This is a genomic window from Guptibacillus hwajinpoensis, assembly GCF_020524165.1.
Taxonomy (GTDB): domain Bacteria; phylum Bacillota; class Bacilli; order Bacillales; family Guptibacillaceae; genus Guptibacillus; species Guptibacillus hwajinpoensis_D.
On the sequence record NZ_JAIVKU010000002.1, the window covers coordinates 1 to 230,686 of the forward strand.

At 41.2% G+C, this 230,686-nt stretch carries 206 protein-coding genes, 4 pseudogenes and 1 riboswitch (1 of these 211 cut by a window edge); of the genes and pseudogenes, 172 read left to right on the forward strand and 38 right to left on the reverse strand.

What is annotated here, in order from left to right:
* Nucleotides 1-185 precede the first annotated feature (185 nt).
* The 14 genes from LC090_RS01765 to LC090_RS01830 all read left to right on the forward strand — a co-directional run bounded on the left by LC090_RS01765 (nucleotide 186) and on the right by LC090_RS01830 (nucleotide 12,085).
* Nucleotides 186-596, forward strand: coding sequence for a ferritin-like domain-containing protein (locus LC090_RS01765; protein ID WP_226654698.1), 411 nt, complete (start codon nucleotides 186-188; stop codon nucleotides 594-596).
* 98 nt (nucleotides 597-694) lie between these two features.
* Nucleotides 695-878, forward strand: a riboswitch (cobalamin riboswitch).
* Nucleotides 879-1,019: 141 nt separating this feature from the next.
* Nucleotides 1,020-2,003, forward strand: a complete 984-nt coding sequence (locus LC090_RS01770) for an ABC transporter substrate-binding protein (protein WP_226654699.1) — start codon at nucleotides 1,020-1,022, stop codon at nucleotides 2,001-2,003.
* On the forward strand, nucleotides 1,987-3,027 hold the full coding sequence (locus LC090_RS01775; RefSeq protein ID WP_425590620.1) for a FecCD family ABC transporter permease: 1,041 nt from the start codon (nucleotides 1,987-1,989) through the stop codon (nucleotides 3,025-3,027). Before LC090_RS01770 ends, LC090_RS01775 begins: the two co-directional genes overlap by 17 nt.
* Nucleotides 3,028-3,029: 2 nt before the next feature.
* The gene (locus LC090_RS01780) at nucleotides 3,030-4,499 is read left to right on the forward strand and encodes an adenosylcobinamide amidohydrolase (protein WP_226654704.1); all 1,470 of its coding nucleotides are present in this window, start codon (nucleotides 3,030-3,032) and stop codon (nucleotides 4,497-4,499) included.
* Nucleotides 4,496-5,461 (forward strand): adenosylcobinamide-phosphate synthase CbiB, encoded by a 966-nt coding sequence (gene cbiB / locus LC090_RS01785; protein ID WP_226654707.1) that lies wholly within the window; start codon nucleotides 4,496-4,498, stop codon nucleotides 5,459-5,461. The genes LC090_RS01780 and cbiB overlap by 4 nt, the downstream gene beginning before the upstream one ends.
* Nucleotides 5,436-6,512, forward strand: coding sequence for a threonine-phosphate decarboxylase CobD (gene cobD / locus LC090_RS01790; RefSeq protein ID WP_226654709.1), 1,077 nt, complete (start codon nucleotides 5,436-5,438; stop codon nucleotides 6,510-6,512). Before cbiB ends, cobD begins: the two co-directional genes overlap by 26 nt.
* Nucleotides 6,491-7,033, forward strand: a complete 543-nt coding sequence (locus tag LC090_RS01795) for a bifunctional adenosylcobinamide kinase/adenosylcobinamide-phosphate guanylyltransferase (protein WP_226654711.1) — start codon at nucleotides 6,491-6,493, stop codon at nucleotides 7,031-7,033. The genes cobD and LC090_RS01795 overlap by 22 nt, the downstream gene beginning before the upstream one ends.
* Nucleotides 7,030-8,517, forward strand: coding sequence for a cobyric acid synthase (locus LC090_RS01800; protein ID WP_226654713.1), 1,488 nt, complete (start codon nucleotides 7,030-7,032; stop codon nucleotides 8,515-8,517). Before LC090_RS01795 ends, LC090_RS01800 begins: the two co-directional genes overlap by 4 nt.
* Nucleotides 8,514-9,305, forward strand: a complete 792-nt coding sequence (gene cobS / locus LC090_RS01805; RefSeq protein WP_226654715.1) for an adenosylcobinamide-GDP ribazoletransferase — start codon at nucleotides 8,514-8,516, stop codon at nucleotides 9,303-9,305. The genes LC090_RS01800 and cobS overlap by 4 nt, the downstream gene beginning before the upstream one ends.
* Complete coding sequence (locus LC090_RS01810) at nucleotides 9,263-9,874, forward strand: histidine phosphatase family protein (RefSeq protein ID WP_226654717.1); 612 nt, start codon at nucleotides 9,263-9,265, stop codon at nucleotides 9,872-9,874. Before cobS ends, LC090_RS01810 begins: the two co-directional genes overlap by 43 nt.
* Nucleotides 9,826-10,260, forward strand: a complete 435-nt coding sequence (locus LC090_RS01815) for a bifunctional adenosylcobinamide kinase/adenosylcobinamide-phosphate guanylyltransferase (RefSeq protein WP_226654719.1) — start codon at nucleotides 9,826-9,828, stop codon at nucleotides 10,258-10,260. The genes LC090_RS01810 and LC090_RS01815 overlap by 49 nt, the downstream gene beginning before the upstream one ends.
* 17 nt (nucleotides 10,261-10,277) lie before the next feature.
* A complete protein-coding gene (locus LC090_RS01820) occupies nucleotides 10,278-10,868 on the forward strand; it encodes a cob(I)yrinic acid a,c-diamide adenosyltransferase (protein ID WP_226654721.1) in 591 nt (196 codons plus the stop codon).
* Nucleotides 10,869-10,871: 3 nt separating this feature from the next.
* The gene (locus LC090_RS01825) at nucleotides 10,872-11,357 is read left to right on the forward strand and encodes an ECF transporter S component (protein WP_226654723.1); all 486 of its coding nucleotides are present in this window, start codon (nucleotides 10,872-10,874) and stop codon (nucleotides 11,355-11,357) included.
* Nucleotides 11,354-12,085: an ATP-binding protein gene (locus tag LC090_RS01830; RefSeq protein ID WP_226654725.1), complete on the forward strand. Its 732-nt coding sequence runs from the start codon at nucleotides 11,354-11,356 to the stop codon at nucleotides 12,083-12,085. The genes LC090_RS01825 and LC090_RS01830 overlap by 4 nt, the downstream gene beginning before the upstream one ends.
* Nucleotides 12,086-12,167: 82 nt before the next feature.
* Here the strand turns inward: LC090_RS01830 and LC090_RS01835 are convergent, their stop codons facing one another.
* The 3 genes from LC090_RS01835 to LC090_RS01845 all read right to left on the reverse strand — a co-directional run bounded on the left by LC090_RS01835 (nucleotide 12,168) and on the right by LC090_RS01845 (nucleotide 14,226).
* Entirely contained in the window at nucleotides 12,168-12,332 is a 165-nt protein-coding gene (locus LC090_RS01835; protein WP_226654727.1) for a hypothetical protein, read from the reverse strand.
* Between the two features lie 207 nt (nucleotides 12,333-12,539).
* Nucleotides 12,540-13,157 (reverse strand): cell wall hydrolase, encoded by a 618-nt coding sequence (locus LC090_RS01840; RefSeq protein ID WP_226654729.1) that lies wholly within the window; start codon nucleotides 13,155-13,157, stop codon nucleotides 12,540-12,542.
* Between the two features lie 157 nt (nucleotides 13,158-13,314).
* Complete coding sequence (locus LC090_RS01845) at nucleotides 13,315-14,226, reverse strand: hypothetical protein (protein WP_226654731.1); 912 nt, start codon at nucleotides 14,224-14,226, stop codon at nucleotides 13,315-13,317.
* Between the two features lie 289 nt (nucleotides 14,227-14,515).
* On the opposite strand from LC090_RS01845, the gene LC090_RS01850 reads away from it, so the two are divergent.
* The 8 genes and pseudogenes from LC090_RS01850 to LC090_RS01880 all read left to right on the forward strand — a co-directional run bounded on the left by LC090_RS01850 (nucleotide 14,516) and on the right by LC090_RS01880 (nucleotide 20,337).
* On the forward strand, nucleotides 14,516-15,913 hold the full coding sequence (locus LC090_RS01850; protein ID WP_226654732.1) for a cell wall-binding repeat-containing protein: 1,398 nt from the start codon (nucleotides 14,516-14,518) through the stop codon (nucleotides 15,911-15,913).
* Nucleotides 15,914-16,104: 191 nt separating this feature from the next.
* Nucleotides 16,105-17,505, forward strand: coding sequence for a cell wall-binding repeat-containing protein (locus LC090_RS01855; RefSeq protein WP_226654733.1), 1,401 nt, complete (start codon nucleotides 16,105-16,107; stop codon nucleotides 17,503-17,505).
* Between the two features lie 217 nt (nucleotides 17,506-17,722).
* On the forward strand, nucleotides 17,723-17,872 hold the full coding sequence (locus LC090_RS01860; RefSeq protein ID WP_226654734.1) for a zinc-ribbon domain-containing protein: 150 nt from the start codon (nucleotides 17,723-17,725) through the stop codon (nucleotides 17,870-17,872).
* A 168-nt stretch (nucleotides 17,873-18,040) separates the two neighbouring features.
* Entirely contained in the window at nucleotides 18,041-18,121 is an 81-nt protein-coding gene (locus LC090_RS22105; protein WP_226655246.1) for a YARHG domain-containing protein, read from the forward strand.
* Between the two features lie 495 nt (nucleotides 18,122-18,616).
* Nucleotides 18,617-19,012: pseudogene (locus tag LC090_RS01870) on the forward strand (N-acetylmuramoyl-L-alanine amidase family protein); the annotation flags it as partial.
* 228 nt (nucleotides 19,013-19,240) lie between these two features.
* Complete coding sequence (locus tag LC090_RS01875) at nucleotides 19,241-19,399, forward strand: hypothetical protein (protein WP_226654735.1); 159 nt, start codon at nucleotides 19,241-19,243, stop codon at nucleotides 19,397-19,399.
* A 159-nt stretch (nucleotides 19,400-19,558) separates the two neighbouring features.
* Nucleotides 19,559-19,687 (forward strand): hypothetical protein, encoded by a 129-nt coding sequence (locus tag LC090_RS21850; protein WP_255647916.1) that lies wholly within the window; start codon nucleotides 19,559-19,561, stop codon nucleotides 19,685-19,687.
* A 488-nt stretch (nucleotides 19,688-20,175) separates the two neighbouring features.
* The gene (locus tag LC090_RS01880; protein WP_226654736.1) at nucleotides 20,176-20,337 is read left to right on the forward strand and encodes a hypothetical protein; all 162 of its coding nucleotides are present in this window, start codon (nucleotides 20,176-20,178) and stop codon (nucleotides 20,335-20,337) included.
* Nucleotides 20,338-20,374: 37 nt separating this feature from the next.
* Here the strand turns inward: LC090_RS01880 and LC090_RS01885 are convergent, their stop codons facing one another.
* The gene (locus LC090_RS01885) at nucleotides 20,375-21,280 is read right to left on the reverse strand and encodes a LytR family transcriptional regulator (RefSeq protein ID WP_226654737.1); all 906 of its coding nucleotides are present in this window, start codon (nucleotides 21,278-21,280) and stop codon (nucleotides 20,375-20,377) included.
* A gap of 256 nt (nucleotides 21,281-21,536) precedes the next feature.
* On the opposite strand from LC090_RS01885, the gene LC090_RS01890 reads away from it, so the two are divergent.
* The 22 genes and pseudogenes from LC090_RS01890 (at nucleotide 21,537) to LC090_RS01995 (ending at nucleotide 48,021) form a co-directional block, all read left to right on the forward strand.
* Nucleotides 21,537-22,304 carry a tyrosine-protein phosphatase gene (locus LC090_RS01890; protein WP_226654738.1) on the forward strand — a complete coding sequence of 256 codons (768 nt, stop codon included), beginning with the start codon at nucleotides 21,537-21,539 and terminating at the stop codon, nucleotides 22,302-22,304.
* Nucleotides 22,305-22,586: 282 nt separating this feature from the next.
* Complete coding sequence (locus tag LC090_RS01895) at nucleotides 22,587-23,327, forward strand: YveK family protein (protein WP_226654740.1); 741 nt, start codon at nucleotides 22,587-22,589, stop codon at nucleotides 23,325-23,327.
* Nucleotides 23,317-24,015 carry a CpsD/CapB family tyrosine-protein kinase gene (locus tag LC090_RS01900; protein WP_226654743.1) on the forward strand — a complete coding sequence of 233 codons (699 nt, stop codon included), beginning with the start codon at nucleotides 23,317-23,319 and terminating at the stop codon, nucleotides 24,013-24,015. The genes LC090_RS01895 and LC090_RS01900 overlap by 11 nt, the downstream gene beginning before the upstream one ends.
* A 79-nt stretch (nucleotides 24,016-24,094) precedes the next feature.
* Nucleotides 24,095-24,754: a sugar transferase gene (locus LC090_RS01905; RefSeq protein ID WP_226655248.1), complete on the forward strand. Its 660-nt coding sequence runs from the start codon at nucleotides 24,095-24,097 to the stop codon at nucleotides 24,752-24,754.
* A gap of 73 nt (nucleotides 24,755-24,827) precedes the next feature.
* Nucleotides 24,828-26,213: a hypothetical protein gene (locus tag LC090_RS01910; protein WP_226654745.1), complete on the forward strand. Its 1,386-nt coding sequence runs from the start codon at nucleotides 24,828-24,830 to the stop codon at nucleotides 26,211-26,213.
* Between the two features lie 78 nt (nucleotides 26,214-26,291).
* Nucleotides 26,292-27,701: a flippase gene (locus LC090_RS01915; RefSeq protein ID WP_226654747.1), complete on the forward strand. Its 1,410-nt coding sequence runs from the start codon at nucleotides 26,292-26,294 to the stop codon at nucleotides 27,699-27,701.
* 167 nt (nucleotides 27,702-27,868) lie between these two features.
* Nucleotides 27,869-28,945 (forward strand): glycosyltransferase family 4 protein, encoded by a 1,077-nt coding sequence (locus LC090_RS01920; RefSeq protein WP_226654750.1) that lies wholly within the window; start codon nucleotides 27,869-27,871, stop codon nucleotides 28,943-28,945.
* A gap of 29 nt (nucleotides 28,946-28,974) precedes the next feature.
* Nucleotides 28,975-30,093, forward strand: coding sequence for a glycosyltransferase (locus LC090_RS01925; RefSeq protein ID WP_255647917.1), 1,119 nt, complete (start codon nucleotides 28,975-28,977; stop codon nucleotides 30,091-30,093).
* A gap of 19 nt (nucleotides 30,094-30,112) precedes the next feature.
* On the forward strand, nucleotides 30,113-31,480 hold the full coding sequence (locus LC090_RS01930) for a sugar phosphate nucleotidyltransferase (protein ID WP_226654754.1): 1,368 nt from the start codon (nucleotides 30,113-30,115) through the stop codon (nucleotides 31,478-31,480).
* Nucleotides 31,481-31,514: 34 nt separating this feature from the next.
* Entirely contained in the window at nucleotides 31,515-32,243 is a 729-nt protein-coding gene (gene kdsB / locus LC090_RS01935) for a 3-deoxy-manno-octulosonate cytidylyltransferase (protein ID WP_226654757.1), read from the forward strand.
* Nucleotides 32,236-33,063, forward strand: a complete 828-nt coding sequence (gene kdsA, locus LC090_RS01940) for a 3-deoxy-8-phosphooctulonate synthase (protein ID WP_226654759.1) — start codon at nucleotides 32,236-32,238, stop codon at nucleotides 33,061-33,063. Before kdsB ends, kdsA begins: the two co-directional genes overlap by 8 nt.
* Nucleotides 33,064-33,078: 15 nt before the next feature.
* Complete coding sequence (locus LC090_RS01945) at nucleotides 33,079-34,062, forward strand: KpsF/GutQ family sugar-phosphate isomerase (protein WP_226654762.1); 984 nt, start codon at nucleotides 33,079-33,081, stop codon at nucleotides 34,060-34,062.
* Nucleotides 34,063-34,590 (forward strand): KdsC family phosphatase, encoded by a 528-nt coding sequence (locus LC090_RS01950; RefSeq protein WP_226654764.1) that lies wholly within the window; start codon nucleotides 34,063-34,065, stop codon nucleotides 34,588-34,590.
* Between the two features lie 42 nt (nucleotides 34,591-34,632).
* Nucleotides 34,633-35,067 (forward strand): HIT family protein, encoded by a 435-nt coding sequence (locus LC090_RS01955; protein WP_226654766.1) that lies wholly within the window; start codon nucleotides 34,633-34,635, stop codon nucleotides 35,065-35,067.
* 24 nt (nucleotides 35,068-35,091) lie between these two features.
* Entirely contained in the window at nucleotides 35,092-36,837 is a 1,746-nt protein-coding gene (locus LC090_RS01960) for a phospho-sugar mutase (protein WP_226654768.1), read from the forward strand.
* Nucleotides 36,838-36,897: 60 nt separating this feature from the next.
* Nucleotides 36,898-37,779, forward strand: a complete 882-nt coding sequence (locus tag LC090_RS01965) for an aldose epimerase (RefSeq protein WP_226654771.1) — start codon at nucleotides 36,898-36,900, stop codon at nucleotides 37,777-37,779.
* Between the two features lie 13 nt (nucleotides 37,780-37,792).
* A complete protein-coding gene (gene manA, locus LC090_RS01970; RefSeq protein WP_226654773.1) occupies nucleotides 37,793-38,755 on the forward strand; it encodes a mannose-6-phosphate isomerase, class I in 963 nt (320 codons plus the stop codon).
* A 183-nt stretch (nucleotides 38,756-38,938) separates the two neighbouring features.
* Nucleotides 38,939-39,826: a UTP--glucose-1-phosphate uridylyltransferase GalU gene (galU, locus tag LC090_RS01975; protein ID WP_226654775.1), complete on the forward strand. Its 888-nt coding sequence runs from the start codon at nucleotides 38,939-38,941 to the stop codon at nucleotides 39,824-39,826.
* Between the two features lie 210 nt (nucleotides 39,827-40,036).
* A complete protein-coding gene (locus LC090_RS01980) occupies nucleotides 40,037-41,293 on the forward strand; it encodes an O-antigen ligase family protein (RefSeq protein ID WP_226654777.1) in 1,257 nt (418 codons plus the stop codon).
* Nucleotides 41,294-42,580, forward strand: a complete 1,287-nt coding sequence (locus LC090_RS01985) for a cellulase family glycosylhydrolase (protein ID WP_226654779.1) — start codon at nucleotides 41,294-41,296, stop codon at nucleotides 42,578-42,580. It abuts the gene before it with no gap.
* A 97-nt stretch (nucleotides 42,581-42,677) separates the two neighbouring features.
* Nucleotides 42,678-43,542 (forward strand): annotated as a pseudogene (locus LC090_RS01990) (gluconate transporter); the annotation flags it as partial.
* 411 nt (nucleotides 43,543-43,953) lie between these two features.
* Nucleotides 43,954-48,021, forward strand: a complete 4,068-nt coding sequence (locus tag LC090_RS01995) for an Ig-like domain-containing protein (RefSeq protein ID WP_226654781.1) — start codon at nucleotides 43,954-43,956, stop codon at nucleotides 48,019-48,021.
* 480 nt (nucleotides 48,022-48,501) lie between these two features.
* Here LC090_RS01995 and LC090_RS02000 read toward each other — a convergent pair whose 3' ends face one another.
* On the reverse strand, nucleotides 48,502-48,813 hold the full coding sequence (locus LC090_RS02000) for a flagellin (RefSeq protein WP_226654783.1): 312 nt from the start codon (nucleotides 48,811-48,813) through the stop codon (nucleotides 48,502-48,504).
* Here LC090_RS02000 and LC090_RS02005 point away from each other — a divergent pair.
* From LC090_RS02005 to LC090_RS02015, 3 genes are all read left to right on the forward strand, one after another.
* Nucleotides 48,784-49,380 carry a vWA domain-containing protein gene (locus LC090_RS02005; RefSeq protein WP_255647919.1) on the forward strand — a complete coding sequence of 199 codons (597 nt, stop codon included), beginning with the start codon at nucleotides 48,784-48,786 and terminating at the stop codon, nucleotides 49,378-49,380. The genes LC090_RS02000 and LC090_RS02005 overlap by 30 nt on opposite strands.
* Before the next feature lie 249 nt (nucleotides 49,381-49,629).
* Complete coding sequence (locus LC090_RS02010) at nucleotides 49,630-50,319, forward strand: Ltp family lipoprotein (protein ID WP_226654787.1); 690 nt, start codon at nucleotides 49,630-49,632, stop codon at nucleotides 50,317-50,319.
* A 222-nt stretch (nucleotides 50,320-50,541) separates the two neighbouring features.
* On the forward strand, nucleotides 50,542-51,162 hold the full coding sequence (locus LC090_RS02015) for a hypothetical protein (RefSeq protein ID WP_226654789.1): 621 nt from the start codon (nucleotides 50,542-50,544) through the stop codon (nucleotides 51,160-51,162).
* A 275-nt stretch (nucleotides 51,163-51,437) separates the two neighbouring features.
* Here the strand turns inward: LC090_RS02015 and LC090_RS02020 are convergent, their stop codons facing one another.
* Nucleotides 51,438-51,776 (reverse strand): hypothetical protein, encoded by a 339-nt coding sequence (locus tag LC090_RS02020; protein ID WP_226654790.1) that lies wholly within the window; start codon nucleotides 51,774-51,776, stop codon nucleotides 51,438-51,440.
* 628 nt (nucleotides 51,777-52,404) lie between these two features.
* Here LC090_RS02020 and LC090_RS02025 point away from each other — a divergent pair.
* The 3 genes from LC090_RS02025 to LC090_RS02035 are packed head-to-tail and all read left to right on the forward strand — an operon-like array spanning nucleotide 52,405 to nucleotide 56,093.
* Nucleotides 52,405-53,277, forward strand: a complete 873-nt coding sequence (locus LC090_RS02025) for an MORN repeat-containing protein (RefSeq protein ID WP_226654791.1) — start codon at nucleotides 52,405-52,407, stop codon at nucleotides 53,275-53,277.
* A gap of 28 nt (nucleotides 53,278-53,305) precedes the next feature.
* The gene (locus tag LC090_RS02030; protein ID WP_226654792.1) at nucleotides 53,306-55,201 is read left to right on the forward strand and encodes a hypothetical protein; all 1,896 of its coding nucleotides are present in this window, start codon (nucleotides 53,306-53,308) and stop codon (nucleotides 55,199-55,201) included.
* A 43-nt stretch (nucleotides 55,202-55,244) separates the two neighbouring features.
* On the forward strand, nucleotides 55,245-56,093 hold the full coding sequence (locus LC090_RS02035) for a hypothetical protein (RefSeq protein WP_226654793.1): 849 nt from the start codon (nucleotides 55,245-55,247) through the stop codon (nucleotides 56,091-56,093).
* 226 nt (nucleotides 56,094-56,319) lie between these two features.
* Here the strand turns inward: LC090_RS02035 and LC090_RS02040 are convergent, their stop codons facing one another.
* On the reverse strand, nucleotides 56,320-58,320 hold the full coding sequence (locus LC090_RS02040; RefSeq protein WP_226654794.1) for a cell wall-binding repeat-containing protein: 2,001 nt from the start codon (nucleotides 58,318-58,320) through the stop codon (nucleotides 56,320-56,322).
* 688 nt (nucleotides 58,321-59,008) lie between these two features.
* On the opposite strand from LC090_RS02040, the gene LC090_RS02045 reads away from it, so the two are divergent.
* Both LC090_RS02045 and LC090_RS02050 read left to right on the forward strand, forming a co-directional pair.
* The gene (locus LC090_RS02045) at nucleotides 59,009-59,719 is read left to right on the forward strand and encodes a phosphoribosyltransferase (protein WP_226654795.1); all 711 of its coding nucleotides are present in this window, start codon (nucleotides 59,009-59,011) and stop codon (nucleotides 59,717-59,719) included.
* Between the two features lie 451 nt (nucleotides 59,720-60,170).
* A complete protein-coding gene (locus tag LC090_RS02050) occupies nucleotides 60,171-62,459 on the forward strand; it encodes a cell wall-binding repeat-containing protein (RefSeq protein ID WP_226654797.1) in 2,289 nt (762 codons plus the stop codon).
* Between the two features lie 432 nt (nucleotides 62,460-62,891).
* On the opposite strand, the gene LC090_RS02055 is transcribed toward LC090_RS02050, so the two are convergent.
* Complete coding sequence (locus LC090_RS02055) at nucleotides 62,892-63,089, reverse strand: hypothetical protein (protein WP_226654799.1); 198 nt, start codon at nucleotides 63,087-63,089, stop codon at nucleotides 62,892-62,894.
* Nucleotides 63,090-63,362: 273 nt separating this feature from the next.
* Between LC090_RS02055 and LC090_RS02060 the strand changes: the two genes are divergently transcribed.
* From LC090_RS02060 to LC090_RS02125, 14 genes are all read left to right on the forward strand, one after another.
* Entirely contained in the window at nucleotides 63,363-64,772 is a 1,410-nt protein-coding gene (locus tag LC090_RS02060) for a TcaA NTF2-like domain-containing protein (protein ID WP_226654802.1), read from the forward strand.
* 31 nt (nucleotides 64,773-64,803) lie between these two features.
* Nucleotides 64,804-65,604 carry a zinc-ribbon domain-containing protein gene (locus tag LC090_RS02065; RefSeq protein WP_226654804.1) on the forward strand — a complete coding sequence of 267 codons (801 nt, stop codon included), beginning with the start codon at nucleotides 64,804-64,806 and terminating at the stop codon, nucleotides 65,602-65,604.
* 165 nt (nucleotides 65,605-65,769) lie between these two features.
* Nucleotides 65,770-67,617, forward strand: a complete 1,848-nt coding sequence (locus LC090_RS02070) for a zinc ribbon domain-containing protein (protein ID WP_226654806.1) — start codon at nucleotides 65,770-65,772, stop codon at nucleotides 67,615-67,617.
* A gap of 385 nt (nucleotides 67,618-68,002) precedes the next feature.
* Nucleotides 68,003-68,287, forward strand: a complete 285-nt coding sequence (locus LC090_RS02075) for a hypothetical protein (RefSeq protein WP_226654809.1) — start codon at nucleotides 68,003-68,005, stop codon at nucleotides 68,285-68,287.
* A 214-nt stretch (nucleotides 68,288-68,501) separates the two neighbouring features.
* Nucleotides 68,502-69,527 (forward strand): hydroxyectoine utilization dehydratase EutB, encoded by a 1,026-nt coding sequence (gene eutB, locus LC090_RS02080; protein ID WP_226654811.1) that lies wholly within the window; start codon nucleotides 68,502-68,504, stop codon nucleotides 69,525-69,527.
* Nucleotides 69,517-71,184, forward strand: coding sequence for a PucR family transcriptional regulator (locus LC090_RS02085; protein WP_226654813.1), 1,668 nt, complete (start codon nucleotides 69,517-69,519; stop codon nucleotides 71,182-71,184). The genes eutB and LC090_RS02085 overlap by 11 nt, the downstream gene beginning before the upstream one ends.
* 281 nt (nucleotides 71,185-71,465) lie before the next feature.
* Entirely contained in the window at nucleotides 71,466-72,668 is a 1,203-nt protein-coding gene (locus LC090_RS02090) for a M24 family metallopeptidase (RefSeq protein WP_226655249.1), read from the forward strand.
* Between the two features lie 15 nt (nucleotides 72,669-72,683).
* Nucleotides 72,684-73,655 carry a cyclodeaminase gene (locus LC090_RS02095; RefSeq protein ID WP_226654816.1) on the forward strand — a complete coding sequence of 324 codons (972 nt, stop codon included), beginning with the start codon at nucleotides 72,684-72,686 and terminating at the stop codon, nucleotides 73,653-73,655.
* A 22-nt stretch (nucleotides 73,656-73,677) separates the two neighbouring features.
* Nucleotides 73,678-74,871, forward strand: a complete 1,194-nt coding sequence (locus LC090_RS02100; RefSeq protein ID WP_226654818.1) for a cystathionine gamma-synthase family protein — start codon at nucleotides 73,678-73,680, stop codon at nucleotides 74,869-74,871.
* 24 nt (nucleotides 74,872-74,895) lie between these two features.
* A complete protein-coding gene (locus tag LC090_RS02105) occupies nucleotides 74,896-76,089 on the forward strand; it encodes a M20 metallopeptidase family protein (RefSeq protein ID WP_226654819.1) in 1,194 nt (397 codons plus the stop codon).
* A 15-nt stretch (nucleotides 76,090-76,104) separates the two neighbouring features.
* Nucleotides 76,105-77,157 (forward strand): homoserine dehydrogenase, encoded by a 1,053-nt coding sequence (locus tag LC090_RS02110; protein ID WP_226654820.1) that lies wholly within the window; start codon nucleotides 76,105-76,107, stop codon nucleotides 77,155-77,157.
* Nucleotides 77,158-77,177: 20 nt separating this feature from the next.
* Entirely contained in the window at nucleotides 77,178-78,629 is a 1,452-nt protein-coding gene (locus LC090_RS02115) for an aldehyde dehydrogenase family protein (RefSeq protein WP_226654821.1), read from the forward strand.
* A 186-nt stretch (nucleotides 78,630-78,815) separates the two neighbouring features.
* Entirely contained in the window at nucleotides 78,816-80,402 is a 1,587-nt protein-coding gene (locus LC090_RS02120; protein ID WP_226654822.1) for a BCCT family transporter, read from the forward strand.
* A 300-nt stretch (nucleotides 80,403-80,702) separates the two neighbouring features.
* Complete coding sequence (locus tag LC090_RS02125; RefSeq protein ID WP_226654823.1) at nucleotides 80,703-81,422, forward strand: DUF4352 domain-containing protein; 720 nt, start codon at nucleotides 80,703-80,705, stop codon at nucleotides 81,420-81,422.
* Between the two features lie 164 nt (nucleotides 81,423-81,586).
* On the opposite strand, the gene LC090_RS02130 is transcribed toward LC090_RS02125, so the two are convergent.
* Complete coding sequence (locus LC090_RS02130; RefSeq protein ID WP_226654824.1) at nucleotides 81,587-82,768, reverse strand: hypothetical protein; 1,182 nt, start codon at nucleotides 82,766-82,768, stop codon at nucleotides 81,587-81,589.
* 714 nt (nucleotides 82,769-83,482) lie between these two features.
* Here LC090_RS02130 and LC090_RS02135 point away from each other — a divergent pair.
* Complete coding sequence (locus LC090_RS02135; RefSeq protein ID WP_226654825.1) at nucleotides 83,483-84,259, forward strand: transposase; 777 nt, start codon at nucleotides 83,483-83,485, stop codon at nucleotides 84,257-84,259.
* Between the two features lie 140 nt (nucleotides 84,260-84,399).
* Nucleotides 84,400-86,937, forward strand: coding sequence for a choice-of-anchor I family protein (locus tag LC090_RS02140; RefSeq protein ID WP_226654826.1), 2,538 nt, complete (start codon nucleotides 84,400-84,402; stop codon nucleotides 86,935-86,937).
* Nucleotides 86,938-87,053: 116 nt separating this feature from the next.
* Here the strand turns inward: LC090_RS02140 and LC090_RS02145 are convergent, their stop codons facing one another.
* On the reverse strand, nucleotides 87,054-87,380 hold the full coding sequence (locus LC090_RS02145; protein WP_369522711.1) for a DNA polymerase beta superfamily protein: 327 nt from the start codon (nucleotides 87,378-87,380) through the stop codon (nucleotides 87,054-87,056).
* Between LC090_RS02145 and LC090_RS02150 the strand changes: the two are divergent.
* The 8 genes and pseudogenes from LC090_RS02150 to LC090_RS02185 form a co-directional block, all read left to right on the forward strand.
* A pseudogene (locus LC090_RS02150) lies at nucleotides 87,319-88,842 on the forward strand (T7SS effector LXG polymorphic toxin); the annotation flags it as partial. The gene LC090_RS02145 and the pseudogene LC090_RS02150 overlap by 62 nt on opposite strands.
* A 9-nt stretch (nucleotides 88,843-88,851) precedes the next feature.
* Nucleotides 88,852-89,118, forward strand: a complete 267-nt coding sequence (locus LC090_RS02155) for a hypothetical protein (protein ID WP_226654827.1) — start codon at nucleotides 88,852-88,854, stop codon at nucleotides 89,116-89,118.
* 644 nt (nucleotides 89,119-89,762) lie between these two features.
* Nucleotides 89,763-90,200, forward strand: coding sequence for a transposase (locus LC090_RS02160; RefSeq protein ID WP_226654828.1), 438 nt, complete (start codon nucleotides 89,763-89,765; stop codon nucleotides 90,198-90,200).
* The gene (locus tag LC090_RS02165; RefSeq protein ID WP_226654829.1) at nucleotides 90,197-90,463 is read left to right on the forward strand and encodes a hypothetical protein; all 267 of its coding nucleotides are present in this window, start codon (nucleotides 90,197-90,199) and stop codon (nucleotides 90,461-90,463) included. The genes LC090_RS02160 and LC090_RS02165 overlap by 4 nt, the downstream gene beginning before the upstream one ends.
* A gap of 33 nt (nucleotides 90,464-90,496) precedes the next feature.
* Nucleotides 90,497-90,844, forward strand: coding sequence for a PTS lactose/cellobiose transporter subunit IIA (locus tag LC090_RS02170; RefSeq protein ID WP_226654830.1), 348 nt, complete (start codon nucleotides 90,497-90,499; stop codon nucleotides 90,842-90,844).
* Nucleotide 90,845: 1 nt separating this feature from the next.
* Complete coding sequence (locus LC090_RS02175) at nucleotides 90,846-92,153, forward strand: 6-phospho-beta-glucosidase (RefSeq protein ID WP_226654831.1); 1,308 nt, start codon at nucleotides 90,846-90,848, stop codon at nucleotides 92,151-92,153.
* The gene (locus LC090_RS02180) at nucleotides 92,146-92,616 is read left to right on the forward strand and encodes a hypothetical protein (RefSeq protein ID WP_226654832.1); all 471 of its coding nucleotides are present in this window, start codon (nucleotides 92,146-92,148) and stop codon (nucleotides 92,614-92,616) included. Before LC090_RS02175 ends, LC090_RS02180 begins: the two co-directional genes overlap by 8 nt.
* A 15-nt stretch (nucleotides 92,617-92,631) precedes the next feature.
* On the forward strand, nucleotides 92,632-93,111 hold the full coding sequence (locus tag LC090_RS02185; RefSeq protein ID WP_226654833.1) for a hypothetical protein: 480 nt from the start codon (nucleotides 92,632-92,634) through the stop codon (nucleotides 93,109-93,111).
* A gap of 346 nt (nucleotides 93,112-93,457) precedes the next feature.
* On the opposite strand, the gene LC090_RS02190 is transcribed toward LC090_RS02185, so the two are convergent.
* On the reverse strand, nucleotides 93,458-95,230 hold the full coding sequence (locus tag LC090_RS02190; RefSeq protein WP_226654834.1) for a metallophosphoesterase family protein: 1,773 nt from the start codon (nucleotides 95,228-95,230) through the stop codon (nucleotides 93,458-93,460).
* Between the two features lie 636 nt (nucleotides 95,231-95,866).
* On the opposite strand from LC090_RS02190, the gene LC090_RS02195 reads away from it, so the two are divergent.
* Nucleotides 95,867-97,477 carry an amidohydrolase gene (locus LC090_RS02195; protein ID WP_226654835.1) on the forward strand — a complete coding sequence of 537 codons (1,611 nt, stop codon included), beginning with the start codon at nucleotides 95,867-95,869 and terminating at the stop codon, nucleotides 97,475-97,477.
* A gap of 500 nt (nucleotides 97,478-97,977) precedes the next feature.
* On the opposite strand, the pseudogene LC090_RS02200 reads toward LC090_RS02195, so the two are convergent.
* Nucleotides 97,978-98,868: pseudogene (locus tag LC090_RS02200) on the reverse strand (esterase/lipase family protein); the annotation flags it as partial.
* Nucleotides 98,869-99,276: 408 nt separating this feature from the next.
* Here LC090_RS02200 and LC090_RS02205 point away from each other — a divergent pair.
* The 3 genes from LC090_RS02205 to LC090_RS02215 are packed head-to-tail and all read left to right on the forward strand — an operon-like array spanning nucleotide 99,277 to nucleotide 102,297.
* Nucleotides 99,277-100,563 carry an ammonium transporter gene (locus LC090_RS02205; protein ID WP_226654836.1) on the forward strand — a complete coding sequence of 429 codons (1,287 nt, stop codon included), beginning with the start codon at nucleotides 99,277-99,279 and terminating at the stop codon, nucleotides 100,561-100,563.
* A 24-nt stretch (nucleotides 100,564-100,587) separates the two neighbouring features.
* Nucleotides 100,588-101,565 carry a DUF294 nucleotidyltransferase-like domain-containing protein gene (locus LC090_RS02210; RefSeq protein WP_226654838.1) on the forward strand — a complete coding sequence of 326 codons (978 nt, stop codon included), beginning with the start codon at nucleotides 100,588-100,590 and terminating at the stop codon, nucleotides 101,563-101,565.
* On the forward strand, nucleotides 101,566-102,297 hold the full coding sequence (locus tag LC090_RS02215) for an exonuclease domain-containing protein (protein WP_226654841.1): 732 nt from the start codon (nucleotides 101,566-101,568) through the stop codon (nucleotides 102,295-102,297).
* A gap of 215 nt (nucleotides 102,298-102,512) precedes the next feature.
* Here the strand turns inward: LC090_RS02215 and LC090_RS02220 are convergent, their stop codons facing one another.
* The gene (locus LC090_RS02220; protein WP_226654843.1) at nucleotides 102,513-103,871 is read right to left on the reverse strand and encodes an SLC45 family MFS transporter; all 1,359 of its coding nucleotides are present in this window, start codon (nucleotides 103,869-103,871) and stop codon (nucleotides 102,513-102,515) included.
* Nucleotides 103,872-104,288: 417 nt separating this feature from the next.
* Here LC090_RS02220 and LC090_RS02225 point away from each other — a divergent pair, with 417 nt between their 5' ends.
* Nucleotides 104,289-105,908, forward strand: a complete 1,620-nt coding sequence (locus LC090_RS02225) for a DUF2207 domain-containing protein (RefSeq protein ID WP_226654845.1) — start codon at nucleotides 104,289-104,291, stop codon at nucleotides 105,906-105,908.
* 93 nt (nucleotides 105,909-106,001) lie between these two features.
* Here the strand turns inward: LC090_RS02225 and LC090_RS02230 are convergent, their stop codons facing one another.
* Complete coding sequence (locus tag LC090_RS02230) at nucleotides 106,002-106,721, reverse strand: CPBP family intramembrane glutamic endopeptidase (RefSeq protein WP_226654847.1); 720 nt, start codon at nucleotides 106,719-106,721, stop codon at nucleotides 106,002-106,004.
* Between the two features lie 7 nt (nucleotides 106,722-106,728).
* Complete coding sequence (locus tag LC090_RS02235; RefSeq protein WP_226654849.1) at nucleotides 106,729-107,280, reverse strand: hypothetical protein; 552 nt, start codon at nucleotides 107,278-107,280, stop codon at nucleotides 106,729-106,731.
* A gap of 315 nt (nucleotides 107,281-107,595) precedes the next feature.
* Between LC090_RS02235 and LC090_RS02240 the strand changes: the two genes are divergently transcribed.
* The 18 genes from LC090_RS02240 (at nucleotide 107,596) to LC090_RS02320 (ending at nucleotide 126,915) form a co-directional block, all read left to right on the forward strand.
* Complete coding sequence (locus tag LC090_RS02240; protein ID WP_226654851.1) at nucleotides 107,596-108,774, forward strand: M14 family zinc carboxypeptidase; 1,179 nt, start codon at nucleotides 107,596-107,598, stop codon at nucleotides 108,772-108,774.
* A 57-nt stretch (nucleotides 108,775-108,831) separates the two neighbouring features.
* Entirely contained in the window at nucleotides 108,832-109,884 is a 1,053-nt protein-coding gene (locus LC090_RS02245; protein WP_226654853.1) for a M14 family zinc carboxypeptidase, read from the forward strand.
* Between the two features lie 434 nt (nucleotides 109,885-110,318).
* Nucleotides 110,319-111,767: a cell wall-binding repeat-containing protein gene (locus LC090_RS02250; RefSeq protein ID WP_226654856.1), complete on the forward strand. Its 1,449-nt coding sequence runs from the start codon at nucleotides 110,319-110,321 to the stop codon at nucleotides 111,765-111,767.
* A gap of 7 nt (nucleotides 111,768-111,774) precedes the next feature.
* Nucleotides 111,775-111,903, forward strand: coding sequence for a hypothetical protein (locus tag LC090_RS21855; RefSeq protein WP_255647920.1), 129 nt, complete (start codon nucleotides 111,775-111,777; stop codon nucleotides 111,901-111,903).
* 199 nt (nucleotides 111,904-112,102) lie between these two features.
* Nucleotides 112,103-113,368, forward strand: a complete 1,266-nt coding sequence (locus tag LC090_RS02255; protein WP_226654858.1) for a glycosyl hydrolase family 18 protein — start codon at nucleotides 112,103-112,105, stop codon at nucleotides 113,366-113,368.
* A 204-nt stretch (nucleotides 113,369-113,572) separates the two neighbouring features.
* The gene (locus LC090_RS02260; protein ID WP_226654860.1) at nucleotides 113,573-114,100 is read left to right on the forward strand and encodes a sigma-70 family RNA polymerase sigma factor; all 528 of its coding nucleotides are present in this window, start codon (nucleotides 113,573-113,575) and stop codon (nucleotides 114,098-114,100) included.
* Nucleotides 114,101-114,793, forward strand: a complete 693-nt coding sequence (locus LC090_RS02265) for a DUF6241 domain-containing protein (RefSeq protein WP_226654863.1) — start codon at nucleotides 114,101-114,103, stop codon at nucleotides 114,791-114,793.
* A gap of 40 nt (nucleotides 114,794-114,833) precedes the next feature.
* Complete coding sequence (locus LC090_RS02270; protein ID WP_226654865.1) at nucleotides 114,834-115,361, forward strand: DUF6241 domain-containing protein; 528 nt, start codon at nucleotides 114,834-114,836, stop codon at nucleotides 115,359-115,361.
* Nucleotides 115,348-115,575, forward strand: coding sequence for a hypothetical protein (locus tag LC090_RS02275; protein WP_226654866.1), 228 nt, complete (start codon nucleotides 115,348-115,350; stop codon nucleotides 115,573-115,575). The genes LC090_RS02270 and LC090_RS02275 overlap by 14 nt, the downstream gene beginning before the upstream one ends.
* A gap of 179 nt (nucleotides 115,576-115,754) precedes the next feature.
* Entirely contained in the window at nucleotides 115,755-117,902 is a 2,148-nt protein-coding gene (locus LC090_RS02280) for a PAS domain-containing protein (RefSeq protein ID WP_226654867.1), read from the forward strand.
* A gap of 209 nt (nucleotides 117,903-118,111) precedes the next feature.
* Nucleotides 118,112-119,179, forward strand: coding sequence for an acyltransferase family protein (locus tag LC090_RS02285; protein ID WP_226654868.1), 1,068 nt, complete (start codon nucleotides 118,112-118,114; stop codon nucleotides 119,177-119,179).
* Nucleotides 119,180-119,648: 469 nt separating this feature from the next.
* Nucleotides 119,649-120,650 carry a LacI family DNA-binding transcriptional regulator gene (locus LC090_RS02290; protein WP_226654869.1) on the forward strand — a complete coding sequence of 334 codons (1,002 nt, stop codon included), beginning with the start codon at nucleotides 119,649-119,651 and terminating at the stop codon, nucleotides 120,648-120,650.
* A gap of 198 nt (nucleotides 120,651-120,848) precedes the next feature.
* Nucleotides 120,849-121,604 carry a sugar phosphate isomerase/epimerase family protein gene (locus LC090_RS02295; protein ID WP_226654870.1) on the forward strand — a complete coding sequence of 252 codons (756 nt, stop codon included), beginning with the start codon at nucleotides 120,849-120,851 and terminating at the stop codon, nucleotides 121,602-121,604.
* 43 nt (nucleotides 121,605-121,647) lie between these two features.
* Nucleotides 121,648-122,922: an extracellular solute-binding protein gene (locus tag LC090_RS02300; RefSeq protein WP_226654873.1), complete on the forward strand. Its 1,275-nt coding sequence runs from the start codon at nucleotides 121,648-121,650 to the stop codon at nucleotides 122,920-122,922.
* A gap of 54 nt (nucleotides 122,923-122,976) precedes the next feature.
* A complete protein-coding gene (locus LC090_RS02305) occupies nucleotides 122,977-123,915 on the forward strand; it encodes a carbohydrate ABC transporter permease (protein ID WP_226654875.1) in 939 nt (312 codons plus the stop codon).
* Nucleotides 123,915-124,736: a carbohydrate ABC transporter permease gene (locus LC090_RS02310; protein ID WP_226654876.1), complete on the forward strand. Its 822-nt coding sequence runs from the start codon at nucleotides 123,915-123,917 to the stop codon at nucleotides 124,734-124,736. Before LC090_RS02305 ends, LC090_RS02310 begins: the two co-directional genes overlap by 1 nt.
* 23 nt (nucleotides 124,737-124,759) lie before the next feature.
* Complete coding sequence (locus LC090_RS02315; RefSeq protein ID WP_226654877.1) at nucleotides 124,760-125,848, forward strand: Gfo/Idh/MocA family protein; 1,089 nt, start codon at nucleotides 124,760-124,762, stop codon at nucleotides 125,846-125,848.
* 23 nt (nucleotides 125,849-125,871) lie between these two features.
* Nucleotides 125,872-126,915 carry a Gfo/Idh/MocA family protein gene (locus LC090_RS02320; RefSeq protein ID WP_226654878.1) on the forward strand — a complete coding sequence of 348 codons (1,044 nt, stop codon included), beginning with the start codon at nucleotides 125,872-125,874 and terminating at the stop codon, nucleotides 126,913-126,915.
* Nucleotides 126,916-127,046: 131 nt separating this feature from the next.
* On the opposite strand, the gene LC090_RS02325 is transcribed toward LC090_RS02320, so the two are convergent.
* Nucleotides 127,047-128,390: an AMP-binding protein gene (locus tag LC090_RS02325; protein WP_425590617.1), complete on the reverse strand. Its 1,344-nt coding sequence runs from the start codon at nucleotides 128,388-128,390 to the stop codon at nucleotides 127,047-127,049.
* Between the two features lie 290 nt (nucleotides 128,391-128,680).
* Between LC090_RS02325 and LC090_RS02330 the strand changes: the two genes are divergently transcribed.
* Entirely contained in the window at nucleotides 128,681-129,508 is an 828-nt protein-coding gene (locus LC090_RS02330) for an alpha/beta fold hydrolase (RefSeq protein ID WP_226654879.1), read from the forward strand.
* 92 nt (nucleotides 129,509-129,600) lie between these two features.
* Here LC090_RS02330 and LC090_RS02335 read toward each other — a convergent pair whose 3' ends face one another.
* The 4 genes from LC090_RS02335 to LC090_RS02350 are packed head-to-tail and all read right to left on the reverse strand — an operon-like array spanning nucleotide 129,601 to nucleotide 133,675.
* Nucleotides 129,601-130,698: a GerAB/ArcD/ProY family transporter gene (locus tag LC090_RS02335; RefSeq protein WP_226654880.1), complete on the reverse strand. Its 1,098-nt coding sequence runs from the start codon at nucleotides 130,696-130,698 to the stop codon at nucleotides 129,601-129,603.
* 15 nt (nucleotides 130,699-130,713) lie between these two features.
* The gene (locus LC090_RS02340; RefSeq protein WP_226654881.1) at nucleotides 130,714-131,805 is read right to left on the reverse strand and encodes a GerAB/ArcD/ProY family transporter; all 1,092 of its coding nucleotides are present in this window, start codon (nucleotides 131,803-131,805) and stop codon (nucleotides 130,714-130,716) included.
* A 27-nt stretch (nucleotides 131,806-131,832) separates the two neighbouring features.
* Nucleotides 131,833-132,048 carry a hypothetical protein gene (locus tag LC090_RS02345; RefSeq protein ID WP_226654882.1) on the reverse strand — a complete coding sequence of 72 codons (216 nt, stop codon included), beginning with the start codon at nucleotides 132,046-132,048 and terminating at the stop codon, nucleotides 131,833-131,835.
* Nucleotides 132,049-132,085: 37 nt separating this feature from the next.
* Nucleotides 132,086-133,675 (reverse strand): spore germination protein, encoded by a 1,590-nt coding sequence (locus tag LC090_RS02350; protein ID WP_226654886.1) that lies wholly within the window; start codon nucleotides 133,673-133,675, stop codon nucleotides 132,086-132,088.
* A 149-nt stretch (nucleotides 133,676-133,824) separates the two neighbouring features.
* On the opposite strand from LC090_RS02350, the gene LC090_RS02355 reads away from it, so the two are divergent.
* From LC090_RS02355 to LC090_RS02435, 17 genes are all read left to right on the forward strand, one after another.
* Nucleotides 133,825-135,021 (forward strand): Ger(x)C family spore germination protein, encoded by a 1,197-nt coding sequence (locus LC090_RS02355; protein ID WP_226654888.1) that lies wholly within the window; start codon nucleotides 133,825-133,827, stop codon nucleotides 135,019-135,021.
* A gap of 74 nt (nucleotides 135,022-135,095) precedes the next feature.
* Nucleotides 135,096-135,467, forward strand: coding sequence for a hypothetical protein (locus LC090_RS02360; RefSeq protein ID WP_226654890.1), 372 nt, complete (start codon nucleotides 135,096-135,098; stop codon nucleotides 135,465-135,467).
* Between the two features lie 665 nt (nucleotides 135,468-136,132).
* Nucleotides 136,133-137,152 carry a TRAP transporter substrate-binding protein gene (locus LC090_RS02365; RefSeq protein ID WP_226654892.1) on the forward strand — a complete coding sequence of 340 codons (1,020 nt, stop codon included), beginning with the start codon at nucleotides 136,133-136,135 and terminating at the stop codon, nucleotides 137,150-137,152.
* 13 nt (nucleotides 137,153-137,165) lie between these two features.
* Entirely contained in the window at nucleotides 137,166-137,708 is a 543-nt protein-coding gene (locus tag LC090_RS02370) for a TRAP transporter small permease (RefSeq protein WP_226654895.1), read from the forward strand.
* A 14-nt stretch (nucleotides 137,709-137,722) separates the two neighbouring features.
* Nucleotides 137,723-139,000: a TRAP transporter large permease gene (locus LC090_RS02375; RefSeq protein ID WP_226654897.1), complete on the forward strand. Its 1,278-nt coding sequence runs from the start codon at nucleotides 137,723-137,725 to the stop codon at nucleotides 138,998-139,000.
* A gap of 47 nt (nucleotides 139,001-139,047) precedes the next feature.
* Entirely contained in the window at nucleotides 139,048-140,076 is a 1,029-nt protein-coding gene (locus LC090_RS02380; protein ID WP_226654899.1) for a C-terminal binding protein, read from the forward strand.
* A 24-nt stretch (nucleotides 140,077-140,100) separates the two neighbouring features.
* The gene (locus tag LC090_RS02385; protein WP_226654901.1) at nucleotides 140,101-141,153 is read left to right on the forward strand and encodes a TRAP transporter substrate-binding protein; all 1,053 of its coding nucleotides are present in this window, start codon (nucleotides 140,101-140,103) and stop codon (nucleotides 141,151-141,153) included.
* 14 nt (nucleotides 141,154-141,167) lie between these two features.
* Entirely contained in the window at nucleotides 141,168-142,418 is a 1,251-nt protein-coding gene (locus LC090_RS02390; protein ID WP_226654903.1) for a lactate racemase domain-containing protein, read from the forward strand.
* A 20-nt stretch (nucleotides 142,419-142,438) separates the two neighbouring features.
* Nucleotides 142,439-144,637 (forward strand): dihydroxy-acid dehydratase, encoded by a 2,199-nt coding sequence (locus LC090_RS02395; protein WP_226654906.1) that lies wholly within the window; start codon nucleotides 142,439-142,441, stop codon nucleotides 144,635-144,637.
* A gap of 4 nt (nucleotides 144,638-144,641) precedes the next feature.
* On the forward strand, nucleotides 144,642-145,592 hold the full coding sequence (locus LC090_RS02400) for a U32 family peptidase (protein WP_226654908.1): 951 nt from the start codon (nucleotides 144,642-144,644) through the stop codon (nucleotides 145,590-145,592).
* Nucleotides 145,593-145,700: 108 nt separating this feature from the next.
* Nucleotides 145,701-146,486, forward strand: coding sequence for an IclR family transcriptional regulator (locus tag LC090_RS02405; protein WP_226654911.1), 786 nt, complete (start codon nucleotides 145,701-145,703; stop codon nucleotides 146,484-146,486).
* 62 nt (nucleotides 146,487-146,548) lie between these two features.
* Nucleotides 146,549-147,451: a fumarylacetoacetate hydrolase family protein gene (locus LC090_RS02410; RefSeq protein WP_226654914.1), complete on the forward strand. Its 903-nt coding sequence runs from the start codon at nucleotides 146,549-146,551 to the stop codon at nucleotides 147,449-147,451.
* A 30-nt stretch (nucleotides 147,452-147,481) separates the two neighbouring features.
* Nucleotides 147,482-147,808 (forward strand): UxaA family hydrolase, encoded by a 327-nt coding sequence (locus LC090_RS02415; protein ID WP_226654917.1) that lies wholly within the window; start codon nucleotides 147,482-147,484, stop codon nucleotides 147,806-147,808.
* Nucleotides 147,774-148,946 (forward strand): UxaA family hydrolase, encoded by a 1,173-nt coding sequence (locus LC090_RS02420; RefSeq protein ID WP_226654919.1) that lies wholly within the window; start codon nucleotides 147,774-147,776, stop codon nucleotides 148,944-148,946. The genes LC090_RS02415 and LC090_RS02420 overlap by 35 nt, the downstream gene beginning before the upstream one ends.
* 68 nt (nucleotides 148,947-149,014) lie before the next feature.
* Nucleotides 149,015-150,481 (forward strand): alpha-ketoglutaric semialdehyde dehydrogenase GucD, encoded by a 1,467-nt coding sequence (gene gucD, locus LC090_RS02425; RefSeq protein ID WP_226654921.1) that lies wholly within the window; start codon nucleotides 149,015-149,017, stop codon nucleotides 150,479-150,481.
* A gap of 107 nt (nucleotides 150,482-150,588) precedes the next feature.
* A complete protein-coding gene (locus LC090_RS02430; protein ID WP_226654923.1) occupies nucleotides 150,589-151,482 on the forward strand; it encodes a fumarylacetoacetate hydrolase family protein in 894 nt (297 codons plus the stop codon).
* Nucleotides 151,483-151,531: 49 nt separating this feature from the next.
* Nucleotides 151,532-152,446: a dihydrodipicolinate synthase family protein gene (locus LC090_RS02435; RefSeq protein ID WP_226654926.1), complete on the forward strand. Its 915-nt coding sequence runs from the start codon at nucleotides 151,532-151,534 to the stop codon at nucleotides 152,444-152,446.
* Between the two features lie 117 nt (nucleotides 152,447-152,563).
* Here LC090_RS02435 and LC090_RS02440 read toward each other — a convergent pair whose 3' ends face one another.
* The 7 genes from LC090_RS02440 to LC090_RS02470 all read right to left on the reverse strand — a co-directional run bounded on the left by LC090_RS02440 (nucleotide 152,564) and on the right by LC090_RS02470 (nucleotide 160,937).
* Complete coding sequence (locus LC090_RS02440; RefSeq protein WP_226654928.1) at nucleotides 152,564-153,214, reverse strand: cyclase family protein; 651 nt, start codon at nucleotides 153,212-153,214, stop codon at nucleotides 152,564-152,566.
* Nucleotides 153,215-153,226: 12 nt separating this feature from the next.
* Nucleotides 153,227-154,018 (reverse strand): carbon-nitrogen hydrolase family protein, encoded by a 792-nt coding sequence (locus LC090_RS02445; RefSeq protein WP_226654931.1) that lies wholly within the window; start codon nucleotides 154,016-154,018, stop codon nucleotides 153,227-153,229.
* A 2-nt stretch (nucleotides 154,019-154,020) separates the two neighbouring features.
* Nucleotides 154,021-155,394 carry a purine-cytosine permease family protein gene (locus LC090_RS02450; RefSeq protein ID WP_226654933.1) on the reverse strand — a complete coding sequence of 458 codons (1,374 nt, stop codon included), beginning with the start codon at nucleotides 155,392-155,394 and terminating at the stop codon, nucleotides 154,021-154,023.
* A 72-nt stretch (nucleotides 155,395-155,466) separates the two neighbouring features.
* The gene (locus LC090_RS02455) at nucleotides 155,467-156,918 is read right to left on the reverse strand and encodes an aldehyde dehydrogenase family protein (protein ID WP_226654935.1); all 1,452 of its coding nucleotides are present in this window, start codon (nucleotides 156,916-156,918) and stop codon (nucleotides 155,467-155,469) included.
* Nucleotides 156,915-158,330: a sodium:solute symporter gene (locus LC090_RS02460; protein WP_226654937.1), complete on the reverse strand. Its 1,416-nt coding sequence runs from the start codon at nucleotides 158,328-158,330 to the stop codon at nucleotides 156,915-156,917. The genes LC090_RS02455 and LC090_RS02460 overlap by 4 nt, the downstream gene beginning before the upstream one ends.
* 76 nt (nucleotides 158,331-158,406) lie before the next feature.
* Nucleotides 158,407-159,384: an agmatinase gene (gene speB, locus LC090_RS02465; protein WP_226654939.1), complete on the reverse strand. Its 978-nt coding sequence runs from the start codon at nucleotides 159,382-159,384 to the stop codon at nucleotides 158,407-158,409.
* A 143-nt stretch (nucleotides 159,385-159,527) separates the two neighbouring features.
* Nucleotides 159,528-160,937, reverse strand: coding sequence for a sigma-54 interaction domain-containing protein (locus tag LC090_RS02470; protein ID WP_226654942.1), 1,410 nt, complete (start codon nucleotides 160,935-160,937; stop codon nucleotides 159,528-159,530).
* 147 nt (nucleotides 160,938-161,084) lie between these two features.
* Here LC090_RS02470 and gabT (LC090_RS02475) point away from each other — a divergent pair, with 147 nt between their 5' ends.
* Entirely contained in the window at nucleotides 161,085-162,446 is a 1,362-nt protein-coding gene (gene gabT / locus LC090_RS02475) for a 4-aminobutyrate--2-oxoglutarate transaminase (protein WP_226654944.1), read from the forward strand.
* 19 nt (nucleotides 162,447-162,465) lie between these two features.
* Entirely contained in the window at nucleotides 162,466-163,899 is a 1,434-nt protein-coding gene (locus tag LC090_RS02480) for an aldehyde dehydrogenase family protein (RefSeq protein ID WP_226654947.1), read from the forward strand.
* Between the two features lie 131 nt (nucleotides 163,900-164,030).
* On the opposite strand, the gene LC090_RS02485 is transcribed toward LC090_RS02480, so the two are convergent.
* Nucleotides 164,031-164,696 (reverse strand): cyclase family protein, encoded by a 666-nt coding sequence (locus LC090_RS02485; RefSeq protein ID WP_226654949.1) that lies wholly within the window; start codon nucleotides 164,694-164,696, stop codon nucleotides 164,031-164,033.
* 183 nt (nucleotides 164,697-164,879) lie between these two features.
* Between LC090_RS02485 and LC090_RS02490 the strand changes: the two genes are divergently transcribed.
* From LC090_RS02490 to LC090_RS02530, 9 genes are all read left to right on the forward strand, one after another.
* Nucleotides 164,880-165,995 (forward strand): NAD(P)/FAD-dependent oxidoreductase, encoded by a 1,116-nt coding sequence (locus tag LC090_RS02490; RefSeq protein ID WP_226654951.1) that lies wholly within the window; start codon nucleotides 164,880-164,882, stop codon nucleotides 165,993-165,995.
* A gap of 180 nt (nucleotides 165,996-166,175) precedes the next feature.
* Nucleotides 166,176-167,786 (forward strand): gamma-glutamyltransferase family protein, encoded by a 1,611-nt coding sequence (locus LC090_RS02495; protein WP_226654953.1) that lies wholly within the window; start codon nucleotides 166,176-166,178, stop codon nucleotides 167,784-167,786.
* Nucleotides 167,787-167,819: 33 nt separating this feature from the next.
* A complete protein-coding gene (locus tag LC090_RS02500; protein ID WP_226654955.1) occupies nucleotides 167,820-168,401 on the forward strand; it encodes a chromate transporter in 582 nt (193 codons plus the stop codon).
* Complete coding sequence (locus LC090_RS02505; protein ID WP_226654958.1) at nucleotides 168,398-168,928, forward strand: chromate transporter; 531 nt, start codon at nucleotides 168,398-168,400, stop codon at nucleotides 168,926-168,928. The genes LC090_RS02500 and LC090_RS02505 overlap by 4 nt, the downstream gene beginning before the upstream one ends.
* 249 nt (nucleotides 168,929-169,177) lie before the next feature.
* Complete coding sequence (locus LC090_RS02510; protein WP_226654959.1) at nucleotides 169,178-169,783, forward strand: TetR/AcrR family transcriptional regulator; 606 nt, start codon at nucleotides 169,178-169,180, stop codon at nucleotides 169,781-169,783.
* An 11-nt stretch (nucleotides 169,784-169,794) separates the two neighbouring features.
* Nucleotides 169,795-170,958, forward strand: coding sequence for an FAD-dependent oxidoreductase (locus LC090_RS02515; RefSeq protein ID WP_226654962.1), 1,164 nt, complete (start codon nucleotides 169,795-169,797; stop codon nucleotides 170,956-170,958).
* 283 nt (nucleotides 170,959-171,241) lie between these two features.
* Nucleotides 171,242-171,901, forward strand: coding sequence for a GntR family transcriptional regulator (locus LC090_RS02520; RefSeq protein ID WP_226654964.1), 660 nt, complete (start codon nucleotides 171,242-171,244; stop codon nucleotides 171,899-171,901).
* 19 nt (nucleotides 171,902-171,920) lie between these two features.
* A complete protein-coding gene (gene gabT / locus LC090_RS02525; protein WP_226654967.1) occupies nucleotides 171,921-173,276 on the forward strand; it encodes a 4-aminobutyrate--2-oxoglutarate transaminase in 1,356 nt (451 codons plus the stop codon).
* The gene (locus tag LC090_RS02530; protein ID WP_226654969.1) at nucleotides 173,276-174,658 is read left to right on the forward strand and encodes an APC family permease; all 1,383 of its coding nucleotides are present in this window, start codon (nucleotides 173,276-173,278) and stop codon (nucleotides 174,656-174,658) included. The genes gabT (LC090_RS02525) and LC090_RS02530 overlap by 1 nt, the downstream gene beginning before the upstream one ends.
* 101 nt (nucleotides 174,659-174,759) lie before the next feature.
* Here the strand turns inward: LC090_RS02530 and LC090_RS02535 are convergent, their stop codons facing one another.
* Nucleotides 174,760-175,482, reverse strand: coding sequence for a coiled-coil domain-containing protein (locus LC090_RS02535; protein ID WP_226654970.1), 723 nt, complete (start codon nucleotides 175,480-175,482; stop codon nucleotides 174,760-174,762).
* Between the two features lie 296 nt (nucleotides 175,483-175,778).
* Here LC090_RS02535 and LC090_RS02540 point away from each other — a divergent pair, with 296 nt between their 5' ends.
* The 6 genes from LC090_RS02540 to LC090_RS02565 all read left to right on the forward strand — a co-directional run bounded on the left by LC090_RS02540 (nucleotide 175,779) and on the right by LC090_RS02565 (nucleotide 182,360).
* A complete protein-coding gene (locus LC090_RS02540; RefSeq protein WP_226654971.1) occupies nucleotides 175,779-176,999 on the forward strand; it encodes a Gfo/Idh/MocA family protein in 1,221 nt (406 codons plus the stop codon).
* A gap of 93 nt (nucleotides 177,000-177,092) precedes the next feature.
* Nucleotides 177,093-177,827, forward strand: coding sequence for a GntR family transcriptional regulator (locus LC090_RS02545; protein ID WP_226654972.1), 735 nt, complete (start codon nucleotides 177,093-177,095; stop codon nucleotides 177,825-177,827).
* A gap of 258 nt (nucleotides 177,828-178,085) precedes the next feature.
* Entirely contained in the window at nucleotides 178,086-179,336 is a 1,251-nt protein-coding gene (locus tag LC090_RS02550; RefSeq protein WP_226654973.1) for an ABC transporter substrate-binding protein, read from the forward strand.
* Nucleotides 179,337-179,424: 88 nt separating this feature from the next.
* Nucleotides 179,425-180,282 (forward strand): carbohydrate ABC transporter permease, encoded by an 858-nt coding sequence (locus LC090_RS02555; protein WP_226655252.1) that lies wholly within the window; start codon nucleotides 179,425-179,427, stop codon nucleotides 180,280-180,282.
* 21 nt (nucleotides 180,283-180,303) lie between these two features.
* Nucleotides 180,304-181,116: a carbohydrate ABC transporter permease gene (locus tag LC090_RS02560; RefSeq protein WP_224594627.1), complete on the forward strand. Its 813-nt coding sequence runs from the start codon at nucleotides 180,304-180,306 to the stop codon at nucleotides 181,114-181,116.
* Nucleotides 181,117-181,157: 41 nt separating this feature from the next.
* Nucleotides 181,158-182,360 (forward strand): diphosphate--fructose-6-phosphate 1-phosphotransferase, encoded by a 1,203-nt coding sequence (locus LC090_RS02565; RefSeq protein WP_226654974.1) that lies wholly within the window; start codon nucleotides 181,158-181,160, stop codon nucleotides 182,358-182,360.
* Nucleotides 182,361-182,423: 63 nt separating this feature from the next.
* Here LC090_RS02565 and LC090_RS02570 read toward each other — a convergent pair whose 3' ends face one another.
* Entirely contained in the window at nucleotides 182,424-183,845 is a 1,422-nt protein-coding gene (locus tag LC090_RS02570; protein WP_226654976.1) for a peptide MFS transporter, read from the reverse strand.
* Between the two features lie 302 nt (nucleotides 183,846-184,147).
* The gene (gene asnB / locus LC090_RS02575; protein ID WP_226654979.1) at nucleotides 184,148-185,968 is read right to left on the reverse strand and encodes an asparagine synthase (glutamine-hydrolyzing); all 1,821 of its coding nucleotides are present in this window, start codon (nucleotides 185,966-185,968) and stop codon (nucleotides 184,148-184,150) included.
* Nucleotides 185,969-186,305: 337 nt separating this feature from the next.
* Here asnB and LC090_RS02580 point away from each other — a divergent pair, with 337 nt between their 5' ends.
* The 13 genes from LC090_RS02580 to LC090_RS02640 all read left to right on the forward strand — a co-directional run bounded on the left by LC090_RS02580 (nucleotide 186,306) and on the right by LC090_RS02640 (nucleotide 198,988).
* Nucleotides 186,306-186,629 carry a hypothetical protein gene (locus LC090_RS02580; protein ID WP_226654981.1) on the forward strand — a complete coding sequence of 108 codons (324 nt, stop codon included), beginning with the start codon at nucleotides 186,306-186,308 and terminating at the stop codon, nucleotides 186,627-186,629.
* A 124-nt stretch (nucleotides 186,630-186,753) separates the two neighbouring features.
* On the forward strand, nucleotides 186,754-186,900 hold the full coding sequence (locus LC090_RS02585) for a hypothetical protein (RefSeq protein ID WP_226654984.1): 147 nt from the start codon (nucleotides 186,754-186,756) through the stop codon (nucleotides 186,898-186,900).
* Nucleotides 186,901-187,028: 128 nt separating this feature from the next.
* Nucleotides 187,029-187,841, forward strand: a complete 813-nt coding sequence (locus LC090_RS02590; RefSeq protein WP_226655254.1) for a YitT family protein — start codon at nucleotides 187,029-187,031, stop codon at nucleotides 187,839-187,841.
* Between the two features lie 151 nt (nucleotides 187,842-187,992).
* A complete protein-coding gene (locus LC090_RS02595) occupies nucleotides 187,993-188,667 on the forward strand; it encodes an MgtC/SapB family protein (protein ID WP_226654986.1) in 675 nt (224 codons plus the stop codon).
* A gap of 155 nt (nucleotides 188,668-188,822) precedes the next feature.
* Nucleotides 188,823-189,497: an MgtC/SapB family protein gene (locus tag LC090_RS02600; protein ID WP_226654988.1), complete on the forward strand. Its 675-nt coding sequence runs from the start codon at nucleotides 188,823-188,825 to the stop codon at nucleotides 189,495-189,497.
* 803 nt (nucleotides 189,498-190,300) lie between these two features.
* A complete protein-coding gene (locus LC090_RS02605; RefSeq protein WP_226654990.1) occupies nucleotides 190,301-190,585 on the forward strand; it encodes a YhdT family protein in 285 nt (94 codons plus the stop codon).
* A complete protein-coding gene (panF, locus tag LC090_RS02610; RefSeq protein WP_226654996.1) occupies nucleotides 190,582-192,048 on the forward strand; it encodes a sodium/pantothenate symporter in 1,467 nt (488 codons plus the stop codon). The genes LC090_RS02605 and panF overlap by 4 nt, the downstream gene beginning before the upstream one ends.
* Before the next feature lie 386 nt (nucleotides 192,049-192,434).
* A complete protein-coding gene (locus LC090_RS02615) occupies nucleotides 192,435-193,808 on the forward strand; it encodes a M28 family peptidase (protein ID WP_226654998.1) in 1,374 nt (457 codons plus the stop codon).
* A 186-nt stretch (nucleotides 193,809-193,994) separates the two neighbouring features.
* On the forward strand, nucleotides 193,995-194,087 hold the full coding sequence (locus LC090_RS02620) for a putative holin-like toxin (RefSeq protein WP_224594651.1): 93 nt from the start codon (nucleotides 193,995-193,997) through the stop codon (nucleotides 194,085-194,087).
* Between the two features lie 362 nt (nucleotides 194,088-194,449).
* Nucleotides 194,450-195,694, forward strand: coding sequence for a M20 family metallo-hydrolase (locus LC090_RS02625; protein ID WP_226655000.1), 1,245 nt, complete (start codon nucleotides 194,450-194,452; stop codon nucleotides 195,692-195,694).
* A gap of 4 nt (nucleotides 195,695-195,698) precedes the next feature.
* A complete protein-coding gene (locus LC090_RS02630; RefSeq protein WP_226655002.1) occupies nucleotides 195,699-197,303 on the forward strand; it encodes an amidohydrolase in 1,605 nt (534 codons plus the stop codon).
* The gene (locus tag LC090_RS02635) at nucleotides 197,300-197,521 is read left to right on the forward strand and encodes a DUF3311 domain-containing protein (RefSeq protein WP_226655004.1); all 222 of its coding nucleotides are present in this window, start codon (nucleotides 197,300-197,302) and stop codon (nucleotides 197,519-197,521) included. The genes LC090_RS02630 and LC090_RS02635 overlap by 4 nt, the downstream gene beginning before the upstream one ends.
* A complete protein-coding gene (locus LC090_RS02640; protein WP_226655007.1) occupies nucleotides 197,522-198,988 on the forward strand; it encodes a sodium:solute symporter family protein in 1,467 nt (488 codons plus the stop codon).
* Nucleotides 198,989-199,040: 52 nt separating this feature from the next.
* Here the strand turns inward: LC090_RS02640 and LC090_RS02645 are convergent, their stop codons facing one another.
* Nucleotides 199,041-199,478 carry an acyl-CoA thioesterase gene (locus LC090_RS02645; RefSeq protein WP_226655010.1) on the reverse strand — a complete coding sequence of 146 codons (438 nt, stop codon included), beginning with the start codon at nucleotides 199,476-199,478 and terminating at the stop codon, nucleotides 199,041-199,043.
* Nucleotides 199,479-199,647: 169 nt separating this feature from the next.
* On the opposite strand from LC090_RS02645, the gene LC090_RS02650 reads away from it, so the two are divergent.
* On the forward strand, nucleotides 199,648-200,610 hold the full coding sequence (locus LC090_RS02650; protein ID WP_226655256.1) for a 2-hydroxyacid dehydrogenase: 963 nt from the start codon (nucleotides 199,648-199,650) through the stop codon (nucleotides 200,608-200,610).
* A 65-nt stretch (nucleotides 200,611-200,675) separates the two neighbouring features.
* Here the strand turns inward: LC090_RS02650 and LC090_RS02655 are convergent, their stop codons facing one another.
* Nucleotides 200,676-201,623, reverse strand: coding sequence for a polysaccharide deacetylase family protein (locus LC090_RS02655; RefSeq protein WP_226655013.1), 948 nt, complete (start codon nucleotides 201,621-201,623; stop codon nucleotides 200,676-200,678).
* Nucleotides 201,624-201,893: 270 nt separating this feature from the next.
* Between LC090_RS02655 and LC090_RS02660 the strand changes: the two genes are divergently transcribed.
* Nucleotides 201,894-202,475: an REP-associated tyrosine transposase gene (locus LC090_RS02660; RefSeq protein ID WP_226655015.1), complete on the forward strand. Its 582-nt coding sequence runs from the start codon at nucleotides 201,894-201,896 to the stop codon at nucleotides 202,473-202,475.
* A 56-nt stretch (nucleotides 202,476-202,531) separates the two neighbouring features.
* Here the strand turns inward: LC090_RS02660 and LC090_RS02665 are convergent, their stop codons facing one another.
* Nucleotides 202,532-203,008 (reverse strand): hypothetical protein, encoded by a 477-nt coding sequence (locus tag LC090_RS02665; RefSeq protein ID WP_226655017.1) that lies wholly within the window; start codon nucleotides 203,006-203,008, stop codon nucleotides 202,532-202,534.
* A 157-nt stretch (nucleotides 203,009-203,165) separates the two neighbouring features.
* Between LC090_RS02665 and LC090_RS02670 the strand changes: the two genes are divergently transcribed.
* Nucleotides 203,166-204,131: an ankyrin repeat domain-containing protein gene (locus tag LC090_RS02670; protein ID WP_226655020.1), complete on the forward strand. Its 966-nt coding sequence runs from the start codon at nucleotides 203,166-203,168 to the stop codon at nucleotides 204,129-204,131.
* 68 nt (nucleotides 204,132-204,199) lie between these two features.
* Here the strand turns inward: LC090_RS02670 and LC090_RS02675 are convergent, their stop codons facing one another.
* Nucleotides 204,200-205,093, reverse strand: coding sequence for a glycerophosphodiester phosphodiesterase (locus LC090_RS02675; RefSeq protein ID WP_226655023.1), 894 nt, complete (start codon nucleotides 205,091-205,093; stop codon nucleotides 204,200-204,202).
* Between the two features lie 427 nt (nucleotides 205,094-205,520).
* Between LC090_RS02675 and LC090_RS02680 the strand changes: the two genes are divergently transcribed.
* The 21 genes from LC090_RS02680 (at nucleotide 205,521) to LC090_RS02780 (ending at nucleotide 225,655) form a co-directional block, all read left to right on the forward strand.
* Nucleotides 205,521-206,327 carry a histidinol-phosphatase gene (locus LC090_RS02680; RefSeq protein WP_226655025.1) on the forward strand — a complete coding sequence of 269 codons (807 nt, stop codon included), beginning with the start codon at nucleotides 205,521-205,523 and terminating at the stop codon, nucleotides 206,325-206,327.
* A 172-nt stretch (nucleotides 206,328-206,499) separates the two neighbouring features.
* Nucleotides 206,500-207,507, forward strand: a complete 1,008-nt coding sequence (locus LC090_RS02685; RefSeq protein WP_226655027.1) for a LacI family DNA-binding transcriptional regulator — start codon at nucleotides 206,500-206,502, stop codon at nucleotides 207,505-207,507.
* 18 nt (nucleotides 207,508-207,525) lie between these two features.
* A complete protein-coding gene (locus tag LC090_RS02690; protein WP_226655030.1) occupies nucleotides 207,526-208,482 on the forward strand; it encodes a sugar kinase in 957 nt (318 codons plus the stop codon).
* 5 nt (nucleotides 208,483-208,487) lie between these two features.
* Nucleotides 208,488-209,138, forward strand: coding sequence for a 3-hexulose-6-phosphate synthase (gene hxlA / locus LC090_RS02695; protein WP_226655032.1), 651 nt, complete (start codon nucleotides 208,488-208,490; stop codon nucleotides 209,136-209,138).
* A complete protein-coding gene (gene hxlB / locus LC090_RS02700) occupies nucleotides 209,110-209,664 on the forward strand; it encodes a 6-phospho-3-hexuloisomerase (RefSeq protein ID WP_226655034.1) in 555 nt (184 codons plus the stop codon). Before hxlA ends, hxlB begins: the two co-directional genes overlap by 29 nt.
* Nucleotides 209,665-209,675: 11 nt before the next feature.
* A complete protein-coding gene (locus LC090_RS02705) occupies nucleotides 209,676-210,341 on the forward strand; it encodes a bifunctional 4-hydroxy-2-oxoglutarate aldolase/2-dehydro-3-deoxy-phosphogluconate aldolase (protein ID WP_226655036.1) in 666 nt (221 codons plus the stop codon).
* A 14-nt stretch (nucleotides 210,342-210,355) separates the two neighbouring features.
* A complete protein-coding gene (locus LC090_RS02710; RefSeq protein WP_226655038.1) occupies nucleotides 210,356-211,378 on the forward strand; it encodes a TRAP transporter substrate-binding protein in 1,023 nt (340 codons plus the stop codon).
* A 91-nt stretch (nucleotides 211,379-211,469) separates the two neighbouring features.
* The gene (locus tag LC090_RS02715; RefSeq protein ID WP_226655040.1) at nucleotides 211,470-211,949 is read left to right on the forward strand and encodes a TRAP transporter small permease; all 480 of its coding nucleotides are present in this window, start codon (nucleotides 211,470-211,472) and stop codon (nucleotides 211,947-211,949) included.
* The gene (locus LC090_RS02720; RefSeq protein WP_226655042.1) at nucleotides 211,946-213,235 is read left to right on the forward strand and encodes a TRAP transporter large permease; all 1,290 of its coding nucleotides are present in this window, start codon (nucleotides 211,946-211,948) and stop codon (nucleotides 213,233-213,235) included. The genes LC090_RS02715 and LC090_RS02720 overlap by 4 nt, the downstream gene beginning before the upstream one ends.
* Nucleotides 213,236-213,439: 204 nt before the next feature.
* Nucleotides 213,440-214,372: a GntR family transcriptional regulator YhfZ gene (yhfZ, locus tag LC090_RS02725; RefSeq protein WP_226655045.1), complete on the forward strand. Its 933-nt coding sequence runs from the start codon at nucleotides 213,440-213,442 to the stop codon at nucleotides 214,370-214,372.
* A gap of 56 nt (nucleotides 214,373-214,428) precedes the next feature.
* The gene (locus tag LC090_RS02730; protein WP_226655048.1) at nucleotides 214,429-214,791 is read left to right on the forward strand and encodes a PRD domain-containing protein; all 363 of its coding nucleotides are present in this window, start codon (nucleotides 214,429-214,431) and stop codon (nucleotides 214,789-214,791) included.
* 12 nt (nucleotides 214,792-214,803) lie between these two features.
* Complete coding sequence (locus LC090_RS02735) at nucleotides 214,804-215,163, forward strand: DUF2620 domain-containing protein (protein ID WP_226655050.1); 360 nt, start codon at nucleotides 214,804-214,806, stop codon at nucleotides 215,161-215,163.
* A gap of 19 nt (nucleotides 215,164-215,182) precedes the next feature.
* Nucleotides 215,183-216,478: a YhfT family protein gene (locus tag LC090_RS02740; protein WP_226655052.1), complete on the forward strand. Its 1,296-nt coding sequence runs from the start codon at nucleotides 215,183-215,185 to the stop codon at nucleotides 216,476-216,478.
* Between the two features lie 14 nt (nucleotides 216,479-216,492).
* The gene (locus tag LC090_RS02745) at nucleotides 216,493-217,410 is read left to right on the forward strand and encodes a phosphotriesterase family protein (protein WP_226655055.1); all 918 of its coding nucleotides are present in this window, start codon (nucleotides 216,493-216,495) and stop codon (nucleotides 217,408-217,410) included.
* Between the two features lie 2 nt (nucleotides 217,411-217,412).
* Nucleotides 217,413-218,507 (forward strand): aminotransferase class V-fold PLP-dependent enzyme, encoded by a 1,095-nt coding sequence (locus LC090_RS02750; protein ID WP_226655058.1) that lies wholly within the window; start codon nucleotides 217,413-217,415, stop codon nucleotides 218,505-218,507.
* Nucleotides 218,508-218,557: 50 nt separating this feature from the next.
* Nucleotides 218,558-219,712, forward strand: a complete 1,155-nt coding sequence (locus LC090_RS02755) for a YhfX family PLP-dependent enzyme (protein ID WP_226655060.1) — start codon at nucleotides 218,558-218,560, stop codon at nucleotides 219,710-219,712.
* A 1-nt stretch (nucleotide 219,713) separates the two neighbouring features.
* Entirely contained in the window at nucleotides 219,714-220,901 is a 1,188-nt protein-coding gene (locus LC090_RS02760) for a phosphopentomutase (RefSeq protein WP_226655062.1), read from the forward strand.
* A gap of 12 nt (nucleotides 220,902-220,913) precedes the next feature.
* Nucleotides 220,914-222,194 carry a serine hydrolase gene (locus LC090_RS02765; protein WP_226655064.1) on the forward strand — a complete coding sequence of 427 codons (1,281 nt, stop codon included), beginning with the start codon at nucleotides 220,914-220,916 and terminating at the stop codon, nucleotides 222,192-222,194.
* A gap of 76 nt (nucleotides 222,195-222,270) precedes the next feature.
* The gene (locus LC090_RS02770) at nucleotides 222,271-223,200 is read left to right on the forward strand and encodes a nucleoside hydrolase (RefSeq protein ID WP_226655066.1); all 930 of its coding nucleotides are present in this window, start codon (nucleotides 222,271-222,273) and stop codon (nucleotides 223,198-223,200) included.
* Nucleotides 223,201-223,377: 177 nt separating this feature from the next.
* Nucleotides 223,378-224,976, forward strand: a complete 1,599-nt coding sequence (locus tag LC090_RS02775) for an ATP-binding protein (protein ID WP_226655068.1) — start codon at nucleotides 223,378-223,380, stop codon at nucleotides 224,974-224,976.
* The gene (locus LC090_RS02780; RefSeq protein WP_226655070.1) at nucleotides 224,969-225,655 is read left to right on the forward strand and encodes a response regulator; all 687 of its coding nucleotides are present in this window, start codon (nucleotides 224,969-224,971) and stop codon (nucleotides 225,653-225,655) included. Before LC090_RS02775 ends, LC090_RS02780 begins: the two co-directional genes overlap by 8 nt.
* 67 nt (nucleotides 225,656-225,722) lie before the next feature.
* Here LC090_RS02780 and LC090_RS02785 read toward each other — a convergent pair whose 3' ends face one another.
* From LC090_RS02785 to LC090_RS02795, 3 genes are read right to left on the reverse strand one after another with little or no spacing between them, the layout of a single operon-like run.
* Nucleotides 225,723-227,240 (reverse strand): tripartite tricarboxylate transporter permease, encoded by a 1,518-nt coding sequence (locus LC090_RS02785; protein ID WP_425590621.1) that lies wholly within the window; start codon nucleotides 227,238-227,240, stop codon nucleotides 225,723-225,725.
* Nucleotides 227,241-227,255: 15 nt separating this feature from the next.
* Nucleotides 227,256-227,708, reverse strand: coding sequence for a tripartite tricarboxylate transporter TctB family protein (locus LC090_RS02790; RefSeq protein WP_226655074.1), 453 nt, complete (start codon nucleotides 227,706-227,708; stop codon nucleotides 227,256-227,258).
* 59 nt (nucleotides 227,709-227,767) lie between these two features.
* Nucleotides 227,768-228,763, reverse strand: a complete 996-nt coding sequence (locus tag LC090_RS02795) for a tripartite tricarboxylate transporter substrate binding protein (RefSeq protein ID WP_226655258.1) — start codon at nucleotides 228,761-228,763, stop codon at nucleotides 227,768-227,770.
* 519 nt (nucleotides 228,764-229,282) lie between these two features.
* Here LC090_RS02795 and LC090_RS02800 point away from each other — a divergent pair.
* Nucleotides 229,283-230,686, forward strand: the 5' portion of a protein-coding gene (locus LC090_RS02800; protein WP_226655076.1) for a serine hydrolase domain-containing protein. 273 nt of this gene lie beyond the right edge of the window; only the first 1,404 of its 1,677 coding nucleotides appear in the window; it begins with the start codon at nucleotides 229,283-229,285; the stop codon falls past the right edge of the window.

A 230,686-nucleotide genomic window follows, 5' to 3' on the forward strand; every position in this document is an offset into this window, starting at 1 on the left:
ATTTTGATTGTCCTGATTATTCTTCAATATGCTTTAAACAAACGATCATGGACACAAATAAAAAAGGATGAGGCTCATGAAGCCTAAATTCAGGCTCGAGCCTGACCCCACTCAAAAACTCTCCGCACCAAAACCCGGGCTATCGTCATATACTGTGCTATCACATGTTAAAAAGGAGTTCGATTATGTACCCATACTATCGTACGCTCGAAGAAGACATTGCCACCGCCATCAATGGAGAATATAGCGCCATTCAATGTTACAAAAAGTTAGCACAGCTTGCACCGAATGAAACAGAGCGAAACCGCATTATGGAAATTAGAAAAGACGAGAAAAGGCACTTTAAATTGTTTAAGTCCATTTACACCCAACTTACCGGTCAAGAGCCTTCTCCGCAGTTGATTGAAGAGTGTCCAACAAACTATTGGGCGGGACTGGATGCCTCCTTGAACGATGAGCAAAACGCAGCTGATTTCTATAGAAGAGTGGCAGATCAAACGAATAACCCCTTTATCAAAGAGGCATTCACTGGGGCAGCCTTAGATGAGCAAAACCATGCTGTCTGGTTTTTGTATTTCTTAACGAAGAGAAGATAGTAAGAAAGTTGTGCGGGGTCAGAGAGGGGGCTGACCCCATCAAAAGACAACAGTTCCCCCCACTCATACAATCATGTATAATGAACGTGTTACGAAAGTCCATAGTGATCGATTCAGGTGTCTTTTCAATAAAGACTTAATAGGGAAGCTGGTGTAATTCCAGCGCGGTCCCGCCACTGTAAATGGTCGCTTGCTGCAGAATCCACTGTTCACACAACGAATGGGAAGGAGCAGCACGCGATAACCATGAGCCAGGAGACCTGCCTGAATCAAGCGCGAACAGCCTACGAGGATAGGGATGTGCGAACGGATTCAGGTGCTATACGCACCGTTACTTCCATTCGACCATCTCCATGCCCTCCGGCGTGGGGATTTTTTTTTCGTTTAGAGACATCACACTACACTACAGGAGGAGAACCACTCATGAAAAAGCTTTATTCACTACTCATCTTACTTTTTCTCGTTACAGGAATCATCGCCGGCTGCGGTGCGAACGAGGAAAACAGTGCAACGAATGAAGGTAATGCAACAACAGACCAGGCTGAACAGTCAGAAGATAGCGCTTTCCCCGTAACCATCACCGATGCGCTCGATGAGGAAGTCACGATCGAAAAAGATCCAGAGAAAATTGTCTCCCTCATTCCGAGTAACACGGAAATTCTCTTCGACCTTGGCGCAGGAGAAGAAGTGGTCGGCGTTTCTGATTTCGCGAACTATCCGGAAGAAACGGCTGACATTGAAAAGATCGGCGGCATGGAATTTAACGTCGAAAAAATCATTTCCCTTAAGCCAGATCTAGTCCTTGCCCACGGCTCAAGCGCTCATAACTCTGAAGCAGGTCTTCAACAGCTTCGTGATGCGGGTATCACTGTCCTCGTGGTGAACAATGCAACAAGCTTTGATGAAGTGTATAAATCAATTGAAATGATCGGACAAGCAACAGGGGAAACCGATCAAGCAGAAACAACCATCAGCGACATGAAGCAGCAGCTTGAAGACATTCAAGCAAAAGCAGAAGAAATTTCGGAAGACGATGAGGAAGAGGTCTTTGTCGAAGTTGCTCCTGCACCTGAAATTTTCTCTCCAGGAAAAAACACGTTCATGGATGATATGCTGACCATGATTCACGCAAAGAACGTCACGCACGACCAGGAAGGCTGGAATCAAATTGATCAAGAAGCGATCATTAAAGCAAATCCTGACGTCATCATCACAACTTATGGTTACTATACGGAGAAACCCGTTGAGCAAGTGTTAAGCCGCGACGGCTGGCAGGACGTAACGGCTGTCAAAGAAGAGCAGGTTGTCGATGTGCACTCTGACCTCGTGACGCGCTCAGGCCCTCGTCTTGTTGAAGGAGTAGAGGAACTTGCAAAAGCGGTTTACCCGGATGTTTTTGCTGAATAAACGATTCATTGCCTACCCAATTGCCACAGCGCTGTTAATCGTCGCGATGCTACTTGGCATTTCCATCGGTACCGTTTCCGTCCCGGTGCTCAGCATTTTAAAGTTAATCGGAACCGAAGTGCTTCACCTTCCTTCTTTAGGAAAAACGGATCCGATGTTTACGACGATTGTGATGGATATTCGCCTGCCGCGCGTCATCCTGGCAGGTCTTGTGGGGGCGTCTCTTGCGATAGCAGGAGCCGCCTTTCAAGGTTTACTACGGAATCCATTAGCCGATCCATACGTGCTCGGCGTCTCATCAGGCGCATCGGTTGGCGCCGTGCTCGTGCTCTTTTTAAACTTATCGATCCCGTTTGTTGGCATGTTTACACTTCCCGTGATGAGCATCGCCGCATCGATTCTCACGATTTTTCTCGTGCTCTTCTTTGCACGACAAATTGAACGATCGATGCGCGTTGAGACGATCATTCTCACCGGGATCGTCTTTAGCTCCTTTCTAGGCTCGCTACTGTCACTTATGATCGCGCTAACCGGAGAGGAATTAAGACAGATTATCGGCTGGCTCCTTGGAAGTGTGTCCATGCGCGGCTGGGAGTATATCGGAATCATGCTACCCTTTTTCATCATCGGCTCCGGCATTCTCCTTTTTAGCACAAAAGAACTGAATGCCATGTCATTTGGGGAAGAACGCGCTCAGCATATTGGCGTCAATGTCGCCAAACGAAAGCTATGGATTCTAATCGGCGGCTCGATTTTAACTGGGGCAGCCGTCGCCGTTTCCGGAACAATCGGATTCGTTGGCCTTGTGATCCCGCACTTAACGCGCCTTCTATGGGGTCCGGATCACCGCCATTTACTTCCGCTTTCGATTTTACTCGGCGCCGCTTTTCTCATTGTAGCCGACTTGATCTCGCGCACGATCATTTCACCAACAGAGCTTCCGATCGGTGTCATCACATCGCTTATCGGCGCCCCGGTGTTTGCCATTATATTAATTAGAAGACGTAAAGAAAGTAGAGGATAAGCATGTTAAGCGTACAATCTGTTACAGGAGGATATCCCGGTCACGACGTGCTCAACGACATTTCATTTGATGTGGAAAGAGGCGAGCTGCTCGGAATCGTTGGCCCAAATGGTAGCGGCAAAACAACGATTTTTAAAATGATCAGCGGGATTCTAAAGGCAAAGTCAGGATCGATTTTGCTAAAAGAAAAGCCGATTGCAAGCTACTCAGCGAAACAGCTGGCACGCGTGCTCGCCGTCCTGCCACAGCACGCAGAACAGGCTTTTCCCTATACCGTAAAAGAAACCGTTTCGCTTGGCCGCTATGCGCACCAATCCGGCTGGTTCCAATCGTGGAGCGAGCATGACGAAGAGGTTGTGCAGCGAACGATGGCGCAGACGGGCATTTCAACATTTCAAGATCACTACGTGAACGAACTTTCAGGCGGCGAACGCCAGCGCGTCTTCCTCGCCCAGGCACTTGCACAGGAACCAGAAATCCTTTTACTAGACGAGCCAACCAATCACCTGGATCTTTCCTATCAAAAAGAACTGCTCGATTTGTTGAAAAAGTGGACACGGGAACAGGGCCTAACGGTGATTTCCATTTTTCACGATTTGAATCTTGCCGGCCTTTACTGCGACCGACTGTTACTACTTGAAAACGGGAGAATCAATCTGCACCACAAGCCGAACGATGTGTTAAATGAAGCGCGAATTCAGTCTGTTTACCGCACAAAAATTGAGAAGCATCCGCATCCGACCGTGCCAAAACCGCAAATGCTGCTTTTACCAGAGAAGCAGGCGGAGGACGAGAGCGACCTTCTCATTACGGAAAAATGCCTTACTCATGCAGAGGAAATGATTACGCTCAAGGCACCGTTTCCTCTCCGCACAATGTCTTCAGGCGTCGTTGGATCGGGAACAGGCTGGTATAGCACATTCGTTAACCGTCACGTCGATAAAACGTATGACTGCTTCGACCACAAAGGGGAAATGACGCGCTTTCTCGAAGATCACGGCATCGATCCAACAGAAACAGTCGGCATGATGACGGCCGTTCGACTAGAAGACGTTGCTTTTCGCTTCATAGAAGACGAGGGTGTTTCCGTTTTTGTCGTCGTCACAGCTGGCGTTGGCAATGCGGTGGATGCCTCGAAAAGCCGTGAACACGTCTATGAGCCGCTCCCTGGCACGATTAATACGTGGATTTTCGTGAACGGCACGCTTACAGACGAAGCATTCATCCAAAGCATCATGACGGCAACAGAAGCAAAGGTAAAAGTGCTGCACGATCAGCAAGTGAAAGACGCGGTGACAGGCACCATAGCAACAGGCACGTCAACCGACAGCATCCTCATTGCAGCCACGCAGCGCGGCGAGCACCAGGCATATGCCGGAACGATCACAACGCTTGGAAAATTGATTAGCGAAGGCATTTACGCATGTACGACAGAGGCACTTGAAAAGTATCGTGAGAGGCGATTCCGATGATGCTGAATCACCTGCTTGCGATCACCGTGGCGTTTTGTCTCGACCGTCTGATTGGTGATCCCCCCAAATGGCCACACCCGGTGAAAGGATTTGGTATGCTGATCGGCTTTCTTGATAAACGTTGGAATCACGGGAGCCGCCGCAAGCTAAAAGGTGCTTTCATGACGGGTACCATACTGATTACCGTCCTCGCGATGACTGGTCTGACGGTCTATCTCGCCTACACCGTGCACACGCTCGTCGGCATTTTCTATGAAGCGGTTCTCATCGCCACCACAATCGCTCAAAAAAGCCTGCGAAATGCGGCGCTTGACGTCTATCAGCCTCTTCAAACCGGCAACATGACGGAAGCGCGCGAAAAGCTCTCCTGGATCGTCGGGCGCGACACCGACCATCTCGATGAAAGTGAAGTGGTGCGCGGCACGGTTGAAACGGTCGCAGAAAACACGAGCGACGGCATTACCGCCCCGCTTTTCTGGGCATTTATTGGCGGTAGCATTGGGGCAATGTGTTACAGGGCAATCAATACGTGCGATTCCATGGTCGGCTATCGAAACGAAAAATACGAATCATTTGGCTACGCTTCAGCAAAGCTGGATGATGTAGTGAACTGGATTCCAGCTCGTCTCACCGGTCTATGTATGATGCTTGTCCAAAAGCCTGTGCACACATCGAGCGGTCGTGCGTGGCACGTGCTCTTTCGCGATGCGAGACAGCATCCGAGCCCGAATAGCGGCTGGGGCGAAGCGGCAACGGCCGCCATTCTTGGCGTTCAGCTTGGTGGCGTGAACTCGTACAAAGGCATCGTCTCCAACCGCGCCCGAATGGGGGACCCGATCATGAAACTGAGCGCTACCCACATTCCGAAAGCCATCTCGATTATGAATCGCTCAACCATTCTCTTTCTACTATTACTCTGGATCGGAGGGCTTATCTTTGAAGCTACCATCACATGGCGCTAACGCGCACTACTTATACGAAGCACTCCAAATCGACCAGCCTAACCGAACGATTGATTTCAGTGCGAACCTGAACCCGCTCGGACCTCCACCGTCTCTCAAAGAAAAATGGCAGGATGCTTTTCAGCTCATGACCACGTATCCTGATCCACATGCCGTTACATTAACCGAAACGCTCGCTAGTCACCATGGTGTAGAGAGCAATCAACTGCTGATCGGAAACGGCGGTGCGGAGCTCATTACGCTCGTTGGACGTTTTCTCCTCGGCAAACGCGTTTGCATCGTTCAGCCTGCTTTTTCTGAGTACGAAGAAGCGTGCCTGAGTGCTGAATGCGAAGTTACGTATCACACGCTCGAGGAAGAGGAATGGACGTTAGGTTCTCACCTAACGGAAAAACTGCCGTACGTTGATGCGGTTTTCCTTTGCACCCCAAACAATCCAACCGGTGTCACCTATGACCCGGCTTCTGTTCTTTCGGTATTGGAAGCTTCCCAACAGTACGATTGCACGGTGATTATTGATGAAGCCTTCGCTGACTTTTTATCCGATCAATCATCGTTCTCATCTCTTCTCGACACGTTTTCGAACCTAATCATCCTTCGTTCATTAACAAAAATGTACGCCATTCCCGGTCTTCGTCTCGGGTATATGATGGCGCACCCTAACGTAATCGATGCCATCAAAAAGCTTCAGCCGCACTGGAGTGTGAATGCTCTCGCGCTCAGAGCCGGTGAGCTCTGTCTTGAAGAAGATGATTATGTGACACAAACCCATCATCTCATTGAACAAGAACGAGAAAGATCCTTTCAATTTTTTAATCAGACGAACTTTGTTTACTCGAAATCAAGCGTCAACTTTTATCTCCTGCGCGATCCAGAAAGAGACGATCAAGAACCACTTATGCGCTATTTGATGGAAAACGGCCTTATCCCAAGACATACGGAAAATTTTCCTGGTCTTGATGGCAGGTGGCTACGATTTGCGGTCCGAACGCCTGAGGAAAACGATCGGTTAATGGAGGTGTTAGCAACATGGCGCAGCTCATTTTTATAACAGGTGGCGTGCGAAGTGGAAAAAGCCGCTTTGCGGAAAGGCGAGCGGCTTCGCTCCGTAAGAACGGTACGCTTCACTATCTCGCATGCGGAGAGCCGAGCGACGAGGAAATGAAGGAACGCATCAGCCGTCACCAGCACGACCGTGCCTCTAAAAATGTTCCATGGGAAACAGTGGAATGCCCAACGGATATTGGAAGCGTGGCCGCACGTTTGAACGAAAATTCGGTCGTCCTTCTTGATTGCGTTACAACGCTTCTTTCGAATGAACTGTTTCAGGAAGACGGCACGTTTCAACAGGAAACGAAACAAAAAATTCAGTCTGGCATCGAAAAACTTAGTGAACGCGCAAACACCCTGATTATTGTTAGCAATGAACTCGCACATGAGCCGTTAACAGATGGGGTCGATTTCTATGCACAGCAACTTGGCGAGCTCCATCAATGGATTGTATCGGAAGCGGACGAGGCGTATTTAGTGGAAAATGGCGTCCCGCGACTCATGAAAGGAGCAGGCGTATGAACGGCATCATGATTCAAGGAACGGCCTCGGACGTAGGGAAAAGCTTGATCGTGACGGCGTTCTGTCGCCTTCTCGTAAACGAAGGCTATGCGGTCGCCCCATTTAAATCGCAAAACATGTCCAATAACTCATACGTCACGATAGAAGGAAAAGAAATTGGCCGGGCGCAGGGCGCTCAGGCAGAAGCGGCCCGAACAGAAGCAAGCGTCTGGATGAATCCGATCCTGCTCAAGCCTCGCTCCGACCAGCATGCGGAAGTCATTCAGTTCGGGACGTCTTACAGGACCTTGTCCGGGAAAGATTACCGTCAGTCGTACTACGAGATGGGACTTGAAAGCATCTCACTTGCGCTTGATTACTTAGGGAAAGCGTACGACGTTGTCGTGATGGAAGGGGCAGGCAGTCCAGTTGAGGTGAATTTAAAAGATCGCGAGCTTGTGAACATGAAGGTGGCGGAGATGGCAGACGTTCCGGTTCTGCTTGTCGCGGATATCGATCGCGGTGGCGTGTTCGCAAGCATTGTCGGCACGCTTGAACTGCTTGAAGAGGAAGAGCGCTCACGAGTAAAAGGGATCCTTATTAACAAATTTCGCGGTGATCCCGAGCTTTTCGAAGACGGCATCACGTGGCTTGAACAACGAACGGGCATACCGATTCTCGGCGTATTGCCTTACGTCCATCATCGTGTCGAGGGCGAAGATTCGCTCTCACTTCAGGATCGCTTTTTACATAAAAATGGAACGGTTGAGATCGCCGCCATTCAGCTCCCGTTCCTCTCCAACTATAGCGACATGGAGCCGTTTAATGAGGAAGACGTCACGGTACGATGGGTTCAACATCCCCGTGAACTTGGCGAACCTGACGCCATCATCATTCCCGGAACGAAAAGCACGATGAGCGATCTCGCATGGTTAAAGGAAAAAGGGTTTGACGAGACGTTAAAAAGCTATCGAATCCGTGGTGGAAACATCGTCGGAATCTGCGGTGGCTATCAAATGCTAACAGAAGAATTAATCGATGAGCACGGATCCGATACCGGAAACCCGGGCACGAAAATGAAAGGACTTGGCCTCATTCCAGCAAAAACGTTCTTTCACGAAAAGAAAACCACGATCCGCGTCGAGGGCGCGCTTCACGAGGTAACGCATCTCGATCCGCCGATCAGCGGTTATGAAATTCATCTTGGCGAAACGGTTTTTAACGAGCCGGCAAAGCCTTTTCTCAAGCTAGGTGAGCGTTCAGAAGGTTACTTTGGAGAAAATGGTCGCGTGATTGGGACGTACTTGCATCATCTTTTTCATAATGATGAGTGGCGAACGCATTGGCTGAATGGTCTTAGAGTAGAAAAAGGCCATCCACCGCAGAAGCAAATCAACCGAAGGGAACTGAAAGAAAAGACGTACGACGATCTCGCAAATGACCTGAAGCCGCATTTAAAATGGGAGCTCATCAAAGATTTGATGTTCAAAGGTGCAGAGCAATGAACGTGTGGCAGGGAATGCTGATTAACCTTCAGTTCTTTACCATCATTCCCGTTCGGCGTGAAATCCCGATGGGGCAAAAGCAGCTAACGCGTTCGGTTCAAACGTTTCCGTTGCTCGGCCTGCTTCAGGGATTGCTTTCGTCAGGCCTTCTCTACGCGCTACTTCAGTGGACGCCGTTCTCAACGCTTTCGATCACGTTTTTTGTCTGGCTATTTATGATCGTGTTAACAGGCGGTCTTCATCTTGACGGGTGGATGGACGCAAGCGACGCGTTTTTTTCTTACCGTGACCTTGAGAAACGTCTTGAAATTATGAAAGATCCGCGTACAGGTGCGTTTGGGGTGCTTTCCGTGATCATCCTTCTCTCAGCGAAGTTTCTCTTTCTTTATGAAATCGCACAGGGAGCAAGCGGGCTCACGTATCTTTTCGTCGCACTCGTTCCGTTTTTTAGTAAAAGTGTGATGGGTGTCTTTCTCGTTTGGATTCAGCCAGCAAAAGAAGAAGGGTTGGCCGCTTTTTTTCAAAATGGGATCAAGCGGTCGAGCCTGTGGATTTATCCGGTTTACTGGTTTCTGATGATCGGATTCGTCGCCATGTTTTCATTAAAAGCGATGGGGTTAACCGTGCTGCTTAGTGTGGTGACGCTTGTCGCGGCGCTGCTGATGAAACGAAAAATTGTCAGCTGGTTTAACGGCATTACAGGAGACGTGCTTGGGGCGAGCGTAGAAGGAATGGAGGTGCTTTTATGGATGAGCATGTGGTTGTTACATTATTTCGTCATGGGGTAACGGAAGACAATAAGCGCGGGGCCTATATTGGATGGACGAATCCGCCGATCAGTGAAGACGCGGCGTTTGCGAGCATCGCTGATGACTATGATTTGATTGTGACGAGTGACCTTGAACGCTGCCTGCAAACGACAAAACGACTTTTTCCGCATCGAAAACCAATCACGATGCCGCTTTTTCGCGAAATCCTCTTCGGGGAATGGGAAGGAAAAACGTATGCCGATCTTGAACATGATAGGCAATATCGACGCTGGGTGTCCGATCCGCTTGCGGAAGCGCCACCTGGTGGGGAAAGTTTTACGGAATTTACGGAGCGAATTGATCAGGGATTTCGAGCACTTGTGGAAGAAATAAAGGTACGTTCGAGTGAAAAAGTCATTCTTACAACGCACGGTGGGGTCATTCGCTACTTGTTAATGAAATATGCGCCTGAAAAGAAATCGTTCTGGGAATGGAATGTTCCCCACGGTTCGGCGGTTGAGCTTGAATGGAAACGAGAAGATCTAAGGAGGGACGCGCGATGCACTTCGTTACGGGTGGTGCCTATAATGGCAAAACAAAATGGGTGAAGAACTTCTACGGATTAACCGAAGATCATTGCTGGAAATCCGCGTATGATCAAACTAAAATTCCGCTCAATGTGAGTCGCTTTTACGGAGATGTCGTTGTTCTAGAAGGTGTAGAACAGTGGCTCAAGGGGTTAACGGTGGAATCAGGTCTTGAAGAATGCCGGGCGATCTGGCAGTCGCTACTTGGGATCTGGCAGACGTGGGAAAGCGAGCGTCACGAGCGAACTGTCGTCATCATTGGCACGGACATTACAAAAGGAATCGTACCGATGGAAAAGGAAGACCGCGATTGGCGTGACCTAACCGGATGGGCGTATCAAGATCTCGCTGCTGTCGCAGACCGTGTTGACGTGATTTGGTATGGCCTAAATCAGCAGCTGAAATAATCAAAGGGGGACTAGGGATGAGAATTTATACGCGAACAGGTGACGAAGGAAAAACGAGCATTATTGGAGGCAGAGTCGATAAAGATGACGTGCGCGTCGACGCTTACGGAACGGTTGATGAAGTGAACGGTTTCGTTGGACAGGCGATAGTCGAGCTAAGCGAGATTGGAAATGAGTCGCTGAATGATTTAATCGACGATCTTGAAAAAATTCAGCACGAGCTGTTTGACTGCGGTGGTGATCTTGCGAACGTTTCGCCAAAGCGCGAACTGAAGCTGAAGGAAGAGTCCATCACCTATCTTGAAAACCGAATTGATGCCTTTATTGAAGAAGCCCCGGCACTTGAAAAATTCATCTTGCCAGGCGGCAGTAAGCCGTCTGCGACGATCCATATCGCGCGAACGATCACACGTCGCGCTGAGCGTCATGTTGTTACGTTGATGAAGCAAGCAGAAAACGTACCAACGGTTCCAATGAAATACTTGAACCGCTTATCCGACTACTTTTTCGCACTCGCACGCGTGATCAACTTCCGCTTAAATGTAAAAGACATTGAATACGCAAGAAGTGCCAAGGTGTTCCGTGGCGGAAAGCGTAAAGGAGAGTAAGTCATGTCTGGAAAACGCGCAAGTCTTCTTGCGATGTTCATTGGGCTCTCCGTTGTTGGCGCCATTCTGAAAATGCCATCAGCCGTAGGAAGTATCGCGCTCGATGCATTTCCGGCGCTCATCGCGGCTGTTCTTCTTGGAAACAGAAGTGGTGCGCTGATCGCAAGCTTCGGGCATCTGCTGTCAGCGCTTATCGTGGGATTTCCGCTTGGGCCGATGCACCTTGTCGTTGCGGGGGAAATGGTCGCGCTCGTTTGGCTGTTTGGAAAACTATATGAAGCGAATAAAAAGAAGGTGGCCGCTGTCACGTTTGCACTTGGCAATGGACTGGTCGCTCCGCTTCCGTTTTTATTCCTTCTGGGTACAGGGTTTTACGTGGCGATCGTTCCGAGTTTGATGATTGCGTCTGTGCTGAACCTTGCTCTTGCGCTCATTTTGATTCCGAGGCTTGTGCCGCTTTTTGAAAAAAGGGGACTGGCAAGCTTATGAGAGATGGAACAGTCATTGGATTAGGTGACGAAACGCTTATCATCACAAGCGACAACAGCGGCGCGATTGGCCTGAAAGAACAAGATCATGTAGCGGTTCCTTACGACGTTGTTTCTTACTATGCATTTCGCGTTGCGGCGATGGAAAACATCGCGCTTGGCGGTCATCCCGTTTCCGTTGTGATGCATAACTTTTGCGGAGGTTCAGAGTGGGAAGCGCTCGTGAGTGGCGTGGAATGTGGAAAACGAGAGCTTGGCTTTAACCAAGAAATCAAGATTACAGGAAGCTCGGAAACAAATATGCCGTTACTTCAGTCGGCGCTCGGGGTAGTCGTGCTCGGGAGGCAGAATCGCACGTTACCGGAAGTTCGCTTAGATGATGCTACGAAATTCGCCGTGATTGGCAAACCGCTTGTTGGAGAAGAAGTGGTGAACGAAGAGGTAGCTATTGCCCCGCTTGAACTGTTTCGCTGGATGAGTGAGCAAATGGGCGTTCAGTCTGTGCTTCCTGTTGGTTCAAAAGGGATTCTTTATGAGTTGAATGAGCTTGTGGATGGAGTGGAAGTTGAGGAGTGTAAGGTTCGGGCTGAACTTGATCTCTATAAATCTTCAGGGCCGTCTACTTGTTTTATAGTGGCTTACGATAGAGTCGTGGAAGAGCAACTGTTAGAGCGAGCGGGGCCGCATTTTAATAGAGTGGAAATTGAAAGGGGTCAGGCTCGAGCCTGACCCCTACAACAAACAAAAACAGGGCATTGTCCGCCTCAGGCGGACAATGCCCTGTTCCTTATCTATTAAACATCATCTACTACTACAATGCTTGTTTACGGTTATCATTCGCATACATCTTCTCAAGCTCAGTTAACGTGAGCCCGTGTAACTTACTAAGATCATTTCGGTTATCAGGTGAGTTTAGTAGCTTACGAATTAGGTAGGTTCGACGATCAATCATGCCTTTACGGAGTTGGACTCCCATGAACACAACCTCCTTCCTTTACTATACCATTTGACTCTAGCATAACGTGTTTTGGCTCTTGTGTGTGTTAAGAAATTGTGAAGAAATTAACAAAGAATGTGGGAAGAAGTGAAGAAGGGGGTCAGGCTCGAGCATGACCCCCTCCACACACAAAAAAGCGATAAAGTCCGCCTCAGACGGACTTTATCGCTTTCACTCTCTCATCTTCTACCTCGCATACACATGCTGCCCAATCGTCTTAATCACGGCACGCGAATAAATCCACTCATCCGATACACCGCTCGGATTGTAGTAATACGTCGCGCCATCAGATGGATCCCAGCCAAAGTACGCATCCTTCGCAGCTCGGTATGAAGACGCATCAGGCGTGAGCCAGTACTGCCCATCATTCAGCGCGGTAAAGGCATTTTGCTGGTAAATCACCCCGTATGTACTCCCAGGAAATGCGGAAGATTGAACGCGATTTAAGATCACAGCCGCTACCGCAACCTTGCCTTCATAAATCTCACCACGGGACTCGCCGTGAACAACGTGGGCAATCATTTCAAGGTTATTCAGCATGTTCAGTGTATTTGTTCCCGCAACGCCATCCGCGCTCAGTCCAAAGTCTACCTGAAAATCACGAACCGCTTGTTCCGTCACTGAACCATAATAACCCGTGGGCGTCGTATGGAAGTAATCGAGCTTTTCCAACACCCTCTGCATGTGCTCAACTTCTGATCCTCTCGAACCGGTGTCCATCATCGCAGCTGCATTGTCCTCTAAGAAGAATAAATAAATGCAGGAAGCAAGAACAAGAGAACCAAGTACATGTACAAATTTCATTCACAAGCCCCTCTCAACTAAGTTAATCCCCATTATAATACAGGGAATCCAGGGAAGATATGGAACAGAGTACCTTTCTTCATGAACAGCAAATCCAATCAAAAGTCTAGTTTTATCCAGTTTCTAACTTTCATTAAGGCACATGTACCCAAAAAAATCACAGGCTTTTGATCCCTTCACGAAACACATTCCCTTGATTCCGTACAAACAGCTCTCTAATCCAATCTTCTCCATCAGCACCTGGATTCGCACAAACAAATTCCTGCCCAATCCCAGTTGAAACGGTACACCCGTCACGATCCTGCAACCACGTACGATGGTGAACCTGACTAATGTTCTTATACAAAAACGAAGGCAACCGCCACGTGCCATGCTTCCCATCCAGTCGCTCAGACAACCGCAACCCTTCATTTAACGTCTTGAAATACCCACACCCAGGTATCCCAAGATCTTCAAACAACCACTCATCCGGCACGTACACATAATTTAATTTGGAAAAAGCATTCTTGGTCACATGAGGATGGCACCCTAGCCCATACTGATCTGTAGCTGCCTGTGCATCCGCATACGTTTCAATCCGCTTCTTCACCTTCATCCACCCATATAAAAAGTGGGCTTTCCGAGCTTTTCCAATCGCCTTAAACCCTCCAAAGAACAGAAACAAATTTCCATCTCCCACATTCAAATTCCCCAAATGTGGCGCTGCATTCGCCTGTCCAAATCCTCTCCCGATCTGAAGTAGACTCGTTTCTGGAACCCAGGGCGGTCTTCCAAGCATCGGGTCAAAATGCGCATGAATATCCGGGTCGTCGATCTCCCGCTTATCATCACCAACCTTAATCTTCGAATTTCGGTAAATCTCCTGATAAACATCACTCACATTCGTCCCAACGCAAGACCCCAAATACCCTCGCTCCACTGGAATCTCTTCATACCGAATGCTCGCCTGAAAGATCGCTTTCCGCTCAGGAATAGGCAGCCAAACGTACTTACCCGTCTGTTCATCATACGGCGATAATCTCCCGCCGCTCCCTGCATCAAATCCTTTTCGACTTAGCACAAGTTTCATTTATAGCGCTCCTTTTTTGGAAGTGACTGGATACTCCTTTCGTCATTTTCCTCGATCTTCCTCTAAAAAAGGGTAAAAATAGTGCTTGAAAATTCAAAACGGTAGTTCAATAGAAATGGGTAGAGGGATCGGACGGAATAAAAACTACCATTCGACAAAAAAATCGATAGCTATACAAATCATTTCTGTATATAATCCTCTTAGCGTAAGTAACGGAGAGGTGATGAAGGAGCAGGGGACATGCTCGTTTTTGTAGTAGAAAATGAGAATGATAGGGGAAAAAGAACGAATGAAAAAGGCAATTGGACTATTATCAACCGCAATCCTAGCAGGAAGTATACTGAGCGCTCCTGCTGCTTCAGCTTCCACCCATGAGGCTCTTGCTCAGAAAGCGCATAGCATTTCTATGAACGGGTATGACGATTACGGTTTCTTTAATGAAGTTGAACCCAATAATCGTTTTGACCAGGCGAACGTGATTCAAAATGATGACGTAGCCATTGGAAAACTGACAAACAATGATAAGGATTATTACAAACTTGTGATTGATGCGAATCAAGATGTTTTCTTCGACTTTTTTGCTGTAACGGATGAAGACAAGCCGTCACTTGCGCTCCAAGTCGACATCTATAACAGTTCGCAGAAAAAAATCACGCCTGACTTCACCGATAAAGACGGTGGGTTTTTCGCTGGTTTTGAAGCGCTTGCTCCTGGAACGTATACGTTTGTCGTATCCGATACGTTAAACAAAAATAACGGCGTGGAGTATTTCTTCTCCGCCTCGGCTTATACAGGTGTACCTGAAATCACACGCATTGCTGGTGCTGATCGCTATGAAACGGCGGTTAAAATTGCGAAGGCTGACTACCAAAAAGGAGCTGCATCTGAAGTTGTCCTTGCGACTGGCCTCGACTTCCCAGATGCCCTTGCTGGAGCACCACTCGCTTACCAGTTGGATGCGCCAATCTTATTAACAAGTCCCAAGTCGCTTCCGAAATCTGTGAAAGACGCGTTCACTTACTTTGGTGTTGAGCACGTAACGATTCTTGGAGGCACAAAGGCGATCTCCAAAGACGTTGAAAATGAACTGAAGAACATGAACATCTCGTTCGATCGCATCTCTGGCGCGAATCGCTATGACACGGCTGCCAAAATTGCGGCTGAACTCGTACCTGGGATTTCTGATACAGCATTCGTCACTTATGGAGGTAACTTCCCGGATGCGCTGTCCGTCGCGTCCATTGCAGCACTTGAAGGAAGTCCAATTCTTCTAACGAATACAAAATCCCTTCCAGCTGAAACAGCGAAAGCGCTAAAGGATTACAAAAACGCGTATGCGATTGGTGGCCCGGCTGTTATCAGTGGCGACGTTGTGAAAAAGCTTCCGAATGGCGAACGCATTTCAGGTGAAAACCGCTATGAAACATCCGTTGCGGTCATTGAAGCATTCGACATGCCGGTCTTTGGCGCAACGCTTGCAACAGGACAGGACTTTGCTGATGCCTTAACCGGATCCGTCTATGCTGCAAATAACTATGAACCAGTCGTTTTAACGAAAAAAGATGGCTTGTCCACGCCGGCCGCTAATCTTTTCCTAGATTATGAAACGATGGATTACACCATCCTTGGCGGGAAAAACGCCCTTGGAGTCGGTGTTGAAAACGACATTAAACACTTATTTGATTAATCCTTCCGAAAGGCTCAGACACCCATCTGAGCCTTTTTGTATTTTTACCCCATTCGACAAAAACAGCCTATAGCCGAACCCCTATTTCTCCTATATAATCCTCTTAGTGTTAAGAAATGGAAGGGTGATGAAGGAGCAGGGGACATGCTCGTTTTGCTTTAAAAATGAGATTGATAGGGGAAACGATACGAATGAAAAAAGCACTTGGACTATTATCAACTGCCATCCTTGCAGGAAGCCTAATGGGGGGACCTGTTGCCTCTGCTTCCACTCACGATGCATTTATGAAAAAAGCACAAAAAATGACGATGAATGATGATTACGATGACTGGGAATACGTTCAGGAAGTAGAACCAAATAACAGTTTCAAAGAAGCGAACCTCCTGATGAGCGATGACGTAGCCACTGGGAAACTAACCGATCAAGATGAGGATTTCTACAAGCTTGAAGTGGAATCAGACGAACCGATTTCTCTCTCTTTCGGAGCGGGTACAGATGAAGAAGAACCAACGATGGAGCTTTGGGTTGATCTTTACGATGAGAATCAAAACAAACTAACGCCAGATTTTGAAGATGGCGAATATGGCTATTACGGCGCAATCGAAGAGCTTGAGCCCGGTACTTACTATTTCCGAGTAACGGATATGGCGAATAAAAACAATAATGTCGACTACTATTTTTCGGCGTTTACGTATTCAAATGATCCGGTCGTCATGAGAATCGCAGGGGAAGACCGCTACGAAACAGCGGTTGAAATCGCCAAAACAGGATTTGAAGAAGGCTATACACCGGAATTAGTGCTTGCAACAGGACAAAACTTCCCTGACGCGCTTGCCGGGGCACCGCTTGCTCTCCAGTTAGGAGCGCCAATCCTTCTTACTCCAACAAAAGAGCTACCTGCTTCGGTGAAAGAAGCAATGACATACTTGGGAACTGAGCACGTAACGATCCTTGGGGGAAAAACGGCTATCTCAACAAACGTTGAAAAATCGCTCACGAAGATGGGGATCGCTTTTGATCGTATTGAAGGAAAAGATCGCTATGACACGGCTGCCAAAATTGCGAAACACATCGATCCTTATTTCAGTGATACTGCATTCGTCACGTACGGAGGCAATTTCCCAGATGCCTTATCTGTCGCATCGATCGCTGCAACACAGGGAAGCCCGATTCTTCTAACAAAAACAAAAGAACTCCCAGCAGTCACAGCGAAAGTCTTGAAAAACTATAACGATACGTACGTCATCGGCGGAACAGCCGTCGTCAGTAACACGGTCTTCAACAAGCTCCCGCATCCAAAACGAATTGCTGGAGACAACCGCTATGAAACGTCCGTTCAGGTGGCGAAGCAGCTGGATATGCCAGGCTACGCGGTTAACCTTGCGACAGGTGAAAACTACGCCGATGCCTTATCCGGCTCCGTACTAGCCGCAAACTTTTACGAGCCCGTTCTCTTAACGAAAAAGAACGAGCTACCTGAAGAAGTAAAAGAATATTTTGTCCGAAAAGAATCCTTCTTCTTCACAATCTTCGGTGGACCGAATGCGATTAGTGAAGATGTAGAGGATGAAATTTGGGAGATGTTTGAGTAAGGGCTGAACGGTCAGCATGAGCTGACTGTTTTTCTTTTGTCGTTTTTTTGTCTTTGTTTTTTATCCTTTGTCTTTGAAAGGGGTCAGACTCGAACCTGACCCCTTTCAAAGACAAACTCCTCACAAAATCCACCGCACGCGGACATGTTAAAGCGCACCCTCACTGTTAAGTGCTATCTCTACCAAATGTCCCATATACTGGTTGAGGGAAATTGACATGCAACTTGTTAAGGGGGCGAAAAGAGTGGATCATTGCACCAACTGTGGGAAGAAGTTAGAAGAAAAGCGAGAATTTTGTACAGGTTGCGGCCAGCCGGTCCAACAAGTGAAGGAGGTAATGACGCCAACGGGAGAGACATCTCCTTAGGCGAATGGGAAATCACAAAGAACGTTGGAAAACTCTTAATTCAAGCGAATGAAATCCCATCTGCTAACCAGCCGATCCTGTGTTTGATTATATCGAGAGCACTAATTCCTATCTTCTACCTCACAGTGATGTGATTAAACTATCTGAAAGTGAACTCACCGAAATGAAATCTTTGCTCGACACGGATATGTGTTCAAATCAGATGAATTAGAAAGTTACTTCGCGGAAAAAAAACTGGTATTTCCCTGATCCTTACTACGATGGCTCCTTAAATAACGTCGAAGAATAAAACGTGAAATTGATTGAGGATTTGGAGGAACTTTATTAGTGAGAGGGAGAAGAAAAAAGTCAATTATCATTGGTACGTTTATTCTTCTTTGCCTATACCTATCCTTTTTAATCTTCCATAATGCGCTGGAGGCTAATCAAGTTGAAGAGAGGCTAGTGTTATCACAGCCAGCTGTTAACGATGGCCAAACAAAAAGTACATTAGCACTGGAAAAAGGAGCTAAACCCAAAAGAGCACTCCCTTCTAACAGTACCAAGAACAACTTCACCATCGTCATTGATCCCGGCCACCAGCACCCATGCCAATAACGATCAAGAGCCGGTTGCACCTGGCAGTAAAGAAACGAAGGGGAAGGTGTCTTCAGGCACCAGTGGGATCAAACTAACGCTCAAAGCAGCTCTGATTTTAGAAGAATTACTGAGGGAGCGTGGCTTTAACGTTTTTTAACGAGAAAAGAGAACGAAGTTGATATTAGTAACAAAGAAAGAGCAGAAATAGCGAACGACCATCAAGCAGACTTGTTTATCCGGTTACACGCAGATGGATCAAAGGATAGCAGCGTAAAAGGATTTCATATTTTCACTCCATCTCAGGGTCATCCCATGTTTAAGCAAAGTCTTCAAGCTTCTAAAGTCATCTTCAGCGCTGTACAACGTGATCAGTCAATCGTCACGAACGGTATTTCATTTCGAAGTGATATCACAGGATTTAATTGGTCTCATGTCCCGTCTACGCTAATGGAAATGGGTTTTATGACAAATACTGAAGATGACCAAAAACTCTCAGATCCAAATTACCTTCGCAAACTTATGACGGATGTAGCGGAAGGCATTGTTGCTTATAAGAGATAAGGTGACGTGACGGTCTAGCGATCCGTCCTTTTTTAGTTTTTATTACGATTTACAAAATCATAACTCAAACATCTAGGGTAACCCGAAGAAGAACTTATAATCTTTAACAATCACGATCGATAAATTCTTCAATTTAAATTTACAGAAAATTAACAATCGATTAATACGATTCCTTTCAAAATAATGGTATAATCGCGAAATAGTTTCATAGAATATGGAGGGTGTCGAATGATCGGGCAAGATCAACAGAACGTAATGTGGAAAGAACTACAAGACTTCGTTAAGCAAGTAGAAAAAGAAAATACTCTTCAGCCAGAGAATGCAAAACCTTATATTGATCAAATTAAATCCATTCTTATGAGACAAATCTGTCCAGTTGATAAATAAACCATTTCTCTTTTCATAAAAATAGGTAGTGACTTTCAATTGTTATGGTAAATTATTCATTAAAATGATATTTTTTCTTAATAACGCTTTCAAAAACACTCCTTATATGGGTATAATAAAAAATGTGATAATTTTACCATTATTTACAGGGGGAATTGGATGAAGGGGACCTGGCTAACACCAGAAGAGATTGCTTGGAGAAAAAATAGAAATAAGAATATTGGATACGCATTAATACCTGTTTTCGCCATAATGATTGGCGCACTAATCACCTTAATCGCAAATTAAAAGACGGATCTTCATGGAAGATCCGTCTTTTAATGATCTATTTCACTTCAGTAAAAGTTAGCTTATCACACTCATCGCAATCTTCGCCCACCCAAATACTGCAATCCAGAGAGGAATACTTAACGAAACGGCCCATACAAAACCTTTAGCAAAGTTGCCTTCTTCCTCGTAGTACATGTCCTCATCTCCCTCATACGAGTTATCAATCAGTTAAATCAGGTTGACTTCCTTCTATTATAATTGAAAGCGCTTACGAAATCTGTCGTTTCTTGAAAAATATTTTCATACCCACTGTTAGATTTTGGCTTCGCCTTACTAATCTACCCGAATAAAGGAATTTTATTCATATGTACAGGTATCGAAGCCTTTTAAAACTACTTGACCGTCATACTCACTAGTGAATTAACGAATTTATTACATAATTTAGGTTGAAAGCGAAAGAAATGGGGTAAAGAACGAAAAGAACTTAACTAGAAAGGAACCTAGTGATGAAAAACCAAAGTGAGTTATTTCCATGGGATGACCTTAAGCAATTTATTGAACGAGTTGAAGAGGAAAAGCAGCCAGTGGGAGAAGCCAAGCCTTACATAGAACAGATTAAACAAATCCTATTAAGTCACAGAGCAGATCATTCGGCGGGGATCGAATAAAAAAGCCATGCTCATCAACCGAGCATGGCTCATTTTATTAACTTAATTCAAGATGTTCTTTCAATTTCTGCGTAATGCTTTGCTTCTCTTCGTCAGAAACAATGTAGTACCAAAGGCCGTCAATCATTTCGCCACTTCCTTGAATTTCAAACGTCGTCATATTGTTACGAGCCCCTCGGTAGTTCTTGAAAATATCATTCATTTCTTCAAACGTCATATTCGTCTTGACGTTACTCCCAACGGCTTTTAAGAGATCGTCAATCTTGTTGATGCTTCCAACACTTGCGCCTTCATCAATAATCGACTTAATGATTTCACGCTGGCGATCATTTCGTCCAAGATCACCTTTTGGATCTTCATAACGCATTCGAGAAAAAGCGAGCGCCTCTTTGGCATTTAAATCAATTTCGCCTGCAGGGAAGGAGTATCCCTCGTAGTCAAATGCAAATGGATTGTCTACAGTAACACCATTAAGCGCATCAACAACATCTTTGAACGCTTCCATGTTCACTTTAAAATAATAATCAATCGGAACATCAAGGAAATTCTCAACTGTGTCCATCGTCATCTCTACACCACCGTAGGCGTAAGCATGATTCATCTTTTCAACCGTCCCGCGACCGATAATTTCAGTACGTGTATCACGTGGAATGTTAAACATGTACATCGAGTCATCGTGAGGATTCAAGGTAATCATAATCATCGTATCGGAACGCCCCTGATCATTCTTACGCTCATCGACACCCATCAATAAAATAGACACGGGATCCTTCTCTTCCATATTCACTTTTTCAGTACGCTTGTCTGACGTTTCTCTGCTAATTGGCTCATGCATGTCACTCGCGGTATCCTTCACTGAATCATAGAGATAATACGCATATCCTCCACCAGCTAGAAGAACAACACCAGCAATAATACCTAGAATAATTAAGAATTTTTTCATACGCTCATTCCATCTTTCCGTAGAATAATAGACTTGCTTTTCTTCAAGTGAAATCCTAACCCCTATTATATGTCGAACTATTTCGTAAAGTAAATACCTTCCAAAGCATACTTGGAAAAGTTCAATAAGTTTAGGTTCTTCTAAAGATCTAACTTAAAGTGGACGATATTAACGGAAGAGAAGTACAAATCAGAGTGTAGAGTATGCTAATCTAGAAGAATAGCAAAAAGCTGGTTATAGGAAGGAGAAAGAGAGCATGATTGATATTCATTCACACATAATACCGGGAATCGACGATGGAGCTAAGAACATCGAGGATAGTCTAGCGATGGCACGACAGGCGTTCAATCAAGGAATAACGAAAGTAGTAGCGACGCCTCATAATAAAAATGGCACGTTCGACAATGGGAGAGAGCTAATTCTTCAAGAAGTAAGGATACTGAACAAAGAACTCCAATTAGAAGGCATTGATCTAGAGATTCTTCCAGGGCAGGAAAATCGGATTTATGGCGAACTAGTCAAGGAGTTGGAGGGGAGCGACTTATTAACCGTTAACGAAAATGGTGTCTATATGTTAATTGAGTTTCCCTCAAGTCACTTACCACGCTACGCAAATAAGCTCATGTTTGACCTTCAAGTAAATGGGATTGTGCCGATCATTGTGCACCCTGAGCGTAACCGCGAAATTATGGAGAATCCTGAACGTCTCTATAATCTTGTAAAAGATGGGGCGTTAAGCCAGCTAACAGGCACAAGCGTGACTGGGAAGATGGGCAAGAAGATTCAAAAGTTTTCACTGGATTTAATTCAACACAACTTAACCCATTTCATCGCATCAGACGCTCATAATACAACTTCCAGACCGTTTGACTTGCTAGAAGCATTTGAAACGGTAGAAAAAGAGTTTGGGATTTCGACAAGATACATGTTGCAGGAAAATGCAGAGGACATGATCATAGGAAGGATGGTGTCGAAAGAAGTACCGCAGCAGGTTCGTAAGAAGAAAATACTAGGATTGTTTTAATTCCATGAGAACATGAGAAAGAGGTCCTGAATTAAAAAAAGGATCTCTTTACAATTCCTTAACAGAAAAATTTTCGTCAAAAAATGTAGATAAAAAACAGTTGAAAGCCTTTTCTTCTACAAATTTCGACACGGAAATATAGTATATTCGTACCACGACAAATTTCATGTGGGTATTAGTGAAAAAAAAGGCTAAATTTTACTTAATTTCTGTGTTATAGTGAAATCTGTATTGAAATTAGTTACGTATTAAAAATAATTTATGATCGCGTTGGAGGCATTTATGGAAGAAACAATTAGTTTAAAGGAAATTTTCACGGTTCTCAAAAAACGTCTTACTCTTATTCTATTAATTACACTTCTAGCAACAGCAACGAGTGGTGTTGTCTCATATTTCCTACTTACCCCAATTTACCAAACTTCAACCCAAATTCTTGTCAATCAAAAAGCAGATTCTGAGAATGCTTTTGATTATAACCAGGTCAGAACGAATGTTGAACTTATTAATACATATAGTGTCATCATTAAAAGTCCTAAAATTCTTGATGAAGTTGGAAAAGATCTAAACCTCGAACTATCAACGAGTGAATTAAATGAAAAAATCGCTGTGAGTAATGCTCAAAACTCTCAAGTAGTTTCTATTGATGTGAAGGATCCCGATCCAGCACTAGCTATAAAAATTGCGAATACAACTGCTCAAGTATTTGAAAAAGAAATCAGTAATATTATGAATGTCGATAATGTTAGTGTGCTTTCAGAAGCGAACTTTGAAGGAACGCCAAGCCCTGTTAATCCGAAGCCAATCCTCAACATGGCGATTGCACTTGTTGTTGGTTTAATGGCTGGTGTTGGTCTTGCCTTCTTATTGGAATATCTTGATAACACGATTAAAGATGAAAATGACATTGAAAATCTCCTTGGATTACCTGTACTTGGAACGATTGCAGTCATTGAAGATAAAGAAGTAGGTTCGTCAAAAGGCCATGCAAAAAAGTCAGTAAGGAGTGAAACGGTTGAGTCGTAAAAATAGAAAATCCGTACACGTGGATAAAGAAAGAAGTCTCTTAACACACCAAAATCCGAAGTCACCTATTGCTGAGCAATACCGAACGATCAGAACGAATATTCAATTCGCCTCTATAGAAGAAGAGATTCGTACAATTATGGTTACTTCTTCTGGACCGATGGAAGGTAAATCAACAACCATTGCTAACCTTGGAGTAGTTTTGGCTCAACAAGGAAAAAGTGTTTTAATTGTTGATGCGGATTTGCGTAAGCCAACGGTCCATTATACTTTCAGAACAATGAATACGAGAGGGATCACCAATATCCTCACCCGTCAGGCTGAGTTGGTAGAGGTTACACAGGAAACAGAAGTTCCCAATCTAAATGTATTAACAAGTGGACCTGTTCCACCAAATCCATCTGAACTACTTGGCTCCAAAGGGATGGATAACCTTATTGAAGAAGCGCTTCGTAATTATGACATCATACTATTCGATTGCCCTCCTATTCTTGCGGTGGCTGACTCGCAAATTGTAGCGAATAAGGCGCAGGGGACTGTACTTGTAGTTAGTAGTGGGACTACTGATAAGGAAGCTGCAGTAAAGGCGAAAGAGAGACTTGAAAGTGTAAGTAGTAAGCTGCTTGGTGTTGTACTAAATAGAAAGAAAATGAAAGACGGTAGTTACTACTATTATTATGCCCAATAGACGAAAACCTTTAGAAAGAACAGTTGAAAGATGAAAGGAGGAATAATAGTTGAATCTTTCCAAATATAGAGAAGGAACCTTGGGGGAAAATCATACTTTGTATCCTTCAGATAAGATAGAAGTGAATGATAGGAAAGTTTATTTATTCCTAAAGCGGCTTGTAGATGTATTGGGGGCAGCATCTGGAATTTTATTATTGGCGCCAATTTATATATTTGTGGCTATACTGATAAAAGTTGAAGATTCACAAGGTCCGGTGTTTTTCAAACAGAAAAGAATCGGAAAAAATGGAAGTGAATTTAATATGTATAAATTTCGCTCAATGGTCTCCAATGCTGAAGAATTGCTAAATGATTTATTAGAGCAGAATGAAGCTACTGGAGCAATGTTTAAAATGAAAAACGATCCACGAATCACCAAAGTAGGACGGTTTATTAGAAAGACGAGTATTGATGAGCTACCACAGCTCTGGAATGTCTTAAAAGGTGAAATGAGTTTAGTGGGGCCTCGACCTCCCTTACCAAGAGAAGTTGCCGAATATACCGAGTACGATCGGAATAGATTATTAGTAGTACCAGGTTGTACAGGATTATGGCAAGTAAGTGGTAGAAGTGATATTGGGTTTAAAGAAATGGTTGAATTAGATTTATTATATATAAAAAATAGAAGTTTATTTTTTGATATGAAAATTATGTTTAAAACTCTTTATGTTCTTGCAGGCTCAAAAGGTGCATTTTGAAATTATTTACATTGTGTTTATTAACCTAAAATATAACAATTGATATTTATTTACAATTTATAAAGGAGCTACAATGGGAAATATTCTATTAATTCACCCTCATGAAAAGGATAAGGTTACTTTTTTCAGTAGTATATCAAAATTTTTGAATCAAAAAAATTTTAATACGAATCATCTAGCATTCAGTAGATTAGAGAAAGAAGTTTATAATAAATATGGTATAAAAAATGTCTATTTTATGCCTAGAAAACTTCTAAAATACTCTTGCCAATTAAGTAGTAGCGTAAAAAAATTCTATGATATAGAGCAGGCTTTGAAATACACTATTGAATTTAATGAGATTAATGGATATACATATAAAAAAAATCAGTTGTATAGCATAGCTGCTAAATATATAAATTTTTTGATTGATTTAAATAAAACCCAAAAGATCGATATGGTTATTACTTGGAATGAAACATTTATGTTTGATAGTTTAGCTAAGCAATTTGCTCAAATTAATGGCATAGAAATTAGAATGTTTGAAGCAGGTATTTTCAGGCCACATACAGTTACAATAGATCCACAAGGTATCAACTACGGTAACTCTATACCTATGGAAAGAGACTTTTACTCCAAAAATAAGCAAAGTTATGAATTTGGATCTTTTGATAACATTGCTGATTTTGAAATTAATGGAAATGAATATCATTCAATACAAATACCAAAACTTAAAAGATATTTTTTGAAAGAAAGGTTAAAAGACAAATTACATAATCAACTTCTTAAAGATGAACTGGAATTAGAAGTTATTAAAGAGGGATTCTTAAAAAAAACAAAGAAAATAATCAAAAAGAAAGCTGAACTTCCTAAATTGGGTAACAAAGAGAACAATGTTCAGATAGAGGGAAGGTATATTTTTGTACCATTCCAAGTTCATGACGATTCCCAGATTGTTCTTAATTCCCCCCAAATAAAAGATATGGAAGATTTAGTTAGAGTAATGAGTGGTGCAATAAAAAACCTTAATAAATCAAATGGTAGTGATTATAAAGTTGTGTTTAAAGAGCATCCTGCTGATCAAGGAAGGGTAGACTATTCGGATTTATATAAAAAACACAATCATAATGAAGATCTTATTTTTCTGACATCTGGTAATACTGATGATTTAATAGAAAATTCAGACCTTGTAATTACAGTGAATTCAACAGTTGGTATTGAAGCATTGAAACATCATAAACCCGTAATTACACTAGGTAACGCTTATTATAATATAGAGGGTATTGCTCATTACTGTGGAAACTTAAGCACTCTTCATCTTGTAATAGAGAAAGCAATAAAAGAAGAAGTAGATGTGAACTTAGTAAATAGTTTTTTGAACTATTTGAGATACGAATATCAAATAGAAGGAGATTTTAGGAAAGGAATACTTAATAAAAAACAATTAGAGTATAAAATGTTAGGTTCTACAATAAATTAAGGTTACATTTTAAGTGTTCTTTGATAATAAAAGGATTAAAACCTATGAAATTAGGTTTTAAGAATGAGGATTTAATAAATGAATGTCACAAGAGTTTCGAATATAATTTGGATTTTAATCAGTAATTTAATTCTCTTATTAGCAAATTTTGGGGTTAGTATTTTACTTGCAAACTATTTGGGAGTAAATGATTTCGGGATATTCATGCTTGCATATACAGTTTTTAATTATCTAATTGTATTCAATAATTTTGGATTGAAGAAATATGTAGTTGCTAAGTTAAGTTCGAACCAGCTAAATATCAATGAAATTTACTCAAGCTCAATTATAATAAGAGTTTGCTTATCGTTTGTTGCTGGTATTATATTATTGATCATATTAGATCTATTTAATGTGGATACCGAGAAGAAAATATCTATTATGATTTTTTTCATAGCTGCGTTTTTTATAGTATTTGATTTGCAAGCTTTTTACGATTCTTACGAGAAATCAAAAAATGATTCTATGTTCTTAATAATAAGAAATGTTCTGTATTTTACTTCTACTCTAGCATTAGTATATATAGATAAGGCAAGTGTTATAAAAGTTAGTGTTGCATTTTTAATCTCTACTTTTCTATACATATTTATGCAATATTTTCACTCAAAGAAAGTACTTCCTAGATTGAAATTTGTATTTAATATTAATCAATTAAAGGTAATTTTTTTAGGCGCCTTTCCCCTTTTTTGGTCTGAGCTTATGATTAATATATATGATAAGGCGGATATTATAATGCTTTCTATCTTAAAAGGTGATCAAGAAGTTGGTATTTATAGTGTTGCAGCAAGATTAGTAGCAGCTATTATACTTTTAGTAGGAGCAGCTTACCGCATAATATTACCGACTTTATCCAAAGAAGTGAACTTAACACAGAGAAATGAATATATTGAAAATGCGGTGAAATATTTAGGTGTTATAACAATTCCTCTTACTGTCGGCGGTATAGTGACTGCCGATCAAATTATTACTATATTTTTTAGTGATGATTACCATAATTCCATTTTACCTTTTCAATTACTAATACTTAATGTGTTAATAGTAGGAATAGGCTCTGTATTTGGTACGCTTTTGTTGGCTATTGGAGAAATAAAATATTACACGCTTGCCATAACTTTTGGAGCAATTATTAATACTGTAGGAAACTTATTTTTGATCCCAAAATATAGTTATATTGGAGCTAGTATTTCTACTATAATAGCTCAGTTGGTGGTAAGTGGAGTAGGTTTCTGGGTATATAAAAGAATATGCAATCCGAAATTTAAATTAAAATTAGGTAAAGTTGTATTTATTTCCATGTTAATGGGCGGAGTTGCTTTTTGTACAAGCTTAATAGCAAACTTATTAGTGGTAGTGTTAGTAAGCATGATTTTTTATTTGCTATTTCTACAAATTTTTAAAGTGATAAATTTGAAAGAGCAAATAATTAAGGTATTTATTAGTTTGAGATAAAAAAATTAAATAGAGATCTATAAAATAGATGGAAAAGTTAATTAGGAAGAATAAAATTTAATCAGTTTATTGTAGCATTAAATTGCAAAGTATATATTTTATTTTCAATAAAAATATAAGGTAAGTGATTGATAAACTCTTGGTGAATAAGAGGAACGGGGTCAGCTATGGATGTTTTTATTAATGGTCGGTTTTTAACTCAGTCAGTGACAGGGGTGCAGAGATATGCACGTGAAGTTGTTAAGGCTTTGGACAAGTTAATAGATATTGGTTATATAGATAGGAGTAAGTATAGTTTTTATATACTCACTCCTAACCTATCTATTAACGAACTTCATCTAAATAACATTACAGTAAGGAAAATCGGTAAATTCAAAGGACATTTGTGGGAACAAATAGAACTCCCGATTTATGTGAAAGGAGAAATGCTTCTTAATTTGTGCAACGCGGGTCCAGGATTAAAGAAAGAACAAATTACTGTAATACATGATGCGGCTGTTTTTGCCAATAGTAGCAACTTCTCATTTATATTTAGAAATTGGTATAAAGCTATGTTAAGTGCACAAGCGAAATTTTCAAAGAAAATCGTTACTGTCTCAGAATTTTCTAGGGATGAGATAACTAAGTATTTAAAACATGAAAAAGAAAAAATAAAAGTTATTTATGAGGGTAACGAGCATATAACTTTTGGAGAAGAAGCAACTGATTACATTGAAAATAAGGGGTTAGATAAAAAACCATACATTTTAGCAGTTAGTAGCTTGAATCCTAATAAAAATTTTAGTGCAATTGTAAAAGCGATGACATATTTAGAGTCAAATGAATTTAACATAGTAATTGCAGGTGGGACAGACCCTAAAGTATTCAGTCAAGATGGCATTGACCTACCTGATAATGTTATACACTTAGGTTATGTAAGTGATTCAGAATTAAAAGCTTTATATAGAAATGCTTTTTGTTTTGTTTATCCTTCATTTTATGAAGGCTTTGGTTTACCTCCGTTGGAAGCTATGAGCTTAGGGTGTCCAATAATTCTTTCTAATCGTGCTTCGTTACCAGAAGTGGGCGGTAAAGCAGTTTTATATTGTAATCCTGATAAGCCTAAAGATATTGCTGATGAAATACAAACATTATTATCAAATAGAGATTTGAGAAATGAACTTATAGAAAAAGGATTGGAACAATCCTCAAAATTTTCATGGGAAAATTGTGCTAAGGAACTATTTAATTCAATAAATGATTAATCCATTATGCAAATAAAGGAGTGCTCCCATTGAAAGTATTGCATGTAGGAGAATACGTTAAAGGAGGAGTTTCAACTTATATAAATGAGGTTATCTCCTATCAAAATAACCATAATGATATTAGCGAAGTCTATTTAATGGTTAGTAAAAACTATTCAGATAAGGAATACGCTTTAAATAGAGAGAAAGTAATATTTTATGATTACTGGAGAAAACCTCTATATATACTTAAAGCGATTTTTGAAGTTAATAAAACGATTAATCAAATTAAACCAGACATAGTCCATGTTCACAGTACATTTGCTGGAATATTCGTAAGGTTTCCTTTTTTTTTGAAGAAAAACAAGCCTAAAATTATATATTGCTCACATGGTTGGTCATTCCTAATGGATGTATCAAAAAAAAGTAAAATCTTTTACTCAATAATTGAACGAGCGTTAGCTAGAAAAACAGATTTGATAGTGAATATATCAAAAAATGAGCAGAATAAGTCACTTCAATACAAGCTTCCTATAAATAAGTCAATTGTTATCTACAACGGCATCTCCGATAAAGTTAGTATGAACGCTGATAGTTTAGAAATATCAATTGATCCTCTTAAAATAAATGTTTTGTTTGTTGGTAGGTTTGATAAGCAAAAGGGATTAGATATCTTGATAAATTTCTTTAATAAGTATCCAAATAAAAAAATAAGACTATACTTAATTGGCGACGGAGTTCTTGATAATCAGCATTTAGATATTCCGGAAAATGTAATCAATATAGGCTGGGTAGATAACTGTAAATTAGACTCTTATTATCAAATGTTTGATGCCATTATTATGCCCTCAAGATGGGAAGGCTTCGGTCTAGTTGCCGTGGAAGCAATGAAAAACAAGAAACCGGTAATTGTGAGCAACATTGGGGCATTACCTGAACTTGTGAAAGAAAAAGTAAATGGATATGTATTTGATCTTGATAATTTTGAAAGCTTAAATGAAATTTTTAATAGTATGAATAAGGAAACTCTAATACGTCTGGGTGAAAATGGATATCGGATTTATAAGGATAATTTCACAAGTGAAATAATGAATAATAAAATTGTAAAGGAGTATAAAAACCTTCTTGGAATAAGTATTAAGCAAATTGAAAAGGAAAGAATTATTTAAAGTAATTGGAGTGATGTTTGTGAAGCTTGTTATGCTTTCTGGTGGTTCTGGTAAACGCCTTTGGCCTTTGTCTAATGACTCCCGTTCTAAACAATTTCTAAAAGTACTTGAAAATAAAGAACTCGAACTAGAATCAATGGTACAAAGAGTATGGGGTCAACTTAAAAAAGTGAATTTAGTTGATTCTACAGTAATTGCAACAAGTAAATCGCAAGTAGAAATGATGAAGAATCATTTAGGAAATGAAGTACCATTAATTATAGAACCAGAACGTCGTGATACATTTCCTGCAATAGCTTTAGCAGCTACTTATCTCTACTCAGTAAAGGGAGTAAGTCTTAACGAGGTTGTAAGTGTTTTACCAGTTGACCCTTACGTAGAGGAGGAATTTTTTAATCGGGTAAAGGATTTGGAAGTAGCATTGGAAAATTCATCTGCTGACCTAGCTTTAATGGGCGTAGACCCTACATATCCTTCCTCAAAGTACGGGTACATTGTACCTGGCTGTGTAAAGAAAAATTATATTGAAGTAAGTCATTTCAAAGAGAAACCATCCGAAGATGAGGCTAAGAAGCTTATTTCGGATAAGGCATTGTGGAACTGTGGTGTCTTTGCGTTTAAGCTAGAATATATTATTTCTATTTTACAAGATAAGAATCTACCAATTCAATACGATGAACTATTAAAGCAATACGATAGACTCCCCAAAAAAAGTTTTGATTATGAAGTTGTAGAAAACACAAAAAAAATAGCAGCTATTTCTTACAATGGATATTGGAAAGACTTAGGTACATGGAACACGCTAACAGAAGAAATGGGTACCAACCTTATAGGGAAGGGAACTATTAGTAGTGATTCCGTTAATACCCATCTAGTAAATGAACTAGATATCCCAGTAACAATTTTAGGTGTCTCAAATTTAGTGGTAGCTACAAGTCCAGATGGTATATTGGTCTCTGATAAAGAAGCAAGTCCACGTATTAAATCAGTACTCCAGGGATTCGAACAACGACCAATGTATGAAGAACGGCGTTGGGGATGGTATAAAGTATTGGATTATACGAAATTTGATAATGGCGATGAAGTGCTTACTAAGAAAATTTGCATTAAACCAGGTAAGAATCTCAGTTATCAAAAACACTTTAAGAGAAATGAAACATGGACAATTGTAAAAGGTGAAGGAGAATTTGCTTTAAATGGTAAGGTCAGCAAAATTAAATCTGGCGATATAATTGAAGTCCCCGTTGAAGCTGAACATGGAATTAAAGCAGATACAGAACTAGAATTTATTGAAGTTCAAACTGGATCAGAACTCATAGAGGAAGATATTATTCGTATTTTTATGACGTGGCAAGAAGTTGAAAAAGAATTTTCTGTTGTAAATTGATCCGCTTATAAAAAATAATGAAAGGTCGGAGACAATGAAAGTAGTTGCAGTTATACCTGCGCGCCATGGGTCAACACGCTTTCCCGGAAAACCAATGGCTTTAATCTCTGAAAAACCTATGATTCAACATGTATATCAAAGAGTTAAAGCCTCTAATAATATTGATAGTGTAATAGTTGCAACTGATCATGACGATATTTATCAAGCTGTCATTGAGTTTGGTGGAGAAGCTATTATAACAAGAGAAGATCATGAATCAGGTTCGGATCGTATGGCTGAAGTAGCCAGTAAAGTAGATGGTGATCTTTTCCTAAATGTCCAAGGAGATGAACCTCTTATTAGAACGGAGCTTATTGATCAAATTGTTAAATTAGCTCTTGATAATGAAGAAAGTGTAGTGACGGCTAAAGTGAAAATTGAGAACATAGAGGATTTGAATAGCCCAAATGTAGTTAAAGTAGTTGCTGACAATCATGAAAATGCAATGTATTTTTCTAGATCCCCTATTCCATACAATCGTTCTATTGAACCCATTCACTATTTCAAACACCTAGGCATTTATTGTTTTCCCAAAAAGACACTTGAGCAATTTGTAACTCTTCCTAAATCTATATTAGAGAAAACTGAAATGCTGGAGCAATTAAGGTTGTTGGATAATGGTATAAATATTAAAGTGCTTGAAACAAACTACGATGCTATCGGTGTAGATACACCAGAAGACATTTTGAAGGTAGAAAGAATATTGGAGGCCCAACATGGTTAAAGAGATTAGACTAAATGATCAGGTTAAATTTGGCGGTAATAATCCGTTTGTATTAGTTGCAGGTCCTTGCGTGATTGAAAGTGAAGATCTTGTTTTTGAAATAGCCGGTAAAATGAAAGAAATTACTAGCAAACTTGGTATTCCATATGTATTTAAAGCCTCTTTTGATAAAGCTAATCGCTCGTCTATTCATTCTGAACGTGGTCCTGGATTGGAAAAAGGTCTTGAGATCTTATCTAAAGTGAAAAAAGAATTCGATGTACCTGTCACTTCTGATATTCATGATTATACCCAGGCAGAAGCAGCAGGGGAAGTTCTGGACATTATCCAAATCCCAGCGTTTTTATGTAGACAGACTGACTTATTGGTAGCTGCTGCTCAAACTGGGAAAATCATTAACGTAAAAAAAGGTCAATTCCTTGCTCCCTGGGATATGAAGAATGTAGTGGTAAAGCTTAAAGAAACTGGTAATGAAAACATTTTACTAACGGAACGTGGTTCGACATTTGGGTATAATAATCTGGTTGTTGATATGAGATCGCTTATTACTATGCGTGAGCTTGATGTTCCGGTAGTATTTGATGCAACACACAGCGTGCAGATCCCTGGGGGCCATGGGACAAGCACTGGCGGTAAAAGAGAATATGTTCCTTATCTCTCACGCGCTGCGGCCGGTGTTGGAATGGATGCTCTATTCACAGAGGTTCATCCTAATCCGGATCAGGCGCTTTCCGATGGTCCTAACACGCTTAAGTTAGATGAAATTGAAGAAATTCTAAAGCCAATTGTTGAAATAGATCGTCTAGTAAAAAGTTTATAAGTGATGGAGGCTAGTATGACTACATCTGTTGAGAATAAACAGGATTACCTTGGAAGTGTAAAGGAAGTACTTGAGATCGAGGCAAATGCTATTTTATCTTTAAGTGAAAGATTGAATGGCGAAATTAATCAAACGATAGAGATGATTCTCAAATGTAAAAACCGTGTAGTGGTTACTGGAATGGGGAAATCTGGACTTATTGCTCAAAAGATAGTGGCAACATTAGCTAGTACAGGAACTCCTTCTTTATTTCTTCACCCAGCAGAAGGACTCCACGGAGACCTAGGTATGGTAACAAAAGACGATGTAGTTATAGCTATATCGAATAGTGGTGAGACTGATGAAATATTAAATATCTTACCATCATTGAAACGCATTGGGCCAAAAATGGTTGCACTCGTAGGTAAGGAAAAATCGACTCTTGCTGAAAAGTCTGATGTTATTCTCAGTATTGGAAAAGTTGAAGAAGCTTGTCCACTAGGATTAGCCCCTACTACTAGTACAACTGTGACATTAGCCATAGGTGATGCAATTGCAATTGCGTTATTAAAAGCTCGGGATTTTCAACCTGAGCACTTTGCTCTTTTTCATCCTGGTGGTTCATTAGGACGAAAGTTATTACTTACTATTCAAGACGTTATTGATTCAAGTACTAATAATCCGGTTGTTTACGGGGATGTAGAAGTCAAAGATGTTCTGTTTGAAATGACAAAATCAGGACTTGGAGCAATTTCGATTATTGGAACTGATGGTACGCTTGAAGGTATTTTAACTGATGGAGATATTAGAAGAGCACTTATCGAAGGAAATCATATTTTAGAGACCCCAGTAAGTCAATTATATTCTAAAGATCCAGTCACAATAACCAATACAATCCTTGCAGCGGAAGCTTTGAAGATCATGGAAGACAAAAGGGTTAATGTCTTACCTGTTCTGAATGATAAGAATGAACCTATTTCTATGGTTCATATACATGATCTTACTAAGATGGGATTATAAATGAAGTCTCAAATTAAATTAATCGTATTAGATGTTGATGGGGTTTTAACTGATGGTAACTTGTTAATTGGTTCAGATGGAATTGAGTATAAAGGATTTAATACTCAGGATGGAATGGGAATTAGTCTTGCGAGGTACACAGGAATTAAAATAGCTATTATTACAGGTAGAATTTCTAAGGCTGTGGAAAAACGTGCTTCTGAGTTATCAATTGATTTTCTATATCAAGGCATTCATCACAAAGTAGAGTGTTTAGAAGAAATGATATCTGAGTTGGGAATTCAGTTAGAAAATGTGTGTTATGTAGGCGATGATCTAAATGATATTCCAATTCTAAATATTGTTGGTTTTCCTTGTGCCCCTTCAAATGCAGTGGAATCTGTTAAAAGACGTTCTAAGTACATATCTTCTACGCAGGGTGGTTATGGTGCTGTAAGAGAAATAGTAGATTATATTCTAGAAGAACAATATAACTATGATCAACTAATAGAAGAGTTTGTAGGGAGAAAAAATGAATTAAAACAATAGGCTAGCACATGCTAGCCTATTGTTTTAAAGTGGGGTGTCAATTTGGAGAAATGTGTTATTTGCGAAAAGCATAATCAGAATTTAAATTCTGATATGAAAATATATGAAGATGATTATTCTAATATATTCCATGGTCCTTTAACTTCTGGTATATTAGGATACCTTTATATAGAGCCCAAAAGACATGTAGAAAATTATTATGAGTTCAGCGATCAAGAAGTAGTTGAAATAAACTCACTTGTGAAGAAAGTAACAAAAATGTTAACTGAATTACTTGAAGTAGATAGAATTTATACAGTAATCATTAGTGAGGCAGTAAGACATCAACATTTTCATCTCATACCTAGAACATATGAAATGGAATTAAAAGGGTTGGATTTAATAGAACAAGCTACTCAACAAAAATCCATCAAACCATTAGATAAATTAAGTGTAGATAAATTAATTGAAAGTCTAGTAAACAAACTTAATACATAAATTAAAGTGAAGTCGGGGGGAAAAATGGACTGGAAAATAGAATATAACAGATGGAAAGATAGTAAAACCCTAGATGAATCGTATAGACAACCACTTGAATGTCAAGTAAACGAAAGCGTTTTAGAAGATTCTTTTTACAAAAACCTAGAATTCGGCACAGGCGGTATGCGCGGCGAAATCGGCCCAGGCACAAACCGAATGAACATCTATACAGTCCGCAAAGCCTCTGAGGGATTAGCAAGATACATAGAAGAAAAAGGGCAGGAAGCAAAGTTGCGTGGCGTTGTTATTGCATACGATTCAAGACACCAATCTCCTGAATTTGCTTTAGAAACCGCAAAAACGCTTGGGTTCCATGGTATTCAAACATACTTATTTGATGCACTTCGTCCAACGCCACAACTTTCATATACAGTTAGATATCTACATGCCTATGCTGGAATTGTCATTACAGCAAGTCATAATCCACCGGAATACAATGGGTATAAGATCTATGGTCCTGATGGTGGGCAAATCACTCCGAGTGTTGCTGATGAAATTATTCATCACGTGAATACCGTGGAAGACGAACTAGCAGTTAAAGTAGCAGATCCTGAGGAGTTACAAAATACTGGATTTCTAACAATGTTGAATGAAAAAATGGATAACGCGTATATCAACCAGTTGAAATCAATCTCACTTAATCAGGAAAAGGATAGTCAAATCAATAAGGACCTCAAAATAGTATTCACTCCACTTCATGGGACGGGTAACCTTCCAGTGCGTGCTGGTTTAAAAGCGTTAGGATTTGAAAATGTCACGGTTGTCAATGAACAGGAACAGCCTGACCCTGAATTTTCAACGGTTGCGAGTCCTAATCCTGAAGAGCACGCGGCTTTTGAACTTGCTATTCAGTATGGTGAGGAATTAGATGCCGACATTCTTCTGGGCACGGATCCAGATGCTGACCGTGTAGGTGTAGCGGTTCGCAACCTTGAAGGGAATTATGAAGTATTAAGTGGAAACCAACTGGGTGCTTTAATGGTGGACTATCTTCTCTCTACTAGAAGTAAGAATGGGACTCTTCCGGAAAATGGCGCAATTCTTAAAACAATCGTTACTTCTGAGATTGGGAGATATATCGCAGAAAGTTACGGGTTAACAAGTATTGATACCTTAACGGGCTTTAAGTTCATTGGGGAGAAAATCAAAGAGTTTGAAGAAACCGGTGAGCACACGTTTCTTTTTGGTTATGAAGAAAGCTATGGCTATCTAATTGGAGACTTTGTGCGGGATAAAGATGCTGTTCAATCATGTCTTTTCGCGGCAGAGATGGCAGCCTATTATAAATCAAAAGGGAAAACGCTCTATGAAGGGCTGCTAGATGTCTTTGTTAAGTATGGTTATTACCAGGAGGCGCTCGAGTCTCTTACCCTAAAAGGCAAATCAGGTGCAGAGCAAATTACGACCATTATGGATGAATTCAGACAGAATCCTCCTGAACATATTGCCGATCAAAAAGTTGTAAGGGTTGAAGACTATCAACTGAGCGAAGCAACAAGAGTACTTGAAAACGTAAAAGAAGAAATCGTGCTACCTAAATCGAATGTCATTAAATACAAGCTTGAAAATGGAGCATGGTTTTGTCTCCGTCCTTCAGGAACTGAGCCAAAGATGAAACTCTACTTTGGTGTGAAAGAAGATTCATTAGAAGCAAGTCAACGAATGCTTAAGCAAGTAAAGAATGAAGTAATGAGCCTAGTTGATCAGATTCTTACTGTCAGAGTTTAAAGATGTAGCCCTCTTTAAAAGAGGGCTAATAGCAACGATAAGTGTCGGGGGTTACCAGTTATGTATGAAATCAAACAGTCAGTTATGGATGGATACACAATCTATCAACTGTTCAACTGTGAAACCAATTCAGTGGTGCGAATCGCTCCTGAACGTGGCGGTATGGTGGCTGGATACAAATCAGAGGGCGAAGAACTTTTATACCTTAATGAAGAAACATTTAGTGATTCGGAATCCAATGTTCGAGGGGGGATTCCAGTTCTCTTTCCGATCTGTGGCGAATTAGAAGAAAAGCAGTACCGTTTGAACGGGGTAACATACACCATGAAGAATCATGGATTTGCACGGAACTTGCCATGGGATGTTGTCGAGACAAGTACAGAAGATGGCGCACAATTAACGTTACAACTGAAGAGTAAGCGTGAAACAAAAAAATCCTTTCCATTTGATTTTGAGTTGCGTTTTACGTACATATTAAAAAACAATGAATTGATCATCAAGCAAAGCTACAGCAATCATTCTAGTGAAATCATGCCCTTTTATGCAGGGTTCCATCCTTACTTTCATTCAGAGGATAAGAATTTAGTTTATCAAGCGGATGCAAAGGACTATTTTGATTACAATGATGGGGAAGTAAAGCCTTTTCATGGTGAAGTTAATTTAACCGAGAAGCGTGAAGCAGTTGCTTTGAAACATGTAGACAAACATCAAATTAAATTCGATTTAAAGCAAATGAATCAGCGGATAACAATTTCTTATGGCAGTGAGTTTAAATATGCGGTGCTTTGGACTGAGCAAAATAAGGGGTTCGTTTGCATCGAGCCATGGATGGCCAAAATGAATGATTTTAATGAAAAAGAAGATCTTCAATTTGTTAAACCGGGTGAAACAATGAATACATTCGTCACGATTGGAACAGAAACAATTTGTGAAAGTAGGTAAGCTGGAGGAGTATATGTACGAACGTCAACCAATCTTTTTAAAACCGAACTTTAAAGATCGTATCTGGGGTGGAACGAATCTGCGTGAGAAATTTGACTATGACATCCCAACAGAAACGACTGGCGAATGCTGGGGGATATCAGCTCATTCAAATGGACCTTCTGAAATCCTGAATGGTCCGCTTAATGGAAAAACGTTAGATATCATATGGAAAGAAAATCAAGACCTTTTTCGGAATGAAGGTGGAGAACACTTCCCACTATTAATTAAAATTCTCGATGCGAACAATGATCTTTCCGTACAAGTTCACCCCGACGATTCCTATGCAAGAGAAGTAGAGAATGAGGCGTATGGAAAAACAGAATGCTGGTACATCCTAGATTGTGAAGAGGATTCTGAGATCATTTTTGGTCACCATGCTCAATCAAGAGAAGAGTTCCAGCAATTGATTGAAGAGGGCAAATGGGATAGCTTGTTAAGAAGCATTAAGATTAAACCTGGTGAATTCTACTATGTGCCAAGTGGTACGATACATGCGATCGGAAAAGGCACGATGATTCTTGAAACACAGCAAAGCTCAGACACAACTTATCGGGTATACGATTATGATCGAACGGATTCAAATGGGAACAAACGTGACCTTCATATTGCGCAGTCAATCGAAGTATCAACCGTTCCTCACGAAGATCCCGAACTTCATCCGAAACGTGAAGTGAAAGAAGGGCTAGTCCAAACAGAGCTAGTGAAAGAACAGTACTTTACCGTTTGGAAATGGGAAGTAAACGGACATGTTCAACAAGCAACAAATGGCGACTATTTGCTCGTTAGTGTTCTAAGTGGTGAAGGCAGCATTGGTGTGAAAGATGAGGATGCTCTTTCCATTATGAAAGGCGACCATTTTATCATTCCGTCTACAATGAAAGAGTTTGTAGTGGAAGGCAAATTAGAAATGATGGTTTCAAAGAGTAACGGATAAAGAGAGAAAACACGATATCACCGTAATTTGGCGGTTGAGATTTTATTTTTTTATTCGGTAATACCTTTTATTTCTTTAAATGGTATTTATAAGAATCGATATGCTATGTATACTAGTCTTATAGATATAGGACTGCAGAACTATGTACATAATGAAAACTTAAATAAGAGAGGAAGATGAATTATGAAAGTAAGAAAGGCTATTATCCCAGCTGCGGGTCTAGGAACGAGATTCCTTCCTGCGACAAAAGCGCAACCAAAAGAAATGCTACCGATCGTGGACAAGCCAACGATCCAATACATTGTCGAAGAGGCAGTGCGAGCAGGGATTGAGGACATCATTATCGTCAGCGGTCGTGGAAAGCGCGCAATTGAAGATCATTTTGACAAATCCTATGAGTTAGAAGAGACGCTCACGAAGAAACAAAAGCATAAAATGTATGAAGAAGTGCAAAAGATCTCAAATCTAGCAAACATTCATTACATTCGTCAGAAAGAGCCAAAAGGACTTGGACATGCGATTGGATGTGCGAAGAGCTTTATCGGTGATGAGCCATTTGCGGTTTTACTCGGTGATGATATTGTACGTTCTGAGCAACCATGTATTGGTCAGTTGATGGACGTATATAACCGCTACAACAGTTCTGTAGTTGGTGTTCAGCAAGTTGAGAAGGAAAACGTTTCGAAATATGGAATCATTGCACCAAAAGACGGCATGTTGGAGGAAGGTGTTATTCCTGTAGAAACATTTGTTGAAAAGCCTTCGATCGAAGAAGCGCCATCCAACCATGCGATTCTTGGTCGTTACGTGCTAACGCCTGAGATCTTTGAAATTCTTGAAACGTTACCTACAGGTGCTGGTGGTGAGGTGCAACTGACGGATGCAATTAAAGTATTGAATGAGTCGCAGGCGGTTATTGCTCATGAATTTGAAGGCGATCGTTATGATGTTGGGGATAAGTTCGGGTTTATTAAAGCAACGGTTGATTTTGCTTTGGGGAGAGAGGATCTTCAGGGTGAAGTAATGGGGTATTTGAAAAGCGTGTTGGAGAAGGAATTGTCTTATTCTTAATATTTTTGAAAGAGATAAATTTATATATTAAGGTCCTAAATTGCTAGTTCCGTTAACACTGAATATTGGTTATTTAATGTCTAAAGGATTCACAAGCTATTCATGGTAAAGAGTTCAAAACTAAAAGGATTTCCAAATAAAGTATTGCTCTAGTTAGAAGAGTATATTAGAGTGTTATAGTGTAGTTAATAGCCCAATAAGGAGCCGATAATGAGAGATATTAGTTTTGAAAAAAGACTTCCAAGTTCAATAATAAATACTACTCCCAATATATTTAACATATATTTGTATTTAATATTCTTCTTCATAATTTTTTCAAGTGGAGCAATACTTGATCAAAAATATTTAAATTTTTCACAAATAATTGTATTAGGTCTTTGTATACCGATATTTTTCTTGAGTAGAAATTTTAATTATAAGCAATTATTTTTCTTAACATTAGTGATTCCATTTTTCATTGTAATTAATTTTTTTAATTACGATGATACTATAATAAATTATCTTCTTTTTATTATTAAATTTATATTTATTTTCTTTTTAGTTAGATACTGTATAATCAAAAATATTGATATATTTAAAATAATAAATAATTTAATAATAGGAATTTGTATTTATTCTATATTTACATATGTTTTTTTAGATATTATGAAAATCTTTCCTTATTATATGGAAGTGATAAATGAAAAACCATATAAAGTTTTCATGGGATTTCATTTTCACTGGCAAGAAGTTAATTGGTTTTCATGGAGAGTAGTAAGAAACAACTCAATATTTTGGGAACCTGGTGTTTTTCAAATATATATTAGTTTTTCTTTATTTTATCAACTTTTTATAAAAGAAAAAATTAGAAAATCAGTGTTAATTTTATTAGTTCTTAATATGTTTACAACCTTTTCAACTACAGGTTTTTTAATTGTTTTGACGTTACTCACATTTAAATACTTAAAACAAAAACCTAAGACAAATATAGGCTTGATCTTTAAAATATATATAGTTCCAATTATAATAATTACCGCTATAATTATAGGGTTACAAATTTTTAACCAAAAAGTAAATAATGGGACTGTTTCGTACGATTTACGAACTAATGATTTAAACATTGGTATAGACTTGTTTTTTCAAAAACCGTTTTTAGGTTGGGGATATTTAAATAATAATGAATTTAAAGCTTTAACAGGTACAAGTAATAATAGTAACGGATTAGTATCCATGATGTTTCACCAGGGGATGATGGGATTAGTATTCCATACCTTCCCAATTTTGGTGTTGATATTGAGTTTGTTTAAGAATAAAGGACTTATGGTAGCATTATCTTTTGGTGTTTTTTATTTTGTATCTGCTGCAACTGAACCGCTAATGTATGCAAATTTCTTTAATGTTTTTATTTCCATGGGATTTATTGCCATTTTCGAACGGAAGCTATTTTATTCTTGGACAAAAAAAGAAAACGTTCTAATGGAGTATTAAATGAATCGTTTTAAAACACTCAAAACCTCCGAAAAATTAATGATTATTATTGTAGTGATTCATCTGATTGTTATACTAGTACTATTTTTGAAACAGGAAGGGAAAACACCAAAAGAACCTCTAAGACCACTACCTACTTTTTCAAAGAGTATAGGGGTTAGTATACACCCTGGTTTAACAGAACAAGATATTCAAAAAATCAATGATGCAGGAATTAACATTGTGAGGATTGACATATTTTGGTCGAGTGTTGAAAAAACAAAAGGCATATATGATTTCAAAGGTAGTGGGTACGATCAATTAAATGATTTATTAACAAAGTATGATATAAGACCTTACTACATTTTGGCTTATGAAAATCCATTATATGAAAGACAAAGATCTATAGTAACAGATGAAGGTAGAACTGGATTTATCAATTTTGTGGCAGCTACTGTTGATAGGTATAAAGGACAAAATATAATTTGGGAAATTTGGAATGAACCTAATTTAGAAACATTCTGGAAACCACAACCTAGTATTGATGAGTATAGTACTCTAGTAAAAGAAGTAAGTCCTATTATTCAACAAAAAGATCCTACAGGAGTAATAGTTGCCCCTGCTTTGGCAGGAATACACGAAAAATCTATGGAATGGTTAAAGCAGTTGTTTGAAGAAAATATACTAAACTATATTGATGCAATTTCTGTTCATCCATATCGAAATAATCATCCAGAGTCTGCATTATATGATTATCAAGTATTAAGAAATCTCCTCAGTGATTATTCGGATGAGGATATTCCTATCATTTCTGGTGAATGGGGTTATTCCATGCATCAGAAAGATAATATCTCAATTAATGAAATAGAACAAGCATCCTATCTTGCAAGAACTTTTCTTATTAATTATATGTTTGAAATTCCAATTAGCATTTGGTATGACTGGAAAAATGATGGAGTAGATAAAAATAATAAAGAGCATAATTTTGGATTGTTATGGTATGATTCTACTCCAAAATTATCTTTCTTATCCATTCAAACATTATCTAAAACTTTAAATGGTTTTAAATACATTGAAAGAATACATACATCTAATTCAGAAAACTATATAATAAAATTTAAAAATAGTAATGGGAAAAATATTATTGTTTTTTGGACCACTAGTAAAAACAAACAAGATATAAAAATTCCTCTGAAATCGGGAAACGGGGAAGTTGTTTCGATGCTAGGGGCCGAACATAGATTGAAATGGGAAAAAGAGGTTGATTTGACTCTCACGTCTAGACCTAATTATTTATTAATAGATTGAATAATTATATGGAACCACGTTGACAATTTGTGAAGTTGAAAATGTCTGAAGAGGATTGCCGATAGTATAATAGATATGACATTGCCCCATTAGAGCTCCGCCAACGCCTGGACCGATCTCAGTTGCCTCGATCTTTAGGCTGGGTGATTTTATTCGGTGCACTGGCAGGTTTGCCCGCAATGATTATTGCTGGTCCTATTTTCGGTAAATACATCGGAAACAAAATTCACGTTAAGGTTCCTGACTTTGTAACGCAAAACGAAATGGAACAGCCAAAAAACGAAAAAGAACTTCCAAGCTTTTTATCAATCGTTATTTTAATCCTTATTCCACTTGTCCTTATCCTAGTAAATACTGTCTCAGGTCAGATCTTACCGGAAGATAGTTTTACAAGATCATTCTTAACCTTTGTTGGACATCCTTTCATTGCCTTAACCCTTTCGACACTCCTCACGTTCTATTTCTTAGGAACAAAACGAGGGTACACGAAAGAAGAAGTGCAAAACATTGCAACAAAATCACTAGAACCTGCCGGAATCATTATCTTAGTAACAGGTGCTGGTGGCGTCTTCAAACAAACGCTCATTAACAGTGGCGTTGGTGATATTCTAGGCGAAATGATGGCAACTTCCAGTTTACCAATCGTTCTATTAGCCTTCCTAATTTCCACTTTCGTCCGAGTGGCGCAAGGATCTGCAACGGTTGCCATGATTACAGCAGCTGGTCTAATGTCACCAATCATCAGCATGATGGACGTTTCTGAACCAATGCTTGGACTACTGGTTATTTCTATTGCGAGTGGGGCAACCGTCTTTACCCACGTAAACGACTCCGGCTTCTGGTTAGTCAATCGATTCTTTGGCTTAACAGAGAAACAGACGCTCCAGACGTGGACAGTTATGGAAACGCTGATTGGATTTATTGGATTTGGGGTTGTATTTGTGATTAGTTTTTTTGTGTAGGGTAAATGGTAGATTACAATTATATGAATAATAGAAGGCTGGGAGACTATTCGAGAGGGATTGGTTTCCTGGTTTTTTTATTTGTGGAGCTGTGAGCGATAGAGGGATTATAGAAATGCAGAATCACATGAGAGCAGTAGAATTTTTTGTTTTATTTTATATTAGCTGCGATTAGGATTTGCCCCAATGAGCTAAGTTATGTCTATTTAGCTATAAGAGCCACAGCATACCAAAAGTCTGTACAATCTTTAGATTAGCTCATCTGTTTTCTTTTGCAAAGCTAGTAAAATAGTCGATCTGTTCCAGTAATTGAGGATAACTGGTAAGGAAATGTGCGTTATTTGGTAGAAATAAACAATTCATGATGTATAATAGTAACTGTTAGTTTTATACGGGAGAGGGGAATTTTTTTTGGGGAAGTTAGTTAAAATATTAATGGTATTATTATTGGTTCTGGGTATTTTTCCAACTGATTTTGTTTCGGCTGAAGCGGATGTTATCGCACCTGAGCTCGAGAGTATTACAGTAGATAAAGAAAAAGCAACAGCTGGCGATCATGTAAAAGTAAGTGTAAAAGCAACAGATGATGTAAGTGTAACGCATATTAGTGTTTATTATGAAAAGCCTATTACAAGAAAAAGTTTTAATGTGCGTATGACATATAATCAGCAAACTGATCAATATGAAGGCACGATTCCAATTGAAACCAATAGCGAATCAGGAGTTTATAAAGTAAGTTCGTTATACGTGTATGATAGCTCCGATAACATCTCTAGTTATTATTTATCAAGTGATGATGATGGGAAGTTAAAAGAAGGAGAGTTCACGGTAAGTGGAACAAGTGGGGCAGATGTAACAAAACCAACTCTCGGAAGTATTACAGTAGATAAAGAAAAAGCAACAGCAGGAGATAATGTAAAAGTAAGTGTAAAAGCGACAGATGATGTAAGTGTAACGCATATTAGTGTTTATTACGAAAAGCCTATTACAGGAAAAAGTTTTAATGTGCGTATGACATATAATCAGCAAACTGATCAATATGAAGGCACGATTCCAATTGAAACCAATAGCGAATCAGGAGTTTATAAAGTAAGTTCGTTATACGTGTATGATAGCTCCGATAACATCTCTAGTTATTATTTATCAAGTGATGATGATGGGAAGTTAAAAGAAGGAGAGTTCACGGTAAGTGGAACAAGTGGGGCAGATGTAACAAAACCAACTCTCGGAAGTATTACAGTAGATAAAGAAAAAGCAACAGCAGGAGATAATGTAAAAGTAAGTGTAAAAGCGACAGATGATGTAAGTGTAACGCATATTAGTGTTTATTACGAAAAGCCTATTACAGGAAAAAGTTTTAATGTGCGTATGACATATAATCAGCAAACTGATCAATATGAAGGCATGATTCCAATTGAAACTAATAGCGAATCAGGAGTTTATAAAATAAGTTCGTTATACGTGTATGATAGCTCCGATAACATCTCTAGTTATTATTTATCAAATGATGATAAGGGTTTATTGAAGAATGGTGAATTTTTCGTTTACACCGAATCCAAATTACCTGTATTCTCTTCAATCTCTACTAACAAACAAAAAGTAGAAGCAGGAGATTCAATTTCACTATCAATAGATGCAACAGATGATACTCACTTAAAGGATGCAACAATCAAGTATACTTCTCCTGTAAGCAAAGAAGAATTCTCATATTCTCTTAGCTACAATTCAGAGAATGGCAAAATGGAAGGATCAGTTCCAATCGAACAAGGAAAAGACCTAGGATTATGGGAAGTGAAGTCTCTAGAAATTAGAGATACAAATCTAAATGTCTTAACAATCAATTCTAGTGAGAAAGACCTTAGCGCAGGGAACTTTACTGTTATCAAATCGGTAAAACCTCTTAATGCGTATGTCATAACATCAAATACTTCTTGGTCAAATAAAACGATTGATTCTGATGTCTATATTGCGGAGGATGCGGTCTTAACGGTTCAAAACAATGTAACGATTAATGGAGATGTCTATACGCTTGGCGGTTTACGAAGTTATGATGGTCTACGAATCAATGGTAGTCTTATCACAAACAGCATTACAATGGGATACTATACACCTTCGAATGGACAGGCCGTTTTATCAGGCTCAAATTCCATTTCTAGCATGGTGGCATCGAATCGTGTGCTAACAGAAATTCCGTTTGATATGTATGGTGCACCATTAGTAAGCCGTGATGGAAAAGTGAGATTAACTGGAGCAACGCTTCCTTTTGTATCAGTTAAAATCAATGGCCAACAGGTTGACTTAAAAGATAATGGCACATTTAAGCTAGAGGAATTCGAATTAGGCTCTAATGAAAGCATCAACGTCGTCATCACAGATCCAGATGGTTATACTTATACAAAGAGTTATGAAGTGAAAGACCTTTATGTAGATGGTCTTACTAAAGATTCTAGTAGTGTGACAGGAAAATCACTTCCGAATATGACGATTACATTAGCTCGTTCTGGAAACGAAGTAGGCAAAACAACTGCAGACGAGGATGGATTCTTTGAAATTCCAGTTAGTGATTTAAAAGAGAATGAAACGCTGACTCTTCAAGTGTATGATTCGGAAATGCTTGTTACGGAAAGGAAGATCACTGTAAAAGATGAGACAGCCCCTGCATCACCAGTGGTGGATGACGTTTCTGATCAATCAACGGAAGTGACTGGAACGGCAGAACCAGGTTCATCCGTTTATGTTAAGGCAGGAACAAAGGAACTAGGTCATAGTAAAGCTAACGAAAGCGGAGCGTATACAGTTTCGATTGCTAAACAAAAGGCGGGAACCACATTGCATGTACGTGCAGTTGATGCTGCAGGAAATGAAAGTGATCCTGTTTCCGTTTCCGTTCTTGATCGAACAGCACCGACACAACCAGAGGTAACCCTCTCCACACAAACAAACGTAAGTGGGAATGCAGAACCAGGGTCTATTATTACAGTGAAATCAGGAGCAGAAGAGCTAGGGAAAGCAACAGCAGATCAGTCAGGTGTTTTCTCAGTCAACATTCCTGAACAAGTTGCTGGTACAGAGCTAGTTGTTACTGCTGTAGATACGGCTGGCAATCAGAGTGAAGCCGCAATTGTCATTGCGGAAGATCAAATGTCTCCTGCAAAACCAAATGTCTCTCTTACAACCGAGACGAAAGTAACTGGGAAAGCAGAAGCAGGATCAACCGTTTATGTAAATGCCGATGATAAAGAACTAGGTAATGGAAAAGTATCCAACTCTGGAGAATTTTCAATTTCTTATTCTAAACAAAAGTCAGGTGTTGAACTAACGGTATACGCGGTTGATGAAGCGGGCAATCAAAGTGAAGCAATAAAGGTAACAGTAGAAGATCATTCTGCTCCATCACCTCCTGTTATCTCTATTGCGACAGAAACTAGTGCTAAAGGAAAGGCTGAATCTGGTGCTCAAATCCAGGTGAAAGCTGGAACTAAAGTTCTTGGCACAACGAAGACGTCGAATAATGGCGATTTCGAAGTTACCTATGAAAAGCAAAAACCAGGTACAGAAATTAGTGTAACTGCGACAGATAGCTCTGGTAACAAGAGTAAGTCAACAACAGCTGTTGTGGTTCAAAAAACAAATCGTATTTCTGGTAAAGATCGCTACAAAACAGCTGTTGAAATTTCAAAAACAGCTTTCGAAAATGGATCAGAAACAGCTCTGCTCGTTAGGGGAGATGACTTTCCAGATGCGTTAGCTGCCGCTCCATACGCTCATCAATTAGGTGCACCTATACTATCAACACAGAAAGAAACATTGACGGCTGTGACGAAAGAAGAGCTAAAGCGTCTTGGTGTCAAAAAAGTGGTGATTATTGGTGGTAGTAGTGCCGTTTCTGGAGACGTTGAACAAGAGCTTAAAGCGATGCACCTAACTGTTGATCGCATTAGTGGAAAAAACCGATATGAAACGGCTGCGAAAATTGCAAGTAAGTTGGAAAGTGATCAGGTTATCGTATCTTATGGCGGTAACTTTGCAGATGCGTTAGCTATTGCACCATTTGCAGCGCGAAACGGCATTCCAATTGTCTTAACCGGAACTAACAAGCTTCCATCTGAAACGAAAGCAACTCTAAAGAAACAAACGATTGTTGTAGGTGGAACGGCCGTTGTTTCTGATAAGGTGATGAATCAATTACCTGATCCAATTCGCTTATCTGGAAGTAATCGTTATGATACAAATAAAGCTATAGTAGAACATTTTGATCATGATACCTCTCGTGCCTATGTGGCAACAGGAAAGAATTATGCAGATGCGCTAACAGGATCAATACTAGCGGCTAAGAAAAATGCGCCTATTCTTCTAGTAGAACCTGATAATGTACCTGATCCTATTATGGATCTTGTTAAAAAGAATGATTACGATCAGTATTCTATTCTTGGTGGGAGTGCCGTTGTGGAAGATCGTATTATTGTAGAATTGGATTAGAGATTTTTGTTATTTAATTAGAAGCTAGCAATAAGTGAGGCAGCCCTTCCTAAAATTATCGTTACTTCTAAAGAAAAATGGTTTTTTTCTTGCTTTTCAGACAGTGGTATTACCAATATGTAAGTGGCTTACTTTATGAGAAACGATGAAGTAAGCCACTTTTTATTACAACTAGTTGATAAAATTATGGATGTGTAGAACGAGATGCTAGATAGCTTGAACTTTATGAAGCTCCGGAGAAATAGACGCTCCAGATATGGACAGAGACGGAAACGCTGATTGGATTTAGAGGTGGGTTTGTGGTTAGTTTTTAGAGTAAGCAGATAATAAGAGTTAATAGAAAACTAGGAGACTAATCGAGAGAGAGTGGTTTCCTGTCTTTTTATTTGTGGAGAGATGAGTGATAAAGGGAGTAAAGAAACACAAAATCACGAGGACGGTTAAAGCCCTCGTGATTCCCATTGACACGTTTTTTGTTTCTTATTTTAATAAATTCAGCACTTCTCCCGCTTGCTGATTCGCATGAAGTAACATGGCTTCAGCTGATTGATTTAATATTGAACTTTTTGCTTGTTTCATTGCTTCTTCAGCTAGGTAATCTTCAATACGCGATGCGGATGCCGTTAAGTTCATGCTTGTTGTTTTATTAATGTGAGAAATTCGCTCAAGTTCATTTTGGTAAGAGCCAAGGTCTCTCCTCATACGGGCAATGGAATACCAGGGCAAGCTGATATTGTATTCGTCGTCGATAATACGGGTAGCATGAACTCCATACAGAGAGAAGTTGCTCAAAATGTGGCTTCCTTTTACGATGAACTCGATTCACATGGGGTGTCTGATGTAAGGGTAGGCATCATGGAATACTGGTATGACCAGTTTAGCTTTAAAAATTTTGGTGATTCTTTATGGAGTGGCGACTCAGCTGAGATTGAGGATGCCCTTGGAAACTTTCCAAATCGATCAGCTGGAATCGAAAATACGATGACCGCTATAGAACATGTTGTGAACAACTATGATTTTAGGAATAATGAAGACACTGGATCGATCAAACATATTGTCCTGGTAACGAATGAGCCCGGTGATGACTTATCAAAGCTTCAAGCCACGAAAGACATTCTTAATGAAAAAGCGATCGTCGTTCATGGCGTTTATTCTTCAGCACCGCAGATAGCTGATCTTATTAACAATCGCCATGGAACTTCAGTGGATCTCTCTTCATCAAACTGGGAAAAAGAACTTAGTACCAAACTAGCAAAAGGGATAGGAGAACTGGCCTCCGAAGAGAGGAATGAGAGTACCTCACTCACACTACAAGTTGGACCTAATAGCGGAGACACTTATCACAACCGTTATGGATAAAAGGGAATATAAGGATTTAAGATAATCAGGTTAGAGACTCTTCGCAAGAATGGCATCCTTAGCAACAGCATGCTCCAACAAATGGGAAATGCTTGATTAGTTTCGGGAAATAATAATTTCTATTAAGTAATATTTTGGAGAAGAAGGTGAATCTCCAAAAAAATAACCGTTAGATAAAGAATAATGTGTTTAATATACATATATTGGTATGTTATAATGTTACTTTAATATACAAAGGGGGAAACGGGAATGGCAAAGAAACAAAAACAGAAAAAGCCTTTCTATAAAAGATGGTGGGTTTGGATCATTGCAATTATTATTATTGTGGCTGCTGTGAGCGGTGGCGATGATGATACAGCAGAGGGAAACAAAAAGGAAAGCGAGCCTACAGCGGCCGAAACAACGAACGATCAGACAAAGGATGATAACGAAGAAGCATCAACTGAGGAACCTCAAGAAGAGGCTAAAGCGGAAGAGGACATTCCTGCCGAGTACCAGTCTGCTTTGAATAAAGCTGAATCATATGCTAAAACAATGAACATGTCTCAAAGTGCCATTTACGATCAACTGGTTTCAGAGAACGGGGAAAATTTCTCTGAGGAATCGACTCAGTATGCCATTGATCTTCTTGAATATGATTGGAAAGCAAACGCTTTGAAAAAGGCAGAATCCTATTCGAATACAATGTCCATGTCCAAACAAGCCATTTATGACCAACTGACTTCTAACAGCGGGGAAAAATTCACCGAGGACGAAGCTCAATATGCGGTAGACAATTTGAAAGCCGATTATAAAGAAAACGCCTTGGAAAAAGCAAAAAGCTACCAGGACTCAATGAGTATGTCACCAGAAGCGATCAGAGATCAATTGACTTCTGGAAGTGGAGAACAATTCACACAAGAAGAAGCTGATTATGCTATCGAAAATTTAGATAAATAAAACGTAACAAAAGAGGCTCGTTTTATCACGGCAACTTTCAGCTTGTAGAGGCATCTATGTTCCTCTACAAGCTTTTTAGTTGTTCAAAATATGGAGCAACATCTCGGTAATTTGCTTTGCTAGAACAAGATAACTGTCTGACAATCAAAAAGGTAGGATGGATCAACTAAATGAAACGTCCTTCCTTTAATTCGCAAAGACATAATGAAAGGAAGAGGATTTATGAGAAAAATCACTTATACAATTTTAGTAATATTGCTAACGTTCCTAGCAGCATGTTCTTCAAATGAACAGAATGGGAATAGTGAATCGTCAGCAAACAAAACTGAAAAAGAAGAACAAGGTAAAGAGGATAAAGTTGAGGTTGATAAAGGCCTTCTAAATGTTGAAATCACCATTCCAGCTTCTATGCTAGAAGATGAGAACCCTGAAGAGGCAATCGCTAGTGCCAAAGAGCAAGGAGTAAAAGAAGTAACCGAAAATGAGGATGGCTCACTTACATATAAAATGTCAAAATCAGTTCATAAAGAAATGATGAAGGAAATAACAACCACAATCGATGAAACCGTTGAAGAAACGAAGAACAGTGAAGACTATGTTTCCATTAAAGACATTACTTACAATGATTCTTTTACAAAATTCACGATAGTTGTCGATCAAGAAGCTTATGAAAATAGTTTAGACGGCTTCGCCACATTGACGTTGGGCATGTCAGGTATGATTTATCAAATGTATGATGGAGCAGACCCGGAGAAGTATACCGTAACCATTGCTTTAAAAGACGAAGCGTCTGGGGAAATCTTTGATGAAATTTTATATCCAGAAGCATTAGAAGAGGAATAGTAAAAGGGGATATAAGCAAAGCTTAAAACCGTTGTTCATTCTCAAGGCACCCTGGATCAGCTAATCATATACAGATGATGCATCCCAGTTTCTTTTTCGGGGAAAGAAGTACCACGTCTTTACATGATTTCAATTACTAATTCAAAAGGAGATAGGCATGTGAGTGATGCCATCTCCTTTTCTTTCATTCATTTGTTATGATTTAAAGTCCCGTATGGTAGTGAATCTTATAAGAGATTCACTAAATTGTTTTAAATACCTTTTAAAAACTGTATTTAGTCAATCATCAACCATCGTTTCCAATCAATTTTTAGAAATTGTGCTAACTCCTCAGGAGATTGAAACTTAAATGAATAACCATAATGGATTAGCTCTTTCCCCTTATTCTGTTTTTTAGGAAAATGTTGAAAAGAAGTGTTATGATTCGTTTTAAAAGAACGGTCAAGTAGGTATTGATTACCTTCTACTACTTTGGGGTTTAAAACGATGGTGATTTCCTTATTATGTAACAGGTATACAATCTGTCCATTCTCATGTTCAAATTCAATTGATTTTGCTGTTTCTTTCGTTAATGTGAAATGATTTTGAGTGAACTCTATTTTTAAAGCTTCCATAAATCCTCCTCGTGTATTCAATAATAACAAGATAGTTTTTGGTAATCTTTTATTTTGTTGAAGGGACCATTATATGGTGGATTGATAAAGAATTCTTCTTACAGTCTATCATAGTGAGGGTACTTGTACTTGGTCTGCCAAATGAATCTGTTACATCTTATTTCTCTGTAATGGTGATATGGATATTAACTAAACTGGCTAATAAATATTCAATTTGAAAAGCTGCTTGTAAATGAGATGGTTCTTCTTTAGGGAGAATGTCATTAATTAATATGGTAAAGCGTCGTCTAGCAATAAGCGCTTCGTTCATCAATTTTTACCATTCGGTGTCTTCAGGATTAGTAAGGACAAGCTGCAATTAGTAGGTTGTTCTGGCCAAATCGTTAAGCTCATTGACGGGCAGCTATATGTGAATGATTTGATTGAATTTCCAGAGAATCGCATAGAGTAAGTAAAAGCCCTTTCCTCGCTGAGGTATGGGCTTTTTGTTGTTGTGTTTTTATCAAACACTTCCTTAAAAGTTTATAGGCATAAAATCCTAATTAATAATTGTGTTTTCACCTGTTTTCCTTAACAATAACAATAATGGGATATTTTTCTGCAATGTATGAAAGTTAGGTGGAAGACGATGTTTGAAGCAATTTCACTCTTGATTCTATTATCCGTACTCTTACTAATTATTGGGACGATCAAGCCAAGTTATGTTTACTTGTGGAATGGAAAGAAAGCCAAGGGGCGGTGGAAGGTGTTTTTGTTCTACGGTGGTGTGATCTACTTACTATGTGCGTTAGGGATGGGGGCAATCACCAGTTGGTTATTCGCTCTAGCTTTAATTGGGTTGTTGACCACTGGCTTGAGTCTTATTTTACTACTCATTGGATTAGTCAGACCGAGAATCGTTCTTCCGATGAAGAAGAATACGAGACGTAAGGTCGTTTCTATTTATAGCTTCGTTTTCATCACAAGTATGGCCATCGTTATCTCGGCTTCTATGTCAGAAGATGAAGGGGCGGTTTTACCGTCTGCACGTTATGATGGTGAACGTCTTAACGGTGAAAAGCATGGAACAGGAAAAACATTTAACCGCTCAAGTTATTATGAAGGGGAATGGGTTCATAATGTGCGTGAAGGATACGGGACTGAGGTAACAAGCTTTGGTAGCGTACTCGATATGAGATATGAAGGTGAATGGAAGGAAAATCTTCATGATGGGTACGGAACTGAAGTGGTTTCCCTTTTTGGGGTGGAAACCACTTATGAAGGAGATTATAAAAACGGAGTAAGACATGGCTATGGGAAGTTCACTGATCGGAGTGGTAGTAGTTATGAAGGAGATTGGAAAGAGGATGCGCCGAATGGGTCAGGCGAAATCCGAACAAAAGATGGTGAGATTTACGTCGGGGAAGTGATGGACTGGGAACGACATGGGCGTGGGAAAGCAGTCACGGCTGACGGTAAGGTGACTGAAGGCATTTGGGAGAACGGGGAGTTTGTGAAATAACAATTTAGGACTATAAACAGGGGGAAACATGGATATTTTATTCTTTATTACATTAATGATTTCGGTATGTGCATTGATAATAGGAATGATCAATCCACGTTTGGTTTTACCGTGGATAACGAAAAAAATGAGATCAAGGTTAAAGGTGTTTAAAACGTATAGCACGACGTCGATTTTATCGATTTGTCTTGGAGCTTTCATATTTAACCCAAATGTAAGCTATATCGATAAGTTTTCTGGATCACTTCTTTTTATAGGGATTTACTGCAGCGCGATGGCTTTATTAGCGCTTATTAATCCGGCCATACCTATTTATTTTTCTAGAGCTGAGCCGACGAAAAAGCGATTGTTTCTAGTCTATTTTGGTGGAATGCTTGTGCTACTCATGATTTGTAGTTTGTTTATGCCCGGGTTATCGCTACTGGATAAATTATTACAGGTTGTGTTATTTATCCTTCTTTATAGCATCTCAGCTATATTGCTCAGTTTCATTAAACCTTCGTGGGGACTATTTTACATAAAGGAAGAGAAGCGAACAAGGAAGCGAGCGGCTTTCTATTATGGGAGCCTCTCCTTCGTCATGCTTTTATTAATAGGAATATATGCGCCACCTGCTTCTGAAGAACTTGCTGAAGCAAAGGAAAGTGGAGTGAAGGCGGAATCATCTGATCGGTGGGAAGATGAAGAAGATTTGAAAGTTGAGGAACCAGCTGTAGAAGAAGCTGTAAAACAGGAAGAAGAGAACGATGAGATTCCAGAGTCTGAAGACGATGCTGAAGAGAAAGAAAAAGAGAAAGCAAAAGAAGAAGAAAAGAAAGCTGAGAAGCAAGATGAATCACCTTCTAACAATGAAGCGGAGCTGAAAAATGAAGAGGAAATAGAAGGGGACCAAGCTGAAGAGGTGAAAGAAGAAGACGGCGGCTTCAGCTTCAAAAAGGTGTTTGCCAATATTGAAAATGCTGTCACTCAATATCAGTTGAAAAAAGCAAAACAAAAGGAAGAGGACAGAAAAAAAGCTGATAACCTGTATGTAAAAGCAGTTGCCTCATTAGAAGCAGGCAATTATCCAGAGGCACAGAAGATAATCGATGACTCGATCGATTTGTATGATGAAAACGGTGATGCGTTCGCTTTACGTGGATTAGTTACTTATTACAATCTCGGTTTTGAAGAAAGAATGAGAGAGTCTGCAAAGATAGGGCAGGGAGCAGAGGAGTTAAACTTAATCGGAGTGCAGTCCCAAGATGAAATGGCTTTAGTGATTGAGCAGAAAATCGCTAAACACAAGGAACGGTACAATTGGTTAAGAGAGATCGAGGATACGATTCACTCGATAGAAAAGGATTTCAAAAAGGCAGATAAGCTAGATGCTGATGTGCAGGAAGCTGGTCATATGCATGATCGAATGAGAGCCATTAATGACTTTCTAGATATTGGACAGAATTTAGAAAAGACTGAAAAGAAAATTGGCAAAAAGCTAGAGGATCAGCTTCAAACCAAGGTTAAAGCAGGAGAACTATTTGAAAACCCTGGAAAGTATGATGCATGGAATCGTGCTTTTCATAACATGGTGGATTCTTACAGCAACAAGTTAGACGAGAAAGTCGCTGAAGAAAGTGATGAGCGGAAGTTTCTATGGCACCATAGTCGTAAGGACAAAAAAGTTTTGGCAGACATGGAAGAGAAATATTCGAATAGAGTTAATCACCTCCATGATTTAGTCGAGTTTTTCGTAGATACCGATGCTGAAAAGCTTGAGGGCTATCAGGACAAGATGAACGATCTTTCGAAAGATCTTATCCAATTAGAAGAAACGAAATGGGAGTTAGGAAAGAAACTTGATGAAAAGTCGGAGCCTGTTTTTATGGGGCTAGAAGAAGAGGTTATTACGATAGAGGAGAAGAAGTATCAGTTAGGTAGCTAATCCTTTTCTATTACTTCAATAATGAAAAATGAGGAGCCATGTTATGAAACGTATATTTGTAGTTTATTCCTATTTAATTGTAGTTGCCTTATTAGCATTGGGATGTGCTTCAATTAGTAATGACGAAAAAATAAACGAAGATACTATTTCTGTGGCTGAACAGGCAATCGACCAGGGGAAATTAGCTTTAGCTAACGGAGAGATTGCGAAAGCAAAAAGTAATTTCAACTTGGCTGTAAACGAAGATACGAAAAATAGTGAGGCAAAAGAATGGGTTGAATTAATCGACGACTACGAACAATTTATTACCCACATGGAAGAGAAAGAAGTTGAAAAAGCTTCAGAAACGTTAAATGAACTTAAGGGTAATAGTAGGTATGAATCTATTGAAGTGGTTATACAAGAAGACGCGGATAACCTTAATGAGATGGTTGAAGAAACAAAAAAATTAACTCGTGAAATTGAGGATTTAAAAAAACTATATGATCCTCATGATGAAAATGCAATGCCGGATGAAACTTACTTAGTCGCATCCGACGAAATTTTATCAAATGAATACATTTCTGAAGAACAAAGAGATGTTGTGAAAAAATTCAAAAAGGATGCTACGGATAGAGCGAATCAAATCTTGGCAGCAGAAGAAGAGAAAATGAACGCAGCGAATTCAGAAGCTCAGCAAGACGATGACCCATATGAATGGGCTCCTGGAGTAAAAGAGACATTTGAAAATGAAATGATCGAAAGTGGATACGCGGATTCAATCGAAACCATTAGATATGAAAAATTTCAAATATACAACAATCAAGGGTTTTTAGAAGTATACGCTGAGTTGGATGGAGTAGAGTATCGAATAGTTAGTGTTAATGTAAAAACCGGGGATTACCATGGGTAGGAACGCTAGTTGACTAGTATCAGCAGGACGTACGGTTCTTCTCATTCAGTCGCTTACTAACAAAGAAAAGCAGGGGAACTAGATCATTGAATGTATTAGTTCTCCTGCTTTTTTATTAATGGAAACTCAATTAATTAATGAATCACGAGAGTCATCCTCGTGATTCCCATTGTAATCTCTATTATTTCAAGATAACATCACGAGACCATCCCAATTATTCTAGTAATTATTTTAATTCATCTACAACCTTCTTACCAACAACGTTTTCTCCTCCTAGAAGTACAAACGATTTATAAGAAGAGATCAGACTTTTAGTTGAAGGTGGAATCTCGTTTGTTTTCACTAGAAGAATCGGACTGTTATTTGTAGCTGCAAGAGCTGAGCCAGCGAGTGCATCTGGGAAGTTTGCACCTGTAGCAAGATAGGCTTGTTCAGTACCCATTTTCAAGTTTTTGACGATTTCTTTTCCAGTTTCATAACGATTTGCACCACCATATCGAACTTTCTCGGAGACTGGTAGTTCTTTTGCTACTTTTTCACTTACAACGGAAGTGCTACCAACGATAATTGCACTTTTCTTACCTGTCAGTTCTGCTTTGGTTTGTGGCGGTAATTGGTTTTGCTTCGTTAATAGGATTGGAATCCCATTTTTTGCTGCATAAGGGGCAATAGCAAGAGCATCTGGGAAATTAAGACCATAGGCAACCACGACTTTATCGCTATTTAACTTATGCGCAATTAAAGCTGCTGTTTCAAAACGGTCTGCTCCACCAATCCGTTCAACTGATAGCCCCAGGGTTTTAAGCTTGTTAGAGACCGTTTTGGAAATAGCATTTTCACTACCTAGGATAATCACTTTTTTGGCTTTAAGACGCTCAATTTCCTTCGAAGTAACATCTACAAGTTCATTTGATTTTGTTAAGAGGATTGGTGCTTTTTCTTTATAGGCAAGAGGTGCTCCTGCTAATGCATCAGGGAAGTCGCTCCCTTTAGCAAGGATGATAGTATTAGACGTTTGCCAACCATTTTTTGAGATCTCTACTGCCGTTTTGTATCGGTCCTCGCCCTGGAGTCGCACGACTGATTGAGAAGAGGTGGTCACTTCCAAGCTATAAATCATATTATCGTTATCGTCTCCTGAAACCTCTACATAATAGGTTCCAGCAGATAATTGACTTTCAAAACTATTATTTTCTGTTTTTGTTTTATCTGAATAGGTATTTAAATAATTAATTGTATCGCCATTAGAATCTAATAAATAAACTTCTTTATTGATTCCATTATCTAAGTTAAGTGTCACTTTTTCTGGCTTAGATAATTGAAATGTATAGTAATCTTCATCATCCCAATCTGAAATAACACCATTGTATGTTTTGTTTAGATCAATTGAATTTGCCGTAGCAAAGGTATTATTAAATTCTTGTTCAAAAACTGTACTTTGTTCGAAATTCACAGTTAAATTATATGGGGTTTCTTCGCCACCGCCACTTTTTAATTTAATATAAAAATCCCCAGCAGGGAGGCCTACTGTCATTTGACTATTACCTGGAAAATCAGAATTTGTATAAAGAGAATCAATAATATCTCCATCTTTTGTCGTAATATAAACTTGCTTTTGCTCGCTTCCTTTATTATCTACAATAATGGTATATTTTCCTGATTGACTGTTACTGATTTTAAAATAGTCTTCTTCATAGTAGTCTTTTGCTAAGAAACCTTTATACGTTTTATTAAGTTCTAACTTATTATTTTCTGCTTCTGCATAACTATCATTCGGTTCTTTTTCATAAAAAGAAGAGGCCAGAAATTCCACTTTGAATTTATATGGATTTTCAGTATAGGAGCTATCAACCTTAATATAATAAGTACCTTTTGGTAAGCCCATCTCTAGTTGAGAAGTACCTGAATAATCATGATTTGTATTTAAATAGTTTGCGAATTCTTCGGTCTCATTGAAAATATCAAATCTAGTATCCTCTCCTGGACGATTATCAGCTACTAATCTAACATACCCATCTTTGGAGAGCGTGAATTTAAAATAATCTTCTTCATAGTAATCATCAGTAACGCCTGTTATGTATTCGTTAACTGAGATCCCATTAGCTTCAGCGATAGAATTATTTGGTTCATTTTCCGAACTGTCTGCGTACGTATTTGTTGGAGAACTAAAGAATAATAGAAATAATACAAAAAATACTGTAAAAAATAATCCGACTGATTTTTTCAATGATACACACCCTTAATAGAATATTTAAAAGCAATGAAACAAAGAACGATGTAAATGAACACCTCCCAAATTGAAGACTAAAGAATCCATTTAAAAAATTTGGAATAATACTAGGTATTATATACCATTAGTATAATACCATTAAAATACAATCAATGGGCAAATAAACAATATATGTAATATTTTTAATTTGAAAAGATCAATTGGTATGTTAGATTTAGTGAATCTAAAAAAGCGTTATCCCAATGGTAGTTGACTAGGATAGAGGGGGTTTCTCAGACGTGGATTTGTAGAGCGTGAGTGGAGTAAGATTCATTATTTATGGTCAATTATTGAGTAGTCAAAAGATATGTAGATTAAAGAAGTAGTGAATAACGTCGGAATTTATTTCGACAATTTCACAAATAATACGGGTGGTGACAGGCACTTTTCAATTTTCCATTTTTATAATACTAATTGCCTAAATGGCTGAAGTAATATTATAATGAATATGGTATTCTAATTTTCCAAATTAAAGAATTTAAGTAATTTAGTGGATGGATAAAGTGGTTTTGCTTATGTCTAGTATTTCATTAATAACATCATCCGATTTGGTAGAAATAGAAAATAGTAGTTTAAATAAAGGATGTAAGAACTGAGTTGCAAGTTTTGAAATTTAACGTGTGTCTAGGATGAGGAGTTATAAGTTATGAAGAATATCTATATAGATTACAATCAAATTTCTTTATCACTTGAAGCATTAGCAAAAGAGGTGAAGAAAGAGAAGTTTGGTGGAATTGTTATTGTTTTAAGAGGGGGTTCTTTTCCAGGCATCCACTTAGCCTTTCTTACTGGCCTTCCGTTTTATTATTTACGCTATAATCGTTCGGAAGAAACCATTAGTTGGTTGGGAGATATTCCGTCTCCCATGAATGTTCTCCTAGTTGAAGACTTTGCTGGTATGGGCAAAACGTTAACGAATTGTATACGTTTTTTACTAGAACAAAGTTTTGAGGTGAAAACACTAGTTGTATGCAAAGATGTAAAATCTTCTTCAATTCCTAACTACTCATGTTTCGAAACAAAGGATCCTAATGCTAGATACATTCTCCCGTGGGAAAGATACAGAATTAATCCAATCGCTGATCAACACTCCGAACAAGAGCGAAAAGCAGATGATCAATACTATTGTACGATGTGGGATCATTCTTTAAGTCGCTATGCCAAAGATGGTGATGGCATTGCATTTCCTAATGGTAATAAAGGCGACATGGCAATAAAATCAGGCTACACTCACTTAGTTCTTAGTAACGTAGAAGAGGCCATTCTTGTTTCTGCGGAATATCCAGAGTTAAGCGTTTCCTGGTTAAATGGAGAGAAGTACTACCAAATATCATCAAGAGAGACTCATTACGGTTAAGGTTAGAGGAAGAATGATCAATCAAGTTCATATCACAGGAGAAGACCCAGTTAATCAAACGTTTGATTAACTGGGTCTTCTAATTCAATTAAAATAATTAACATCACTAAATAGATTAATGGGAAACGAAGTAGTCTGAAAGTATTTGGATCCTTTTTTATAAATTAGAAATATTTCTATAAACATGTTATTAATTACCAATAAAATGATATAATATTCCTAGTCTAAAAGGTCTTTATGTTCTCATCAGAAAAGTGGGAGGAGGAAGTTGCATAAAGAGGCTAGTACCCTATTCATTTCTAGCATGGCAATATCCTAGTTTAATGTGAATTACCATAAGTAAGAGATCGAATTGAAAATCTCTATTGAAGTAGTCCAAGATAGCTAAAGAACATTGGAAATAAAGTCTAATATTAAATTAATTCAATGAAAGAAAGAGGTTATGAACCAAATGAAAAAATATGCCTTTTTAGTTATGTTAACGTTATTTGTACTCATATCGAGCTCAAAGATCACGCTAGTCTCCGCTCAAGAAACGGATGAAAACGTTTTTACATCCAGATTGTCTGGATCGGATCGTTATGAAACGTCGTTAGAGATTGCTCGTAATGGATGGACAAAAGCTCCTAACGTCATTATTGCGACTGGAGCAAACTTCCCAGATGCTTTGTCTGCGTCTGCTTTATCAAAGTCGCTAGATGCTCCAATTATCCTTACTAAACCAGATCTTCTTAATAAGGATGTGGTTGGAGAATTGAAAAGCCTGGGTACGAAAAAAGCGTACCTGATCGGTGGCGCTAGTGTTATTAATTCTTCAATTGAATCCCAGCTTAAAAGTCTTGGAATTAGTACAAAACGTCTTGGCGGTAAAGATCGTTTTGAAACATCCCTAAAGATTGCGAAAGAAATTGGAGTGGAGAATGGGATCATTGTGGCTACAGGAATGAACTTCCCAGATGCTCTTTCCATCGCACCGATTGCTTCTTCTCAAGAAATGCCTATTTTGCTTTCAAGAAAGTCTGGTTTAGATGAACAAATGAAATCTTATTTAAACGATAAAAAGGTACCGGTTTCTTATCTTATTGGAGGAGAAGCAGCTTTGGATTCATCATTAGACAAAAGTCTTCCTTACAGTAAGAGATTAAGTGGTAATACAAGATATGAAACAAATCTAGCAATCAATCAAATGTTCAAAGATAAAATCGATTTTAATAGAGCCTATATTGCTACAGGAACTAGTTTCCCAGATGCTCTTAGTGGATCGGCCCTTGCTTCGAAAAATGATGCCGGCATTTTCTTAACGAAAAAAGAAGAGATGGCCAAAGAAGCTATTGACTTTATGAGCGATAACGGTGTTAATGAAGCGGTTATTCTAGGTGGACCTAATGCAGTCAGTACTAAAGTTGAAGGACAATTGGAAAAGGAATTATATGTGCACGTTTCTTCCGTGAAAATAGAGCAGGAATCATATGATGTGCTCATAGGAGAAACGAATACGCTAATGGCTAGCGTACTTCCTAAAAACGCAACGAATCCTTCAGTATCATGGAAGTCATCAAATCAAGATGTGGCGATCGTAGATGAAAAAGGAACAGTTACAGGTAAGTCAGTAGGGTCCGCAACGATTACGGTAACCTCTGAAGACGGAAAATTACAGGCTACGACTGAAATTACCGTTAAACCGATTCCAGTGACATCAGTTAAACTTAACAAGACTTCTAATACATTAAAAGTAGGAGAAACAGATGCCCTCATTCCAACCGTTTCGCCTTCTAATGCGACAAATCAATCAGTTACTTGGGATTCTTCCAATCAAGATGTGGCAAGTGTAGATGCGAACGGAAACGTGAAAGCCCTATCTGTAGGGAAGGCAACCATTAAAGTGACGACAGTAGATGGTAGTATTGAAGCTACTTATGAGTTAGAAGTCGAGCCAGTAAAAGTAACTTCGGTAACATTGAACCAATACTCGGCAACAATGATCGTTGGTAATTCAGAAACCTTTATTGCCACAGTATCACCAGAGAATGCAACAAATCAAAAGGTGACATGGACCTCTTCCAATACTGACGTAGCCAAAGTAGATACTGAGGGTACTGTTACCGCATTATCGAAAGGAACAGCCAAAATCACGGCTACTTCTGTAGATGGCGGTCAAGAAGCAACGCTCGATTTAACGGTCGAGCCGATTAAAGTAGAAAGCGTTCATGACCTTCAGAAAGATGTATATCAATGGGATGATTACACGCTGCCAGCAGAAGTTTCTGTTACGATGAACAATGGGACAGAAGAGAAGAAGTCAGTAACTTGGGAGATTGAAGGAGTCGATACTTCCGAAATCGGATCGAAGAGTTATCAGGGTACAGTTGAAGGATATGATAAAAAGGTTAATCTGTCTGTAAATGTGAAATCTTTTGAAGAAGACCTTTTTGTTACAAATAGAAGTTATGTTCTGTTTAATTCCTACTTTAATAGCTACACGATAAGCCTAAAAAATAATACTCAAAGAGAGTTAGAAGTAGATAAAGTAGAGATTTATGAAAATGGAAGACTTTTTAGTTCGTATTCAAAGCAGAGATTATCTGAAAGTAATGTTCCGACTTCCATCTATCCGTCGAATTCATGGTCAATAGGTTTCAACTTCAGGTTTGGATTGTCTAAAGAAAACTCGTACTATATCGTCTATATCCAAAACAATGGACATAGCGTGCCGTGTAAATATTATTTGACCTCTAATTAATAGCGAAAAAAAAGCTGGCCTTCAATTGAGAAGGTCAGTTTTTTGGGAATCGCTGGAATCGCTGGAATCGCTGGGACGGTTCTCATAATTCAATCTAAACTATCAGTACAATAGGACTAACAAACGCCTTCGTTGAAGGGGGGAGGCAAAAAGAGTTTCGATTTACTGCTAATCTCACAAACGTTTAGAGTACTGAATAGGGAGTTTCTGCTCAGGAGTTAGCTAACCGATTAAAGAGCCATCTAATGTAGACTTACTGAATTAGGGTTTGGGGAAGAAAAGTATGATAAGGGATATAAAAGAGGTGATGTGAATCTGTCAAGAAAAGCTGCGCGCTGGTCTAACAAATAGTGTCTTTCATATGATTTTTCATAAAAATAAAACCAGATGAATTATCCATACTTGGACAAGTTCATCTGGTTTTATAGATATCTATGTGTAAATGCTTATTTTAACAGGCTCTTCAGAAATGCTTTTAATAGTATATTGAATGGCTATGAAAGTTCCACCGTCAGAAGCTTGTTTCGTGCCAACTTCATCACGTTGTTCAAAGTTTGTAATGGTTACTTCAGATCTCTTTAAACTAACAACATCATTAAGCTTAAAAGGTTTTACTTCCTCTTTTTTCACTTCGTTTGTTTCACCTCAAACTTCCTTAGAAGCTTCTTCTGAGTCACCACCGAGTGCTTTAAAGTGCGTACTGAAGATGTTCCAAATATATATAATAAATCCATATTTTATATATTTACCCTAAAAGTCCTAGGCATTGTTACCGATATACTATAACGAGGGAATTATTGGTATATATCTAGTTCTAAAGATTCCTTATAAACTTCTGTTTCTAAGCGAAAGGAGTTGGCACCATTTCGTATTACAATTCCATAACGAAAGGAGAACAAACTAGTGAATTTTTGTACAGAGTGTGGAAAAGCACTTTCAGAAAACAGTTCCTTTTGTACTGAATGTGGTTCTCCTCAAACTCAGGGGAAAAAGCAACAAATTGAAAAGTCAGTTGAAGTACAACAGGTACCCAAAAAGCCACTTTCACGTAAACAGAAATTTAGTTTTATAGCTAGCGGAGTCGTGGTAGCGTGTTTAATCAGTGCCCATTTTATCATCACCTCAATGATTGATCCTATGAATCAAGTTCAAGCGATGGATCGGGCAATGAGCGAAGGAAAAACAGAAGCATTTCTTAAGGAGATTCATATCGATCAAACAGCACTTATTAATAAAGAAGATTATTTCCAATATATTAAAGAAAATGGGTGGGAAGATCTCCGCTACCAACTAGTTGGTATTGCAGACTCTGAGGATAAATTTGATACCTCCGTCAGGGATGCAAATGGAAACCAAGTATTTGTAGTTAAAAAGAATGCTTTCGTACCAGGGCTCTATTATACATACGAAATTGATGCCATTCCGAGTGATTTAATTGTAAGCAGTAATCTTCCAAACACTACTCTAACCATTGATAAGCAATCTGCTGAGGTGAAAGAAGCAGAAGAGGAAATGAGTTTTGGTAAAGCCTATCCCGGACAATTCGAGATAACTGGAACGGCTAGTAATGTATTTGGCGATTTCACATATAAAGAAAAGATTAATGTGCTAAGTCAGGGAGATGAGGCGATTTACCTTCCAGTTGAGTTAGAGGGCTCATACCATACATTCTATACGAATATTCCTGAATCGACCCTTTTCATCAACGGAAAAAGCACAAAGAAAAAACTGTCCGATTTTGATACACTTGGACCTTTTCCAGTTGATCAAGAAGTGAAGCTTCATGCTGAATGGAAAGATGAGAAGGGAAAAACTTACAAAACTGAGTCTGTCAATCAAGATGGAGATACTTGGGGAGCGCTCGATTTCGACTTCGATGTTGATGATACGATTGCGGCTTCAACAACAACCCAAACTAATGATGAAGACTCAATCGATGAAAGTGAAGCAGCTCAAAGTCACGTCCTCGACTTTCGTGTCGCTTATGAAGAGGCGTTGAACTCTCGCGATTATAGCATCGTTGCTCCTTTTTTACTTAAGCAGAGTGCAGCTGATAAAGAATTAAAGAAATATATCGGTGATTTACAAGATAAAGGCTACTCCTACGAATTTACTGATAATACCGTAACGGACATAGAGGATTTGGGAGATAACACGTTTACTGTATCGACAAATGAAGTATTTATTTTCACCAATCATTTAAATGAACAAACTCATTACGATCGAGAGAAGACGTATACGGTTATTAAAAATGAAGAGGGATTTAAAATTAAGAAGATTAGTATAAAAGATACCGATCGAAATGATATGTAGAAACAATAAAACAAAATAAAGGGTTGATAGAATGTATTGTTCAAATTGTGGTGCTAGTAACGAAGAAAATTCGAAGTTTTGTGGAGGATGTGGAGGTCAACTGGGGGGAAGTCATTCGAATGAAGCGACTCCCCAGCAGGTGACACAGCAAATGACAGCAGCAACTGTTGCTGCTGAACCTACGAATAACGAATATATTGAAAAAGGTAAGTTAATCAGCAAGAACTTCTTTTCATTTGCCATTCAAGCATTTAAAGGGCCGATGTCTGCCAGTCATAACGTGACGGAATCAGATAAAGTAAACGGAATAATTGCTCATCTTTTGTTCGCGTTTTTATTGCCGTTCTTTTCATATGTAACTGCAAAAAACGTAGCTCCTGATGGATTATATGATTTTCCAATTACGATTCCATTTGGATCTTTTGTCATTCAACCATTTCTTTATATCCTTATTTTTATGGCTGTTTTTATTGCAGTCAATACTGGGGTAGCGAAATTAATGCGGGTTAATCTCTCTTTTATGAACGTGATGACTCGATTAGGTGTATTAATAGTCATTCCAACAGCAGCTTTCGTGGTAGCTGTGTTGTTTGCTGCCCTTTCGGCAAATGTCATCAGCTTGCTATTCTTTTTTATTGGCACGAGTCTATTTACTGTCTCAAGTACTTCTCTTGTCTTTTCATTGAAACAGAAGTCAACAGGAGGACTAGATGTTTATTACGGTTTAATTATCACAACTGTTCTTATGGGGATTTTCTATGCAATTGTCATAGCAGTTGTTGTAGAGAAATTTACTGATCAAATAAGCAATTTGATGTTATGGGGACTTTAGAAATATGCGGGGGAGCTGCTACTTCTCTAATCCTTGTGTATTCCAAAAGGTTATAACAATACCATGTTCGTGATGAAGTGGCCTACTTAATAAATTAGTTATTGAGTAGGCCATTCTCATGGGGGAAGAGTAGATATATGAATTCTGGAAGGGGAAGAAGGATCAATGAAATTTTGTACATCTTGCGGTAAAGAAGCAAAAGAGCAGGAGTTCTGTCAACATTGTGGAGCTAAGTTAGGAAGCAATAGTTTAGTTAATAAGCCCCAAGTAAAACAATCTCCTGCAAGCTCTAAAAAAAGAAAAATTATACTAGGTAGTATTCTGGCATTAATCGTTATCGTTTTTGCTGTATTTAAAGTAGGTGAGTCCTATACAGATAGGTTCAATCAACTGGCCAAGTTTGAGGAAAATCTCAATCAAGGAAATGTAAAAGAACTAGTAGCTTTTCTTGAATCCTCAGATTCTACACTTGATGTAACGGATAAAAATGTAAAAAGTTTATTAACCTATTTAAAAGAAAATCCTGATGAGAAGGAAACATTAATTAATCATCTACGTGAAACTGCTTCATCGTTCGATATGCCGCAGCAAGTGAGTGCAGAAGTAAAAGAGGGGAGCAATCAGCTTATTAAAATGGAGAAACGAGGGAAGAAATTCTTTGTATATGAAAATTATGACTTTGTCTTACAGCCATTCCCGCTTCTCATAGATACAAATGAAGAGGAAGTAAGTTACCTTGTTGATGGAAAAAAAGTATCTCACGTTGAAACGAAAGATGGACTCATAAATCTCGGATCCTTCTTGCCTGGTGAGTACAAGGTTGAAGGGAAGCTTTCTTCTGAACTTATTGATCTATCAAAAGAAATCAAGGTAAGACACTTTGAAAAGAATAACTACTCTGTTCTTGAATTTGATGTTGAAACAATCTCCATTCAATCAAACGCAGAAAAATTTGATGTATTGATTAATGGAAAAAACACGGACATATCTTTGACCGATGGCAAACAGGTTGAAGTTGGTCCAGTAATGGTTGATGAATCTATGACTGCCCAGGTGCAACTAGATGCCCCGTTTGGCAAAATAAAGAGTTCAGAAGTAGCGATAGACGATACATATCTTGAAGTAGAAGCGGTGCTTTCTGATAAACAAAAAGATAAAGTAGCGCAGAGTTTGAAGCAACATCTAACAAATTATTCAAACGCATTAATCAACCGTGAAATCGATTTTCTAGAGGATAACTCAACAGTTGCCTCAGACTATACCTATGCAAGCTTTGAAAACTTAATAGCTTATAGTACGAACTATGCTGGATATGTAACAGATGCAAAAGTAGATTGGGATACGTTTTACATTGATGAAACAGATGGTAAGTGGACACTTGAAGTTGGACTAATCGAAAAGTGGAAAGAAAATGATGCCTATGATGGGAAGCCTTCTTCGTTAACTGAATCACGATATTCAAATCTCTATACGCTAACATACGATGGTAAAGAGAAATGGAATGTAGTCAATTGGACTTCGTATGAAGATCCTAGCAGCAATGTAAAAGACTTAGGCATGGATCTAAAAAAACAAAAGAAAGACTTTGAAGCTTCTACTGCTTTTAAAGCGAATTCTGATCTTGAAGAGGCACCTTCTAATCAAAGTACTGACGAATTAGATGTTGAATCCTTTGTTCAAACGTATGTCTCTACCTATGTAGAGGCAATCAACTATGGCGATTTCTCAATCGTATCCGGGCAAATTGACCCTTCATCTACCGGATATAGAGATGAAGTATCAAGCTATATTGATCGCCTTAATGAAAAAGGAATGACAGAAGAGGTACTAAGTTTGGATGTTCAATCAGTGAAAGCAAGTGGAGATGGATATATGGTATCGACTGTAGAGGAATACAACATTTATTACAGTGATGGCTCAGAGAAAAATAAAGCATATCGTTCCACTTATCAAGTAAATGTTACTAGTGATGGTATTAAGATGGGTAAGTTGATTGAGACTGAAGAGATATGATTTAGCACAATGAATCGTTGGTGAATCGTTGGGAATCGTTGGGACGGTTCTCATGATGCAATCTAAAAAATCTAGATGTTAAACAAACGTTTGATTGAATTCCATCTGATCGCACCGTGACTGTTCTCGTAATTCATAGCAGAGTTAAATTGCTTTCTTTATGAGGCTAACAAAAACAAGTTGAGTACTTATTTGATTAAGTAACTCAACTTGTTTTTGTTTTTAGGCGTTTGAATTACGAGAATCGCTCCATTTTCCTGTTGAATTTCTATAAATAGGGTAATAAAAGAATTAATGGGAATCGGAATCGTGAACAGTTTACTATCATCGTTACAATACTCCAAAAGGCTGAGATAGGTTGATTTCTATTAATAAGGAGATGGAAATGACTAAAAAGACTGTGACAAATAATCATAGGGAAGTTCTGTTAAGGCTCTTTTATGTTGCTCTAATAGTTAGTTTTATCGTATTAATGTTCGATTCGAACCCTGATAATAACCTTTTTGCCGCGGGCCTTTTCACGACGTACTGGTTTATACGAATTCTACGTTATGGAATGAAGGAACTGGCAGAGGGCAATAAGAATCGTGCGTTGTTTCATTTTGGACTGTCCTTTATCGCTGGGATGGCTGTTCTTGCAGTAGGGGTGGTTTATTTGTTTGAACTTTAGGAAATCAGCATAGAGTGCTCAACTATACTGTTTTTTTGATCAATATAACCATAATAACCAGTTAGCTCATTATCTCAAAAATGAGTTAGCTGGTTTTCTATTAGGAAAAGAGAGTGAATCAGTAGAACCGTCCCGTTGATTCCCGCTTCCCAATTACTGTATAATTAACAGAAAATACAGAAAACTATGGATTTCAAAGGAGGCATCCCTGCACATGGCCACTTCCCATAACCGCCTTCCATCCAAAACGTTAACTCCTCTTACGCTTCAAGATATCTGGATTGCGAAGAAGCGGATTGCATCATTTGTGAAAACAACCCCTCTCCTTTATTCAGAACGACTTTCAAGAGAAAGTGAGACAACTGCCTATCTTAAATTAGAGAGTCTTCAAGAAACGGGTTCGTTTAAATTACGTGGGGCAGCCAACAAGATTCTTAGTTTGTCAGAGGAAGAGCGGCAGAAAGGTGTTACCACTTTTTCCACCGGGAACCACGGATTAGCTGTCGCATATGTCGCGCGGCAGCTGGGGGTGAAAGCCCATATTTGCATCTCCAATCGTGTTCCGTTCAATAAAGTGAGGAAGCTGCAGGAGATGGGAGCGGTGGTTCAACGAGTTGGTCAGAACCAAGATGATGCCGAATCCTATTGCTACAACCTTCGAGATGAGGAAGGGATGACCGTTATTAAACCATTTGATGATCCTGACATCATCGCGGGACAAGGAACGATCGCACTTGAACTGCTTGATGAGCTTCCGGACATTGATACGTGCGTGATTCCGCTCTCGGGTGGTGGACTTTTATCAGGCGTTGCACTCGGCTTGAAAGCGGCGAATCCAAATATTCAGGTAATCGGGGTTTCAATGGTACGTGCTGCTGTCATGTACGAAAGCATTCGGGCGAATCGGCCAGTGGTAATACCTGAAGAAACAACTCTTGCTGATAGTTTACTAGGGGGGATTGGACCTGATAATCGTTACACTTTTTCGATGGTAAAAGATTATGTGGATGATATCGTGTTACTTTCAGAAGAAGAGATTGCTCGGGGGATGTCCTTTTTATTTCGACACCATCAGATTGGGGTAGAAGGAGCTGCAGCAACAGCTGTTTCGGTCCTATTACATAAAAAAACGAGAAAGATCGGGTTGAGAACAGCCGCGATTGTGAGCGGATGTAATGTGGATGCGGACCGATTGCTAGAGATTATTTCCACACATAAGGATGATGAAGATGACGGTTAATCTTGGCGAGATTACAACACTACCAATGTTTGCGGAGGCAAGAGTCCTTGCTGGAAAATCTTTTCTTGAACAAAAACAAGTCGAGTGGGTTTCAGTGATTGAGACACCTGTTGAAAATTTTGTGCGCCAGCACGAGTTTGTTCTTAGTACTGGAATTGGGCTCGCCGAGGAAGACGAGGGGCTTCTTCACTTTGTGCAGGATGTCTACGAATCAGGAGCATCGGCCCTTGCTCTGGCAACCGGTCGACATGTGTATGATATTCCAAAAAAAGTGATATCCTTTGCAGAAAATAAGGGGTTTGTGCTTATTGAAATGAATTGGGAAATTCGTTTTTCTGATGTGATTCACTCCTGTATGGAGAAAATCAATCATTACCAGCAAGAAGAATTGAAGCGTTCTGAACAAATACAGCAACGTCTCTTAGAAATGGTTCTTCAAGGAGGGGGATGCTCGGATATCGCTCGGTATGTCGCGAAACAGGTCGGGTCTCCTGTCCTGATCGCTGACACGTTAGGGAGGGTGAAAGGCGAATCAGGGTGTACCACGGAACATCTTATGCAATGGAAACACCATCGTGAGAGTAGTGTGACCGTAGCTCATGCTGGGAATCTTCATCCGCTTCACAAAAAAATGGAGAAAATCGTAATTGGGAATGCAGCGGGCCTGTTGATGAGGATTCAGTCTGCAGGAAAGGAACAGGGGCAAATGATGGTTTTCTCTCTCACTGACCCGGATGATAGGGAGTCAAATCTTCTAGAGCATGCGTCGACTGCTGCGGCGCTTGCTTTTTTGAAAGATAGTGCGATTGAAGAGACGGAGATGCGGTTGAAAGATGATTTTATTCTGAGTCTAGCAAATGGAGAATTTGTATCGGAAGAGCGGCTCCTATCGAGAGGGAAGCTCCTCGGATATAACCTTACACTCCCTTATGTTTGTATTGTAGGAAAGTTGGAAAACTTGGAGGATCTTTTTAGTAAAAATCAAGAAGGATTTGCTTCTTATCAACACTGGTTTGAAAGCATGATTTATTATGTGAGTGAGGAAATTCTTTTGGCAGGCGAAACGATTAATCGAAGAATTCTCACTACCATCCAGGAGTCAAAGCTGCTTATTTTCCTCGAAACAGAGCCTGGAAGGAATGACCTAGTAAACCAGTATCTCGATTTACTGGAGAGGAGAGTGAGCCGATTGCTCCCAGGCGTCGTGCTGACGTGGGGAATGGGGCAGCATGGAGACGGTGTGATTGTTTTTCCGGAGAGCTACAGTAAAGCATGCGTTGCGCTAGATCTTGGTAGAAAGCAAAGAGGGGCAGGCAGTCGAATTGATTATGAAGATACGAAAATCAATCGATTATTGCAAAGTCTCTCGCACGATAAAGATGTGCAGGAGGTGACGATGTCAACGATCTCTCCTCTAGTTGACTATGATGAGAAGCGCAACATGGACCTGATCGGGACGTTCACCGCCTATCATTTAAATAACGGAAATGTGAGTCAAACGGCTCGAAAGCTGAACCTTCATAGGCAGTCACTACTTTATCGGTTAAGAAAAATCGAGTCGCTAACAAGACTATCCTTGATGAATCCGGATGACGTGTTCCTTCTCGATTTGAGCATCAAAATATGGTCCGTTGGTTTGAAAGATGCGAACGGTTAAGTTAAGACGTTATTGGAATGAGATTGGAATTTCAAACCGAATAGAAGCTTAGGCAGTACCTGGATGATTGGGTACTGCTTTTTTTGACGTTTATAGTAGACGTTTTTTTGTTGGTCATCCTCGCTTGTCTTATAGTCGACCCCATTAGGTAAATTGTCTAAACCAACTAGGAAAACTTCATACAGTTTTGCAGATGCTTTAAAGGTCTTCAATTGAGTATGATGAACGAAAGTAATTAACGAAATGTTCTGAATTCATGAAGTGGAGGGAGAATGAACGCGATGCAATCCTTTGAGATGAGTGAATTTCAGGAGCGGATTCAGCGGACGAAGAGACGGATGGAAGCGGAAGGGCTTGAAGTGTTGTTGATTACAGATCCAGCAAATATGAATTATCTCTCAGGTTATGACGGTTGGTCCTTCTATGTTGATCAGATGGTCGTCGTCATCATTGATGAAGAGCATCCGCTTTGGATCGGTAGACAAATGGATGCGAATGGAGCGAAAGCGACGACGTGGCTGTATCGAGAGAACATCATTTCCTATACGGATGATTATGTCCATTCGGACGTCAAGCATCCAATGGATTTTGTTGCAGACATCTTGCGGCAAATCGGTCAGGGAAATCGCGTCATCGGTGTCGAAATGGGAGCTTATTATTTCTCAGCACTTGCGTTCGAACATTTGAAAAAAGGATTGCCCAATGCCGTTTGGAAGAATGCGACTCTACTCGTTAATCATGTGAGGATGATCAAGTCAGATCAAGAAATTGCGTATATTCGCAACGCAGCAAGGCTTGTTGAACGAGGCATGACAAAGGCGATACAGTCCATTGCTGAAGGCGTTCGAGAATGTGATGTAGTAGGAGATATTTATCAAAGTCTCATTCGGGGTACGCCTGAGTTCGGGGGAGATTATCCTGCCATCGTGCCGATGCTTCCTTCTGGTGAAAATACGTGTACACCGCATCTTACTTGGACGGATAAAAAGTACCGGGATAAAGATCTCGTCATCATTGAGCTCGCGGGCTGTTATAAGCGATACCACTGTCCAATGGCTCGGACGGTATCGATCGGTTCTCAGGAAGAAAGAGTGAACGATATCGCAAGGGTGGTTGTTGAAGGCTTGAACGAAGCTCTCGCATTTGCGAAGCCTGGCGTTACGTGTGAGGAAGTGGAGGGAGTCTGGCGGAGAACGATTGCAAAGTACGGCGTCATGAAGGATTCTCGAATTGGGTATTCGATGGGACTGAATTATCCGCCAGATTGGGGCGAACATACGGCGAGCATCAGGCAGGGAGATCACACCGTGTTGAAGCCGAATATGGCGTTTCATATGATTCCAGGAATTTGGTATGACGATTTTGGAATTGAAATTAGTGAATCCTTTTATGTCACGGATAAAGGTATCGAGGTGCTAGCTAATATGCCACGAAAACTGATTACCGCCACCGATCTATTTGCGATGGATAATGACGCGGTGTAGGCGAGGAGTGATGAGATGATTCTTTTTACAGAAGAAGATATTCGTAAGCACGTGAACTTGAATGCGGAAACGATTCAAGTGGTTGAAGATGCGTTCACGAGCCTTGCTACAAAGCGAGTAGAAATGCCTCCGATTATGCGTATTGATATTCCGGCTTATAACGGAGAAGTGGATGTGAAATCGGCTTATGTGGAAGGACTGGATTATTTCGCAATTAAAGTATCAACAGGATTTTTCGATAATTTTAAGCTAGGTTTGCCTAGTGGGAATGGCCTTATGATGCTATTCCATTCTCAAACAGGAAAGCCTGAAGCCCTCCTTCTCGATAACGGTTATTTAACAGATATTCGAACTGCTGCCGCAGGGGCAGTGGCGACGAAGCACCTCGCAAGACAAGACGCGCGAACAGTAGGGGTGATCGGAACAGGGAGTCAGGCGCGGTATCAGGTTCAGGCAATTGCGCGAGTACGTCCTATTGAAAGCGTATTGGTATACGGGCGGGATGAGGGAAAGGCTGCGCAATATATGAAAGACGTGGAGTCGCACCTTGGCGTAAAGGTTGAGAGAGCAAGCCCGGAAGAAGTGGTACGAAGAAGCGATATTGTTGTCACGACCACCCCCGCTACAAGCCCGATTATAAAAGAGGAATGGCTACACGATGGTCTTCATATTACCGCGATGGGATCGGATGCTGAAGGGAAGCAGGAGCTTGAAGTGGGGATTTTAGAAAAGGCGGATCTCCTTGTATGTGATGTGAAAAGTCAATCTCGTAAACTAGGAGAAATTCACCACGCACTTGATCAGGAACAAATGATGAAGAAGGCAGTAGAGATTGGTGAGATTACAGCGGGGCGAATGAAAGGCAGAGTGACGAACGAGGAAATCACGGTATGCGATTTAACGGGGACGGGTGTCCAGGATACAGCCATCGCTCTTTATACGTACAACATCCTGAAAGAAAAGAAAGCCCGTGCATCGATTCACTAGTGACGAAAAGGAGATGAAGAAAATGAAGAAAACAAACAATGGAACAACGGCGGTATGGGCAGGGGAAAAGGACTATCTTGTCCATGGGGCGACACAGGTTCCGGTCGTGCTAAGCGTTGCTTATGGGTACGACGATATGGATGAATGGTATGAGGTAGCGGTTGGAAACAAGAAGGGTCATATTTACGGACGAAATACGAATCCAACGGTTCAGGCTTTTGAAGACAAAGTGAAAGCACTTGAAGGAGCGGAAGCCGCTACTAGCTTCTCGACTGGAATGGCCGCGATCAGCAACACACTTTCAACGTTTCTTATGCCAGGCGACCGTATCGTATCGATTAAAGATACATATGGCGGTACGAATAAAATATTCACCGAGTTTCTGCCACGACTGAACATTGAAGTGGTGCTATGTGAAACAGGAAATCACGAGATGATCGAGGAGGAAGTGGCAAAGGGATGTAAAGTCCTTTATCTCGAGACCCCAACAAACCCAACGGTGAAAATAACAGACATCCAGCGTATGGCGAAAGCAGGTCACGACGTTGGTGCCCTTGTCGTGGTGGACAATACGTTCGCAACGCCAATAAATCAGAATCCGTTGGAGCTCGGAGTTGACCTTGTCCTTCATAGCGCGACGAAGTTTCTCGGTGGGCATGCAGATGCGCTTGGGGGCGTTATTTGTGGAAGAAAGGAACTGATCGAGAAAATCTATCACTACCGAGAAATTAATGGAGCAACAATGGATCCGATGGCCGCCTACCTCATATTGAGAGGCATGAAAACCCTGCATCTGCGTGTGAAGAAACAGTGTGAAAACGCGATGAAGGTAGCGAAATATCTTCAAAGCCAGGAGCTTGTCGAGGCGGTTTTCTATCCAGGACTTGAAACGCATCCAGGACATGAGATTGCGAAGAAACAGATGAAGGACTTTGGAGGAATGTTCAGTTTTTCCGTGAAAGGCGGCGTTGAAACGATGCGCCACTTGCTTCCGAAATTGAAATATGCCAACCGAGCGGCAAATCTTGGGGCGGTCGAGACAACGGTAGGACCATCGCGTACGACGAGCCACGTTGAATGTACGCCAGAAGAACGAGCGCTAATGGGCATTCCAGAAGGACTCGTCAGATATTCAGCTGGGATTGAAGACGTCGAGGATTTGATTGCGGATCTTGAACAGGCATTCCAATCGGTGACGAGTGAAGCAAAGGTGTAGAAAGAGAGCAAAGGAGGGACGAGCATGGCTCCGGAGCATACAGAAATGGAACGAGCGGAGGCGATGCAAGAAGAGTTAGTTAGGTTTCGACGGACGCTACATGCGTATCCCGAGCTTAGCTTTCAAGAGAGGCAAACGGCAAAGTTCGTTTCGACGACGCTACGTGATTTAGGTGTCACTCATATTAGAGCGTGCGGGGGATTTGGCGTGGTTGGGACTATTAGCAGTGGAGTAGGACCGACTATTGCGATTCGAGCAGACATGGATGCCCTTCCCATTCAGGAATCAGGCACTCACGCTTACCGATCGAAAAATGATGGCGTGATGCATGCCTGTGGCCATGATGCCCACACCGCCATGTTGCTAGGCGTTGCAAAGCTATTAGTTGAGGATCAGCGTAATGGAAGTCTTCAAGGTACGGTGAAGCTGATTTTCCAACCCGCTGAAGAAGCAACGGATGACAGCGGGCTTTCAGGTGCTTCTTACATGATATTGGATGGCGTGTTAGACGATGTTGAAGCTGCTGTTGCGCTTCACGTATGTCCCTGGCAACCAGTCGGTGTCATTCAAGTAAATGATGGAGAAAGCATGGCAAATGTCGACGTCTTTGAGGGAGTGATCGCTGGTTCAGGAGGGCACGGGGGATACCCGCATATGGGGTCAGATCCAATCTGGTTGTTATCTTCTGTGCTACCGGTCCTTTATAGCATTGTGAATCGTCGCATATCCCCACTTGAGACAGCCGTTGCAAGCATCGGGGAGATTCATGCTGGAAGTGCTAGCAACGTTATTCCTGATGAAGTCAGGGTAGTTGGAACGTTTCGATCGTATTCGGCAGAGGCGAGGGAGAGCTTGACCCTGGAGCTTGAGAAAGCGTTTCAGGTTGCAGAAGTACTTGGTGGAACGTATGAATTTCATGTTGAACATGGCGAGCCAGCTCTTCGAAATGAAGCTCAAGTGAATCGAATCATTGAAAGGGCAGCGGTAGAGTTAGATCCAAATATAGAAATAGCACGTGGACCATTTGGTCTAGGCGGTGAGGATTTTGCTTATATGGCAGAGCGAGTGCCGGCCGCAATGTTTTTCCTTGGTAGTGCCATACCAGACGGGACCAGTAGGGAGCTTCATACCCCTATTTTCGATATTGATGAACGCTGTCTTCCGATTGGAACAGCGCTACTAACGAAAACCGCGCACGAAATGCTGAAATCAATCTAAGGGGAGGTGTCACAAGTGGCGCATCGCATTGCCTTTATTGGCTTTGGGGGAGTAGGTCAAGGACTCGCCGATATCATTCAAAACCAGGGTGAAGAACTTTTAAAAAAGGAAGGGCTGGAGCTTCAAGTAGTGGCCATTTCGGATATGATGAAGGGTTCGCTTTATCATCCAGAAGGACTAAATCTGAAAGTCGTGCATGAGACGTTAAAGTCGACTGGATCGCTTCACTCTTATCCAGAAGAACCTGGACTCATCAGAGGACTTGATAGTATTCAAACGATCAAACAATCAAATGCGGATACGATCGTTGAAGTAACGTTTACGGATGTGAGAACAGGTCAGCCTGCGATCGATCATTGTAAGGCGGCTTTTCTATCAAGAAAAAATGTGGTTACAACGAATAAGGGGCCAATTGCGCTAGCGTATCGTGAATTAAGTAAGCTTGCGAAAGATAACGGGGTGTTTTTTGGGTTCGAAGGAACAGTGATGAGCGGAACGCCTGCACTTAGAATGCCGCGTACAACACTTGCTGGAAATGAGATATCTGAGATAAGAGGGATTTTTAATGGAACTTGCAATTACATGTTAACGCGAATGGAAGAGGGTTTATCCTTTGACGCTGCTTTAAAAGAAGCACAGGATCTTGGATTTGCAGAAGCTGATCCAACGAATGATCTTGAAGGATACGATGTTAGATATAAAGTGGTTATTCTAGCGAATTACGTGATGGGTAGCTCCCTTACTGTAGAAGAAGTCGCGTGCCAGGGAATGAGTCATATTACGACTCAGGATATCGTGGAGGCAAAGCAAAACGGGGAACGCTGGAAGCTGTTAGGAACGCTAAAGAAAGGAAAGGAAGGCATCATTGCAACCGTAGGACCAGAACGGCTACCGCTTACGGATCCTCTTGCTTCTATCAGCGGGGCGACGAACGCAATAACGTATGAGTGTAGTCTTGCGGGTCCTATCACGCTAGCAGGAGCAGGAGCTGGGATTAAAGAAACGGGCTTCTCGCTATTAATCGATTTAATTCACTTTCATCGGGAGAAAAAAGCGGTCACAACCTAATGGGAAGGATGGATGTGAGGATGACAACACAAACGGCTGTTCAGGGCATGTACCTTGCAGGGAAATGGACGATGAGAGAGGCAAAGATTGACGTGTTAGATCCGCATGATCAATCACTTATTTGCAGTGTTCCTTCTGCTTCTGCTGAAGATATGCATCTAGCCATTGACGAAGCGAAAAGAGGCATGAAAATCGCTGCCGAGCTTCCCGTTCATAAGCGAATGGCGATTCTTCACAGGGCTGCTGAGTATGTCGATGAAAATCGAACGCGTTTTGCGAGAACGATTGCTATGGAAGGTAGCAAAACGATCAAAGAAGCAAGGGGAGAGGTGCAGCGTTGTATTGAAACGTTGAAATTATCTGCTGAAGAGGCAAGGCGAATTAACGGTGAAACGATTCCATTTGATCAGCGTCCCGGTAGCGAAGATCGCCTTGGTTACTATTTCCGCTTCCCTGTTGGCATTATCGGAGCAATCACGCCATTTAATGATCCGTTAAATCTCGTGGCTCATAAGATTGGACCAGCGATCGCAGCGGGCAATGCCATCATCGTGAAACCTGCTACAGTGACCCCGCTTAGTGCGCTTCTACTAGCAGAAGCCTTTGATCATGCAAACCTTCCTCACGGAGTGCTCTCTGTGATTACCGGAAGAGGGAATGAGATTGGAAACGTGCTTGTCACACATCCGGACGTCCGAATGATTTCATTTACCGGTGGTTTGGAAACAGGTGAGCAGATTACACATCAGGCAGGTTTGAAAAAAATTAGTATGGAGCTAGGGTCGAATTCCCCGGTCATCGTATTGAATGATGCGGACCTCGAACATGCTGTCAGGGCAACCGTTTCAGGCTCTTTTTCGGCAGCAGGGCAAAATTGTATCGGCGTGCAACGCGTGTATATTCAGGAAGGGATCTATGACGCTTTTGAAGAACTGTTTGTTAAAGAGACGTTGGCTCTATCTGTTGGTGACAAAATGCTTGAAACGACGGATATGGGACCAATGATCAATGAAAGAGAAGCCAAGCGAGTGGAATCGTGGGTAGCGGAGGCATTGGATCATGGTGCGAAACTCCTGGCTGGTGGTGTGAGAGAGGGGGCTTATTATACACCAACTGTCCTGACGCACGTTCCTCAGGATTGTATGATCGCAAAGCAGGAAATTTTCGGACCCGCTGTACTTCTCTATCCTGTAAGGGATTTAGATGAAGCGATTGATCTTGCAAATGATGTGAATTATGGGCTACATGGGGGGATTTTTACTGAAAATCTCGAGAATGCTTTTGAAGCGATCACCCGGCTACAAGTTGGTGGACTGATGATTAACGATAGCTCAGATTATCGAATTGACGGTATGCCTTTCGGAGGGATCAAAGGTTCAGGAATTGGACGAGAAGGTGTAAAGAGTTCGATTCTGGAAATGACTGAGCCACGCGTCGTTAGCTTTAAGTTGAAACACCGAATGAAGGCGTAGAACACGACCATCAGAGAAGGAATTCCTTCTCTGATGGTTTTGAACTCTTCTGTCCTTAAGAGGCAGTGCCCCACTAGTTGAACGACTTGATTTTGAGTGGATTTGAAAGAGGGGGTACTACCCTTTAAGGATAGAATCGCAAGCACGATCCGCATCACAAATCCATTTAATGAAGGGGAGAAGCGTATGAGTTCGAATTACAGAAATCCAGTTTTCTGGGTATCCGCGCTTGTCATTACACTGTTTGTCGTTTGGGGTGCTGCAGCTCCAGACGGGTTTGCGAAGATTGCAGGATCGGTTTTCAATTTCACTACGAATGCATTTGGCTGGTTTTACCTCATTGCGGTTATGTTCTTCGTCTTATTTTGTCTCTATTTAGCTCTAAGTAAGCATGGGAAAGTTCGTCTCGGTAAAGAAGATGAACGTCCTAAATATGCCTATTTTACTTGGATTGGCATGCTCTTTAGCGCAGGATTTGGCGTGGGACTTGTCTTCTGGGGAGTGGCCGAACCGATGACTCACTTCGGTACACCTCCTACTGGTCTCGGAGTTGAAGGAGGCACGGAAGAGGCGGCTCGGACAGCGATGCGCTATTCCTTCTTTCATTGGGGCATCCACCAGTGGTCTGTTTTTACCGTTGTTGGACTTGTGATGGCTTACTTTCAATATAAAAAAGATCGAGGAGCGCTGATAAGCTCAACGATTACGGTGAAAACACCAAAGAAAAAGGCGAGCTGGAAAACGATCGTGAATACACTTGCTGTTATTGCCACCGTTATGGGCGTTGCGACTTCACTTGGGATGGGAATCCTTCAAATTAACGGTGGTTTGAATTATATGTATGACCTGCCACAGAATGCAGGTGTTCAGCTGATTATTACCGGAATTCTCCTTGTGCTCTATCTCTTTTCATCCACAACAGGACTTGATCGAGGGATTAAATACTTAAGCAACCTGAATCTGGGGCTTGCTCTAGGACTCATGCTTTTTGTACTTATTCTTGGACCCACTGTCTTTATATTCGAGAGCTTTACCGTTGCGATCGGTGATTACATTCAGAACTTTGTGGAGATGAGTTTCTACATGACCCCTTATCAGGGTGGATCGTGGGTCAAAGATTGGACCATTTTCTACTGGGCATGGGTCATCGCATGGTCGCCTTTCATCGGATCCTTTGTTGCGCGAATCTCTCGCGGTAGAACGATTCGCGAGTTAATCTTCGGTGTGCTCATTGTACCTCCATTTATTGCGATGGTTTGGATTGCTGTTTTCGGCGGAGCGGCCTTGAACATGGATTTATTTGGTGGTACGGCGATTACCGCTGCCGTCAGCAACGATGTCACGAGTGCGCTATTCGTCACACTTGAACAGTTTCCATTAACAACGGTTTTATCAAGTCTTTCTATTTTCTTAATCGCTGTCTTTTTGGTTACCTCAGCGGACTCAGCTACCTTTGTATTAGGGATGATGACATCGAAAGGAAATATGAACCCGACAATGGCGTCGAAGATCGTCTGGGGTACACTTATCGCCGCGATATCTGTTGTGCTCATTATTAGTAGTGGTCTTCAAGGACTCCAAACCGCTTCCCTCATCTCAGCCCTTCCCTTTACCTTTATCATGATTCTCATGTGCAGAGCGCTCTTTGTTTCACTTAGAAGGGATCATAAGGAAGAAGTGAAGAAAATGGAAAAATCGATTATTGAAACAGCTACCGCACAGATTGCAGCATCGAAGCAGGAGGGAGAGAGCGAGGAGGGGAATCGCGGGTGAATCGAATCGCTGGGGAATCGCTGGGACGGTTCTCGCGATTCACATTAAATAAGATTTGAATATCAGATAAACCAGATGAACGAGTCAATTTGAGATTCGTTCATCTGGTTTTTGTTTTGGGATAAGGAAGTGAATCAACAGAACCGTCCCACTGATTCCACTGATTCTCCAGCGATTCTGAGAATATGGACAAATCAAGTAGCGTATTCTATATCATTTGATTGCGTTATTTTAGGAAAAGGGTAGCAGAAACATTGATAACGGAATAAACGTCTAAATACAAGATCGAGGGGTGGTTATTTGTCAGCCGAAATGAAAAATAAACACTATGCTACTACTGCCTTAGTATTAGCGATTTGTTCATTTGTATTGGGTTTGATTCCAATCATAGGTTGGCTTCTTGTGATTACGGCGACTGTTTTCCTTGTATTAAGCTATTCAAATCATGAGAAAGGACCTAAGAATGTCGTTTCTCTCATACTTGTTAGTCTTACATGGGTGGGTAAAATCCTTTTTGCTAGCATCTTCTTCTTTACCGTATTTTCACCTCCTAGTGAAGAAGAAAGTGGAATTGAGGTAGAAACCGTTGGGACAATGGAGTCGGCTGACAGCAATAAGGAGGAAGAGAAAGATAAAGTTTACAAAGTAGGCGATGTTGTTCAAATGAATGATAAGGAGCTAACGGTTATAAAGGTGGAGAAATCAAACGGGAATGAATACTCGAATCTTAAATCTGGTGATGAATATGTCATTGTTTCAGTCAAAATTACAAATAACTCGAAAAAAGAAATCTCTTATAACCCTTATGATTTTGAGATGAGTAACTCGAAAGGCCAGATTTTTCAACAATCATTTTCCAGCATACATGAAGATACTGCATTGCATTATGGTGAACTTGTGCCAGGCGGAACTGTAGAAGGGACCGTCGTATTCGAACAGCCGAAAGATGATGAAAAACTGCAGTTGCAATATACGGTTAACTTTTGGAGAGATCGAATGATTCGTGTTGATTTGCAGTAGGAATCGGTGGTGGGGGGAATCGCTGGTGAATCGCTGGGACGGTTCTCATGATGCAATTTATTTATGTGGTGGAATCAACAGAACCGTCCCAGCGATGCCAGCGATGCACCGCCTCATAATAAAAAGTACCTGTTCCCAAAAAGGAAACAGGTACTTTTACACATTTATTCAGCTTTCTCAATAACCATATTCAACGTTTCTTTGATTTCTTTCAGCTCTTCCATTGCCTTTTCTTTTTCATCTGATTTAACAGCTTCTAGATAAGACTGAGCATGGGCAGAAAGGGTGTTGTAAGCTTCTTCGCCTTCCATGCGCGTGATGTCGCTTGAAATCATATCAATGAAGAGAGCACCTTCTAGAGCAGTAATCGTGGATTTATCTTCTCCCCATTCTTCTTCGCTTTCTTCATATTCATGAAGAGCTACTTTCGAGAAGCCGCGAATAAACGCATGATTGACAGCTTCAGGATCGATCTCAGCTACATCGTTTTCAAGACTGAAATTCTTCTCGATTAGTGCTGCATCTTCTTCAGCGTGGTTCGTAATGTAATTTGAGATTGATTGATAGAATGCCCAACCTTCAGCTTGTTCCACACGAGCGTGCTCAGGATCTTCTTTTGCTTCTTTAGCAGCTTTTGTTGCATACCCTTCAGGAAGAGCGCCGGTTGCAAGGTAGAACGTCTTCATCAACGTTTTATCTACCATTTGGGTAGCGAGTACAAACTGAAGGTTATCATCGTTTTCAACAGCGGTTTGCATGTCACTAAAACCACCGTCGATTTGAGAAACCATGGAAGTATCGTACGCCGCGTCACGTTTTTCGACTGTTCCTTTTAACACTTCATAGTATTCCTTCGCTTCTTCAATCTCTTTGTTCACTTCTTCTGTATTGCCCCAGTTTTCTTTCACTTCATCAAACTCATGCTTTACCGTTAAATAGAAAACCTTTTGCATCAGCTTATCGTAAATTTGTTTCACAACTTCACCATCAAGGTCACCAGATTTTCCAGCTTCTAGGGCAGAAGAGATCTGTTGATCCATGTCACCTTCTCTTTGCTCAACAAGAGGTTTTAAATCGTTATTATAAAGATCAATCACAGCCTGATAGTCAACTTCTTCACCTTCAGAAGCTTTCTCAAGCTCGGCTTTACCTTCTTCAAATGAAGAAATGAAATCAGCATCTTCTTCTTTTTCATCACCATTCTCTTCATCCGCTTTTTCCGTGCTATTTTGTTCTGAATTTTCATCAGAAGCACTTTCATTGGTAGAGTTCTCATTTGATTGTCCGCAAGCAGCTAGCACAAGGCCTAGTGCAAGAAATAAATACAAAATCTTATGCTTTAACACGTTTGATTTCCCCCTATTTTCTATGTAGTAATCGTTATCATTCCATCATTATCATATAGAGAATGATTCTCATTGTCAACCGGTAAATGAGAATCGGTGGGGAATCGCTGGCATTGTCGGGGCATCAACGGGACGGTTCGTGTGATTCATTATAAGGTGAAGACTAGAAATAAGAGTCAAAGAAAAAAGATGAGTCCTTCGTATTTAACGAGTGACTCACCTTTTTTGGTAAGAGCAACGACAAAGTTCTTAATAACTTTCAAAACATAGCAAATCCCCTTTAAACAAACGTTTGATTAACTGGATATATACAGCTTTATCCTAATATCTTCATAGAGATGAAGGGAATTTTACAAGCAAAAAGAATATGTTAACGAGCTAGAAATAATCAGGAGGTGATCTTGCAAATGAATTAAAATCCTAAGTCCATAATAACTCTTATCTAAGTACCATGACTTCATTTCCTCCAACTCTTAACTCCGTTTTACCAAAGTATGAACCTACCACTAATTAACTTATTTTCATTCCAAATTTTGATTTCATTTTCATCTACTAGATTTATATCCAAGACGTCTCTTCTGATAATCATTTCATCCTCGCGTAACCTAACTCTATCTCAACCATCTCCGTTGATTAGAGCAGTATAGAAAACCAACCTGCTCGGACAGTGATTTTAAAAATTCCGTCTCGCCAAATAGAATAGGGAGAGTAATCATGCCACGAGAAGCAAGAAAAAGAAGCAAAACATCGATTTATCATGTCATTTTTAGAGGAGCTAATCGTCAGGAAATTTTTCATGATGATCATGATCGGATTCGATTTCTTAACGCCCTTGAAAAGTACGCCCTCTTGTACGAACTGAAATGCTATGCGTGGTGCCTCATGAACAATCATATCCATCTGCTGTTAAAGGAAGGAAACGAAGAAATCTCTCTTACGTTAAAACGCCTCGCCATAAGTTATGTCCAAACCTATCATTTTAAGTATCGTACATCAGGACATCTCTTCGAAGATCGGTTTAAAAGTGAAAATGTGGAGACGGTCAAATACCTTCTTACCGTAGTGCGCTACATTCATCAAAATCCAGTGAAAGCGCGGATGGTTAGGAGTATAGACGATTGGCCATGGAGCAGTTGTTCGGAATACTATCGGGGTTATTCAGAAACGAAGTGGTTAGATTGTGATTATATCCTGAACCTCTATGGTTTTGATCGCCGTTTAGCCATTGGACATTTTAAGGAGTTTAATGAACGAGTCACTGATGATTGTTGTTTAGAAGATGTAAACGATAAGAAAAGAAGATTGACCGACGATGAAGCGAGAGACCTCATAAAAAGCAGTCTTGGTGTAGTGGAAATCGCTCAGGTAAAGAGCCTTCCTAAAGATAGGAGAGACCTGTTGATAAGGGAGGTGAAGCGAATAAAAGGGGTGTCGCAACGGCAGATGGCGAGAATATTGGGTGTTTCGCAGACTTTGATTTTTAGGGCGTGAATCGGGAGAACCGTCCCGCCGATTCCCCCACCGATTTCCGGTGATTCCAGAATTTACAGTTTTTTTAAAATGCTTTCGAACTCCCTAAACAAACTTCCTTCAGAGTATGAAAGAGACATACTCATTAGGAGGAAATCAGATTGAAAAAAACCCCGTTACTCGCAACAATTGTTTTCCTATCCCTTGTTATGCCTTTTCCATCCACTTCATTCGCTGAGAAGGAACTGACGACTTATACCGAGCAGGAGGATTTAAGTATTTCTTTGTTAGGCCGATATGAAAGTGGCGCAGCACTTGATGAAGGTGGCGCTGAGATCGTCGATTATGATAAAAAGCATCAGCGCGCGTTTGTAGTGAATGGAGCGGATCAGTCTTTAGATATTTTGGATTTGTCTTCAGCTCCAGAACAAAAGGAACTCAAGCTGTGGAAGAAAGTATCTCTCACAGACATCGATTTAGGCGCATTCGTCCCAGGTGATGTAACGAGCGTAGCGGTTCACCCTGACTCAGAATATGTTGCCGTTGCCATACCAGCGGAAGAAAAAACAGATCCAGGAATGATTGCCCTGTTCACGTCTGATGGTGATTTTATGAAAGCGTATGAGGTCGGTGCTTTGCCAGATATGGTGACCTTCTCACCAGATGGCAAACAACTTCTTGTTGCAAATGAAGGAGAGCCGAATGACGACTATACGATCGATCCTGAAGGAAGTGTTTCTGTACTCGACGTCAGCAAAGGTCCCAAGGAAGCAAAAGTAAATACGATTGACTTTGACGCTCTCGATGAAAAGAAGATCGATGAAGATGTTCGAGTGTTTGGGCCAAATGCGACAGCGGCAAAAGATTTTGAACCTGAATACATACAGGTAACAGATGATAGTCAAAAAGCATATGTTTCCTTACAAGAAAATAATGCGATTGCAGAAATTGATTTAGAAACGCAAACCATCACCAGTGTCAATAGCCTCGGTTTTAAAGATCATTCCATTGAAGGGAATGGGCTAGATGCATCAAACAAATCGGATGAAATCGATATTAAACCGATGCCTGTTCTCGGCATGTATCAGCCCGATGCCATTGCTCTCTACACGGTGGAAGGTAAAAACTATCTCCTTACACCAAATGAAGGAGACGCGAGAGATTACGATGGCTATTCGGAAGAATCTCGTGTTGAAGATCTCGAAAGGGACACAGGGCATCCGATCAAACTGAATGCGGACAACTATGAAGGATATACTCAAGCAGAACTGGATCAGCTAGTAGCTGACGGTTTGTGGGATGAGGACCAATTAGGTCGATTAAACGTGACGACTGCTAATGGATTGAATAAAGAAGGGGAATATGAAGCGCTCTATAGTTATGGTGCTCGCTCTTTCTCCGTTTATGAAACAGAGAATTTCGAACAGCTTTACGACAGTGGTGATGAGTTTGAACAAATCACTTCTCAAGCTTTACCGGAGTACTTTAATTCCAATAATGATGACAATGGTTTTAAAAGTCGTAGTGATGACAAGGGACCTGAACCAGAATCAGCAGAAGTTGGCAAAGTTAATGGCAAACAGTACGCGTTTATCGGGTTAGAACGCCAGGGTGGGATTATGGTATACGATATCGATCAACCTGAACAGCCAGAGTTTGTGACGTACTTTAGCAGTCGTGATTTTTCGGCAGAAGATGAGTCTGTTCAAGGAGATAGTGCACCTGAAGGAATCAAATTCGTGTCTGCAGAAAATAGTCCTACTGGAAAGGCGATGCTTCTTGCCGCCCATGAAGTGAGTGGCACAGTAGCAGCCTATGAGATTGAAAGTCTACTTGGTGAAAAGCGCCTTGCTGGAAATGACCGCTACGAAACAGCCGTACAAGTTTCGAAGGAAGGCTGGGAAAATGCTGATACCGTTGTGATCGCGAGAGGTGATGAATTTGCGGATGCCCTTGCAGGTGCTCCGCTTGCCTATAAAGAAGATGCACCGATCTTACTTACATCGACTGATCACTTGAATAAAGAAGTAAAGAAGGAGATTGAACGATTAGGAGCAAAACACGCGATCCTTCTTGGTGGATCTTCAGCCCTTTCTTCTTACGTTGACTATCAATTACAGGGACTCGGGTTAGAGGTCGAACGGATTGGTGGCAAAAGTCGTTTTGATACGGCAACGAATATTGCCGCTCGTCTTGATGGCAATCCTGATAAGGCTATTATTGCGAACGGTCTCACTTTCGCGGATGCCCTCGCTGCTGCTTCTTATGCTGCAAAAAACGGCTATCCCATTTTATTAACAGAGAAGGACCAGCTTCCATCGTCTACTTCCCTTGCTTTAAAGGGAATTGATGAAACCATCGTAGTAGGTGGAGAAGCCGTTGTCACGGAGGATGTTTTCTCCCATCTTCCACATGCTAGCCGTATAAGTGGTGCCAACCGTTTCGAAACAGCGGCGATCATGGCAACAACTTACGGCGGCAATGCTGCCATCGTATCAACCGGCTACGAATTTGCTGACGCGCTAACAGGATCCGTCCTCGCGGCAAAACGAGATGCGGTTTCTCTTCTTGTAAAGAAGGACAGCGTTCCTACAACGACTAAAGAAGCTTATAAGCAACTTAATTTAGAAAAGCTTTATATTCTTGGTGGAACGAGTGCGGTGAGTGATGAAGTGATGGATGAATTAAGGTTGAAGTAAGAGCCCAGCTTAATATTATAGAAAGCAAAACGAGCCTTTAGAATCGCTTCTAAGGCTCTTTTTGTGTAGATGTTATGCTCTTTCCTTATTTAATAGAGTCATTTCTTTTGAACTGGTTACGAAGCGTCCCCGCTCCACACCTCTTCTAACGTACTCCTGAAAAGCTCATTTAATTGTTCCGTTGGATCCTCTGACTCAAAGTCTAAACTTTTTGTATAGGCTTCTAATTCATCAATTTCTTTCTGTAAAAAGGAAATAATGACATCAATTCTTGGCTCGGTATTGAATTCTTCTCCCGCGATTTTCCGTTTCAATAACGTCGTGATCTCTTCATGAAGATCTGCTGAAGGGGCTGCGTCCAGAAATCTTGAAAACGAAACAGTTGAGCTTCCTTTTTTAGAAGGTGAGCTATCGAATAGCGAAAGTAGAGCTAGAGAAATGATTGCTGATCAGCAGGAGGATTTGCAACGAATTTTCGATCGTATCAGCGACATTCAACTACTGGAAGTTTTTTCTCGGAACGATGTCGATCAACAGCTTGATGAAGCAAAGGTGAAAAGAGAAAAGACGATCGAGAGCGTTGGACAATTTGATGAAGAACTAACGAGTAAGTACACGATGTTGGAAAGCGATGAGCAAGTCCTTACCGCTTTGTTCAGTGAACTAATTAATGCCTCCACTCAGGGGAATCAGGTTTCATCGATCTACTACGATGCGGCATCTTTTCATTCGAGTGATATTTATTCAGCGATTTCTGCGAGCCAAGCAGAAGCCACTAGCGTGAAGAAAGAGCACACTTCACAGCAAGTTGAAGCAAGTGTTGAGGAAAATGAGAATCCTTTTATGGAATCGGTTAATAGTTTTAAAGAGATTGGTACTGATTTCTGGGCTGGCTTTCAAGAGCGTGGCGAAAAGAAAATGGATTCTCTCTATGACTTTGGTAACTACCTTACCTCCGGATTGTTTGACGGCGTAAGAGGTGCTGTTAGTGCAATGGACGATCGTTCTGATAAAGCTATTGCTTCACCTTATGATTTTGTGAACTACTTGACGAGTGGTGGAGCGGATCTGGTGAAAGGTGCGGTAAATCCAGGAGACGATTTTTCGAAAGAGCATTGGTTGAGTAGTTTAGGGCTGGCTTCGATGGTAGCTGGGGCGAAGTTGAGTGTACCTAAAAGCGGCACGGCTAAGATGAATAGTATCAAGCATACGGTTCATCCGGAAGCTAACCAAAAAGTGATGAAGCAAACGTATCGTGCTACTATAAAGGGATCTCTTAGTAGGACAAGAGTAAATTTGAAAGAGATTGGTAGAAATATTAATAGTTATCAGTTGCCTATTGAAAAGAAATTATCGCCAGCTGGAGTTGGTGGAGTAAACTCATTAATAAAGAACACATATGAGTCTTCTACTAACAATATTGTGAATAGTGTTAGTAAAGGAAATATAGTTGCTAGGAGTTCAGAAAGGTTAAAAATCCATGGTGAATATTCAACAGCAATTGATAATGACGTAAAAGTAATTGAGAAAGCAAATTTACCAGAATGGATAGGTGAATCTTTTAAAGAAAGTAATTATAGAACTGTAATTACTGAAAAAGACATATCATTATATAGAACGTATGGTGGTGTGGCCAAAATTAATGGTTCATTTGTAACTACTACTCCAGCAGTAAATAGAATAAATGCTAAGGTTAATACTGCTTTGCTACCAGATTGGAAAAATTCTAGACAATATGAAGCAGTAATTGAAGTACCAAAGGGTGAAGTTTTAAATATTGGTAGAGTTGCGGAACAAAATACAAAAACGGGAGCACTACTGAAAGGTGATGCAGATCAAGTACTATTACCACAGGGCTGGCCTTCAGAATGGATAAAAGAAATTAGAGAGGTTCCTAGTAGGTAGGAGGATATAATGGACAAGAAAAAGCAGTTAATCGAACAAATTAAAGTTGTGTTAAACCATCTTGAAAATAATTATTCTAATAAAATTACTAGTGGAGCACTACAACTTATTTATAAAAGATATAAAGATGCACTGGACATATTAGAGAATGATAAAGACATCAAAGATATTAATATTGTTGGTGGTATTAGGGCATATTTGGATAGCTATAGCGACTATGAAAATCCGTTATTAGGAGAAATGCATAAAGCCGAAAAATTGTATCAAACTTTATAAGAGTAATCGTGTAAAAAATAGGTATCACGGGGACGGTTTAAAACTAGTGAAAACATATAAAATACCAGGTGAGCCAAGCTAATAAATTGGTCACCTGGTGTTTTAATTTTTTAATGAATTAGATGACCACGCAATTCAAAACCTTATTAACCTTCTTTCTCTTTTTTAAAAAGTAAATCAGTAGAATCTTCCATTTGGAATCACAGGGACGGTTCTCATGATTCATTATAAAGTGAAAACTAGAAATAAGCGTCAAAGAACAAAAGGCGAATCCTTCAAGTAACACAAAGGACTCGCCTTTTGTAGTCTGAACAGCGCCATCGTCCTTTTAACCTTTTTTTAATCTTGCAAAAGATAGGCAAATGCCAAGTTAAACAAACGTTTGATTAACTTGGCGGTGTCAAATATAACATAATATCTAATGAAGGAGATTTTTAAAAGGGAACGAATAATTTTTTATAGAACGAATATTTTGCCCACTATATTAAATCCCCTAAGAGATGATTTCCCCCTTCCCTAATCTTATCTTAGTAACATGCCTGACTTTTTTCTAACATTTTCTAATTCCGTTTTACACAGCCTGAATCTCCACTATATTCCTTACTTCTGTCCGATCTTTATCTACTAGATTTAGAAGCAAAACGTTGATTTATCATGTCACTTTTAGAGGAGCCAATCGCAAAGAAATTTTTCATGATGATCAAGATCGGATTCGGTTTTTTAAAACGCTTGAAAAATATGCCCTCTTGTACGATATGAAATGCTATGCGTGGTGCCTTATGAACAATCATATTCATCTGCTGTTAAAGGAAGGAAATGAAGAAATATTTCTGACGTTAAAACGCATCGCCATAAGCTTTGTCCAAACCTATCATTTTAAATATCGTACCTTAGGTCATCTCTTTGAAGATCGGTTCAAATACCTTCTTACCGTCATGCGGTACAATCCACTCAAAGCGCGGATGGTTAGGTGTGTAAATGATTGGCCATGGAGCAGTTGTGCGGAATATTATCGAGGGTATTCAGAAATGAAATGGCTAGATTGTGAATATATTTTGAATTTCTTTGGTCACGAGAGTTGAAACGAATAAATGAGGTCACACAACGGCAGTTAGCAAGGCTAGGTCGTCCTTACTTAATTGTTCCATGGACGACACCTGCTCCAATATCAGGCTTATTAACGACAGGAGATTGGCGAGGCGCTGTCTTAATGTGCATCAACATCTTGATTGCAATGGGAATTTATTATCCATTCTTCAGAATGTGGGATAAAAAATTGTACCAAGAGGAACAACAAACGGCTCCTCCAGTTACCCAAACAACAGATTACTCAATAAATTCGTAACGACTACAGATTGAACAGGAGGTTTTGCTAGTAATGGATATCGAACAAAGCTGTATGCAATTAATACTTGAAGCATCTACTGCTAAATCGGAAGCTTTTGAAGCGTTACGAAGCGCAAAAGCAGGTCATATAAACCAAGCAGGAGATCAGTTAAAAGCAGCCACAACAAGCTTATTGAAAGCGCACAAAATTCAAACCAAGTTAATCCAAAATGATTCACAAGACCGACTTGGTCATATTCCCTTACTTCTGGTGCATGCGCAAGACCATCTAATGAATGCGATGGCTCAGAAAGATTTAATCGAAGAAATGCTGGATATGGTTTACAAACAAAGAAAACTTGAAACCATGGTTCAAGAATTAGCGGAAAGGAGCGTTTGAGGTGGATGGGTTAAAAGTTGCCATTATTGGGGGAGGGAGTAGTTATACCCCCGAAATTATTGAAGGTCTAATCAAAAAGCAGGCTACGTTTCCTCTTACAGAATTAGTGCTCTTTGATCTTCCAGAGGCGATAAATAAGTTAACGACTATGGCAGAGCTTTCAAAGCGGATGTTCAAGCGAGCGAAGATCGATGTAAAAGTTGAACATACAACAGATCGAAAAGCAGCACTTTTAAACGCTCACTATGTGCTTAGTCAATTTCGTGCCGGAGGTTTAAATGCTCGAATCCTTGATGAAAAAATACCGTTAAAACATGGGGTAATCGGTCAAGAGACTGTTGGACCAGGTGGTTTTGCAAAAGCACTAAGGACTATTCCCGTGACGCTAGATCTGTGCAAGGATATGGAAACCTATTGTCCTAACGCCTGGTTAGTGAATTTTACAAATCCAAGCGGAATGGTTACCGAGGCAGTTATTAATCATACCTCCATTTCAACTGTTGGACTATGTAATGTTCCAATCGGTCTTAAATTTCTCTCTGCAAGGTTACTTAATGTGGACGCAGAAGAAGTATCGATCGATTACATCGGACTGAATCACCTTGTGTGGGGCGAAAGTGTTTACTTGAATGGAGAAGAAGTAACGGAGAAAGTGCTCGAATTGATGGCAAATGCGACACCAAGTATGAAGAATATTCAAGGTGCAAAATGGGATCCAGTCTTTTTGAAATCACTTGGTATGGTGCCATGTGATTATCATCGCTATTATTATTTAACTGATGAAATGTATCAAATTGAAAAAGAACAGGCTAGCCTAAAAGGAACACGTGGAGAAATTGTAAAGAAATTAGATGAAGAGTTATTTACTATCTACAACCAACCGAATTTAGATGAAAAACCAGACCAACTTTCCCAAAGAGGGGGAGCCTATTATTCTGTGGCTGCAATCAATTTAATTGACTCCATTCATAATGATCGCAAAGATATTCAGCCTGTTAACGTTAGGAATAATGGTGCTATTTCGAACTTACCTGATCATGTGGTTATTGAAACGAATGCAATTATCGGAAAAAAAGTTTTGAAGCCACTGGCTACAGGAAAGGCACCATTAAAAATATCAGGACTTCTCCAGGCTGTGAAGGCTTATGAGGAATTAACTATTCAAGCTGCCATCACTGGTGATTATCACACCGCACTTCAAGCTTTATGTGCGAATCCATTAGTTCATTCAGCAAATGCAGCAAAAAATGTACTTGATGAGCTACTTGAAGCTCATAAGGAATACTTGCCACAATACTGTAATGGCTAAAGTAATTCCTCAAAAAGATATTTATAATTATCTTTATAATCCTAGTTTCAAGGGAATTAGGGGCTTCACAGCAGTCAAAGATCATACTATTAACTTAGTAACATTAGAAGATAACATAAAAGGTGCTCGTTTGGATTACAACAATACGCCTTTTAAAATCACTAAAGGTATTGACGGTATATCTGAGTCAACTGGTGATCCAGATAGATACTTTGGGGTAATTAATTATAAAGTAAATAACCCAGAGCTTTTATCAGTTCCAGACTGGGAAGCTACTCCTGACTCTTATCCTTATACTGGGAGAGGATTTACTGGAAGTAAAGAAGTCATTCTTCCAGAGTTCTACCAAAATGAGAGGCCTTTTTCTAAAGGGGATATATTAAAAGTGGTTGATGCTAATGACGGTCAAGTATCAACAATGTTTATCTATGATAAGAAAATGGGATGGTTGTTAGTAGAATAAATGGAGGAAAATATTATGAATACGAATTATGCAAAATATAATAATAATGTTTATAAGTTAGATATGGACGATGATATTCTGGAGTTAATGAGTGAAGATCCTACAGATTTAGAAAATGGATTTTCATTTTATGTAGATGTTTTAGGAAAAAAACACAATGACTTTTTTATAAAAAGGGTCAAGATAGAAGAGTTAGATTTAGTTTTTGAGATAAAAGTGAATGCCAATTATAAAGGAGAAGAGTTTGAAACATTGTCTTTGGGACCTTTTAATATCCAGGAAAAGAAAATTTCGCTTTTTACAAATAGCTATGTAGTAGCAAAAAAATTCGACTTCTATAAGCAAGAGCAGTTCGTATTTGTAAAAGAAGTTCCACTTCAGGAAATTGAATCATTAATAGAGATTCATATTCCGATTCTCGAGTTTAGAGATTTACCGACCTCTCGAAAGGTTATTGAAAAATCTGAAATTATTAATTACTTAAGTGCAATTTGATATGTAAAACTGGACGACGGTACGAGACAGATGAAAATGTAGTTACTACTTATAAAAGAACTTTTTAAGAAGGTACTTGAATGTCTCGCCGTATAACGAACGAGCTTTAGAAGCGATTAAAGAGGCTTGTTTTCTTTTAGAATCGGCGGAACGGTTCTCATGATTCATTCAGAAATTTTAGATAGTAGATAATAAATTACTGGTGGATAGGTGAAAAATCGTCTTTGATTTCTTTAACCTCAAAGAAAAACCAGGTGATCTAATCAGTAGATTAGATCACCTGGTTTATTTAAATTTTGTGTGAAAATGAATCAGTAGAACCGTCCCGGTGATTCGCCGGTGATTCTTAGTTTACGTTAATCTCTTTTGTGCTGTTAGCGGGTACAGTAATTTCAACTTCAACATACTGCTTGTTACCAGATGTAACGTTCTGCTTCACTGTGCCTTCCGAAGCCTGATAATCGCCTTTGACTAAATACATCGGTACACTTACTGTCATGTCCTTCTTCAATCGGTTTGTAATCGTAACAGTTTGACTTGCAGCTGTTCCGTCATTCGGGTTGGTAAAAGTTGATTCTAGAGACATAACGCCGCTTTCCGTATCGCCATGTTCATAGACAGGGACGGAGTGGCCTGGTTCTTCGTAGTTGTAATCAACGATTTCTCCGTTTTTTACCTTGAATGGACGGAAGCCAACCCATGGCTTCCCGCTTAGCTCAATCGCGGTTGTTGTCGTGTAGAGAATGCCGTCTTTTTCAGTTACATTGTCAATATGCGTGTGACCGTGAAGGCTTAAGTCCACATTGTATTGCTTCATAACGTCGATTAACTCGTTCGCATTTTCCCCGTGCCACTGCTGGTCATAATCGAGCCCCAGCTTTTCTCCTAGAATGAGAGTATCCAGTTTTTGTGGATCGTGTTGCTCGTCGTACTGTTTCCAGTACTTTTGTACGTCAGGATCCTCTTGTGGCCAGATGTCACGATCCTGCCAGAGAGGATTGTGATGAGAGAACAACCCGGTGATTTGACTTTGTTGAGCTGTTTTCGCATTATCAGCAAGGTCCTCTTTAATCCAATTCAATTGTTTCTCACGGATTTGTCCACCCCAAGTTGGGACAGAGACTGTACCATTACCACTGCGGTCGAACTTATTCCAGTCGAACGAGTTATATCCGATGAAGTGGGCATATGGACCGTAATCAAACGAGAAGTACTGAGGTCCAAAATATTGCTCCCAATATTTCGCACCGTCCGTTAGTGTCGCGTCCTGCGCATAGTAATCGTGATTTCCTGGAACGAGATAAACTGGGACGTCTAGCTTTTGGAGCATTCTGTACGTTTCTTCATATTCGTAGATGTATTCTTGCGGGTTCATTTGACCGAACATCAAATCCCCTGTTACAACAACGAAATCAGGATTTTTCAAGTTCACTTCTTTAATGGCTTTTTGAAGGTAAAGCCAGCGCTTTTCTTCGTCGGGGTTCCACATGCCGGTTTCTTTCAGGCGACCTGCGCTCACGGTTGAGAGATCATCCGTACTACCCAAATTACGCGGGGAACCAACATGTATATCTGTTAAGTGTAAGAAGGTAAAATCTTTATTGTACTCTTTTATTACTTTTACTGAATGCGGTTGTTCATCAGTTTGTCGTTGACCATTTGCTGTATACGATACTTCAAGGTCATACAGTTCTTCTGGAACATTTTCAGGAATGGTAACTGCTACATCATACATTTTTGATGCCTTTTTCCAGTGGGATTGTCCTGTTGAAACATTCTCAACTGGCAATTCATATGTTTCTGTAAAGGCTGAATGGTTCGTTGGCTTAAGCTTAACACGCCATCCCCCTGCTTCTTTCCCATGACTATCCATTTTGACAGTTAACGTTTGTCCATTCTCTTTAATGGCAGGTGTTCCAAAAAGGGGGGCGATGATATCGTTCACTTTCGGATCTACTGAGATGTTAGGAGCTTCATCCATGAAGTGAGTTGTGCTTCCGATTCCCCCATCCAATTTATCCACGGTACCTAATGGGTTGTTAGCAGAAAATGCTGATAATGGCCCGATAAACATGACAGATAGGATGATAGCTGCGATCATGTTTTTATGATTTTTCATAGTTTAGTAGCCTCCTGAAGATGTCGTTACCTAGAGTGTAACGGTCCTCTATGAAGGTGGTGTTAACTTTTAATTACAAACTGTTATGCGTGAGTGTTGGATTTGTTAATTGTTTTGAGTGGTAATCAAACGTTTGTTTAACTCACCGTTTCATTGAGTCTCCCTCTTCTTATTCCTATAAAATTCCTAATTTGAGAGATGGGGACAGTTTCCTCTTCCCACTAAGAAGGGAAACATTGTAGAAAAAGTTCTTTTCTCAATGAGAAAAGAACTTTTTTAAATTAGTGGAACTGTTCTTGGAATAGGGGCAGGGCACCTAAGTTTGAGAAATTTATTCATTTATTGAAGATCAATATTACACCTTCTTTAAATGAAAGGAGGTAATTATTTATTGGGAAGTGTGCAACCTTCAGTTAATTGGCTTTTCTCAGGATTAAATGACATGCATAAATAAACTCTCTAATTTTATTAAACACCAGGTGAACCAAACTACTAGATCACCGCGCAACTCAACATCTCGTTACCTCTTCTTTTAAAGTAAATAACTCAGTAATACCTTCCATTTAATTCAGTGAATAATTTCTCTAACAAGGGGTAGATAATCAATAGAATTCCAATACAACAAGGAGTGAAAGTATGTCTGTCATTAACAACGTGAAAATCTATCAACCTGGAAAAGAAACCATTGAAAAAGGTCATCTTGTGGTCGATGACGGGAAAATTTCTTATGTTGGAGACGGGGACTATGAGGGCGATCAAACTGATGTGATTGATGGGCAAGGAAAAACCATTGCGCCTTCTTTTAATGATACGCACTTGCATTTGCTTCGCTACGGGTTAATGAAGAAAGAACTGGATTTACGAGAGGTGACGACTTGGGAAGAAATGAAACAAATTGTACGAGATCGGTACACGGAAGAGAAAATGGAAGAAAACGAGTGGGTGATTGGGAGGGGATTAATTGATAGTCAGTTTACCGATCTCGATCATCTCTTAACTGCTCAGGACCTGGATGAATTGGAATATGAGAAGCCGATGTTTTTTCTTCATGATGATGGTCATGAGTGCATCGTGAATGATCTCGCCTTAGAGATTATTAAGGAACATGATGATCTTGAAAAGAATCATGACACATTTATTGAAAAAGATGAAAACGGAAATTGGACTGGCCGATTTAAGGACTCTGCTGTTCATTTTATTAAATTTCACTTTAGACAGAAAACAGAGGATGAGGTGTATGAAGCGATATATGATGCCGTTCCTCATTTACTTAAGCACGGGATTACATCAATCCATACAGATGATTTGAATTACACCGGGGCATTTGATCGCGTCTGGAACAGCTATCGAAAACTAGAAAAAGAAGGCGACCTCCCCGTTCAGGTTCACCTCCATCATTACGTGTACAACCTTGATAATATGAAGGAGTATTTAAATCACTATGAGCGACGAACAGGCGACGGTTCTGATCGTGTTCGAATGGGCGCTTTTAAAATTTTCCTGGATGGCACTCAGCGCCTTCATACGGCAGCGTTAAGACAGGCTTATCATGATCAGCCAGAAACAAGCGGCACGTTGATTTATTCACAGGAAGAGCTTGATGAAATGGTGAAAATGGCAGATGACAACAACATGCAGGTAACCATGCATGCCATCGGTGACCGAACGGTTGAGCAGGCGATCAATGCCATTGAAAAGGTAGGGGCAGGCAAAATGCGCCATCGTATTATCCATGCCCAAATTCTTGCGCCGGACTTATTGGAGCGGTTAAAGAAAATCAAACCTTATCTTGAAATTCAGCCGGGCTTCATGATGAATGAATATGACCAAACAGCTGATTGGGTAGGGAACGAACAAGAAAAGTATTGTAATCCATGGAAAACAGTCAGCAAGATGGGTATTCCGTTTACCGGAAGCTCGGATTGCCCGATTGGCCCCCTGTCACCAATGATGCACATTTACGCAGCTGTGACACGACAGGATGAAGAAGGGAAGCCAGAAGGTGGTTGGATCCCAGATGAGCGTCTTTCAGTTGATGAAATTTACCATGCTTATACCGCAACAGGAGCAGAGTTAGAGTTTCAGGAAAAAAGGAAGGGCAAGCTTGAAAAAGGACATACGGCTGATTTTGTTGTCCTGTCCGCTCACCCAGGAGAAGTTCAACCTCAACAATTAAAAGACATTGAAGTTCTGGAAACTTGGGTGAAAGGTGAAAAGGTGATGGCTAAGCAAGAGGAGTATGCGTGATCTAGTATAAGAAGTAACCCCCGATAAACGAAAAGCTTATTCGTTTATCGGGGGTTATTTCGTGTGATTAAACTATAAAAATGATTCTTAAACAAACGTTTGATTAAGTTAAGTTTTTGGCTTGTTGGCAGTGCTTTTTATTCTATTTTGCCAATCCTGAATCAAGAGAACCGTCCCCCTGATTCTAAAATCTTATAAGGTGTGTGAGGAGTAATCTCCACAGTTTTCTCTAATCTTTCACTATTTCTAATGATGATATAGCAAATTGTTTCTTTTTCCGTTGGAGAATAGTTTACACTGTGTGATTGAAGGATTTGTTCTGATAAAAATAGGCAAGTTAAATCGTTTATACGTAATTGATAATAACCAGTGTGGTTCGGATTGAGGGTGCAATTTTTTTCATTTTCAAAAATGTCGATCTTCCCTTTCCCTTTTAGTAATAAGAGGCAATATTCTTCATTGAGAAGATAAAAGTCGTTTAATATGGCATCCTCGATTTCAAGCTTTTCAGAAATGATCCCGAAACTTTTAAACAAAACTTCATTATGAGTTCCCTTTACAACATGTTTCTCTCCATCGATAGCAAACACACTTTTTAGCACGGCGTTCCCATCACCAGCTTCAGTTTTGAGCGCGTTGATTACTTTTCCATCAATCCAGTCTTTTTTTGAAGAGGAAGGGACAACCTCAAAATATTCGATTGTTTCTTCTCCAATTCCGGCAATGAGGGTGACCGCGATTTTTCTCTTTTTTAATTTCTTTGGTTTCGAATTCAGGTTATCGAGGATGTTGTTTTGGGTTTTCATGGAATCATATGGGATGGGGGTATAACCATTCGATGATTGTTTACATAACAAATAGCTTCCAAATGAATGGCTAGGGACAATATCGTGCAGCCCTTTAAAATAGTGATGGATAGCGGTTAGCTCGTTGGTATGGTGGATCTTTGGAAGCAACCATAAGTAAGCTTCCATATAGAGCCGCACCAGATTGAACTTTTCTCCTGAAGTAATTGGAAGAGAGCCGCCAGTCCAATAGCTTAAGTTAGGGGGTGATCCTGCATTCGGCGTACACATCATAATGATTTGATCAATGTCGTTCTTGTAATAAAAGCTTTGTGCATAGGTTCTACTTACTAATCCCCCCATACTATGGCAGATGATATTCACTTTCTTTTGTTTTGATACTTCCTTTGCTTTCTGTATCGTTTCATATAAATAATGCTTTGCAGAATGACGAATCGGTTTTCGCCAATCGTAATATGAGATAAAAAGATTTGTTCCTTCAATGAGCCCTAATTCCTTTTCAAGTAACGTGATAAAAGGCTTATAGACAATTCCAGCCACACCAAAGTGCCAATCTCCGGTACCCGGAATGATGACATCACTCATTGAACCAAAAAGACCAGGTACAAAAACTACAGGATACTCATTCCTTGTTTTAAGATGACTTTTAATTATTCCTCGCCCCCTTCATGGCGTTAGATGGATTGATATTAATTTATTTTTTTGTCACCTAAAAAAGACTTGCGAATCATAACCCAAAGAAATAAAGGTGCTCGCCATTGTAGAGGTTGGCATCTTTTTTATTTGTTAATTGTAGGCGTGTGAATGGACACAACCGTTCCAGTAATTCTTAACTAATCAAGAAAAGATAGTCGGAGAGATAATGTAACATGATTGTTGAAGGCAATTTTTGTTCATGCAAAAATACTTATAATAATAAATGTCAGATAAATTAACATTTTCTAAAAACCAGTGGTCTATTGGGGTTCTGAAAAAATGAAAGGGGAAGTTGGAATGGATTCGATGTTTTTGATGAATAGTCTTTGGGTGATGTTTTCAGCAGTGCTGGTTATTTTGATGCTAGGCGGCTTCATTTTACTTGAAGCTGGTTCAACGCGAATGAAAAATGCTGGCCATATTGCTGGTAAGACAATCTTTACATTTGGGATTGCTTCACTGGTCTTTTGGGCAGTTGGATATGGGTTAATTTTCGGAGAAGGAAATGGGTTCTTCGGTTTAACAGACTTTTTCTATTCAGGTTATGAAATTGAAGGATTAGGACTTTCGGGGCCTGTTTTCTTCTTATTCCAGCTCGCGTTCGCAGGAATTTCTTTAACGATCGCGTTTGGTGGCTTTGCCGAACGTGCGAAATTAACGGCTTATATTCTGTTTGCGGTATTATTTTCCGTTCTCGTTTATCCGGTTATTGCGCACTGGATTTGGGGCGGTGGCTGGTTAGCGGAGCATGGAAAACAAGACTTCGCTGGTTCTACCGTTGTTCACTTAACAGGGGCAATGGGCGCTTTTGCCGCAACCATTCTTTTAAAACCACGAATTGGGAAATACAATAAAGATGGTTCTCCAAACAACATTGCCGGACACAACCAGGTATTTACGGCACTTGGTGTGCTTGTCTTATGGGTCGGTTGGTTCGGGTTTAATGCAGGTAGTACGTTATCCGCAGACGCTGCATTTTTCGGATTTGTTGCGATGAATACAAACTTAGCAGCAGGTGCTGGAGCTGTTGCCGCCTTATTTGTTGCCTGGGCAGTGACAGGAAAAGCAGATGTACCAACAATGCTAAACGGCGGATTAGCTGGACTAGTTGCGATTACGGCTTCCTGTGCTTTTGTTGATACGTGGGCTGCCGTTGTCATTGGACTCGTTGCCGGATTCATTGTGTTTTACAGTATGAGATTTTTTGAAAAACGGAAAGTGGATGATCCGATCTTTGCGTTATCTGTTCACGGTGTAGCAGGTGTATGGGGAACGTTATCAAACGGTTTGTTTGCAACACCTGAACTTGCGACTGTTGGGAAGCCAGGACTTTTCTACGGTGGTGGTTTCGAACAGCTAGGCGTTCAAGCGCTTGGCGTTGGTGCGAGTGGCGCATATGCATTTGTTGTTTCGTTTATTCTGCTAGTCATCATTAAGAAAGTGCTTAACGGTTTACGTGTCACAGAAGAAGAAGAGATTATCGGTCTTGATTTGAGTGAGCACGGTAGCTATGGCTATCCAGAATTCTTGGAAACGCGCCACCAGTCAGGGCAGCATGGAGAAAGCAGCTCAAAATCCGGTTAATCGAAAAGCGAAGGGGCTGTCGATATGGAAGATGGTAATACTTATGAAGATCTAAGGAACATGAGAGAACAACAAATCAAGCATGTTGCAACAGATCATTCTGAGCTGAATCATTTCCATGATCACCTGATCGGTCAAGTCGTGCATCGTGCATTAGAGAAAGTGAAAAAAGAGTGGGGGCCTCCCCCGTCTCCTTTTTCATTTTTTTTAATGGGAAGCGGAGGTCGGTTTGAACAAGCGTTATGGAGCGATCAGGATCATGGGATTGTTTATGAAATGCCGAGCAACGAGGCGCATGACTATTTTCTTAAGCTTGGAAAAGAAATATCGGATGGCCTGCATTCGGTTGGATATGAATACTGTGATGGGAATGTGATGGCGTCCAATCCACTTTGGTGTAAATCTATAGAAGAGTGGAAACGGCAGCTTGAAAACTGGATGGAGGATGAAAGTTTTGAAGCAATCCGCCACTTATTGATTTTTATTGATGCAAGAGTGTTAGTAGGGCGGGAGTCGTATATTAAAGATTTAAAACATGTTATCCACACTCAAATCGTTGAATCACCATTCTTATTAAAAAGAATGTTGAATAATACGATGCGGCTACAAAAAGGGATCGGTGTATTCGGTCAACTACTCGTGGAAACGCATGGTTCCCACACGGGAGAAATCAATTTAAAACAGACGGCTTTATTTCCGTATGTGAATGCCGTCCGACTTCTTGCCATGAAGGATGGAGTAATGAAAACGTCCACTTTATCGAGACTGGATTCTTTATCCGATGAAATGAGCCGCTTTAAACATCACGATTACAAAGATAAATTTAGGCAGCTTTTGCAGTTCCGCCTAGTCTATGGAAAACAAGAAAATTATGAAGCCGTTCATTACGTGACGATTGATTCTCTCCCGAAAGAACAGAAGAAAGAGCTTAAAGAGATGATGAAAACAGGAATTGAGCTATACAATGACACCACAAAGACCATCGAAAAAGGGTGTTCCTAAATGCGGATGAATCAAATGGTTCAATATTTAAAACAGCTGTCTGGTAGAGTGAATACGAGCATGTACGCATCGATCCAAGATCAATCAAATCCTCATCACATTTCCATGTTAAGACAGATGCAAAAAGAAATTAAAATGAAAAACACGTTGGAAGTTCCTTTAAATGAATTACGCGTTGTTGTATTTGATCTTGAAACGACTGGTTTTTATCCGAATAAAGGCGATGCGATGCTGTCAATTGGTGCTGTGAAGGTAACGGGTGAAACAATTCAGGATGAGACGTTTTATTCACTCGTTCAGTCAAATACAGCCCCATCTGAAGAGGTGACAAACTTAACGGGAATTAAAGCAGAAGATCTCGATTCAGCGCCACCCCTATCAGATGTACTCGCTCGATTTTATGAATTTATTAAAGGGCACACCTTAGTGGCGCACCATGCCAAGCATGAACAAGCCTTCATGCAGCATGCCACTTGGAGTTTAATGCGCGCCAATTTCGACCATCGCATTGTGGATACTTCTTTTTTGATTCGAATTGCTGAGCCAGAGTTAAAAGGGTTTCAATTAGAAGACTGCTGTACGAATTGTGGGATTGAAGTAAAAGATCGCCATCATGCCCTTGGCGATGCCAAAATGACAGCTGAGCTTTGGTGTCATTACCTGAAGATCATTCAGGAGATGGGATTTACGAATTTGCGTGAGGTGTATGAGCAGTTGGCTAAGATGGGGTAGGGCATCATGGGGACGGTTCTCGTGATTCTTTAAATAAGAAAGAAGAAAGTTATATGATAGTAAGTCATGATAGGGTACTAGTAAGTTTTTGATGACAACAAGACTTAAAAACCAGGTGAACGAATCGATCACATGATTCATTCACCTGGTTTTTTGTTTATATAAAGTTAGCAGAATCAGCAGAACCGTCCCGCTGATTCCCGCTGATTCTTTGCTTACTTCGCATACGTCTCCTTAATAATCGGTACAGACAATGCCCCAACCACAAGGAACACGCCAGAAAGCAAAATCATAAACGGCATAGAAGATCCAATCAGTGGGAACAGAACAAAGCTTAAGCAAGAAGCAATGATCTGCGGCAAACAAATGCTTCCGTTAAAGAGTCCAAGATAGGTTCCCATATTATTCCCTTTCAGCGCATTCGTTAGAATCGTGAATGGGAAGGTCATCATCGCGGCCCATGCGATTCCGATTAGTGTAAAGGAAATCACCAGTGCCCACTGGTTGTGAACGAAGAAGACGGACCCAAATCCGATTCCGCCTAGTAATAAGCTAATCGCATAATAGAATTTTCTTGAGTTATTAGGAATACGAGATAACGCTAGAGACCAGAGGACAGCGCCAATTGACTGAACCGCTGTTAAAATCCCAAACCAGTTTCCGGCATCTTGGTACGCCGCACTTGAAGGGTCGCTAGTATTCCAAACGTTTAACGCAATGGCACCTGTACCGTATGTCCACAAGTATTGAAAACCCATCCAGCAGAATAATTGAACGAGCGTAACGGTCCAAAATACTTTTGGAGCGCTTCCAAGTAATTTAAAAATGTTTACTTTTTCTTTCGTTGATTCTTTTGTAATGCCGTGATAAACAGCAAACTCATCTGGTGTATACTCTTTTACTTTCCATACTGTAATGAGACTGCAGACAATGAGGACACCAGCTCCAACATAAAAGGAAAGGACAACTGATTGTGGCACAACACCTTTTGGAGCGCTGTTTGAAACGCCAATCATCGTTAGGAGAAACGGGAAAATACTAGCTAACACAGCACCACTGTTTGATAGAAAGCTTTGGATCGAGTAGGCAAACCCTTTTTGTTCTTTGTTTACCATGTCACCAACCATCATTTTAAATGGCTGCATCGCCATGTTTGATGAAACATCCATAAATAGAATGGCAATGGCGCCAAACGTCATCGCTGTCACTGCAGTAAATCCAAAACTACCTGAATTGGGCAAGAGACACATCACAATGACGGCAACAACAGCTCCAACGAGGAGATAAGGAATTCGGCGACCAAGCCCTGGTATCCAGGTTCGATCGGAGAAATAACCTACTAAAGGCTGGACGACTAATCCTGCAAGTGGTGGTAGGATGAAGAAGATTCCCAGATTGTGAGGATCGGCACCAAGTGTTTGGAAAATCCGTCCCATATTGGCGCTTTGCAATGAAAAGGCCATCTGAACGCCCAAAAATCCGAAGCTAATTAACCAAATTGTCGTAAGTGGCAGGGCAGGTAATTCTTTTTGATATCGTTTTTCACTGGTTGTGGCAACTTGTTCTTGTAACATCGTACTCCTCCTGTAAGTATGTATTGAGACGTGAATCATGCGATTAAATTGATTAAAATGTGCAATCGCTTGCATTTACGATAAAAAATATTTTCTGTTCGTGTCGTGACTTGTATGTTCCTTTGATAAGGGTAATTACATCATGATAACGCTTTATAAATAAGGCTTTCTTCCTTAGTGATAGTGAGATACTAAAGGAATGCTTCATTAATAAGATAAAGCGTTTTCCTTGAATAGTATATACTACTACGAAACATTTACGCAACCGTTTGCATTAATTTTTTCTTCTTTTGACAAGAGAATATGGTATGAAAAAACTCACTAGTTTCCAATTGATTTGTAACTTTTCTCCTATTTCTCCGTATATAGAGTGAAAGTATTGCAGGTGCAAAACGTATGGGAAAGAAGGGTAAGCCTATGAAAAAAATGCTAGGTTTGTGTATTTTTCTATTTCTATTACTTATTCCAACAAATGCATGGGCCGTTGCGTTTTCGATTGAATCAACGGATATTACTGCCCAGTTGCGCCAGGATGGTCAGGTAAATGTCACCGAAACCCATACGTATCAATTTGATGGCGATTTTAACGGCATGACGAGAACCCTGATTCCGAAAGAGAAGACAACGATAAAAAACGTTCAAGCTTCCGAAAATGGAGCGAAACTTAAGGTGAAGAAAGAGGGAGACCTGTATAAAGTTTACCGCGGGGGCTCTGATGAGACCGTTACTGTCGATCTCACTTACACGATCAGTCAAGGTGTGGAACGGTTTGAAGATGTGGCTCAGTTTTATTATCCTTTTTTCGATGATAGCAATGAAAGTACTTACGAAATGATGACGATCACCGTTGTCCCTCCTGAACCTGCAGAAGTGAAGGCAGCGTACGGCTATGATGAAGCTTATGATTCGGTTGAATCGATTGATGATGGGACAGTGGTATTCCACCTGGGTAAAGTCCCAAGCGAAGAGAAAGGGGATATTCGCGTTGCGTATGATGCATCGCTATTTCCTGATGCCTCTCTGACAGCTGAAAAATCGGTGCTTGATAAGATTCTTTCGGATAAAGAGAAAATGGATGCAGAAGTAGCCGCAAAAACAGCAGGGAAAGAGCAATGGAGTGACGTTGCCCCCGTGATTGTTGGGGTGCTGCTTCTAATTGCAACTGGATTGATCGTTCAGGCAATCATGAGAAAAAGGCAGACTGGCAATGAAGTGAAACGACAGCTTAGCGGTAATGGACGGTTTCCTGATACGAATATGAGTTTACCTGCAACGCTTTTATTTACATCTGGAAACCTGAAAACATCTGCCATTATCGCTTCTCTACTCGAGCTTGTGAGAAAGGGCAAGATTGAGAAAATCTCCGATAATGAATTTGAGCTTGTGAGTAGAAATACGGATTATGAACACGAAACGAGATTAATTGAATGGTTGTTTGATGACATTGCTTCCAGTCCTATTTTTCACATCGATGATTTGGAACGTTATGTGGAACAGAAGAAAAACCATGAGAAGTACCAAAGAAGTTTCTCAGACTGGAAGGAAGCAGTACGAAGAGAGTATAAGCACTATATCCTGACTGAAAAAGCGGTGAAGACACGCTGGATTTCAGGTGTTGCCGGATTAATATCTTTTGCAAGCATCTTTTTGTTTGCTTACCATGAACTGTTTTTCTGGATGTTTTCGGTTACGTTGCTTTTTGTTTTCTTCCTTATTTTTGCCGTTGCGTATCGTCCATTAAATGAAGAGGGAAGAAGATTGAAGGAGGAACTGACTCCGCTCAAGCTAAGCGATGAGTGGAAATCGTGGGAAAAAGAAGAACAAGTGCCTGCTTTGCTGTATCAAATCGGGGTGGGGAAACGTAAGATGTCCACTTACGCCTCGCCCAATAATGACTGGATGGTTTACCTTCTTCTTGCTGAAACCTTTCAATCAGGTTTTGATCAAGCAGATCAACATACCGCCGTATCGGCTGCTAGCAGTGCTGGTGGGGGAACAGGCGCAGGTGGGGGTGGCGGAGGATCTGGGGCGTTTTAGAATAGGACCGACAATAAGCTTATAAGAAAAAAGGAAAACCAGGATCTAATCTTTTCTGTGATTAAGTTACCTGGTTTTTTTCTTTTGTATTGATTAATAAAACATCGGTATAAAAATGACCTGCATTCCAATATGCGCAACCATATGAGCAAGGACGCTAAACACGAATCCATGCTTCCAATAAAGGTAACCGAAAAACATGCCACCGATGCCATTTAGAATTAGCGCTCTAGTCGTAACAACGAAGCTTAAATCGCCAAATATTAATGCATTTGCAGGTAAATGTCCAACTGCAAACAGCAAGCTTGTAAGGATAATGGCGATCCAGTAAGACTTGTTGGCTGGCTCTTTCCCTTTTCGGATTTTGCTAATGAGAAAAATGATGAGCGTCATGCCGAGCAGGCGCATCATCACTTCTTCGACAATTCCTCCATAGAATACGCCCCCGAGTAAGCCGGACAACGAAAATGTTGGGGGATTCGTTTCTAACTCTGGCAGAAGTTTTGAAAAAAGCGCAGCGTCGCTTGCGATAATCGTGAATCCTGTGATGAGTCCGAATAAGAGGGCAAGACCTGCGCCTCTTCGTGCCTTTGTTTTATCGATTAATTGAAAGGGCGTCTTTTTTTGTAGTAGCAAGCCAATTAGACTGAGTAGAAAGGTTAAGACGCCTGCTTGAATCGTTAGGGCCAGGCTAAGCACGCTTTCATCAGGCAGATCGATACTGCCGCTGAGAGCCAAACCTTGTGCCACAAAGTATCCCCCGATTGCGCCGAGCAAAGCGAATAATGCACTTAATAATAAGGCTTTTTTCATGGTGCACTCACTCTCCTTCGTTCCACTTTTCGCCAGGTTCCGGTAGAAAAATTTGTACCATATGAATGGTGCGCTGGTCCTTGTTCGTTCTTCTCGCATTGTATTTCTTATAGACGTCGATGAGGTCTTTGCGCATGCAATGAAACTCGTCTTCCGTCAAGTGAAGTTCCACCTTGTTGGAACCAAAAGGATTTTTTTCAATCGTGTGATCACTTTTAATGTATGCTTCCGTTTTGTTTAATAAGTCAAAATAGAGGGTGGTTAGGAGCTGCATTTGCTCATCTTCGGTCATGGTCTTGAAATCACCCGCATTGATTCTCGGTCCATCCTTATGGAGCGAATACGCCTTTTCGACAGCACCCCGAATTTGCTTTTCATCAATGACAGCAATGATGTTTTCTTTCTTTAAGAAGATATTCAGATGGCGATAGAGCGTTGCCTGTGGAATTTGAGGTAGACCGGTTACCATTTCATAGCCGGTTGCATTGCCTTTCGCAAGATATTGGATGATTTTCATTCGAAAAGGATGCAAAATGATATCTGCTTTAGATTGACGCATATAATCTCCTCTTTTTTGCTAAGAAGTTGTTTGCTCCATTTCTTCCTCCTGTGTAGCTCCTCTAAATTTATGCCCTCGGTTCAGTCCTTTGTGGTTAGAAAGTAGGAGCCAACTTTATTTTATTTTGTGAGATAAGTCTCTCCGTCAAATGTCCTTTTCTTTTGAACAGCGAGTTAAAAAAACTCCGTGTAAAACGACCTATTTTTCCTAAATATGTTAGTTCAAACGTTTCGTTTTCGCTAGACATTAGAGGGAAGGTGACGAAAAGCGAGAATGACAGAATGGTAAAGTCTTTTAAATTAGAGGAGGAATGACGTGAAGAAAAAGGTATCGTTGTTGTGCAGTACGCTATTATTGTCATCTGTATTTAGCCCCACGATGGCAGCGCCGAACGATAAGCCTGTTCAGGCACAAAGTCAAGAATACGCCATTTCTGGATTTATTAGTCATGCGGAGCTCAGTAAAAAACTTCAGCAAATTGATCGGAACAGCCAGGGACAGGTGAATGTAGAAGTCGCTGGATATTCGAATCAAGGTCGCGAGATTTATAAAGCGACGGTAGGATCAGGCGAGAAAGTCATTCTCGTGCAAAGTGAAATTCATGGAAACGAAAAGACGGGAACGGCGGCTCTGTTGAATTTACTTCAGCAGCTAGGATCGAATTCACCTGAAGCAAAGAAGATTCGAAGTGAAGTGACCATCGTTGCGATGCCGATGATTAATCCAGATGCGACTGAGTTAAATCGTCGTGGAAATGACATGTCGTGGAGTGAAGTGGTGAACGATTTTCCTCAGCTATCTAGTGCGTCGCCGTCCTGGAACTATTACACGTATACGAATCAATATTGGGATTATGCTTCAAATCCAGGTTTTGACGTAAATCGAGACTTTAATCCTGATCTAAATTATGTGCCGCAACCAGACGATTTTCCTAATGATTCTTCTAATCCTGGCTGGTACATTACCCCAGAAGCGCAAACAGTTCGAGATGTGTACAAAGGGTTGTTGAATGAGTTTGGCAAAGTGGATGTGTTCGTCGATTTGCATCATCAGGGTGAGTATTTTGTTGAGGGAACCGATGATAAAGTGACGCTTTCCATTTCAGGCGATTTTGTTCCAGATCCTAATAGCGAAGAAGGAGCAAAGTACAGGGAGTATGCTGATACATACGATGGTGACTTTTCAAAACAGTTAAATGTTGCGGCTTATAACGCGCTACAGGAACGAGGCAATTCGCCATTTGATCACATCACGCTGTATCCGCAAGATCTTGATTTACCTGGTACCGCGCTCGGATCGTTTGCCCTTAATGGAAGTGGCGCTGTGCTGTTTGAAGTGACAGGGCAAACGCAAAGCTACGGTCAAAAAGAAAATGGCAGACTCATTAAAGCGGTTGAAATCGGCCTTTATGGGATTATTAATGGCGTGACGAGCGGGGATGTGTATGAGATTGATCCTAATGCGTATGACGATATTCCTTTAACCGAACGTTAAGTTTATAGAATTGTAAGCGGGTTCAAAAATAGTGAAAACCATTTTAGGAGGATAACAGTGAAGAAACAAATTCTAACGTTAACAGTGGCAGGAACAATGCTCGTATCTGGATCTTTTTTAACAGGGAATACCGTTTTAGCTGGCGAGAATGGACCGAATGGACCGAACTATGGTGGCAATGAAACGATCAAAAATGAGCGTTTGCATTCATATGAAGAAATGGTGAGCTTTTTAGAAAAAATTGAACAGCGATCAGATGCGCTGGAACTTGAGGTGTACGGTCAGTCGGTGAAAGGGAGAGATCTTTACCTCGCGAAGTTTGGTAGCATGAATCCGGATAATCCCACGATTCTGTTCTTAACGCAGCAGCACGGGAACGAAACGTTAACGACAGAAGGCGCACTTGAAATGATTAAATATTTATCGTCGAATGGAAAAGATGTGCAGAACATTCTAGATAACGTGAATGTGCTGATTGCGCCGCGACTTAATGTGGACGGGGCAGAAGGGGATGTGAATTTCTCCTTAGAAGACTATGTTTCCGGCACGCATACGCGCTATAACGCCAACGAAGTTGATTTGAACCGTGATCACGTCGATCGCGAGCAGCCTGAAACAAAGGCACTACACGAAAATGTGCTGCAGAAATACTCGCCGGATTATATGATCGATCTGCACCATCAAGGAACACAAACGACGCTAGGTGACACAGGTGAACTTGTCTCAGGATCAATTCTGTATCCGACTAACGAGAATGTTGATCCGGAAGTCGTAGAGCAGTCTAAGGAACTCGGTGCAGTCGTGTACAACGCGGTTGAAGCGAAAGGATACGGACTGCTTTCGAAATATCCAGGCGGAAGTGCGCCAACGATCAGCCGAAACGGACTCGCGATGGAATATGGCATTGCAACGCTTCTCTTTGAAATGCGCGGCATGGCCGATCATTATCGCGATGATTATGTGCTCGGACAGAAGAGCAATGGCTACTTGATTCAACAGGCCGTAACAGCCATGAAAGCGAGCCTAAATGCGCTAGCAGACGATTCCATTGATTCAGCGGATACGTCTTTCTGGGATACACTTCCTGATAGCAATTATGATGGGGAGTAAGTAAGAAGCGATGCTCAAATGAAAAACATTATCTGAAAAGCGACTACTCGGTTAACGTTTTAAGCGAGTAGTCGCTTTTTTTATGATTACAATAGGGAGTTTTGAAAAGGAAATAAGCTTTTGTTTTTAATGATTCATAGGAAAATTTTGTTTACTGAAACCAAGGAGAATAGGGCAACGATCATGCTGGTTTTAGAAGAGTATGTGAAAATGCTAAATTTGATGGCGGCCGATATTTTTTATTTATCAAAGTTTCACCAGGATAGTAGCGCGCTTCTCTTGAAAATTTCAGCGTTCCCCGAGTTATTTCCGTTTCTAGTTATCAGCTTAATATTTCCTATCCTTCGACAGAACCTCTCATGGTTTCTGGTTCCTAGTACCTATATAATAGAGTAGTGTTATGACACAATTTGGGAAAAATGGGGGATGGATGCATGAGGAAAGCGTTACTTTATTTGTTAGTGGCTTTATTGCTTGGGGGACTTTCGCTACCTGTGAATGGGTATGCAGCAAGTGATGAACACGGTGAATTGAAAAATGAGATTAATAAGGTGAGGCAGGAGAAGGGAACGACTTTTTCAAAAGAAGAATTGGACAAAATTCAGACACAGGTAAAAGAAAAACTTGCTACTGATCCTAATAAAGTAAAAACGCTGACGGATTATTGGGAGAATGAACCGAATGATTCGTTCAATCAAGCGAATCTACTAAATCTGGATGATACCGTGTACGGCACGTTCGAATGGGAAGATGTCGATGTCTATCAAGTTGAAGTGAAAAATCCGATGGAATTGCTCGTCTCTGGTACGGCGCAGAGAGGGATTGATCTTGGGTTTTTACTTGCAGATGGCTATGGGAATTGGTTGGAGCCAGATGGTTCTGATGTCTACGACGGCATTCAGGTTCAGCTCTACGTGATTCCTGAAGGAACTTATTATATTGGCGCTCTTGATTTAAATGGCGGCGGCTCTGATAGCATGTATGCCCTATCCGCTATGAATATGGAATATATTCAACGTATTTCAGGTGATGATCGCTATGAAACGGCAATCGAGATTGCGAGAGCTGGTTGGCCTGATGGAGCAGATAACGTTGTGCTTGCGACTGGCACGACTTTTCCAGATGCGTTAGCAGGAGCCCCTCTTGCATTTCAAATGGATGCTCCGATTTTATTAACACCAAAAGCCAAGCTTGATAATCGGGTCAGAGATTTAATGAAAGAGTTTGGCGTGAAGAAGGTTACGATTCTTGGTGGACCGAATGCTGTTTCATCAGCAGTAGAAAATGAATTAAAACAAGAGTTGAAGTTAAGTGTGAATCGCATTCAAGGAGAAAATCGATATGAAACGGCAGCAGCAATTGCGGAGACGCTTCTTCCTAATCGAACGGCAGTTGTAGCGTACGGAGGAAACTTCCCGGATGCCCTTTCCATGGCACCTTATGCGGCGATGTACGGTCATCCGATCTTTCTAACGGATCAAAATGAGCTATCTCAAGCAACTAAGAAAGCCATGTCCAATTATACGAAAACGTATGTCATTGGTGGTCCGAATGCAATCAGTGAGAAAGTTGCGAGACAACTTCCTGGACCAACAAGAATACAAGGGAATGATCGCTATGAAACTTCGATTGCTGTGGCTAAGAAGCTTGATCTTCCAACAGGTTTTGTCTTTATCGCTACTGGTGAAGGGTTTGCTGACGCGTTAACTGGCTCTGTTTTAGCTGCTAAATTTGGTGCACCAACGATCTTAACGAAAAAGAATCAGCTCCCTGACTCTACTTATCAGTTCTTCAAAGAAGAGCAAACCACTGATTACATTATTTTAGGTGGGGAAAGTGCTGTAGGAACGGGTGTAGAGAATGATATTTTTTCAGTGGAGTGATTGATTGGTGCCTGTCACCACCCGGTATTTGTCACTAATTGTCGTTTTGTTTAGAGATGATTCCAATCAGCTTTATCTACTTGGTGGAGAGTCAGCGATAAGTGAGAAAGTGAAGCGCCAGTTATTAGAGAATTAGGATATAGAATGATGGAGAAGCTCGGGGGAGACCCGGGCTTTTTTGTATGGTGCATAGTGCCTGTCACCACCCGAAGTGTGTCACTATTTGTCGAAGTAGCGTTTAGAGTTGGAATCATAGGTTTTGGGGCCATTCATGAACGCTTCCTTTACGAAATACACTTATAGTATAGCCTGCTGCATAATTGGGAGGAGATTCTATGGCGGTTCATACGGTGGTAAGTGGGGATAATCTCTGGCGCCTTTCATCGGCTTATGGTGTGCCGATATTAACGATAAAGACGGTGAACGGACTTATCTCTGATCGGCTTGTTCCAGGATTAAACCTGTATATCCCGGATCAGGATCTACCCGAACGATTTTATCAGCTTAAACAGGGCGACACGTTTTGGAATCTCTCTCAACAATATAAAACTTCGGTTCAAGCGATTGTTGCTGCTAATCCGACATTGAATCCGAGCGCTCTCCCAGTAGGCGCGAGAATTCGAATTCCTACATTAGAAAAGTATGAAATGAAAACGCTGCTCTTTTTTGATGCGATCGAAGGTTCTTCTTATCTTGAAACGCTGAAGAATCTGGCTGCTTCCATTACTTATTTAGCGGTATTTACGTATTCCTTTACACCGACAGGAGAGGTTATTCCCATCAATGATGAAGAGATTTTAGAACAGGCAAAAGTCCTCGACATTAAGCCGTTGCTTGTTATTAGCAATTATGAAGGACAGATGTTTAGCCCTGAATTAGCTGACGTCGTTCTTCAAAGCAAAGAAAAAAGAAGCACGCTTGTACAAAGTCTTGTAACAAATGTGAAGAAAAAGGGATATGCAGGCGTTAGCGTTGATTTTGAATTTGTGCCACCAGAAAGAAGAAAGGATTTCACCGCATTTATGCAGGAGTTAAAGAAGGGACTTGGCAATCTAACGCTTCAGCTTAATGCGCATGCGAAAAGCAGCGATATGCCAACAAATCGACTCGTTGGCTTTCTTGATTATCGAGCTGTTGGTGAGATCGTCGACATCGTTTCCGTTATGACAATCGACTATGGTTATGCGATTGGACCACCTGCACCGATCGCACCGGTCTGGTGGGTAGAAGAGATGTTAATGTATGCAATAGGTCAGATTAATCCCCGCAAAGTGATGATGGCGATGAGTCTTTATGGATACGATTGGGCATTGCCCTCGCAGAAGCCCGCTGAAATGATTCCGGTGCAAAATGCGCAAAATCGTGCGATTAGTGGTTGGCTACCCATTCAATACAATCAGACCGCACAGGCCCCAACTTACAGCTATAATCTGTTAGATAAAGAACATATCGTGTGGTTTGAGGACATTGAAAGCATGAAAGCCAAGTATAAACAAATGCAAGCCTATGATCTGCTTGGCGCTACTTATTGGCGATTGCGTTTTCCGTTTCCGCAGAATTGGGCGTATGTGGAGAAGAATATGCAGGTTTTGAAGGGTTAAACAAACGTTTGAATAAATTTCATAAGTAAGGTCGTACGATTAGAATCACAAAGGTGCATTTTGTGATTCTTTTTTGTGTTATAGTTTTGAATCTAAACCATTTTACGGTAAAATTCGTTATTTTTATCACTAAAATGTTAATTTTTTGAACCGATCTTGGGAAGTAGGTCGTCTATCTTACAGGGAAATTCAGGGGGGAGCTCGTTGGGGGAAAAAAAAAGAGAGAAAGAGTTTGAGAGAAATGAATTACTCAGAGAGTTGATTGATGACTTTGCAGAACCGATCAAGCGCCTTGCTTTTACATATGTGAAAAATTGGACGGTGGCTGATGATATTACACAGGAAGTGTTTATTTCTTGCTTTAAAAACATCGAACGTTTCAGGGGAGAGAGCACTTATAAAACTTGGCTATTCAAAATTACTGTCAATCGCTGCAAAGATTATTTGAAGAGTAAATGGTTCAGGTCGATGATTCCTTTTCGTGGGGACGAAAAGGTGGAGATCGGCACTGGGCTTGATGAGATACTCGTTCAGAAAAGCGAAGGGGAAGAGATTTCTCAGAAGGTGCTTTCGCTTTCACTGAAATATCGAGAAGTCATTATTTTGTTTTATTATGAGGATTTAAGTCTTCAGGAAATAGAAGAATTAACAGGTATTAAAACAGAGACGGTTAAAACAAGATTAAGGCGTGCCAAATTACAACTTCGTGAGCTTTATAAGGAGGTTGAGTAGATGGAGGACAAGCTGAAAAATCTCCGGAGGGACATGGATGGATCGGTTTTGAAGAAGGGTGAAGTGAGTGAGAAGGAGAAGGAGCGGATTTATTTAAAGGTAGTGCAAAAAAATAAGTCGCAACGTTATCCTATAAGAATTTTTCCTGTTTTTTCTATATCTCTCTGCATGATATTAGTATTAATTTTAAGTTCGCCATACTTATCTAACTTTTATAGTTTAGGTCAGGAAGAAAATCAGGTAACAATCGGGGATATGGACGAGAAAAGTAGAGTTGATCATGTAATGTCCGTTGATAAGTCAGAAGTTGCTGAAGATGAAAAAGAACATTTAACTAAAGACATAATTATTCCCCCTGAGAATGAGTTCATGAATAATATATATGGAATGACAAATCAAAAGGTTTTCGTTGAAAGTGATCCTGTTTATGAAGTACATGAAGATTATATAGAAATAACCGATGAACGTATTGAGTACATGTTAGCTATTCTTGAGAAAGCAAAAGAAAAAGACCAATATCAAAATTATGAGTTCTATTACAATACCTTGAGTGAATGGAAAAAAGGTAACTTTGAAAATACAGTAGACGTTCACAATCAAATTGGAGAGTTCAATGGAAGGTATGGAAATAAGGCAATACGATTATTAACCAAGGACGAAGAGAAAGAATACATTGATAAGCATTTTGATTAAATATATTACATACCCAATTAATTAAGGAGTTGTCCAAACCATGCCATCCACTAAAACACTACTTATTTCAATCACATCAATCGTTGTTCTCACTTTAGGCCTTGCCTATTGGTTTATTTCGGACATCAATGCGAATTTAATAGGAGAAAATGATACAACAGAGACCTCAGCAGAGAGTAGAGAAGAAGAGATTGATCCAGAACGCTACATTGATGACGGATCAAATTCTACAGCGAATGATGATATTCCGAGTGAGCAACATTTTATGAACACGCTTCACGGGATGACGCATCAAAAAGTACATGCTGATGAAAAGTGGACGCTTGTTGAAATGACAGATGCACGTATTGACGACATGCTCGACATTCTGGAGCAAGTAGAAGGTTCAGGAGAATATGAACATTACGATTTATATGAGCAAGCGTTAATGAAGTGGAAGAACGGAAATTTTGAAAATGCGGTTTACGTTCATAACGAGCTCTGGAGCTTGAATAACGGATCAGTCGGAAAGGCGAGTCGGTTATTGTCTGCTGATGAAGAGCAGGCATTTGTTAATGAGCATTACTAATGAAGGGATTGAGAGATCATTGATGAAATTAGAAGTTTCGGAAACAGAAAAATCCGTTTTTCTAGATGGATTACGATTGTGGTATAACAAACAAAGTGGGGCTATCCACTTGAAAGTGCCAGGCGTTAAGGAACTTCATTACGTGAAAAAAGGTTCGGATCTATACGAACCATTGCTTCAAGAGGTTATGCGAGTTTCGAAAACGGTTGAGTGATGCAGCGTTTCGGATTTAAACAAACGTTTGATTAATTAACTTTCTAGAAATTCGAATGCTATTTTCAGACTAATCGAAAAATAAGTAAACCGCTGCTCTGAAGTCGGCGGTTTATTTATTTGGTTAATCCTTACATCTATTTTAAAATATGAGATAATAAAAGGAATGAGAACCAAATTATGGAGGGTGGCTTGGGCGCGTTGAATTATGAAAAGTATTATAGTAGAATCCCCCTCCCGTTATTCGTAGTAGATTTAGAGGGTACTGTGATTTACTGTAACGAAGAAGGGAAAACGATTCTTCCAGATGACGGTAGAGATTGTGACGATATTGAACACATTTGGATGATGAATGATCAACCTTCTCTTCCACATTTTATAAAGGAACTAAAGCGTTGTTCATTAACAAAATCGATTGAAGTTGTTTTCACTTCGATTTCAAACCAGGAAGCTCATCTCATTGAAGTTTCCTATCTGGAAGACGATCTTTTGCTGTTCGTTTGTGTGAAAACCTTAACCTCAAATCACGAAGATATTATGAGGAAAGAGTTGAGTGAACTCCATTTGAAGCATGATTTTTTGATTGCTGAAAACCCTGACGGTATCATTTTCGTTGATCCAGATGGGCAAATTACGGACATTAATCAATCCCTTCAATCTATGATTGGCTATGAGAAAAGTGAAATTATCCATACATATGAACAGAATATCTCATTTAGAGAATTAAAAAAAATCAAATACTATACTGATAGAGCGCTCGAGGGAAAGATGCAGGTTTATGAAACAAACCTTACGCATAAAAATGGGGATGTCATTTATATTGAGGTTAAAACGATTCCGGTTAAACTCAATCAATCTTATATCGGCGTATATAATATTTTAAAAGATATTAGTGCTTATAAATGGGCGCAGCATGAAGCGTTTAAACAAGAAGAGCTTCTTCGTTCTCTGATCAATGCCATGCCAGAATTTGTGGTTTTTCAAAATCAGGATGGACAGATATTAGAAATGAATCACTATGCGAAGAAACTTTTTAATCTAGAAGGACGAGATGTTGTAGGCAAAACTTTTTCTGAACTTGGTAGCCCTGAATGGGATGCTATTCCCCTTTTAAAAGAAGGCTTTCCGCAGAAACTAGGCGGTCAAACATCAAACATTCATTTTGAACAGCAGCTTTTTCATAATGGAGAAGAGCGAACATTTGATATTGTAAAAGCAACTGGTCCATTAGGGAAAGAAGAAAGAGGGTATCTCATTTCGATTGGTCGCGATAGCACCCACCGCAAGAAGGTAGAAGAGGATTTGCTTGAAACGAAGGAGCTTTTAGAATCCATTTTTTCAAATAGCGCAGATGGCATTTCTGTCATTAACTTAAATGGTAAAATTCTAAAAACAAACCTGGCCTTTCAGCGACTATATGGGTATTCTGAAGAAAACATGCCACAAAATATGATTGATCTTTATCCAAATGGCCATTATGATGAAGCATCATTCATTTGTAAGACTGTTTCTGACGGCAATGAAATCGTGGATTATGAAGCGCTTCGAAAGCATAAGGATGGCAGGTTAATTGAAGTTAGCGTCACCTACTCTCCCCTTAGAGATAAGGATGGGGAGGTGCTGGCGATATCAGCGATTACGCGAAACATTGGGGATCGAAAACGGACGGAAGAATTGTTATTGCGCTCCGAAAAACTGTCTGTGATTGGTCAACTGTCGGCCGCTGTGGCTCATGAGGTGCGGAACCCCTTAACGGCCGTAAAAGGATTTATTCAATTATACAAGGGGAGAATCGATGGCAAAATTCATGAGTTAATGATGTCTGAAATGAATCGAATTGAAAATATTATTTCAGAGTTTCTATCTCTTGCAAAGCCACAAGCTGTGACGTATCAGCTGGCCAAACTCTCAACGCTTCTCTGTGATACGTTATCGATTATGGAATCGCAGGCCCGTATGAGTAATGTACGTATCGAAAAAGATTTCGGAGAACAAATTAATGGCGTTCAATGTGAAGTGAATCAATTGAAACAAGTGTTGATCAATTTAATTAAAAACGGGATTGAGTCCATGCCAGATGGAGGCAAACTCACGATTCAAACAAGAGAAGAGGGAGAAATATTTCGCCTTTCAATCTCAGATCAAGGGGTGGGCATTTCGGAAGAACGCCTAAAGCATCTCGGTGACCCTTTCTTCTCTAATAAAGAAGGGGGTACAGGACTCGGATTAGTAGTTTGCTACAAAATCATCCATGAACATGGCGGTCGGATTGAATTTGAAAGTGAACTAGGCGTAGGGACTACGGTGAGTGTGCTACTGCCTTGTTGATCGGGGATAAGGGTGCCTGTCACCACCCGGTATTTGTCGAAGAGTGATAGAGGGAGAAGCGAGCTCCATTATTGAGTGGGAATGAACCTTTTGTAAGGATCATGTCAGCTCTATTAATCTTTTGTAAAGAATACCCATTACCCCTTCAGATTGAGAATGACATCCTTATAATGGAGGTATCAAGACAAACCAAAACAGGATGTGAGCATATGCAAAGGATGAATCAAGGTCAAAGCGAGATTATTTTTTTAAGTGCGATTACTTGTTTATTTCTAATACTCGTTCATGTTTTGGAAATGTTTTTCTTTGGAGAGGGACAATTATTAAATGAAATAAGTTCGATTACATATCAACTCAGTCAATTTGGAATCGCGATGTTTGCGGTGATTGTTGGCCTTTATTTATTTAGAAAATCGGGGGTTAAGAAGAAAGAGAAGCGGTTAGGTTCTCTTGAGGTTTCTAAGGTTGTTCTTCTATTCGTTCTTTGGAGTCTTGTCTATCTTATACTTACTAAAATTGTTTTAAATGTAGAGATATTTACCGGTTGGAAAGATTCTTTTATTCACATCGCGCTAGGAAATTCATTTTATCACTTGTCTTTTATTTCGGTCGTCCTTCAATTTCTTCTGTTTCTTCCTTTGTTGAAAATTGTTCAAAATAAAATGGGATGGCCGTTTCTATTCAGTATTTGTGGAATAGTTCAGTTTTTTTTCCTATCATCATCCTTAACAATAGGGAATGAATTTTTCGCCCAAGATGGTTTACTTCCAAAATGGATCTTTTTCTTCGTAGTAGGAGGAATCTTAGCTCATCAGTGGGAAAACATACAGAGCTTTCTAAAGAAATTCAATCAGTTAGGATTTGTCCTATTTATTGGATTCATTGGATTTGAAATTCTCTACTATTTGAATTTCGGCTTTATTTATCAGAATAAATGGTCACTTATGATTACAGTGCCGATCTTAGTCTTATCATTACTCGGGATCTATCATTCAGTAAGAAAAGTCGTTCTACTTGATATTTTTCTCAAGGCCATTGGTGAAAGCACAGTAGGAATTTACTTTGTGTACCCGTTGACTATTTTCATTTATTCATGCTTTCTACCAGATTCCGTATGGGAAAAAGAGTATTTTCTACTTGTCTTCACGTTAGTTCTTGGAACGTCAGTATTTATTAGCAAAACAGTAAGGATATTTTTGATTAACATTGATATGATGAAATACTCTGTTGGTAAAACAAAAATCATGAGCCAACAACAAAATTTACGAATTAATTAAACGTTTGATTAAAGAAAATGAATGAATGTAAAAAGCCTATCATATTTAAATGATAGGCTTTTTAGGTAGAGGAAGAAAGAGATAGATGCTTGTGAAACGTAACCAAGTGGAAAAAATATATTGAAGTAAACGATGTAACTATAAAGTTATGAGTCAGGCTAAATTGCTAAAAGATTAATAGCCAGTTGGAATTAGGTGCGATCTCCCTTAAAATCAAATTAGTTGATTGTTCAATAAGCAGTGGACTCTGTTTATTAGACATCATAAAGGTATCTCCAAAAATAAAAACTAAAAATAAATAATTTTCAAAAAAACATTGAAATTCTTCAAAATCTTCTCTATAATGGGCATCAACAACAGCATTTGACAAGCTAAAATGTAATCCATTACATTTTAGCTTGAATTATTTCCTTGTGCCATTTATAGTTTGAAATAGAATAAGTATTTTAAACACTAGGAGACAATTAGAATGGCGAATATGACAGATGTAGCGAAGCTTGCGAATGTTTCAACGGCTACTGTTTCCAGGGTAATTCAAAACCCTGAAGCCGTTAAAGAGAAAACGAGAGTAAAGGTGCTTCAAGCGATTGAAGAACTTAATTATCAGCCCAATATTTTAGCGCGTTATTTTAGGAGGACGGAAACAAAAACAATTCTTGTGGTTGTGCCTTCGATTATGAATAATGTTTTCCCGCAAATGATTGCAGGGATAGACCTTGTAGCGAATCAATCTGGGTATAAGGTGCTTCTTGGCAATACTTATCAAGATCCTGAAAAGGCATACAGTTATATTGAAGAGCTAAAACAGAAGCAAGTAGACGGTATGATTTTATTAACGACAAGGCTTGATAATGATGTCATTACGGATATTGCGGATCGCTATCCAGTTGTTCTAACGTCAGATTTTATCGAAGGTCTCAACGTTCCTACTGTAGCCATCGATAATATTAGTAGTTCGCGTGAAGCAGTCGAACATTTGCTTCGTCTTGGACATTGTAGAATTGGAATGATTACCGGCCCGTTAAATAGTTTGCTTAGTAGAGATCGGTTAAAAGGTTATAGGCAGGCGCTGCTTGCGAATGACATAGCGATCGAAAGTGTGCTCATCCAGGAGGGGGACCACACCTATGAATCAGGATATAATCAGATGAATAAGTTCCTGGCGCTGGAGAAACCGCCGACTGCTATCTTTGCTGCCAATGATAGCATGGCGATGGGAGCAATCAAGGCAGTTAAAGACCAAAACATGAAGGTGCCTGAAGATGTTGCGGTTGTTGGTTTTGATAACATTCAGTTCTCAGAGATCTTTGAACCAGCCCTTACAACAATTGCTCAGCCTTTAATTGAGATGGGAAAGCAATCAATGGAGCTTTTATTGAAACAAATTAAAGGCGATTCGTTGAAGAAGAAACAGCTAGTTTTAGATACAAAACTTATTATCCGAGATTCGTGTGGCTCTAAACAGGTTTAGTCTCATAGGCTATTCCGTTATTAAAAATGTAATCGTTTACTTTACTATTAAGGATTTGCTTAATTCGGTATTGATTTAAAGGTGCTTCCAAGTTCAAAAATGTAATCCATTACATTTTGTTGTTCGACTATTTCTGGGAGGTGAAGGGCGAGTTATAGGCTTAGCAAATTCAATCAATTTTGCAAAGGAGAGAATCGTATGGTGAATATACCTGTTGCAGTACAGATGTATACGTTACGAGAAGAAAGTGAGAAAGATTTTGTTGGGACTTTAAAAAAAGTTGCAGAAATTGGTTATCAAGGCGTAGAGTTTGCCGGCTATTATGATATGTCTGCGAAAGAGTTGAAGAAGGTTATGAATCAGGTTGGACTTAAAGCGGCTTCTAGTCATATTCCTCTTGAGGGGCTTAAGAACGACCTAACTAAGGTTATCACTTACCAAAAGGAAATTGGAAGCAGCAAAATCGTTTGTCCGTTTCTGGCACCTGAACAACGAAATGAAAAAGGTTACGCAGAGCTTATTCAGACATTAAATGATGTCGGAAAGGAATGTGCAAACGAAGGACTTGCCCTTTGCTATCATAACCATGATTTTGAATTAGAGAATTTGTCCAATGGTAAAACTGCACTTGAAACAATTTTAGATGAAACGAATCCGGAATGGGTAAAAGCAGAGTTTGATATTTATTGGTTAACACGTGCTGGCGAGAATCCTGTTGATTGGATGAAGAGATATCAGGATCGAACCCCTCTTGTTCATTTAAAAGATATGACAACGGATGGTGAGAAGTTTTTCGCTGAACTTGGAACAGGCGGCGTTGATCTTAATGCGGTTCTTCATCAAGGTGAGCAGTCTGATGTTGATTGGTGGATTGTTGAACAGGATAAATGTAAGCGCTCTCCTTTCGAGAGTATTGAGACGAGTTTGAACTATTTCCTTAGTCAGCATTCTTAAAGGTTTTCTTTATAATCAGGACGACTATATGAGGGGGTAAAGCATGAAGAAAGTTACGGCTTTATTATCAGTTATGGTGTTGTTGCTGTTAGCGGCATGTGGAGGAAATCAAGGTGCTTCAGGGAGTTCGGGTAGTGGAGACGAAAAAGTTATTGAGGTTTGGCACATTGAAACAGGTGAACGAGAAAAGCTTTTCCAAGAAGTCGCAAAACAGTTTGAAGAGGATCACGATGGCGTTAAGGTAAAACTGCTTCAAACGCCAAACGATGCATACAAGCAAAAGTTAGCTGTCTCAATGTCAGGAGGTAATCCCCCGGATGTTTTTCAGAGTTGGGGTGGGGGGTGGTTGAAGCATTTCGTGGATCAGGGAAATGTGCAAGATATTACAGAGAATGTTGATCAAGATCATTACTTAGAAATGGCGTTAAATAACGGTACTTTCGACGATAAAGTGTATGGCGTGCCGTTAGGTTTATCGCTGGATGTCATTTTCTATAACAAAGAAATCTTTGAAAAATATAATCTTGAAGAACCAAAAACATATGATGAATTTACTGAAATCATTAAGACATTAAAAGAAAATGACGTCACACCGCTTGCTTTAACAAACAAAACGAAGTGGCCAGGGGCATATTATTTAATGAATTTTGCAAGTCGAATAGGTGGTCCAGATTTATTTGAAAGCGCATTTAATCGAGAAGGGCGCGGGTTTGATGACCCAGCTTATGTGGAAGCGGGCGAATACATTCAGGAACTCGTAAAGATGGATGCTTTCAATGAAGGTTTTAACGGAATTCCATACGATGAAGGACGCGGTCGCCAGCTAATGTATTCTGGCCAGGCTGCCATGATGGATATGACGATTTCCTTTTTAAATAACGTCAGAGAAGAAGCGCCACAGTTTGAAGATAAGCTCGGTTTCTTTGTGTTCCCGACGATTGCTGGTGGAGAAGGAAATGATACACAAGTTGGTGGGGCTACTGGGCCGGTTTGGTCAGTTGCGAAAGAATCCAAAGATCCAGATTTAGCTGCTGAATTTATCCAAGCTTTAACAAGTAAAGAAGCCGCACAGAAATTCACAGATCGTACAGGTACATTGGCTGCAGTAAAGGATGTTGTCCCTGAGGATGAATTTGTTAAACAATTCTATGATGTTGCGCAAAATGCCTCCCATATTCAAATGCCTTATGACCAGACACTTCCTCCAGAGCTTGCTGAACTTCATAAAGATACAACCCAAGCACTATTCGGTCTATCGATGACTCCTGAAGAAGCTGCAAACAAAATGGAAGCAAAGGCAGAAGAGCTGCTTGAATAAGTGAAGGAGGGGCAATCCCCCTCTTTCTTATCAACAGAAGGGAGAGCATTGTAGATGGAAACAGTTGAGGTGACAAGAAGAAGCGAGACGGCGAAGGTTGTCCGCCAGGCAAAAAAGAGAAACATGAGAAAAGTAGTCACGATAAGTCTCTTCACAGCACCTGCTCTAATTGTTTATTTGGTCTATGTTGTTTATCCGATTCTATCTACTTTGAGCTACAGCTTCTATAGTTGGGATGGAACAAGTGATAAAACATTTATTGGTTTCGAAAATTATGTTCAATTATTTCATGATGCGATTTTTTGGACTTCACTTACGAATAATGCGTGGGTGGTCATTACGTCTGTTTTTGTTCAAATACCGCTCGGGATGATTATGGCTTTAATGCTATTTGCGCCAATACGTGGCATTCGATTGTTTAGTAGCGTCTATTTCTTACCTTTTTTAATGTCGACCGTTGCGATTGGATTATTATGGGTTTACATGTTCGACCCGATTAACGGCATTATTAATCAGCTTATTAATTTTCTGGGATTTGAAAACGTGGCGTGGCTGAGTGATGAAAATACCGCCTTGATTGCAATTCTACTCGTTGTAGTCTGGCAGTTTTCGCCCTTCTATATGATTCTTTTCAAGGCTGCCATGGTTGGCATCGGAGAAGAACTCTATGAATCTGCAGAAATTGATGGAGCGAACTCCTGGCAGAAATTCTTTCATATAACATTCCCATTACTTATGCCGACTATTGTCAGCTCCTCCATTCTTGCGATAGTTGGATCGTTAAAAGCTTTCGATATTTTCTATATAATGACGGGTGGCGGACCAAATCATGCGACGGAGTTAATGGGAACGTACATGTTTAAACAAGCCTTTATTAATTTTAATATGGGTTATGCAAGTGCGATTGCCTTTATTATGTTTTTAATCGCGCTAGTCGTAACGATCCTCATTCAAGTTATTGATTTTAATCGCAAGAAGAAAGGAGCTTTCTAATGGTTCAATCACTCAGAAAGATGCCTTTGTATGTAATAGGTTTAGTGCTACTCGTGTTTACCGGTTATCCGTTTGTTTACATGATTTCGACTTCTTTAAAAGATCAGAGCACATTTTTTGAGAGACCGTTTGCGATTTTCACATCAATTGAGTGGGGGAATTATGCGGACGTTTTTCAGATGGGTTTAACGCGTTATTTTATAAATAGTATTCTTGTGTCGGTAGCAGCTGTTGTGGCTGTGATGCTGATTGCAGCGCTGGCAAGCTATCCGTTAAGCAGAATGAATTTTCGTTTTAATCGTGGACTCTTTCTCCTATTCATCTCTGGGATGATGCTTCCGATTCATGCGACATTAATTCCAATCTTTAAACTATCTCAAAATATGGGGTTGTATGATTCGTTACTAGCATTGCTTGGTCCGTACATTGCCTTCAGTCTACCTATTTCTATTTTCATATTAACGCAGTTTATGCAAGAAATTCCGAAGTCACTAGAAGAAGCGGCGAAGATTGATGGGTGCTCTCATTTCGGTATCTTTTGGCGCATTATTCTTCCGATGTTAACACCCGCCCTCATGACGGTTTTTATTTATAACTTTATTCATCTTTGGAATGAATTTATCTTTGCGCTTGTTCTCGTTTCAAGCCCTGAGAACATGACGCTTCCACTTGGATTACAAGATTTCTATGGGGAGTTCTCAGTCAATGTACCTGGTTTAATGGCAGCATTGACACTCGCGAGTCTACCAATGCTAGTAGTCTACCTGTTCTCGCAAGAAAAGGTTGTTAAGGGCTTAACGGGTGGTGCTGTTAAAGGTTAGAGAGATAAAAGGAGTGAGAGAAAATGGAAAGGATTCGGATAGGAGTCATTGGTTGCGGCAACATTAGCGATATTTACTTAACGAACCTTCGTGAGTTGGAAAGTCTCGAAGTCGTTGGGGTGGCCGATTTGAACCATAAAAAAGCGGTTGAGAAAGCAGAGAAATATGGAATTTCTCATGTTCTACGTGTAGATGAACTTTTGGAAAATGAAGCGATTGATCTCGTGCTGAATTTAACCATACCGGCGGCACATGCGGATATAAGTCTACGTGCTCTAGAAGCAGGAAAGCATGTATATTCAGAAAAACCGCTCGCAATAACGCTTACGGATGGAGAGAAGGTTTTAGCTAAAGCAAAGGAAAGAGGACTTTTAGTAGGCGTTGCTCCTGATACATTTCTCGGTGGTGGTCTTCAGACATCCAAGAAGCTGATTGAGGACGGTGCGATCGGTGAACCAGTTGCTGCGACTGCCTTCATGATGGGCCATGGACCGGAGAATTGGCACCCTGATCCGGAATTTTTCTATCGCTCCGGTGCAGGACCGATGTTTGACATGGGTCCTTATTATTTAACGGCGCTAATCCATTTAATTGGACCTGTTCGTCGTCTAACTGGTTCAACGAGGATAACGTCACCTGAACGAACAATTACAAGTGAACCGAAGAACGGGCAGAAAATCAAAGTGGAGACACCAACGCATGTTACGGGTATTCTAGATTTTGAAAATGGTGCAATTGGCACGATAATTACGAGCTTTGACGTATGGGGAACGAAGACACCATTTCTAGAAATCTATGGATTGAATGGTTCGTTAAGTGTGCCAGATCCGAATACCTTCGGCGGTCCGGTGCTCTTAAGAAAACCTGGTGAGACGGAGTGGACGGAAGTTCCTTTTAGCCATGGATCGATAGAAAATAGTCGCGGGATTGGTGTGATTGACATGGTGGACGCTATACGAGCTGAACGAGATCTCAGGGCAAGTGGCAACCTCGCTTATCATGTACTTGAAATTATGCACGGTATTCATGAATCTTCAATAAAGGGTATGCATTACAAGATGACAAGTACGTGCAAACAACCTACGGGATTACCGAGTGAAATTTTATCTTGAAAAAGATGCTGGAGGGATAGAAGATGCAGAAATTGAAAGTAGCGGTTATCGGATGTGGAAGTATTGCGAGGCGTCGTCATTTGCCAGAATATCGTGATGAAGAGAATGTGGAAATTGTAGCGGTATGTGATGTTGTGAAAGAACGGGCAGATGAAATGGCGAGCTTATATGGTGGAGTAGCCTATACGGATTACCTCGGTTTACTTGAAGATCAGGAGATAGATGCAGTAAGTGTGTGTTTACCGAACGCATTGCACGCGCCTGTCTCCATTGCGGCATTGAATGCTGGAAAACATGTTCTCTGTGAGAAGCCGATGGCGACTTCGCGCGAGGAGGCGGAAGCGATGAATCGAGCAGCTGAGGTAAACGGCAAAAAGCTGATGATTGCGCATAATCAGAGGTTCGTCGCATCGCATGTAAAAGCAAAGGAATTAATCGAGAGTGGTGAAGTTGGGAAGATCTACAGCTTCCGCACGACATTTGGTCATCCTGGACCAGAGCAGTGGAGTATTGACGGTGCAGGGAGCTGGTTCTTTGATAAAGAGCGAGCGTTTATTGGTGCGATGGGAGACCTTGGTGTACATAAGTCAGATCTCATGCGCTACTTACTGGGAGAAATTGTCGAGGTAGGCGCGTTTGTAGAAACGAATGCGAAGGAAAACATAGATGTGGATGATAACGCTGTGTGTATTCTTAAGACGGAAAATGGAATAATTGGGACCCTGACTGCAAGCTGGTCTTACGTCTCTGGCGGTGATAACTCGACCGTGATTTATGGGGAAAATGCAGTGCTTCGTTTAGAGGATGATCCGGAACATTCACTGATTGTTCAATATAAGAATGGTGACGTCCTGAAATACGAACTTCAGAAAATCCAGACGAACGAAGCGGGAGGACAGCAATCTACTCACGTGATCGAGAAATTCGTGGAATGTATTATGAACGATACGATTCCAGCCGTTAGCGGGGAAGAAGGAATGAGGTCGTTGCAAGTGATTTTATCTGCACTAGAAGCGAATGAAACAAAGCGGGTGGTTGAAATAGGAATTGAACAAGTGATTAAGTAGCTTGGTGTATTTACTAGTTCGGAAACGGTGATCGCGTGGTTCGCGTGGTGCCTGTCACCACCCGGTATATGTAACCAAATGTCGAACAGGCTGGCGAGGTTAATCGTCAGCCTGTTTTTGTGGTGATTTTTCTAGATAGTGAAATGAGGTGACGCCGAAGTTCGATGGTCAACGATGCGTTTTGCTTTTCCTTCAGAACGAGGAATGGATTTTGGTGGTTTTAAGTTCACATCTACAGATATAAGCGCTTTCATTTTTAGTGTCTTGCTAATACGATTTGTGAGGTCGATGGCCAGGGGGTGTGTAAAGTCTTCCTTTCCTGACAACCTTCCATAGAATTCTTCACATACCTCAACATGCAAAGTCACATGATCCAGATGCCCTTTTTTCTGCAAGTGAATTTGATAATGAGGAACGAGTTCATCCAGGTCACAAATATATCGTTCAATCTCAGAAGGAAACACATTGATACCACGGATAATGAGCATATCATCAATCCGCCCCTTCACTCGACTCATTCGTGTAGTCGTTCTCCCGCAGAGACACTGGTCTCTTGTAATGGATGCGATGTCACCTGTGCGATAGCGAATCGTTGGCAGGGCTTCTTTCGTAAGACTTGTGAAAACAAGTTCTCCATATTGCCCGTCATCAAGTGATTCGAGCGTTTCTGGATTAATCACCTCAACTAGAAAATGATCATCGGCGATATGGAGTCCGTCCTGACATTCTAAGCATTCCATCGCAATGCCGGGTCCCATGACTTCGCTGAGACCGTAAATATCAGATGCTTTTAACTGGAATAATTTTTCGATTTGAAACCTCATTTCTTCAGACCAGGGCTCTGCTCCAAGGATGGCATATTTTAAAGAAGTTGTAGCTGGATCAATCCCTTGCAGCATCATTGCTTCACCTATATTTAGGAGATAAGAAGGCGTGGAGCATATGATCTTAGGATTGAAATCTTGGATGAGGGTGATTTGATTGGCGGTATTCCCACCTGAAATCGGAACAGTTGCGCAACCGAGTTTTTCAGAACCTGCATGGAGTCCGAGGCCACCTGTAAAGAGGCCATAACCGTAGGCGTTATGAAGAATATCTCCTTTTTGGCCGCCTGCGAGTGCGATGGACCTTGCGACGATGTCTGCCCAGTTTTCAATGTCGTTCTTTGTGTATGCGACTACAGTTGGTTTTCCGCTCGTTCCGGAAGAAGCATGGATACGAATGATGTCTTCCATGGGGCAAGCGAGCATATTGAAAGGGTAGTTCTCTCTTAAGTGTTGTTTTTTGGTGAAAGGAAGACGGCGCAGGTCGTCTAGTGACTGGATATCATCCGGGGTCATATGTACCTCTTTAAACGCTTCATGATAGAAAGGGACGTTGTGATAAGCATTTGTAACGGTGCGTTTTAAGCCTTCTAATTGGTGGGCATACATTTGCTTCGTATTCCACGTTTCTCGTTCTGAATAAATTGCCATACGGTTGCCTCCTTGTATGATACAAATTAAACGACTGTGAGAATTAGTGTCATATTAAAGGTACCTTTTTATGGAAGAGGGGTCAATGGGAGTTAGCGGAATTGTGTCTTTGGTCGTAGGTTCGCGAGTCGCGGGTGCCTGTCACCGCCCGATATTTGGCTTTATTTGTCGAGTGATTTCTTCCTCTTATTTCGAGCATAATGGATGTAAAAAGAGGGGTTTGCAAAATGGTAGCGAACTTTGTAGTGGATACACCATAACAAAATTCATATTAAGGGAGAGGGTTACCCGTGTCGTTTATTGAAGTGAACGAAACACCGCTCTATTATGAAGATTATGGTCCAAAGGATGCACCAGTTTTGGTTTTTAGTCATTCGCTGTTTTTTAACTCGGACATGTTTCAACATCAGGTAGAGCATTTTTCAAAAGATTATCGAGTGATTTGTTATGATCACCGCGGGCAGGGGAATAGCGGTCGTTCTTCTTTAGAGTACCTCGAAATGGATACGCTTACAAATGATGCGGCAGCGTTGATTGAAGGTCTTGGTATTGAGAAGTGTCATTTTATCGGAAACTCAATGGGAGGCTTTATTGCGCTAAGGTTGGCGGCAAGAAGGCCGGACCTGCTTCATTCGTGTGTCGTTCTAGGGAGCTCTGGTGAAGCTGAATATAAGAAAGAAGAATTCCAGCCGCTCGTTACTCAGCTTCAGAAGAACGGTGCGGAAGAAGTACTTGATACATTGATGTACATCATGTTTGGTGATGCCTCGCTTGGCTCGATGGCGTTCGAAAGGGAACGAAACACTTGGCGTGATTACATGAAGAAACTTGATTCATCGATTGGTGACGCAGCTCACCAGGTGATTCATCGAAAGAGTGTGCTTGAAGAGTTAGAAGGCGTCACGGTACCCGTTCTCGCGATTGCTGGAGAACAGGATCATGCCTATTCGATTCAGCTTTCTGAAAACATTGCGAAGAAGGTTGAGAATGGACGTTGTGAAGTCGTTGGAAAAGCAGGTCACTCCGTAGCACTTGAGAAGCCTGAGGAAGTGAACAAACGTCTCGAAAGGCATTTTGTTAGGATGAAATCCAAGCTCGAACGAAGGGCTAGAATCTGATAATTGACCTTGTGAAGAGGCATATTGAAAGCCTTCTATCTCGTTAAGATAGGAGGCTTTTTATGTTTGAGGAGAACCCAGATAAGAACCATTCATTTTTGTGCCCGCCACTGTTTAACGTGCATCACTAGAAAAAGAAGAAGGGGAATCCCTACCTGAAAGGGAAGATGGAGATAATATGGTACGACATTTAATCCGACCTGGATATGCTCTAGATAATTTCTTTCGATTAAAATGGAAGTAACGAGCGCTGCGCACGTAATGATCACCGTTAGCGTTTTCCATCTTTTTATTGAAAAAGCGGTGGAAAGACTGATGGCAGATCCAAATAAAAAGACGATGATTTTGATAAATCCACCGATCATTAGGATCAGAATGGCGATGGGATCAAGACGTTGAATAATGTCCTGGATATTGATTTTTCCGACCGTGTCCAGTAGGGGGAAAGTGGAACTTGCTGCTTGAAAGGCGCCCATTACGCCGATTTGAAAAATGATCGTGATGGTAAGGATGATGCCACTTAGAAGGATCGCGTACATACCTATTTTTTGACCCTCACTTTTTTCGTATAAAAAAGGTAGAAACATCGTGAACACAACCATTTCTCCAAATGGAAAGGTGAGCACCAGTGGAAAAGCGGTTTTGAGTACGGGGCTCCATCCATCCTCAAGAACGGGGAGCAAATTTTCGATGTGAAACAGGTTGGACACTAAGATTAACCCAATAAAAACGACACCTAAAGACATGACGATGGCAAAGAAAATTTCTGCGGAGCGTCCAATTACTTCAATACCTAGCAAGCCTCCATAAAGAATAATCACGCTAATGAGAAGGTTGATAACGAACAAAGGGGTTTGGCTCAACGTTGAGGTGACAATGAGCTCCCCAAAGTCTCTTAGTACTCTTGCTCCAATATAAATGAAATAAAAGCTATAAAGAATTGCGATGATTTTACCCGGCCATTTACCAAGAATTTTTTGTGCATACTCGGATAAGGGGAGATCAGGGTAACCTTTAAATAATGAAGCGTATATTAAAAATAAAAGAAATCCTCCACTCATTCCTAATAAAATGGTTATCCACGCATCTTGTCTCGCCTCCATCCCAAGGCCGACGACAATCGAGCTTCCTAGTTCAAATAACACCATTATGGAAAATAATTGCTTGGATGATAATTTCACGGTCCCCATGATGATCCCCCTTCCTTACACTTTATGAGCTTTCTTTTTGACCCTGGCGATAAGGATTAATAGGAGTGGAAGTATGATACAGATTGTAAAGCTATATGGAATCCAGGAGGTTGTTGCAATTTCATTCGCATAGGTATCGTTGGGAAAGACAACTAATGATAGAACGAGCAGGATGATGCCCAGTGGAAAGGTCAGGATGCGGTATTCTTTCACACCAAGGACCTGTGCAAACCCTATCGTTGAGGCGTAGAAAAGCACAACCAGTTTAAAAAAGATCGTTAGCATCCAAATAATCGCCACAATTACTTCAATGCGTTGAACAAAGTTGCCGAAACTAATCTTTTTTCCAAGAATGTAACTTGGATGCGATTGAATAATGGTTCCGTTCACACCGAGAACGAGAAGGCAGGCAAAAGTGATTGTAAGTAAGATGAGTCCCCCGACTAATGTCCCTAAAAAGAGACTTTTTCCTGTTTTTTTTGAACGGATGGCAGGAGAAATCATTAAGAAAACAATGAGCTGCAAATAAGGAATGCTCATTGAAAGAGTTGCCCCGTTCCAGATTGGTTTTACCCCATCTTCCATAACCGGTAGTAAATTCGTGAATTTGACATCTGGTAAAGTGAAAAGCATCCAAAGAAAAAATAGTCCAATGACCCAGGGAAAGAAAATTTCTCCGCATCGAACAATCGTTTCAAGACCAAGTCGCGTTGCGAAAATAACGAGACTGATAAAGAGAATGCTAATGACTTCGATCGGTGATTCGATTAGGATATGGGTCGTTAAAAAATTGACTAAATCCCAGACGACCGTAGAAGCGAGGATAAAAAAGAAGCTAATATAAACGAGTGACAAAGCTTTTCCTAATCCTTTTCCGAGAATGACTTCACAACTTTCAAGTAAGGTTAACGAAGGGGTTTGTTTTGAGAGCGCATTAAATAATAGGATAACAAGAAGACCTCCAGTTAGGCCAACGATTCCAGCGATCCATGCATCTTGTTCCGATGCTGCGGCTAGTCCTGAGGGGATGATGAGAATGGAACTCCCGATTGTAAATAGAATCACGATAATGGTGAATTGTGTAGCTGATATTTTTGGAGGTTCCACATTTTTCACCATCCCTTTTTGAGTTGATTATTGAAAAAGAAATTGAACCGGTTTAAAAAGAACCGTAATAAAATCGAAGGGTGTTGGCAGCTCATATTCAAGGATCTGAGCAATGGATAATCCGAATGCGATGACGAGGGTGATGGAGAAAATCCAGCTATCCTTCTTATGTTTTTTTAATAGAGGGCGCTCGAACAATACGATTGCTACGATGGCGACACATAGACCAATGATCTGCCACATGTTATTTTTCCTTTCGAGGGAGATGACGTTTGGAAACTCAATTGGATTCAGGATTAGGCTGCTTTTCTCGAACTTTGTCCTTGGGTTTTAGAAAGGTTGGTCGTGTAAACATTCGAGACATGGGCGTACGGAAAATAACATCCTTTTGGTCTTTTAATTTAAATGGTGCCATTGGCGACATATAAGGGACCCCGAATGAGCGAAGGCTACAGAGATGAAGAATGATGGCAATCAAGCCTATAATCATACCGAACAATCCAAATGTTGCTGCAAGAAACATGAGAGGAAAGCGCAACATTCGAACGGAAATCGCCATGTTAATCGCAGGCATAACGAAATTACTGATGGCCGTTAAAGAAACTACGATAATCATGGCAGAAGACACAATGCCAGCTTCCACGGCAGCTTGTCCGAGTACAAGCGCTCCAACGATGGAGATGGCAGATCCAATGGCTCGAGGCATCCGTACACCTGCTTCACGTAAAATCTCGAAGGTTAGCTCCATCAATAGTGCTTCGATTAACGCCGGGAAAGGTGTTCCTTCCCTTTGTGCAGCTAGACTAATGAGAAGTTGGGTTGGAAGCATTTCTTGATGGAAAGTTGTGACGGCGATATAGGCTGATGGTGTAATTAAAGCTAGGAAAAATGAAAGGAAGCGCATCATTCGAATCAGAAAGCTCACATCGAAGCGCTGATAATAATCTTCGCTAGATTGGAAAAATTGAACAAAAACAGCAGGCACCAGGAGAGCAAACGGCGTGCCGTCAATAATAAGTCCAATGCGTCCTTCCAATATTCCGGCTGCTAGTGTATCAGGACGCTCTGTATTAAAGATTGTAGGGAATGGGGAATACGCCTTATCTTGAATGAGTTCTTCAATATAGCCACTTTCAAGAATGGCATCGATGTCTATTTGGTTCAGACGTTGCCGAACTTCTTCCACGATCTTATCGTCAGCTACACCATTTAAATAAATGAGTGCGACATCTGTTCTCGTCTTCTTTCCAATAGGTTTTGTTTCAATCCAAAGATTTGGATCCTTGATTTTCCGACGAACTAAAGCTGTATTTGTACGAAGGGTTTCAGAAAAGCCATCTTTAGGACCCCGAATGACCGTTTGGGAAGAAGGTTCGTTTATTCCTCGATCTTCCCATCCTTTTGATCCAATTGAAAATCCTTTTGTATACCCTTCTAAAATAAGCACCGTATCGCCAGAGAGAATGTGTTGAAAAAGGGAGTCAAAGTCTCCTATTTCGTTTATTTCGCCGTTTGCAAGAGCGAAATTTTTTAAAATCGTCTTCGTGTCCAAATGTTCGGCACCTTGATCGGAAATCTCAGTATCTCGAATCGTAAGCATTAGGGGTTTGATAATAAAGTCCTGTACGAAATTTTTATCAGCTAACCCTTCTGTGTAGATTACGGCGAGAGAAATGGTGCCATCTGTTCCTGCGACTATTTCTCGAATTACAATGTCGGTACTTCCACCTAATGTTTCTTTCACTTCTTTTAGATTTTCTTTTAGGTTAACGGACAAGTAAGTTGTCTGATTCGTAGGCTTAGAATCAGGCTTTTCTTTCATGTTCGCTCTCTTTTTCTTCATATCTGTTAATTTACGTACATATCTCATTGTAAAAAAACCCCTCAATTGCTCTCTTCGGTCTATTTTTCAACTTCTTCGTTCATTTTATTCAGATAGAAGCAAACAATTAGATGAATGTAAATGCCTCTTTTAGAAGACGATAACGGTTAAAGCAGGCTCGCGATAGGAGACATTCTATGAAAAGGACCCTATATCAATTAGTTAGTGGGAGTTTGATTCTTTTTCTACTTAGTGGCTGTTGGGATGCGAATGAATTGAATGAGCTAGCGATTGCGGTCGCTTATGGCATTGATAAAGTGGATGAGGATTATCTGGTAACAGCACAGGTAGTTAATCCTGGAGAAATTGAACAGGCTGGTGGATTCACAACCCCGGTCACAGTTTATCAAGAAAATGCAGACACCTTACTTGAAGCATTTAGAAGAATGACAACCATTGCCCCGCGAAGAATTTATGGTTCGCATTTACGGATACTAGTCATTGGAGAAGAACTTGCGAAAGAAGGCATTGGAGATGTCATTGATCTGTTGTCACGAGACCCGGAGATTCGGAATGATTTTTATATCGTTGTGTCTAGAGATGTGATGGCTGGTGACACGCTTCAAGTGTTAACCTCGCTTGAAGATATCCCGGCGAATAAACTATATGCGGCGTTAGAAACGTCTGAGAAAAATTGGGCCCCGACGCTAACTGTGACGCTTGATCAGCTCTCAGCGCATTTAATGGAGGGAGGGATGGAGCCGATGTTAACCGGAGTTGAAGTGAAGGGGAAGGTTTCTACGGGTGAAAGTAAAGAGAACGTGACTCATATTCAGCCTCAAACCCAACTGCAATATCATGGCACAGCGGTTTTCAGGGAGGATAAGCTGGTTGGATGGTTAAATGATCCTGAAAGTAAAGGAGTTCACTATGCCCTGAATCGAGTGAAAAGCACAATTGTCGTCGTTCCTTGTGAAAATGGAGGAAAAGCGGGGATTGAATTGATTGATACAGACGCAGAATTGAAAGCGAAGGCCATCAATCACCAACCTTATGGAAGTATCAAGGTTCAAGTAGAAGGGAAAGTTTCTGACGTTGAATGTCGGCAGCTAGATTTATCGAAAAAGGAAACCATTTCTGACCTAGAAAAGAAAACGGAAAAAGACATTGAGGGAAAGATACACGAGGCATTAACCGTTACGCAGGGCGAGTACGAGTCGGATGTTTTCGGATTCGGAAAAGCGATTCACCGGTCAAGTCCAGCATATTGGAAAACGGTTGAAAAGAATTGGGATCAACACTTTAAGGATATGCAAGTAGATGTAAACGTGGACGTGACAATTCGAAGAACGGGAACCATCGGCAATTCTCCTCTTAAACGGATTGAGGAGTAGCAGTCTGAATAACTTTGCGCTTCTTGTTCCATACTAGATCCAAAGTAAGGCAACTTGTCAGGAGGGTACTGTGCATGTGGAAGATGCTAACAAGTGGTTGGAGTTTAGTGATAGCGGCGATTCTGTTACTCACTTTCTCCTCAAGAGCAAGAACGGGAGCAAAACAAGCGATCGTGAAAGGGGCAGGGGCGACAATTGATCTTTCCAATCAATTCAGAGGAAATGGATCAAAAGCGGGAAAACCAGCCAGTGCAGAGGATAATGAAGTAAGATACCCTCCGTATGTTGGTTATGAAACAAGTAAGGGTTTAACTGAAAAAGCGGGTAAAGCCACTCCGATTCGCAAAGTGAATCCAACTCGGTTTAAGAACGCAAAGAATGTGATGAATGATGAAAAAATGCCTCATCAAATGGCTGAGATCGCTGAGGAGTTTGATTTGTTTTAATGGTGCCTGTCACCGCTCGGTTTATGGGTGGATTTGTCGTATAATGAGGTTAGAATGAAGGGTCACCAGCGCCACTAAGAAGGAAAAATCACTAAAAATATGATTGAAACTTGTTAATCAAACGTTTAATTAATAGTGAAAGCAGTTGAGGAGCCTTCAGTTATGGAGGCTCTATTTTGATAAGCAAATTTAGCATTTAGAGGGGATTCAAACTAATCTTCATATCAGTGATCAGGACATAGATAAGATTAAAACAATTAGTATGTCATCTCTAATTGCACAAAAATTCGAGCTGTTTTATTGATTCAACCTTGTTGAATACGGAGGGAAACCAACGATCGAAGATTGTCGAATAAATATGATGAGAGTCCTTTAAAAGTAGAGCTCTATTATGTTGTTTATCAATAATGTACTACCCACTTTGATTGAAATAATTACATGCAATCAAGTCGAGAAAAACGAATACAAAATAAATAATTAGAAAATTTGAAATAATTTGTTGACATGCAATGGGATCTTCATTACCATAATTACCAAGAGGTTTCAAAACTAAGTTTTATAATATAAAACAAATGGTTTATCGGCGGATAAAATGTATCCGCTTTCATATTGCGGATAAATCAAAACTGCGTTTTATAATATAAAACAAAATGGAGGTTATAGGGTTGAACAAATGGTTGGTAGGGGTAGGGTCAGTTGTTTTCTTATCTGCTATGTTTTTGACTGGGTGTAGTGAAACAGAAGTCGGGAGTAAAGGTGAGGAAGTTAAAACGATAAAGGTAGCTAATTATTTTGCATCAGACCATCCACAAAACATCGCTTTAAAAGAAAAATTTAAACCGATCGTCGAGGATGAAACAGGTGGGGCATTGAAGGTAGAGATTTACGATAATAGTCAGTTAGGTGCTGAACAGGAGTTCTACGATGGAGTTCGTAATGGAACGATTGAAATGGGAATTCCAGGGATGATAATGCAATCATCTATTGAGAAGCTTGGAGTGACGGAATGGCCATTTTTGTTTAAGGATTATGAGCATACCAAAAAAATATTGAATGGGCCGATTGGTGATGAATTGCTAGAGGATCTCGAAAAAGAACATGGTGTTCACCCACTTGCGTGGAGTGCTAATGGGTTTCGAATGTTTTCAAGTAATGAAGCAATTGATTCTTTGGAAGACTTTGAGGGAATGCGTCTTAGAATGCCCAACATTGAACACTACATAAACCTTGGAAAAGCCCTTGGTGCTACGGTAAGTCCGATGCCTATATCAGAGGTTTTTACTGCACTTGAACAAGGAGTTGTAGATGGACAGGATAATCCGATAGCTACACTAAGAGCATCAGGATGGTATGAAGTACAGGACTATGTGCTTGAATCACGCCATATGTTTAGCCCGAATCTCTATATTATTAATAGCGAAGTTTGGGAAGGTTTGACAAAAGACCAGCAAACAGCTGTTGAGAAGGCAGCAAAAGAAGCGGCTGCATATGAGTTCAATCTGATGGAAAAGCAATATGATGAAAATAAAAAATTCCTTGAGGAAAATGGCATGACGTTCGTTACTCCTGATGAAGCATTTAAGAGTGAAATGGAGAAAGCGGCAGATCCGCTATATGACGAGTATTACGAGAAATACCCATGGGCTGAGGATCTGGTGAACAAGATCAAAGCAGAAGTGAAATAAGAAGGCGGGATGAATGATGAAGAAAGTAGGAAATATTTTCAACCATATCTTGAGTATAGGGATTTCATTTTGCTTGATTGGGATGGCCGTTCTAGTTTTTGGAAACGTAGTACTTCGATACGGATTTAATTCAGGGATTACCTGGTCTGAAGAAATGTCACGATTTCTATTTGTTTGGCTCGTCTTTCTTGGGGCTATCGCAGCCTTTAAAGATAACATGCATTTAGGAGTCGATCTGGTGATAAACCTGCTGCCTGAAAAGGTAAAAAAAGTAGTTTTTGTAATCGGTAATGCATTGGTCCTATATGTTCTCTGGCTCCTACTGAATGGTAGTTGGAAAATGACACTATTAAATATGGAAAGTTTAGCTCCTGCGACTAAGCTACCGCTAGGTGTTGTGTATGCTGTAGGAATTGTAACGAGTATCGTGATGGCGGGAATTGTCTTTAGGAACTTGTATGTCGCCTTTTTCACCAAAGACAAATCAAATGCCTTTGCATTAGTTCCTGATCATGCCAGTGAAGATATAAATAAGCAGAAGATAGAAAACTTATAAGTAGGAGGTAGACTATGGCCCTGGGAGTTTTTTTAGGATCCTTATTCGGTGCTCTTGCTCTGGGTGTACCGATTGCATTTGCTCTGATTCTTAGCGGTGTCGCGTTAATGTTTATGATGGGAAGTCTTGATAGTCAAATCATTGCTCAGAACTTAATTAATGGAGCAAATAATTTTGCATTAATGGCCATTCCGTTCTTCATTTTAGCTGGTGAATTAATGAACGCCGGTGGCATTTCAAAACGAGTTGTTAACTTTGCTATGACATTAGTAGGCCACATTCGTGGAGGATTAGGATATGTTGCCATTATTGCAAGTGTTTTATTTGCTGGGTTATCGGGTTCAGCAGTTGCCGATACTGCAGCACTTGGGGCGATCTTAATCCCAATGATGATTGCTAAAGGATATAACAAAGGGCAATCGACGGGCCTTATTGCTTCTGCTGGAATTATTGCTCCTGTCATTCCTCCGAGTATTCCGATGATTATTTTTGGAGTAGTGAGTGGTGTATCAATTACAAAGTTATTTATGGGAGGAATTGTACCAGGCATATTGATGGCTACTGGATTAGTAGTTGTTTGGACAATAATGTCTAGAAGAGATAAAAGTGAGCTTCCAAAAAGGAAGAGTACGAAAGAAATATTAGTTGCAATTCGAGAAACTAGTTGGGCTTTAATGCTACCCGTTATTATTATAGGGGGAATTCGAGGAGGTATTTTCACACCGACTGAAGCATCAGTCGTAGCGGTCTTTTACGCATTGTTTGTAGGAATGGTCGTCTATCGAGAGTTAAAAGTGAAAGAGCTCTATAATGTATTCCTTGCATCTGCTAAAACAACAAGCGTCGTTATGTTTGTAGCAGCGGCAGCGATGGTGTCAGCTTGGTTAATTACAGTAGCTCAAGTACCAATGGACATGGCGAATATGCTGGGACCATTAATCGATAAGCCGATGTTGTTAATGTTGTTGATTACGCTATTGATTCTAGCAATCGGCCTTGTTATGGATTTAACGCCTGCGATCCTGATTTTTACCCCTGTGTTAATCCCTGTAGTGAAAATGGCAGGAATTGATCCAGTCTATTTTGGCATCGTCATGGTTATCAATCTTTGTATTGGTTTAATTACCCCGCCAGTTGGAACTGTGCTTTATGTAGGTTGTGGGATTAGTAAGATAGGCATTTTGGAATTAACAAGAGGGATATGGCCATTTCTATTAGTTCATGTCATCGTCTTAATCCTACTCGTACTATTCCCAGCGATCGTAACCGTTCCACTTGAATGGTTTATGTAGTCTTTTTTTGAAAGCGCTTTATTGATTATGAGGAAGGAGAAGGTTACTTGAAAAAGTTTAAAGTGGTTGTCACGGATTGGGAATTTGAAGATCTACGATATGAAGAAGCTATTCTAGATCATGATGATATCGAACTTGTCCGAGCGAACTGTCAATCGGAAGAAGACGTGATTGATGTATGTAAAGATGCTGATGGGATCATAAATCAATATGCTCCGATCGGAAGAAAAGTGATCGAGAAGCTCGATAAATGCAAGGTGATCACGAGATATGGCGTCGGTATTAATACGATCGATAGCGAGGAAGCAACAAAGAAAGGGATCTGCGTAGCAAACGTTCCTGATTATTGTATAGACGAGGTTTCAGATCATGCACTTGCCCTTCTTTTAAACTGGTCAAGACAAATTACGTGCGCTCATCAAAATGTGAAAAATAAGAAATGGGACTTCAAATTAACTAAACCGATTTATCGTTTGAAAGGGAAGATTCTCGGATTAGTAGGGTTCGGGAAAATTCCTCGCGCTCTTGCTGAAAAAGTGAAGCCCCTCGGTCTACGAGTTATTGCCTATGACCCCTACTATCCAGAGGATAAGGCAGCCGAAGATGGAGTTTCTTTAGTGTCATTAGATCAACTTTGTAAAGAGTCAGACTTCATTTCGATTCATGCTCCTCTAACAGAACAAACACAGGGGTTAATGAGCAAAAACGAGTTTGGAACGATGAAAAAAACCGCGGTGATCATCAATACTGCGAGAGGACCTGTCATCGATGAAGAAGCTTTGATTGACGCTCTTTCCAGTGGTGAAATTGCCGGAGCGGCACTCGATGTGATTGAAAATGAACCGATCGATCATGATCACCGCTTACTCTTGTTGGAAAATGTCATCTTGACCCCACATATGGCGTGGTATTCCGAAGAATCCGAAATGGAGATGCGTTCAAAAGCCGCATTAGGAGTGAAGGAAGTATTACTTCATAATCAATACCCCAGATACCTTGTCAACATGGAAGTGAAAAACAAACTTGGTTTGAACGAGTCTGAGAATGAAGATTCGTATGCACTGTTATCTAAATAATAATAACAATTGGGAGGAAACAAAATGAAAAACTGGGCCAAAAAAGTGACGATCGGGTTGTTGAGTGCTAGTTTACTAGCGTTGGGTGCCTGTAGTGGGACGGAAGATTCAGCATCATCAGGAAACGCGGCAAGCGATGGGATACAGGAACGTGTAATAAAAGCAGGAATTGGGCTGAATGAAGATCATCCAGAAGGTCAGGGTCTGATAAAGTTCAAAGAACTAGTTGAGGAAAAATCTGGTGGGAAAATAACGGTTCAGAATTACTTTGCGGCGCAGTTAGGTGATGATATGCAGATGACTGAAGCGTTAAAGGCAGGTACTCAAGAAGTCACTATCCCTTCTACATCACCTCTAGTTGGGATGGTAAAAGAATTTGGAATTTTCGACTTTCCATTTATTTTTAATTCGGGAGAAGAAGCTGATGCTGTGCTTGATGGTCCAGTTGGTGACCAGGTACTTGAAAAGCTAGCTGAACATAACCTGGTCGGATTAGGCTATTGGGAAAACGGATTTCGAAATTTAACAAACAGTAAACACCCTGTAGAAAAAGTAGAAGATTTTGAGGGGTTGAAAATCAGAACGATGCAAAATGAAGTGCATCTGGATGCATTCAAGGAATTAGGAGCGAACCCTACTCCGATGGCGTTTTCGGAAGTTTTTACAGCTCTAGAAAGTAAAACGGTTGATGGGCAAGAAAACCCTTTTGCGACGATCGAGTCTAACAAGTTCAATGAAGTACAGGAGTATTTATCAGTTACAAATCATGTCTATACGCCATTTGTATTCCTGATGAGTAAGAGTTTCTGGGATAAACTTTCTGACAAGGAAAAGGAAATCGTACAAGATGCAGCAATAGAAGCTGGACAGTACCAGCGTAGCTTGAATCGAGAAGAAAACCAGAAATCTCTTGAGCATTTAAAGGAAGCTGGAATGAAAGTGAATGAAGTTAGTGACGATGAAAAGAAAAAAATTCAGAAGAAAATTCAGCCTGTAATTGATAAGTACGCTGATAAATTCGGAAAGGATCTTTTTGAAGAAATGAATACGCAGCTTGAGGAAATAAGAAGCGAATAATGGAGGGGATTTAAATGGAAGTTGTCAAACAGTTGCTTCAAGATATTAAGCTTCCTTCCATGGTAAAAGTGAGGCAGCATTTCGATGCTCCAGAAATCGAGGATGTTCAAAGTGAAGTACACAGAGCCATAGGCATCGCCGATGTGTTAGCAAAGATTGACAAGGGAGATGAAGTCGCGATTGCTGTAGGCAGTCGAGGTGTTGCTGATATTCCTCTGCTCACAAGAGAAGTAGTAAATGCTGTGAGAAGCGCAGGTGGACATCCATTTATTGTTCCAGCAATGGGGAGTCATGGAGGAGCAAGGGCGGAGGGGCAGAAGAGTGTACTTGAACACCTTGGGGTGACAGAGGAATTTAGTGGAGCTGAAATTCGCTCTAGTATGGAAGTGGTAAAGATCGGCGAGCTTTCAAATGGACTTCCCGTATACTTTGACAGGCATGCTTATGAAGCAGACAAGGTTATCGTGATCAATCGTATTAAACCTCACACTGCTTTTAGAGGCGATATTGAGAGCGGTTTGCTGAAAATGATAACAATTGGACTCGGTAAGCAAAAGGGAGCTGAAGCGGCTCATTCATATGGATTTAAATATATGGCTGAACACGTTCCGGCGATGGCGAAGATCGCGCTTGAGAAGTGTCCGATCATATTCGGACTCGCCTCGATCGAAAATGCGTACGATCGACCGGCGAAGATCATCGCTATTCCATCCGAGCGTTTATTAGATGATGAACCAGAGTTGTTACTTGAAGCGAAGCGTTTGATGCCGAGAATTAAGTTCGATCCATTGGATGTGCTCGTCGTCGAAGAATTAGGTAAAGATATTTCTGGAGATGGAATGGATCCGAATATCAGTGGACGGTTTCCTACCCCATATGCCAGCGGTGGCGTCCTGGCATCTCGTGTCGCTGTCTTAAAATTAACGGAGAAAACGCATGGGAATGCGAATGGAATTGGGCTTGCGGATGTGATTACGAAGGAAGCGTTCGAACAGATCGAACTTGAAAAAGGGTATGCGAACGCTCTGACGAGTACGGTTGTTGATACGGTGAAAATACCGATGATGCTTGAGACCGAAGAGCTTGCGATTAAAGCCGCAATAAAAACGTGTAATGCATTTGATTTAGAGGCGATCAGGATGGTTCGTATAGAAAATACTTTGGAACTACAAGAAATCTGGATCTCAGAGTCTCTCGTGCCAGAAGCAGAAAAGATGAGAGATATTACGATATTACAAGATAGTATCTCTCAGGTAAATTCTTAATCAATAATAGGAGTGGTTAGATGGTTGCGAAGTATCCGAACATCACAAACTCGGTGAACCCTTACCGAGATAACGTTCAAGGTAAAGCAAATGAGCCGATTACCGTCGCTGGTATTCTGGATCGAGCTAAACAGATTGCTGGAGCGTCTTATACTGGATCCCCTGATTGGACATTAGAAAATATCTATAACCGACTTGAAGAAAATGCTCCAAGAATCGCGATAATCGGCGGTTCGCCTGATCATCCGGCACACATCATGGATTATCAGACTTCCTCATTCGCTGCTCTAAGAATCTGGGAGAATGGCGGGGTTCCCTTTTATTTCTCTACACCAGTGATGTGTGACGGCACCGCCCAGAGTAACCAGGGGATGAGCTATTCGCTTCAAAGTCGAAACGCTGTTGCTCAGATGGTTGTCAACCAGCTTGAAGCTCATAGCTATCATGGAGCTTTCGTGATTCAAGGGTGTGATAAACAGCCACTCGGCGTCGTTAGCGCCCTCGCTCATGTGGACAGAGTCAGACAGATCAGAGGAGAAGCACCATTCTTTGCAACATTTGCCCCGGCCCATGTTCTTCAGGGGGGAACGATCCCTACCGATCTTTATGAAGAGCTTGAAGAAATCGCTGAGAAGTCACAGCGGGGCGGTGACCCTGACATCGCTAACGATATTAAAGATGCCATGGCTTATATTCTTCAGTGTACGAGTAATACTGCTTTTCAAGGTGTGCTTGGGAGAGCGGTTGAGAGAAATATCATTTCGAAAGAGCAACATAAGGAATTTGAGCGTAGGCTTGCGGTAGCAACATGTGACGGCCAGGGTGGCGTTTGTGCATTCAATGGGACAGGCAATAGTTCTAGGCATCTCGTTGCGGGAATGGGACTAGTTCATCCTGCATTGGAACTTTTGACTGCACCTCCAACGGCTGATCAAGTAAACGAATCACTCGATAGTTTAAGTGTCATGATTAACAAAAAGGAATTTGGGGCGGCAAATATCTTGGCGGCAAATATTAAAAACGCCATTCGAATTCATAGTGCCTCTGGAGGATCTACTAATCTCATGATGCATATCGTGGCAGGCATGCTTTATGGAGGATATAAATTCAGCCTTGCAGAACTGGATCAGATCCATCATGAACATCCGATTCCGGATCTATTCAATTATAGTCTGACAGAAGATAGGGATATTTTTTCACTCGCCATGCAATGTTGTGCCGGTGATAGCCGAGGGATGGAAACCTTATTCTATGAACTGTTAGAAAACGGTGTGCCGATGGACGTAGATGCACCTACTGTTGCAGGAACGACTTGGAGGACACGATTATCAAATAAAGATGGACTTCCTGCTGAGAATGCTGGGGATAACTCAGTCATCCTATCAAAACCGCGCAGACGCTTTAGTGGTGTCGATGTATTGACTGGAAATTTCTTTGAAACTGCAGTAGTGAAAATAAGTGGCATGGCGACGCCTCAACTAAATAGTTTTGATAAAAAATCAGCATTTGTTCTTTACTATGAAAATGAAGAAGATGCCAATAAGAACTTGTTAGATTCTAGTTTGATCACGAACTTAAAAGAATCGAAAACGTTTGAACATGAAAGTATGCTGGGAATGGTCAGATTCAATGCACCCGAATTTTATGAGGACTGGAAAAATGAACCTTATGACAACCTTTTTGACCTTATGGTAGAAAAAGAGGTTTTGAAACTTTCGGTCATCCTTTCCGGGCAGGGTCCAGTCGCATATGGTATGCCGGAGATGTTTACGCCGATGCAACATATTAACACCAATCGAAAATTGAAGAGGCTGGCAACTGTCATAAGTGATGGGCGCTATTCTGGGGCAACATATGGCGCCGCGATCGGCCACATGACACCTGAAGCGATTGATAATGGTGGAATCCTTTACTTAAAAACTGGTGATTTACTTTACCTTTCATTAAGAGATGGTGAGATTCAACTTTTCGACAAAGAGGCATTCCAAAATGGCGAGACGAAATATGAATTCGAAGCGATTAAACAAGAGCGGGAAGGGCTAGCAGCAGAAAGAATTTTAACTTTAAGAAAACGTCAAAAATCGGTCGCGTCAAGCAACAGAATTTATGGGCATACAGATGCGAGTAACGGTGTAGTTCCAATCCCAATTTATGAAGAAGCAGAGCTGAATTATAAGGACGCCATCATGTTGTCAGATGAAGTAAAAGAAAGGAGGTAGTCAAATGGAAGATACACGAAGAATCATTCAGGATCTTGGCTTTCCCAAAAGTGAAAATTACGAATTACCCAGTTCTTCAAAGACTTTTCCTGATGGCGCACAGTATCGAGTAGAGATCCCTAGTGTCGAAGGACCGGCTTCATTTCAAGAGGTGCTTCAGGCATGTGAGGAATATAATGTTTCGATCCATCGTGTTTCACAGGGAAGTGGTATTATGCTTCTGACTGATGATGAGCTAGAAAAGATGGCCGATATTGGGAAGCGGGAGTCACTCGAGGTAAGCTTATTCGTTGGCCCCCGAGGTACATGGGATGTTACCGCGATGCCATGGTCCAGTGGCGGCAAATCCGCTGGGTTAAGAGTGCAGGGCATGGATCAGCTTGTGTATGCGATTGAAGACATTAAGCGTGCGTGTCGCTTTGGAATAAGAAGTATCCTTGTTGCGGATGAGGGTTTGCTATGGTTGGTAAATGAATTCAAAAAGAAAGGGGAGCTACCTGAAGATTTAGTTGTGAAAATATCTGTACAAATGGGGCATTCCAACCCTATTTCAATCCGATTGATGGAAAGTATAGGTGCCGGCACTTATAATGTTCCGACTGACCTCACACTCCAGAGGCTTTCCGCTATTCGGCAGTCGGTTGATCTACCAATCGATATCTATGTGGAAGTACCTGATGACATTGGAGGGTTTGTTCGCCACTATGAGATTCCAGAAATCATAAGAGTGGCTGCACCGGTATATATCAAATTTGGGTTAAGAAATTCGCCAAATATCTATCCTTCCGGCACACATCTTGAGGACACATCAATCGCGTTATGCAGAGAGAGAGTTCGCAGGGCGAAGATTGGATTGGACATGATTCGTCGTTATGCACCCGAGTTAAAGACCTCAGAACGTGGAGCTGAAGGATTAGCAGTTCCAGAAAAAGTGACTGAAACGCTTTATAAATAATGCGGAGAGAGCGCGATGCTATTTTTCCCACCTTGTATGCTCTATAATAATACTAGAAAGCGTTTAATTATTTGAACCAGTACTCTTTAATGAAAAGGAATGAATGACATGCCGATCATCCAATCTGTAGAACGCGCATTGCGTATCATGAATTTATTTGATGAGCATACAAAGGAATTAAAAATCACTGAAATCAGTAGCTTACTTGGGTTAAATAAAAGCACCGTTCACTCTTTATTAAAGACGCTCATTAGCTACAATTATATCGAGCAAGATATGGAAACTGGAAAGTATAAACTTGGTATGAAGTTATTTGAACGAGGAAATGTTGTAGCTCATGGTCTTGATCTTAGAGGAGTCGCAAAAAAATATCTCAATGAATTATCAACGAAAACAGGTCACACGCTTCATCTGGTTGTACTAAGCGGCAAAGAAGGAGTTTATATTGATAAGGTTTCAGGAACGTCCGCTACGATTGTCTATTCTCGCATTGGAAAAAGGATACCTCTTCATTCAAGCGGTGTAGGTAAAGTCTTGCTCGCTTATAAAGAGGAAAGAGAAATAGCTGATATCCTTAAGGATTATCACTACGTTAAACAAACGGAGAATACGATTACGAACGAACATGATTTTAAGAAGGAATTACAAAAAGTAAAGGAACAAGGCTTTGCGATGGACGATGAAGAGAATGAACCTGGAGTTTGCTGTGTCGCCGTTCCTGTTCGAAATCATTCAGGCGAAGTTATCGCAGCTGTCAGTTTGTCGATGCCAGAACCAAGAGCAAAAACGGAAGAATTAGACCAAGTGATCGAGTATATGAAAGATTTGAGTTCCAACGTTTCAACGGAGCTGGGGTATGACTCGTTAAAATTTGGAAAAGCCTCACATCTGTGAGTGTTTTTTTACCTAGTTATCAGAACGATGTTTTATAATATAAAACGATTGGAGATCTAGATATGAAAATTATTCGTTATCAAAAAGAAGATAATCTTGCAATTTTAGCAGCGGTCGACCATAAGGAACTGATTTACGATTTACCTTTTGACCATTTCGAGGAGGTTTTAAATGAAGCAAAGCGAAGAGGTTGTAAGGTTGTCAAAGTTATAGAAAGTGAAATTGCAACCATCAGTCCATTAGATGTAAAGCTAGAATCACTTCATTTGCTTGATCCAATTAAAGCGAAGGAAGTATGGGCGTCAGGTGTCACTTACGAGCGAAGTAAAGAGGCAAGGAATTATGAGGCAACAGGGGGAAAGCTGGATGCTACAACGTTTTATGACAAAGTTTATGATGCCAAAAGGCCTGAAATCTTCTTTAAATCCACAGATGCAAGGACAATCGGTCCAGGGGAACCAGTGTTTTTACGAAGTGATTCTAACTGGCAAATCCCTGAACCTGAACTTGGACTCGTATTAGATTCAGATGGAGAGATCATCGGATATACGATCGGGAACGACATGAGCTGTAGAGACATTGAAGGTGAGAATCCGCTTTATTTGCCTCAAGCAAAAATATGGAAGAATTCTTGCTCGATCGGGCCGGCGATTCGGCTAGCAGAGACTGTAGAAGATCCTTATCGTTTTGAAATTACTTGTAGCATTTATCGGAATGGAGAAAAGGTTTTTGAAGGTTCTGCACCAGTAAGTCAATTGAAACGAAAATTGGATGAACTGACAGAATATCTGGTTCGAGACAACATCGTCTTTCCAGGGACTGTTCTCCTGACTGGCACCTGTATCGTTCCTCCGAATGATTTTACTTTACAAGAAGAAGATCAAATTGAAATTGAGATTCCTGGGATTGGCGTTTTGAAGAATGGTGTTAAAAATCAGGTGGATCAGAATACTGTCGTTCAGTAAAACATGGAATTCAATGATGGAGGTCATGATATGGAAAATGTCCATCGTACGTTGATGATGAAGCCTTCTGATAAGGTGGCGGTGGCTTTATCGAAAATCGAGAAGAATACAATCGTACAGGTTATCTCACAGACAACAAAATATGTGATCGAACTTCAGGATGACATTCAATTCGGACATAAGTTCGCTGTCGTTCCTATTAAAAAGGGTGAAGATATTTTGAAGTATGGCGAAGTGATCGGTGTGGCATCTGAAGATATTGCAGAGGGAGAGCATGTTCATATTCATAATTTAGAAGGAAAACGTGGACGGGGGGATAAAAATGACAGAGCTAAACAAACAACTACTGGGATATAGACGCCCGGACGGAACAGTGGGTATTCGTAATCATGTTCTCATTCTACCTACTATTACGTGTGCAACACAAACGGCTCAGCGGATCACTGAATTAGTAGACGGTACCGTTACATTCATTCATCAACACGGTTGTGCCCAGGTTGGAGAAGATTATGAACAAACATTTCGTACTTATGTAGGGATGGGTGCAAACCCAAACGTGTATGGTGTAGTCGTATTAGGATTGGGGTGTGAAACGCATCAGGCTAAAAGTGTAGCTGGGGAACTGAAAAAAACCGGAAAGCCTGTTGAGGTTGTATCAATTCAGGATCATGGAGGTACGCTTACTACGATTGCAGAAGGAGCCAAAATAGCCGCGAAAATGGTGCAGGATGCATCGATGGAAATGAGAGTCCCATTTGATTTTAGTGAATTGATCGTCGGTACAGAATGTGGCGGTTCAGATGCGTGTTCAGGTCTTTCTGCTAATCCGGCCGTTGGGGCTGTAAGTGACAAGATTGTGGAACGTGGTGGAACGGCGATTCTAGCAGAAACAACTGAGCTGATCGGAGCAGAGCATTTACTTGCAGATCGAGCCGTCGATGACCACGTCTCAAAGAGAGTTTACGAAGTTATCAATGCAATGGAAAATCGAGCGATCAAGATGGGCGTCGATATCCGAACAGGTAATCCGAGTCCAGGTAATATTGAAGGCGGTTTAAGCTCATTAGAAGAAAAATCTCTCGGAGCTTCTACAAAGGCAGGAAGTAGTCCTCTACAGGAACTTGTGAGTTACGCAGAGAGACCAACGAAAAAGGGTCTGGTTTGGATGGATACTCCAGGTCATGATATTGAACAGCTGACGGGAATGGCTGCAGGTGGTGCTCAAGTCGTGTTGTTTACAAGTGGTCGGGGAACACCCACAGGCTCTCCAATCGTACCAACTATAAAAATATCAACGAATAGCATGATGTTTGAAAGTATGCAAGAAAATATGGATATCAATGCCGGTACGATCATTGAAGGTCAGGAAACAGTCGATGCGGTGGGTGAACGGATTTTGAATGAGGTTGCACTCACATGTAGAGGAAAGAAAACGAAAGCGGAAATTTTAAAACAGCATGACTTTGGGATCTGGCGCATCGGCCCTACTTTTTAGTCATTACTATTAATCACTTAAAATGAATGCGATTACAGAAGAATTCAATATGAAAGGATGAGAGAATTATGGCTGTACAAACACAAGTGGAAACGTACCAAAACTTGATTAATGGAGAATGGGTAAAAGCGACTTCTGACGAGGTGATCACGAGCATAAGCCCGGCGAATCGACATCATATTGTTGGTTATATGCAGAAATCGACTGACAAAGATGTTGATGAAGCTGTAGAAGCAGCACAGAAGGCGAAGAGAGATTGGAAAAAACGTTCAGGTGTAGAAAGAGGAAACTTCCTCTACAAAGCAGCCAGCTTAATCGAAGAACGTGTTGAAGATATCGCAAAGACGATGACAGAAGAGATGGGAAAAACTTTGCCAGAAGCAAAGGGAGAAACGATGCGGGCGGTAGCGATTCTTCGGTATTATGCTGGGGAAGGCATGCGAAGTATAGGTGATGTGATTCCAGCTACGGATGGCGGTGCACATATGTATACGACTCGCGTACCTCTAGGAGTTGTAGGTGTGATCACGCCGTGGAATTTCCCAGTAGCGATTCCTGTTTGGAAGATGGCGCCAGCCTTGATTTATGGAAATACGGTCGTCATCAAACCGGCGACTGAAACAGCCGTTACCACAATTAAAGTGATGAAATGTTTTGCGGATGCTGGTTTTCCAGAAGGCGTAGTAAATATGGTAACAGGTTCAGGTTCTATCGTAGGACAAAGACTGATCGATCATCCTGAAGTGAACGCTTTAACGTTTACTGGATCGAATCAAACTGGTAAACGAGTAGCTGAAGGTGCACTGAACCGAGGTGCAAAGTATCAGCTTGAGATGGGTGGGAAGAATCCGATCATCATTGCAAACGATGCAGATCTTGATTTAGCTGTTGAAGCAACGATCAGTGGGGGACTGCGCTCTACAGGACAAAAATGTACCGCGACAAGTCGAGTGATCGTTCAGGAAGGTATTTATGAAGCTTTTAAAGAAAAGCTAGTTGCTGAAGTATCGAAGCTTAAGGTTGGTAATGGAATGGAGGAAGGCACCTGGATGGGGCCATGTGTAAGTGAAAATCAATTGAACACTGTACTCTCTTATATTGATAAAGGGGTAGCTGAGGGAGCCACGCTTCTATACGGTGGAAGGAAACCAGAAGATGAGCGATTAAAAGATGGATTCTATGTAGAGCCGACTGTTTTTGAAAATGTTGAATCCGATATGGTTATCGGCCAAGAAGAAATATTTGGACCAGTGCTTGTCCTGATAAAAGTTGATTCGGTCGAGCGGGCACTTGAACTTGCGAATGATGTGAAGTTCGGATTAAGTGCTTCGATCTACACGCAAGACATTAAGAGTGCCTTCTCATTCATCGATGAAATTGAAGCTGGACTCGTTCGTGTCAATGCTGAAACAGCGGGTGTCGAGTTACAGGCTCCATTTGGTGGAATGAAGAACTCGAGCTCTCATTCACGAGAACAGGGACAGGCAGCAAAAGAATTTTTCACAGCGACAAAAACGGTTTTTATTAAGCCATAATAATGAAAGAAAGACATTTTGAAAAAAATAAGCTATTTAATACCATGGCGAGGGGCGGACGTATACTAGTCGCCCCCTTTCCATTTTAGAAGTGAAGGAGTTGTCTTATGAGAACGCTAACGTATCGCAAAAATCATCAATTGAAGCTGGGAATAAAGACAGAAAAGGGTATTCTGGATGTGGAGAAAGCGGTAGGGTCATTTCCTGACATGACTGTTGTACCTCGTACGACCTTTGAACTGATTCAAGCTGGTTCTAAAGGAATTGATAGATTAGAGACGCTCGTCGAGCTAGCGGTAAAGTCAGGTGAAGGTGATTTGTTTAACCTTGAAGAAAACCTTGAATTTGGCCCATGCGTCGATCAACCGGGAAAAATTATCTGTATCGGACTTAATTATCGAAAGCATGCTGAAGAATCTAACATGGAGATACCGGAGTTTCCAATCGTATTCAGTAAATTCAATAATGCGCTTGCAGGTCATCATCAACACATCAAAATTCCGAAAGCTTCAGATAAGGTGGACTACGAAGCCGAATTAGTCATCATCATCGGAAAAGAAAGCAGTAACCTTTCTAAAGAGGATGCATTGTCTTCTGTTTATGGATATTGCACTGGTAACGACCTCTCAGCAAGAGATCTTCAGTTTCGATCGGGTCAGTGGCTGATAGGTAAAACACTTGATGGTTTCTGTCCGATCGGCCCTTATCTAGTAAGTGCAGATGAAGTTGAAAACCCAAATAACTTAATCATCTCAACCAGGGTTAATGGCGAAGAGAGACAAAATTCGAATACATCCGATATGATCTTTTCCTGTGAAGAAATTATCTCGTATTTATCAGAGTATATGACCCTATCACCTGGCGATATTATTATGACCGGAACCCCTGAAGGAGTTATGATGGGATACGCGAAAGAAGCTCAGAAGTGGATTCAGCCTGGAGATGATACAGAAGTAGAAATAGAAGGTTTGGGTACACTGAACAACCGATTTGTCACATGAACTTGTGGATTGAAGAGTAGTTGAAAACAATAAAAGTGAGGCGAATGAATTGGGTAAACCCCTATTTCACGGTGTGATTCCACCGATATCTACTGTTTTTAATGAGGATTATCGATTAGATCAGGTAGGAATGGGAAAATTGATAGATTATCTAATTGAGAATGGTGTAAACGGGCTATTCTTTCTTGGTACCGGAGGAGAGTTTTCTCAACTATTATTGCAAGAGAGGAAAGAAATTGCAGAATTCGCAGTCGAATATGTCAATCATAGGGTGCCGGTATTAATAGGAACGGGGAGTACATCTACACATGAAGCGGTGGAACTCAGTCAGCACAGCGAGAAAATTGGTGCAGATGGAATCGTCGTTATCAATCCCTACTATATGAAACTCTCTGAGGATAATTTGTATAGACACTATCAAGAGGTTTGCGATGCAGTAGCATTGCCGATTCTACTATATAATTTTCCGGCATTTACTGGACAAGATTTAACACCTGATTTTGTTTTGAGGGCTGTTAAGGAACATCCAAATATTGTAGGGATCAAGGAAACAGTAGATTCGGTTGGGCATATTAAAGAAATGATTCTAACAGTTAAAGAAAAGTTTCCTGACTTTCTCGTTTTCTCAGGTTTTGATGATCATTTTCTGCAGAATCTTTCTTTAGGTGGAGATGGAGCGATATCATCGAGCGTGAATTTCGCACCGCATTTAGCTGTAGGGCTCTATGACGCATTTACAGGAGGAGATTTAACAAAAGCGGTTCATATCCATAGACAGCTTGCTATCCTCTCACGTCTATATCAATTAGATCAACCCTTTACAAATGTTATTAAAGAAGCAACGAAGCTCTGTGGAATAGGAATTAATACAGCGGTTTTGCCACCGGGACGCCCCTTAGAGCAGAAGAAGAAGAAAGAATTGCTGAGGACTTTAGAGAAAGCAAGCTTAAGCTTGAGAACTTAGTGTCTAAACTTCTTTCTGAATTTAATCAAACATTTGAGTAACAGATATTACTGAAAACGAAAACAGAGTCCCTCGATAAATAAGGTGACTCTGTTTAATAATCCTATTGAATTCCTGTTATTCTACCTCCACCGCAACCGCCCGCACCGGTGATCCATCCAATCCTTCAAGCTTTAAAGGTAGCGCAATGATCAGCGGATTATCAAAGTCGATCTTTTCAAAGTTGCAGAAGTTTTCTCCAATGATGCCGTTAACTGACGTGATGGCTTCATGAACAGGAAAGGCGGATCCATCTGGTGGATCGACGTTCAATGCGTCGATGAAAAAGGTGGTTACTCCCTTTTTAAGCAGATCGTTAATGATAGTCACACTTAGGTAGGGATGATTGAAATAAATTTCTGATCCAGCATGTTTTGACCATCCAGTGTGAAATAGCACAATTGTGCCAGGAGCGACGTGTTCAATCTGATCCTCTACGTCTGACATCCTAATTTCTTCACCGGGTTCTTTACCGGTTACATCGATTACAATTCCAGGAGCCATAAACTTCGTTAAGCTTGACTGATCGATTCGATCACCTTCTTTTTGAAAGTGATAGGGAGCATCCACATGAGTACCTGTATGTGAACCGATATTGAGCTGCGTCACCTGGTATCCGTCTTTATCTAGCTCCGCAGCGGGATGGATATCTGGCTTTGGATCGCCAGGATAAATTGGTGTCGCTGATGTGATTGGGATCGATAAATCGATGATCTGTTTGAATTTCAAAAGGTAGCCTCCTTAGCTGTAGATATCGGTTCTTCGTTCTTCTAACATCGAGAAGAACGATTGTTTTATTTCGTTCCGCCAATCATAATCAATGGTTGCCGTAATCATATCATATTGTTTCTCAGCTGATGCCATGACCTGTCCATCTGGCGCAAAAATCGAGGATTTGCCGAAGAAGGTAAGGTCTTCTGACTTTCCTGTATGGTTAGCAGCTACAAGATAGACGGAGTTATCGATCGCGCGTGCCCCGCTAAACTGAAGGAAAGGAGCGTCGTAAGGTTCTTCCCACGCTGATGGAACGAGAAGGATATCAGTGCCCATTAAAGTAAGTTTCCGAGCTAGCTCTGGAAAGGCAAGGTCCCAGCAAATCATCAGGCCGATCGTCCCGACATCTGTTTCCACAGTAACTGGCTCGGAACCGGCTTTGAATACACCTCTCTCCAGGGGAGTGAGGTGTATTTTTCTATAATTTGCGTTGTTCTTGCCGTTTGCATCAATGTATTGAATGGAATTATAGATGTTGCCCATACCGTCAATTTCAACATATCCATATACAATTGAAACAAGGTGGGATATCGCCATCTTCTTCATTGTTTGAAAAATCGGTCCATCCCTTTTTTCTGCTAGGTCTTTGATGCCTTCGGACAAAAAGTAGCCTGTCGTACACAGTTCCGGAAAAGTGATGATTTTTGTGTCAGGATGCTTCTTGAGAACAGTTTCAATAATAGTTTCCATTTTTGATAGATTCGTTTTAACCGCCCCATTTTGAAAACTTCCCTGGACAGCGGAAATGTAATGTTTCACTTTTATGCCTCCAATTTCACATCGATTTCTTCGTTTGAAGCCGTTTTTATCCCGAGTTGTTTTGTTGCTGCCATTAAACCAAAGTAACAGCCACCAGACAAAACAAAGGTAAGGATTGTTGCTCCGATAGACAACGGATGAACGTAAGTGAAGTAATAAGCGAAAAGAGCTCCAGCCACATAAGTTACGACAGCCACAATGTTTACACCGCGCTGGTATCGGTAGAGGCCTTTATGATCGAATGCTACATCTTCTGCATCATAGTACGCTTTTTTAACAAGGAAATAATCCACCAGCACGATGGCGAATACGGGAATAAATAGCGTCGCGATTAAGAGAATGAAGTTAAAAAAGTTTACCATTAATGCTTCTTTTAATAGGGCGCCGAGTGTACAGACGATTCCAAGTGCAAGAACGGGTTTCCAGAATCCTGATTTTGGGAAGACGTTCATAAATGACATCGTCGCACTATAGAGTGCCATGACATTTGTGGATAGTACAGAGAAAAAAACGACGATTGAAGCGATGAATCCAAATCCGTAAGCGGAAAGAAGAACGGTAGGGTCATACGTTTGTTCCATGTTATTTAAAATACTAAATCCGCTGACAACGGCGCCGAGCCCCATAGCAATAAGAGAGGCCACAATGTATCCGAGGTAGGTGCCAAGCATGCCGCTTTTTTCAGATTTACTATGACGATTAAAATCACAAACGCTGGACATCCAGGAGAAAGCTGTCGCAACGACAATATCAAAAGCAATAATGCCTGAAATAGCTGGATTTTCACTCGCTTTCAACTCGATTAGCGATGAAACGCTATAAGTTGTAAATAGCTTATAGAACACAAGAACCGATAGGATGAGCATGGCAACAGAGACCCATTTCTCAATGCTTTCCACACCGTGGTGACCGTAAATCGTAATCGCAACAACAAGAATTTCAGTAAGAATGACAAATAAATTGATGTTGCTGTAGCCAGTTGTGTAACTGATGGCGTAGTTAAGAGAAAGACCGGCCATGTAAGCCTGAATCCAGCTCCAGCCAATGAGTACGATCGTGTTTACGAGTGCGGGAAGAATGGCTCCTTTTTGACCAAAAGCCGCTCTTGTCATGACCATCGTCGGCAGTCCAGTTCGAGTTCCGATGTTACCTGTTAGAGCCAGTGGAATGGCCCCAATAGCTGAGCCAATTAGAATAGCAAGCATCGCTTTTTCGATTGATATATCCGGTACGAACATCATGCCTGTCATAACGGACGTGATCACGACGTTTGCTGCAAGCCAGAGAGCAAACGTTGAGAAGAAATTCATACTTCGCTTGTCCTTTGGGGTCGGGCTAATCGTGTCATGACCTAAACGTTCAGTAAGTTGACTCATGTTATTTCCCCCTATTTTTCGTTTTCAATATTCCGAAAATTATTGGTGCACTGAGCCCCTACCAGGGGGAGCTCAATACGTGTACCAGCCTGCTTTTTGGAGTTGTTGAGAGGTGTTGACGTGCTTCACTTCAGTAAAACCGGCAAGACCATGTGGTCCAAGTTCACGTCCGATACCGCTTTCTTTATATCCTCCCCACGGTGCTTCTACATAAGGTGTGTGATAAGAGTTAATCCAGACTGTACCTGCTTTCAGTAGTGACGCCACTTGTTCAGCTTCAGAAACGTTCGTTGACAGAACACCTGCCGCAAGCCCATATTTCGTACCGTTCGCTAGTTGAACCGCTTCCCTCTGATTTGAAAAAGGTTGAACCGTCATCACAGGTCCAAAAATCTCTTCTTGAACAATACGCATCTCTTGATGAACATTTGTAAAGATAACAGGGGTTTGATAAAACCCTCCATCAGGATGTTGCCCCCCATAGTGAACAGATGCGCCTTCTTCTTTGCCAAGATCGATATAGCTCTTTACTTTCTGAAGGTGAGTTCTGCTAACCAGAGGACCCATTTCCGTTTCCTCGAGAGTGGGGTCACCGATTTTTATTCGAGACGACTCATGAACAAGTTTGTCTATAAAAGCTTCATAGAGAGACTCATGAACAAGAATACGAGATGAAGCCACACACACTTCTCCCTGGTTAAAGAACCCGCCGAATATCGTCCATTCAACTGCAGACTCAATGTCGGCATCTTCTAAAATAATAAGAGGTGATTTGCCACCGAGCTCAAGAGAAACGAGCTTCAGGTCTTTGGCACATTGCTGATTAATCCGTTTTCCGGTTTCTGAACCACCTGTAAACGACACCTTGTCTACTTCAGGGTGTGCAACTAGTGTTTCACCTACCGGATTGCCTGCACCAGGTACAAGATTGAATGCCCCAGGTGGAAACTCGCACCGGTCGATTAATTCGGCTAGTTTGATAGCCGTAATCGGGGTCAGTTCTGATGGCTTGAACACGACAGTGTTTCCTGCTGCGAGTGCTGGGGCGATCTTCCACATGCCGAGAAGGAGAGGGAAGTTCCATGGCACAATGAGAGCACACACGCCGATCGGTTCATTGATAATTTTGCTCGTCGTTCCATCGGCCATCTCGATCGTGGTAGATTCTCGCTCATCGATCAGGTTGGCGTAGTAACGCAGGCAAGCGACGGAGTCACTGATATCAAGCATGGCTTCCTTGATGGGTTTTCCAGTATTCTCTGTCTCCGCCATTGCGAACTCTTTTTCATTCTGTTCTAGCAAATCTGCTAGTTTATGCAGAGCGAGTACGCGTTTTTTTACATTCGTTGCCCATTCACTTTCGTCAAATGCAAGACGAGCAGCATCGACTGCGGCGGATGCCTGCTCCCGAGAAGCTTCTTTTATCTTCCTAATCGTTTCTGCTGTTGCTGGGTTAATAAGATCACGCTCGTATCCTTCACCTTGCTGCCAGGCGCCATTCATGTAGAGGTGCTGATTCGTCATGAGATATGGCTCCTTTCTTGAATAGTGTCTGTCATTTCAGTAGCATCGTTTTCTGTTATAAGTGATACGCCGATCATGACAATAAAGCTGGTCAATATGCCATACATGATTGGATTTGTTGAGTGAAGACCTTCGATAGCAAGGCCCCCGATAATCACAAGAATGCTACTAATGATGGAGTAAAAGGCCGCTTTTGACGTTGCTTTTTTCCAGAAAAAACCGAGTAAAATAGGAACAAAGATTGCTCCAGATAAAATAGCGTAAGCGACATCGAGTGCCACAAGAACGTCTTGAATCCATATAGCAAAAATAATGGTAATAGCCCCAATGATTGTTGTCGTTATGCGAGAGACGATGAGACTTTGCTTTTCACTTGCCTCTTTTATAAAATACCGCTTCACGATATCGTTTGAAATTAATGTTGAAGAAGCAAGAAGTGTGCCCGAAGCCGTAGACATAAGAGCAGCGATGACGCCTGCCAGAACGAGACCGAGAACTCCAGTCGGTACGGTTTCGATTGCCATGCTGGCAAAAGCATTCTGAGAATCTCCTAGATTCGGAAGGACGATAAAGGCGCACATTCCAATTATGCTGACAGCTAGTCCATAGAGTAGGCTATAGATGCCAGCGATGATGGTACCAAGGCGAGCGGTTTTGTTCGTTCTGGCTGTGAAGATGCGCTGCCAAATGTCTTGAGCTACAAGCATACCGAGACAGAAGAGAAGGAAGTATTGGAAGACTTGACTGCCCCCAATCCCCGTGAATGAAAAATAGCTGTCTGGAAGTTGTTGCGTTAAGGCACTCCATCCGCCAGCCTTCGAGAGACTTAAAGGGAGCATAATGAAAAATACACCAACCGTCATAATCACAAACTGGACAATATCAGTCATTGTAACGGACCACATTCCGCCAAGAATCGTATAGAAAAGGACAATCCCGCCTCCAAGCAGCATAGAGCTTGTCAGATTCCAACCGAGCAGCACGTTCATGACAGTACCAATCCCAATCACTTGAGTGACAGCAACCATTAGGGCATAGATGGAAGCCACTAAGGCGCTGAGTAGGCGGGCTTGATTCCCAAATCGTTTCCCTAGAAATTCACTAATGGTAAGCACCTTAAAACCAGCAATTTTTTTGAGGAAAAAGATCCCGAGTCCCATAATGCCAAGACCGAGCATGAAGACGAGCCACATACCCGATACACCAAATTCATAGCCAAGCTTTGTGGTGCCGATTGTCGAAGCGCCGCCAAGGATCACGGCTGATAGGCACCCAAAATACATGAAGAAGCCCAGGTTACGGCCTGCCAGTGCATAATCCTCTATCGTCTTGGCTTTACGTGATCCAATGACGCCGATTCCGATGACGATTAAGAAGTAAACGATAATAATGCTGATATCCAGAAATAACACGAAATTCCTCCTTACAAGTAGCGTTCAGGTTTAATCGTTTTAAAATTCTGATAAATTAACAGGTACTTCTCTATACCTAAGACTGACTCGCTTTTTCTTCACTTGTGGTTAGAAGGCTATTTCTTTTCTTTAATGCAATGAGCGTAATCATTTCATACATAATCGAAGACGCTAGTGCAGCTGTAATTTCGTTGTGGTCGTATGTTGGAAGGACTTCGACTAAGTCAAATCCTACAACATTTAGTCCATCAAGTCCGCGAACGTATTCAAGTGCCTCGTAACTGTTCGGACCTGCGACTTCTGGCGTTCCAGTTCCAGGCGCGAAAGCAGGGTCTACAAAGTCGATGTCATATGAAACAAATACTGGTCGATCACCTGTTCTCTGATGGATGCGTGAAATCACTTCATCAAAACCGAGTTTACGAACATCTTTCATTGGAAGGACTTCGAATCCGAGATCCCTTGCGTCATCAATATCACCTGGACCATACAACGGACCTCTCATTCCAACCTGAATGGAGTGGTCGGTATCGATTAATCCTTCTTCAACCGCGCGTCGGAAAGGTGTGCCGTGCATGTATTTCTCTCCATAGTAGTCGTCCCATGTATCCCCATGTGAATCAAAGTGAACAAGGGCAACTGGTCCATACTTATTGTGGAAGGCGCGCAGATTTCCTAATGAAATGGAGTGGTCACCACCCATGATAACTGGTGTCACATCTGCCTCTAGAAGTGGGGTCAATCCTTCTACCATGTTGTCGTAAGTGCGATGAATATTTCCTGGAATGACATCAATATCACCATAATCAACGCCAGAGCAGTAATCGAAAATGTTAATCTCCATGTCGGGATTGTATGGACGAAGTAGCGTCGAGAAGTTACGAATATGCTGTGGCCCTAGACGCTGACCAGTACGGTTAGATGCAGCCGTATCAAACGGAACACCAAGGACAGCGAAATCAACATGTTTAGTCGTTTGAATTTGTTCTAATCTCATAAACGTTCTTACACCGCAAAAGCGCGGGGATTTGGAAGAGTCTTTAGGTTGATACATAGTGGAACCTCCTGTGATTGTTAGTCTCACAGATATTTATTGCAAGTTCCATGCCAACTTTAAGGGCAGGAGTGCAACACTTTTGACACTTTTCTCATGCGTAAATGCATCGATGCGCTTTCTTTTGATGCTGAAATGCATGATTAATGCGATTTTGCATTGATTTTGTACTTTTTAAGCTTACGTACGACTGTGGATTGATTCATCCCGAGGTAATCCGCCATTTCATAAGTTGTTTTGTATTGTTTGAAAGCACGTTTTAACCATCTGATTTCAACTTCTTCTAAGGCTTCCTTTAGTGTCGTTCCTGTTTCCTCTTCAACACCTGGTATAAAGGTCGTTCGATTTTGCGCTGTATCCTGCTGAATGTAAGAGGGAAGAGACTCAGGATAAATCGTCCTTGCGTCTGCTGTAATGACAAGTCGCTCGACGATGTTTTGAAGCTCCCGCACATTTCCTGGCCACGAATATTCTGACAAGCTTTCTATTGTGGCGGCGTGGAAGAACTTGTTTGTTCGATATTTCTCATTTAATCCTTTGAGAAAATGCGCTGCGAGTGTTGCGATATCTTCTTTTCTTTCACGAAGAGGTGGAATGGTAATCGGAATGACATTTAATCGATAAAAAAGATCTTCTCGAAATGTGCCTTTTTTCACCATATCCTCAAGGTTCTGATTCGTAGAAGCAACTAACCTGAAGTCAATCGTCTTTGGCTTTGTACCTCCGACCCTTGTAATCGTTTTTTCTTGTATCGCTTTTAAAAGCTTAGCTTGAACAGCAAGGGGGAGTTCTCCAACTTCATCAAGAAAAAGCGTGCCCTGATTAGCAAGTTCAATCATGCCGGCTTTCCCTTTCTTACCTGCACCTGTAAATGATCCTGGCTCGTAGCCAAACATTTCTGATTCAAAAAGCGTTTCTGGTATCGCCCCACAGTTTACTTCTATAAAACTACCATTTCGGCGCTCACTACCTTTATGTAATGCGCGTGCGAATACATTTTTTCCTACCCCTGATTCTCCTAGGAAAACAACGGATGCATCCGAATTTGCTACACGCTCAACCAGTTGCCAGATGAGTTGGATGGCTCTGCTTTTGATCACGAATTCGCCTGGAAGTTTCTCCTTGTCGCGCAGTTCTTGAATTTCAGTTTCATAAACTTCCATTTGGGCACGCAATTCCTCATAGTCTTCTTTTAAATGCTGAAGCTCAGTTAAATCATGTGAGAAACTAATAACTCGGATAATTGTGCCACTCTCATCGTAAACCGGCAATCCAGTAGCCATTACGACACGTCCTGTAGTCGTCTTTTGCATGATTTGAAGCTCTTTCTTTTCTGCTAAGACACGTCTTGTGATAGAAGGTGAAAAAATGCCTTCTTTTTCAAGTTCTTTCACGGACTTTCCAATAAGAAAAGAGGCTTTCCTTCCATAGACGGCTTCACAGTTTTGACTCACTCTTATCACAATGCCGTCCCCATCTGCGATCACAATGTTATCTTTCGATGCATGTAAGATGGCATTTAATTCATACTCTAAGTAATCTGATGAAGACATGTTGAATCCTCCTTCAATATTCGTACAAATCTGACTATTATCTAAGGTTATCATATCGCAAAATTAACCCTCAAAACCATCTTTCTGAAAAAGTTGGTACGAAGCTTGCATGTATAGAAGGTGAATAAGAAAGAGGGAGGCAGTTAGATGCAAACAAAGCAGAATGAAAAAAGTATTAAGTTGAAAACCACGATTCCGGGGCCGAGAGCATCAGAGCTATTAGAGTTAAAAGAGCAGCACGTGCCGCGCGGTCCTTTTAATACGATGTTGACCTTTGCTGAAAAAGGTGAAGGGGCATTACTAACAGACGTCGATGGAAATACATTTATTGACCTTGCAGGTGCGATTGGAAGTATGAATGCGGGGCACTGTCCTCCGAAAGTTGTTGAAGCACTGAAGGCTCAGGTCGATCAATACCTTCATACGTGCTTTCATGTGATGATGTATGAGCCTTATATTCAGCTTGCGAAAAAATTGAATGAAATGACACCTGGCAATAGAGAGAAGAAAACCTTTTTCTTAAATAGTGGAGCCGAAGCAGTGGAAAACGCAGTAAAGATTGCGCGAAAGTATACAGGACGGAAATCAATTATTTCATTCGAGCGAGGCTATCATGGAAGAACGCTGTTAGCGATGTCGTTAACCAGTAAGGTGAAACCATATAAATACGGTTTCGGACCGTTTGCTCCTGATACGTATAAAATGGCCTATCCGTATTATTACCGGAAGCATGCGAGTATGACGGAGGAAGAGCTGGATCAGGAAGTGCTTAAGCGTTTGGAGGATTTCTTTCTTGGTGAAGTACCGTCAGATGAAGTAGCGGCGATCATTATGGAACCGGTGCAAGGAGAAGGTGGATTTGTTGTACCATCAAAAGGATTCGTACAAGGCGTGAAAGCGATCTGTGAAAAGTATGGCATTCTTTTTATAGCAGATGAAGTGCAAACCGGTTTTGGACGAACAGGAAAAATGTTTGCGATTGAGCACTTTGACATTGAACCTGATTTAATGGTGATGTCAAAATCGATTGCAGCAGGGTTGCCAATCAGTGCGGTAACAGGGCGAGCTGAGGTTATGGAAGCACCGAGTCCGGGAGAAATTGGTGGCACATATGGCGGGAGTCCGCTTGGTTGTGTTGCGGCTCTTGAAGTCATTGAAATGATGGAGGAAGAAGGACTTGTCGAGCGGGCAAATAAAATTGGGAAAGTAGCTTTGGAACGTTTTCAAGAAATGCAGGATTCTCATCCTGTGATTGGCGAAGTTCGTGGACTTGGTGCCATGTTAGCGATTGAGATTGTGAAAGATCCGGTTACGAAAGAGCCAGACAAGGAATTAACGGGACGAATTTTAAAAGAATGCCATAACCGTGGTGTCATTGTGATGGGGGCAGGCTTATATGGAAATGTGATTCGTCTCTTATCGCCACTTGTGATTACGGATGATCAATTAAATGAAGCACTTGATGTCATTCAAAATGTCGTGTCAGAGTTAGCACCGGTTCATCAATAAAAGGAAATGAGGGATGAGAATGCAGGCGACGATTCAGAAGAAGAAATTTTACATTGATGGCGAGTGGCAAGAGGGCGTTTCTTATAAGGATTTAAGCTCGCCATACTCAGGCGATGTTCTGGCAGAGATTCCGATGGCGACTGAGGGTGATGTTGATCGTGCCATTGAAGCGGCTTATCGTGCGAAGCAAGTAATGAGAAAACTACCAGCGCACGAGCGAGCGGCGATATTGGAGAGGTTTGTTCAGAAGTTAAGTGAACGCTCGGATGAGGCAGCGGAAATCATTGCGCTAGAAGCAGCTAAGCCGATCGCGACAGCAAAAGGTGAAGTGGCGCGGACGATTGCAACGTATCAATTCGCCGCGGAGGAAGCTAAGCGAATACAAGGGGAGACGATTCCGTTTGACGCAGCCGTTGGTGGTGAAGGAAGGGTAGGCTATACGGTGCGTGAGCCGCTTGGTGTCATAGGAGCGATTACGCCGTTTAATTTTCCTATGAATCTAGTTGCACATAAAGTCGGTCCAGCAATTGCGGCAGGGAACACGATTGTGTTGAAACCTGCGAGTCAAACCCCGCTCTCTGCTTATTTTATTGCTGAGCTGTTTGAGGAGGCTGGACTGCCAAAAGGTGTGCTGAATGTCATTACGGGAAGTGGAAAGACGGTTGGCGATCAAATTGTGACGGATGAGCGTGTGAACATGGTGACCTTCACTGGAAGTCCAGCTGTTGGCATTGGCATTCGGAACAAGGCGGGTTTGAAAAAAGTGACCCTAGAGCTAGGTTCTAATTCGGCTTTAATTGTGGATAAAGGTGTCGATGTTCGAGGTATTGTGGATCGTGCTGTCATGGGCGCATTCGCTTACCAGGGGCAGGTGTGTATTTCGCTTCAGAGAGTGTATGTTCATCAATCGAACTATGACGCTTTTGTGGAAGCATTTGTGGAAAAGGCGAAGACGCTCCAGTGCGGAAATCCATTGGATGCTGAGACGGATGTTTCGGCATTGATTTCAGGTGCTGATGTTGAGCGAGCAGTTTCCTGGATTGAGGAAGCGAAGAACGGTGGAGCTACTGTCGCTTTAGGTGGACGAGCTGATGGAAATGTTTTGGAGCCAACTGTCATTTTAAATGCCGCTCTGGATATGAAAGTTTCTTGTCAGGAAGTGTTTGCGCCGATTGTTTTGATTAGTCCATTTCGATCGATGGAGGAGGCGTACGATCTTGTAAACGATTCGGCTTATGGGTTACAGGCTGGTATTTATACGGACAATGTCCATACGGCTCTTGAAGCCGCAGATCGTCTTCATGTTGGTGGTGTGCTGATCAATGATATTCCAACGTTTCGTGTTGATAACATGCCATATGGTGGAGTGAAGGAAAGTGGGACTGGAAGAGAAGGCATAAAATATGCGGTAGAGGAAATGACAGAGATGAAGTTAGTGGTGTTTAAGAGATAGGTGGTTGAGGTGGTGCCTGTCACCACCCGAATGATGCAACTATTTGTCGAATGATGAAAATAACGCGATAAAGCACAAAGAAGGCGGCCGCTTAGTAATGAGTAGGCGCCTTCTTTATTTTGCTATTTTATTTATTTGAGAGTAAATGATTCAACCTCCACCGCAATCGCTCTCACGGGTGAGGCATCCAGACCCTGAAGCTTAATCGGAATGGCAATAATGAGTGGATTTTCGAAATCAATCTGATCGAAGTTAGAGAAGCACTCTCCAATAATGCCGTTCTTTGATGTGATTGCTTCATGTGCTGGGAAAGATGTGGCACCAGGAGGATCGACACTAAAGGTATCGGTGAAGAAGGTGGTGATTCCTTTCTCTAGCAGACTATGTACAACCTCGCTAGACAAATAAGGAAAGTTGAAATAGGTCTCGGTCCCTAGATGCTTTGACCAGCCTGTATGAAATAGCGCAATTGTTCCAGGAACAATGCTTTCGATTGCGTAGGATACGTCTTCTAATGTGATTGCTTCTCCTGGTTCTTTTCCGGTTACATGAATCATGTGTCCTGGGGCCATTAATTTTGTCAATTTCAACTCATCAACCGATGCTCCTTCTTTTTGAAAATGGAAGGGAGCATCAAGGTGAGTGCCAGTGTGGGTTCCAATATTCAGCTGGGTAACCTGATAGCCGTCTTTGTCGTGCTCTGCAATGGAATAGATATCTGGTTTTGGGTCCCCTGGATAAACAGGCGTTTGGTTGTTAACCGGGATAGAAAGATCAATTACTTTTTTGAAAATCATGAGGTCGTCCTCCTTTTTAAACAAACATTTGATTAAATTCGTTAATAAAGGGATACCTCTTCATTGTTTCCATAATTTAATTTGTCATGAACTTTTCAACACTCTCAAGCTATCCCACGTTTGAGTCTCCCCCAACATTCCTGTAAAATACCTAATCAGACAAACGACGAAAAGGTGTAAGAAATGAAAGAAATCATTGTAATCGGCTCAGGTATTTTAGGCGCGTCAACGACTTATCATCTCGCGAAGCAGGGAGCGGACGTGATGCTGGTTGATCGGAAAGACGCGGGACAGGCGACAGAAGCGGCGGCTGGGATCGTATGTCCCTGGCTAACGAATCGACGTGGTGGGGCTTTTTATCGGCTCGTTGAAGCTGGAGCTCGATATTATCCGGAGTTAATTAAAGAGCTGAAGAAGGATGGAGAGACGGAGACGGGCTATTCGCGCGTTGGCGCGATTAACATTTACTCGGGTGAAACGAAGCTTGAGCGAAAGCTTGCGCTTGCGATGGAGCGGCGGAAGGATACACCAGAGATGGGTGAGGTTTCGCGGCTTTCTGCTACAGAAACGAATGCGCTGTTTCCTCCACTTTCTGATCATTATTCGGCCGTGCATGTGAGTGGAGCGGCGCGAGTGAATGGAGCTGCGTTACGAAATGCACTTATTCGAGGAGCGGAAAAGCACGGTGCGAAGGTGATCCATGGGGATGCCTCGCTATTATGGAATGAGTCAAACGTAAATGGCGTCTCGGTGAATGGCGAGAACTATTTTTCGAGCAATGTGATTGTTACGGGAGGCGCATGGGCGCGGGAACTGCTTCAGCCACTTGGGATGAAGTTCCTCGTTACTCCTCAAAAAGCCCAGATTGTTCACCTCGATTTACCGGAGACGGATACCGGAAAATGGCCAATCGTGATGCCACCCTTGATTCAATATTTCCTTCCGTTTGAAAATGGTCGGATTGTTGTAGGTTCAACACAGGAAGATCAAGCTGGCTTTGATTTACGCGTAACGTTGGGCGGCGTTCAACATATTATTGATCGTGCCTTGAAGGTGGCGCCGGGTCTAACGAATACCACCTATGTGGAGACGAAGGTAGGCTTTAGGCCGTTTACACCTGGAAATGTTCCGATTGCTGGAGCTGTTCCTAATGTAAAGGGACTACTTGTAGCAAATGGACTTGGGGCTTCAGGATTAACGAGCGGTCCGTTTCTTGGTGCGGAGCTTGCGCGATTCGTACTTGGGCAGCGAAATGAATTGGATCTTGAGGAGTATGATCCTGGGAGTGCGTTTGGGTAGGTAGTTTAAACGTCTTTAATAAATGACGGAAAAATGTAAATATTCTAAAGAAAGCCTTTTCATGCAAGGAGGATTCCTATATAATGGGAAAATCTCTGAGGTGTGAAGAGGTTTCTTTTTATAGCATTTCAGATTCAAAAAAATTCTTCTCTGGATAGATCGAAAGGAGACTTTATAACGATGCCAACTGACTACTTACATTATCCATACGCTTCCCAACGCATGACAACGGTAGCGAACAAAGGAATGGTCGCAACGTCTCAGCCATTAGCGGCACAGGCGGGATTAGATCTATTGAAAAATGGGGGTAATGCAATTGATGCGGCGATCGCAACGGCAGCGGTACTCACTGTAGTTGAACCGACGTCAAATGGAATCGGCGGTGATGCATTTGCTCTTGTGTGGACAAAGGGTAAATTGCACGGGTTAAATGGTAGCGGACCATCGCCGCAATCCATCTCCATTGATTCAGTCAAAGAACGTGGTTATAATGAAATTCCAAAATACGGCTGGATTCCTGTTACCGTTCCTGGTATTCCGGCATCATGGGCGGCTTTGTCGAAGCGATTTGGGAAGCTTTCATTAAAAGAAACGCTGGCGCCTGCGATTCATTATGCTGAGGAGGGATTCCCAGTATCTCCGACTCTAAGTAAGTATTGGAACGATGCTTACGCTAAATTTGAAGAAGAGTTAAAGGGAGAGGAGTTTCAGCACTGGTTTGATACGTTTGCGCCAGATGGTCGTGCGCCTGAAGTTGGTGAGGTTTGGAAGTCGACAGGTCACGCAGAAACGTTACGGAAAATCGCTGAAACCGATGCGACGTCTTTTTATCAGGGAGAAATCGCTGATCAGATTGATGCTTTCTCAAAAGCATATAATGGGTATTTGACGAAGGAAGATCTTTCGGCATTTGAGCTTGAGTGGGTCGATCCGATTTCGGTTCAGTATCGTGGTTATGATGTTTGGGAGATCCCGCCTAATGGGCAGGGACTGATTGCATTGTCTGCGCTAAATATCGTAAAAGGGTTTACATTAGATCATAAAGATTCTGTTGATACCTATCATAAGCAGATTGAAGCGATGAAGCTTGCTTTTGTTGATGGGCAGAAATACATTACGGATGAATGTGAAATGTCCGTTGCTGTACAGGATTTACTATCACCTTCTTATGGGGAAAGTCGCCGTGCGTTAATTGGAGATGAAGCGCTAATGCCGTCACCAGGACAGCCTCCTAAAGGTGGAACCGTTTATTTAGCAACAGCTGACGACGAAGGGAACATGGTGTCGTTTATACAGAGTAATTATATGGGGTTTGGTTCAGGATTGGTGGTGCCTGGCACCGGGATTGCGCTTCAGAATCGCGGACATAATTTTTCGATGGATTCGGATCATGATAATGCGCTAAAAGGTGGAAAGCGGACGTATCATACGATCATCCCTGGATTTCTTAGTAAAGATGGTGATCCGATTGGACCTTTTGGCGTGATGGGTGGATTTATGCAGCCGCAAGGTCATTTACAGGTGATTACGAACCTGATCGATTTTCATTTGAACCCGCAATCTGCCCTCGATGCGCCAAGGTGGCAGTGGGTTGAGGGGAAACGAGTGTGGGTGGAGTCTACGTTCCCGCCTCATCTTGCCGAAGCGCTTACTCGAAAAGGACATGAAATTGAAGTTCAGCTTGAAAAAGGGGCGTTCGGTCGCGGACAAATTATTTGGCGCGATCAGCAGTCGGGCACCTTATTTGGAGGGACAGAATCAAGAACAGACGGAACGATTGCCGCTTATTAAAAGCGGAGTGACAGTCCGAAAGGTTGGTGGAACATGCAGCAGTGGCATCTTTTCCTCGCTTTTTTTAGAGTGGGCATGCTTGGATACGGTGGAGGCCCTTCGTCTATCCCGCTAGTACATAAAGAAGTTGTGGAGAAATACAAATGGATGGATGACGATGAGTTTGCGGATATTCTCGCTTTGGGAAATTCACTTCCAGGGCCAATCGCGACGAAAATGGCGGGGTACATTGGTCATCGAGTGGCAGGGATAACGGGCATGTTAAATGCCGTACTGGCAACCATTGTGCCGACGATTGCGATTATGATTTTCTTGTTAACGTTTCTCTCTACATTTCGCGAGAAGGCGTGGGTGCAGGGAATGACGCAAGCGGTCGTTCCAGTTGTTGGGGTTATGTTAGCGGTGTTAACCTATGATTTTTTTAGAAAAGCTCAGGGGAATTTAGGGTGGATTCTGACGATCACGTTGACGGTTGTTTCCTATTTATTTATTGAAATCGCAGGTGTTCATCCGGGAATTGTTATTGGATGTTTGTTGCTTTACGCACTGTTGAAACCGACTGGTAAGGGTGGGAAGCATGAAGAGGCAGAGGCGAGAAAGGAGCCATCCTCATGATTTATTGGGATATTTTTGTAGCTTTTTTCATACCTGGTATCGTCGGTTACGGAGGAGGCCCTGCGTCTATTCCTCTTGTTGAGAACGAAGTAGTTGGTCGATTCGGTTGGATGAGCGTGAATGAATTTAGTGAAATGCTCGCGATGGCGAATGCACTACCAGGGCCAATTGCGACGAAAATGGCCGGGTACATCGGCTTTCAGCAAGGAGGAGTTCTTGGCGCATTTGTTGGTGTGTTTGCGACAGTAGCGCCATCACTCTTGCTAATGATTGTATTGCTGAGTCTTTTGAATCGTTTTAAAAACTCACCAAAAGTAAAGAAGATGACAGCTCTCATTCGCCCAACCATTGCCATCTTACTTGGCGTGATGGCGTTTCAGTTCTTTGCTAGTTCTTATGAAGGAGCGGGGCTCGTTCAAACGATCTTCCTGATTGTAACTAGTTTCGTTCTGATGGAGAAAATGAAGGTGCATCCGGCGTTTGTGATTGTTGGGGCACTGGCGTATGGAGCGGTGTTTCTGGGATAGAGTTCGCGGGTGCGCGAGTTCCGCGAGTTCGTGAGTGCCTGTCACCACCCGGATTAGATCGAATGATGTCGAGTTATGCGGTGGAATGTTCCTCTTTAGGAGAAATCATTCCACCGCATTTTTTTAGTGTGAACGCTGAAAATGAGGGAGTCATCCCACGTGAGGTTGCGGATTTGTGCGAATAGGATTAAAATATGAGTGTACTCATAAATGAGCTTAGTCATAAATTAATTTAGATAGAAGGAGGCTATGATGAGCGGACTACGTGAACAAAAGAAGCAGGCAACGAGGAAGACGATTATGGTTGTTGCAAAAGATCTTTTTCTTGAAAAAGGTTATGAAGCAACATCAACAGAGCTAGTAGCTAAGAAGGCTGGAATTGGTTCAGGTACGTTATTTAATTATTTTCCTTCTAAAGCAGAGCTTCTTGTTGAAGTCATGCGGGCAGAATTTTCAGGTATGGAAGAGAAGGAGGACATGAGTTTAGAAATTCTGGAGACAGCTGAAGCTACAGTTCGAGATTATTTAACGAAGCGTTTGGAAGGCTTTAGTTTGCTAGAAAAAAAGCTTTTTCGAGAATTAATTGTGGCGTCATTAAATGCGTATCAAAGCAAACCAGAATTCCTAAACAGCTTGATGGAGCTCGATTTTATGTTTATAGAAGAGTTGGAGGAGCTGCTCAAGGAAGTAAGAAATCTAGGCATGCTACCGAAAAACTTCGAAGTAGAAATCGCAGCAGAGCTTATTTATAGCTCAGTCATGTTTGAAACACTCGTTTATCTTTATCAGGAAGGTCGAAGTCTTGAAGAAGTGTTGGAACAAACGGGGCGTAAGCTTACATTTATTTTGAAGTGAGGTGAATCAAGATGGACGTATGTATTGTTGGTGGCGGGATTGCAGGATTAACCCTTGCTTATTGTTTAAGTGAGAAAGGAAATCACGTCACGATTGTTGAGAAATCTCCCTCGATACGGACAGAAGGCTACATGATTGATTTTTTCGGAGCGGGTTATGATGTGGTTGAAAAACTTGGGATGATTGATGATTTAAGGCGTATTCATTATCCTATTGAGTCGCTTGCTTTTTTGAAGCCAAATGGTTCGGAGAAATACAGGATTTCCTATCAATCTCTTCGTGAGTTATTAAATCAAAGGCACTTCAATTTTATGCGTGGCGATCTTGAAACAGTGCTTTATGAGAAGGTTCGAGAACAGGCTACGTTTCGATTTGGCGCATCTCCAGAGCAGATTGAACAAGATGCCGAAAAAGCGCATGTGAGTCTCTCTGATGGTACGAGGCTTACATGTGATTTGGTTGTAGGAGCAGACGGTATGCGATCGAAGGTGCGCGCTCTCTCATGTAAGGAAGAGCAGGAGCCAATCCGTTATATGGGTTATTATACTGCGGCTTACATTATTGAAGATCCAGCTTTTCTTGAGAAAATAGATAAAAATTTTTATACGTATTCGGAGCCAAATCGTCAGGTTTCTGTATACCCGATTCGCGGTAATAAAGTGGCAACCTTTTTCTTATATCGCTACCCGAAACAGCAGGGACATGTGGAAAAAGAAAAAGCGCTGGAGCAACTGAACGAATATTTTGGTCATATGAATTGGATTGTTCAAGATTTGCTTGAAGCTGGCAAAGAGGCGAAGGATTTTTACTTTGATGAGGTGTCGCAAGTTGAATTACCTAAGTGGCGGAATGAGAAGGTTACTTTTGTGGGTGATTCCTGTCAGTGCATTTCGTTACTTGCCGGGCAGGGGGCTTCGTTGGCCATGGCGGGCGCTTATACGCTTGCGAAATCGCTTGAGGAATACCCGGATAATCTTGAAGCTGCGCTTGCTGATTATGAACGATCGCTTCATCCGGATATTGTGAAACTTCAGAAGTCAGCAAGAAGATTCGCAAGCTTCTTCTTACCTTCTTCCTGGTGGGGGATTTTAGTAAGAGATGGATTGACGAGAGTATCGGTATGGCCGGGAGTGAGAAAGGTCGTGAATTTCAGCACGGTGCGGCTGCCGAAGTAGCAGGTGCCTGTTGTAGCAGTGCCTGTCACCACCCGGTTATGATCGAATGGTGTCGAATGAACAGTTCTTACCTCTTGTGAGGAAAGGGCTGTTTTTGTTTTGTCTATGAAAGGTTTATCGGGATGGTAGGACTAACAATCCTTCTGCTGTTTAGAAAGTGGAAATCGTATAGACCAAAAGGTTTATTTTGTCAGAAAATATTGAAAATGTTGTCAGTTTCATCTAAACTATCAGATAAATCAATAAATTGTATACAATCTTTGGACACAATAGGTGGTTTAAGATGACAACTAAAAAACGAAATGAAGAGTTAGCTTATGAAAAGGTGAAGCGTGCCATTATGTTACGGAGGCTTTTACCAGGACAGCGTGTGACAGAGGAGTGGGTGAGTGAAGAGATTAACATGAGTCGGACTCCTATTCGAGCAGCGTTTAAGAGAATGGGAAATGAAGGGTTATTAGAAGTTGTCCCTCATCGAGGCGCTTTTGTGTATAACCCCTCGGATAAGGAAATTGCTGATGTATTTCAATTACGAGTCGTACTTGAGAGCTATGCTGCTCGACTAGTTGTTCCGAAAGTTACTCAAGAGAACGTTCGCTACATGGAAGAGTTGTTAGCGGAGGAAATGCGGGCATATCAAGCAAAGGATTTTGAAGAGTTTATGAGGGTGAACGGACTTATCCATACCTATCCCGCAAAGCTGTCAGAGAATAAGTTCTTACTTCAACAAGTGGAAACGCTCAATCAATGGTCTGATTGTTACCTGATTCTAAAAGATGAATTTTATACGGTACCGATTGAAAAGGTGAAGTCGATTCCAGAGCATCAATGTATGCTGAATGCTTTTCGTGATGGAAATATTGAAGGGATGGCGGAAGCGATTGAAGCTCATCTTCTTTCCACATTGAGTGATTTATCTGGGAAGCGATCAGTTTTTAATTAATTTAAAGGAGTGATGGATCATGACAAAGAATGCTTCGATTCAAACAAGTTTACCGGGACCTGTTGCTAGTCAATTGTTAGAGCGACGAGAGAATATTGTACCTAACGCTGTAAGCTGTGGCATTCCGACTTTTGCTAAGGAAGCTTCTGGCGCAAGAGTAACAGATGTTGATGGGAATACGTTTATTGATTTTGCTGGTGCGATCGGAACGATTAACGTTGGACATTGCCATCCAAGAGTGAAGGAAGCTTTGCATGATCAAGTCGATAAATACATTCATACCGGGTTTAATGTGATGATGTATGAGCCTTATATTGAATTAGCTGAAAAGCTTGCAGCGTTAGCACCTGGCGATCATCAGAAGAAAGTCTTGCTTCAGAATAGCGGAGCTGAAGCAGTAGAAAATGCTGTGAAAATTGCAAGGAAATTTACCGGGCGTCAGGCAATTGTTACCTTCCAGAATGCGTTTCACGGTCGCACATTGATGACGATGTCGATGACAAGCAAAGTGAAGCCGTATAAATTTGGATTTGGTCCGTTTGCTCCTGAAGTTTACAAGGCACCTTTTCCGTATGCTTACCGGAAGCCTGAGCAAATGAGTGAAAGTGCGTATACGGACTTCATGATTCAGCAGTTTAACGATTTTTTGTTAAAAGAAGTAGCGCCGGAAACGATCGCAGCTGTGGTGATGGAACCAGTCCAAGGTGAAGGTGGTTTTATTGTACCTGATCAGTCATTTGTTCAGGCGGTTAAATCAATTTGTGAAGAGCATGGCATTCTATTCGTCGCAGATGAGATTCAAACGGGATTTGCACGTACAGGGAAATATTTTGCAACCGAGCACTTTGGCATCGTGCCTGATCTTGTCACTGTATCGAAATCGTTAGGAGCAGGGACGCCAATTAGTGGGGTGATTGGTAGGAGAGAAGTGATGGATGCAGCGGATCAAGGAGAGCTTGGTGGAACGTATAGTGGAAGTCCGCTTGGATGTCGTGCAGCGCTTGCTGTTCTCGATGTAATTGAAGAGGAAGGTCTCAATCAGCGTGCGCTTCAAATCGGTGAGAAAGTAAGAGAACGATTTACTTATCTCTCGAAGGAGTTTCCTTTTATCGGAGACGTTCGCGGGTTAGGTGCCATGAATGCGATTGAGATTGTTGGGGAAGGAAAGGTACCAGATAAGGACTTAACGAAAAAGATATTAGCAGAAGCTCAGCAGAAAGGACTCCTTTTACTTGGTGCTGGCGTCTATGGAAACGTTATCCGATTCTTAATGCCTCTCGTGATTACAGACGATGAATTAGAAGAAGGGTTATTTATCATTGAAGAAGCCATGCGGAAGGTTTCAGCTCACGCGTTGCATAAAGGAGTTTTATAATGGAGGGGGAAAAGAAGAAACTGAAAAAGGTATTGTCGAAATTCGACCTGCTCTTTTTAGCCCTCGGTGCGATGCTTGGTTGGGGCTGGGTGGTCTTATCCGGAACGTGGTTAACATCTGCTGGATCCTATGGAGCCGTTCTTGCTTTCGCGATCGGTGGGTTTCTTGTCATTTGTGTTGGACTAAACTACGCTGAACTTGCCTCTGCGATGCCGCGAGTAGGCGGGGAGCATGAGTACGTCCATCGCGCCCTCGGTGAAAATGCCTCTTTTGTTGCATCCTGGGCGATTACACTGGGGTATGTTTCCGTTGCAACATTCGAAGCGGTAGCTTTGCCTACTGTGATTGATTATTTATTACCAGACTATCAAGCGGGCTACCTTTGGACAATTGCCGGCTGGGATGTGCATCTCAATTGGGTATTGATTGGTTCAGCCGGTGCAGTCATTATTACGCTCATTAATTATATCGGACTTAAACAAGCAGCCGTATTGCAGACGGTTTTCACTCTTGTGATTGTGGCAGCTGGATTGTTATTAATTTTTGGAGCGGGAATGAACGGGGAGCCTGCTCATTTAACACCACATTTTATTGGCGGAATGGGTGGCATCATGACCGTGCTTGTGATGGTTCCGTTTTTGTTTGTAGGGTTTGACGTGATCCCTCAAGTTGCTGAAGAAGCCAATCTACCTCATGCTCAAATTGGAAAATTTCTTGTTATTTCTGTGATAGGGGCAATCATCTTTTACATAGCGATTGCCATTGGCGTGTCACTCGGGATGAGTCAGGAACAATTGGGTTCAACGGAGCTGGCAACCGCTGATGCAATGGGAAATTTATTTGGATCTGCGCTTTTTGCGAAGTTATTGATTCTTGGAGGAGTTGCCGGGATTATTACAAGCTGGAATTCATTCGTGATCGGCGGCAGTCGCGTCCTCTATGCAATGTCGGAATCTGGTATGCTACCAGCATGGTTTGGTCGGCTGCATCCTAAATTCCACACACCGTCGAACGCTATTATCTTTATTGGGATTCTCTCGATGTTAGCCCCACTCCTCGGAAGGTCGGCTCTTGTTTGGATCGTCGATGCTGGAGGCCTTGGGATTGTCGTCGCTTACTTTCTTGTAGCCTGGTCATTTATTAAACTTAGAAAAACAGAGCCAGAGATGAAGCGACCGTTCCGAGCGGCTAAATCGCCAGTTTATGGCTATCTAGCACTTATTTTAAGCTTTGGATTTATCGCACTCTACTTACCAGGAATGCCGGCCGCATTGATCTGGCCTTATGAATGGATCATGATTGCTGCCTGGTTCTTTATCGGACTGTTTTTCTTTATGAGAATGAGGAAAGGCGTCTATAAAGATAGTGGGGTTGGGATGTAGTGGACGGTACGCGGTGCACGGTTGCACGGTGCCTGTCACCACCCGAATGGCGTTACATTATGTCGAAACTCCCTGGTCTATTGGCCAGGGAGTTTTTTCTCTTATTCCACTGGAATTAACTTCACCGGTCCCAGCGTTTCAATCATATCGCCATCAGAAGTGAAGAAAACGAAATCACCGGTTCCAACAATGCTGTCGCCAAGTATGGTGTTTACCGTAGGCAAGCCGCTAGAATCATAGACGAAGAAGTTCGTACCTTCACCGATATTTGTCACCTGATACCGTCCTTCTGGAATATCACTGCCCACAATGTATTGTCCGGAAGTGAGTTTGATCGGTTCTTCTTTTTTCTTTACGATCGTATCTTCGAGCTGATCAATCTCTTTTTTCTTCGCTTTGATTGTGTCATCTAGTTTGCTAGCTTGGTCTTTTTTCGCTTTTATGTCATCTTTGAGTTTGCTCATTTCTTTTTTCGTGCTTTCACGTTCTTTTTTTAGCTTATCAACGTCAGCCGAAACACTGTCTTTCTCATCAATTAATTCTTTAACTTCTTCAGCTTTTGCTTCAGCCTCCTCCAACTTTTGAGCTTCATTTTCAAGCTGTTCTTTTACCGTACTGATCTCTTCTTGAATGGATAAAAGCTTTTCTCCCTCTTCTTTTGCTTCCTTCTCAGCGGAAGTGATCTCTGCTTTGATTTTCTTCAAGTCTTCCGTGTAGTTCTCTTCAAGATCAGCATTTCCAATTAACACACCGATCAAGACGCTGACAAGGATCGTTGCGATTGCCCCACCTATGGAAAGGGTAAGAATTAGGCCTTTTTTCATCACACATTCCTCCGAACCTGTCTTAGTAAGCTACCACCTTATATATATTGTGAGGATAGGTCATTTATCACAGAAAATCGGGCGGTGACAGGCACTCCCCGATGTGTGTCCTTATTTGTCGAATAGAGCTACCAATTGAAAATCTTCCTTGCATTTATGAATGCGCTTTCACTATAATGAGTTAAAAGGTAGTGATGTTTATCGAAACATCCTGACAAAGTAAGGCGGTTTAGAATGTGAAAGGGTTCTGTTCGCGGTGGTTTTAATCCATGAAATCATTCAAGGAGGTTTTAGTTATGGGAAAAGCAGCAAAGGAGCTAAGAAGTCGGTATATTTCTCGGAACAAAAAGTTTGATTATTTGCCAGATACGGATCGGTATCTTTCTGCACAGGTTCCGCCGTCCTATAAGTTTGCGATTATAGGCAGTGGCAATATCGGGCAGGAGCATATGCGTGTGACGATGATGGAGGGGCGTGCCACCGTTCACGGCATTTATGACCCCAATCCAAAAAGCATTGAGCAAGCGACCGCGTTATTCTCGGACTTAGCTGGTGAGTCGGCTCCGCTCACTGTCTATCCAACGTTGCAAGAAGCCTGTCACGATCCAGAAGTGGATGCGCTCATCATTTGCACGCCGAATTATACGCATATTGATATCGTGAAAGAAGCGATACCTTCAGGAAAACATATTCTACTAGAAAAACCGATGGCAACGACGTTAGAAGATGCGCATACGATCGCAGAGCTTGCTAGAGATTATGAGGCAGTGTTTCAAATCGGTCTTCAATATCGCTATAAAGCGATTTATGCTGAAGCGATTTATGAAGCGCTTGAGCGAAAGTCGCTCGGTGAAGTGAAAATGATTAACATGATGGAGCATCGCATGCCGTTTCTTGATAAAGTGGCGCAGTGGAATAAGTTTTCCAAGTATTCCGGTGGGACGCTCGTAGAAAAGTGCTGCCATTATTTCGATCTTTTGAATCTGTTTGCGCAGTCCAAGCCGGTCGAGGTGTACGCGAACGGTGGCATGGACGTCAATTTTAAAGAGTTTAAGTATCAAAGTGAGCAATCGGATATTGTGGATAATGCCATGGTGACGGTGCGCTATGAAAATGGCGTTCGCGCAAGTTTTCAGCTTTGCATGTTCTCGCCAATGTTCTATGAGGAACTCGTCGTGTGTGGGGATGAGGGTCGCCTAAAAGTATCAGAAAATGAAGATTTTCTTGGTACACACCGTCCACGAAATCAATTTGAAATTATTCTTGGAGAAGGAAAGCCTTCACGCATTGCAACACCGTGCTATCCGTCGTATATCGAAGAAAGTGGTCATGGTGGAGCTACGTATTATGAACATGTTTATTTTATCGATAACCTTGTGAAAAAGCCGACCACAACAGCAAAAGTTAACGAGGGTCTATGGTCTGTCATTGTAGGAGTTGCGGCGGAGCAGTCGATGAAGTCTGGCAGTCCGGTTCAGATAGATCAAATGCTGAAGGAAAAAGGACTTCTTGTCTAAATAGGGACTTCTCTTTTAAAGCATGCTTCTTTTTCGCTATAATAAGTGTAGGAACCGAGCCAAACAGTTGGCGGCTCAAGAGGAGAGGCTTATATGTCATCAGATAAATTGAATCATAATAAAGGGGAAGCGCTATACCTTCAAATAAAAGATGTTCTGATTAAACGAATTCAAACCGGTGCCTGGAAACCGAATACCCTTATTCCTACTGAGCAGGATTTGATAAAAGAGTTTGATGTGAGTCGAACGACGATCAGGCAGGCGATTTCGATTCTCGTGCAGAATGGCCTGTTAGAGAAAAAGCAGGGACGTGGAACGGTCGTTAAACCACAGAATTTGATCGGAAATCTTGGCAAGCTGAAAGGCTTCGCAGAGGAAGTACTAGAGCGCGGGCAAACGCCTCATTCAAAGGTGCTACGAGCGGAGTTTCGTGATGACCTTTACCATGAGAACGATATGCTGAAGGTAACGGAAGGCGAACCAATCTTACTTGTCGAGCGGATTCGCTTTGCGGACGAAGTGCCAATTGCCCTTGAGCGAACGTGTTGGCCAAAAGAGATTGGTGAGATTTTAATTAAGTATGATCTCAATCAGGCGATGTATTATGAAGTACTTGAACAGCATCAATTTTATCTTAAAAAGGCGAATGAGCGGATTACGGCGATTAACGCGACGATTAATGAAGCGGATGCGCTTGGCATTCGACCAGGGGAAGCCCTCCTTGAAATGACGCGCCTTAGTCTTGGCATTAATGATCACCCGATTGAATATACGAAAACGAAGTATCGTAGCGATCAGTATCACTATAATATTGAGCTTGAGCGATAGGCGGGGTGTTTTCCCTTGCCTTTCTTAAGGCTCTTAGTCTAGCTGAACGAGTATAAAACAAATAGTTTGAAAATTTTTATTTTTAATATTGAAAGCGCTTTAATAATGTGTATAATAAGAAATAAGTTCAATGAATTGTCACTAAATCAAATCAGTACCTCAAAGAGGTGCTTTTTTAAAGGAGGTAAAGGTCATTACGTTTTAACTATACGATATGACGTTACTATTTTAAAAATTCATTACAAGGGGGCAAAAAGAGTGAAAAAGCAAATGCTGTTGTTGATGATGGTGGTTTTGTTAATAGGTTCTGTCCTTGCAGGTTGTGGAAATGCGGATGAGACAGGTGGAGCTGAGTCAGGGGATGCGACGACAATTAACTTCCTTCATTGGCGTGGAGAGGATACCGAAGCGTTTAATGCCATTATTGAGAAATTTGAAGAAGAGAATCCAAACATTAACGTTGAAATGAATGCGCTTCCGTCAGATTCATACATTGCGAATGCTTCGGCAACGCTTCTTTCTGGAAAAGGTGCTGACGTATTTGCTAGTTTTCCAGGAAGTCAGTTTGAGGCGCTTCAAGAGTCTGGTGCTTATGTCGAGCTAGGTGATCAGGCGTTTATTGATCGATTTTCAGAGAATATGCTGGGCGCTGGTCAAAAAGATGGCAAGCAGTTAGCGGTACCGTATCAGCTTGTCTATAACATTCCAGTTTATAACAAAGGCGTTTTCGAAGAGCTTGGTCTTGAACCGCCAAAAGATTGGGATGGTTTCCTTGAAGTCAGTCAAACGTTGAAAGACAACGGATACGATCCGATTCTATTTGCAGGAGATGTTAGTCCTAGTCAGTTTATTAACCCAATGGTCATGAATAATCAGCCTTCCGATGAAGCCTTTGCGCAATTGGAAACAGGTGAAGAAAAGTTAACGAATGACTGGTTTGTCAAAACGTTAAGTCAGATTAAAGAGCTAAATGACAAAGGGTATTTCCAGAAAGATCCGCTTGGTACGAAAAAAGAAGGAGCAGCTGCGCTATTTGCTCAGGAAAAAGGCGCCATGCTTGCGCTTGGATCGTACATGATGGCAACGGTTGCGGAGCAAAATCCAGATATTGAGCAAGGATTGCTATCTCCAATCACGGTCTCTGAGGATGAAATGAAATACGAAGGGATTCATACTTCAACATTTATGCTAGGCGTTAATGCGAAGTCTGAACATCAAGACGAAGCGATGAAGTTCATTGAGTTTCTAACAAAGCCAGAAATTGCTTCTGAATATGCAAATGCTACAGGTCAGTTGCTTACTGTGAAAGATGTCGAGTATGATTCTCCAGAACTAACCGAAACAGCAGCATGGCTAGATAAGAAAACGTTGTTCCAGCCACGCTATACGCTTTCAAAGGAACAAGTAAGTAAAGCGATCGAGACAGCCATTCAAGATGTTCTATCGGGAGTAGAACCTGAAGAAGCTGCGAAAAAAGCACAAGAAGAGGTTGACCGTGCAATCAAATAACAATGTGGAGCGAGTAGGGGGAGCGAGCGTCGCTTCTCCCTACGTTGCTTCAACGGCGAAAAAGCGGAAAAAGAAGTGGAACTGGGCGCTGTTTTTCTTCGTACTCCCGGGCTTTATTATTTACAGCGTGTTTTTCGCTGGCCCAACGGTTGCCGCGCTTTTTCTAAGCTTAACGGATTGGAATGGGATTGCGCCAACGTTTAATTATGTAGGCTTCTCGAACTATACGAATATGCTTACCGATGATCCGATTTTCGTGCAATCGCTCGGCAATAACTTGAAATTTACGCTTGGTGTATTAATTTTTCAAACCGTCCTAAGTTTGTTCTTTGCGATGCTGCTTGTGAAAAATACGAAAGCGAACATTTTTTACCGGGCGGTTTACTTTTTCCCAACGATTGTCGCTTCGGTGTCAGTAGCGTTCGTTTGGACGTTTATGTACGACCCGAATATTGGGGTAATCAACAATATTCTTTCAGCAGTTGGTTTAGAAAACCTCGCAAAATCATGGCTTGGCGATCGGAATATCGCAATCTATAGTCTCGCATTCGTTCAATTCTGGGCGCATACTGGGCAGATGCTAATCATTTTTGTCGCTGGTCTTCATGCGATTCCGAAAGAGCTGTACGAAGCAGCTGAAATCGAAGGCGCAAGCAAGTGGCAAACGTTTAAAAGTATTACGTGGCCTCTTTTGGCACCATCAGCCACAATTGTTGTCGCGTATACAACGATTCAAAGTTTTAAAGCCTTCGATCTTGTTATAGCGATGACCGGCGGTGGTCCGTCTTATGCCACAGAAATTCTCTCAACGTTCTTATATCATGAAGCGTTTATTAACTTTCGATTTGGCTATGCTTCAGCCGCAGCGGTTATTTTTATGATCATTATCGCGATCGTTACGGTACTGCAGTTTAGATTGCTAAAATCAAACGATGTGAAATTTTAAGAAAGAAAGGAGGAACGTTCGATGAAAAAAATACCTCAACAGCTTGTTCTCTTCATTTATGCGGCAATTATTATCCTACCGTTTAGCATGGTCTTGTTTGCGACATTTAAAACGACACCTGAGCTTTATAAAAATCCGCTTGGCATGCCGGAGAGCTGGTCGTTTGCCAATTACCAGGACCTTTTTCTAAAAGAGTCAATGGTCACGTATTTTATGAACAGCGTCATTGTTACTGGTGTGAGCGTCGTGTGCATCATTTTCTTTGCAAGTTTGATTGCTTACGCGATTATTCGAATGCCTAAGAAAGCAGGTCTTGCGTTGTTCGGATTTTTCGTCGTCGGCATGATGGTGCCAACGCAGGTGAACATGATTCCGATCTACTTACTTGTGAATAAGCTTGGCATGCTTGATACGCTACGGGGCGTCATTTTCGTATCAATCGGCTTTCTTATTCCGATCGCTGTTTTTATTTTAACTGGATTTATGAAGACACTGCCTGATGGACTGATTGAGGCTGCAAAAATTGATGGAGCAAGTGAGTGGCAAACGTATCTGCGTGTTGTCATGCCACTATCACTGCCGTCGGTTGCTACGGTTGTCATTTTTGCATTCGTCATTGTTTGGAACGATCTTCTTTATCCATTACTTCTACTGAAATCGAGCGAGGTCAAAACACTTCCGATTGCACTACTTGATTTTCAGGGACAGTATTTAACAAACTATCCGATGATTTTCGCTGGGGTGATCATTGCCTCTATTCCGATGATCGTAGCGTACGTTTTCTTACAGCGTTACTTTGTTGCTGGGATGACGGCTGGTTCAGTGAAAGGATAAACGGGTATGGCGTTGGTGGATAGAGAGGTTGGTGCTAGAAAATGAAGAAAATTGCGATTGGTCAGGCGGGTGGACCTACTGCCGTACTGAATGAAAGTCTTGTAGGGTTTTTGGAGCAAATAGATCAAGAGGTGACAGGGATTCTTCAGGGGTTCCAGGGACTAGTGGAAGGGCGTTTTATCGACATGGGTCCTTCTGTACGAAATCGTGCAAGAGCGAGTCGAAATGTATCCGGTGCCTGGCTTGGCGCTGGACGCTATACGATGAGCGAAACGGACATGGCTCGAGCTGTTGAAAATTTGAAGGTAGCACAGATTGATACGCTTGTGTTCATCGGTGGAAACGGAACGATGTGGACCTTACAGGCCCTGTCGAAAATGGCATCGCGAATGAATGTGGACTTACAGGTGATAGGCATACCGAAAACGGTCGATAATGATCTTGCTGAGACCGATCATGCGCCTGGGTTTGGGAGCGCAGCACGGTATGTGGCTCATGCTACACGTGATATGAGTAAGGACCTTGAAGCGATGCAGAATTTTGAGCAGGTTCGCATCATTGAAACGATGGGAAGAAATGTTGGCTGGCTTGCGGCGGCAAGTGGTTTATTGAAGGTCCATGAGAATGAGGGTCCGCATTTCATTTGCTTACCTGAGCAGAAACATGATGCTGTTGGATTAGTAGAAGGAATTCGTGTGGCAATTAAGGAATATGGCTTTGCTTCAGTCGTTGTGAGTGAGGGAGTGAAGCTAGCCGGGGGCACTGCTGTTGCTAAAACGGTGAATGGACGCGAAGTGCTTGGTGGCATTTCGGAACAGCTTGCCGCTCTCGTAGAAGCAGAGCTAGGTGTCGTAGCCCGTGCCGATATTCTTGGAATGAATCAGCGCGCAAGTCAGCTTGCTTGTTCAGATCAGGACCGAATGGAAGCGTATCAAGCTGGTAAAAAAGCGGCTGAGCTTGTGGGAGAATGTATTTCAGATGTGATGGTCATGTTTCGACGAGCAGCTGGGGCGAAATATGTGTACGCCCTTGATACAGTAGGCCTGGATCAGGTCGTTGCAGGTGGAGAACGGGCTTTGCCTGAATGGTTTCAGAAAGCACCGGAAGCTTATTATGACTGGTTGAGACCGCTGATTGGTGATGGGAGTAGGGCGAGTAGCGTGGAAGGCACGATTGGAGCGAATAGCGCGAGTGCCTGTCACCACCCGAAGATTGGTGGTATAAGTCGAAACTTGGAGAAATGAAAAAGCGGTTCCCTTCGATAGTGAGGGGAACCGCTTTGTAGTTACTGTAGTGCAGAATGGATATTAGTTGATTTGTTTTGCAACATGATCTTCATCAAGTTCTTCAAGATGCATGAGTTTTTGTAGCTTCTTAGATAGAAGTAATAATATGATTCCTAGTCCTAGAGCTGCAAATCCTAAATACATGAAGATTTCAAGATATCCTGCTGATGTTGTCAGTGAAGCAATGTGGCCTGCAAGATAGTTTGCAGCAGCATTACTTAGGAACCAAACACCCATCAATAATGAAGCGATCTTTACTGGAGACATTTTACTCACTAAAGATAGTCCAATTGGTGAAAGGGATAGTTCACCAAGCGTATGGAAGAAGTAAGTCACAACCATAAAGAGCATGCTTGCTTTCATTGCAATGTTTCCTTCATCACTTCCTGTCATCATAACGGCAGGAACCATCACCATAAATCCGACACCAAGTAAGATTAAACCAAATGCCATTTTTGTAGGAATTGCAAAATCACCACGCTTTGATTTCGCTAGTTTTAGCCAAATTGCTGAGACGATCGGTGCTAGCAATAGTACAAACATCGGGTTAAGTGATTGGAAGAAGGATACCGGTACTTCATAACCAAAGATCGTTCTGTCTATGAAATCTCTCGTATAAAGTGTGAAGGAAGCACCTGCTTGTTCGAAACCAGCCCAGAATGTAACGGTAAATACAGCAAGAATTAGAATAACTGCAGTACGTTGTTTCTCCACCTTTGTAAGTGGTTTGGCCTTTCCTTTAACCGTTGGCGTAACTCGGTTGCTTGAAGGAGTACGACCAATATCACCTAGATATTTTTTGGATAGAAGATTAAAGGTGATCTGTCCGATAATCATTCCGATTGACGATGCCAGGAATGCATATTTGAAACCAAATGTTTCAACGCCACCTGTATTAGAATAGAAAACATTCGCGTATAAAAGACCAGCGATTAATGGTGAAATTAAGCCACCGAGGTTAATTCCCATATAGAAAATGGTAAACGCTGAATCTTTTCGCTTATCGTTCTTACTGTATAGCTCTCCAACAAGAGTGGAAATATTGGGTTTGAAAAATCCGTTACCGATAATCAGTAACAATAACCCGGTATAAAGGCCCCATTGTTCTTGGACAGCAAACAGTGTAAAATCACCGATGGCCATGGTAATACCACCGATGGTTATGGCGGTTCGTAACCCAATAAACTTATCGGTTAAATAACCACCAATTAATGGTGTGAAATAGACAAGACCAGTGTACATGCCGTAAAGTTGAAGCGCTCTGCCTTGGTCCATCCCTAATCCACCGCTGATTAACTCAGCAGTTAAATAAAGTACAAGAATTGAACGCATACCATAATAGCTATAGCGTTCCCACATTTCTGTGATAAACAGAAGATACAAGCCAGGAGGATGTTTAAGCTTCCCCTTTTTCGTTGGCTTTTCGTCTATGGTGGTGTCCATAATCAAAACCTCCAATTTTTTATAACTTCCCCATTTTAGCAAATTATTTGTCAATTTAAAGCGGAATAGAAAAAGTGCACCTTTTTAAAATGTTTGTAAATTTGTAAAAATTACAGGAAGGTATCATGAGAATGATGTCGAAATTTAGAGAGATTTGTCTTCTAAACGCTTACAAACCGTACGTTTGTTGATTGTGTTGAAGTGATTGATTGATATTGAAAAATAGACGAAGCATTCCAACGATTACAATTAGATTAATAAAAATAAGGAGAACGACCTAGTCGTCCTCCTGGTAAAATGATCTAGCTGACAAGCTCGATGTCATACTCATCTAGCCATGCATTTACTTGAATCAAATAATCGAGCAGTCCTTTTATTTGATCGGTATTCAATCCTTCTACCTGGTTTGAAGCAATCGCTCGAACTTTATCAGCATCGATGAGTGAAAGAATTGGAGAAGTTGGATCATCGAGAATTTCGAGCATCCATTTTTGAACCCCTTTTAGATAAACAGGATCTTTGTCACTTGGATAGGCACTTTTCTTCCGATACAGAACATCATCTGGAAGGGTGTCTTTTAGAGCACGACGTAGAATGCCTTTCTCGATGTTATCCACATTTTTATAATCAATTGGCACATTCCATAAGTATTCAACGATCCGATAATCACAGAATGGCACGCGTACTTCAAATCCCGTTTTCATACTCGCACGGTCTTTACGATCAAGCATAAACGGCAAGAAACGCGTGATGAAGAAGTAAGACATTTGTCGCTGCTTCGCTTCAAAGTCGCTTTCGCCATTAAGAAATGGAATCTCTTCATACGCTTCAGCAAAACGCTCTTTTTGATATTGCTCAGGCTGAATTTGTTTTTTCATTTCATCAGACAGCACAGATGAGATTCCCTTCAGATTCACAAGCCATGGATACACCTTGGCATCAAGGTATTTTTCCTGATGGAACCATGGATAACCTGAAAAGACTTCATCGGCAGACTCACCAGAAAGGGCAACAGTGGCATCTTTTTTCATTTCTGTGAAAAGAAGATAGAGCGACGTTTCGATTTCACCAACGCCTGGTAGATCTCGTCCTCTCATTGGTTCAAGGAGATTCGAAAGGAGCTGGTTTGCTCCGAATGTTACCGAATGATGACTTGTTCCAACATGATCAGATACCCGTTTAACCCATGGCTCATCCATATCGTGTCTGAGGAAATCTTTTTGAAAATGATCCTCGTTTTGATCAAAATCAATGGAGTAGGTGCCGAGTGTTTTATCTGATTGTTTGAATTCCTCAGCTGCAAGGCTTGTGAGACCACTCGAGTCAAGTCCGCCAGAAAGCATTGAAACAACCGGCATATCTGAAATGAGCTGACGTTGAACAGTATCTGTTAAAAGCGTGCGAATCGTTTCTGTTGTCGTCTCCACGTTATCTGTATGAGGTTTAGATTTCAGCTTCCAGTAACGGTGCTCTTGGATGGAGTTAGCGGTAGCAATCACATAATGGCCAGGGCGAACTTCATCAATTCCTTTGAAAATCGCCTGTCCTGGCGTTCGCATCGGACCCATTCCAAAGATTTCGGCAAGGCCTTTCCGATCGACTTGTGGTTTTATTGAAGGGTGTGCGAGAATCGCTTTGATTTCAGATCCGTAAAAAAGTGAATCTCCTTGTTTTGAGTAGAAAAGCGGTTTGACACCGAGATGGTCACGGCCTAGGAAAAGCTGCTGTTCCTTTTGGTCCCAGATCGCAAAAGCGAAAATGCCGTTAAAATGCTTCAGGCATTCTTCTTTCCATTCCATATAAGCGTGCAGGACAACTTCTGTATCTGAGTTTGATGTGAAAGTATGTCCCTTCTGCAGTAGTTCTTGTTTTATTTCTCGATAATTATAGAGTTCCCCGTTATACGTAAGAACAAGTTGTTGATCTGATGACGTCATTGGCTGTTTTCCGCCACGCGGATCAATGACAATCAAACGACGATGAGCAAGTGCCGCCTGTTCTGAAAGCCAGAAACCTTCTTCATCCGGACCTCGGTGAGCAATGGAATCTGCCATTTTCTTTAGCGTATCTTGTTCCGTTGAAAGGTCACCAGACCAATTAATCCAACCTGTAATGCCACACATAACAATTCCTTCTTTCTGAATAGATTGCTTAACATTCCTAAATCTCGAAAGCACTTTCCAATCGTATTCCTCTTACTCGGGGAGGGTCAACATGTGAAAGAGACTGTAAAAATGGTTATAATTACCTTAGTTGGAAAATCGATAGTTTAATAGTCTTGCTATTTAGGAAGATGTGGGAAAAAATGGTGGGTGTTAAATGGTGCCTGTCACCACCCGAATAAGCTCAGATTTTGTCGATTGAACTGGCATGCCTTTGGCTCCTTGTGGACAATTATTTTCTTACAGTGATAAAATTATTAAGATGTGGATAAGTATGGTAGCGGAAGGAGGAATTGCGGTGAGATATTTACTATTAGTAGTATTGTTCGGTTTTCTTGTGTTTGTTTATCCGGCACAGGAATTAAATCAATATGATTATCATTCTGCGGATAAGCCGACAATCTCAGAATTCGCTTACCTTCCAGATGCCAAAATGATCTCTTCTCCTTCTTCGGTATCTCTTCATAAACATAAGATCTTCGGATTTTTTATTCCTTTCACAAGTGAGTATGAGGTAAAGCCTCGTCTGACATACCCAGAGAAAAATTTGATGCTGGTTGAGATTTTTCCCGATGCCAGGGGTTTTCTGAATGTATTTGCTGTCCACTCGAATTACCTCTAGAACCTCCATTAAAAAGCATATTGTTTATGTATAAAAAGGTAACAGCTATGTCATTTTCTTGATTGCGTTCGTACAATTTGTCATTGTGCTTGGATCAGATTTTATAGCTGAGGTGAAAAAAGTGATGGAAAAAACATCATGGTGGAAAAATACGCTTGAATGGTTTGGGTGGAGTGCTCTTTTGGTACTTCCTTTTTGGGGAATGATCGTGCTCTCATCAGAACTCTCAGGTCACCATATGGTACATCTCATTTTGTCTTATTTTAAATAAAAACAATTGATGTGATGGAAGATGGAGGAGGCAGTATTTTGAGTGATAGTAAGCCGTTAGAAGAGTTAATAAATGAAACGAAAATTCATAAGAAAACACCGCTTCAAGAGAAAGCAAAAAGAACATTTATGATTACATTAGGGGCCGTGATTATGGCTGTCGGGCTTGAAGTTTTTCTCGTACCGAATCAAGTTATTGACGGAGGAATTGTCGGGATTTCCATTATGCTCTCGCATTTAAGTGGGATTAGCCTCGGGATTTTCTTATTCCTTTTAAACCTGCCATTTATTTATATAGGCTACAAGCAAATAGGAAAAACCTTTGCATTTTCCACGCTTTACGGCATTGTGATTTTATCTATTTCAACTGCTTTGTTGCACCCTGTTCCAGCCTTTACAGATGACATTCTCTTAGCCACTTTGTTTGGTGGCGTTGTCCTTGGTATTGGTGTCGGCATGGTCATTCGTTTTGGTGGTTCCCTTGACGGGACGGAAATTCTCGCGATACTGGCGAGTAAAAAACTCCCTTTCTCAGTTGGGGAAATCATTATGTTTGCTAACCTCTTTATTCTTGGTAGTGCTGGATTCGTTTTTAGCTTTGATCGTGCGATGTATTCCCTTCTTGCTTACTATGTCGCTTATAAAATGATTGATATTACAATCAAAGGGCTAGATGAGTCGAAGTCGGTTTGGATTATTAGTGACAACCATAAAGAACTCGGCGATGCGATCCTAAGCCGTCTAGGTAGAGGCGTGACGTATTTGCACGGGGAAGGTGCTTTTTCTGGTGATGATAAAAAAGTGATTTTTTGCGTTATTACAAGATTAGAAGAAGCAAAATTAAAAGATATCGTTGCAGACCACGACGATTCTGCGTTTCTTGCGATGGCAGATATCGCCGAAGTTCGAGGCGGTCGTTTCAAGAAAAAAGATATTCACTAAGCGGAATAGATGTGGATCAAGAGTTGCAGAGGTTTTCCTCTAGCAACTCTTTTTTTCTCGATCAAATCCTAGGGTAGTCGCTATTCTCTTTGATCCATCGATCCTTTTACTGGTAAAATAATAGAAATATCTGTTGGAGGGCGGTTGTCGTATGGTGGTCGTAATCGTAAAGCTTTGTATATCAGCTTGTTTGGGACTTATGATTGGGATTGAAAGAGAATTAAAACATAAACCACTCGGTTTAAAAACGTGTATGGTCATCGCAGTGAGCAGCTGTTTATTAACGATCGTTTCGATTGAATCTGCAGAAACTTTTTCTGAAATCTCACAGAACATCCGAACGGACCCCATGCGACTAGCAGCGCAGGTCGTTTCTGGGATTGGTTTTATCGGGGCTGGGGTTATTTTAAGACGAAATAATGATGCCATTTCAGGATTAACAACTGCTGCCATTATCTGGGGGGCTTCGGGACTTGGTATTGCAGCGGGCGCTGGCTTTTATTTTGAAGCATTTGTTGGGGCGAGCTTAATCTTGTTTAGCGTAAATATTCTTCCATGGATTATTAAGAAAATCGGTCCGAGTCAGCTTAGACAGCGTGAGATGAGAGCGAAAATCACGCTAAAAAAAGGAACGGATATCACATCATTCATGAAAACGATCCAGGCGAAAGATTTTGAAATTAAGCACGTTAGGGTTCGCGATACGAAAGAAAAGGATCATCAAATCGATCTCCGCTTGCTTACCTTCGAAGCGAACCACACAACGAGTATTTATCAGCAGTTAAGAGATCTAGATGGCGCCACGTTTGTGGAGGTAGAGGGGTAATGGTGCCTGTCACCACCCGGTTTTGCTCATAATTTGTCGAAAGACCACCAGCTTTCAAAGAGGTGGTCTTTCGTCTCATTCTAATGTTTCTAGCAGATGAATAAAGTAGGAATGAGGTGCGATCTTTCACACTACAACGTTGGAGTTGACGAGCGATGGTGATTGTCCTAATTAAACTATGTATTTCTGCTTTGCTCGGATTACTAATTGGAATTGAGAGAGAGTTAAAGCATAAGCCACTTGGATTAAAGACGTGTATTGTTATTGCGGTAAGCAGCTGCTTGTTAACAATCGTTTCGATTGAATCTGCGGAGACGTTCGCGGAGCTTTCTCCAAATATCCGCACAGATCCGATGCGGTTGGCGGCACAAATTGTTTCTGGAATTGGTTTTATTGGTGCTGGCGTAATCTTGAGGCGAAATAATGACGCGATTTCAGGATTAACGACGGCTGCGATTATTTGGGGAGCATCTGGATTAGGCATAGCTGCGGGCGCGGGTTTTTATTATGAAGCATTCGTTGGGGCAGGATTGATTCTATTTAGCGTAAATATTCTTCCCTGGATCATTAAACGCATCGGACCAAAAGCATTGAGGCAACGTGAAATGCGGGCGAAGTTAACGCTCAAAAAAAGTGTGAATGTGACAAATTTTATGAAAGCCATTGTAGCGAATGATTTTGAAATTCGTCACGTGCGTGTCCGTGATACGAAAGAAAAAAATCCACAGATCGAGCTTAAACTAATGACGTTTGAGAAAAATCATACGACGGACATTTATGAACTGCTTCGAAAAGTGGATGGTGTGAATGAGGTAGAGGTGGAGGGGTGAGTGGATCAATCTCTTAAAATAATGAATCTCTTTACTGCAGTTCTCACTGAATTTCTTGGTGAAGAAAAAGAACGATTGAATATAATTGAGAAGTTATTAAATATCGCAACATAAGAAGACCCGCCTGATACACTTACTTTCTCGAACTTCTATTTGAAAGAGAAAAGTGAACGTATCAGGACGGGTTTTTTGAGTGGAGAGGCGTTGGATAGTGCCTGTCACCACCCGTTATATGTCAAATGTTGTCGTATTTGTTAGTAGGCTATGGAAAACACGGATGTTCTGTTTGGTCATACTCTTTATTTGTTGACTAAAAGGTAAGGGATGTGAGAAGTATGGTGGGGTTTTTTCGAAGATTAATTGGTTTAGAGAGATGTATGATTTGTCATAAGAAGCCGGCAAGTCCTCGTTATTATCTGGATGATGAAGGGAACCGGAAGCCTGTTTGTTTTAAATGTGTGTCCTATGCGGAGAGAAGAGCGTATCGTAAAGCTTAAGAGGTGTTAAATAAACGTTTGTTTAATAAGATTAAACAAGTAAAGCGCCATGGGATTATGGCGCTTTTAAATATCCTAAGTAAAATAATTCTTAGCATCGAAATACACCTGTTATTCGGGAAAAAGCTATTTCAGTCTAACGTTTGATATATATGGAGTAGTGGCAACTTGTTTTAGTTTCTTGTATTCTTATAACGGATTCAACGTTTTGTTAAGGGAAGCAAAACAAAGGGAAATCTTATCACTATAGTTGAAGCTTTCCTTCTGGTTATAATAAAACGAGGTTTGTTTTGAAGGAGGAAAAGCATGAAGCAACACGAAAAGACGCTAAAAGATGACCCGCGCTATCGAATCGCGAATCGTGAAGCACTCATCGGCGTCGTACTTGTTATCATTAATTTTATTCTATGGTATGGTTTTGCATATGGATTTGGGTCGAAACCAGTTGATGAATATAGCTATGTTTTCGGATTACCTGCTTGGTTTTTCTACAGCTGTATTCTTGGGACAGTAATTGTACTTACCCTCGTGGTTTTTGCGGTGGTCTTTTTATTTAAAGAGGTTCCGTTTGATGAGGAGGATGAACAATGAACTGGGAAGTAGTCATTCCTCTCATTATTTTTCTCGTGATCATTTTCCTAATCGGGTTCTACGCGTCCACTCATTTAAAAGGAACATCGAACTTTTTGCAGGAATATTTTCTTGGAAGCCGTGAACTCGGTGGCTTTATTCTTGCGATGACGATGATTTCTACATATGGAAGTGCGAGCAGTTTCATTGGTGGACCGGGCGTGGCATACACGATGGGGCTTGGCTGGGTGCTTTTGTCCATGACGCAGCTTGCAACTGGTTATTTTGTATTATCTGTTCTGGGCAAAAAATTTGCGATTATGGCAAGGAAAATTCGAGCGGTCACGTTAATTGATTTTCTAAAAGAGCGATACCAAAGCAAAAGCGTTGTCATTTTATCAGCACTTAGTATTATTATTTTCTTATTTTCTGCGATGGCGGCTCAATGGGTTGGAGGAGCAAGGCTAATTGAGTCATTAACAGGCTTATCCTATACGGGAGCACTCTTTATTTTTGCTGTATCGGTTCTTGTGTATGTCATCATTGGTGGTTTCCGAGCGGTTGCAATTACCGATACGGTTCAAGGCATCGTGATGTTTAGTGGGACTCTCGTCATTCTGATTGGGACGATTATCGCGGGTGGCGGCGTAGAAAATATCATTACCACGCTAAGCACTGAAAATCCAGATCTTATTTCTCCTTTTGGAGCTGACCGATCGCTGACGCCGCTCTACGTATCATCGTTCTGGATTCTTGTAGGGGTGGGCGTAGTCGGTTTACCTCAGGTTGCCGTTCGAGCGATGTCATATAAAAGCTCTAAAGGAATGCACCGTGCGCTTATTATTGGGACGGTCGTCGTAGGTGTGATTATGCTCGGCATGCATTTAACCGGTGTCTTTGCACGAGCAGTTTTACCTGGAATTGAAGTGGGCGATACCGTTATGCCTAGAATTGCATTAGAAGTGCTGCCGTCCTGGCTAGCGGGAATTGTTCTAGCAGCACCGATGGCCGCAATTATGTCGACAGTGGATTCACTGCTACTTCTCGTTAGCTCGGCGATTGTGAAGGACGTTTACTTAAATTATGTAAAACCAGACGCAAGCGATCAAACGATCAAGCGATTTAGTGTTAGTGTCACAGCGGTGTTAGGCGTATTGGTTTTTGCAATGGCTGTAAACCCACCTGACCTTCTGATTTGGCTGAATTTGTTTTCGTTCGGTGGACTTGAGGCCGCCTTTATCTGGCCGGTTGTGATGGGCCTTTACTGGAAACAAGGAAATGCAAGTGGTGCGATGGCTTCTATTCTAGTTGGCGTTGGTAGTTATATCGGCTTTAATACATTTATGCCAAATGCCTTTGGGATGCATACTGTTGTATTACCAGTTTTGCTCTCGTTTCTTAGTTATGTGAGTGTCAGTTTGATGACGGTGCGGAAACATGCAGAGGTTCAGCAAGAGGTGGTATTGCGGTTGTGGAAGGCATAACGGTGCCTGTCACCACCCGATTTGTGAAAGAATTTGTCGAATGATTATGAATGGAATATTACGTAAGAGCTCTTCTTTCTAGGAGGGCTCTTTTAATATTTTTTGAAAGCGTGCTTTTGTAGGTGAACAAATACCTACAATCGTACGGTACTTAAATGGGTTTTACGAATAAAAAATAAAAACTGTAAAAATGATCGGGAATGCTCATTTTCTCTACACTTATAAACAAATTTCGACTGAAAAAGGTTGAGAATACTCACTTGTTTGTAGGTTATAAGTCGTTATTTTGGCTTTTTAAGCTTTTGTCAGGGTTAAACTTACAATTTACTAAACATTCAATTAATGGAATAATTAGGCTGATCACTCACCTTAAGGAGGAAAACTGTTTGAAAAAGAAAGCGCTAACAATTACTCTGGCAACAGGTCTGGTTCTTAGTCCAATGTCTTTCACGGTTGATGCAGCGAAGCCCGCTCCAAATGAACAATCTGATCATGCGTTTGATAACAAGGTGATCAAGAAAATCAGCAGTGAAAACATGTATAACAATATTGCCTTATTATCAAAGCAACCTCGTGCAGCAGGTACAGAAGGAGAATATCAAGCCGTTCAGTACATAAAAAGCGAATTTGAGCGCTATGGCTATGAAACGGAGCTACAGCCTTTTACCATTCAGGAGTGGGATGGTGGAGCTTCATCAATTTCTCTTAATGATCAAGTCTTTCCTGGCGATGTTCATACGTTTGAAGGATCCATTAACGATCATGTGACAGGATCTCTTGTTTATGTAGGACTTGGTTCTAAGGATGAAGTAGGTGAAGAAGTTGCTGGGAAGATCGCATTAATTGAGCGCGGCACGTATAGTTTTTATGAAAAAATTCAGAACGTCTACGATAAGGGAGCAATTGGCGTCATTATGTTTAACGGCGAAGGCCGCTCTGGCAATTCATTTGGCTATGCTTATGAAGGACAGGATATCCCCGCAGTAGCGATTACGAGAGAAGCTGGCCTTCAACTTGTGGAGCAGCTGAATAATGAAGACGTGCAAGCTACTGTAAGCGTAGAAAATGCTGGGACAATTGATAAAACCTCTTATAACGTCGTTGCGAAAAAAGAGCCTCACCCGAATAAGGATAATGGACAAATTGTCAGCATTGGCGCGCATCACGATTCCGTCCCTAATGGACCTGGAGCAAACGATGATGCTTCTGGAGTAGCGGCGACGCTAGAATTAGCAAGGATTATGGCGAAAACACCTACGGATACAGAACTTCGATTTGTCACTTTTGGTGCTGAAGAAAAAGGATTGATCGGATCGTACTATTATGCGGACTCATTAACTGATGAGGAAATAGAAAACACAGTCGCTCATTTCCAGATGGATATGGTGGGAAGTCGTGATGCGGGAGAATTAATCATGTTCACACCTGATGGAAATAAAAATCTCGTCACCGATCTTGGTGCTTCAGCTGGAGCGAGGATTTCAGGCGCAGTTGATTATGGAGAACTCGGACGAAGTGATCACGTGCCTTTCTTTCTAAAAGGAATTCCGGCTGCGCTCTTTATTCACGCGCCTCTTGAGCCGTGGTACCATTCTCCTGAGGATACGATTGATAAAATAAGCAAAGAAAAACTTCAAAATGTCGCAGAAATCGTAGGAGCAGCCGTCTATCAGGTTGCACGTCCAGACACGCCTGCACTTGAGAATGCTCGCGTGGCACCAAATCCTGCAGATTATGATTTCGATGATCGACCATTGTAAGAAAAAAGGTTTGAAGTTGGGGCGTTTGCCCTTTCTTCAAGCCTTTTTGATTGGGGATATGTATTGAACAAACATAGGTAAATGGTCTATCCAATTCTAATGGTGGTCTATGATAAGATGGTAAGTATCAGCTGCAAAGCAGGGTGGGCGGCGGTACCCCGTTGATGAAAGGGGGTGCTGCCTATAATGATGAGCACATTTGAGGCGCTTGTTTTGATGATTAGTTTTGCTTCTCTCGTGGTCACAATTATTACGGTTTCTAGTAATAAAAAGAAGTAACCCACCCTGCCCCGGCCAAGGATTAAGGTGAGTTACTTTTTTGCCTTTTGAGCCGCCGCTCGTCATGCGGAGCAGCTGTATGGACGCTGGTGCGAAAGCACTGGCGTCTTTTTTTTACCTTATGTTCTCTAGCTATATTATATGCAATTAGGGTGATTGTGGCAAGAGGATCATTCGGGCGGTGCCTGTCACCGCCCGCTTTTTGGATGATTTTGTCGAAGGAATTCCATGTCATTTGCGTCATGATGCATTTTAAATAGACGAAATATATATAATAATCAGTCAATAAGCTACATTTTGTATAATGTCCGTTCAAATCTGCTTTGGTATAGTAAACAAAAAGTTGAAAAGGGTGAGGGTGAATGGGAATTAATCGTAGTCGTTTACAGAGTCATCTTGAAGAACTGGCTAATATCGGAAAGATTGGTGAGACGGGCGTTTGCCGTCTAGCGCATTCGAAAGAAGATCGAGAAGCGGTGGAAGTTGTAAAGGGATGGATGGAAGAGGCTGGGCTAGAGGCTCATATTGATGGTTTCGGGAATTTAATCGGAAGGATAGAGGGAGTGAAAAAAGAAAAGCCGATTCTAATGCTCGGATCTCACATCGACTCGCAACCCTATGGCGGGCGCTTTGACGGAACAGCGGGGGCTCTTGGAGCAATAGAGGTCGTACATACGATGAAAGATAACGGCATCACACCGAACCGGACAATTGAAGTGATTTGTTTTTCAGATGAAGAGGGTTCCCGTTTTAATAAAGGAGTCTTCGGTGTGAGAGCACTTGCTGGCTTGCTAGAGGAAGGGGAGCTTGAACGAAAAGACAAGACAGGGATGACGAGAAAAGAAGCACTGAAAGAATTCGGTGTCGAGCCTGATCTTACGGAAAGTCCCGTATACAAAGAAGGAGATATCAAAGCTTTCTTGGAACTTCACATTGAGCAAGGCCCGGTCCTTGAATCTAAAGGTAAACCTGTTGGAATTGTGTCGGGAATTTCTGGCCCCATCTGGCTAACTGTTACGCTTGAAGGTTTCGCAGGACATGCTGGCTCGGTTCCAATGCCTTTACGAAAAGATGCGATGGTTGGAGCAAGTGAAATCATTACGAAGTTCGATCAACTTATTAAAAAAGAAGGTTTAGAAACAACGGTCGGAACCGTAGGAAGTGTTCAGGTATTTCCGAACTCTCGTAACATCATTCCTGAAAAAGTGGAATTTACGATGGATTTACGTGATATCGATCTTGAGCATCGCACCATGCTTGAAAAAAAGCTCTACACGATCATTGAAGAAGCAGCATCCACTTACAAACTCACGTACACGATTACGGAAGACACTAGAAGTGAGCCTCGCTATTGTGCAGACTGGATCAAAACGATCATGAGTGAAGAAGATAAAAAGCTCGGTTATGAATCACCTGTTTTAATGAGCGGTCCATTTCACGATGCTCTATTTATGTCGTATATCAGTGACTACGGAATGATTTTCGTTCGATGTGAGAAAGGGATCAGTCATAATCCGCTTGAATTTGCTGAAATGGATGATATTGAGAAAGGCGTTCAATTGCTTTATCAGACGGCAGTGCGGATTGTACAAGATGAGGAGGGGTGATTAGTTGCTGGCAGATACAATTTTTTTCAATGGAGAGGTTATTACAGTCAATGAATCGTTCTCGATTAAAGAAGCTGTAGCGATAAAGGGAAATCGTATTCTTGCCACTTGTTCAAATGAAGAAGCGACACTATATCAGGATGACCATACTCAGATCATCGATTTACAAGGCAGAAGCTTGCTTCCTGGATTTATTGACGCGCATGCTCATCTTGAATTGTTTGGTACCAATCAACTTGGTGTGAACTGTAAAGATGTTAGCGGAATAAATGACATCATTAAAAAGCTGACGACTCGCGCTCTCGATACGTCAAAAGGAGAGTGGATTCGTGGTTGGGGATACAATCAGAATTCCCTTGGGCGGCACCTGACGAAATGGGATCTTGATCAAGTTTCAACTGAGCACCCGATTATTGTCGTAAGAACGTGTGGACATCTTTCGTGTGTGAACAGCAAAGCCCTCGAAATGGCTGGAATAACTAAGGATACCCCTGATCCTTCAGGTGGTAAGTATGGTCGAGAAAAAGGGGAGTTAACCGGAGTGTTGCTTGAATCCGCTCATATGAATTTTTTTTTAGAAGCGATGTATTCAGAAGAACAAATCCAAACCGGGTTGGCGATAGCTTCAGAACACTTTTTAAAAAATGGTATTACAAGTGTACATGATGCAGGGGGATATGGACCTTCACATATTCGCTCATTACAAAAAGCTGTTTCTTCAAAAGTCATAAAACAACGTGTTTATGCACTCTACGGTTCGCTTCACGAATCCGGGAAGATGGTAGAAAAGGGACTTGCAAGTGGAATCGTAACGGGTCTTGGCGACGAGTGGTTCAAGATTGGCCCCGCTAAAGTCTTTATTGACGGAAGTAGCAGTGGCCCAACAGCGAAAACACGAGAGCCATATACAAGTAATCCCGATGACTCCGGCATTCTATATTTGCAACAAGATGAACTTGATCAATCCCTTATAGAGCCACATCAACTAGGTTGGCAAATCACAGCGCACGCAATTGGCGATCAAGCTGTAGAAATGATGCTTGAAACGATTGAGAAAGGACTGAGGAATACATCTCTCATTAATCATCGTCACCGAATCGAGCATGCAGCGTTGACGCCTACTGATCTGTTAGAAAAAATGAGACATTTAAAGGTCACTCCGATTCCAAATCCCGCTTTTCTCTATGAATTTGGAGATGGGTATGTTCAAGATTATGGCCATAGAACAGAGAGCATGTTTCCACTAAAGGACTTTGTTCAAAACGAAATTCCTTTTGCAATTGGATCAGATAGCCCAATTACGGATGTTAATCCCCTACTAGGTATTTATGCTGCTGTTACCCGTCAAAGTAAATCAGGTAAATTGATTGGAAATAAGCAGGGTATTTCGATTCAAGATGCGATTAAAGCTTATACATGGTCGGGCGCATATGCGAGTTTTGAAGAAAGCGAGAAAGGCAGTATCGAAAGTGGAAAGTTAGCTGACCTGGTCATCCTTAATGAAAGTATTCTTGCGTGCAAATCAGAGAGGTTAAAGGATATCCGTGTCGATCTTACGATGATCAATGGAGAATTTGTCTTTTCAAAACAAAAGGAGGGCGTTCTGTGAGTAAAAAGAAATTTACAACGATATATTGTCTATCATTAGTCATTCCCCTACTTCTTCTAATCTTTCCTCTCTTTTCACTTGGAAATCGTAGTACACCATTTATCGTTGGGCTCCCCTTTTCGGTATTCTGGGTAATTGCTTGGATTATCGTTACCTTTTTAATTGTGCTAGTGATGTATAGTCTGGATCCGGATAAAGACGAAGAGGAGGTGCAATAAATGGCAGCATGGCAAATTGCAATGATCATAATGATTGGGTACCTTGTGATTGCTCTTGTGATTGGTGTTTTAGCTGGGAGAAATCAAGATAAAAGCTCTCTAGATGAATTTGCAGTAGCAGGTGGGAAATTAGGCCTTTTCGTTATGTGGTTCTTAATGGGTGGGGCCGTATTCAGTGCCTTCTCCTTCCTTGGCGCTCCAGGCTGGGCTTACTCGAAAGGTGCTCCAGCTCTTTATATACTTACATACACTGCTTTCGCCATTCTCCCATGGTATATTATTGGGCCGAAAATTGGTAAAATCGGGCGAAAGTATAGCATTTACACCGTATCAGGCTTTTTGAAAAAGAGATATAACAGTCGAGTCCTTCCTATCTTAATCGGCTTGATTGCGGTGCTTGCTTCTATTCAGTATTTGGCCACACAAATGAAAGGGATGGCTTACATATTTAACATTATGACGGAAGGGAGAATTCCTTTTTGGCTTGGTGCCCTTGTTTCTTATGGAATCGTTGTTGTGTATGTTGCAACAGGGGGATTACGAGCGGCAGCCTGGTCAGATGTTTTTCAAGGTTTACTCATGATCATCATCTCCTGGGTGGTTGGACTCGCCATTGTGAACCAACTTCACAATAGTGTATCAGGGATGTTTACAGATCTTGTAGCTGCAAAACCTGGTTTTCTTGAGATTGGCAATCAAGGGTCAGCGATGTCACCAACGGCTTATACTACCACGATCCTTGTATCGGTTATCGGCTTTCTTATGTGGCCACACCTCTTTTCAAAATCCTACGCTTCGAATGCCAGAACAATAAAAAAAACAGTACTTGTCTATCCTGTATTCGCCTTGTTTCTAATTCCGTTATTATTTGTCGGGTTCGCGGCTGCCAATGTTGTAGATGCTTCACTAATCGGTTCACCTGATGAAATTCTTCCTTACTTAATCACGGCCGTACTAAGCTTGCCTGGATGGGTGTATGGCTTAGTTGGCGCAGGAGCCCTCGCTGCTGCTATGTCTTCAGCTGATGCGATTACGCATAGTGCTTCTCTTGAATTTACGGATGGCGTCATCAAAAATATGAAAACAAATTTAACGAACAAAACAACCCTATTATTGATGAGGATCGGTGTATTTGTCATTGGTGGTCTTGCATATTTTATTACCGTTTTCGGTGGGCAGGGTCTAATTGCATTACTTCTCGGAGCTTATGGATCCATTGTACAATTTGCGCCCGGCGTTTATGGCGCCTTATACTCTAGGAGAATTACAGGTCCCGCTGTGATAATCGGACTTGTCGTAGGTACATTTGTTAATTACTATTTCCAACTTGTTGCTGCAAGCACCCCGTTTGATATCCATGCAGGAATTCTTGGGTTAATCAGTAACATTGTTCTTGTTGTCGTTATCTCAAGTTTTACTCAACCAAAAAGCATGCAAATGGCAGATGAGTATCGGAAAATTGGTTAATGAAAAAGGCGGCATACTGGAAGGTATCCCGCCTTTTTGCGTTGTACGGAACTTAAATCGAAGAGTGACTCAACTTTTCATATTGAATGAATGCTTCTTTGATTTCTGCAGGAATTACCTGCGATTTACCGCTATTTACATCATAATTCACTTGTACAACCTCGGCTTTCACGAGAAGTTCATCATCTCGTTTAATCGTATGGCTCAGTTCAAAACTCGTTTTTCCAAGCTTCGCAACACGACAATAAACATCAAGAACATCATCTAATTTAGCAGGTTTTATAAACTCAAGGATAATCTTTCTTAAGACAGGATCAAACAAGTGATCGTCAGCAAGCAGGTGTAACCGGTCGCCAAGAACGTGTCGGAAATACTCTGTTGTGGCAACGTCGATGTAAGTGGAATAATGGGCGTTAAAGACAATTTTTTGACCGTCAATCTCAGAATAGCGAACGCGAATAGGATAAGAGAAATGCTCGTATTGAGACATGATTCACCTCAAATTCTTTTTTTCTTCATATTAACACAATATTCAGTTTATAAAATGAGCATGATTGCGAAATTTCCCGGGTAATGTCTCTATGTGAAAAAGGGATTTGGACTTTTGTCGTGAAAAGTGTAGCATAGAGAAAAATAAAAGCTGGGAGTGGAGAAATGTGTTGAAACCGAAAGTCTACCTTACGCGAAAATTACCAGATGAAATTATTAATCAGCTCCGTGAGAAATGCGAGTTACGGATGTGGTCATCTGAGGAAGAACCTGTCCCTCGTGATGTTCTTGAGCAAGAAATTCAAGAAGTGGACGGGCTATTCTGCATGTTAACAGAAGAAATTGATCGTTCGCTCCTCGAAAATGCATCGAAACTAAAGGTAGTCGCGAATATGGCAGTAGGTTACAACAATATCGACATAAAAACGGCTAAGGAAAAAGGCGTTGTCGTGACGAATACACCGGGCGTGCTAACGGAAACGACAGCAGACTTAACGTTTGCCTTACTAATGGCGACTGCTCGGAGAATTCCTGAAGCTTCTACATATTTGCGTGAAGGGAAATGGGAAGCCTGGTCTCCCATGCAGTTAACAGGTCAGGACGTTTATGGGTCAACGCTTGGTATTATTGGGATGGGGAGAATCGGAGAAGCCGTAGCGAAAAGAGCCAGGGGGTTTGATATGGAAGTTCTTTATCACAACCGTCGAAGAAATCAAGAAGCTGAAGATCAGTTGGAACTTCAATTTGTAGAATTAGACTACCTATTAAAAGCATCTGATTTTGTATGCGTTTTAACACCGCTAACCTCTGAGACGAAGAACTTAATCGGACTGAAAGAACTGAGAATGATGAAGAAAACGGCTATCTTAATCAATACGGCAAGAGGCGGTATTGTAAACGAGGAAGCTCTCTATCATGCACTTAAGGAGGGTGATATTTGGTCCGCTGGGATCGATGTTTTTGCAGAAGAACCAGTATCACTCAATCATCCACTCTTAACCCTTCCGAATGTTGTAACCCTTCCACATATCGGAAGTGCAAGCGTGACGACAAGACTGAAGATGGCAGAAGTGGCTGCAGTGAATTTACTGAAAGTATTGGAAGGAGAAAAGCCCCCTCATCCAGTTGAATGATGGGGCGAGTGCCTGTCACCGCCCGCTATTTGTCGAATGGCTATTCTTGCTATCGATTTCTTTGGCTAGCTCAATTGAAGGATTTCTTTAAAGTCTTCAATCGAGTGATAAGGTCTAACCGAATTTCGATGTATTTGAAGCATGTCATCTCCTGGGGCGACATAGCCAGCTTGTACAGTGAAAGCTAAATCTATCCCTGCAAGCCTTATGGCCTCCATGGTTTCCTCATCATAGGCCCCATAGGGGTATGCAAGTGCGTTTGTACCTCCAATTTGTTCAATACTTGTTTCGACATCTTCTTCTATTTCCGGAAGCGATTTTGATATTAAAAACGCTGTCCCATCTTCTTCGTGATTGTGAAAGAGACTAGTATGACTAGCAAACTCATAAACATCATTCGCCGCATCAATTTCCTCATAACTCAAATATTGGTTTGTTATTGAATCATAAGGCTCAGTTTGATCATTGTTCCGGCTTGTAATTAAAAACTCAACAGCATAAAATCCATATTCTTTCAGTACTGGATAAGCCTCGATATAGTTGTTTTTATGACCATCATCAAACGTTAGCAAAACACTATTTTTAGGAATATCCATTTTGTTCGTTATGTACTTCTTGAATTCTTCCAATGTTAAAGTAAAGTAACCATTATCATGCAAAACTCTCATTTGCTTTTTAAAATCTTTTAATAAAACAATTGTACTTGCTAAATTTCCTTCTTCATCATAATGTCGTGCTTTCAAATCTTTTTCTTCAAGAATGTGATGATAAGTTAAGACGGGAATGTGTTTCGCCGAAGCATTTTCAGTGGCTTCTGATAGTCTTTTCTTCCTTAGCTCTTTTTCATTTAGTATTTCATCGTCGTGATCTTCTGTAATAGATGCTTCAACGGTCGAACTGCTTTCCTCTTGCGAAGGTATAAGCTCAGTCCCGCCAATCTCATTCCAGCCGAATCCTACTAAACTCCCAATAACAGCTAGTAAAACAAACAAAAGTAAATGTATTTTCCTCATATGTATCCCCCTTTTTACCCAATACTTTCCTATCCTAACACTTATTTGGGTTAATTTGGGTTATTTTTTTACAAATATATTCCAAAAGTTTCGGTGGGATTGACGAGTGCCTGTCACCACCCGCTATTTGTCGAAGAGATTCGATTGACGTGTTAGGAAAGGGAGATTATTCTTGGAGAAAGAGCAGAAAATAAGGAGAGGAGGAAGAACTTTGACGAAGCTTCTATGGGCGAAGTCGCCTTTTAATTCTCACACAACAACAATCATGAGATGGTGAGAAAACCGAGAATCTGGCTTCCAAATTATTTCTATCACATTGTAAGTCGTGGAAACCGAAAAGAACCCCTTTTTCAAGATGAGAGAGATTACCGCACGTTTTTGTATATCCTTCAGCAAGTCTTCGAAACACACCCGTTTGAATTGACATCTTATTGTTTAATGAACAACCACTATCACCTTCAGTTGCGATCAAAAGAATCCCCCATTTCAAAAATCATGGCTCTAGTGAACAAACGATATGCGACTTATTTTAACAGTCGCTATGAGTTGACGGGTCACGTCTTTGAGAAACGTTATTTTGATGAGCCGCTCAATTCCCCAACAAACATGTTGGAAGTTAGTCGTTATATCCATCTAAATCCAGTGAAAGCAAATCTCGTATACCAACCATCAGAGTATCCATGGTCTAGTTATCGCTATTATGGTGTAAGTGATTCCGTGAGAAAACCGTACATTAACGTCCTTCCACTAGTGGAAGGCTATCCAGGAACACTTCAAGAAAAGAAAAAACAATACTGTGAATATGTCACCGCACGACAGGAACTCATCATGGCTTCTCCCTTATCAAAGTAAACCAAATGAACATCAAAAAAGATGCTCCGCATAGCACCTTTTCCTTAAACAAACGTTTATTTATAATCCCATAAAACTCTAAATTCTCCTTCTTCTTTTACCACAAATACCTCCTGCACGAGGTCGAAATTCCCAAATTGATTTTGAAAATGCTGGGTGACTTTTATGACGTAAACTTTTTTCATAATGACGCTATTAACCCCGGAGCGCCAATTTTTTTTAGTTTTTACTTTACCGATGTCAAAGGTAAACGACGTTGCACCAATATCCTGCGTGATTAGTTCGGAGCGCAATTGACTGTACTGTTCATCTGAAAAACGGTTTTGTATTTCCGAATGAAACAGTGCCCAGGATTTTTTGAAATCACCGCTCTGTTCGTATAAGTAAAATTCTTTTACAGTCGCTGCTGCTCGCGCTTTTGGTTGTTGCCATATCCAAAAGGCGATGCTGCCACTGAGAAGCAATAAGACAAGTATGATCAAAAAAGCTTTTCCTGTACCTCCGCGTTTCCGCCTCGTTTTAAAATACGACAACGTCTCGTCCTCCTTGGAGCTTGACTATTAAAGTGTATGACGATTGCCCCATTCGAAGACTGGTAATATCTGATTTCACGAAACATTACTCTTTTAAAGGAGCGTTTCACGATATAATTAACATGATGATTAGAAAACACTTAATTGGAGGAGAATCATGAATCGAAAGATACTTTGGATGTTGCCAATCTTCATTTTTGCAGTGGCATGTTCTGACCTTAATAACGATCGTTCCGTTTCTGATCCACATACTGAAGCAAGTGCAGAAAATCAGGGGACATCAGAGCAATCCGAGTTGTCAGATGAAGAACAACTATGGGAATACCTTTATCAAAATAACTCTGACGAAGCTGTATTAAATGAGATGAAGAAACTTTTTAGTGAAGGTGTATCTCCCAATACCGTCAACGACGATGACATAACGCCAATCACCTATGCTGTTATGGAAGGCGATCAAAAGCTTGTTGAGTTCCTGCTTCAAAACGGAGTGGAGGTCCATGATCACGAAGAATCTGATCACCAAGAAAATGATGAATGGAACCACGAAAAAAATGAGAACCTTTTAGAAATCGCGGTCGAACAGGAAAGCAATGAGATTATTGACCTGCTATTAAAAATGGGGGCTCATTTTGAAATCGGCAATGAGCAAATGTTAGCCATTGCGGTTCAGGAAGAAAAGCCAGAGTTAATCAAAATACTTCTACATAATGGCTACAATCCAAATCTTGAAATGAGAGTAGACGAGCAAGATTTTACTCTCTTAAACTATTCCATTATGGAAGACAATGAAGAGATCACTACCTTACTTCTCAATGCTGGTGCGAATCCAAATTTCGCAGCGAATAATGGGGAAGTGAGCGCTCTAGTTACTGCCATCATCCAGGAGAAACCCACTGAACTCGTTTCGCTTCTATTAGGTAGAGGTGCTGATGCAAATGCACGTTATGAAGGAAAGCCTTTATTATTTGAAGCGATCAAACAAGATCATCCTTCTCTTGTTGAAGCACTACTCGTTGCAGGAGCTCTTCCTTTTTCGATTGAGGAAAGTGAAGCGGCCTATGAATTAGCGGAGGAGAGCGATCAAACAAAGGTTGCTGATCTCCTTCAACAATATGGCTGGTAAAATCGATCGGCATGGAAAAAAAGTCCTCGTTGCTAACTGAGCAACGAGGACTTTTTCTGTCCTAACATTTATTTGCCGTGAAGAACATCATTTAGAAGATCAGGGTAGTTTGTAAACATGCCCGTTACGCCCCAGTCTAACAGGCGCTTCATTTCTTCTTTGTCATTTACTGTGTAAGGGTGGATGAGCAACCCAGCGTTTCTTACATTTTGAACATAGGTTTGATCAATTTTTGAAGCAGACATGCCAACCCCAACGGCATATTCAGATAGTTCTTGTAGTTCGTCCTCTGAAATCGTAGCGGGTTCTTTATAAGAAATAAGCTGAATAAGCGGCAAATTTGGATTCAAGTTATGCATTTTTAATAAACTTTCTTGACTAAAAGATTGGATTAAGACTTTGCTAGATCGTTCGTTCACGCCTGTTAAATTGTATTTGTTAAGAATACGAAGTAACTCTTCTTCCATGCCAGGATAAACGTCAGGAGATTTTGTTTCAATATAATAGCGTGCGCCAGTTCCAAACGTTTGAATGACTTCTTCAAGTGTTGGTACTTGAATTCCTTCATAAGCTGGATCAGCCTTTTCAGGATATTTATCATTAAACCAGCTTCCTGCATCTAACGCTTTTATCTGTTCAAGGGTGTAGTCTTTTACGAGGCCCGTCCCATTTGTCGTCCGGTCTACTGTCTCATCATGCATCGCGATTAGCGTTCCGTCCTTCGTCATTTGAAGATCTACCTCAATGTAGTCTCCTTTCATCTCTTCCCCTAGCTTATACGATGGGATTGTGTGCTCAGGAGCATGTCCAGAAGCTCCTCGGTGAGCAACATTTAGTAGTTTACTAGTATTCATACCAGGGGTTTTCTCATTTGCATTTGCTGAAGTCGTTCCAGCGGCAAGTAGACTACCAAGCAAGACGAAACTCATGGCTAGAGTTCCTATTTTCTTTTTACACTTCATCTTTATCATCCTTTCAAAATTCATTACAACTGAAAGTATATCTGCTTAATGTAAAACTCCATTTACATTAAGCGGATGATTAATTGAAGCAGATTATGGTGGGAGAATACATAGGAAGGGAAATGAACTTAGAAATAAGGGGAAGGTCTCTTGAAAGCTATGAATATGGTAATAATCTAGTGAATTATACCGATAGGGAGCCACTTAACGAATTAGGACCTTATTCATAAAAAAGTTCATAATTTCAAAATAAACGGGGGAGGGCAAGTTCGTGGATTCGCAGGTGACAGGCACCACCCGTTATATGTCACATAATGTCATGGGTGCGAATTTTCTGTAAATAACCTCTCTAAACCCCTTTGACCAAGGAAGAAATATGATAGGATTGTGATTGAATTACATACTATTATTTGGAAGGAGAAACACGATGAAATTTGACTATCATACGCACCATGAACGCTGTGGCCACGCTGAGGCAACAATCGAAGACTATATTAAAGCAGCAATTCAAAACGATCTGCAGATGATTGGTATTTCGGACCATTCCCCGTTCTTTGCAAGCGAGAAGGATCGGGCGTTGCCGCGCATTGCAATGGCAAAGAGTGAATTTTCTTCTTATGTCGAGGAAGTTTTGAGTTTGAAGGAAAAGTATCGAGGAAAAATAGATGTTCTACTCGGGGTAGAATCCGATTTCTTTCAAGAGCATTATCCGCTATATAAAAGCATTTATGACCAGTATCCATTCGATTATATTATCGGTTCTGTTCATTTTAGTAATGGCACTAATATTTTTGATAAATCCCGCTGGGAGAATTTAAGTGAAGAGGATATTCGTAAAGAAAAAGAGCACTATTACAAGTTAATCGTGGAATCAGCGGAAAGCGGCGTTTTTGATATTTTGGCGCATATTGATGCGATGAAAGGTTTCTATCCAGATTTCACACATGTTGAAACGCCTGAAGTTGAGAAAGCGATTAAGCGACTGGGAGAGCTTGAATCAACGATTGAAATCAATACTTCAGGAAAACATAAAGACTGCGGAGGCTGGTATCCAGCGAATGATATGCTCGAAATGGCGTGTCATTATGGCGTTGGGGTAACGTTTGGATCTGATGCTCACTGGCCTTCACGCGTAGGAGAAGAATTTGAAGAAGTTCGCGCAAAGCTCAAGGAGATTGGGTTTAAGAACTGGACGGTGTTTCGAGAACGTAAGAAGGAGTTTGTTGGGTTGTAGGAGGAAGAGCAGAGAGAACAGATTAACGTCTGTTCTCTTTTTTATGAAAAAATTAAAAAATCTAACTATTTCCTCTTTTGAGGTTGTAAAACGCTTACATTCACTTTATAATACAGATAAATCGATTTACTAAATCGGTTTAGTAAACTAATTGAGATTTGGAGAATGATTTATGAAACCTGTAACGATGGCAGATGTTGCACAAAAAGCCCAAGTATCAAAGAGTACCGTTTCTCAATATTTGAATAAACGATATGACTATATGAGTGAACAGACAAAATTAAGAGTTGAAGCAGCGATTAAAGAACTAGGTTATCAACCCAATATAGTGGCAAGAAGCTTAAAACAAAAATCTACAAAGACGATAGGAGTTATTGTTGCCAACATCCTTCATACTTTTTCTACAGAAGTAAGCAGAGCGGTGGAAGATGTTTGTCACGAAGAAGATTTTCATACAATCATTTGTAATGCAGATGATGATCCGGTAAAAGAAAAGCGTTATATTGAAATGCTGCGTGCTAAGCAGGTAGACGGATTAATCGTCTTTCCGACTGGTGATAACCGAGAACTTTACAAAAGAATGTTGGATGAGAAGTATCCATTAGTATTTGTCGACCGTGCTGTGCCAGATATTCCAGCATCTTCTATCATGCTGAACAATGAAAAAGCTTCTGAATTAGCGGTTGAGCATTTCGTTCAGAAAGGCCATGAACGTATCGCCATTATGACGACTTCGTTCATAGATAAGATCACACCACGATATGAGAGAGTAGAAGGTTATAAAAAAGCTCTTCACACTAGGGGAATTGCAGTAAATGAAGAGTATATCCAATGTGTTGAGCCTGACCTTATTGCTTCATCACTTAAAGAAATGTTGACGCTATCTAACCCACCAGATTGCATTATTGCGGGAAATGATTTCGTTCTAAAGGAAGTGCTCCGTTTTTCAAAGCAAGAATCCTTAACTATCCCAAAAGACTTATCGGTGATCAGTATTGATGATGTACCGTATGCTAGCTTTTACAATCCACCTATTACGGCAGTGGCTCAGCCCACATTCAAAATGGGGAAAATGGCCGCGGAACTTTTGCTAGATAAAATCAAAAAAAATAAAGTACGAGATGATCAACCAGAATATCGCTTTGAACCAAAATTGATGATCAGAGAATCAGTTAATTAAGTAGAAGGGGGACCAGTTATGAAAAAAGATGTTGTTACGATTGGGGATGCGATGATTACATTTGATCCCTCCCACCACGGACCAATGAGGTATGCTTCCACTTTTGAACGGAAAGCAGGCGGAGCTGAGTTTAACTTCGCAATTGGATGTGCAAGGCTTGGCTTGCAAACGGGATGGATCAGCAGGTTAGGAAATGATGAGTTTGGAAAATATATACGCAATTTTGCTAGAGGAGAGGGCATTGATGTTTCGGAAGTGAAGTTGTTAGATCAATATTCTACATCATTAAATTTCAAAGAAATTAGAGAAGACGGTAGCGGGAAAACGTTCTACTATCGTCATCATTCCCCTACAGAGGCTTTAACAGAAGCGACCCTTGATGAAGTTACTTTACGGAATTGCAAGCTTTTACATATAACAGGAGTTTTTGCTGCAATTAATCCTCATAAAAACATCTCTCTTCTTAAACGAGCCGCTACAATTGCTAAGGATAATGGAGCGGTCATTACATTTGATCCTAACATTCGATTGAAATTGTGGTCACCTGAAGAAGCAAGAAGCGGCTTAACCGAGCTTCTTCCTTACGTAGACGTATTGCTTACTGGTGAAGATGAGGCTGAACTGCTTTTTGGTGTCCATGAACCAACTGAAATTGCGCAGGCTTGTCAAAAATACGATATCTCCACGATTGCGATAAAAAAAGGTAAAGACGGAGCTAGTGCTTTTCAAAATGGTGAACTGGTTCATGCTGCAGCAATCCCACCGAAAAAAGTAGTGGATACAGTTGGAGCAGGGGACGGATTTGATGCAGGTTTTGTTTACGGATTACTAAATGGCTGGACACTTGAAAGAACCCTTAAGTTTTCTAATGCCATTGGCTCTTTAGTTGTGAGTGTATATGGAGATAATGAAGGACTGCCAGAGTTGGGAGAGGTACTTACACAGCTTGGTGAAAGAGCATTTATTGAGAGGTGAACAAAGTGAAACTTCAATTAGCACTAGACAGGCTATCGTATGACGACTGTTTGAAAATCCTTGAAGAGACATCTGGGTCCATTGACTGGATTGAGATAGGGACAGGTGTCATAAAAGAATATGGGATGTCAATCGTAAGAGAAATTAGAGGGAAATTCCCTGAAACAACCATCGTAGCCGATATGAAAACCTGTGACGCTGGGAAATATGAAGCTGCTCAGGCTTATGAAGCTGGCGCTGATATTACGACTGTTATGGCTTTCGCGTCAGATCAAACCATATCTGACATGTTGAAAGTCGCTTTAGCGTATGAGGGCAGGGTTATGGTTGATTTATTGGGCGTTTCTAATAAAAATCGCATACGGCAGATTCAAGGACTAGGAGTGGATCTTGTGAGCCTCCATTTTGGGAAAGACATGCAGAAAAATGGAAGTATCACCGGTGATATTTTTGAACTTGTGAATGAAATTCAAGGTTTACAAGTCGCTGTCGCTGGTGGAATCAATCTTGAATCTCTTCCAACGATCCTTCCTTACAATCCTCATACTTTAATTGTTGGAGGAGGTATTACGAAACAGGCGAATCGTAGACACGCGGCTACACAAATAAAGGAGGCGATCCAGGAGTATGAAAGAAGTCATTCAAACTATCGTTAATGAAATGAAACAGGTTTTAACAGAAGTGAACGAAGATCAAGCGAAGCACCTTTCTTCTTACATAGAGGAAGCTAAACGAATATTTGTGACTGGAGAAGGACGCTCTGGACTGATGGGGAAAGCCTTCGCGATGAGATTGATGCACGGAGGATATGAAGTTTATGTTACGGGTGAAACGATCACTCCGAATATTGAAAAAGATGATTTGTTGCTCGCTATCTCTGGTTCAGGTTCAACTCAGTCTATTTGTTATTATGCTGAAAAAGCAAAAGAGCTTGGAGCTCGCGTTTCAGCTATTACAACGAATGAACACTCCAGGCTAGCTGGATTAAGTAATCATTTACTAGTTGTTCCTGCAGCCACTAAAAAAAGATTGCCAGAAGAGCCTGATACGATTCAACCTCTTGGAAATCAATTTGATCAATCGCTGCATTTACTCTTGGACGCCATTATTATCTACACGATCAACCAATCCAAAAAAACAGATAATGAAAAAATGACAACCAAACATGCAAATATGGAATAGAGGTGTGTAAATTGACCAGCTTACAAAAGGTACAAGAAGCAAAAATTGTCCCCGTTATCCGCAAAGCGAGTCAAGATAATATTTTACCAACAGCCCAGGCACTATTTAAGGGTGGTATTAAAGCAATTGAGATTACAGCGGAAACACCAGAGGTTGAAAAAATGATTAGGGATGTTAGAGATAAGGTTGAAGGATTGTTAGTAGGTGCAGGGACAGTATTAGATGGCGAAACAGCCAGAGCAGTCATTATGGCTGGCGCTCAGTTTATCGTTTCGCCAACGGTTAATGAGCATACAGTTCTGGTCGCAAAAAGGTATGGAATTCCGTGTATTATCGGTGCGTTGACGCCCACGGAAATGTTGAAAGCTTATGAATCTGGAGCTGATATGGTAAAGGTTTTTCCGGCTAACAGCATGGGGGCAGGTTATATTAAAAACATTCTTGGACCTCTTCCTCAACTTCAAATCATGGCAACTGGTGGAATCGATAAGGAAAATATGTTGGATTACTTTGAAGCTGGAGCGAAAGTTGTAGGGATTGGGAGTCAACTTGTTCAACCTAATCTACTATCGACAAAAGAAGATTTTGAGAGTTTAAGAGAATTGGCAAGACAATATGTTGCAAGGCTAGTAGAAGAAAATAATAACGTCGTTTTTGAAAACGAATTCATAAAATAAAGGGGGATTTTTTTATGAAGTATGTATCAACTTTATTGCTCGTTATGGTTTTATCTCTCGGTGTTCTTGCAGGTTGTGGAAATAGTGAAAATGCTGGAGCCGACGAGAATGGAAAGATTAAAATCATTGCGGCCCATAACCAAACTTCACCAGAGAACCCATATCAATTCGGAATGAAAGAGTTTAAAAAAGTAGCAGAAGAAAGTAGCGATGGAAGTATAGAAGTAGAAGTCCATGCAGGAACATTAGGTACAAGCGAATCAGAACTTGTTGAAAAACTTAAACTTGGCGGAGCGGACGTTGTCCTTGTGTCTCCTGGTTTTATGTCGAAAACGGGTATTAAAGAAATTGATTTATTCGCCATGCCTTACGTTTTTGATAGTTATGATCATTGGGAGAAAGCAGTTAGTGGAGACGTAGGTGATCAAATTGCTAAAACGATTAATGAGAAGTCAGATAACACGTTTAAAGTACTAGGGTATTGGACAGCAGGCGTACGTCACTATTATGGTAAAGAACCGTTAAATAACATGGCGGATATTGAAGGTATGAAATTCCGCACCCAAACTTCTGGGGCAATTGCAGACTATTGGGAGGAAACTGGAGCAGTACCAACATCTGTAGCATGGGGAGAGTTATATCAAGCCATGCAACAGGGAGTAGTAGATGCTTCTGAGAATGCCTATCCTTATTTTGTTCAACAAAATCACCACAAGACTGAAAACGGAAAGTACATTACAGAAACAGCTCATGACTACACGACACGCTTGCTACTAATTAATGGAGAGAAATTCGATTCTTATACTGATGAGCAAAAGGATGCCGTACTAAAAGCAGCTGAAGCTTCCGTTAAGAAAGAAGTTGAGGTTCTTCACCAGCAAGAAGAAGAGTACAAACAAAAAGCGATTGATGAAGGCGCAATCGTAAATGAAATTGACCGAGAACCTTTCATTGAGTTAGCTAAACCAATTCAGGAAAAAAATGCAGAAGAAATCGGTGCGACTGAGTTATTGAAAGAAATTCGTGATTTGAAATAAGTGAAGAAGAGGGCGGCGAGGGTATAGCTAGTATTACCTTCGCCATTCATCTAATCGCTCGTCTCAGGTTTGTAAAAGGGGGAATTTGGCTGTGCTTATTAAGCTGCTTGAGCGGATTCAATTAACAATCGGTGTTTTGTTTCTAGTAGTCTTTTTCATCACAATTGTTATTCAAGTCATTACACGGTATATGGGTGTTTCAGCTATCTGGACAGAGGAAGTTGCAACGTATTCGTTTATTTGGGCAGTATTTATGGGAGCATCTGTGATGCTTAATCGAAGAGAGCATTTTAAATTCGACCTTTTATTGAATAAATTAACTGGTAAAAGCAAAAAAAGCTTATATCTTATAAATGATTTTATCCTTCTCTTGTTTAGTATAGGGTTATGTTATTTAGGAATCGAAGCTGTGCAAAACTTTTGGAACTACACATGGGTATCTATCCCGGAATTAAAGATGGGGTATGTTTGGATCTCCATTCCAATTATGGGTGGAACAATGTTCATTTACACGCTTGCTCACATTCTCCGTAATGTAAGAAGTTTCTCCGAAAAGGAGGTAACCGAATGATTGGTATTCTGTTAGTAGGTCTATTTATTATCTTAATGTTTCTAGGCATTCCCATTGCTTTCGTCATTGGCATTGTAGCTTTGTTAGGAATTTTGAATGTTCCTTATATTCCTGAAGTAACTGTACCCGTTAAAATGTTGAATGGTTTAGATTCGTTTGTATTACTAGCAGTTCCACTCTTTATATTAGCGGCAAACTTAATGAATAGTGGTCAAATTTCACAAAAGTTAATCGATCTGGCGCTAGCGATTGTAGGTCATATTCGTGGTGGACTAGCTCATGCGAATATTCTTGTCTCTATGTTATTTGCAGGAGTTTCAGGTGCAGCTCAAGCTGACACCGCGGGAGTAGGGAAGATCTTAATCCCTAATATGAAGAAACAGGGATATGACACTGAAACAGCCGTAGGTATTACAGCAGCATCATCTACTATTGGGGTAATCATTCCTCCAAGCATCCCAATGATTATCTTTGCTGGACTTACGAATGTATCAGTTGGTGCTTTGTTTTTAGTAGGAATCATTCCTGGTATTCTCGTTGGTCTTGGCATGATGGTACTGGTTTATATTCTTGCGAGAAAGAGAGGATATCCAACCTACCAAAAAGCTTCCATGAAAAATTTTATGAAGCAGTTTATCGGTACTATACCCGCCTTAATGACTCCAATTATCTTAATCGGGGGAATCATTACAGGCATTTTTACAGCAACTGAAGCTGCTGCATTTGCTTCACTTTATACAGTTATCATTGGTCTTTTTTATTACAAGACACTAAAAATAAAAGATTTCCCAAAAATTCTAGTCGATACGCTAACACTTAGTTCATTGTCTCTATTCGCTTTAGCGGCGGCAAATGCTCTGGGTGAATTGATGAGTTACTATCAATTATCCTTATGGGCTGAGCAATTTTTTGCCAATAACATTGATAGTAAATGGGTTTTTCTTTTGATCATTATTGCTTTCTTCTTATTCATAGGAACATTTATGGATGCTATACCAGCCATGATTTTATTTATCCCAGTTATATTGCCAGTTGCGATCGGTTTTGAAATTGATCCTATTTTGCTGGGGATTGTGACAATCATGACGTTGGCTGTTGGACTGGTGACACCGCCATATGGTTTGTGTTTACTTTTAGCTGCGAAAATAGGAAAGCTACCAGTAGAGCGTTCATTAGGAGCCGTTATGCCGTATATCGCCATTGTCCTCGTAGTTCTTTTAGTCGTGGCTTTTATACCCGATGTCGCTTTTTATCTTCCAAAAGTGATTAATCCTAATTTGTTTTAAGCATGAATCCTATTAATCGGAGTTGAAGTGCGAAGCAAGAGTAAGAAATACAAAAGAAAAAGCTAACATAACTTATCAAAAATAGGGAAACGGCGGGGTGACTATATTCACCTCGCTTTTTTTCAGAATATTCATTGAAAAGTTATCAATTCTAAGTTATTCTATATAGTGAGAATACGAAAAACTGTATATTGAGGTGAGGATATGGAACGCAAATGGGAGAAATTATACAGCAAGAATGGGCTTGCAGCTAGGAGAATTGCTGCTAATTTACTAGCGATCGAGCCGGGAAACCGTATTCCTCGCGTAAGTGATTTTGTTACAGAAACATCACTTGGAAGGGGGACAATTCAAGGAGCGTTACGTCTACTTGAAGAAATCGGAGCCATTGTTCTTGAAGCGAGAGGTCACCTTGGTACGTTTCTTGTTAGAACCGATCGACAGTTACTTTGGGATATTGCAGGACTTGGATCTGTTATGGGTGCCATGCCTTTGCCATATTCGAGAAAATATGAAGGCCTTGCTACCGGTTTAGTTCAGGTGCTTGAAAGAATGAAAATTCCTTTTAATCTTGCCTTTATGAGAGGGTCATCAAATCGAATTGAAGCGTTGAAAGCTGGAAGATATGATTTTGTAATTGTTTCAAGGCTTGCAGCTGAGCTTGCTATTGAGAATGATAGTAGTATCGAAATGGTTAAAAATTTTGGAAATAACTCCTACGTCTCAGGACATGAGATTGTTTTTTCCAACCCTAATAACAAATCCATTCAAAGCGGTATGCGTGTAGGGATTGACTATTCTTCAGCTGATCAGCATCTTCTTACGGAGTATGAAACAGAAGGTATTGACGTTCAATTAATTGAAGTAAACTACATGCAGTTGATGGAGATGCTCAAGAACAATGAAATTGATGCTGCAGTTTGGAATAAGGATGAGGTCATTCATTCAGAAGAAATGGGAAAAGGATCTTTCCGCTCAAATAAAGCTCAGGAACTAAGTAAGAAAGTAAATGAGGCTACTATGCTCTTACATAGGGAGAGAGTAGAACTCAGAGAGGCCTTACTTGAGCTATCTGTCATTGACGTTCAAGAGTTGCAGATTCAAGTTGAAAAAGGAGAAATTTATCCACATTATTAAATAGGGGTTCCTATAAAATTAATATACTAAATACTGTATATTGGAGGATTGATTTTATGACGACGATTAAAGAACGATTAGATATTTTGAAAGCAGGTGATGTGATTAGTTCAGAAGCTTCAACTATCGCCGAGCAAGCCGTTCAAAGATTAAGCAGTCAGACGCAAAAGCCGCTTCCTCAAAATAAAGTAGAAATGTTTGTCACTCATCTTGCATCCGCCTTAACGCGTATCTCTCGTGGAGATTCGATCGATGCGCCCCCGGTTGAGCTCATTTCGGAAATCGAGCATTCAGATCTCATACAAGTAGCAAAAAGGGAGATTAGCTGGATTCAATCCAATTGGGCTGAAGAAATTCCACAATCTGAACTTGCCTTTTTAAAAATACACTATGTATCTATTTTTCAAGAAATCAAATAGGAGGAGATTTAAATGAAAATTGTTGTAGGTGGTCAGGTAGATAAAAAAGAAGTTGAAGCCCTTGTGAAGGAACATGGGCCAGATGGGGTGGAAACCTTAGTGAAATCAGATGTAGAAGCCGCAATGGCAGTGAAAACTGGTCAGGCAGATTACTATGTTGGCGCGTGTCACACTGGGGGGGGCGGTGCGCTAGCAATGGCGATTGCTATAATTGGAAAGCCTAGCTGTGAAACAGTTTCTATGCCGGGAAGGAAACCGAATGAAGAGAAAATTATACAGGCTGTTAAGGACGGAAAAAAAGCATTTGGTTTTACTGCAGATCATATGGAAACTGCCGTGCCGATGATTATGAGGGCAATTAAAGCACTATAATTTGGAGGGGGTTCATTACATGGAAATGGTTCTTGTCATCTTAATAGGGGCTATGGCAGCTGTTCTTGCGAATTTGAATTTGGCAGTCTTTAACGATGGCTTACGACCAATTGTACCTGAAAATACGGAAGGGCGCATGGGACGTAAAGAGCTTGGTTTAACTGCTTTTGCTATGAGTTTTGGACTTGTTGTTGGGTTTGGGATTCCGTTTACCATTACAGCAAGCATTATCCTTATCCATAGCATTTTGCTAGGAACAGATATCATTGGATTGATCACACCGCGAAATAAATGGGGTACGCCTGTTGCAGCAATTGTAGGTGGAGCTTATGGTGCAGGTTTATTAGTTGGATTAGAAGGATTTGTCACTTTATTTGAAAAACTGCCATTAAATTTTTTAGATGCAATGGGCCAAGTGGGGTCGCCTGTCGTGGTAACCTTCATGGCATTTCCAGCTCTAGCTGTGGCATTGCAATTCAGTGTTAAAAAAGGTGTTCTGACGTTTATCACTTCAGCCATTATCCGGCAGTTAGCTGTATGGTTAAATGAAAGCGGTGCCATGACTTTCGGTGATACGACGGTTACGTTAAATCAAGAAGGAATGGCTCTCATTACTGGAATGATTTTCTTAATTACATATGCTGTACGTCAAAAACCTGAAGGGGACGGAAGCGGTATTGATCTTGCTTCGGTTTTCAGTGAGAGAGTCGATCGCATTAAAAAGCATGTCGTTTATTTCATGATTATGGGTGGGCTTATTGCTGCGGCTACGAACCTTTTGATTATGGCTGGAGATCCAATATCTTTAAATTTAATTGCAGACGGAAAAATAACAGATGCTGCTATTGCTGCTGGAGCTCGTGCACTTGGATTTATCCCTCTAGTTGCTAGTACGGCGATTGCAACAGGTGTTTATAGTCCAGTTGGATTTACGATCATTTTCGTCGTTGGATTACTTGTTCCAAATGTATGGGTTGCAGCTATTATCGGTACTATTACTGTTTTTCTAGAGGTAATGCTACTAAGCCAGATTGCTCGTTTTCTTGATAAATATCCTGGTGTACGTCAATCAGGAGAAAATATTCGTACCGCAATGAGTCGAATTTTAGAAGTTGCTCTTTTGATTGGTGGTGCAAACGCAGCTAATGCTATTGCTCCTGGCCTCGGGTTCTTTATCATTGCAGGATTTTATTTGTTAAATGAGATTGCGGGCCGACCAATTGTGCGAATGGCTGTAGGACCGATTGGCGCGATCGCAGTTGGGATTTTGGCAAACATTCTTGTTGTTCTCGGACTTATGCAAATACCACAGTAGAAGGAGGAGCTAAGATGATTCAAACGGTTAGAGGACAAATTGATCCTACTGAACTCGGAGTTTGTTCCGCTCATGAACACCTTTGTATTGACCTATCACGAATCAAAAAAGATCCCGACACTATTCTTGATGATATAGGTGGAATGGAAGAAGAACTTCGCTACTTTAAAGGTTCAGGTGGACAGGCAATGGTTGAAGTTACGAACGATGGAATGGGACGTAATGCCACTCTCCTTAGGAGGTTAAGCGAAGCAACCGGTGTGCATCTTATCGCAAGTACAGGATTTTATAAAGATCCATTCCTCCCAGATCAAGCAACGAAATGGAATCGTGATCAATTTGCACAACGTATGATTGATGAAATAAAGAATGGGATTAATGGAACAGACGTTTATCCTGGTGTTATTGGAGAAATTGGGAGCAGTCATAATGAGATCAAGCCTATTGAAGAAGAACTTTTAACTGGGGCAGGAATCGCAGCAATGGAAACGGGACTTCCGCTCACCACACATACAACGCTTGGAACGATGGGCGTCGAGCAAGTTGAACTTTATGCTGCTCTTGGATTGCCAATGAAGCAATTGATTGTGGGGCATCAAGACCTTAATCAAGATGATGAACGAGTACTTGCTGTTGTGGAAGCTGGGGCGTTTGTAGGATTTGATACAATAGGCAAAATTAATTATCGACCTGATGAAGAGCGAATTAAAACGATTTGTCTTCTAATTGAAAGAGGATATGGTGAGCAGATTTTATTATCTGCTGATTTAACAAGAAAGTCACATTGGCATAAGCACGGTGGTATTGGATATGACTATGTTCTCAATGAATTTGTTCCTCGCTTAAAAGAAATTGGTTTGTCTGATGAGGATATCAGAATGGTGTTAATTGACAATCCAGCGCATGCTTTCAGTCGAAAGGGGAGCGCATAACATTGAAATATCAGGAATCTGTCATACCTCAGATGTCGGTTGAAGAAGCAACAAAAAAGCAGTTTGAAATTGTCGATTTTATTACGAAAGAATTTAAGAATAATGAAATGTTCCAGGATGGTGATCGCGGTGTGCATCCGATCTATAAGCGTCCTAGAACAACTGCGAAAGTTGAAAAAGTGATAGCGAATGTTTTTGGAGCTAATCAAGCGGTACTTGTGCGAGGATCGGGTACTGGTGCCATTCGCTCGCTCTTAAGTGCCCTCCTCGAACCGGGAGAATCCATGATTATTCACTCTGCACCTATTTATATGACAACGAAAGAAACGATTCGAATGCTTGGATTACGAACTGAAGAAGTTGATTTTAATGATTACGATGCCCTTAAACAGAATGTTACACGTTCAGAAGCAAAGGTTTTCTATATTCAACACGCAAGACAGCAACCAAACGATACGTATCAGCTTAAAGAAGTCATTCAGATAGTGAAATCAATCAAACCTGAAATGATCGTGGTTGTTGATGATAATTATTGTGCCTTGAAAATGCCTTGCATTGGGATTCAAGCCGGTGCGGATTACTCTACTTTTTCCGGATTTAAGCTACTAGGTCCTGAAGGAATTGGGGTGGTAGTTGGAGAGAGTGTAATCGAAACCATTCAGCAGCTAAATTATTCTGGAGGTAGCCAGGTTCAAGGGCCAGAAGCGATGGAGTTGCTTAGGGCATTACCTTTTGCCCCGGTCTCGTTAGCGATTCAGAGTCAGCAAGTTGAAATTTTGTGTGAGTTATTAAACAAAGGTGAAGTGTATGGAGTGAAAGAGGCTTATATGACAAACTCTCAATCAAAGAATGTCATTGTTGAATTAAAGGAGCCGGTTGCTCAAGAAGTAATTGAGCGCAGTAAGACATTTGGAGCAGCAACCTATCCAGTTGGTGCAGAATCCCGGTTTGAACTAGTGCCAATGATTTATCGAGTATCTGGTAGTTTCCTTGAGAGTACACCAGAATTATTTGACTACGGTTTACGTATTAACCCAATGAAAGCTGGAGCAGAGACCGTTCTCCGTATTCTTCAAGAAGCTTTGCGAGGAGAGTAATGAAACAGTTAAGAAAAGATCTATACGCTGTCGTTTAGGAGGCTACTACATTGTTTCTTTCACTAACAAAGAAGAGAAATCCAGAGCTCATAAAAGCGGGAGTACGTCTTCACCAATCTGGGCTTATTCCCCCTAATACGTATGTTCTCGATCTTGACACAATAGCCAAAAATGTTAGGAGCATGGCAAAGGCTGCTAAGGAGAACGATTTTGTTTTGTATTTTATGAGTAAGCAGCTTGGCCGTATTGGTGAACTTGGAAATTGGATTGCAGAACATGGAATCGAAAAAGCTGTTGCCGTTGAATTTGAAGAAGCTTTCCGCTTACATCAGTCAGGTGTCAAAATTGGTAATGTGGGTCACCTCGTTCAACCTGGGAAACATCAGTGGGGTGACATTCTTAGCTTCGAACCAGAGGTTGTTACAGTCTTTTCGATTGAGCGAGCAAGACAGGTGTCAGAGGCAGCTATGAGACTAGGAAAAAAACAGGATGTTATTCTGAGAGTTATTCATCCATCCGATACTATTTATCCTGGGCAGTGGGGAGGCTTTCAGTTAGAAGAACTTCAATCAGCTATTCCGGAGCTTAAGAAACTCGAAGGAATTGAAGTGATGGGCGTTACTTCTTTTCCATTATTGCTTATGGATAAGGAGCGGGAAGAGTTACGATTTACAGAAAATCTGAAAACCATTCTTTCAGCAAAAGAAACACTTGAAGCTTCCGGATTTCGGATACGACAGGTCAATGGGCCGAGTGCAACGAGTACAGCAACCATTCCAATGCTGCAAAAAGCAGGGATTACGCATGGGGAACCGGGCCATGCCCTGACAGGGACTACACCCCTTCACGCGGTGCGCTCACTTCCAGAGGATCCTGCTATTATTTACGTATCCGAAATCTCGCATAAAGACAAGGAGAACGTCTTTGTAATAGGAGGAGGATTTTATGAACGGGGAAATATGTCCGGTGCTTATGTAGGAAGCTCTCCTGAAAAAATTTTTGATACTTTCTTGAAAGGAAAGTCTCTTAATTCTGAGTACATTGATTACTATGGAAGACTCGAAGGTGGATCACAAATATCAATCGGAGATACTGCAATCTATGCTTTTCGGACACAAGTTTTTGTCACTAGGGCGAACGTTGCTCTTGTGCGTGGGTTACATGATGGTGTTCCAGAAATCGTTCATTTCGAAAGGAGAGGATAGAATGGGACGTATGGTAGTGCTGATTCTTGATAGTTTTGGGATTGGCGCGATGGATGACTGTGATGAGTATGAACCAGGAGACTGTGTAGCAAATACGTATGAACATATTCGGAAAAAAGTACTATTGGATATTCCAACAATGTATTCACTGGGTCTAAACCAGCTTGTCGATGAAACCGGATCGCCAAAAGGAGCCTATGGAAAAGCGCGACTTGCACACTATGGTGCTGATACTTACATGGGACATCAAGAGATTGTAGGAAGTCTTCCAAAACGTCCCGCTAAACGATTGTTGAAAGACGTTCATGAGGCTATAGGTACGAGTCTTATAAGGAAGAATTTCAAAGTAACTTATCCTTTTGAAGATTTGCCAATATTGTTAGTTGACGATGCAATCATTGTTGCAGATAACATTGAATCGACACCTGGGAATATTATTAATGTTACGGCAGACCTTACAAAAGTTTCTTTTGAGTATGCGCTTAAAGTAGGAAGCGTTGTAAGAGAAGTCGTTGATACAAGCCGAGTGATTACATTAGGCGGCCCACATACTTCGGTTGAGCGATTTTTAGCAGTAATAAAAAAGGGAGAAAAGGGACAGTGGGGAATTGATAGCCCTAAAGCAGGCGTGTATGGGGAAGACTATCACGTTCGTCACATGGGATATGGCGTGAATGTACAAAAACAATTCCAAACCCTAGCTGAATCTAAAATACCAGTTTATCGAATTGGAAAAACGGCAGATGTGCTTGAAGGAAAGCACCTAGGCTATTCTATTGTGAATACAACGGAGGTGCTTCAACAACTAAAAGAAGCATTTAGTAAAGAAAAGCATGGGGCTTTTCTAGTAAATGTACAAGAAACAGACCTTGCTGGTCATGCAGAAGATACGAATTGGTACGCATCACTTCTTGAAGAAGTAGATAATTGGCTGGAAGAGTTTATTCCTTTGCTTAACGAGGATGATATTTTAATCGTAACGGCTGATCATGGGAATGACCCTACGATTGGACACTCCAAACATACAAGAGAGTATACTCCTCTAATGATTACTGGCCCTAAAGTGAGAGCGGTATCAATTGGGACGAGAAATACTATGGCAGATATAGGCGCAACCTTGAGTGATTATTTTCGTATCGAATCCACTGAAGCAGGTACGAGCTTTCTTAATCAAATTCTTAATAACTAAGGAGGAGCATGTATGAAAAAACGAATTGTTATCATGCTGATCATGGTTCTTCTGCTGAATCTCTCTCTTTTTTCCACAGCGTCAGCTACTTCTAACGGAGAGAAGCTGAGTCATGGTAATCCGAAGAATGTAGGGATGGATGCTACTAGACTTGAGGAAATTGATGATGTAGTGCAAGAAGCTATCATTGCTGATATAATTCCTGGAGCCGTAGTCCTTGTGGCGAAAAGTGGTAAAATTGTAAAAGAGTCTGCCTATGGAGATGCCCAAAAATATGATATGGGTATGCTCTTAGAAAATCCAAGGAAAATGAAAAGGAAAACAATGTTTGACCTTGCCTCTTTAACTAAAGTTATGGGGACAACGCAAGGGATTATGAAGCTTGTCAGTGATGGAGAATTATCGGTAAATGATCGTGTAGCCAACTATATTCCCAATTTCGCCTCTAATGGAAAAGGTGATATTACAATCGCAGACCTTTTAACACACACGTCTGGTTTAACTCCATGGCAACCGACTTATTTTCATGCTAAGAATTCAAATGAAGTTCTAAACTATATCAATGCCCTTCCACTCGAATACGAAACTGGGACGGATCGCCGCTATAGTGATTTTAGCTTTATGATGCTCGGTTTTATCATTGAGGAAATAAGCGGAGAGCGACTTAATGATTACTTGCAAGAAAATGTTTATGAGCCATTGAAAATGAAAGATACGATGTTTACTCCTTCAGATCACCTTGATCGTAAAATAGCAGCTACCTCATGGGGAAACCCTTTTGAATATAAAATGGTGGATGATCCAAATTTCGGTTACAACGTTCCAGAGCGGGCTGAGGATTTCGAAAGGTGGAGAAATCATACACTTATTGGAGAAGTTAATGACGGTAATAGTTTTTATGCAAACGGAGGTATTGCTGGACACGCTGGCTTATTCTCCACGGCACGAGATCTTGCCGTGCTTGGACAGGCAATGTTGAATGGTGGGAGTTACGGAAAAGTAAATCTTTATGATAACCAAGTAATTGACTCTTTTTCACAGCCACAACGTTATGGACAGGGGTATGGTTGGGAGCTCAATAAAAGCTGGTACATGGGGGATATGCATTCAGAAAAGGCTTTCGGGCATACAGGTTTTACAGGAACACAAGTGATTTTTGATCCTGTTTATGATCTTCAAATTATTGTTTTAACAAATAAGCAAAACAATGGCCCTCTTGAGACTGGTTCTTATCCAAGTACTGGAGGACTTTCAAAGCAAATCGCGAATATCGTATATGATTCAATCCAATAACAAACGAACCCTGATTCCCCTCCTAAATTGGAGCTAATCAGGGTTCTTCCATTTCACCTAAAAGGAGAGACGCAACATGAGCGAAAAAAGAAAAGTGATTTTAGACTGTGACCCTGGTCATGATGACGCAATATCAATTATTCTTGCCGCATCAAGTGATCGAATCCAGATAGAAGGCATTACAACGGTAGCTGGAAATGTTGAAGTTGAGAAAACAACGCTGAATGCGCTGAAAGTGTGTGACTTACTTGGACTTGACGTACCGGTTGCGAGAGGTGCTGAGCAGCCGCTTGTAAAGGTACGTGAATTTGCCCCGGATATTCATGGTGATTCAGGACTTGATGGGCCCCAGCTTCCTGAGGTTCCTAAGAAACAGGTGATTGACCAACATGCGGTCGACTTCATTATTGAGCGTGTGATGGCTTCGGATGGTGAGATCACGCTTGTTCCGACAGGTCCGCTCACAAATATCGCATTAGCTCTTCAAAAAGAACCTGCGATCGTTGAAAAAATTCAAGAAATCGTTCTGATGGGCGGGGGGACGTTTGGGAACTGGACGCCTACGGCTGAGTTTAATATTTATGTTGATGCAGAGGCGGCGGAAATGGTTTTTAACAGCGGCGTTCCCGTTACCATGTTTGGTCTTGATGTGACGCACCAGGCGATCACAACCCCAGCTATACTTGATCGAATCGCTTCAATTGGAAGTCCCATTTCTGAATTTGTTGGAGAACTTCTTGCTTATTTCACTCAAACCTATAAAGACATTTTTGGTTTTGAAGGAGCTCCGATTCATGATGCTTGCACGGTTGCTTATTTAATCGATGAGTCCATCTTTGAATTTGAGACGGTTCGTGTGGATATTGAAACAAAGGGAGAATTTACATATGGTACAACGTGTGTGGATCATCTTCATGTAACGGGGAGAGAGCCAAATGTGAAGTTTGCGAATGGTATTGATCAGGAGAAGTTTTGGGGGTTATTGCTTAGCGCACTGAAGGGGTGAGTGACAGGCACCACCCGAAATTTCTCAAATAATGTCGAATGAAAGAAGGAAGGGGATGCGATTCCCTTCCTTTTGTCATAACTAGGATAATCTCTTACTCTTGTGCTCTTCTTAGGTCATCGTTAGAATAATAGTAAGACAATTCAGTCAGGAAGTGTAAGCGAATACATGAGCAGGATGAAATCAATTTCTCTTCAGACGAAACTATCGTTAATGATATTGGCACTATTATTTACAGTATTACTTATTCTTGGTTTGATTTTTACGCATTTATATTCGACAAGTGTTGAGGAACAGATGGGGGAGCGGGCGCTAAATGTAGCTCAATCTGTAGCAGCGATGCCGGCAGTAATCAATGCGATGAAGTCGGAAAATCCTTCTGCAACCATTCAGCCAATTGTCGAGGATCTTCGGTCTAAAACCGGCGCTGAGTTTATTGTGGTTGGTGATAAGGAAGGTGTTCGTGTAGCTCATCCGTTACTTGATCGCATCGGAAAACATATGGTAGGTGGGGATAGCCAACAAGCTTTGGTGGGAGGGGAATCTTATGTATCGAAAGCTGAAGGATCTCTCGGCTCGTCGCTTAGAGGGAAAACGCCTATCTTCGAGAACGGAAATATTATCGGCATCGTTTCGGTTGGATTTTTAACGGAAGATATTGAACAGAAAGTTGATCAATTTGAGTTAAAGGTTATGAGTTTAATAGGGACGATTTTATTACTGGGGATAGCTGGTGGTTTTTTTATTGCGAAAAATGTAAAAAGGTCTATTTTTGGTCTTGAACCATCTGAGATTGGGGCTATGTTTCTAGAGCGAAATACGATTCTGCAAACGATTAGGGAAGGCATTATAGCGGTTGATGAGAAGGGCGGAATAACCCTTGCTAATCAAGAAGCTCATCATATGCTAAATCGAAATGAAGATGAAAGTTTAGAAGGGGAAGACATCGTGTCCGTGCTTCCAAATACAAGAATGCCAGAAGTATTACGCTCTGGTAAGGCAGAGTACGATCAAGAAATCACCATAGGTCACAATCATGTGATTGTGAATCGGATTCCAATTATTCAGAAGGGCAAAATTACAGGTGCTGTCTCTAGTTTTAGGAGAAAAACAGAAATTGAGGCATTATCACGAGAACTTTCTCAAGTTCAAAGCTATGCGAATGTTCTTCGGTCTCAAACACATGAATACGCCAATAAATTGTATACCATTTTAGGGTTAATTCAGTTAGGGGCTTATGATGAAGCAATTGACTTAATACATAAGGAAGCGATTGGTTATCAAGAGGTTGTCCAGCTTTTGGTGAAAGCTGTGCCTAATCCCATTCTATCAGCCCTCCTTTTAGGGAAATATAACCGGGCTCATGAGTTACATATTCAATTTTTTATTGATGAGGAAAGTAGTATGAGTAATGTTCCAGAGTGGCTGGAGCAAGAAAAGCTTGTTACGATTGTTGGTAATTTAATTGATAATGCGATGGATGCCGCTCTTGAAAATCAGAGTGGAGACAAGGTTGTCCATTTGTTTATGACGGATCTAGGAAAAGACTTGATTTTTGAAATAGAAGATTCAGGAAGCGGTGTTAGGGAGGAGGAGATGGAACGAATTTTTGAAAGAGGGATAAGTAGCAAAAAGGGAGAAGATCGTGGAATTGGACTTTCTCTTGTAAAAAATGCTCTGAATTATTTAGGAGGATATCTCACCATCTCAACAAGTCGTTACGGGGGAGCCGCTTTTACTGTTGTGATTCCTAAGGGGGAAGAAAGATATGTCTGATATCGAAGTATTGATCGTAGAGGATGATCATCGGATAGCTAGAATCAATCAGAAGTTCACTGAAGCAGTACCTGGTTATGTCGTTATAGGGGTCGCTTCAAGCATTTCAGAAGGAAAAGATCTCCTTGAAATAGTAGAACCAGACCTTGTCTTACTCGATATCTTTTTTCCAGAAGAAAGTGGACTGGGATTACTTTGGCATATTCGTGAACATTACAAAGAAACAGACGTTATGATGATTACGGCTGCAAAAGAAATTGAGGCGGTACAGGAGGCCCTGCGTGGCGGGGCTATTGATTATATTATAAAACCAGTCATCTTTGAGCGTTTCAGACAAACTCTTGAAAAATTCAAAAAGACGAGAGGACAAATCAACCGTCAAACAGTGGTCAGTCAAGAGGACGTGGATCACTTATTTACAAGACAGGGAACGCGAGGAACAATCACGACCCAAGTCGCTCCAAAAGGGATTGACCCTTTAACTTTGTCAAAGATGACAGAAGTGCTTTTGCGGCATACGCCTCAAGGTATGACAGCAGAAGAAGTTGGTAGTGAGATGGGATGTAGTAGAACAACAGCGAGAAGATACTTGGAATATATGGTTTCACTTGGAAAGGCAGATGCTGACCTGTCATATGGGTCGGTTGGGCGCCCTGAACGACGCTATCATTCATTATAGAGGAAAGTTAAAAGAGCCGCTTTCAATTGAATCTTTTGAGATTCTAATTTGAAAGTGGCTCTTGGTATTAAGAGGCTAGATGTTCTTTTTCCTCTTCACCTGTTTTTTTACTGAGCTTGCTTTTTATAAAAGGGAGCGTTAGGGAAAGAAGAGAGAGAACGAGAAGGACGATGGTTACTGTGCTATCAAAAAATGTCATATAGCTCCCGTTTGATATTGTGAGCGCCTGTCTAAATGATTGCTCCATCATGCCTCCTAGAATAAAGGCAAGGATGAGCGGGGCTGCTGGAAAGTTAAGCAATCTCATTATAAATCCTATTACCCCAAATGCTAGTAAAAGATATAGATCAAAAGTGCTGAAGCTAACGCCGTAAACTCCGATCATACAGAAGATAATCACAAGCGAGATTAAGAGTGCTTTTGGAATATAAAGAATACGAGCGATAAACGGAATAAGCGGCAGGTTTAACACGAGTAAGAAGATGTTTCCGAGATACATACTTGCAATCACTCCCCAAAAAACATCAGGATGATCGGTTAGCATCAATGGTCCCGGCTGCACACCAACAACGAGAAGGGCACCGAGCAGAACAGCGGTTGTTCCAGAGCCTGGAATACCAAGTGTTAATAGGGGAACAAAAGCCCCGCTCGTTGCGGCATTGTTCGATGTTTCTGGGGCTGCGAGTCCTTTAATATTCCCTTTTCCAAATGAGGAAGGGTCTTTCGAAATCTTTTTTTCAGTAATATAGGACATGAAAGAAGCGATCGTAGCTCCGGCGCCTGGTAGCACGCCAAGAATAAATCCGAGTACAGAATGCCGCGCAATCGGTCCGGAGATTTCTTTTGCTTCTTGCTTTGTGATTTTCAAGGAGCCTACATTTGAATTACCGTCCATCATTTTTGATTTCCGGGATAGGATGAGCGAGCAAACCTCAGCAAGAGCGAAAAGTCCTAATGCAATGATTAAAAAATCGATTCCTTCAAGAAGGTTTGGGTTACCAAAAGTAAACCGCTGTGTTCCTGTCTGCTGATCTACTCCGATTGTAGCAATGATTAACCCAATTGTTGCAGAAATTAAAGCTTTTACAGTTGAGCCTTCAGACAAGCTGGCGATCGCTGTTAAACCAAGTAACATAAGGGCGAAATATTCAGTCGGTCCGAATGAGACGGCAAAGCTAGCCATTAGGGGAGCAACTAACATGAGCGCCACAACACTCACTGTTCCACCTGCAAAAGACGATATGGCAGCAATGGCAAGGGCTTTTCCAGCCTTACCTTGTTTTGCGAGCGGGTAACCGTCAAATGAGGTAGCGACAGTTCCGGATATTCCCGGTGCATTTAATAAAATGGACGAAGTGGATCCGCCAAATACGGCCCCGTAGTATACCCCGGCCATGAGAATAAGAGCGGAAGCGGGATCCATACCATAGCTTAACGGAATCATAATCGCAATTGCTGAAATAGGACCGAGCCCAGGAAGCATTCCGATTAGTGTACCAGCAAGAACGCCAATAAAGACAAAAAGGATGTTCTGGAATGTTAAAACAACTTGGAAGCCATATAACATATTTGAAATGGTATCCATCATCTTTCCTCCTTTCTAAAAGGGAAGTATCCCCTGTGGTAAATAGATTTGAAGTAAGTAGTTAAAGGAGAAGTAAAGTACAAGTGTAAAACCGATTGAAACGGCTATTAACGTTTTCCATTTTGTATAACCAAGCATACGTGACGTAACGAGTAGGAAGAAAATAGTGACAACGACAAATCCTAGAAGCTCAAACAAAAGAATATAGACGAAAATGAGGCCAGCAACAGCAAGTAGCATCAGTACTTCTTCTTTGTTCATGTCACTTTTCTTTCGATCCTCAACCGGATTTTGTATAAAAAGAAAGATCGAAAGTGCTGCGAGTAAAAATCCCAGTCCTTTCGGAAGGGCGTCAGCATCGACAATGGCGTATGGGAAAGCTGGCAACTGAAAACTAGAGATGAGATATAAAACTGATAGTACGAATAAAACGAGGGCTACTTTCCGTTCAACACTAGCGAGCATCATGAGTCACCTGCCTTTACTAGATACGAAAGGTTAGCAGATGCTAACCTTTCGTTCTCTTCTTATTTTGCGAGACCGACTTCTTTTAGGAGTGATTCCATTGTTTTGTATTCCTCGTCCAGGAATTTCTGAAATTCATCACCGGACATAAAGTTATCATTCCAGCCAAAGTTATCGCGCTGCGTTTTCCATTCGTCGGTTTCCATCATGTCTTTAACTGCCTGTTCATAGAAGGCAGCTGCTGCAGGATCCATATCTTTAGGTCCCATAATGCCTCTCCAAACGACGAACTCGTCATCGATTCCCTGTTCTTTTAGCGTTGGAAACTCGGATACAGTTTCACCTTCAAGCGGTTCAGGAGAAGTGATGGCAAGTACTTTCACTTTACCAGCGCGTGCCTGTTCCGTCGCTTCTGCAAGGCCTGTTGAATAAACATCGACTTTATTTCCAAGTAGCATACTCATCCCGCTCCCATCCTGAGCAGAAACGTATTTCAGTTGTTTAATATCAACACCCGCTGCCTTAACGGCTTTCACGAACGCCATGTGGTCCATGCTTCCTGGAGAAGAGTCTCCGACAACTGAGATGGAAGTTGGATCGTCTTTTAAGGCATCAACAAGATCATTCATACTTTCGTATGGCGAATTGGCTGGGACAACAAAAGCAGAATAGTCCGCAATCACACCCGCGATTGGCGTGAAATCGTTGTGACCAAGTTCAGATTGGCCGTTTAATGGAACAAATAAAATCGGTGGTGATGTGACGAAAAGTGTATGGTCTCCACCTTTTTTATCTACATAAGACCAGCCAACAGCACCTCCACCACCAGGTTTGTTGGCCACAGCCATACGTTCATCGATAATATTTTCTTTCTCCATTACTTTTGAAATTGTACGAGCCGTAGTGTCCCAACCTCCACCAGCTCCGGCTGGCGCAATCATTTCAATTGGTTTATTGGGCCTCCATTCACCGTCCCCTGCCGCAGAGCTTCCTGAACTTTCATTACTTCCACACGCGCTTAATAGAAGCGCGCTCCCCAATAACAGGGACATGAACATTTTGTTTTTTCGTTTCAACGTGATCACTCCTCTTTTTTGTAATCGCTTACAAGTTCGCTAAACACACTATATCTAATTGTTTGACTTAATTTAAGAAAACGGAAATAAGAAAGGTTTATTTCATTCTGTCCATTATGGTCATAAAGTTCATGGAATTTCATAGAGTGACAGGCACCACCCGGTTTCACTCGAACAATGTCGAAAAGAAAAACGCTAGGAATGCCTAACTCTTTATCCATGCTTAAACAAACGTTTGATTAAGGGACAAGAGACCTCGTTATTGGAGTAAAGCTACAAATGAACGCAATTAAAAAAGGTATAAAACTTCAAATTCATACAATTGACCCGGGTACATAGAAGGTAATTTCGTGCTGTTTTTCATCTACTCAGTACTAAAGTGGTATAGACGACTATAAAGGAAGAGGTTACGATTTGAATAGAATATTCTGAATGTTATTTCATTTATCGAGAGGAGGATCTATTCTTTTAGCGGTATTCAAACAAAAAGAGGAGGGCATTATGAGAAGAAAAACGCTGTCGCTACTTCTAACTACGGCACTAGGAATGTCATTATTAGCACCTGGATACGGTCTTGCTGCTCCAGGCCCCACAATTGAGAATGAGGGGAAGATCAATATGAATCAAAGCAAGAGCCACCCTACTTTTTCATGGGATAACCCGGGACCAACCTCACCTGTTCTTCACCCCGGCTCATATAAAGGAGCAGGAATGCGAGAAGAACCGCTTAACGAAATTGACGGATTACTTGAAAGCGCCATTGAGGATCAGGTTATGCCTGGCGCAGTTGCGTTCGTTGCGCGAAGAGGACATATCGTAAAGGAAGAAGCATACGGTTATTCAGCTCAATATACAGATGATCACTTTACTGAAATGGAAAATCCGATTCCAATGAGCGAGGATACCATTTTTGATCTTGCCTCAATTAGCAAGCTGTTCACGACAACAGCAGCGATGACGCTCTATGAGGATGGGGCTTTTCAACTTGATGACCCTGTTGCCAAGTACATTCCTGAATTTGCGGAAAATGGAAAAGAAGATGTTACCATCGAACAGCTCATGACCCACACCTCTGGATTCAAACCATGGATTCCGCTCTATACGATCGAAGGTGATCGAGAAGACCGCCTTCAATATGTTTTTCAATATCCACTTCAAGCAGAGCCAGGCACTGAGTATACATACAGCGACCTGAACATGATTACGCTTGGTGCTTTAATCGAGCGGCTATCAGGCATGCGGCTTGATGAATATGTAAAGCAGGAAATCACGGAGCCGCTTGGTATGAACGATACCATGTATAACCCGCCTGCAGAACTAAAAGAACGAATTGCCGCAACTGAATACCAGCCATGGACGAACCGCGGACTCGTATGGGGCGAGGTGCATGATGAAAGCGCCTGGTCACTTGACGGAGTCGCTGGTCATGCCGGTGTGTTTTCGACCGCTTCTGATCTCGCGAAATTTGCGCACATGTTTTTAATGGAAGGACGCTACGGCGGAACGCGTATTCTTCAACCGGAAACTGTAAAGCTTTTAACTGAAAATCGAATTCCAGAGTTTCCAGGGGACGATCATGGTCTGGGCTGGGAGCTTCAACAGGGCTGGTTTATGGATGCTTTATCTGAAAGCACGACGCTTGGACATACGGGGTATACCGGAACGTCAATCGTTGTGAGTCCATCAAATCAAACGATTGCGATTCTCTTAACGAACCGCGTTCATCCAACGCGTGAAACGGTATCAACATCACCAACGAGACGCGCATTTGCGAGACAAGTCGCGGATGCGATTCCAGTTGCGATGGATAAAAAGGCAAATCCGTGGTTCGCAGGCTATGGCAATCACGAGTCGAAGCATTTAACGGCTGAAGTTGACGTAAAAGAAGAAACAACGCTTTCGTTT

Coding starts and splice junctions, on each gene's coding strand:
- LC090_RS01815 (WP_226654719.1), top strand. CDS start 9,826: ATGCACTTCGTTACGGGTGGTGCCTATAATGGCAAAACAAAATGGGTG.
- LC090_RS02120 (WP_226654822.1), top strand. CDS start 78,816: ATGAGTTCGAATTACAGAAATCCAGTTTTCTGGGTATCCGCGCTTGTC.
- LC090_RS02620 (WP_224594651.1), top strand. CDS start 193,995: ATGATGAGCACATTTGAGGCGCTTGTTTTGATGATTAGTTTTGCTTCT.
- LC090_RS02590 (WP_226655254.1), top strand. CDS start 187,029: ATGATTACATTAGGGGCCGTGATTATGGCTGTCGGGCTTGAAGTTTTT.
- LC090_RS02285 (WP_226654868.1), top strand. CDS start 118,112: ATGCAAAGGATGAATCAAGGTCAAAGCGAGATTATTTTTTTAAGTGCG.
- LC090_RS02270 (WP_226654865.1), top strand. CDS start 114,834: ATGCCATCCACTAAAACACTACTTATTTCAATCACATCAATCGTTGTT.
- LC090_RS02315 (WP_226654877.1), top strand. CDS start 124,760: ATGGAAAGGATTCGGATAGGAGTCATTGGTTGCGGCAACATTAGCGAT.
- LC090_RS02235 (WP_226654849.1), bottom strand. CDS start 107,280: ATGCGTCAATCTAAAGCAGATATCATTTTGCATCCTTTTCGAATGAAA.
- gucD (WP_226654921.1), top strand. CDS start 149,015: ATGGCTGTACAAACACAAGTGGAAACGTACCAAAACTTGATTAATGGA.
- LC090_RS02010 (WP_226654787.1), top strand. CDS start 49,630: ATGGCAAAGAAACAAAAACAGAAAAAGCCTTTCTATAAAAGATGGTGG.
- LC090_RS02005 (WP_255647919.1), top strand. CDS start 48,784: ATGAACTCCATACAGAGAGAAGTTGCTCAAAATGTGGCTTCCTTTTAC.
- LC090_RS02075 (WP_226654809.1), top strand. CDS start 68,003: ATGACTAAAAAGACTGTGACAAATAATCATAGGGAAGTTCTGTTAAGG.
- panF (WP_226654996.1), top strand. CDS start 190,582: ATGAACTGGGAAGTAGTCATTCCTCTCATTATTTTTCTCGTGATCATT.
- LC090_RS02385 (WP_226654901.1), top strand. CDS start 140,101: ATGAAAAACTGGGCCAAAAAAGTGACGATCGGGTTGTTGAGTGCTAGT.
- LC090_RS02220 (WP_226654843.1), bottom strand. CDS start 103,871: ATGTTACAAGAACAAGTTGCCACAACCAGTGAAAAACGATATCAAAAA.
- LC090_RS02655 (WP_226655013.1), bottom strand. CDS start 201,623: ATGAGGAAAATACATTTACTTTTGTTTGTTTTACTAGCTGTTATTGGG.
- LC090_RS02745 (WP_226655055.1), top strand. CDS start 216,493: ATGATTCAAACGGTTAGAGGACAAATTGATCCTACTGAACTCGGAGTT.
- LC090_RS02035 (WP_226654793.1), top strand. CDS start 55,245: ATGAAACGTATATTTGTAGTTTATTCCTATTTAATTGTAGTTGCCTTA.
- LC090_RS01840 (WP_226654729.1), bottom strand. CDS start 13,157: ATGAAATTTGTACATGTACTTGGTTCTCTTGTTCTTGCTTCCTGCATT.
- LC090_RS02420 (WP_226654919.1), top strand. CDS start 147,774: ATGACAGAGCTAAACAAACAACTACTGGGATATAGACGCCCGGACGGA.
- galU (WP_226654775.1), top strand. CDS start 38,939: ATGAAAGTAAGAAAGGCTATTATCCCAGCTGCGGGTCTAGGAACGAGA.
- LC090_RS01800 (WP_226654713.1), top strand. CDS start 7,030: ATGAACGGCATCATGATTCAAGGAACGGCCTCGGACGTAGGGAAAAGC.
- LC090_RS01920 (WP_226654750.1), top strand. CDS start 27,869: ATGGATGTTTTTATTAATGGTCGGTTTTTAACTCAGTCAGTGACAGGG.
- LC090_RS02490 (WP_226654951.1), top strand. CDS start 164,880: ATGAAAGAAATCATTGTAATCGGCTCAGGTATTTTAGGCGCGTCAACG.
- LC090_RS02400 (WP_226654908.1), top strand. CDS start 144,642: ATGGAAGATACACGAAGAATCATTCAGGATCTTGGCTTTCCCAAAAGT.
- LC090_RS02625 (WP_226655000.1), top strand. CDS start 194,450: ATGGGAATTAATCGTAGTCGTTTACAGAGTCATCTTGAAGAACTGGCT.
- LC090_RS01875 (WP_226654735.1), top strand. CDS start 19,241: ATGATCGGGCAAGATCAACAGAACGTAATGTGGAAAGAACTACAAGAC.
- LC090_RS02250 (WP_226654856.1), top strand. CDS start 110,319: ATGAGGAAAGCGTTACTTTATTTGTTAGTGGCTTTATTGCTTGGGGGA.
- LC090_RS02085 (WP_226654813.1), top strand. CDS start 69,517: ATGACGGTTAATCTTGGCGAGATTACAACACTACCAATGTTTGCGGAG.
- LC090_RS01775 (WP_425590620.1), top strand. CDS start 1,987: ATGTTTTTGCTGAATAAACGATTCATTGCCTACCCAATTGCCACAGCG.
- LC090_RS01915 (WP_226654747.1), top strand. CDS start 26,292: ATGAATGTCACAAGAGTTTCGAATATAATTTGGATTTTAATCAGTAAT.
- LC090_RS02300 (WP_226654873.1), top strand. CDS start 121,648: ATGAAGAAAGTTACGGCTTTATTATCAGTTATGGTGTTGTTGCTGTTA.
- LC090_RS02760 (WP_226655062.1), top strand. CDS start 219,714: ATGGGACGTATGGTAGTGCTGATTCTTGATAGTTTTGGGATTGGCGCG.
- LC090_RS02205 (WP_226654836.1), top strand. CDS start 99,277: ATGGATTCGATGTTTTTGATGAATAGTCTTTGGGTGATGTTTTCAGCA.
- LC090_RS01810 (WP_226654717.1), top strand. CDS start 9,263: ATGGATGAGCATGTGGTTGTTACATTATTTCGTCATGGGGTAACGGAA.
- LC090_RS01950 (WP_226654764.1), top strand. CDS start 34,063: ATGAAGTCTCAAATTAAATTAATCGTATTAGATGTTGATGGGGTTTTA.
- LC090_RS02095 (WP_226654816.1), top strand. CDS start 72,684: ATGATTCTTTTTACAGAAGAAGATATTCGTAAGCACGTGAACTTGAAT.
- LC090_RS02255 (WP_226654858.1), top strand. CDS start 112,103: ATGGCGGTTCATACGGTGGTAAGTGGGGATAATCTCTGGCGCCTTTCA.
- LC090_RS02790 (WP_226655074.1), bottom strand. CDS start 227,708: ATGATGCTCGCTAGTGTTGAACGGAAAGTAGCCCTCGTTTTATTCGTA.
- LC090_RS02155 (WP_226654827.1), top strand. CDS start 88,852: ATGGACAAGAAAAAGCAGTTAATCGAACAAATTAAAGTTGTGTTAAAC.
- LC090_RS02735 (WP_226655050.1), top strand. CDS start 214,804: ATGAAAATTGTTGTAGGTGGTCAGGTAGATAAAAAAGAAGTTGAAGCC.
- LC090_RS02545 (WP_226654972.1), top strand. CDS start 177,093: ATGTCATCAGATAAATTGAATCATAATAAAGGGGAAGCGCTATACCTT.
- LC090_RS02415 (WP_226654917.1), top strand. CDS start 147,482: ATGGAAAATGTCCATCGTACGTTGATGATGAAGCCTTCTGATAAGGTG.
- LC090_RS02535 (WP_226654970.1), bottom strand. CDS start 175,482: ATGAAAAAAGGCCTAATTCTTACCCTTTCCATAGGTGGGGCAATCGCA.
- LC090_RS02350 (WP_226654886.1), bottom strand. CDS start 133,675: ATGAGATATGTACGTAAATTAACAGATATGAAGAAAAAGAGAGCGAAC.
- LC090_RS21850 (WP_255647916.1), top strand. CDS start 19,559: ATGAAGGGGACCTGGCTAACACCAGAAGAGATTGCTTGGAGAAAAAAT.
- LC090_RS02600 (WP_226654988.1), top strand. CDS start 188,823: ATGGTGATTGTCCTAATTAAACTATGTATTTCTGCTTTGCTCGGATTA.
- LC090_RS02390 (WP_226654903.1), top strand. CDS start 141,168: ATGGAAGTTGTCAAACAGTTGCTTCAAGATATTAAGCTTCCTTCCATG.
- cbiB (WP_226654707.1), top strand. CDS start 4,496: ATGATGCTGAATCACCTGCTTGCGATCACCGTGGCGTTTTGTCTCGAC.
- speB (WP_226654939.1), bottom strand. CDS start 159,384: ATGTATCAACCTAAAGACTCTTCCAAATCCCCGCGCTTTTGCGGTGTA.
- LC090_RS02355 (WP_226654888.1), top strand. CDS start 133,825: ATGAAAAGGACCCTATATCAATTAGTTAGTGGGAGTTTGATTCTTTTT.
- LC090_RS02480 (WP_226654947.1), top strand. CDS start 162,466: ATGCAGGCGACGATTCAGAAGAAGAAATTTTACATTGATGGCGAGTGG.
- LC090_RS02780 (WP_226655070.1), top strand. CDS start 224,969: ATGTCTGATATCGAAGTATTGATCGTAGAGGATGATCATCGGATAGCT.
- LC090_RS02105 (WP_226654819.1), top strand. CDS start 74,896: ATGGCTCCGGAGCATACAGAAATGGAACGAGCGGAGGCGATGCAAGAA.
- LC090_RS02345 (WP_226654882.1), bottom strand. CDS start 132,048: ATGTGGCAGATCATTGGTCTATGTGTCGCCATCGTAGCAATCGTATTG.
- LC090_RS02215 (WP_226654841.1), top strand. CDS start 101,566: ATGCGGATGAATCAAATGGTTCAATATTTAAAACAGCTGTCTGGTAGA.
- LC090_RS02195 (WP_226654835.1), top strand. CDS start 95,867: ATGTCTGTCATTAACAACGTGAAAATCTATCAACCTGGAAAAGAAACC.
- gabT (WP_226654944.1), top strand. CDS start 161,085: ATGCAAACAAAGCAGAATGAAAAAAGTATTAAGTTGAAAACCACGATT.
- LC090_RS02685 (WP_226655027.1), top strand. CDS start 206,500: ATGAAACCTGTAACGATGGCAGATGTTGCACAAAAAGCCCAAGTATCA.
- LC090_RS02065 (WP_226654804.1), top strand. CDS start 64,804: ATGTATTGTTCAAATTGTGGTGCTAGTAACGAAGAAAATTCGAAGTTT.
- LC090_RS02640 (WP_226655007.1), top strand. CDS start 197,522: ATGGCAGCATGGCAAATTGCAATGATCATAATGATTGGGTACCTTGTG.
- LC090_RS02455 (WP_226654935.1), bottom strand. CDS start 156,918: ATGACGAATCAGCACCTCTACATGAATGGCGCCTGGCAGCAAGGTGAA.
- LC090_RS02770 (WP_226655066.1), top strand. CDS start 222,271: ATGAGCGAAAAAAGAAAAGTGATTTTAGACTGTGACCCTGGTCATGAT.
- LC090_RS02290 (WP_226654869.1), top strand. CDS start 119,649: ATGGCGAATATGACAGATGTAGCGAAGCTTGCGAATGTTTCAACGGCT.
- LC090_RS02765 (WP_226655064.1), top strand. CDS start 220,914: ATGAAAAAACGAATTGTTATCATGCTGATCATGGTTCTTCTGCTGAAT.
- LC090_RS02500 (WP_226654955.1), top strand. CDS start 167,820: ATGCAGCAGTGGCATCTTTTCCTCGCTTTTTTTAGAGTGGGCATGCTT.
- yhfZ (WP_226655045.1), top strand. CDS start 213,440: ATGGAACGCAAATGGGAGAAATTATACAGCAAGAATGGGCTTGCAGCT.
- LC090_RS01780 (WP_226654704.1), top strand. CDS start 3,030: ATGTTAAGCGTACAATCTGTTACAGGAGGATATCCCGGTCACGACGTG.
- LC090_RS01765 (WP_226654698.1), top strand. CDS start 186: ATGTACCCATACTATCGTACGCTCGAAGAAGACATTGCCACCGCCATC.
- LC090_RS02565 (WP_226654974.1), top strand. CDS start 181,158: ATGAAGAAAATTGCGATTGGTCAGGCGGGTGGACCTACTGCCGTACTG.
- LC090_RS02275 (WP_226654866.1), top strand. CDS start 115,348: ATGAGCATTACTAATGAAGGGATTGAGAGATCATTGATGAAATTAGAA.
- LC090_RS01910 (WP_226654745.1), top strand. CDS start 24,828: ATGGGAAATATTCTATTAATTCACCCTCATGAAAAGGATAAGGTTACT.
- LC090_RS02795 (WP_226655258.1), bottom strand. CDS start 228,763: ATGTTCATGTCCCTGTTATTGGGGAGCGCGCTTCTATTAAGCGCGTGT.
- LC090_RS02135 (WP_226654825.1), top strand. CDS start 83,483: ATGCCACGAGAAGCAAGAAAAAGAAGCAAAACATCGATTTATCATGTC.
- LC090_RS02515 (WP_226654962.1), top strand. CDS start 169,795: ATGGACGTATGTATTGTTGGTGGCGGGATTGCAGGATTAACCCTTGCT.
- LC090_RS02050 (WP_226654797.1), top strand. CDS start 60,171: ATGAAAAAATATGCCTTTTTAGTTATGTTAACGTTATTTGTACTCATA.
- LC090_RS02070 (WP_226654806.1), top strand. CDS start 65,770: ATGAAATTTTGTACATCTTGCGGTAAAGAAGCAAAAGAGCAGGAGTTC.
- LC090_RS01860 (WP_226654734.1), top strand. CDS start 17,723: ATGCAACTTGTTAAGGGGGCGAAAAGAGTGGATCATTGCACCAACTGT.
- LC090_RS02395 (WP_226654906.1), top strand. CDS start 142,439: ATGGTTGCGAAGTATCCGAACATCACAAACTCGGTGAACCCTTACCGA.
- LC090_RS02660 (WP_226655015.1), top strand. CDS start 201,894: ATGGTGAGAAAACCGAGAATCTGGCTTCCAAATTATTTCTATCACATT.
- LC090_RS02335 (WP_226654880.1), bottom strand. CDS start 130,698: ATGGGGACCGTGAAATTATCATCCAAGCAATTATTTTCCATAATGGTG.
- LC090_RS02230 (WP_226654847.1), bottom strand. CDS start 106,721: ATGAAAAAAGCCTTATTATTAAGTGCATTATTCGCTTTGCTCGGCGCA.
- LC090_RS01960 (WP_226654768.1), top strand. CDS start 35,092: ATGGACTGGAAAATAGAATATAACAGATGGAAAGATAGTAAAACCCTA.
- LC090_RS01980 (WP_226654777.1), top strand. CDS start 40,037: ATGAGAGATATTAGTTTTGAAAAAAGACTTCCAAGTTCAATAATAAAT.
- LC090_RS02305 (WP_226654875.1), top strand. CDS start 122,977: ATGGAAACAGTTGAGGTGACAAGAAGAAGCGAGACGGCGAAGGTTGTC.
- LC090_RS02520 (WP_226654964.1), top strand. CDS start 171,242: ATGACAACTAAAAAACGAAATGAAGAGTTAGCTTATGAAAAGGTGAAG.
- LC090_RS02265 (WP_226654863.1), top strand. CDS start 114,101: ATGGAGGACAAGCTGAAAAATCTCCGGAGGGACATGGATGGATCGGTT.
- LC090_RS01835 (WP_226654727.1), bottom strand. CDS start 12,332: ATGGGAGTCCAACTCCGTAAAGGCATGATTGATCGTCGAACCTACCTA.
- LC090_RS01845 (WP_226654731.1), bottom strand. CDS start 14,226: ATGAAACTTGTGCTAAGTCGAAAAGGATTTGATGCAGGGAGCGGCGGG.
- LC090_RS01770 (WP_226654699.1), top strand. CDS start 1,020: ATGAAAAAGCTTTATTCACTACTCATCTTACTTTTTCTCGTTACAGGA.
- LC090_RS02570 (WP_226654976.1), bottom strand. CDS start 183,845: ATGGACACCACCATAGACGAAAAGCCAACGAAAAAGGGGAAGCTTAAA.
- LC090_RS02025 (WP_226654791.1), top strand. CDS start 52,405: ATGTTTGAAGCAATTTCACTCTTGATTCTATTATCCGTACTCTTACTA.
- LC090_RS02690 (WP_226655030.1), top strand. CDS start 207,526: ATGAAAAAAGATGTTGTTACGATTGGGGATGCGATGATTACATTTGAT.
- LC090_RS02680 (WP_226655025.1), top strand. CDS start 205,521: ATGAAATTTGACTATCATACGCACCATGAACGCTGTGGCCACGCTGAG.
- LC090_RS02170 (WP_226654830.1), top strand. CDS start 90,497: ATGGATATCGAACAAAGCTGTATGCAATTAATACTTGAAGCATCTACT.
- LC090_RS01885 (WP_226654737.1), bottom strand. CDS start 21,280: ATGAAAAAATTCTTAATTATTCTAGGTATTATTGCTGGTGTTGTTCTT.
- LC090_RS02585 (WP_226654984.1), top strand. CDS start 186,754: ATGGAAAAAACATCATGGTGGAAAAATACGCTTGAATGGTTTGGGTGG.
- LC090_RS01890 (WP_226654738.1), top strand. CDS start 21,537: ATGATTGATATTCATTCACACATAATACCGGGAATCGACGATGGAGCT.
- LC090_RS01820 (WP_226654721.1), top strand. CDS start 10,278: ATGAGAATTTATACGCGAACAGGTGACGAAGGAAAAACGAGCATTATT.
- LC090_RS02510 (WP_226654959.1), top strand. CDS start 169,178: ATGATGAGCGGACTACGTGAACAAAAGAAGCAGGCAACGAGGAAGACG.
- LC090_RS02375 (WP_226654897.1), top strand. CDS start 137,723: ATGGCCCTGGGAGTTTTTTTAGGATCCTTATTCGGTGCTCTTGCTCTG.
- gabT (WP_226654967.1), top strand. CDS start 171,921: ATGACAAAGAATGCTTCGATTCAAACAAGTTTACCGGGACCTGTTGCT.
- hxlB (WP_226655034.1), top strand. CDS start 209,110: ATGAAAGAAGTCATTCAAACTATCGTTAATGAAATGAAACAGGTTTTA.
- LC090_RS02530 (WP_226654969.1), top strand. CDS start 173,276: ATGGAGGGGGAAAAGAAGAAACTGAAAAAGGTATTGTCGAAATTCGAC.
- LC090_RS01795 (WP_226654711.1), top strand. CDS start 6,491: ATGGCGCAGCTCATTTTTATAACAGGTGGCGTGCGAAGTGGAAAAAGC.
- LC090_RS02595 (WP_226654986.1), top strand. CDS start 187,993: ATGGTGGTCGTAATCGTAAAGCTTTGTATATCAGCTTGTTTGGGACTT.
- LC090_RS02405 (WP_226654911.1), top strand. CDS start 145,701: ATGCCGATCATCCAATCTGTAGAACGCGCATTGCGTATCATGAATTTA.
- LC090_RS01945 (WP_226654762.1), top strand. CDS start 33,079: ATGACTACATCTGTTGAGAATAAACAGGATTACCTTGGAAGTGTAAAG.
- LC090_RS02360 (WP_226654890.1), top strand. CDS start 135,096: ATGTGGAAGATGCTAACAAGTGGTTGGAGTTTAGTGATAGCGGCGATT.
- LC090_RS01880 (WP_226654736.1), top strand. CDS start 20,176: ATGAAAAACCAAAGTGAGTTATTTCCATGGGATGACCTTAAGCAATTT.
- LC090_RS02785 (WP_425590621.1), bottom strand. CDS start 227,240: ATGGATACCATTTCAAATATGTTATATGGCTTCCAAGTTGTTTTAACA.
- kdsB (WP_226654757.1), top strand. CDS start 31,515: ATGAAAGTAGTTGCAGTTATACCTGCGCGCCATGGGTCAACACGCTTT.
- LC090_RS02045 (WP_226654795.1), top strand. CDS start 59,009: ATGAAGAATATCTATATAGATTACAATCAAATTTCTTTATCACTTGAA.
- LC090_RS02740 (WP_226655052.1), top strand. CDS start 215,183: ATGGAAATGGTTCTTGTCATCTTAATAGGGGCTATGGCAGCTGTTCTT.
- LC090_RS02485 (WP_226654949.1), bottom strand. CDS start 164,696: ATGATTTTCAAAAAAGTAATTGATCTTTCTATCCCGGTTAACAACCAA.
- LC090_RS02495 (WP_226654953.1), top strand. CDS start 166,176: ATGCCAACTGACTACTTACATTATCCATACGCTTCCCAACGCATGACA.
- LC090_RS01965 (WP_226654771.1), top strand. CDS start 36,898: ATGTATGAAATCAAACAGTCAGTTATGGATGGATACACAATCTATCAA.
- manA (WP_226654773.1), top strand. CDS start 37,793: ATGTACGAACGTCAACCAATCTTTTTAAAACCGAACTTTAAAGATCGT.
- LC090_RS02325 (WP_425590617.1), bottom strand. CDS start 128,390: ATGGCAATTTATTCAGAACGAGAAACGTGGAATACGAAGCAAATGTAT.
- asnB (WP_226654979.1), bottom strand. CDS start 185,968: ATGTGTGGCATTACAGGTTGGATTAATTGGTCTGGTGACCTTTCAACG.
- LC090_RS02295 (WP_226654870.1), top strand. CDS start 120,849: ATGGTGAATATACCTGTTGCAGTACAGATGTATACGTTACGAGAAGAA.
- LC090_RS02090 (WP_226655249.1), top strand. CDS start 71,466: ATGCAATCCTTTGAGATGAGTGAATTTCAGGAGCGGATTCAGCGGACG.
- LC090_RS02015 (WP_226654789.1), top strand. CDS start 50,542: ATGAGAAAAATCACTTATACAATTTTAGTAATATTGCTAACGTTCCTA.
- LC090_RS02670 (WP_226655020.1), top strand. CDS start 203,166: ATGAATCGAAAGATACTTTGGATGTTGCCAATCTTCATTTTTGCAGTG.
- LC090_RS01855 (WP_226654733.1), top strand. CDS start 16,105: ATGAAAAAAGCACTTGGACTATTATCAACTGCCATCCTTGCAGGAAGC.
- cobS (WP_226654715.1), top strand. CDS start 8,514: ATGAACGTGTGGCAGGGAATGCTGATTAACCTTCAGTTCTTTACCATC.
- LC090_RS02645 (WP_226655010.1), bottom strand. CDS start 199,478: ATGTCTCAATACGAGCATTTCTCTTATCCTATTCGCGTTCGCTATTCT.
- LC090_RS01985 (WP_226654779.1), top strand. CDS start 41,294: ATGAATCGTTTTAAAACACTCAAAACCTCCGAAAAATTAATGATTATT.
- LC090_RS02505 (WP_226654958.1), top strand. CDS start 168,398: ATGATTTATTGGGATATTTTTGTAGCTTTTTTCATACCTGGTATCGTC.
- LC090_RS02320 (WP_226654878.1), top strand. CDS start 125,872: ATGCAGAAATTGAAAGTAGCGGTTATCGGATGTGGAAGTATTGCGAGG.
- LC090_RS02210 (WP_226654838.1), top strand. CDS start 100,588: ATGGAAGATGGTAATACTTATGAAGATCTAAGGAACATGAGAGAACAA.
- LC090_RS02605 (WP_226654990.1), top strand. CDS start 190,301: ATGAAGCAACACGAAAAGACGCTAAAAGATGACCCGCGCTATCGAATC.
- LC090_RS01850 (WP_226654732.1), top strand. CDS start 14,516: ATGAAAAAGGCAATTGGACTATTATCAACCGCAATCCTAGCAGGAAGT.
- eutB (WP_226654811.1), top strand. CDS start 68,502: ATGGCCACTTCCCATAACCGCCTTCCATCCAAAACGTTAACTCCTCTT.
- LC090_RS02100 (WP_226654818.1), top strand. CDS start 73,678: ATGAAGAAAACAAACAATGGAACAACGGCGGTATGGGCAGGGGAAAAG.
- LC090_RS02180 (WP_226654832.1), top strand. CDS start 92,146: ATGGCTAAAGTAATTCCTCAAAAAGATATTTATAATTATCTTTATAAT.
- LC090_RS02450 (WP_226654933.1), bottom strand. CDS start 155,394: ATGAGTCAACTTACTGAACGTTTAGGTCATGACACGATTAGCCCGACC.
- LC090_RS02185 (WP_226654833.1), top strand. CDS start 92,632: ATGAATACGAATTATGCAAAATATAATAATAATGTTTATAAGTTAGAT.
- LC090_RS01830 (WP_226654725.1), top strand. CDS start 11,354: ATGAGAGATGGAACAGTCATTGGATTAGGTGACGAAACGCTTATCATC.
- LC090_RS02710 (WP_226655038.1), top strand. CDS start 210,356: ATGAAGTATGTATCAACTTTATTGCTCGTTATGGTTTTATCTCTCGGT.
- LC090_RS01825 (WP_226654723.1), top strand. CDS start 10,872: ATGTCTGGAAAACGCGCAAGTCTTCTTGCGATGTTCATTGGGCTCTCC.
- LC090_RS02775 (WP_226655068.1), top strand. CDS start 223,378: ATGAAATCAATTTCTCTTCAGACGAAACTATCGTTAATGATATTGGCA.
- LC090_RS01895 (WP_226654740.1), top strand. CDS start 22,587: ATGGAAGAAACAATTAGTTTAAAGGAAATTTTCACGGTTCTCAAAAAA.
- LC090_RS02370 (WP_226654895.1), top strand. CDS start 137,166: ATGATGAAGAAAGTAGGAAATATTTTCAACCATATCTTGAGTATAGGG.
- LC090_RS02115 (WP_226654821.1), top strand. CDS start 77,178: ATGACAACACAAACGGCTGTTCAGGGCATGTACCTTGCAGGGAAATGG.
- LC090_RS02675 (WP_226655023.1), bottom strand. CDS start 205,093: ATGAAGTGTAAAAAGAAAATAGGAACTCTAGCCATGAGTTTCGTCTTG.
- LC090_RS02720 (WP_226655042.1), top strand. CDS start 211,946: ATGATTGGTATTCTGTTAGTAGGTCTATTTATTATCTTAATGTTTCTA.
- LC090_RS02280 (WP_226654867.1), top strand. CDS start 115,755: ATGGAGGGTGGCTTGGGCGCGTTGAATTATGAAAAGTATTATAGTAGA.
- LC090_RS02030 (WP_226654792.1), top strand. CDS start 53,306: ATGGATATTTTATTCTTTATTACATTAATGATTTCGGTATGTGCATTG.
- LC090_RS02540 (WP_226654971.1), top strand. CDS start 175,779: ATGGGAAAAGCAGCAAAGGAGCTAAGAAGTCGGTATATTTCTCGGAAC.
- LC090_RS02560 (WP_224594627.1), top strand. CDS start 180,304: ATGAAAAAAATACCTCAACAGCTTGTTCTCTTCATTTATGCGGCAATT.
- kdsA (WP_226654759.1), top strand. CDS start 32,236: ATGGTTAAAGAGATTAGACTAAATGATCAGGTTAAATTTGGCGGTAAT.
- LC090_RS02470 (WP_226654942.1), bottom strand. CDS start 160,937: ATGTCTTCATCAGATTACTTAGAGTATGAATTAAATGCCATCTTACAT.
- LC090_RS02190 (WP_226654834.1), bottom strand. CDS start 95,230: ATGAAAAATCATAAAAACATGATCGCAGCTATCATCCTATCTGTCATG.
- LC090_RS02225 (WP_226654845.1), top strand. CDS start 104,289: ATGAAAAAAATGCTAGGTTTGTGTATTTTTCTATTTCTATTACTTATT.
- LC090_RS02310 (WP_226654876.1), top strand. CDS start 123,915: ATGGTTCAATCACTCAGAAAGATGCCTTTGTATGTAATAGGTTTAGTG.
- LC090_RS02730 (WP_226655048.1), top strand. CDS start 214,429: ATGACGACGATTAAAGAACGATTAGATATTTTGAAAGCAGGTGATGTG.
- LC090_RS02410 (WP_226654914.1), top strand. CDS start 146,549: ATGAAAATTATTCGTTATCAAAAAGAAGATAATCTTGCAATTTTAGCA.
- LC090_RS02430 (WP_226654923.1), top strand. CDS start 150,589: ATGAGAACGCTAACGTATCGCAAAAATCATCAATTGAAGCTGGGAATA.
- LC090_RS02020 (WP_226654790.1), bottom strand. CDS start 51,776: ATGGAAGCTTTAAAAATAGAGTTCACTCAAAATCATTTCACATTAACG.